Annotated in this window: 187 protein-coding genes, 5 tRNA genes and 1 pseudogene (1 of these 193 running past the window's edge); 99 read left to right on the top strand and 94 right to left on the bottom strand. The window is 67.7% G+C overall.

Annotated features, from left to right (window positions below):
• Window positions 1-385: 385 nt before the first annotated feature.
• Genes glgB through AC5RVZ_RS26520 form a run of 3 tightly spaced genes read right to left on the bottom strand, consistent with a single transcriptional unit; the run spans window position 386 to window position 8170 of the window.
• Window positions 386-4330, bottom strand: coding sequence for a 1,4-alpha-glucan branching protein GlgB (gene glgB / locus AC5RVZ_RS26530; protein ID WP_494068592.1), 3945 nt, complete (start codon window positions 4328-4330; stop codon window positions 386-388).
• The gene (gene treS, locus AC5RVZ_RS26525; RefSeq protein WP_494068591.1) at window positions 4323-6122 is read right to left on the bottom strand and encodes a maltose alpha-D-glucosyltransferase; all 1800 of its coding nucleotides are present in this window, start codon (window positions 6120-6122) and stop codon (window positions 4323-4325) included. The genes glgB and treS (AC5RVZ_RS26525) overlap by 8 nt, the downstream gene beginning before the upstream one ends.
• Window positions 6122-8170: an alpha-1,4-glucan--maltose-1-phosphate maltosyltransferase gene (locus AC5RVZ_RS26520; protein ID WP_494068610.1), complete on the bottom strand. Its 2049-nt coding sequence runs from the start codon at window positions 8168-8170 to the stop codon at window positions 6122-6124. Before AC5RVZ_RS26520 ends, treS (AC5RVZ_RS26525) begins: the two co-directional genes overlap by 1 nt.
• A gap of 146 nt (window positions 8171-8316) precedes the next feature.
• Between AC5RVZ_RS26520 and glgP the strand changes: the two genes are divergently transcribed.
• From glgP to AC5RVZ_RS26495, 5 genes are all read left to right on the top strand, one after another.
• The gene (gene glgP / locus AC5RVZ_RS26515) at window positions 8317-10950 is read left to right on the top strand and encodes an alpha-glucan family phosphorylase (RefSeq protein WP_494068590.1); all 2634 of its coding nucleotides are present in this window, start codon (window positions 8317-8319) and stop codon (window positions 10948-10950) included.
• A gap of 253 nt (window positions 10951-11203) precedes the next feature.
• Window positions 11204-12268, top strand: coding sequence for a YihY/virulence factor BrkB family protein (locus AC5RVZ_RS26510; RefSeq protein WP_494068589.1), 1065 nt, complete (start codon window positions 11204-11206; stop codon window positions 12266-12268).
• Window positions 12269-12316: 48 nt separating this feature from the next.
• Entirely contained in the window at window positions 12317-13141 is an 825-nt protein-coding gene (locus tag AC5RVZ_RS26505) for a hypothetical protein (protein WP_494068588.1), read from the top strand.
• An 11-nt stretch (window positions 13142-13152) separates the two neighbouring features.
• Entirely contained in the window at window positions 13153-13605 is a 453-nt protein-coding gene (locus AC5RVZ_RS26500; protein ID WP_494068609.1) for a phage holin family protein, read from the top strand.
• The gene (locus AC5RVZ_RS26495; protein ID WP_494068587.1) at window positions 13602-14189 is read left to right on the top strand and encodes a DUF3618 domain-containing protein; all 588 of its coding nucleotides are present in this window, start codon (window positions 13602-13604) and stop codon (window positions 14187-14189) included. Before AC5RVZ_RS26500 ends, AC5RVZ_RS26495 begins: the two co-directional genes overlap by 4 nt.
• Before the next feature lie 80 nt (window positions 14190-14269).
• On the opposite strand, the gene glgX is transcribed toward AC5RVZ_RS26495, so the two are convergent.
• From glgX to AC5RVZ_RS26465, 6 genes are all read right to left on the bottom strand, one after another.
• Window positions 14270-16264, bottom strand: a complete 1995-nt coding sequence (glgX, locus tag AC5RVZ_RS26490) for a glycogen debranching protein GlgX (protein ID WP_494068608.1) — start codon at window positions 16262-16264, stop codon at window positions 14270-14272.
• A 115-nt stretch (window positions 16265-16379) separates the two neighbouring features.
• Window positions 16380-17360: a 23S rRNA (guanosine(2251)-2'-O)-methyltransferase RlmB gene (gene rlmB, locus AC5RVZ_RS26485; RefSeq protein ID WP_494068586.1), complete on the bottom strand. Its 981-nt coding sequence runs from the start codon at window positions 17358-17360 to the stop codon at window positions 16380-16382.
• Between the two features lie 120 nt (window positions 17361-17480).
• The gene (gene cysS, locus AC5RVZ_RS26480) at window positions 17481-18941 is read right to left on the bottom strand and encodes a cysteine--tRNA ligase (RefSeq protein WP_494068585.1); all 1461 of its coding nucleotides are present in this window, start codon (window positions 18939-18941) and stop codon (window positions 17481-17483) included.
• 151 nt (window positions 18942-19092) lie between these two features.
• Window positions 19093-19593 carry a 2-C-methyl-D-erythritol 2,4-cyclodiphosphate synthase gene (gene ispF / locus AC5RVZ_RS26475; protein ID WP_494068584.1) on the bottom strand — a complete coding sequence of 167 codons (501 nt, stop codon included), beginning with the start codon at window positions 19591-19593 and terminating at the stop codon, window positions 19093-19095.
• 2 nt (window positions 19594-19595) lie between these two features.
• Complete coding sequence (ispD, locus tag AC5RVZ_RS26470; RefSeq protein WP_494068583.1) at window positions 19596-20366, bottom strand: 2-C-methyl-D-erythritol 4-phosphate cytidylyltransferase; 771 nt, start codon at window positions 20364-20366, stop codon at window positions 19596-19598.
• An 89-nt stretch (window positions 20367-20455) separates the two neighbouring features.
• The gene (locus tag AC5RVZ_RS26465; RefSeq protein WP_127513280.1) at window positions 20456-20938 is read right to left on the bottom strand and encodes a CarD family transcriptional regulator; all 483 of its coding nucleotides are present in this window, start codon (window positions 20936-20938) and stop codon (window positions 20456-20458) included.
• Between the two features lie 256 nt (window positions 20939-21194).
• Between AC5RVZ_RS26465 and AC5RVZ_RS26460 the strand changes: the two genes are divergently transcribed.
• Window positions 21195-21767, top strand: a complete 573-nt coding sequence (locus AC5RVZ_RS26460; RefSeq protein ID WP_494068582.1) for a hypothetical protein — start codon at window positions 21195-21197, stop codon at window positions 21765-21767.
• Window positions 21768-21847: 80 nt separating this feature from the next.
• On the opposite strand, the gene AC5RVZ_RS26455 is transcribed toward AC5RVZ_RS26460, so the two are convergent.
• Both AC5RVZ_RS26455 and AC5RVZ_RS26450 read right to left on the bottom strand, forming a co-directional pair.
• Window positions 21848-22528, bottom strand: coding sequence for a winged helix-turn-helix domain-containing protein (locus AC5RVZ_RS26455; protein ID WP_494002323.1), 681 nt, complete (start codon window positions 22526-22528; stop codon window positions 21848-21850).
• A complete protein-coding gene (locus tag AC5RVZ_RS26450) occupies window positions 22525-23718 on the bottom strand; it encodes a sensor histidine kinase (RefSeq protein ID WP_494068607.1) in 1194 nt (397 codons plus the stop codon). The genes AC5RVZ_RS26455 and AC5RVZ_RS26450 overlap by 4 nt, the downstream gene beginning before the upstream one ends.
• A 184-nt stretch (window positions 23719-23902) precedes the next feature.
• On the opposite strand from AC5RVZ_RS26450, the gene phoU reads away from it, so the two are divergent.
• Complete coding sequence (gene phoU / locus AC5RVZ_RS26445; protein ID WP_494002321.1) at window positions 23903-24562, top strand: phosphate signaling complex protein PhoU; 660 nt, start codon at window positions 23903-23905, stop codon at window positions 24560-24562.
• Between the two features lie 84 nt (window positions 24563-24646).
• On the opposite strand, the gene AC5RVZ_RS26440 is transcribed toward phoU, so the two are convergent.
• The 3 genes from AC5RVZ_RS26440 to AC5RVZ_RS26430 all read right to left on the bottom strand — a co-directional run bounded on the left by AC5RVZ_RS26440 (window position 24647) and on the right by AC5RVZ_RS26430 (window position 27135).
• Window positions 24647-25405, bottom strand: coding sequence for a phosphoglyceromutase (locus tag AC5RVZ_RS26440; RefSeq protein WP_494068581.1), 759 nt, complete (start codon window positions 25403-25405; stop codon window positions 24647-24649).
• Window positions 25406-25606: 201 nt separating this feature from the next.
• Window positions 25607-25930 carry a DUF2516 family protein gene (locus AC5RVZ_RS26435; protein WP_494068580.1) on the bottom strand — a complete coding sequence of 108 codons (324 nt, stop codon included), beginning with the start codon at window positions 25928-25930 and terminating at the stop codon, window positions 25607-25609.
• Between the two features lie 38 nt (window positions 25931-25968).
• The gene (locus AC5RVZ_RS26430) at window positions 25969-27135 is read right to left on the bottom strand and encodes a trans-sulfuration enzyme family protein (protein ID WP_494068579.1); all 1167 of its coding nucleotides are present in this window, start codon (window positions 27133-27135) and stop codon (window positions 25969-25971) included.
• 82 nt (window positions 27136-27217) lie between these two features.
• Between AC5RVZ_RS26430 and tmk the strand changes: the two genes are divergently transcribed.
• The 7 genes from tmk to AC5RVZ_RS26395 all read left to right on the top strand — a co-directional run bounded on the left by tmk (window position 27218) and on the right by AC5RVZ_RS26395 (window position 32857).
• Window positions 27218-27868, top strand: a complete 651-nt coding sequence (gene tmk / locus AC5RVZ_RS26425) for a dTMP kinase (RefSeq protein WP_494068578.1) — start codon at window positions 27218-27220, stop codon at window positions 27866-27868.
• The gene (locus tag AC5RVZ_RS26420; protein ID WP_494068577.1) at window positions 27865-29004 is read left to right on the top strand and encodes a DNA polymerase III subunit delta'; all 1140 of its coding nucleotides are present in this window, start codon (window positions 27865-27867) and stop codon (window positions 29002-29004) included. The genes tmk and AC5RVZ_RS26420 overlap by 4 nt, the downstream gene beginning before the upstream one ends.
• Before the next feature lie 44 nt (window positions 29005-29048).
• Window positions 29049-30605 (top strand): alpha/beta hydrolase, encoded by a 1557-nt coding sequence (locus AC5RVZ_RS26415; protein WP_494068576.1) that lies wholly within the window; start codon window positions 29049-29051, stop codon window positions 30603-30605.
• 90 nt (window positions 30606-30695) lie between these two features.
• A tRNA-Thr gene (locus tag AC5RVZ_RS26410) sits at window positions 30696-30771 on the top strand.
• Between the two features lie 377 nt (window positions 30772-31148).
• The gene (locus tag AC5RVZ_RS26405; protein ID WP_494068575.1) at window positions 31149-31658 is read left to right on the top strand and encodes a TetR/AcrR family transcriptional regulator; all 510 of its coding nucleotides are present in this window, start codon (window positions 31149-31151) and stop codon (window positions 31656-31658) included.
• Window positions 31655-32317 (top strand): GAP family protein, encoded by a 663-nt coding sequence (locus AC5RVZ_RS26400; protein ID WP_494068574.1) that lies wholly within the window; start codon window positions 31655-31657, stop codon window positions 32315-32317. The genes AC5RVZ_RS26405 and AC5RVZ_RS26400 overlap by 4 nt, the downstream gene beginning before the upstream one ends.
• Window positions 32318-32428: 111 nt before the next feature.
• Complete coding sequence (locus AC5RVZ_RS26395; RefSeq protein WP_494068573.1) at window positions 32429-32857, top strand: nuclear transport factor 2 family protein; 429 nt, start codon at window positions 32429-32431, stop codon at window positions 32855-32857.
• Between the two features lie 161 nt (window positions 32858-33018).
• Here the strand turns inward: AC5RVZ_RS26395 and AC5RVZ_RS26390 are convergent, their stop codons facing one another.
• The 5 genes from AC5RVZ_RS26390 to AC5RVZ_RS26370 form a co-directional block, all read right to left on the bottom strand.
• Window positions 33019-33474 (bottom strand): hypothetical protein, encoded by a 456-nt coding sequence (locus AC5RVZ_RS26390; protein ID WP_494068572.1) that lies wholly within the window; start codon window positions 33472-33474, stop codon window positions 33019-33021.
• Between the two features lie 5 nt (window positions 33475-33479).
• A complete protein-coding gene (locus tag AC5RVZ_RS26385) occupies window positions 33480-34118 on the bottom strand; it encodes a bacterial proteasome activator family protein (protein ID WP_494068571.1) in 639 nt (212 codons plus the stop codon).
• A 46-nt stretch (window positions 34119-34164) separates the two neighbouring features.
• Complete coding sequence (locus AC5RVZ_RS26380; protein ID WP_494068570.1) at window positions 34165-34371, bottom strand: YbdD/YjiX family protein; 207 nt, start codon at window positions 34369-34371, stop codon at window positions 34165-34167.
• Entirely contained in the window at window positions 34371-36668 is a 2298-nt protein-coding gene (locus AC5RVZ_RS26375) for a carbon starvation CstA family protein (protein WP_494068569.1), read from the bottom strand. The genes AC5RVZ_RS26380 and AC5RVZ_RS26375 overlap by 1 nt, the downstream gene beginning before the upstream one ends.
• 82 nt (window positions 36669-36750) lie before the next feature.
• Window positions 36751-37731 (bottom strand): NAD(P)H-quinone oxidoreductase, encoded by a 981-nt coding sequence (locus tag AC5RVZ_RS26370; protein ID WP_494068568.1) that lies wholly within the window; start codon window positions 37729-37731, stop codon window positions 36751-36753.
• A gap of 89 nt (window positions 37732-37820) precedes the next feature.
• On the opposite strand from AC5RVZ_RS26370, the gene AC5RVZ_RS26365 reads away from it, so the two are divergent.
• The 3 genes from AC5RVZ_RS26365 to AC5RVZ_RS26355 all read left to right on the top strand — a co-directional run bounded on the left by AC5RVZ_RS26365 (window position 37821) and on the right by AC5RVZ_RS26355 (window position 43356).
• Window positions 37821-37908: transfer RNA gene (locus AC5RVZ_RS26365), tRNA-Ser, on the top strand.
• A gap of 192 nt (window positions 37909-38100) precedes the next feature.
• Window positions 38101-38601 carry a septum formation family protein gene (locus AC5RVZ_RS26360; protein WP_494068567.1) on the top strand — a complete coding sequence of 167 codons (501 nt, stop codon included), beginning with the start codon at window positions 38101-38103 and terminating at the stop codon, window positions 38599-38601.
• Between the two features lie 318 nt (window positions 38602-38919).
• Complete coding sequence (locus tag AC5RVZ_RS26355) at window positions 38920-43356, top strand: ExeM/NucH family extracellular endonuclease (RefSeq protein ID WP_494068566.1); 4437 nt, start codon at window positions 38920-38922, stop codon at window positions 43354-43356.
• Here the strand turns inward: AC5RVZ_RS26355 and AC5RVZ_RS26350 are convergent.
• Entirely contained in the window at window positions 43353-45422 is a 2070-nt protein-coding gene (locus AC5RVZ_RS26350; RefSeq protein ID WP_494068565.1) for an FAD/NAD(P)-binding protein, read from the bottom strand. The two genes, AC5RVZ_RS26355 and AC5RVZ_RS26350, sit on opposite strands and share 4 nt — an antisense overlap.
• 58 nt (window positions 45423-45480) lie before the next feature.
• On the opposite strand from AC5RVZ_RS26350, the gene AC5RVZ_RS26345 reads away from it, so the two are divergent.
• Window positions 45481-47547: a prolyl oligopeptidase family serine peptidase gene (locus tag AC5RVZ_RS26345; RefSeq protein WP_494068564.1), complete on the top strand. Its 2067-nt coding sequence runs from the start codon at window positions 45481-45483 to the stop codon at window positions 47545-47547.
• 65 nt (window positions 47548-47612) lie between these two features.
• A tRNA-Ser gene (locus AC5RVZ_RS26340) sits at window positions 47613-47701 on the top strand.
• A 38-nt stretch (window positions 47702-47739) separates the two neighbouring features.
• On the opposite strand, the gene AC5RVZ_RS26335 is transcribed toward AC5RVZ_RS26340, so the two are convergent.
• From AC5RVZ_RS26335 to AC5RVZ_RS26320, 4 genes are all read right to left on the bottom strand, one after another.
• Window positions 47740-49188, bottom strand: coding sequence for an FAD-dependent monooxygenase (locus tag AC5RVZ_RS26335; RefSeq protein WP_494068563.1), 1449 nt, complete (start codon window positions 49186-49188; stop codon window positions 47740-47742).
• Window positions 49189-49442: 254 nt separating this feature from the next.
• Window positions 49443-50786 carry a permease prefix domain 1-containing protein gene (locus AC5RVZ_RS26330; RefSeq protein ID WP_494068562.1) on the bottom strand — a complete coding sequence of 448 codons (1344 nt, stop codon included), beginning with the start codon at window positions 50784-50786 and terminating at the stop codon, window positions 49443-49445.
• Window positions 50786-51148 carry a PadR family transcriptional regulator gene (locus AC5RVZ_RS26325; protein WP_494068561.1) on the bottom strand — a complete coding sequence of 121 codons (363 nt, stop codon included), beginning with the start codon at window positions 51146-51148 and terminating at the stop codon, window positions 50786-50788. The genes AC5RVZ_RS26330 and AC5RVZ_RS26325 overlap by 1 nt, the downstream gene beginning before the upstream one ends.
• 91 nt (window positions 51149-51239) lie before the next feature.
• Window positions 51240-53432, bottom strand: a complete 2193-nt coding sequence (locus tag AC5RVZ_RS26320; RefSeq protein WP_494068560.1) for a RecQ family ATP-dependent DNA helicase — start codon at window positions 53430-53432, stop codon at window positions 51240-51242.
• Window positions 53433-53502: 70 nt separating this feature from the next.
• Between AC5RVZ_RS26320 and AC5RVZ_RS26315 the strand changes: the two genes are divergently transcribed.
• The 3 genes from AC5RVZ_RS26315 (at window position 53503) to AC5RVZ_RS26305 (ending at window position 55978) form a co-directional block, all read left to right on the top strand.
• Window positions 53503-54981 (top strand): phosphohexomutase domain-containing protein, encoded by a 1479-nt coding sequence (locus AC5RVZ_RS26315; protein WP_494068559.1) that lies wholly within the window; start codon window positions 53503-53505, stop codon window positions 54979-54981.
• Window positions 54978-55466, top strand: coding sequence for a hypothetical protein (locus AC5RVZ_RS26310; protein WP_494002292.1), 489 nt, complete (start codon window positions 54978-54980; stop codon window positions 55464-55466). The genes AC5RVZ_RS26315 and AC5RVZ_RS26310 overlap by 4 nt, the downstream gene beginning before the upstream one ends.
• Window positions 55467-55528: 62 nt before the next feature.
• Window positions 55529-55978 carry an RrF2 family transcriptional regulator gene (locus tag AC5RVZ_RS26305; protein ID WP_494068558.1) on the top strand — a complete coding sequence of 150 codons (450 nt, stop codon included), beginning with the start codon at window positions 55529-55531 and terminating at the stop codon, window positions 55976-55978.
• A gap of 25 nt (window positions 55979-56003) precedes the next feature.
• On the opposite strand, the gene AC5RVZ_RS26300 is transcribed toward AC5RVZ_RS26305, so the two are convergent.
• Entirely contained in the window at window positions 56004-56567 is a 564-nt protein-coding gene (locus tag AC5RVZ_RS26300) for a hemerythrin domain-containing protein (RefSeq protein WP_494068557.1), read from the bottom strand.
• A gap of 251 nt (window positions 56568-56818) precedes the next feature.
• On the bottom strand, window positions 56819-58657 hold the full coding sequence (locus AC5RVZ_RS26295; protein WP_494068556.1) for a phosphoenolpyruvate carboxykinase (GTP): 1839 nt from the start codon (window positions 58655-58657) through the stop codon (window positions 56819-56821).
• Window positions 58658-59062: 405 nt separating this feature from the next.
• Between AC5RVZ_RS26295 and AC5RVZ_RS26290 the strand changes: the two genes are divergently transcribed.
• The 4 genes from AC5RVZ_RS26290 to AC5RVZ_RS26275 all read left to right on the top strand — a co-directional run bounded on the left by AC5RVZ_RS26290 (window position 59063) and on the right by AC5RVZ_RS26275 (window position 61938).
• Window positions 59063-59139, top strand: a tRNA-Arg gene (locus AC5RVZ_RS26290).
• Between the two features lie 171 nt (window positions 59140-59310).
• Window positions 59311-59859, top strand: a complete 549-nt coding sequence (locus tag AC5RVZ_RS26285; protein WP_494068555.1) for a carboxymuconolactone decarboxylase family protein — start codon at window positions 59311-59313, stop codon at window positions 59857-59859.
• A 1-nt stretch (window position 59860) separates the two neighbouring features.
• Window positions 59861-60751, top strand: coding sequence for an RNA polymerase sigma factor SigJ (gene sigJ / locus AC5RVZ_RS26280; RefSeq protein ID WP_494068554.1), 891 nt, complete (start codon window positions 59861-59863; stop codon window positions 60749-60751).
• 98 nt (window positions 60752-60849) lie between these two features.
• On the top strand, window positions 60850-61938 hold the full coding sequence (locus tag AC5RVZ_RS26275) for an NAD(P)-dependent alcohol dehydrogenase (RefSeq protein WP_494068553.1): 1089 nt from the start codon (window positions 60850-60852) through the stop codon (window positions 61936-61938).
• A 122-nt stretch (window positions 61939-62060) separates the two neighbouring features.
• On the opposite strand, the gene AC5RVZ_RS26270 is transcribed toward AC5RVZ_RS26275, so the two are convergent.
• Window positions 62061-62582, bottom strand: coding sequence for a SixA phosphatase family protein (locus AC5RVZ_RS26270; RefSeq protein ID WP_493976930.1), 522 nt, complete (start codon window positions 62580-62582; stop codon window positions 62061-62063).
• A gap of 55 nt (window positions 62583-62637) precedes the next feature.
• Here AC5RVZ_RS26270 and AC5RVZ_RS26265 point away from each other — a divergent pair, with 55 nt between their 5' ends.
• Entirely contained in the window at window positions 62638-64089 is a 1452-nt protein-coding gene (locus AC5RVZ_RS26265) for a dihydrolipoyl dehydrogenase family protein (protein ID WP_494068552.1), read from the top strand.
• Window positions 64090-64109: 20 nt separating this feature from the next.
• On the opposite strand, the gene AC5RVZ_RS26260 is transcribed toward AC5RVZ_RS26265, so the two are convergent.
• The gene (locus tag AC5RVZ_RS26260) at window positions 64110-64973 is read right to left on the bottom strand and encodes a winged helix-turn-helix domain-containing protein (RefSeq protein WP_494068551.1); all 864 of its coding nucleotides are present in this window, start codon (window positions 64971-64973) and stop codon (window positions 64110-64112) included.
• A gap of 527 nt (window positions 64974-65500) precedes the next feature.
• On the bottom strand, window positions 65501-66136 hold the full coding sequence (gene upp / locus AC5RVZ_RS26255; protein WP_493976933.1) for a uracil phosphoribosyltransferase: 636 nt from the start codon (window positions 66134-66136) through the stop codon (window positions 65501-65503).
• A 61-nt stretch (window positions 66137-66197) separates the two neighbouring features.
• Here upp and AC5RVZ_RS26250 point away from each other — a divergent pair, with 61 nt between their 5' ends.
• Both AC5RVZ_RS26250 and AC5RVZ_RS26245 read left to right on the top strand, forming a co-directional pair.
• Window positions 66198-66680 (top strand): nucleoside deaminase, encoded by a 483-nt coding sequence (locus AC5RVZ_RS26250; RefSeq protein WP_494068550.1) that lies wholly within the window; start codon window positions 66198-66200, stop codon window positions 66678-66680.
• 169 nt (window positions 66681-66849) lie between these two features.
• Window positions 66850-66937 (top strand) — tRNA-Ser (locus tag AC5RVZ_RS26245).
• A 48-nt stretch (window positions 66938-66985) separates the two neighbouring features.
• On the opposite strand, the gene AC5RVZ_RS26240 is transcribed toward AC5RVZ_RS26245, so the two are convergent.
• Both AC5RVZ_RS26240 and AC5RVZ_RS26235 read right to left on the bottom strand, forming a co-directional pair.
• Complete coding sequence (locus AC5RVZ_RS26240) at window positions 66986-68131, bottom strand: tyrosine-type recombinase/integrase (RefSeq protein WP_494068549.1); 1146 nt, start codon at window positions 68129-68131, stop codon at window positions 66986-66988.
• Window positions 68118-68669 carry a helix-turn-helix domain-containing protein gene (locus tag AC5RVZ_RS26235; protein WP_494068548.1) on the bottom strand — a complete coding sequence of 184 codons (552 nt, stop codon included), beginning with the start codon at window positions 68667-68669 and terminating at the stop codon, window positions 68118-68120. Before AC5RVZ_RS26235 ends, AC5RVZ_RS26240 begins: the two co-directional genes overlap by 14 nt.
• A gap of 119 nt (window positions 68670-68788) precedes the next feature.
• On the opposite strand from AC5RVZ_RS26235, the gene AC5RVZ_RS26230 reads away from it, so the two are divergent.
• The 11 genes from AC5RVZ_RS26230 (at window position 68789) to AC5RVZ_RS26180 (ending at window position 75494) form a co-directional block, all read left to right on the top strand.
• Window positions 68789-68974: a helix-turn-helix transcriptional regulator gene (locus tag AC5RVZ_RS26230; protein WP_494068547.1), complete on the top strand. Its 186-nt coding sequence runs from the start codon at window positions 68789-68791 to the stop codon at window positions 68972-68974.
• 369 nt (window positions 68975-69343) lie between these two features.
• Entirely contained in the window at window positions 69344-69736 is a 393-nt protein-coding gene (locus AC5RVZ_RS26225) for a hypothetical protein (protein ID WP_494068546.1), read from the top strand.
• Between the two features lie 6 nt (window positions 69737-69742).
• Window positions 69743-70024: a hypothetical protein gene (locus AC5RVZ_RS26220; RefSeq protein WP_494068545.1), complete on the top strand. Its 282-nt coding sequence runs from the start codon at window positions 69743-69745 to the stop codon at window positions 70022-70024.
• Complete coding sequence (locus AC5RVZ_RS26215) at window positions 70021-71238, top strand: AAA family ATPase (RefSeq protein ID WP_494068544.1); 1218 nt, start codon at window positions 70021-70023, stop codon at window positions 71236-71238. The genes AC5RVZ_RS26220 and AC5RVZ_RS26215 overlap by 4 nt, the downstream gene beginning before the upstream one ends.
• A gap of 190 nt (window positions 71239-71428) precedes the next feature.
• Window positions 71429-71650 (top strand): hypothetical protein, encoded by a 222-nt coding sequence (locus tag AC5RVZ_RS26210; RefSeq protein ID WP_494068543.1) that lies wholly within the window; start codon window positions 71429-71431, stop codon window positions 71648-71650.
• Window positions 71647-71817 (top strand): hypothetical protein, encoded by a 171-nt coding sequence (locus AC5RVZ_RS26205; RefSeq protein ID WP_494068542.1) that lies wholly within the window; start codon window positions 71647-71649, stop codon window positions 71815-71817. Before AC5RVZ_RS26210 ends, AC5RVZ_RS26205 begins: the two co-directional genes overlap by 4 nt.
• Before the next feature lie 212 nt (window positions 71818-72029).
• Window positions 72030-72194, top strand: a complete 165-nt coding sequence (locus tag AC5RVZ_RS26200) for a hypothetical protein (RefSeq protein ID WP_494068541.1) — start codon at window positions 72030-72032, stop codon at window positions 72192-72194.
• A complete protein-coding gene (locus AC5RVZ_RS26195) occupies window positions 72191-72415 on the top strand; it encodes a hypothetical protein (RefSeq protein ID WP_494068540.1) in 225 nt (74 codons plus the stop codon). Before AC5RVZ_RS26200 ends, AC5RVZ_RS26195 begins: the two co-directional genes overlap by 4 nt.
• 26 nt (window positions 72416-72441) lie before the next feature.
• The gene (locus tag AC5RVZ_RS26190; RefSeq protein WP_494068539.1) at window positions 72442-73248 is read left to right on the top strand and encodes a hypothetical protein; all 807 of its coding nucleotides are present in this window, start codon (window positions 72442-72444) and stop codon (window positions 73246-73248) included.
• 226 nt (window positions 73249-73474) lie between these two features.
• Complete coding sequence (locus AC5RVZ_RS26185) at window positions 73475-73750, top strand: hypothetical protein (RefSeq protein ID WP_494068538.1); 276 nt, start codon at window positions 73475-73477, stop codon at window positions 73748-73750.
• Window positions 73751-73826: 76 nt separating this feature from the next.
• On the top strand, window positions 73827-75494 hold the full coding sequence (locus AC5RVZ_RS26180) for a hypothetical protein (protein ID WP_494068537.1): 1668 nt from the start codon (window positions 73827-73829) through the stop codon (window positions 75492-75494).
• On the opposite strand, the gene AC5RVZ_RS26175 is transcribed toward AC5RVZ_RS26180, so the two are convergent.
• From AC5RVZ_RS26175 to AC5RVZ_RS26145, 7 genes are all read right to left on the bottom strand, one after another.
• Entirely contained in the window at window positions 75495-76556 is a 1062-nt protein-coding gene (locus AC5RVZ_RS26175; RefSeq protein ID WP_494068536.1) for an acyltransferase family protein, read from the bottom strand.
• A 577-nt stretch (window positions 76557-77133) separates the two neighbouring features.
• The gene (locus AC5RVZ_RS26170; protein WP_494068535.1) at window positions 77134-77430 is read right to left on the bottom strand and encodes a hypothetical protein; all 297 of its coding nucleotides are present in this window, start codon (window positions 77428-77430) and stop codon (window positions 77134-77136) included.
• Between the two features lie 50 nt (window positions 77431-77480).
• Window positions 77481-77786 (bottom strand): hypothetical protein, encoded by a 306-nt coding sequence (locus AC5RVZ_RS26165; RefSeq protein ID WP_494068534.1) that lies wholly within the window; start codon window positions 77784-77786, stop codon window positions 77481-77483.
• Between the two features lie 395 nt (window positions 77787-78181).
• Window positions 78182-79225, bottom strand: coding sequence for an ATP-dependent DNA ligase (locus tag AC5RVZ_RS26160; protein ID WP_494068533.1), 1044 nt, complete (start codon window positions 79223-79225; stop codon window positions 78182-78184).
• Between the two features lie 62 nt (window positions 79226-79287).
• Window positions 79288-79485: a hypothetical protein gene (locus AC5RVZ_RS26155; RefSeq protein ID WP_494068532.1), complete on the bottom strand. Its 198-nt coding sequence runs from the start codon at window positions 79483-79485 to the stop codon at window positions 79288-79290.
• Window positions 79486-79660: 175 nt separating this feature from the next.
• Window positions 79661-80968: a Glu/Leu/Phe/Val family dehydrogenase gene (locus AC5RVZ_RS26150; RefSeq protein ID WP_494068531.1), complete on the bottom strand. Its 1308-nt coding sequence runs from the start codon at window positions 80966-80968 to the stop codon at window positions 79661-79663.
• 220 nt (window positions 80969-81188) lie between these two features.
• On the bottom strand, window positions 81189-82550 hold the full coding sequence (locus AC5RVZ_RS26145; protein ID WP_494068530.1) for an alpha/beta fold hydrolase: 1362 nt from the start codon (window positions 82548-82550) through the stop codon (window positions 81189-81191).
• Between the two features lie 102 nt (window positions 82551-82652).
• Between AC5RVZ_RS26145 and AC5RVZ_RS26140 the strand changes: the two genes are divergently transcribed.
• Window positions 82653-83606, top strand: coding sequence for a GlxA family transcriptional regulator (locus AC5RVZ_RS26140; protein WP_494068529.1), 954 nt, complete (start codon window positions 82653-82655; stop codon window positions 83604-83606).
• A gap of 154 nt (window positions 83607-83760) precedes the next feature.
• Here AC5RVZ_RS26140 and AC5RVZ_RS26135 read toward each other — a convergent pair whose 3' ends face one another.
• The 3 genes from AC5RVZ_RS26135 to AC5RVZ_RS26125 all read right to left on the bottom strand — a co-directional run bounded on the left by AC5RVZ_RS26135 (window position 83761) and on the right by AC5RVZ_RS26125 (window position 84797).
• A complete protein-coding gene (locus tag AC5RVZ_RS26135) occupies window positions 83761-83940 on the bottom strand; it encodes a zinc-ribbon domain-containing protein (protein WP_494068606.1) in 180 nt (59 codons plus the stop codon).
• 311 nt (window positions 83941-84251) lie between these two features.
• Entirely contained in the window at window positions 84252-84455 is a 204-nt protein-coding gene (locus AC5RVZ_RS26130; protein WP_494002279.1) for a cold-shock protein, read from the bottom strand.
• A 153-nt stretch (window positions 84456-84608) separates the two neighbouring features.
• A complete protein-coding gene (locus AC5RVZ_RS26125) occupies window positions 84609-84797 on the bottom strand; it encodes a hypothetical protein (RefSeq protein ID WP_494068528.1) in 189 nt (62 codons plus the stop codon).
• A gap of 188 nt (window positions 84798-84985) precedes the next feature.
• Between AC5RVZ_RS26125 and AC5RVZ_RS26120 the strand changes: the two genes are divergently transcribed.
• From AC5RVZ_RS26120 to AC5RVZ_RS26075, 10 genes are all read left to right on the top strand, one after another.
• Window positions 84986-85195 (top strand): hypothetical protein, encoded by a 210-nt coding sequence (locus AC5RVZ_RS26120; protein WP_494068527.1) that lies wholly within the window; start codon window positions 84986-84988, stop codon window positions 85193-85195.
• Between the two features lie 462 nt (window positions 85196-85657).
• Window positions 85658-87943 (top strand): transglycosylase domain-containing protein, encoded by a 2286-nt coding sequence (locus AC5RVZ_RS26115; RefSeq protein WP_494068526.1) that lies wholly within the window; start codon window positions 85658-85660, stop codon window positions 87941-87943.
• 9 nt (window positions 87944-87952) lie between these two features.
• The gene (locus AC5RVZ_RS26110; RefSeq protein WP_494068525.1) at window positions 87953-89578 is read left to right on the top strand and encodes a hypothetical protein; all 1626 of its coding nucleotides are present in this window, start codon (window positions 87953-87955) and stop codon (window positions 89576-89578) included.
• Window positions 89579-89681: 103 nt separating this feature from the next.
• Complete coding sequence (locus AC5RVZ_RS26105; protein WP_494068524.1) at window positions 89682-90542, top strand: thioesterase family protein; 861 nt, start codon at window positions 89682-89684, stop codon at window positions 90540-90542.
• Complete coding sequence (gene rlmH / locus AC5RVZ_RS26100; protein ID WP_494068523.1) at window positions 90539-91006, top strand: 23S rRNA (pseudouridine(1915)-N(3))-methyltransferase RlmH; 468 nt, start codon at window positions 90539-90541, stop codon at window positions 91004-91006. Before AC5RVZ_RS26105 ends, rlmH begins: the two co-directional genes overlap by 4 nt.
• Before the next feature lie 117 nt (window positions 91007-91123).
• Window positions 91124-91771 (top strand): DUF4232 domain-containing protein, encoded by a 648-nt coding sequence (locus AC5RVZ_RS26095; RefSeq protein WP_494068522.1) that lies wholly within the window; start codon window positions 91124-91126, stop codon window positions 91769-91771.
• A 76-nt stretch (window positions 91772-91847) separates the two neighbouring features.
• Window positions 91848-96815 (top strand): Lhr family helicase, encoded by a 4968-nt coding sequence (locus tag AC5RVZ_RS26090; RefSeq protein ID WP_494068521.1) that lies wholly within the window; start codon window positions 91848-91850, stop codon window positions 96813-96815.
• Entirely contained in the window at window positions 96808-97596 is a 789-nt protein-coding gene (locus tag AC5RVZ_RS26085) for an Fpg/Nei family DNA glycosylase (RefSeq protein WP_494068520.1), read from the top strand. The genes AC5RVZ_RS26090 and AC5RVZ_RS26085 overlap by 8 nt, the downstream gene beginning before the upstream one ends.
• Before the next feature lie 182 nt (window positions 97597-97778).
• The gene (locus AC5RVZ_RS26080) at window positions 97779-99731 is read left to right on the top strand and encodes a DUF6541 family protein (protein ID WP_494068519.1); all 1953 of its coding nucleotides are present in this window, start codon (window positions 97779-97781) and stop codon (window positions 99729-99731) included.
• Window positions 99732-99775: 44 nt separating this feature from the next.
• Window positions 99776-100753 carry an RluA family pseudouridine synthase gene (locus tag AC5RVZ_RS26075; protein ID WP_494068605.1) on the top strand — a complete coding sequence of 326 codons (978 nt, stop codon included), beginning with the start codon at window positions 99776-99778 and terminating at the stop codon, window positions 100751-100753.
• Between the two features lie 22 nt (window positions 100754-100775).
• Here the strand turns inward: AC5RVZ_RS26075 and AC5RVZ_RS26070 are convergent, their stop codons facing one another.
• Window positions 100776-101255 (bottom strand): DUF4383 domain-containing protein, encoded by a 480-nt coding sequence (locus AC5RVZ_RS26070; RefSeq protein ID WP_494068518.1) that lies wholly within the window; start codon window positions 101253-101255, stop codon window positions 100776-100778.
• Window positions 101256-101623: 368 nt separating this feature from the next.
• Here AC5RVZ_RS26070 and AC5RVZ_RS26065 point away from each other — a divergent pair, with 368 nt between their 5' ends.
• A complete protein-coding gene (locus AC5RVZ_RS26065) occupies window positions 101624-102667 on the top strand; it encodes an SDR family NAD(P)-dependent oxidoreductase (RefSeq protein WP_494068517.1) in 1044 nt (347 codons plus the stop codon).
• On the opposite strand, the gene AC5RVZ_RS26060 is transcribed toward AC5RVZ_RS26065, so the two are convergent.
• Window positions 102664-103011 (bottom strand): hypothetical protein, encoded by a 348-nt coding sequence (locus tag AC5RVZ_RS26060; RefSeq protein WP_494068516.1) that lies wholly within the window; start codon window positions 103009-103011, stop codon window positions 102664-102666. The two genes, AC5RVZ_RS26065 and AC5RVZ_RS26060, sit on opposite strands and share 4 nt — an antisense overlap.
• 278 nt (window positions 103012-103289) lie before the next feature.
• On the opposite strand from AC5RVZ_RS26060, the gene AC5RVZ_RS26055 reads away from it, so the two are divergent.
• The 3 genes from AC5RVZ_RS26055 (at window position 103290) to AC5RVZ_RS26045 (ending at window position 105824) form a co-directional block, all read left to right on the top strand.
• Complete coding sequence (locus tag AC5RVZ_RS26055; protein WP_494068515.1) at window positions 103290-104171, top strand: manganese catalase; 882 nt, start codon at window positions 103290-103292, stop codon at window positions 104169-104171.
• Between the two features lie 61 nt (window positions 104172-104232).
• Window positions 104233-104976, top strand: a complete 744-nt coding sequence (locus tag AC5RVZ_RS26050; RefSeq protein WP_493976967.1) for an MBL fold metallo-hydrolase — start codon at window positions 104233-104235, stop codon at window positions 104974-104976.
• A complete protein-coding gene (locus AC5RVZ_RS26045) occupies window positions 104976-105824 on the top strand; it encodes an FRG domain-containing protein (RefSeq protein ID WP_494068514.1) in 849 nt (282 codons plus the stop codon). The genes AC5RVZ_RS26050 and AC5RVZ_RS26045 overlap by 1 nt, the downstream gene beginning before the upstream one ends.
• On the opposite strand, the gene AC5RVZ_RS26040 is transcribed toward AC5RVZ_RS26045, so the two are convergent.
• Complete coding sequence (locus AC5RVZ_RS26040; protein ID WP_494068513.1) at window positions 105821-106342, bottom strand: O-acetyl-ADP-ribose deacetylase; 522 nt, start codon at window positions 106340-106342, stop codon at window positions 105821-105823. The two genes, AC5RVZ_RS26045 and AC5RVZ_RS26040, sit on opposite strands and share 4 nt — an antisense overlap.
• A 46-nt stretch (window positions 106343-106388) precedes the next feature.
• Here AC5RVZ_RS26040 and AC5RVZ_RS26035 point away from each other — a divergent pair, with 46 nt between their 5' ends.
• Both AC5RVZ_RS26035 and AC5RVZ_RS26030 read left to right on the top strand, forming a co-directional pair.
• Window positions 106389-107048: a DedA family protein gene (locus AC5RVZ_RS26035; protein ID WP_493976970.1), complete on the top strand. Its 660-nt coding sequence runs from the start codon at window positions 106389-106391 to the stop codon at window positions 107046-107048.
• A 26-nt stretch (window positions 107049-107074) separates the two neighbouring features.
• A complete protein-coding gene (locus AC5RVZ_RS26030; protein WP_494068512.1) occupies window positions 107075-107929 on the top strand; it encodes a TspO-related membrane protein in 855 nt (284 codons plus the stop codon).
• Between the two features lie 24 nt (window positions 107930-107953).
• Here the strand turns inward: AC5RVZ_RS26030 and AC5RVZ_RS26025 are convergent, their stop codons facing one another.
• The 3 genes from AC5RVZ_RS26025 to AC5RVZ_RS26015 all read right to left on the bottom strand — a co-directional run bounded on the left by AC5RVZ_RS26025 (window position 107954) and on the right by AC5RVZ_RS26015 (window position 109012).
• A complete protein-coding gene (locus tag AC5RVZ_RS26025) occupies window positions 107954-108262 on the bottom strand; it encodes a hypothetical protein (RefSeq protein ID WP_494068511.1) in 309 nt (102 codons plus the stop codon).
• Window positions 108263-108341: 79 nt separating this feature from the next.
• Window positions 108342-108659: a DMT family transporter gene (locus AC5RVZ_RS26020; protein ID WP_494068510.1), complete on the bottom strand. Its 318-nt coding sequence runs from the start codon at window positions 108657-108659 to the stop codon at window positions 108342-108344.
• A complete protein-coding gene (locus AC5RVZ_RS26015) occupies window positions 108659-109012 on the bottom strand; it encodes a DMT family transporter (RefSeq protein WP_494068509.1) in 354 nt (117 codons plus the stop codon). The genes AC5RVZ_RS26020 and AC5RVZ_RS26015 overlap by 1 nt, the downstream gene beginning before the upstream one ends.
• Window positions 109013-109099: 87 nt before the next feature.
• Between AC5RVZ_RS26015 and AC5RVZ_RS26010 the strand changes: the two genes are divergently transcribed.
• The 3 genes from AC5RVZ_RS26010 (at window position 109100) to AC5RVZ_RS26000 (ending at window position 112652) form a co-directional block, all read left to right on the top strand.
• On the top strand, window positions 109100-109297 hold the full coding sequence (locus AC5RVZ_RS26010; protein ID WP_494068508.1) for a hypothetical protein: 198 nt from the start codon (window positions 109100-109102) through the stop codon (window positions 109295-109297).
• A 122-nt stretch (window positions 109298-109419) separates the two neighbouring features.
• Complete coding sequence (locus AC5RVZ_RS26005) at window positions 109420-111552, top strand: amylo-alpha-1,6-glucosidase (protein WP_494068604.1); 2133 nt, start codon at window positions 109420-109422, stop codon at window positions 111550-111552.
• An 89-nt stretch (window positions 111553-111641) separates the two neighbouring features.
• Window positions 111642-112652, top strand: coding sequence for a glycosyltransferase family 4 protein (locus AC5RVZ_RS26000; protein WP_494068507.1), 1011 nt, complete (start codon window positions 111642-111644; stop codon window positions 112650-112652).
• A gap of 10 nt (window positions 112653-112662) precedes the next feature.
• Here AC5RVZ_RS26000 and AC5RVZ_RS25995 read toward each other — a convergent pair whose 3' ends face one another.
• The 12 genes from AC5RVZ_RS25995 to AC5RVZ_RS25940 form a co-directional block, all read right to left on the bottom strand.
• The gene (locus tag AC5RVZ_RS25995; RefSeq protein ID WP_494068506.1) at window positions 112663-114207 is read right to left on the bottom strand and encodes an aldehyde dehydrogenase family protein; all 1545 of its coding nucleotides are present in this window, start codon (window positions 114205-114207) and stop codon (window positions 112663-112665) included.
• Window positions 114204-114974 (bottom strand): HD domain-containing protein, encoded by a 771-nt coding sequence (locus AC5RVZ_RS25990; protein WP_494068505.1) that lies wholly within the window; start codon window positions 114972-114974, stop codon window positions 114204-114206. Before AC5RVZ_RS25990 ends, AC5RVZ_RS25995 begins: the two co-directional genes overlap by 4 nt.
• A 39-nt stretch (window positions 114975-115013) precedes the next feature.
• Window positions 115014-116327, bottom strand: coding sequence for an NAD(P)/FAD-dependent oxidoreductase (locus AC5RVZ_RS25985; protein WP_494068504.1), 1314 nt, complete (start codon window positions 116325-116327; stop codon window positions 115014-115016).
• Between the two features lie 2 nt (window positions 116328-116329).
• Window positions 116330-116650, bottom strand: a complete 321-nt coding sequence (locus AC5RVZ_RS25980; RefSeq protein WP_494002250.1) for a 2Fe-2S iron-sulfur cluster-binding protein — start codon at window positions 116648-116650, stop codon at window positions 116330-116332.
• 23 nt (window positions 116651-116673) lie between these two features.
• Window positions 116674-117477, bottom strand: coding sequence for an SDR family NAD(P)-dependent oxidoreductase (locus AC5RVZ_RS25975; RefSeq protein ID WP_494068603.1), 804 nt, complete (start codon window positions 117475-117477; stop codon window positions 116674-116676).
• A 102-nt stretch (window positions 117478-117579) separates the two neighbouring features.
• Window positions 117580-119448: a PEP-utilizing enzyme gene (locus tag AC5RVZ_RS25970; RefSeq protein WP_494068503.1), complete on the bottom strand. Its 1869-nt coding sequence runs from the start codon at window positions 119446-119448 to the stop codon at window positions 117580-117582.
• A 162-nt stretch (window positions 119449-119610) separates the two neighbouring features.
• Window positions 119611-120786 carry a PEP/pyruvate-binding domain-containing protein gene (locus AC5RVZ_RS25965; RefSeq protein ID WP_494068502.1) on the bottom strand — a complete coding sequence of 392 codons (1176 nt, stop codon included), beginning with the start codon at window positions 120784-120786 and terminating at the stop codon, window positions 119611-119613.
• Between the two features lie 4 nt (window positions 120787-120790).
• The gene (locus AC5RVZ_RS25960) at window positions 120791-122065 is read right to left on the bottom strand and encodes a cytochrome P450 (protein ID WP_494068501.1); all 1275 of its coding nucleotides are present in this window, start codon (window positions 122063-122065) and stop codon (window positions 120791-120793) included.
• Between the two features lie 216 nt (window positions 122066-122281).
• Complete coding sequence (locus AC5RVZ_RS25955; protein ID WP_494068500.1) at window positions 122282-123076, bottom strand: IclR family transcriptional regulator; 795 nt, start codon at window positions 123074-123076, stop codon at window positions 122282-122284.
• Between the two features lie 270 nt (window positions 123077-123346).
• Window positions 123347-124036 (bottom strand): HD domain-containing protein, encoded by a 690-nt coding sequence (locus tag AC5RVZ_RS25950; RefSeq protein ID WP_494068499.1) that lies wholly within the window; start codon window positions 124034-124036, stop codon window positions 123347-123349.
• A 378-nt stretch (window positions 124037-124414) separates the two neighbouring features.
• Window positions 124415-127411, bottom strand: a complete 2997-nt coding sequence (locus AC5RVZ_RS25945; protein WP_494068498.1) for a phosphoenolpyruvate carboxylase — start codon at window positions 127409-127411, stop codon at window positions 124415-124417.
• Between the two features lie 257 nt (window positions 127412-127668).
• Window positions 127669-128445, bottom strand: a complete 777-nt coding sequence (locus AC5RVZ_RS25940; protein ID WP_494068497.1) for an SDR family NAD(P)-dependent oxidoreductase — start codon at window positions 128443-128445, stop codon at window positions 127669-127671.
• Window positions 128446-128610: 165 nt separating this feature from the next.
• On the opposite strand from AC5RVZ_RS25940, the gene AC5RVZ_RS25935 reads away from it, so the two are divergent.
• Window positions 128611-129855, top strand: coding sequence for a glycoside hydrolase family 76 protein (locus AC5RVZ_RS25935; protein ID WP_494068496.1), 1245 nt, complete (start codon window positions 128611-128613; stop codon window positions 129853-129855).
• A 76-nt stretch (window positions 129856-129931) separates the two neighbouring features.
• On the opposite strand, the gene AC5RVZ_RS25930 is transcribed toward AC5RVZ_RS25935, so the two are convergent.
• Window positions 129932-130525: a YdeI/OmpD-associated family protein gene (locus tag AC5RVZ_RS25930; protein WP_494068495.1), complete on the bottom strand. Its 594-nt coding sequence runs from the start codon at window positions 130523-130525 to the stop codon at window positions 129932-129934.
• 80 nt (window positions 130526-130605) lie between these two features.
• Here AC5RVZ_RS25930 and AC5RVZ_RS25925 point away from each other — a divergent pair, with 80 nt between their 5' ends.
• A complete protein-coding gene (locus AC5RVZ_RS25925) occupies window positions 130606-131364 on the top strand; it encodes a VOC family protein (protein ID WP_494068494.1) in 759 nt (252 codons plus the stop codon).
• A gap of 119 nt (window positions 131365-131483) precedes the next feature.
• A complete protein-coding gene (locus AC5RVZ_RS25920; protein ID WP_493976990.1) occupies window positions 131484-132023 on the top strand; it encodes an NUDIX hydrolase family protein in 540 nt (179 codons plus the stop codon).
• Window positions 132024-132108: 85 nt separating this feature from the next.
• Here the strand turns inward: AC5RVZ_RS25920 and AC5RVZ_RS25915 are convergent, their stop codons facing one another.
• The gene (locus tag AC5RVZ_RS25915; protein WP_494068493.1) at window positions 132109-132360 is read right to left on the bottom strand and encodes a hypothetical protein; all 252 of its coding nucleotides are present in this window, start codon (window positions 132358-132360) and stop codon (window positions 132109-132111) included.
• Window positions 132361-132720: 360 nt separating this feature from the next.
• On the opposite strand from AC5RVZ_RS25915, the gene AC5RVZ_RS25910 reads away from it, so the two are divergent.
• Complete coding sequence (locus AC5RVZ_RS25910) at window positions 132721-133629, top strand: DUF6707 family protein (RefSeq protein WP_494068492.1); 909 nt, start codon at window positions 132721-132723, stop codon at window positions 133627-133629.
• Between the two features lie 55 nt (window positions 133630-133684).
• Complete coding sequence (locus tag AC5RVZ_RS25905; protein ID WP_494068491.1) at window positions 133685-134461, top strand: SRPBCC family protein; 777 nt, start codon at window positions 133685-133687, stop codon at window positions 134459-134461.
• A gap of 42 nt (window positions 134462-134503) precedes the next feature.
• Here the strand turns inward: AC5RVZ_RS25905 and AC5RVZ_RS25900 are convergent, their stop codons facing one another.
• A complete protein-coding gene (locus tag AC5RVZ_RS25900; RefSeq protein ID WP_494068490.1) occupies window positions 134504-135562 on the bottom strand; it encodes an FUSC family protein in 1059 nt (352 codons plus the stop codon).
• A gap of 174 nt (window positions 135563-135736) precedes the next feature.
• Here AC5RVZ_RS25900 and tgt point away from each other — a divergent pair, with 174 nt between their 5' ends.
• The gene (gene tgt / locus AC5RVZ_RS25895; protein WP_494068489.1) at window positions 135737-137080 is read left to right on the top strand and encodes a tRNA guanosine(34) transglycosylase Tgt; all 1344 of its coding nucleotides are present in this window, start codon (window positions 135737-135739) and stop codon (window positions 137078-137080) included.
• 127 nt (window positions 137081-137207) lie between these two features.
• Here tgt and AC5RVZ_RS25890 read toward each other — a convergent pair whose 3' ends face one another.
• The 3 genes from AC5RVZ_RS25890 to AC5RVZ_RS25880 form a co-directional block, all read right to left on the bottom strand.
• Window positions 137208-137525 (bottom strand): hypothetical protein, encoded by a 318-nt coding sequence (locus tag AC5RVZ_RS25890; protein WP_494068488.1) that lies wholly within the window; start codon window positions 137523-137525, stop codon window positions 137208-137210.
• Window positions 137522-137953 carry a GNAT family N-acetyltransferase gene (locus AC5RVZ_RS25885; RefSeq protein ID WP_494068487.1) on the bottom strand — a complete coding sequence of 144 codons (432 nt, stop codon included), beginning with the start codon at window positions 137951-137953 and terminating at the stop codon, window positions 137522-137524. The genes AC5RVZ_RS25890 and AC5RVZ_RS25885 overlap by 4 nt, the downstream gene beginning before the upstream one ends.
• 324 nt (window positions 137954-138277) lie before the next feature.
• Window positions 138278-138991, bottom strand: a complete 714-nt coding sequence (locus tag AC5RVZ_RS25880) for a TetR/AcrR family transcriptional regulator (protein ID WP_494068486.1) — start codon at window positions 138989-138991, stop codon at window positions 138278-138280.
• Between the two features lie 320 nt (window positions 138992-139311).
• Between AC5RVZ_RS25880 and AC5RVZ_RS25875 the strand changes: the two genes are divergently transcribed.
• Entirely contained in the window at window positions 139312-139548 is a 237-nt protein-coding gene (locus AC5RVZ_RS25875) for a hypothetical protein (protein WP_494068485.1), read from the top strand.
• Here the strand turns inward: AC5RVZ_RS25875 and AC5RVZ_RS25870 are convergent.
• Window positions 139515-140222, bottom strand: a complete 708-nt coding sequence (locus AC5RVZ_RS25870) for a queuosine precursor transporter (RefSeq protein ID WP_494068602.1) — start codon at window positions 140220-140222, stop codon at window positions 139515-139517. The two genes, AC5RVZ_RS25875 and AC5RVZ_RS25870, sit on opposite strands and share 34 nt — an antisense overlap.
• 199 nt (window positions 140223-140421) lie before the next feature.
• On the opposite strand from AC5RVZ_RS25870, the gene AC5RVZ_RS25865 reads away from it, so the two are divergent.
• Entirely contained in the window at window positions 140422-140874 is a 453-nt protein-coding gene (locus tag AC5RVZ_RS25865; protein WP_494068484.1) for a hypothetical protein, read from the top strand.
• 72 nt (window positions 140875-140946) lie between these two features.
• The gene (thiD, locus tag AC5RVZ_RS25860) at window positions 140947-141780 is read left to right on the top strand and encodes a bifunctional hydroxymethylpyrimidine kinase/phosphomethylpyrimidine kinase (protein WP_494068483.1); all 834 of its coding nucleotides are present in this window, start codon (window positions 140947-140949) and stop codon (window positions 141778-141780) included.
• 118 nt (window positions 141781-141898) lie between these two features.
• Here thiD and AC5RVZ_RS25855 read toward each other — a convergent pair whose 3' ends face one another.
• The gene (locus tag AC5RVZ_RS25855; protein WP_493988748.1) at window positions 141899-142525 is read right to left on the bottom strand and encodes a malonic semialdehyde reductase; all 627 of its coding nucleotides are present in this window, start codon (window positions 142523-142525) and stop codon (window positions 141899-141901) included.
• 303 nt (window positions 142526-142828) lie between these two features.
• On the opposite strand from AC5RVZ_RS25855, the gene AC5RVZ_RS25850 reads away from it, so the two are divergent.
• Window positions 142829-143764 carry an NADP-dependent oxidoreductase gene (locus tag AC5RVZ_RS25850; protein WP_494068601.1) on the top strand — a complete coding sequence of 312 codons (936 nt, stop codon included), beginning with the start codon at window positions 142829-142831 and terminating at the stop codon, window positions 143762-143764.
• Window positions 143765-143817: 53 nt separating this feature from the next.
• Window positions 143818-144186: an iron chaperone gene (locus AC5RVZ_RS25845; RefSeq protein ID WP_494068482.1), complete on the top strand. Its 369-nt coding sequence runs from the start codon at window positions 143818-143820 to the stop codon at window positions 144184-144186.
• 137 nt (window positions 144187-144323) lie between these two features.
• On the opposite strand, the gene AC5RVZ_RS25840 is transcribed toward AC5RVZ_RS25845, so the two are convergent.
• Complete coding sequence (locus AC5RVZ_RS25840) at window positions 144324-144803, bottom strand: TetR family transcriptional regulator (protein ID WP_494068481.1); 480 nt, start codon at window positions 144801-144803, stop codon at window positions 144324-144326.
• Between the two features lie 225 nt (window positions 144804-145028).
• Here AC5RVZ_RS25840 and AC5RVZ_RS25835 point away from each other — a divergent pair, with 225 nt between their 5' ends.
• From AC5RVZ_RS25835 to AC5RVZ_RS25810, 6 genes are all read left to right on the top strand, one after another.
• Window positions 145029-146255 (top strand): MFS transporter, encoded by a 1227-nt coding sequence (locus tag AC5RVZ_RS25835; RefSeq protein WP_494068480.1) that lies wholly within the window; start codon window positions 145029-145031, stop codon window positions 146253-146255.
• Between the two features lie 330 nt (window positions 146256-146585).
• Entirely contained in the window at window positions 146586-148235 is a 1650-nt protein-coding gene (locus tag AC5RVZ_RS25830; RefSeq protein ID WP_494068479.1) for a catalase, read from the top strand.
• 141 nt (window positions 148236-148376) lie between these two features.
• On the top strand, window positions 148377-149447 hold the full coding sequence (locus tag AC5RVZ_RS25825) for an NAD-dependent epimerase/dehydratase family protein (RefSeq protein ID WP_494068478.1): 1071 nt from the start codon (window positions 148377-148379) through the stop codon (window positions 149445-149447).
• Window positions 149448-149529: 82 nt separating this feature from the next.
• Window positions 149530-149748, top strand: a complete 219-nt coding sequence (locus tag AC5RVZ_RS25820; protein WP_494068477.1) for a hypothetical protein — start codon at window positions 149530-149532, stop codon at window positions 149746-149748.
• Window positions 149749-149814: 66 nt separating this feature from the next.
• Complete coding sequence (locus tag AC5RVZ_RS25815; RefSeq protein WP_494068476.1) at window positions 149815-150246, top strand: hypothetical protein; 432 nt, start codon at window positions 149815-149817, stop codon at window positions 150244-150246.
• 72 nt (window positions 150247-150318) lie between these two features.
• Window positions 150319-150534 carry a hypothetical protein gene (locus AC5RVZ_RS25810; protein WP_494068475.1) on the top strand — a complete coding sequence of 72 codons (216 nt, stop codon included), beginning with the start codon at window positions 150319-150321 and terminating at the stop codon, window positions 150532-150534.
• Window positions 150535-150627: 93 nt separating this feature from the next.
• On the opposite strand, the gene AC5RVZ_RS25805 is transcribed toward AC5RVZ_RS25810, so the two are convergent.
• Both AC5RVZ_RS25805 and AC5RVZ_RS25800 read right to left on the bottom strand, forming a co-directional pair.
• Window positions 150628-151920, bottom strand: a complete 1293-nt coding sequence (locus tag AC5RVZ_RS25805) for a Y-family DNA polymerase (protein ID WP_494068474.1) — start codon at window positions 151918-151920, stop codon at window positions 150628-150630.
• Window positions 151913-152323, bottom strand: coding sequence for a LexA family protein (locus AC5RVZ_RS25800; RefSeq protein WP_494068473.1), 411 nt, complete (start codon window positions 152321-152323; stop codon window positions 151913-151915). Before AC5RVZ_RS25800 ends, AC5RVZ_RS25805 begins: the two co-directional genes overlap by 8 nt.
• Window positions 152324-152498: 175 nt before the next feature.
• On the opposite strand from AC5RVZ_RS25800, the gene AC5RVZ_RS25795 reads away from it, so the two are divergent.
• Entirely contained in the window at window positions 152499-155090 is a 2592-nt protein-coding gene (locus tag AC5RVZ_RS25795) for an ATP-dependent Clp protease ATP-binding subunit (RefSeq protein ID WP_494068472.1), read from the top strand.
• 126 nt (window positions 155091-155216) lie between these two features.
• Here the strand turns inward: AC5RVZ_RS25795 and AC5RVZ_RS25790 are convergent, their stop codons facing one another.
• Both AC5RVZ_RS25790 and AC5RVZ_RS25785 read right to left on the bottom strand, forming a co-directional pair.
• A complete protein-coding gene (locus AC5RVZ_RS25790) occupies window positions 155217-156008 on the bottom strand; it encodes a ZIP family metal transporter (RefSeq protein ID WP_494068471.1) in 792 nt (263 codons plus the stop codon).
• A gap of 120 nt (window positions 156009-156128) precedes the next feature.
• Window positions 156129-156851: a TetR/AcrR family transcriptional regulator C-terminal domain-containing protein gene (locus AC5RVZ_RS25785; protein WP_494068470.1), complete on the bottom strand. Its 723-nt coding sequence runs from the start codon at window positions 156849-156851 to the stop codon at window positions 156129-156131.
• A gap of 102 nt (window positions 156852-156953) precedes the next feature.
• On the opposite strand from AC5RVZ_RS25785, the gene AC5RVZ_RS25780 reads away from it, so the two are divergent.
• Complete coding sequence (locus AC5RVZ_RS25780) at window positions 156954-158006, top strand: NAD(P)-dependent alcohol dehydrogenase (RefSeq protein ID WP_494068469.1); 1053 nt, start codon at window positions 156954-156956, stop codon at window positions 158004-158006.
• A 99-nt stretch (window positions 158007-158105) separates the two neighbouring features.
• Window positions 158106-158789: a pullulanase X25 domain-containing protein gene (locus AC5RVZ_RS25775; RefSeq protein WP_494068468.1), complete on the top strand. Its 684-nt coding sequence runs from the start codon at window positions 158106-158108 to the stop codon at window positions 158787-158789.
• Window positions 158790-158881: 92 nt separating this feature from the next.
• Here AC5RVZ_RS25775 and AC5RVZ_RS25770 read toward each other — a convergent pair whose 3' ends face one another.
• Window positions 158882-159403 (bottom strand): CarD family transcriptional regulator, encoded by a 522-nt coding sequence (locus AC5RVZ_RS25770; RefSeq protein WP_494068467.1) that lies wholly within the window; start codon window positions 159401-159403, stop codon window positions 158882-158884.
• A gap of 430 nt (window positions 159404-159833) precedes the next feature.
• Here AC5RVZ_RS25770 and AC5RVZ_RS25765 point away from each other — a divergent pair, with 430 nt between their 5' ends.
• Window positions 159834-161057, top strand: a complete 1224-nt coding sequence (locus tag AC5RVZ_RS25765) for a glycine cleavage T C-terminal barrel domain-containing protein (protein WP_494068466.1) — start codon at window positions 159834-159836, stop codon at window positions 161055-161057.
• Between the two features lie 142 nt (window positions 161058-161199).
• Here AC5RVZ_RS25765 and AC5RVZ_RS25760 read toward each other — a convergent pair whose 3' ends face one another.
• The 4 genes from AC5RVZ_RS25760 to AC5RVZ_RS25745 all read right to left on the bottom strand — a co-directional run bounded on the left by AC5RVZ_RS25760 (window position 161200) and on the right by AC5RVZ_RS25745 (window position 165568).
• On the bottom strand, window positions 161200-161841 hold the full coding sequence (locus tag AC5RVZ_RS25760) for a cyclase family protein (RefSeq protein WP_494068465.1): 642 nt from the start codon (window positions 161839-161841) through the stop codon (window positions 161200-161202).
• A 7-nt stretch (window positions 161842-161848) separates the two neighbouring features.
• Entirely contained in the window at window positions 161849-163258 is a 1410-nt protein-coding gene (locus tag AC5RVZ_RS25755; protein ID WP_494068464.1) for a purine-cytosine permease family protein, read from the bottom strand.
• Window positions 163259-163281: 23 nt separating this feature from the next.
• Window positions 163282-163716, bottom strand: a complete 435-nt coding sequence (locus AC5RVZ_RS25750; RefSeq protein WP_494068463.1) for a nuclear transport factor 2 family protein — start codon at window positions 163714-163716, stop codon at window positions 163282-163284.
• Between the two features lie 121 nt (window positions 163717-163837).
• Window positions 163838-165568 carry a sensor histidine kinase gene (locus AC5RVZ_RS25745; RefSeq protein ID WP_494068462.1) on the bottom strand — a complete coding sequence of 577 codons (1731 nt, stop codon included), beginning with the start codon at window positions 165566-165568 and terminating at the stop codon, window positions 163838-163840.
• An 84-nt stretch (window positions 165569-165652) separates the two neighbouring features.
• On the opposite strand from AC5RVZ_RS25745, the gene AC5RVZ_RS25740 reads away from it, so the two are divergent.
• Genes AC5RVZ_RS25740 through AC5RVZ_RS25725 form a run of 4 tightly spaced genes read left to right on the top strand, consistent with a single transcriptional unit; the run spans window position 165653 to window position 169457 of the window.
• A complete protein-coding gene (locus AC5RVZ_RS25740; RefSeq protein WP_494068600.1) occupies window positions 165653-166765 on the top strand; it encodes a PP2C family protein-serine/threonine phosphatase in 1113 nt (370 codons plus the stop codon).
• Window positions 166762-168717 (top strand): glycosyltransferase family 2 protein, encoded by a 1956-nt coding sequence (locus AC5RVZ_RS25735; RefSeq protein ID WP_494068599.1) that lies wholly within the window; start codon window positions 166762-166764, stop codon window positions 168715-168717. The genes AC5RVZ_RS25740 and AC5RVZ_RS25735 overlap by 4 nt, the downstream gene beginning before the upstream one ends.
• Window positions 168701-169033, top strand: coding sequence for an STAS domain-containing protein (locus AC5RVZ_RS25730; RefSeq protein ID WP_493977025.1), 333 nt, complete (start codon window positions 168701-168703; stop codon window positions 169031-169033). Before AC5RVZ_RS25735 ends, AC5RVZ_RS25730 begins: the two co-directional genes overlap by 17 nt.
• Complete coding sequence (locus AC5RVZ_RS25725; protein ID WP_494068461.1) at window positions 169026-169457, top strand: ATP-binding protein; 432 nt, start codon at window positions 169026-169028, stop codon at window positions 169455-169457. The genes AC5RVZ_RS25730 and AC5RVZ_RS25725 overlap by 8 nt, the downstream gene beginning before the upstream one ends.
• Before the next feature lie 9 nt (window positions 169458-169466).
• Here the strand turns inward: AC5RVZ_RS25725 and AC5RVZ_RS25720 are convergent, their stop codons facing one another.
• Window positions 169467-170720 carry a M20 family metallo-hydrolase gene (locus tag AC5RVZ_RS25720; protein ID WP_494068460.1) on the bottom strand — a complete coding sequence of 418 codons (1254 nt, stop codon included), beginning with the start codon at window positions 170718-170720 and terminating at the stop codon, window positions 169467-169469.
• Entirely contained in the window at window positions 170717-172411 is a 1695-nt protein-coding gene (locus AC5RVZ_RS25715; RefSeq protein ID WP_494068459.1) for an amidohydrolase, read from the bottom strand. The genes AC5RVZ_RS25720 and AC5RVZ_RS25715 overlap by 4 nt, the downstream gene beginning before the upstream one ends.
• Window positions 172412-172573: 162 nt before the next feature.
• Between AC5RVZ_RS25715 and AC5RVZ_RS25710 the strand changes: the two genes are divergently transcribed.
• The 3 genes from AC5RVZ_RS25710 to AC5RVZ_RS25700 all read left to right on the top strand — a co-directional run bounded on the left by AC5RVZ_RS25710 (window position 172574) and on the right by AC5RVZ_RS25700 (window position 176696).
• Window positions 172574-173770, top strand: a complete 1197-nt coding sequence (locus AC5RVZ_RS25710) for a helix-turn-helix domain-containing protein (protein WP_494068458.1) — start codon at window positions 172574-172576, stop codon at window positions 173768-173770.
• A gap of 186 nt (window positions 173771-173956) precedes the next feature.
• Window positions 173957-175285, top strand: a complete 1329-nt coding sequence (locus tag AC5RVZ_RS25705; protein WP_494068457.1) for an MFS transporter — start codon at window positions 173957-173959, stop codon at window positions 175283-175285.
• 136 nt (window positions 175286-175421) lie between these two features.
• Window positions 175422-176696, top strand: coding sequence for an ArgE/DapE family deacylase (locus tag AC5RVZ_RS25700; RefSeq protein ID WP_494068456.1), 1275 nt, complete (start codon window positions 175422-175424; stop codon window positions 176694-176696).
• 43 nt (window positions 176697-176739) lie between these two features.
• On the opposite strand, the gene AC5RVZ_RS25695 is transcribed toward AC5RVZ_RS25700, so the two are convergent.
• Window positions 176740-177363 carry a DedA family protein gene (locus AC5RVZ_RS25695; RefSeq protein WP_494068455.1) on the bottom strand — a complete coding sequence of 208 codons (624 nt, stop codon included), beginning with the start codon at window positions 177361-177363 and terminating at the stop codon, window positions 176740-176742.
• A gap of 84 nt (window positions 177364-177447) precedes the next feature.
• On the opposite strand from AC5RVZ_RS25695, the gene AC5RVZ_RS25690 reads away from it, so the two are divergent.
• From AC5RVZ_RS25690 to AC5RVZ_RS25680, 3 genes are all read left to right on the top strand, one after another.
• The gene (locus tag AC5RVZ_RS25690) at window positions 177448-178461 is read left to right on the top strand and encodes a pirin family protein (RefSeq protein ID WP_494068454.1); all 1014 of its coding nucleotides are present in this window, start codon (window positions 177448-177450) and stop codon (window positions 178459-178461) included.
• 3 nt (window positions 178462-178464) lie between these two features.
• A complete protein-coding gene (locus AC5RVZ_RS25685) occupies window positions 178465-178812 on the top strand; it encodes a GNAT family N-acetyltransferase (RefSeq protein WP_494068453.1) in 348 nt (115 codons plus the stop codon).
• 100 nt (window positions 178813-178912) lie between these two features.
• Window positions 178913-179824 carry a hypothetical protein gene (locus tag AC5RVZ_RS25680; protein ID WP_494068598.1) on the top strand — a complete coding sequence of 304 codons (912 nt, stop codon included), beginning with the start codon at window positions 178913-178915 and terminating at the stop codon, window positions 179822-179824.
• Window positions 179825-179828: 4 nt separating this feature from the next.
• Here the strand turns inward: AC5RVZ_RS25680 and treS (AC5RVZ_RS25675) are convergent, their stop codons facing one another.
• The 5 genes from treS (AC5RVZ_RS25675) to AC5RVZ_RS25655 form a co-directional block, all read right to left on the bottom strand.
• A complete protein-coding gene (gene treS, locus AC5RVZ_RS25675) occupies window positions 179829-182225 on the bottom strand; it encodes a maltose alpha-D-glucosyltransferase (RefSeq protein ID WP_494068452.1) in 2397 nt (798 codons plus the stop codon).
• 98 nt (window positions 182226-182323) lie between these two features.
• Window positions 182324-183565, bottom strand: coding sequence for an RNA polymerase sigma factor (locus tag AC5RVZ_RS25670; protein ID WP_494068451.1), 1242 nt, complete (start codon window positions 183563-183565; stop codon window positions 182324-182326).
• A 3-nt stretch (window positions 183566-183568) separates the two neighbouring features.
• Entirely contained in the window at window positions 183569-183925 is a 357-nt protein-coding gene (locus AC5RVZ_RS25665; RefSeq protein ID WP_494068450.1) for a YciI family protein, read from the bottom strand.
• 154 nt (window positions 183926-184079) lie between these two features.
• Complete coding sequence (locus AC5RVZ_RS25660) at window positions 184080-184781, bottom strand: endonuclease/exonuclease/phosphatase family protein (protein ID WP_494068597.1); 702 nt, start codon at window positions 184779-184781, stop codon at window positions 184080-184082.
• 235 nt (window positions 184782-185016) lie between these two features.
• On the bottom strand, window positions 185017-186480 hold the full coding sequence (locus AC5RVZ_RS25655; RefSeq protein WP_494068449.1) for a protein adenylyltransferase SelO: 1464 nt from the start codon (window positions 186478-186480) through the stop codon (window positions 185017-185019).
• A 79-nt stretch (window positions 186481-186559) separates the two neighbouring features.
• On the opposite strand from AC5RVZ_RS25655, the gene AC5RVZ_RS25650 reads away from it, so the two are divergent.
• Together AC5RVZ_RS25650 and AC5RVZ_RS25645 are read left to right on the top strand one after the other, a co-directional pair.
• Window positions 186560-186742 (top strand): hypothetical protein, encoded by a 183-nt coding sequence (locus tag AC5RVZ_RS25650; RefSeq protein WP_493977043.1) that lies wholly within the window; start codon window positions 186560-186562, stop codon window positions 186740-186742.
• A gap of 278 nt (window positions 186743-187020) precedes the next feature.
• Complete coding sequence (locus tag AC5RVZ_RS25645) at window positions 187021-188526, top strand: aldehyde dehydrogenase family protein (RefSeq protein WP_494068448.1); 1506 nt, start codon at window positions 187021-187023, stop codon at window positions 188524-188526.
• A 108-nt stretch (window positions 188527-188634) separates the two neighbouring features.
• On the opposite strand, the gene ligM is transcribed toward AC5RVZ_RS25645, so the two are convergent.
• The 6 genes from ligM to AC5RVZ_RS25615 form a co-directional block, all read right to left on the bottom strand.
• The gene (gene ligM, locus AC5RVZ_RS25640) at window positions 188635-190041 is read right to left on the bottom strand and encodes a vanillate/3-O-methylgallate O-demethylase (RefSeq protein ID WP_494068447.1); all 1407 of its coding nucleotides are present in this window, start codon (window positions 190039-190041) and stop codon (window positions 188635-188637) included.
• A gap of 99 nt (window positions 190042-190140) precedes the next feature.
• On the bottom strand, window positions 190141-190830 hold the full coding sequence (locus tag AC5RVZ_RS25635; RefSeq protein WP_494068446.1) for a GntR family transcriptional regulator: 690 nt from the start codon (window positions 190828-190830) through the stop codon (window positions 190141-190143).
• Window positions 190831-190882: 52 nt separating this feature from the next.
• Window positions 190883-191845, bottom strand: coding sequence for a VOC family protein (locus AC5RVZ_RS25630; RefSeq protein ID WP_494068445.1), 963 nt, complete (start codon window positions 191843-191845; stop codon window positions 190883-190885).
• A complete protein-coding gene (locus AC5RVZ_RS25625; protein ID WP_494068444.1) occupies window positions 191842-193011 on the bottom strand; it encodes a 4-oxalomesaconate tautomerase in 1170 nt (389 codons plus the stop codon). Before AC5RVZ_RS25625 ends, AC5RVZ_RS25630 begins: the two co-directional genes overlap by 4 nt.
• Complete coding sequence (locus AC5RVZ_RS25620) at window positions 193001-193696, bottom strand: 4-carboxy-4-hydroxy-2-oxoadipate aldolase/oxaloacetate decarboxylase (RefSeq protein WP_494068443.1); 696 nt, start codon at window positions 193694-193696, stop codon at window positions 193001-193003. The genes AC5RVZ_RS25625 and AC5RVZ_RS25620 overlap by 11 nt, the downstream gene beginning before the upstream one ends.
• Window positions 193693-194427 carry a PIG-L deacetylase family protein gene (locus tag AC5RVZ_RS25615; RefSeq protein ID WP_494068442.1) on the bottom strand — a complete coding sequence of 245 codons (735 nt, stop codon included), beginning with the start codon at window positions 194425-194427 and terminating at the stop codon, window positions 193693-193695. Before AC5RVZ_RS25615 ends, AC5RVZ_RS25620 begins: the two co-directional genes overlap by 4 nt.
• Window positions 194428-194615: 188 nt before the next feature.
• Here AC5RVZ_RS25615 and purU point away from each other — a divergent pair, with 188 nt between their 5' ends.
• Entirely contained in the window at window positions 194616-195512 is an 897-nt protein-coding gene (gene purU / locus AC5RVZ_RS25610) for a formyltetrahydrofolate deformylase (protein ID WP_494068441.1), read from the top strand.
• 78 nt (window positions 195513-195590) lie between these two features.
• Here the strand turns inward: purU and AC5RVZ_RS25605 are convergent, their stop codons facing one another.
• The 3 genes and pseudogenes from AC5RVZ_RS25605 to AC5RVZ_RS25595 form a co-directional block, all read right to left on the bottom strand.
• Entirely contained in the window at window positions 195591-196439 is an 849-nt protein-coding gene (locus tag AC5RVZ_RS25605; protein WP_494068440.1) for a hypothetical protein, read from the bottom strand.
• Between the two features lie 151 nt (window positions 196440-196590).
• A pseudogene (locus tag AC5RVZ_RS25600) lies at window positions 196591-196929 on the bottom strand (aminomethyl transferase family protein); the annotation flags it as partial.
• Between the two features lie 73 nt (window positions 196930-197002).
• Window positions 197003-198673 (bottom strand): CocE/NonD family hydrolase, encoded by a 1671-nt coding sequence (locus AC5RVZ_RS25595; protein WP_494068439.1) that lies wholly within the window; start codon window positions 198671-198673, stop codon window positions 197003-197005.
• Window positions 198674-198906: 233 nt separating this feature from the next.
• Between AC5RVZ_RS25595 and AC5RVZ_RS25590 the strand changes: the two genes are divergently transcribed.
• The 5 genes in view from AC5RVZ_RS25590 to AC5RVZ_RS25570 are tightly spaced (at most 59 nt apart) and all read left to right on the top strand, a layout consistent with a single transcriptional unit that may run on beyond the window.
• Window positions 198907-199674 (top strand): ABC transporter ATP-binding protein, encoded by a 768-nt coding sequence (locus AC5RVZ_RS25590; protein WP_494068438.1) that lies wholly within the window; start codon window positions 198907-198909, stop codon window positions 199672-199674.
• Window positions 199671-200384 (top strand): ABC transporter ATP-binding protein, encoded by a 714-nt coding sequence (locus AC5RVZ_RS25585; RefSeq protein WP_494068437.1) that lies wholly within the window; start codon window positions 199671-199673, stop codon window positions 200382-200384. Before AC5RVZ_RS25590 ends, AC5RVZ_RS25585 begins: the two co-directional genes overlap by 4 nt.
• A gap of 3 nt (window positions 200385-200387) precedes the next feature.
• Complete coding sequence (locus AC5RVZ_RS25580; protein ID WP_493977056.1) at window positions 200388-201272, top strand: branched-chain amino acid ABC transporter permease; 885 nt, start codon at window positions 200388-200390, stop codon at window positions 201270-201272.
• Window positions 201269-202300, top strand: a complete 1032-nt coding sequence (locus tag AC5RVZ_RS25575; protein ID WP_494068436.1) for a branched-chain amino acid ABC transporter permease — start codon at window positions 201269-201271, stop codon at window positions 202298-202300. The genes AC5RVZ_RS25580 and AC5RVZ_RS25575 overlap by 4 nt, the downstream gene beginning before the upstream one ends.
• A gap of 59 nt (window positions 202301-202359) precedes the next feature.
• A protein-coding gene (locus AC5RVZ_RS25570; protein ID WP_494068435.1) for an ABC transporter substrate-binding protein crosses the window boundary here: on the top strand, window positions 202360-203415 show its 5' portion. Its footprint extends 219 nt past the window's final position; only the first 1056 of its 1275 coding nucleotides appear in the window; it begins with the start codon at window positions 202360-202362; its stop codon lies off the right edge, out of view.

The raw sequence follows: 203415 nt of genomic DNA, 5'->3' as shown, positions 1-203415 counted from the left end.
GTTTCAAACAGACACAGCACCAACGGCCGGGAAAACGACCGAAGACACTGCACTAAATTCAAACCAGGCTGATAAAACCGCGACACACCACAGGGGCGGCACGCCACGGCACTTTCAACCAATAAATAATTGGTATCAACAAACTTGGCACACTATTGAGTTCTCAAACAACAGGAGCACCCGGCACCAGGACGACCCTCTCAGGCCCTCCATCGCTCCGGAGCAACTTTTCTAACTTACCCGCGCCGGCAGTCCTTGTCAAACTGCCCGGTCCCGCTCCGCCCGTTGGCTACTGCCTTCGGGCGGTCCCGGCGAGGCGGCCTCACCGCCCTGCGCGGCTTTAAACTCTAGCACCGGTCGGCGCGGATGTAAATTCCGCTGCCGTTCATCTTTCCTCCACCCGGGCCGGGCCACCGGCAGGCTTCAGGTAGACCACGCCCAGCGGCGGCACGCGGAGCGTCGCGGAAGCGGGGCTGCCCTTCCAGCCGCCTTCCACGGCGGTGACCGCACCCGAGTTGACGACGCCGGATCCGCCGTATTCGGCGGCATCGGTATTCAACGCCTCGTCCCATTCGCCCGCCCACGGCATCCCCAGCCGGAACCCTTCGTGCGGGGAACCCGAGAAGTTGGCCACGCAGACCAGCGGGTTTCCCTGCTGGTCCCAGCGGATGAAGGACAGCGTGTTGTGCGCGCCGTCGTGCTCGTCGATCCACTGGAAGCCGGCCGGCTCATTGTCGCGCTCGTACAGAGCCGGCGTGGAACGGTAAATCCCGTTGAGGTTGCGGACCAGGTGCTGCAGCCCCTTGTGCGGAACATTCTCGGAGAGCCACCAGTCCAGCCCGTGCTGCTCCGACCATTCCGATTCCTGGCCGAATTCGGTACCCATGAAGATCAGCTGCTTGCCCGGATGCGCCCATTGGAACGCCAGGTAGGCGCGCAGGTTGGCCAGCTGCTGCCAGCGGTCGCCGGGCATCTTGCGCAGCATCGACCCCTTGCCGTGGACCACCTCGTCATGGCTGATCGGCAGCAGGAAGTTCTCCGTGTAGGCATAGACCATCGAGAAGGTGGCCTTGCCGTGGTGGTACATCCGGTTGACCGGGTCTTCGGCGATGTATTCCAGGGTGTCGTGCATCCAGCCCATGTTCCACTTCAGCCCGAAGCCGAGGCCCCCCGCGCTGGTCGGGCGGGTCACGCCGTCGAACGCGGTGGACTCTTCCGCGATCATGACGATGCCCGGCACCCGCTTGTACGCGGTGGCGTTGACTTCCTGGAGGAAGGAGATGGCCTCGAGGTTTTCGCGGCCGCCATGGATGTTGGGGACCCACTCCCCGTCATTGCGCGAGTAGTCGAGGTACAGCATGGAGGCCACCGCGTCCACCCGGAGTCCGTCGATGTGGAACTCCTCCAGCCAGTACAGCGCGTTGGCGACCAGGAAGTTGCGCACCTCGCGGCGGCCGAAGTCGAAGATCAGCGTGCCCCAGTCCGGGTGTTCGCCCAGCCGGGGGTCGCCGTGTTCATACAACGACTGGCCGTCGAACCGGGCCAGCGCCCACTCGTCCTTGGGGAAGTGCGCCGGAACCCAGTCCAAAATGACGCCGATGCCGGCCTGATGCAGCCTGTCCACGAGGTACTTGAAGTCGTCCGGGTGCCCGAAGCGCGAGGTCGGCGCGTAATAGGAGGTGACCTGATAGCCCCACGATCCACCGAACGGGTGCTCGGCCACCGGCATGAACTCCACGTGTGTGAAGCCCTGCCAGCTGACGTATTCGGCGAGCTGGTCGGCCAACTGCCGGTAGTCCAGCCCCAGCCGCCACGACCCCAGGTGCACCTCGTACACGCTCATAGGCCCGTTGTGCGGGTCGCGGGCGGCACGGCGCTCCATCCATTCCTGGTCGCCGAAGCGGTAGTGCGATTCGACCACGCGGGACCCGGTCAACGGCGGGACCTCGGTCCAGCGGGCCATCGGGTCGGCCTTCTCCCGCCACTGGCCGTCCTGGCCCAACAACTCGTACTTGTAGACGGCACCTGCCTCGACGCCGGGGATGAACAGTTCCCACACGCCGGATCCGCCCATCGAGCGCATCGCGTGCCGGGCGCCGTCCCAGTGGTTGAAGTCGCCCAAAACTCGGACGGCCCGGGCATTCGGCGCCCAGACGGCGAAGCTGGCCCCGGACGTGTCGCCCAGCGCGGAGTTGTAGCGGCGCACGTGGGAACCGAGCGCGGTCCACAGGGTTTCGTGCCGGCCCTCGCCGATCAGGTGCAGGTCGATTTCGCCCAGGCTGGGCAGGTAGTGGTACGGATCGTCGCTGATGGCGGGAGCACCGCCGTCGTACGCCACCTTGAGGCGGTAATCCGGGACGCGTCCCGGATCGTCGGCCGGAAAGACCGCCACCCAGATGCCCTCGTGCTCGTGTTCCATCGGCACGCGCAGTGACGGCGTGATCACCGTGACCGAATCGGCCAGCGGGCGCCGGGTGCGGACGGTGACGTGTCCGTGGTCGTCCAGGTGGGCACCGAGCACGGCGTGCGGCTGGTGGTAGGACCCGTGCGCGACGGCGGAGAGCACCTCCGGCTCGACACGCACAGGGGTGCCTGAGCGGCTTCCCGACGGCGATCCCGGCCCGGGGGTGCCGGCCGCGCCGGAAGTGTTGGCCGAGCGGGAAGTGCCGGCCGCACCGGAAGTATTGGCAGCCACGGAAGTGTTGGCCGGACCGGAAGTGCCGGCCGGGCGGGAAGTGCCGGCCGCGGGCGCACCCGCGGCGGCGGGAGCTACGGGCGCCGCCGCTCCGACTGCGGCAGACCTCCTGCCGCCGCCGGGCCTGGTGCCGGTGCCCGCCAGCGGCGCCAGCGCCTCGCGTACGCCGCGGACCGGCACCTGTACCCAGCGCGGGCGGTTGCGCTGTTCGTACACCACTTCATAGAGGGCCTTGTCCAGGAGCAGCGCCCGGAAGAGCGTGGAGGAGGTGTCCACCGGCTCGCCCGTCCCTTCCCGGTAGCCGTCCAGGAAGGCGGAGCTGGCCTGCGCCGCCCAGTTGTCGGCGGCGGCACCGGCTGCGTCGTCGGGCTCCGCGAGCCGGGCGACGCCGGCGGCGTAATCGAACGAGCGGAGCATGCCCACCACATCGCGCAGCGGCACGTCGTCGGTGCCGCGATCGCCCATGGGCCGCAGCGGTTCGCCCTCGAAATCGAGCACTACCCAGCCCCGTTGTGCCGAGAACAACACCTGGCCCAGGTGGTAGTCGCCGTGGATCCGCTGCAACTCCGGAAGCTCGGTCACCTCATCCAGCCGGTCCAGCAGTTCCTGCACCGCGTCGTCCAAGGGCCCCACGGACGCCCCGGCCTGGGCCCAGCCCCAGCGGATCCGTTCCGCCAGCGCGGCCTTGAACGCCTCGACGGCCTTGGCATCCGCCGGGGAGGCCCCGGCCGCGTCGCGCAGGCTGCGGTGGATCCGTCCGGTGACGGCGCCGAGCTCGCGGGCCTGGGAGCTGAAGTCCGTGCCGTCCAGGGCGGAGCCCGACGCGGTTCGCCACGCATCCTGGCTGTCCGGAATGAATTCCCGCAGCACGCTCAGGTGGCCGGTGTCCCAGAGGCGGTCGCCGCCGTCGCTGTCCTGTCCGGGAGTCAGCCAGCCGCCGGTCACCCAGCCGTAGGTGACCGGGACTTCACGGCACCCGGCCTCCGTGAGCAGCACGCCGACCTCGACGTCCGGATTGGTGCCGGCTTCCAGCACCCGGAAGAACTTCACGATCAGCGGACCCTGGTCGGACTCGACCACCACCGAGGTGTTCGACTGTTCACCCAGCAGTACGGAGGCCTGCAGCCCGGTGGCGAACTGCGGCCAGGAATCGAACCCGGCCCCGGCATGGCCGCGGGTATGCCCGTCGCCGGTGACCAACTGCCGCCGCATCAGTTCCAGCCAGGCGGCCACGAACACCGGGTCGTGGGCGCCGTCGTAAATCCAGCGCTCTCCGGTACCGCCGGCCGCCCCCGCGGCGCCGTCCGCCCGCTCGTCCGACCCGACGGTCTCGCCCTCTTCGCGGGTTGCCGCCCAGGCGTCCTCGGTGCCCTGCTGCACGCGCCCGAGCAGGGCCGCCTCCCCGCCGGCCAGGGGCTCCCGGCGGTAGCTCAGCGGCACGTTGACCACGTGGACGGCGTCGGCGGTGTGCACGGCCACGATGTGCACTTCCAGTCCCACCGCCCCGGCCGGGTCCTGCAAGCGGATGCCGCCCAGCCGGCGCAGGACCGACTCTTGGCCCTTGGCGGGGAACCAACGCTGGGCGGGGAGCCACTGGTGCAGCAGTTCGGGCAGGCTCGGCGTGAAATCAGGCATGTGTTGCCACCTCTGTTCCTTCAGTCGCGGGTCTGATGACTGGGAGTGTCTCGGTCTGTGGAGATGCAGGGTTGGACGCGGCCGAACGCAGCCGCAACCAGAAGAAGTCGTGGCTGCCCAGTGTCAGCGTGAGCTGGCCGGCGTCGTCAAAGGCCGGGAAGGGGACGCCGCCGAACGTGTCGCGCAGCCCCCGGCCGCCAAATTCGGGCAGGCGCAGCGGTGCCGCCACGGGGTGCTGGGACAGGTTGAACACGCACAGCAGCACCTCTTTCTCCAGGCCTTCCGGATTGTCCTCCGGCAATTCGCGCAGGAAAGCCAGCACCGATTCCGAGTCCACCGGCACGTTCCGGTAGGTGCCCAGGCCGAAGGCGGGATGGGCTTTGCGCACGGCCAGCATCTGCCGCACCCAGTGCAGCAGCGAGCTGTTGTGCGCCAGCTGCGCCTCGACGTTGACGTAGTTGTAGTGATAGACCAGCGACTGCACCACCGGCAGGTACAGCTTGCCGGGGTCCGCGGTGGAGAACCCGGCGTTGCGGTCGGGGTTCCACTGCATCGGCGTGCGGGAGGCATCGCGGTCTTCGAGCCAGATGTTGTCGCCCATGCCGATCTCGTCCCCGTAATACAGGAACGGGCTGCCCGGCAGCGACAGCAGCAGCGCGTGAATCAGTTCGATCTCGGCGCGCGAGTTGTCCAGCAGCGGGGCCAGCCGGCGGCGGATTCCGATGTTGGACCGCATCCGGGAATCGGGCGCGTACCAGCCGAACATCGCCTCACGCTCTTCGCGCGTGACCATCTCCAGCGTCAGTTCGTCGTGGTTGCGCAGGAACGTTCCCCACTGGGCCCCGGCCGGGATCGCCGGCGTCTGCTCCATCGTGGCGATGATCGGGGCGGCCTTTTGGTCCCGGAGCGCGTAATACAGCCGCGGCATGATCGGGAAGTGGAAGGCCATGTGGCATTCGGGGCGCAGCCCGCCGTCGCCGTCCGGCTGGCCGAAGTATTCCACCACCTCGTGCGGCAGCTGGTTGGCTTCGGCGATGATCACGCGGCCGGGGTATTCCGTGTCCACCAGTGCGCGCAGGTCCTGCAGGAAGGCGTGCGTGGCGGGCAGGTTCTCGCAGTTGGTCCCGTCTTCCTCGAACAGGTACGGGATGGCGTCCGCGCGGAAACCGTCGATCCCCTGGTCCAGCCAGAACCGCACGACGTCGAACACTGCCTCGATCACCTTGGGGTTTTCGAAGTTCAGGTCCGGCTGGTGGCTGAAGAACCGGTGCCAGTAGAACTGCCGGCGGATCGGGTCGAACGCCCAGTTGGAATCCTCGCTGTCCACGAAGATGATCCGCGCGTCCTGGTATTTCTCGTCGGTGTCGGACCAGACATAGAAGTCTCCGTACGGCCCCTCCGGGTCCCGCCGGGACTGCTCGAACCAGTCGTGCTTGTCCGACGTGTGGTTGATCGGCAGGTCGATGATCACCCGGACGCCGCGGGCGTGTGCCTCGGCGACCAGGCGTTTGAAGTCGCCGATAGTGCCGAACTCGTCCAGCACGTCGAAGTAGTCCGCGACGTCGTAGCCGCCGTCCCGCAACGGGGACTTGAAGAACGGCGGGATCCACAGGCAGTCGACGCCGAGCCACTGCAGGTAGTCGAGCTTGTCGATCAGCCCGGAGAAGTCGCCCGATCCGTCCCCGTTGGAGTCCGCGAAGCCCCGCAACAGCACCTCGTAGAACACTGCCTTGCGGTACCAGTGGGGGTCATGCGTCAGCCCCGGAGCGTGCAGCTGGAAGGGGCCGGCCATCAGCGGTTCCTTCGGACGTGCAGGATGTGGGCGGGTTCCACGTGTGCGTCCAGCCGCACGTAGTTGTGTTCGCTCCAGCGCCAGCTCTGCCCGCTGAGCAGGTCATCCACCCAGAACGTGCCGTCGTCGTTAAGGTCCTCCTCCCGCAGCCCCAGCGCCGCCAGGTCCAGCGAGACCGTCGATTCGCGCGCGCTGTGCGGGTCCACGTTGACGACGACGATGATGGTGTCCCGCCCGCCGCCGTGGCTTTCGGGCAGGTGCGCCTTGTGCTTGGAGTACACCACCGTGGCCGGGTCGGTGCTGCTGTGCACGGTGAGGTTGCCCAGGTCGCCCAGCGCCGGGTGGGCCCGCCGGATGGAATTGAGCCGGGTCAGGTACGGGGCGAGCGAGCGCCCTTCGGCCTCCGCGGCGGCGAAGTCGCGGGCCTTGTATTCGTACTTTTCGTTGTCGATGTATTCCTCGGCGCCCGGCCGGGCCACGTGCTCGTAGAGTTCGTAGCCGGCGTAGACGCCCCAAAGCGGGCTGGCCGTAGCCGCCAGCACGGCCCGCACCTTGAACGCGGCGGGGCCGCCGTACTGCAGGTACTCGGTGAGGATGTCAGGGGTGTTGACGAAGAAGTTCGGCCGGAAGAACGGCGCCGTCTCGTGGCTGATCTCGGTGAAGTACTCCTCGATCTCCTCCTTGGTGTTGCGCCAGGTGAAATAGCTGTAGGACTGCTGGAAGCCGGCGCGGCCCAGCGCGTGCATCATGGCCGGGCGGGTGAAGGCCTCGGCCAGGAACACCACCTCCGGGTGCTCGCGGTTCACCGTTCCGATCAGCCATTCCCAGAACCACAGGGGCTTGGTGTGCGGGTTGTCCACCCGGAAGATCTTCACGCCGTGGGAAATCCACAGCTTCACGATCCGCAGGACCTCTTCGGACAGGCCGCGCGGGTCGTTATCGAAGTTCAGCGGATAGATGTCCTGGTACTTCTTCGGCGGGTTCTCGGCGTAGGCAATCGTGCCGTCGGCCCGCGTGGTGAACCACTCGGGATGCTCGGTGGCCCACGGGTGGTCCGGGGCGGCCTGCAGCGCCAGGTCCAGGGCCACTTCCATGCCGAGCGCCTCGGCGGCGGCCACGAAGGCGTCGAACTGCTCAAATCCGCCCAGGTCGGGGTGGATGGCGTCATGCCCGCCGTCCTTGGATCCGATGGCCCAGGGCGATCCGGGGTCGCCGGGCCCGGCGGTCAGGGTGTTGTTCGGCCCCTTGCGGTTGACCTCGCCGATCGGGTGGATCGGCGGCAGGTACACCACGTCGAAGCCCATGGCCGCGACGGCCGGAAGCCGCTCGGCCGCCGTCGTGAAGTCGCCGGAGGTCCAGCTCCCGTTCGCCGGGTCGTAATGCGCGCCCTCCGAGCGCGGGAAGAATTCGTACCAGGCGCCGCGGCCGGCCCGTTCACGCTCCACCAGGATGGGGTACCGCTTCGACGGGCTGACCAGGCTGCGGATCGGATGGCTGTTCACGGCGTCCAGCACGGCGTCCGAGGTTCCCGCGGCCAAACGTTCATGCACGGTGAGCGATCCGTCGGCGAGCGCGGCTGCGGCATCGCGCAGCACCTGCGCGTTGCCTTCCGGCCGCCCGCCCTGGCCCGCGGCCTGCTCCAGCAGCAGCCGACCCTCGGCCAGCATGAGGTCCACGTCCACGCCGGCGGCAATCTTCACCTCGGCGTTGTGCCGCCAGGTGGCGTAATTATCTCCCCATCCTTCAACGTGGAAGGTCCAGAGGCCGGTACCGGTGGGCCGGAGGGTGCCGTGCCAGCGGTCGGTGCCGGGCGCGCCGGGCGTCAGTCTTGCCCGCTGGACGGCCCGGCCGTCCGGGTCGAACAGCACCGCGGTCGCGCCGATCTTGTCGTGCCCCTCGCGGAAGACGGTGGCGGCTACCTCCAGGTCCTCGCCCGGAATCGCCTTGGCCGGAAACTCGTCGCCGCCAACCACGGGCCAGACGTCGACCACCGGGATCCGGCCAAACTTCAGGCGGGGGGCTGACTGAGTCGTACTCTGCTCCTGCATCGAAGTCGTCACAAGACAGACGTTAGCGAGATTCCTTCCCGATTGCGAAGGATCCCCACGCCATGCGACCGGGTTGACGGCCAGTTCGACGCGCCTTCACCCGCCGGCCACCACCGGTACAGGGGATCTGCGCTAGCGTAGGCCGGGTGAAGGCAATCCGCAGATTTACTGTCCGAACTGTCCTCCCCGAGAGCATTGCTCCCTTGGCCCGGTTGGCCGGCAACCTCCGCTGGTCCTGGCACCGGCCCACCCAGCAACTCTTTGAACAGCTGGATCCGCGGGCCTGGTCCGAGGTGCGCCAGGATCCCGTCGCCCTGCTCGGCTCGTTCACCCGCGAACGGCTGCGGACGCTGGCCGACGACCGGGACGTCGTAACGCGGGTGCGGGAGCTGGACGCCGACCTGGAGCAGTACCTGACCGAGGACCGCTGGTACCAGACGCTGGGAGCGGACGCACCGGCGTCGATCGCTTACTTCTCCCCCGAGTACGGCATCTCCCATGTGCTCCCGCAGTACTCCGGCGGCCTGGGCATCCTGGCCGGCGACCACCTCAAGGCCGCGTCCGACCTGGGCGTGCCGCTGGTGGGCGTGGGCCTGCTCTACGCCGCCGGTTACTTCAAGCAGTCGCTGAGCCGCGATGCCTGGCAGCAGGAGACGTACCCCGTGCTGGACCCGGACGGCCTGCCGCTGACGCTGCTGCGCGAGCCGGACGGGCAGCCGGCCCAGGTCACGCTGCCGCTGCCGAACGGCCGCAGGCTCGGCGCCTACATCTGGCGCGCCGACGTGGGCCGAGTGCCGCTGCTGCTGCTGGACTCCAACATCCCGGGCAACGACGAGGCCGCCCGCGGCATCACCGACCGGCTCTACGGCGGGGGCGGCGACCACCGCCTGCAGCAGGAGCTGCTGCTGGGCATGGGCGGGGTGAAGGCGCTGCGCATCCACCAGCGGCTCACCGGCGCCCCGGCGCCCGAGGTCTTCCACACGAACGAAGGGCACGCGGGCTTCCTGGGCATCGAACGCATCCAGGAGCTGGCGGCCGCCGGGTTGACGTGGGACGAGGCCTTGGCCGCCGGCCGCGCCAACACCGTGTTCACCACGCACACGCCGGTGCCGGCGGGCATCGACCGGTTCGACAAGGCGCAGATCCAGCACTTCTTCAGCGCGGGCCTCGCCCCGGACGTGCCCACCGCGAAGATCCTGGAACTCGGCGACGAGAATTACGACGGCGGAGACCCGTCCAAGTTCAACATGGCCGTGATGGGCCTGCGGCTGGCGCAGCGGGCTAACGGTGTGGCCAAACTGCACGGTGTGGTCTCTCGCGGCATGTTTGCCGGGCTCTGGCCGGGCTTCGACCAGGAGGAAGTGCCGATCACTTCGGTGACCAACGGCGTGCACGTGCCGACCTGGGTGGACCCGCGGATCGCGGAGTACGCGCGGTCGGCGTTCGGCGACGAGCCGGTAATCGCCCGCCAGTGGGACCGGGTCTACGACGTGTCCGACGAGGACATCTGGGCGCTGCGCCGGAGCCTCCGGACGGCCCTGATCGAGGATGTCCGCCGTCGGCTGCGTGCCGCCTGGCAGAAGCGGGGGGCCGCGGACGCGGAACTGGCGTGGACCGACGCCGTGCTGGACCCGGACGTGCTGACCATCGGCTTTGCCCGCCGGGTGCCGACCTACAAGCGGCTGACCCTGATGCTACGCGACCCGGCCCGGCTCAAGGCGCTGCTCCTGCACCCGGAACGGCCGGTCCAGCTGGTCATCGCCGGCAAGTCCCACCCCGCCGATGAACAGGGCAAGCGGATGATCCAGGACCTGGTCCGCTTCACCGACGACCCCGAGGTCCGGCACCGCATCGTGTTCCTGCCCAACTACGACATCGCCATGGCCCGCACGCTGTTCCCAGGCTGCGACGTGTGGCTGAACAACCCCCTGCGCCCGCTGGAAGCCTGCGGGACGTCCGGCATGAAGGCCGCCATCAACGGCGGGCTGAATCTCTCCGTGTTGGACGGCTGGTGGGACGAGATGTACGACGGCGACAACGGCTGGGCGATCCCGACGGCGAACCCGTCCACCGATGCAGGGACCGCGGACCTGTTCAGCCCGGACGAACGGGACGACATCGAAGCCGCCGCGCTGTACGACCTGATCGAGCACCACGTGGCGCCCCGCTTCTATGCCGCCGAGGTTTCCGAGGGCGCGGGGGCGGCCGGCCCGTCCCAGCCGGTGGCCGACGATGCCGTGCCGCACCAGTGGATCGCCATGATCAAGCACACGCTGGCCAATCTGGGTCCGGCGGTTTCCGCCGAACGGATGCTCCATGACTATGTGGAGCACCTGTACCGTCCCGCCTGGGCGTCCGGCCGGACGGCCCGGGCCGACGATTATGCCGCTGCGAAGGAACTCGCGGCGTGGACCAGCAGGGTGCACGCGGCCTGGGCCGACGTCTCGGTGGAGCACGTGGACTCGCTCGGCATCACGGACGAGCCGCAGATCGGCGAATCGCTAAACGTCAACGCCTACGTCCGGCTCGGCTCGCTGGCCCCGGACAGCGTCACCGTCCAGGTGGTGCACGGCCAGGTCACCGAAAACGACGACCTCGCGCAGACCTCCAGCGACGAACTTGCCCTGGCCGAACAGCTGGGCGATGGCCGGTACCTCTTCACCGGCCCGGTCACCATCGACCGATCCGGGTCGTTCGGGTACAGCGTGCGGGTGCTGCCCAAACACCCGGCGCTGGCAAACCATGCCGAACTCGGCCTGGTTTCCAACGCCACCGGCTGAGCCACGCAACGTCGCCCCGACGCCGCTCGCGACCGCCGTGGACGCGAGCGGCGGACGGCGAGGGCCGCGGAACGGCTGAAACGTCACTATCCGGCAGTTTGTTTAATTCCTTTGAGACCGCCTGTTTCATGCCGATTTCGAGCGGAAATAAGCGCCTTCGTACGTCCTTCTGTGTGCCTCACCCCTTTATTATCAGCATGCTGACTAATAGCATGAGGGTGTTCCGTCCGAACGGACTACGAAGGAGGCGAACATGGGCACGAGCACCGACCGGGAGGCACCACCGCCGGACCACGAGGACAAGCCGCAGCAGCCGCAGCAGGTAAAAAAGGCTTCGTGGAAGTACATCCTCCGCAAGACGATGCGGGAATTTTCCGACGACAACTGCACTGATCTTGCGGCGGGACTGACGTACTACGCAGTGCTGTCCCTGTTCCCCGGCCTGCTGGCGTTGGTTTCCATCCTGGGACTGGTTGGACAGGCGGAACAGACCACCAACGCCATGATGAACATGCTCGGGCAAGTAGCACCGGGCCAGGCAGTGGAGGTCATCCGCGGGCCGATCGAACAGTTGGCCGGCTCCCAGGGGGCCGGGTTCGCGTTCGTCGTCGGCCTCGTGGGCGCCATCTGGTCCGCCTCCGGCTACGTCAACGCCTTCGGCCGGGCGATGAACCGAATTTATGAGGTCGAGGAAGGCCGGCCGTTCTGGGTACTTCGCCCGGTGATGCTGCTGATCACCGTCGTGGTGCTCCTGCTGGCCGTCCTGACGCTGCTGATGCTGGTGGTGTCCGGCCCGATTGCGGAGGCGATCGGATCCGTGATCGGACTCGGCGAGGCGGCAGTGACCGTCTGGAACATCGCCAAATGGCCGGTCGTCGTCATCTTCGCCGTGGTGATCGTGGCCGTGTTGTACTACGCGACGCCCAACGTGAAGCAGCCGAAGTTCCGCTGGATGAGCCTCGGCGCCCTCCTCGCGCTGATAGTGCTGGCCCTGGCGACCCTTGGTTTCGCCTTCTACGTAGCCAACTTCGGCAACTACAACGCGACCTACGGAGCCATTGGCGGCGTCATCGTCCTGCTGCTGTGGTTCTGGCTCGCCAACCTTGCCCTGCTGTTCGGTGCTGAGTTCGATGCCGAGACGGAGCGCGGCCGCGAACTGCAGGCCGGCATGGCCGCCGAAGAAAACATTCAGCTTCCGGTCCGCGATAGCCGCAAGATCGACAAGAAGGCTGAGAAGGAAGAGGAGGACATCACACGGGGGCGCGATCTGCGCCGCAAGTTCGGACGCTCCGAGGAGGAATCCCGTGACCGTAGTTGATCAAGATCAGGACTGACAGGAAGAACCCGACAAGGAAAAGGAATTGCCATGACCACGAATCCACATTCCGGCAGTTACGACGAGGGCGCTCCCGTTTACCCGACAGGGGGCACGGCCGTCCCGCCACCCTCGAATCCCCCGTCCACCGGCCAGTCCAAGAGCGAGACAGCCAAGACGGAGGCGAGGGAAGTAGGACGCGAAGGAGCCGAAGCCGGCCAGCAGGTTGCCCAGACGGCCAAGGGCGAGGCCAAGCAGGTGGCGCACGAGGCCAAGGAAAAGGCCCGCAACCTGATGTCCGAGCTGGGCGATGGCATCCACAGCCAGGCCAACACCCAGCAGCAGCGCGTGGCTTCGGGGCTGCGGGCGATCGGGGAGGAGCTCAACTCCATGACCCGAAACTCCGAGCAGTCCGGACCGGCGACCCAGATGGTCAGCCAAGTGGCCGGCCGAGCCGACTCCGTCGCGGGGTGGCTGGAGAACCGCGATCCGGGATCGCTGCTCGACGAGGTCAAGCGTTTTGCCCGGCGTCGTCCCGGTGCCTTCCTGGCGATCGCGGCAGGAGCCGGCGTCCTGGCCGGGCGGCTCACCAAGGGGCTGACCGCCGACAGCGGATCAGACAGCGACTCCATGACGGGCAGGCGAGTGGGCACGCACCGTGCCACCACCGGTTCGGTCTATGGCACAGCAGGAGCCGGCAGCTATGAAGCCCAAAGCGCCGAAGGTTTCGCGGCGCCCGGGGCGCAGACAGGTTCCGCCCTCGGCGGCGCACCGGCACAGCCTGAAACCACCTACCCTGTGGGCGAACCGCCCGTCGGTGGCCGTGGCACAGGGATCCCGGAGCGGAACCCCTATGAGGACGGAGGGACTCGATGAGTCACCAGCAAATGCCAGGTCCGAGCAACCAACGGGTGCCCGGCCAGGATGGAGCCGAGCCAACACGGGCGGAAATCAAGGCCGAAAACGAATCCCTGGGCGACCTGCTCAGCCAGGTGAGCACGGACATCTCCGTCCTGATGCGCCAGGAACTGGAGCTGGCGAAGGCCGAACTCAAGGAGACCGGCACCAAGGCCGGCAAGGGGGCAGGCTTGTTGGGCGGCGCCGGCGTGGCCGGCCACTTCGTCCTCCTGTTCCTGTCCCTGGCCCTGTGGGCGCTCATCGCCGACGGGATCGGATGGGCCTGGTCCGGCCTGATTGTGGCAGTCATTTGGGCCATCATCGCTGCCATTCTCTATTCGCTCGGCCGCAAGCAGCTGAAGACGGTCGAAGGGATGCCCCAGACCACCGAGTCAGTAAAGCAGATTCCGGAAACATTGAAGCCAAGTGAGGAAGCGCTATGAGCCAGTCACCCGAAGAAATCCGAGCCGACATCGAACGCACCCGCGCCCGGCTGGGCACGGACGTCGACGCCGTGGCGGAGAAAGCGTCGCCGTCGAACATCGTCCACCGGCAGACGGACAAAGTGAAGGATTCCGTGGGCCGCGTCAAGGATAAGATCATGGGCGCCGCTGACGACGCCACCGGCGGCACCCGCTCCATGATGCACGACGCCGGCGAAATGGCCAGCGACGCCCCGCACCAGCTCGCCCGCAAGACCGAGGGCAACCCGGTGGCGGCCGGCCTGATCGCCTTCGGCGCCGGCTGGTTGCTGTCCTCGCTGTTCCCGGCCAGCCGCATAGAGCAGCAGGCAGCCGACAAGGTCAAGGAACAGGCCGAACCGGTGGTGCAGGAAGTCAAGGACTCCGCCCGGCAGGTGGCCCAGGACATGAAGGAGCCGGCCCGCGAGGCAGCCGAAGACCTGAAGTCCTCGGCCCAAGACTCGGCGGGCCGGGTCAAGGCCGAAGGCGCGTCCGCCGCCGAGGACGTGAAGCAGCGGGCCCAGGAGGCCCGCGGCAACGTCCAGGAGGAGCCCCGGCAGATCTAGGCCCTTCGCCCACGCTGCGTGACGGCAGCATGCCGGCGCCGGGAGAGCCTTTGAGGCACTCCCGGCGCCGGTGCGTTTGCTTAAGAGCGGTAAATGGAGATGGTGCTCGCGCCCACCACGTCCATGTCGCCGCTGCGGATCTTGGCGCCGCGCCGGTGCTCGCCGTCGTGGGACGTGGTGTAGAGCAGTTCGAAGAGGTGCTTCCCGCCACGGTGCTTGCCGAAGTCCTGCAGCGACTGCGGGGTCGGCATCACGATTTTCTGCGGCTGGCCTCCGCCGTTGATCACCACCAGCCCGTCGATCATGCCTTGGGGCGACCCCATCAGCAGCTGGACCAGGCGGCAGTCCGGGTTGTTCCAGTCGTCCGGCGTCATCGGTTCGCCGTCGGCGTTGAACCAGAGCAGGTAGGAACTCTCAGCCCGCGCGGGGTAGTTGTACGGCTGGTGCGCCAGGAAGGACCTGCGGATCCGGATGAGCCGGCGGGTGGCGTCGAACATCCGGTGTTCGCGCTCGTCCAGCTGCCAGTTGGTCCAGGCCAGCTCGTTGTCCTGGCAGTATGCGTTGTTGTTTCCCTGCTGGCTGCGGCCGATCTCGTCGCCGGCGCAGATCATCGGCACGCCGAGCGACAACAGCAGGGTGGCCATCAGGTTCCTGGCACTGCGGTCCCGGGCATCGAGGACCTGGCCGTCCCCCGTGTGGCCCTCGATGCCGTGGTTGTAGCTGCGGTTATGGTCGTGGCCGTCGCGGTTTTCTTCGCCGTTGCCTTCGTTGTGCTTGCGGTTGTACGCCGTCAGGTCGGCCAGGGTGAAGCCGTCGTGGGCGGTGACGAAATTCAGCGAGGCCAGCGCGGTGCGGCCGGAACCGGCGAACAGCTCGGTGGAGCCGGCCAGGCAACCCGCCAGCCGCGCCACCGTCCCGGCCTGCCCGCCGCCCGCCAACGCGGCCTGGTCCGCCAACCAGAAATCACGGACGGTATCGCGGAAGCGGTCGTTCCAGTCGGCCCAGCCCGGCGGGAAGTGCCCCGTCTGCCAGCCGCCGTCGCCCACGTCCCACGGTTCCGAGATGAGCTTTGCCCCGGACAGCACCGAGTCGGCGCCCACGGCCACCAGGAACGGATGGCGGGGATTGTAATGGTTGTTTCCGTCGCGGGCCAAGGACACCGCCAGGTCGAAGCGGAACCCGTCGATGTGGAACTCTTCCACCCAGTAGCGGAGCGAATCGAGGGCCAGCTGGATGACGCGCGGCTCGTTGAAGTTCATCGTGTTGCCGCAGCCGGTGGTGTCCAGGTAATTCCCGTGGCTATCGTGCCGGTAGTACACGTGGTCCGCCAGCCCCCGGAAGGAATACGTGTCCTGGTCCTTACCGCCCTCGGCCGTGTGGTTGTAGACCACGTCCAGGACCACCTCAAGGCCGGCGGCGTGCAGTTGCTTGACCATGGTGCGGAACTCGTCCTGCACCGCCCGCGGTCCGGCGGCCTGCGCTGCCGCGGTGGCGTAGCCCGGCCAGAGGGCGAAGAAGCCGAGCGTGTTGTAGCCCCAGTAGTTGGCCAGTCCCAGGTTTTGCAGGTGCGGTTCGTCCAAGTGATAGTGCACCGGCAGCAGCTCCACCGTGGTGATTCCCAGCTCCAGCAGGTACTCGACCATCACCGGGTGCGCCAGCCCTGCGTAGGTGCCGCGCAGTTCCTCCGGGATGCCCGGGTGCAGCATGGTCTGGCCCTTGACGTGGCACTCGTACACCACGGTGTCCCGCCACGGCACATGCGGCCGGGCGTCGTTCCCCCAGTCGAAACCGCCGGTGACGTACACCGAGCGCAGCACACCGCCGTCGTCGTCGATGGCACGGCCGTAGGGGTCCAGCAGCAGCTGCCCGGACGCCGGCAGTTCCTCGCCGTGGGGCCAGAAGGCATACCGGCTGCCGGCCTCGAGCCCCTCGACCGTGCCGTGGTGGACGCCGTCGGTGAGGGCCGTGAGCTCGACGCGCCGCCAGGCGCCCGCCGCGTCCTGGAAGTGCACGTCCACCGAACCGAAGTCCGGGGCGAAGACCGCCACGTTGACCGCGCCGGGAATCGGCGGCATGCCCGGGGCGGCGTCGCTCACGCCGAGCGGGAAGGCACGCGAAAGCTGGGCCTGGTGCGTCGGACGCTCGGGGGAAAGGCTCTTGGCGTGACGGGCCACAACGGTCCACCTGCTCCTAGCGCGCGCGCTGCCGCGAAATCTCGTACAGGCTGATGCCCACGGCCATGGACGCGTTGAGCGACTCCATCGCCGAGTCGATCGGGATGGAGACGATCTGGTCGCAGTGTTCGCGGACCAGCCGGGACAGGCCCTTGCCCTCGGATCCCACCACCAGGCACACCGGTTCGGTGGCCAGCGACAGGTCCGGCAGCGAGACGTCGCCGCCGCCGTCCAGGCCGAGCACGAAGATGCCCAGCTGTTGGAAAGCCTTGAGCGTATTGTTCAGGTTGCTCGCCTTGGCCACCGGCACGCGAACCGCGGCGCCGGCGCTGGTCTTCCACGCGGAGGCCGTCATCCCGACCGAGCGGCGCTCGGGCACGATCACGCCGTGGCCGCTGAAGGCCGAGGCTGAACGGATGATGGCGCCGAGGTTGCGCGGGTCGGTGATGCCGTCCAGGGCCACGAACAGCGGGGCGTTGTTGATGTATCCCTTCTTGAACTTGGCCATGGTTTCCTCGGCCAGCTCCAGCGCGTCTTGGTAGTCATAGGGCGGGATCTGCAGCACCAGGCCCTGGTGGACGGCGTCATCGGTCATCCGGTCCAGTTCCGGCTTGTGCGATTCGAGCACCGGAATGCCGCGTTCGGCGGCGATTTTCAGGGATTCCCTGACGCGGTCGTCCATCTCGATCCGGACCCCCACGTGCAGTGCCTTGGCGGGAACACCGGCGCGCAGGGCTTCCACCACGGAGTTGCGGCCGGTCACCATCTCGCCGGCGGACTTGCCGCGGCGGGGCGCCGGGCCGCGCTGGCCGGCGGGGCGCTTGGCGGCCGACCGTTCGGAGAGCTGCTTGGCGCGGTACGCCTTGTGGTACGGGCGGTCTTCGGCCTTCGGGGTCGGCCCCTTGCCTTCGAGCGCCTTGCGCCCGTGTCCGCCGGTTCCGGCGGTGGGTCCTTTTTTGGACTTGCGCACCGCTCCGGGGCGAGGTTTGTTGGCCATCGAAAAACTACCTTTGTGTTGGGGAAGATACGTTCCCACGCGCGGCGCACCGGCTGTGCGCGGCAAGCCCGACGGGAGTCGTCTGCTTTAAAGGGTACCGCCCAACGGTGCGGGCTGCCGTCAGCCGAGATTCCAGCTGGCGCCCTCGGCCGAATCCTCCACCACGATCCCGGCGGCCGCCAGGGTGTCGCGGATGGCATCGGCGCGGGCCCAGTCCTTCGCCTCGCGGGCCAGCCGCCGCTCCTCCAGCTGGGCGCTGACCAGCACGTCCAGGGCCTGGTGGGCCGCGGGGTCCGCGCCGCCGCTGCTCCAGTGCGGATCCAGCGGGTTGATGTACAGCACGTCGGTCATCGCCATGACCTGGTGCAGCGCGCGCGTGGCCGCCTCCTTGTCCCGGGCGTCCAGCGCGGTGTTGCCGGCCCGCACCGTTTCGTGGACCACGGCCAGCGCCTGCGGCACGTTGAGGTCGTCGTCCATGGCCGCGGCGAAAGCCTCCGGGACGCGTTCGGTCACGACGAAGCCGAACTGCTCGCCGTAGAGGAACTTCAGCGCCCGCTGCATGAATCCCTCGATCCGCTCCACCGCGGCGCCCGCTTCCAGCAGCGAGCCGGGGTTGTAGTCCAGCGCGGACCGGTACTGGGCCTGGCCCAGGTAGTAGCGGACCACCAGCGGCCTGGCGTCCTGAAGCATTTCCGCGGGGGTGATGATGTTGCCGATCGACTTGGACATCTTCTCGCCCTCGAAGGTGACCATGCCGTTGTGCATCCAGAAGTTGGCGAAGCCGTGCCCGGCCGCCCGGGACTGGGCCATCTCGTTCTCGTGGTGCGGGAACCGCAGGTCCAGCCCGCCGCCGTGGATGTCGAACTCGGTGCCCAGGTACTTGGTGACCATGGCCGAGCACTCCAGGTGCCAGCCCGGACGGCCGGCTCCCCACGGGCTGGACCAGCTGGCGGTCTCCGGCTCGCCGTCCTTGTGTCCCTTCCAGAGCGCGAAGTCGCGCGGATCCTTCTTGCCGCGCGGGCCGGCGTCGGGCGCCGCCTGCATGTCCTCGATCCGCTGATGCGTCAGCGAGCCGTATTCCGGCCACGAGCGCACATCGAAGTAGACGTCGCCGGAATCGTCCAGCGCCGGGTAGGCGTGGCCGCGGTCGATCAGCTGCTGAATCAGGCGGTGCATCTCCGGGATGTGGCCGGTGGCCCGTGGTTCGTAGGTGGGCCGTTCCACGCCCAAAATGTCGTAAGCCTTGGCGAATTCCTGCTCGTAGCGGTAGGCCAGCGCCCACCACGGCTCGTTCGGCACCGGCACCGTCGGGTCTTCGGCCGCATCGGGGCGGAAGGAGTCTGCGGACTTGACCAGGATCTTGTCGTCGATGTCCGTCACGTTGCGCACCACCGTGACGTCATAACCGCTGTGGCGCAGCCACCGGGTGAGCTGGTCGAAGGCGATGGCCGAACGGATATGGCCGACGTGCGGATCGCCCTGCACCGTGGCGCCGCAGTAGTAGAGCCCTACCTTGCCCGGGGCCAGCGGGACGAAGTCGCGGACTTGCGCGGTGGCGGTGTCATAGAATCTCAGGCTCACCGCTCTAGCCTAGCGGCGGCCGCCGCGCCGGTGCGAACCGCGGCGGGCCGGCGGCGTTCTCCGCTGGGGGCACCTGCCCGGTTGTTGTGTGGGGCAGGCGCCGCACTCGAGGGGCCTGCCCCCGGTGGAGCGCCCGCAGAGAACGGCACTGCTACCGCAGCTTGACGACGACGGCGGTGGCCACCGCCGCGATCCCCTCGCCGCGGCCGGTGAATCCGAGCCCGTCGCTGGTGGTCGCCGAAACGCTGACCGGCGCGCCGGCGGCCTCGCTGAGCACCGACTCGGACTCGGACCGGCGCGGCCCGAACTTGGGCCGGTTGCAGACCAACTGGACCGCGATGTTGCCGATCTCAAACCCCGCCTCGCGGACGATCCGCGCGGCTTCCGACAGCAACCGGACCCCCGAGGCGCCGGCATACTCCGGACGGTCGGTGCCGAAGTGCGTGCCGAGGTCTCCGATCCCGGCCGCGGAGAACAGCGAATCCGCGGCGGCGTGCGCGGCGGCGTCGCCGTCGGAGTGGCCGGCCAGGCCGCGCTCCCCCTCCCACAGCAGGCCGCCCAGCCACAACGGCTGGGGGTCGGATTCCGGGGCGAAAGCGTGGACGTCCACTCCGATTCCGGTGCGCGGGAGGGGATACGGGAAGTCGGGCACGGTCAGCCTTTCATGACGGGTCGGGGCCGGTCGGCGGCCAGCAGGGCCTCCGCCACGGCCAGATCCAGCGGCGTGGTGATCTTCAGGGCCCGCGCGGAGCCGGGCACCAGCATCACGTCGATGCCGTGGCGCTCCAGCAACAGGGCTTCGTCGGTGATGGCGGCGGCCTCCTCGGGGGCCATGCCGGCCAGGCTCCGGTGCGCCTTGGCCAGGGTTGCCGCGTCGAACCCTTGCGGTGTCTGCACGGCGCGCAGCCGGGTTCGGTCCACGGTGGCCGCCACCTTCTCCGGCGAGATTTCTGCCCCGGCACCGGTGCTCGGCGCGGCCTCCTTGATGGTGTCCACCACCGGGACCGCAGGAACGACGGCGCGCGCGCCGGCCGCCAGCGCGGCGGCGACCCGTTCGAAGACCTCGGGCGGGGTGAGCGCCCGGGCCGCGTCGTGCACCAGGACCGCGGACATGCCGTCGCCCAGCCCGCGGAGCGCGGCGGCGACCGAGGCGGCCCGGGTGGCACCGCCGTCGACCGTGGAGATCGTGGTGTCGGGATACTGCGCGGCGAAGCCCGCGCAGAGCTGCCGCAGGGCGGTGTCGCCGGCCGGGACGGCCACACAGATCCGTGACGCGATGCCGGCCGCCAGCACGCCCCGCAGGGCGTGGGAGAGGATCGGTTCGCCCGCCAGCGTGACCTGGGCCTTGGGCAGGCCGTAGCCGAGGCGGGTGCCCGAGCCGGCCGCCACGATGATCACGCCCAGGGAGGTGTTTGCTGTGCTCACCCCTTTAGCCTAATGGTCCGCCGCCGGGCGGTTCGGCCACGAAAAAGCGGCCGGCATCCAGTGCTGGATGCCGGCCGCTTGGAGCGCGGTCAGGAGGCGAGAACCTCGTCGAGGACCTCTGCTGCCTTGTCTTCGTCGGTCTTCTCAGCCAGGGCGAGTTCGGAAACCAGGATCTGGCGCGCCTTGGCCAGCATCCGCTTCTCGCCCGCGGAAAGGCCGCGGTCGTGGTCCCGGCGCCACAGGTCGCGGACAACTTCCGCCACCTTGATGACATCGCCGGAGGCCAGCTTTTCCAGGTTCGCCTTGTAGCGGCGGGACCAGTTGGTCGGTTCCTCGGTGAACTCGGCACGGAGCACATCGAACACATGCTCGAGGCCTTCCTTGCCCACCACATCGCGGACGCCGACCAAATCCACGTTCTCCGCCGGTACTTCAATCGTCAGATCGCCCTGGGCAACCCGGAGCTTGAGATACATCTTCTCTTCACCCTTGATGGTACGCATTTTGATCTCTTCGATCTTTGCGGCACCGTGGTGAGGGTAAACAACTGTCTCGCCGACCTCAAATACCATCTGTAGTATCCCCTTTCCCGACCACCAGTTTATCACGGATGGTTTGGCCACTTCCGCGAGTTTGCAGGCCTGTACGCCCGTCCGAGCGCTAGAATGCCGCGCTTTACCCCCTTGACGGATCTCGGATTTGGTGCTTCGCCCGCGGGTACCTACCGGCGTCGAATCCTACTTTTCACCGGTTTGCCGATAGGCTAGGCGAGGCAAGCTGCCTAGATCTGCAGCACCGCACCTGATTTTTGACTGAGGAGTTTCTGCCGTGAAGATTGCGCCGAAGAACCGTGTGCAGCGCACCCTTGTAGCAGGCGCCGCCGCGCTCACCCTGCTCGCATCGACCGGATGCGGCGCAATCAACGAACAGGCCACCACCAAGTCCTACTCCGCCAGCGACGGCATCGTGGCCAACGTCGGCTCGGTCGGACTGCGCAACCTGTTGGTCGTCGCGGAGTCTGCCGACGCCCCCGCCCGTGTCCTCGGCACTGCCTTCAACACCTCCGATTCTCCCGTGCAGTTGGCCCTGACCGGCCCAGGCAGCACCGCCACCGTCACCATCCCGGCAGACGGGAAGGTCATCTTCGAAGAGGATGAGAACGAGACCATCGTCGGCAGCCCGGGTGCCGCTCCCGGCGCCCTGGTGGACATCACCGTCCGCGTGAACAACGAGTCCGCCGACGTGCTGGTGCCGGTGCTCGACGGCACGCTGCCGGAGTACAGCAGCTTCGTCCCGTCGCCCAAGCCCACCGAGACCGCGGCGCCGACCGAGACCGCCGCCCCCACCGACGGCGCCACCGAAGAGCCGACGGGCGAGGCCACCGAAGAGGCCGGCGCCTGACTCGACCGCCAATGTTAAAAGGCCGGGCCGCTTCCTTTCGGGAAGCGGCCCGGCCTTTCTTTTACGCTGATTCTCGGGCTTTACGGTTCGAACTTGTAGCCCAGCCCGCGCACGGTGACCAGGTAGCGGGGCGCGGAAGGATCGGGTTCGATCTTGCTGCGCAGCCGCTTGACGTGCACGTCCAAGGTTTTTGTGTCGCCCACGTAGTCGGAGCCCCAGACGCGGTCGATCAGCTGCCCGCGCGTCAGCACCCGGCCGGAGTTGCGCAGCAGCATCTCCAGCAGTTCGAACTCCTTCAGCGGCAGCGACACCGGTTCGCCGTCCACGCTGACCACGTGCCGTTCCACGTCCATCCGCACCGGTCCGGCGGAGACTGCATTGGGCACCAGTTCTTCCGGTTCGGCCTGGCGGCGCAGTACCGCGCGGACCCGGGCCACCAACTCGCGCGAGGAGTAGGGCTTGGTGACGTAGTCGTCGGCACCGAGTTCGAGTCCCACCACCTTGTCGATTTCCGAGTCCTTGGCGGTGAGCATGATGACCGGAACGGCGGAGCGTTGCCGCAGCTGCCGGCACACCTCGGTTCCGGACTGTCCCGGCAGCATCAGGTCCAGCAGGACCAGGTCCGCTCCGGAGCGGTCGAACGCAACGATGGCGTCCAACCCGTTATCCACCACCTCGACTTCGAAGCCCTCTTTGCCCAACAGATAGCTCAACGGATCGCTCAGCGATTCTTCATCTTCGACGACCAGAATGCGGGTCAAGCACCGACTCCTTGTTCATGCGCCACACCGGCGCCCTGCGTGCGCGGCTCCACGGATTCTGTGGTGCCGCCGTCTTCCTGCTCCATTTCCGGCAGCCGCACGGTGAAGGTGGAGCCCTGTCCGGGCTGCGACCACACCGATACTTCCCCGCCGTGCTGGGAGATGACGTGTTTGACAATGCTCAGGCCCAGGCCGGTTCCCCCGGTTTGCCGCGAGCGGGCATCGTCGATCCGGTAGAACCGTTCGAAGATGCGGTCTTGCTGTTCGGGGGTGATGCCCGGGCCCTGGTCGGTCACCGAGACGGTGGCCAGACCTTCGCGCACGCGCAGCCCCACACCCACTTTGCTCCGTTCGGGCGCGTAGCGGATCGCGTTGTCGATCAGGTTCCGGAACGCGGTGGTCAACAGTTCGGCATCGCCGAAGACCGGCCCGTCGATCTTCCCGCCCACCGACAGTTCGATGTGCCGGCTTTCGGCCATCAGCTTGTTGCGGTCCACGGCCTCGGCCACCACGGCATTCAAATTTACCTCGGTACCGTCCTGCACCACGTCCGCGCCCTGCAGCCGGCTCAACTCGATGATGTCCTGCACCAGGGCGCCCAGCCGGCGCGATTCCTTGTGCATGCGGCCGGCGAAGCGGCGCACCGCTTCCTCGTCGTCGGCGGCGTCGTCAATGGCCTCGGCCAGCAGCGAGATGGCGCCGACCGGGGTCTTCAACTCGTGGGACACGTTCGCCACGAAGTCGTTGCGCATGGCTTCGGTGCGGGTGATTTCCGTCCGGTCATCGGCCAGCAGCAGGATGTACTCCTCGCCGATCGGCGCCACGCGCACCTGGACCACAATGGTGCCCTGGCCGAGCGGTCCGCGCGGCAGCTCCAGCTGCCGCTCCTCGATCACGCCGTCGCGCCGCACCCGGGCGGTCAGGTCGAGCAATTCGGAATGCACCACGGTGTGCCCGCGGACCAAACCGAAGGCATAGGCGGCGGGGCTGGCCCGGACCACGCCGTCGATCGCGTCCACCACAACGTAGGCGCGGCCGACGACGGACAGCACCTCGGCGGCACCGTCCGGCAGCGTCGGTTCGTCCACTTCCTGCAGGCGCCGCCGTTGGCGATCGCTCAGGCCGAAGGCGAGCACACCGAAGCTGCCCAGCACGAGGCCCACGAGCCCTGCCAGCAAGCCGAATATCAGTGGATCCACGCCTCTAGCTTAGGCGCAGCCGGGCATGGCCCAAGGCCGTTCCGGTAGCAATCGCCTCTCCGTTCAACTAACGTTCACTTGAGGTGGCGTAATAGTTCACCACGGGCTGAGAGGGTATGAAGCCAGTGGGATGCTAGGACCCCTATGCTCCACGTACACAAGCGAAAGGACGCCAGTGCGCAAGGTTTTCCAGGCCGAGCTCCATCAAGTCGGAGAGCAGCTGGTCGAGATTTCCCGGTTGGTCACCGAGGCAATGCAGAAGGCAACCACGGCGCTCGACACCGCCGACATCGATCTGGCCCAGGAAGTCATTGCCGCCGACGCCCGGATCGATTTCCTCCAGACGGACCTGGACGAGCGTTCCATCGACATCCTGGCGCTGCAGGGTCCGGTCGCCTCGGACCTGCGGATGATTGTCGGCGCCCTGCGGATGAGCGCCTCGCTGGAGCGGATGGGCGACCTCGCCCGGCACATCGCGCAACTGGTCCGGCTGCGTTATCCCGACCTCGTGATCCCCGCCTCGCTGCGCGACACGTTCCGGGAGTTCGCCGAGAAGGACATTGCGATCTCCGAGAAGCTGACCGAGCTGCTCGAGACCCGCGACCTGGACCTCGCCGCCCAGATCGACACGTACAACTCCCGCATCAATGAGCTGCATGCCGGCGTCTTCAAGGCGATTGCCGATCCGGCCTGGAACTCCTCCGGGCCGACCACCGTGGACGTCTCGCTGGCGAGCCGTTACTTCGAGCGTTTCGCCGACCACGGCGTCTCCGTGTCCCGCAAGGTGACCTACCTGGTCACCGGCGAGTGGCGCCCGAACGGCCAGTCCGTGTAACGCCAGGAACTTAAGCAGGAAGGCCGGCTCCCCGCGGGGAGCCGGCCTTCCTGCTTAAGCGTGTGGCTGTTTCTTGGCGTGTGGCTACTTCTTGCCCTGGTTCGCCACGGCCTGGATGGCTTCCGCCGCGGCCGCGGCATCCAGGTAGGTGCCGCCGGCGGTGACGGGCTTTAGGTTCTCGTCCAGCTCGTACACCAGCGGGATGCCGGTGGGGATGTTCAGCCCGGCGATGGCTTCGTCGCTGATGCCGTCCAGGTGCTTGACCAGTGCGCGCAGCGAGTTGCCGTGCGCGGCCACCAGCACCGTCTTGCCCGCCTTGAGGTCCACGGAAATGTCTGATTCCCAGTACGGCAGGAAGCGCTCCAGGACGTCCTTGAGGCATTCGGTCCGCGGCACGGCGTCCCCCAGGTCCGCGTAGCGGGGATCGTTCGCCTGCGACCATTCGCTGGCGTCGTCCAGGGCGGGCGGCGGCGTGTCGTAGGACCGGCGCCAGACCATGAACTGTTCCTCGCCGAACTCGTTGCGGATCTGCGCCTTGTCCTTGCCCTGCAGGGCGCCGTAGTGGCGCTCGTTCAGCCGCCAGCTGCGCTTGACGTCGATCCAGCTGCGGTCGGCGGCCTCCAGCGCGAGGTTGGCGGTGACGATGGCCCGCTTCAGCCGGGAGGTGTACAGGACGTCGGGAAGCAGATCGTGCTCGACGAGCAGCTCGCCGCCGCGGTGCGCTTCCTTGCGTCCCAGGTCGGTCAGCGGGACGTCGACCCAGCCGGTGAACAGGTTCTTTTCGTTCCAGTCGCTCTGCCCGTGGCGCAACAGGACCAGCGTGTGTTTCGAAGTGGAAGTCATGGCTGCCATCCTAGCGGAGCAGCGCGTGGCACCGGCGGCAGCGGCAGGACATTACGGAGCCGAACCCGGGCGCAGCCCCGCTGTTCCTGCGAGTGAGCCTGCCCGTATTCGGCCCGTAACGGCCGAGGCCGTCGCGGTGCGGCTGGGGAAGTCACCCGTGGCGTGGCACGCCTCGCGCCCGCGGGCTGAATGAGGCAGAACCTACCAGGGGTAGGCGGACCCGCCGCCCTTGACCTCGATCAGAGCGGGCTTGACGTCCGCCAGGTACACGCCGGCAGCGGCAACGGCGGCCAGCTGGAAGATCATCCACGTGCCCAGCCCGCCGGCGCCCAACGCGGCCAGGGCCCCGACCGCCGTGGAGGCTGCCAGCACGCCGACCCAGAAGCCCTTGGTCTTCTTGAACGCGGCCTGGAAGTAGTCGGCCTTGCGGCCCACGCAATCCGCCAGCGCCCACAGCTCGATGACCAGGGCAACCAGCCCCAGGACCGTGTAGAGCCAGAATTGGATGTCGTAGGCGAGTAGCACGGGTTAAGCCTAACCGGTGGGGGTGTGTTTCGGCAGCCTCACACGTCCGCGGCGGCGAGTGCCTGGTCCAGGTCCGCCCATAGGTCCGCGGGATTCTCGATTCCCACCGACAGCCGCAGCAGGTTCTCCGGAACGCTCTCGGGCTCGTTGACATGGCGGCGGCGCCGCTCGATCAGCGATTCCACGCCGCCCAGCGAGGTCGCCGGCAGCCACAGCCGGAGCGCGTCTATGACCTTGTCCGCGGCCGCCGCCCCGCCCCTGACCTGAATCGCGATGATGGAGCCAAAGCCGTCCATCTGCGCGGCTGCGCGGGCGTGCCCCGGATCTTCGGGCAGGCCCGGGTAGCGCACGGCCTCCACGGCCCGGTGGTGCTGCAGTTTCCGGGCCAGCTCGCCGGCGGTGGCCTGCGACCGCTCCACCCGCAGCGCCAGGGTCCGCACGCCGCGCAGTGCCAGCCAAGTCTCGAACGGTCCGGCGATGGCCCCGCGCAGCGACCGGTGCATCAGCAGCTTCGAGCGCAGGTCCTCGTCGGACGTGACCAGGGCGCCGAGCACCACGTCCGAGTGGCCGGCCAGGTACTTCGTCACCGAATGCACGACGACGTCGACCCCCGCCGCCAGCGGACGCTGGCCCAAGGGTGTGGAGAAGGTGTTGTCCGCGACCACAAGGGCGCCGGCGGCGTGGGCGGCCCGGGCGAGCACCTCCATTTCGGCGATCTCGAGCATCGGGTTGGTCGGGCTTTCCAGCCAGAGCATGTCCGCGCCGCCCAACTGCGCCGTCACCGCGGCGGTGTCCGCGATGTCCACGGTGCGCAACTGCAGTTCGCCGCGTCCGGCCATCTGCTCGGCAATGGCCAGACTGCCCTGGTAGCTGTGCCGCGGCATCACCAGCACGCCGCCGGGAGGGAGCAGCGACAGCGCGGCCGAAACGGCCGCGAGCCCGGACGCGAAGACCAGGCCGGGCAGGGACGCGCCTTCCAACTCGGCCAGGGTTTGTTCGAACGGATCCCAGGTCGGGTTGGAGTAGCGGCCGTAGGCGCGGTCCCCCTGCACCACCTCGCCCCGGCCGAAGAACGTGGAGGACAACACCAGCGGCGGATTGACCGGTGCGTCGTGGTCGCGCGGCGGCCGTCCGGAGGAAACCACAACGGTGTCCGGGGCGAGTTGCCCGGCATCCTGGCGGCCGTGGGAGAAGGCGTCGGTCATGACAGCACATTAGTACCGCCGCCATCCACACGCTAACTGTGACCGTCCCGCGGGCCCCGGCGATTCCCGCTAGGCTAATCAGGTGAGTTCCGACCGCCAGCCCGCCACCGCACGCGGCCTCTTTATCGCATTCGAAGGCGGGGACGGGGCCGGGAAATCAACCCAGGCCGCCGCCGTCGAACAGCGTTTGCAGGGGATGGGCCGGACGGTGCTCCGTACCCGCGAACCCGGCGGCACCCCCGTGGGGGAAAAGCTGCGCGCGCTGGTGCTCGAACACGGCCACGGCGAGATCGACGCCCGCACCGAGGCCCTGATCTTCTCCGCCTCCCGGGCCGCCCACGTGGAACAGGTCATTCGGCCGGCGCTGGAGCGCGGCGAGGTGGTGGTCTGCGACCGGTTCATTGACTCCTCGGTGGCATATCAGGGTGCCGGCCGCGGGCTCGGCCTGGTGGCCGTGCGGGAGCTCAACCTGTGGGCCACGGCCGGGCTGCTGCCCGACCTGACCGTGCTGCTGGATGTCGCCCCGCAGCAGGGCCGCGAGCGGCGCACGGCCGGGGATGCCGCCGAGGACCGGCTGGAGTCCGAGGCCGACGACTTCCACTCGCGCATCCGGGACGCCTTTGTGGAACTGGCCGGCGCGGCCCCGGAGAAATACCTGGTCCTGGACGCCGCCGCCGACCGCGACGACCTGACCGCGGCGATCATGGCCCGGCTGCGGGAGCTGCTGGCATGAGCGTCTGGTCCGACCTGCCCGGCCAGGCCGCGGTCATTGAACAGCTCAGCCGGGCCGCGGCGGCCGAGCGCCCCGCGCACGCCTGGCTCTTCACCGGCCCGCCCGGCTCCGGCCGCAGCAACGCCGCCAAATCCTTCGCCGCGGCACTGTTGTGCGACCACGCGGATCCGGCCGAACGCGGCTGCGGGGCCTGCCATGCCTGCCGCACGGTGCTGGCCGGTTCCAACGCCGATGCCACCCTGGTGGCCACCGAAAACGTGACGTTCTCCATCCAGGAAATGCGCGAACTGGTCGGCAAGGCGCAGGACAAACCGTCGTCGGGGCGCTGGCGCGTGATCATCATCGAGGACGCGGACCGGATGACCGAGCGCACCACCAACGTGCTGCTCAAGGCCATCGAGGAACCGCCGCCGCGGACCATCTGGATCCTGTGCACGCCCAGCCCGGCGGACGTCCTGGTGACCATCCGCTCGCGCTGCCGCCCGGTCAGCCTGCGCATTCCGCCGCCCGACGACGTCGCCGCCCTCCTGGTCCGCCGGGACGGCGCGGATCCCGAACTGGCCGGCTTCGCCGCCCGGGTCTCGCAGAGCCACATCGGCGTGGCCCGACGCCTGGCCACCGACGCGGATGCCCGCCACCGCCGTGACACCATTGTGCGGCTGCCGCTGCGGCTGCGCGGCGTGGCCGACGCCGTCACCGCCGCCGGCGAACTCGTGGAGATCTCCAACGCCGACGCAGCGGCCGCCTCCGAACAGCGCAACGAGGCCGAGCGCGAGGCGCTGCTGGTCGCGCTCGGGGCACCCGAGAAGGGCGCCATGCCGCCGGCCATCCGGAGCCAGCTCAAGCGGCTGGAGGAAGACCAGAAACGCCGCGCCAAGCGCAGTGTCAGCGACTCGCTGGACCGGGTGATGATCGACCTGAGCACGTTCTTCCGCGACGTGCTCACCCTCCAGCTCGGTACCGGCACCGAACTGGTCAACGAATACCTGCGCCCGGACCTGACCGCCTATGCGGAACGATCCACCCCCGAACAGACGTTGGGCAGAATGGACGCCATTGCCCAGGCCAGGCAGCGCCTGGGCACCAACGTTGCCCCCGTCCTGGCCATGGAAGCCATGGCCGTCAGCCTGCTCTGAGTCCGCCCCGGACCCGCACACAGCACTATCCAGGAGCCGCCCGCATGCCCCGCACCCGCCCCAGGCACCCCGCTTCAACAGCGCGCCGTTCCGCAGCAGCGGTGCTGGCCGCCGTCGTCCTCCTGCTGGGCACCGGCTGTTCCGTGTTCGCCCCGGAACGGGAGCGCGAGGCCGCGGACCCGGCGCAGGTCACCAACGGCGTGGCCGAAGAACTGATGCCGTACTACACGCAGGACGTCGACTGGCAGCCGTGCGAGAACGGATTGGAGTGCGCCGACGTCGACGTGCCGCTCGACTACGCGGACGCCGGCGGCGACAGCATCCAGATAGCCGCCATCCGCAGCGACGCCGGCGGTTCGGCGCAGGGCTCGGTCCTGGTCAATCCGGGCGGCCCCGGCGGCTCCGGCTACGACCTGCTGCGCGACGGCCTGCAGACGATGTTTTCCGAGCGGCTCCGGAGCGAGTACGACCTGGTCGGCTTCGATCCGCGTGGCGTGCAGCGCTCGGCGCCGGTGACCTGCCAGACGGACGCCGAACGCGACGAGTCCCGGCAGACGGAGTATGACCGCGACTCGGTCAAGGACCTCCAGCGGGCGATCGACGACGCCGCCGAGCTCGCCGCCCAGTGCGCGGAGAAGACCGGCGAGGTCCTGGGCCACGTGGACACGGTCAGCGCCGCCAAGGACATGGACATCATCCGGGCCGTCGTCGGCGACGAAAAGCTGAACTACCTAGGCTTCTCCTACGGCACGTTCCTGGGTGCCACCTACGCGGGGCTGTTCCCGGAGCGGACCGGCCGGATGGTGCTCGACGGTGCGCTGGATCCCTCGCTGAGCAACGAGCAGATCACGCTGGGCCAGGCCGCCGCCTTCGAGGACACCATCCACGCCTACGCGGAGTTCTGCCTGGAGAACGCGGGCTGCCCGATGAGCGGCAGCGTGGACGACGCCGTGGCGCAGCTGCGCGACCTGATCCGCTCGGTCGAGGAGAGCCCCCTCACCGCATCGGACGGCCGCCTGGTACCGGTCGGCACCTTTGTCTCCGGCCTGCTGGTTCCCCTGTACGACGACGCCAGCTGGCCGATCCTCACCCAGGCGCTGACCAGCGCGTTCCAGGGCGACCCCAGCACCGTGTTGCTGCTGGCGGACAGCAGCGCCGGCCGCGATTCCGACGGCCGCTACACCAGCAACAGCACGTTCGCCTTCATGGCGGTCAACTGCCTGGACTATCCGATGGAGACCGATCTGGCCGCCATGCGCGAGGACGCCAAGGAACTAGAGCAGGCCTCCCCCACCCTCGGCCGCTACCTGGCCTACGGCGGGGCGAACTGCAAGAACTGGCCGTACGAGCCGACCGGTGAACGCGCCCCGATCCACGCCGAGGGGGCGGCGCCGATGCTGGTGATCGGCACCACCGGCGACCCGGCCACCCCCTACGAGTGGGCCGAAGCCATGACCGCGGACCTGGCGTCGGCCACGCTGCTGACCTACGAGGGCGAAGGCCACACGGCGTACGGGCGCGGCAACACCTGCATCCGCGACGCGGTGGACAACTACTTCGCCGACGGCACCATGCCGGCCGAGGGCACCGTCTGCTCATGACCCGGCGCGGGCCGGTCGTTTTGACCGGCCCGGCACGGCTCCCATATAGTTGTTCTTCGTGGATTCGGCCCGGAAACGGACATAGTCCCCGCCTCCTTAGCTCAGTCGGTAGAGCGTTTCACTCGTAATGAAAAGGTCGCCAGTTCGATTCTGGCAGGGGGCTCCATCTCCCGGGACTCCCCGGTTCCACCAAAGCCCCGGCGCATGCTCATGGCGCCTGCTGCGCGAAACTAGTGGTTTCAGCGACTTTCACACGATGATCCACGTCTGAGACTTCATCGCGGCGCCCCGGACGGCCTCTCCTCGCATTGGAACCCGTCGGCACAGCCGAGTTCCCGAGCGGGTCTGCCGTTCCGAACCGGCCACCACTCTGCGTGCAGACCGTAGCCGGGTCGCGTCAGAATCGCCGCAGGCGTTGAGCACCATCCGCCAACCCCTGACCTGAGAGGGTCTCCGGAGAACCACTATTGACCTCATTACCGGCGGTCATCTCTTCATCGTGCAGACCGACCAGTCGGTCTGTCCTGCTGGTATGGTTTCCGTATGTCGAATAGGGATCACATTCTGCGCACTGCCCGACAGCTCGCCATCAACTCCAAGTCCATACCCTCCATGGATGCAATAGCGGCAGCCGCCGGAGTGTCCAAGGGCGGCTTTACGCACCACTTCAAGACGAGGGCAGCCCTGATCGAAGGTCTTGCAGCACAGGCTATTGAGTCGATGGATGAAGCCCTTAGCGCTGCTGCCGAGAGGGGTGAAGTCGTGGCAACCTGGCTGCGCGTCTCAATGTCACGGGATGACGCTGACCTGTACAGGGCGCTCCTGATGTCATTCGCCGACCTCGGGGAAAAAGCCCAGGCGTTGCTGAATCAGTCCGCGGAGGCATCGGAACGATGGGAGCGCCTGCTTGCGGACGAGCTCGGCGACCCAGTGGCGGCCTCGGTCGTCCGTCTCCTTGGAGACGGCATGGTCATGAACTCGCTGACCCGTGACAACCTTCCGTCGCTCGAGGATATCCTTGCGTGGCTGGAGCTGAGGAAGACCGCGCCGTGAGCACCGGCCTCCTGTGGTCGATCCTGGGGCTGGCTCTGGCCGACAGCCTGAACCCGGCGACCATCGTGACCATCACGCTCATCCTTCTCACCGTCCGCACGCATCCGGTGGCTTCAGCGGTGTCGTTCGTCTTTGGTGCCTTGAGCACCGTCTTCATGCTCGGCCTGATCATCTTCCTGGGAGCGGGAGCAGCGGCCGACGCCGTGAGCGACGGGCTTGTCTGGCTACGTAGAATCGTCTTCCTGATAGCCGCGATCACGCTGTTCGTCGCGAGCTTCCGGCGCCTCAAGGATCGCGAGCGGAAGGGCATAGGTTTGCCGTCCTGGTTTGGGCTGGGGACAGCGCTCCCTTTCGGCGTACTGGTCACCGGGGCCGATCTCCCGAATGCATTCCCGTATTTCATCGCGATCGAGCGCATGGTGGATGCGGATACCTCCACCGGCACGGGCCTGCTTGTCCTCGCAGGATACGCAGTCGTCTACTGCGTACCGTGCCTCATTCTGCTCGCCCTCGGCATCGCTCACGGAGAAAAAGTTCGCATCCGATTGCAGAAGGTCTACGAGCGGTTTGCAACAGGCACGGTGAAAAAATCGATTCCTTCGGCGCTTGCATTATTCCTGCTCGGCATAGGCGTCCTGGCCATCGTGCTCTGGCCCTAACCCCCATCGATCAACGGCGCATACAGCGGAGGCAATCCAAAGCCGGGGTTCGAATATACAAGGGCCGAGCAGCATCTTCCCCAAAGCCCTCAGTGCTTGCGACACTGCAGTATGGCCATGGACTCCCCAGACCAGCACTCGGGCCCTTCACAGCAACCTCCGGATTCCGTCGAGAATGACTTGCTTGCCGTCGCAAGGGGCTGGGCGGAGTCAATCGTCAGTAACGATGCGGACCGCATTGCCACCTTCGTCACCGAGGACTGGGTCATTGTCTCTGAATCCGGAGTCTCCCCTGGGGGAAAGTTCCTCACCCTCGTCGCATCTGGTGACCTGACTCATACAGCCATGGACGTTGTGGGGCATACCCAAATCCGCGTTTGGGGTGACACCGCGGCCCTGACGTCGCGCATCACCAGCACCGCACACTATTTAGGCCACCAAAGCGACGCCGACGAGTGGACCACGGACGTCTTCGTAAAACGGGACGGCCGTTGGTTGTGCGCCCTCACCCACTACACGACCGCCAACCCATCGTCCTGAACCCTGCGAGCGGCGGCAAAGGATTTGGGTACGGTCGGCGACGTCGCGGAGCAGCTGCGATCGTGCGTCTTCGCCGCCGCGGGAGTCGGGAAAAGAGCTTTCCGCTGGCTGTGCGCTAGAAGCGACTAAAGCGGCCGTCGTGTTGCCGGGCAGGGTGCGGGTCAGCGCTTCAGGCCGGCCAGCAGGCGCTCGGCATCGGTTAGGTCCGCGAGCACGACGGCGGCGCGGCGGCGCACGTTCTCGACGCCGGCTTCGTAGCCTTGGCTGCCGCCAAGCCTGACCATCGCCGCGGCCTGGGCGGCCGCCGCCAGAGAGTTGCCGGCCCTGGAAAGGCTTCGGTGGACATCTGCCAGCACGCCGCCGGGAATATCCAAGCCGTCGGTGGGATGCAGCGACTGGGCGGTTGTGCAGCAGCTGCGCACCCGCGGCAGGAGGCCGGCCAGCTGGTCGGCTATCGGCAGCAGCTCGCCGTAGAGGCCGTCGTCCTCCACGCCCTCGAGGACCTGGTGGTAGCGCTCCAAGGCACGCCGGAAACGGTCGTGTGCGCGGCGCCAAATCCCCTTGCCGAGTTCCTTATCCTCCCGGCGGGCCTGCCGGGCGGCACCGAAGAGCGCCACCGGCCCTACAGGTACTGTCCGGGTCCGGTGTGCCGTTCGCCGCCCTGCGCCGAGCCGGCGTTCTCCCCCTCGGCTCCGGTGGCCCGGCGCGGTTCACCGTCGTCGCCAATCACGACGCCGGGCGCGATCATGGTGCCGGGCGGCAGTTGGCGCATTTGCATGCGGGCCGCCATCTGCTGGTTGAGGGCCTGCTGCGCCGCGATGGCGGTCTGGATGCCGTGGAAGAGGCCCTCCAGCCAGCCGACCAGCTGCGCCTGGGCGATGCGCAGCTCGGCGTCCGACGGCGTGGAGTCGTCGGTGAACGGCAGGTTGATCCGGTGCAGTTCCTCGATCAGCTCCGGTGCCAACCCGTCCTCAAGCTCCTTGACGGACCGCTCATGGATTTCGGCCAGCCGGACGCGGGCTGCATCGTCCAGCGGGGCGCTGCGCACTTCCTCGAGCAGTTGGCGGACCATCGTGCCGATCCGCATGACCTTCGCCGGTTCATCGACCAGGTCGGCCAGCGCCGAATTGCCGCGGCCGGACCGCCGCGCGGCGGGACCCGGCCCCGGGTTCAGTGGCTCTCCGCCGGCCGGGCTGTGGCCGCTGGGCAGCGCGGGGAGGATGACCGGTTCTGCCGGCTGCGGCGTCTGCTCTTCGCTCATGTTTTCATCTTGCCAGAGACGGACAGTGGGCGCAGAGCATATCCGGTCAGCAGCAGCGTCCCTGCGGGTTGTTCTCCTGCCGGTCCGTCTTGTCCCGCCAGAACTCGCGCTCGCTCATCGGCTCCGTGCGGGGATGTGCCCGCCGGTGGTGCCGAAGATAGTCCTGATAGGCGTGCTCGCCCATCACCCCTTGGAAGAACCAGGCGAACCTCTGCCAGCCGCTCCGGGCCATGGGCCAGATGACGCCGGACATCAGTGCCCCGCCTTGGTGCGCCCGGTATCGGCGGGCAGCTCGTTCCATTGTTTCTCCAGTTCCTTCTCCGGCCGGGTAGCCACGAGGCCGGACGGCGCGTAGATGGCGGAGACCACCGCGGGGTCCTCGTGCGAGGGTTCCCCGCCCAGCCGCCAAGACTTATAGGTGGCGATGAGTGCGGTGGCGATGACGATGATGGTCAGCACCACGAACACGATGGACAGCGTGCCCTGAACCCCGGTGTTGCGGACCACCGCCTCCATTTCCGCCACCGAGGCGGCGTTCCCCAGGCTCGTCTCGCCGGCCGCCAGTGCCTCGCGGTGGGCGATGTGATTGGCCCAATAGCCCACCTTCACATCGGGGCTGAAGATCTTCAGGATCGAGGCCCAAATGGTGATGACGGCGGCGAAGGCCAGCGGCAGCCCGATGATCCACAGGTATCTAAACGCCCCGCGCTTGGCCGCGATGGCGAGGCAGACCGCGAGCGCGATGGCCGCCAGCAGCTGGTTGGCGATGCCGAAGAGCGGGAAGAACGTGTTGATGCCGCCCAGTGGATCCGTGACGCCCAGGATGAGAATGTAGCCCCAGCCCGCCACCATGATGGCCGTGCAGATCCAGACGCCGGGACGCCAGGACATGTTCTTGAATTTCGGCAGGACGTTGCCGACGGTGTCCTGCAGCATGAAGCGGGCCACGCGGGTGCCGGCGTCGACCGCGGTGAGGATGAACAGCGCCTCGAACATGATGGCGAAGTGGTACCAAAAGCCCATCATCCCGATGCCGCCGATCAGCCCCTGCATGATGTGAGCCAGGCCGACGGCGAGGGTGGGCGCGCCGCCGGTGCGCGAAACCACCGATTCCTCGCCGACATTGCTAGCCAGGTCGGTGAGCATGTCCGGTGTCAGGTTGACGCCGGCCAGGCCAAGGCCGTTGACGAAGGCCACTGCGCCTTCGACCGTGCCGCCGGTGGCCGCCGCGGAAGCGTTCATCGCGAAGTAGATACCGCGGTCGATCGAGATGGCCGCGACCAGCGCCATGATAGCCACGAAGGACTCCATCAGCATTCCGCCGTAGCCGATGAAGCGGGTCTGCCTCTCCTTCTGCACCATCTTGGGCGTGGTTCCCGAGGAAATCAGCGCGTGAAATCCCGAGAGTGCGCCGCAGGCAATGGTGACGAAGAGGAAGGGAAACAGCGAACCGGCCACCACGGGGGCGTCGTCGCGGCCGGCGAACTCGCTGAACGCCGGCACGTTGATCTCCGGGCGCACGAGCACGATGGCCAGCGCCAGCATCAGGATGGTGCCGATCTTCATGAACGTGGAGAGGTAGTCCCGCGGGGCCAGCAGCAGCCACACCGGCAGTACCGCCGCGATGAAGCCGTAGATGATGATGCCCAAGGCGATGGTGGTCCTGTCCAGTGTGAAGACCGCTGCGCCCCACTCGGTGTCCGCGATCATCCCGCCGCCGATGATGGCGGCGATCAGCAGCACGAAGCCGATGAGGGAGACCTCGCTGACTTTGCCCGGCCGGAGGAAACGCAGGTAGATGCCCATGAAGATGGCGATGGGGATGGTCATCGCCACCGAGAAGACGCCCCATGGCGATTCGCCCAGGGCGTTTACCACTACCAGGGCCAGGATCGCCACGATGATGATCATGATGGTCAGCGTGGCGATCAGGGCAGCCGTGCCGCCGATGACGCCGAGTTCCTCGCGGGCCATCTGGCCCAGCGAACGGCCGCCGCGGCGCATGGAGAAGAACAGCACCAGGTAGTCCTGGACCGCCCCGGCCAGGACCACGCCGACGATGATCCACAGGGTGCCCGGCAGGTAGCCCATCTGCGCCGCGAGGATGGGACCGACCAGCGGACCGGCGCCTGCGATGGCGGCGAAGTGGTGGCCGTAGAGCACGCGGCGGTCGGTTGCGACGAAGTCCTTGCCGTCCGCGTTGTACTCAGCCGGCGTCGCCCTCAGGTCGTTGGGGCGGGTGAGCTTGTTCTCGATGTACTTGGAGTAGAACCGGTAGGCGATGAAATACGTGCAGACGGCCGCGAAGACGAACCAGATGGCGTTAATCGTTTCTCCCCGCGAAAACGCCAGGAAGCTCCAGCTCACGGCCCCCAGCAGGGCGATGGCCACCCAGATCACGATCTTGGTCGGGGTCCACCTGTGGGCATCGGCCTCCGCGGCCGGGTCCAGCGCCACCGGCGGCAGGGTGGGATCCTGCACCAGGACGTCGGATGCGGGACCATTCCTCTCGGGTTGCCCGGGCCGGGGTCCGCTAAATTTCTCGCTCATGATGCTCCCCTCATGGAACGCCGTCCGCTTTTACGCAGCACCGTAGCAGCGACGCCGCTTGGAGGGAACGGGAAGGGCGATTTCAGGAGGTAGTGAGCAGGATCTTGCCGGTGTGTTCGCCGGAATCGAAGTACTCGTGGGCCGCCGCCGCGTCCGACAGGACGAACGTGCGGTGCACCTGGGGCTTGACGTCGCCGGAGACGACCAGCGGCCAGACATGCTCGGCTACCGCCTGCATGATGGCGGCTTTCTCCTCTGCGGGCCTGGCCCGGAGGGTCGTGCCGATGACCGCCCCGCGTTTGGCCATCAACTGGCCGAGGTTCAGTTCGGCCTTGGCCCCGCCCAGCAGCCCGATCACCACCAGCCGCCCGGAGGTGGCGAGAGCGTCCACGTTGCGCTGCAGGTATTTGGCGCCCACCACGTCCAGGATGACGTCGGCGCCCCGGCCTCCGGTGGCGTCCTTGATCCGCTCGACGAAGTCTTCCTCGCGGTAGTTGATCAGCACCTCGGCGCCCAGCCCACGCGCGACGTCGAGCTTTTCCCGGCTGCCGGCCGTCACCGCAGGGATCGCACCGAACGCGGCAACCAGCTGGACGGCCATCGTGCCGATGCCGCCGGCACCGCCGTGGATCAGCACCGTTTCCCCGGCCTGCACGCCCGCGGCCATGAAGAGATTGGAAAAGACGGTGGCCGCCACCTCCGGCAGGGCCGCGGCCGTCACCACATCGATTCCCCGCGGGACCGGCAGCACCTGGCCCGCCGGAACGGCCACCTGCTCGGCGTAGCCGCCGCCGGCCAGGAGGGCGCACACTTCGTCGCCCACCCGAAGCCCGCCGACGCCCGGGCCGACCGCGGCTACCCGGCCCGATACTTCCAGGCCCGGGATCTCGGATGCGCCGGGCGGCGGCGGGTAGACGCCCAGGCGCTGCTGGACGTCGGCGCGGTTGACGCCCGCGGCGGCGACGTCGATCACCACCTCGCCCTCGGCCGGTTGCGGGGCTTCGGAGTCCCGCATGCTCAGGACCTCGGGTCCGCCTGCTCCGTCGTAGAAAACCGCCTTCATACCAGCCTTTCGCCTTGTCCGGGGCATCAAAACCCCGGTGCCTGCGCGCTTTGCCCGGGTAGTCCCCTCCGTGTCAGACTACAAGGTGAGGAAGGTTGTCCGAGCGGCCGAAGGAGCTGGTCTTGAAAACCAGTAGGCGGTAACCCCGTCTCATGGGTTCAAATCCCATACCTTCCGCTTCCCAGCAGGTGTCCGGGCCGTTCGGCCCGGGCACCTGCTGCATTTGTGCTCCCGAACCGGGCCGCCGTCCCGGCCCCGTCGTGCCGGAGGATCCGACGTCGGCCATCCGGCGTCAAGTATTCTGGCCCGGCGCTCCCCCGGTATACCCTCGGCTAGGAGTCGTTCGCACCAAAGCTTGAGGAGTCCCCCGTGCCCTGCCTGCCAGCACCTGTCCGCCGCCCGCTCAAGGCGGCCGCCGCCGTCGTTCTTCTGGCGTTGCTCAGCGGATGCGGGGGTGAAACGGAGGAACCGCCGCGGGATGAATCCGGTGCCGTGACGGAGGCCGCCGCTGCCGGTGCCTACGCGATCAAGGTGGGCGACTGCCTGAACAATCCGGACACCGACCGCCTGACCGAGGTGGAGTTCGTGCCGTGCGACCAGGCGCACGAACTGGAGGCGTTTGCCGCCAGCAACCTGCCCGAGGGTGATTTTCCCGGGGACGAGGAAGTGGCGGCCAAGGCCGAGGAGTTCTGCGTGGCCGAGTTCGAAGCCTTCGCCGGCATCCCCTACGACGATTCGGCCCTGGAGCTGACCTACCTGAACCCGACCGAGGCCAGCTGGACCGGCGAGGAGGACCGGGAACTGCTGTGCCTGCTGGGCGAGGAAGGCTCGAAGCCCGTCACCGGCACGCTCAAGGACGCCCGGCGGTAGCTTCCCGGCGGTAGCTTCGGCGGCAGCGTTCCGACCGTCTCCGGGCTAGCTTCGCGAAGGTAGCTCCCGGACACCGCCCGGCGCCGCCTTCCCGGAGGTCGCTCCGGCCCTCCTGTCAAGGGCGAAAGCCCTTTCCCCGCTGGATTTAAACGTTCTGTCATAGAAGTCTTCCACTGCTTCTGGCCCTCGGGTAACCTCCCGTTCATCCGTGCCCGCTGGACTGGGGGGCGGTGCGCCCTGTGCACCGTGCAACCAGCTGTGCCGCAGCCCTTCCCTGCGGTGCGAAAAGCATTACTTCCACCTGAGAGATAGGGCCACATGGCTACTTCATCACCGAAGACCGCGCTGGCGGCGGTCCTGACGGCAGGCTTGGTGGCGGCGCCTTTCGCCGCGTTGCCTGCGCACGCGGCCGACCCGGTCGAGCTGAACCTGCTGAGCATCAACGACTTCCACGGGCGCATCGATGCGAACACGGTCAAGTTTGCAGGCACCGTGGAACAGCTCCGCGCGCAGAACCCCGAGGGGACGCTGTTCACCTCCGCCGGCGACAACATCGGCGCCTCCGTCTTCGCGTCCTCCACGCAGCAGGACCGGCCGACCATCGATGTGCTCAACGCCCTGGAATTGGCGACGACGGCGGTGGGCAACCACGAGTTCGACGGCGGCTTCGCCGACCTGGCCGACCGCGTGGCCGCCGCGTCCAACTACCCGCAGCTGGGAGCCAACGTGTACCGGGCCGGCACCACGGAGCCGGCCCTGCCCGAGTATGAGCTGGCCACGGTCAACGGCGTGAGCGTCGGCGTGATCGGAGTGGTCACCGAGGAAACCTCCTCGCTGGTGTCCCCGGGCGGAATCGCGGAGCTGGAGTTCGGCGACCCGGTGGACGCCGTCAACCGGGTGGCGGCCCTGCTGACCGACGGCGAAGGCGACGAAGCCGACGTCATCATCGCGTCCTTCCACGAGGGAGCGAACACCAACACCGATCTGGGCGGCGCGGCAGGCGCCAGCGCCGTGTTCAACCGGATCGTCAACGAGACCAGCCCGGACGTTGACGTCATCTTCAACGGCCACACCCACCAGGCCTACAGCTTCGACGCCCCGGTCCCGAGCGCGGAGGGCAAGACCCGGCCCGTGGTGCAGGCCGGCTCCTACGGCGAGAACATCGGCCAGGTGCAGCTGAGCTATGACGCCGGGACAGACGAGGTCGTGGCGCACACCGGGGCCGTGGTGCCGCGCACCAAGACCGCGGACGGGGACCTGGTGGCCGACTATCCGCGGGTCGCCGAGGTGTCAGCGATCGTCCAGGCCGCACTCGAGCACGCCGCGGAGATTGGCGCCCAGCCCGTCGGCTCCGTCACCGCCGACATCACCACCGCGTTCCTGCCCGACGGGCCGGATGCCGGCACGGAGCCGGACCGGGACGACCGCGCCTCCGAATCGACGCTGGGCAACCTGGTCGCCGACTCGCTGCTGGCATCGCTGTCTTCCGCCGAACGCGGCGGCGCGGAAATCGGCGTGGTGAACCCCGGCGGCCTGCGCAACGAGCTCTACTACGCGCCCGACGGCACGGTCACCTACGCCGAGGCCAACGCGGTGCTGCCCTTCCTGAACAACCTGTGGACCACCACGCTGACCGGCGCGCAGGTCGAGGCCATGCTGGAGCAACAGTGGCAGCGCACCGCCGCCGGCGACGTGCCGAGCCGCGCCTATCTGCAGCTTGGCCTGAGCAAGAACGTCAACTACACCTACGACCCGGCCCTGCCCGAGGGCGAGCGCATCACCGGCGTCTGGGTCAACGGCGAACCGCTGGATCCGGAACGCGGCTACCGCGTAGGCACCTTCAGCTTCCTGGCCCAGGGCGGCGACAACTTCCACATCTTCAACGACGGGACCGACACCCGCGACTCGGGCCTGGTGGACCGCGACGCGTGGATCGCCTACCTTCGGGGCAACAGCCCGCTCTCCCCGGACTTCGCCCGCCGCAGCGTGCAGCTCACCGGCGCCCCCGAATCCGTCAGTCCCGGCCAACAGGTCAGCGTGCAGGTCGCCAAGCTGGACCTGACGTCGCTGGGCGCCCCGGTGACCACCGAGGTGTCGCTGGCCTACGTCGACGCCGCGGGCACCAGCACCGCACTGGGCACCTTCCCGGTGGCCGACGGCGCTGCCTCCATAGAGTTCACCGCACCGTCCGCGCTGGACGGCGGCTACTTCCAACTGACCGCGGACGCGTCCGGAACCACCTTCCGGCTGCCCGCCGCCCCCATCGCCGGAGAGACCGGCGGCGACCATGTGGTCATCAACGAGGCGTACCTGTCCGGCGGCAGCGCCGGCGCGGCCTACCGGAACAAGTTCGTGGAGCTGTACAACCCCACGGATGGCGACATCAGCCTCGACGGCTGGTCGCTGCAGTACCGCTCGGCCACCGGCACCGGAAACCCGAGTGCCGTGACAGAACTGTCCGGCAGCATCAAGGCCGGCGGACACTACCTCGTGCAGGCCAATTCGAACGGCAGCTCCGGCGAAGAGCTGCCGGAACCGGACCTCGTGACCGGCATGGCCCCGTCCGGCACGAGAGGAACCCTCGTGCTATCGAACCAGGCCGGTGCGGTGGCGGACCTGGGCACCGGCTCGGTCGTCGACCGCGCCAACGTGGTGGACCTGTTGGGCTACGGCACCTCGAACACCTTTGAAACCGAGGCGGCCCGGGCGCCGGACAACAACCAGGACGTCCGGTCGCTGAACCGCGCCGACGGAACGGACACCGACAACAACTCCGCGGACTTCAGCCTCAGCGAAGACATCACCCCGCAGGGCACCGGCGGGGGTGACGGCGGCGGCGATCCCGATCCGCAGCCGCGGTCCGTGGCCATCGCCGAGATCCAAGGCACCGGCATGCAGTCCCCGCTGGCCGGCCAGACCGTGGCCACCCGGGGCGTGGTCACCGCCGCCTACGCCACGGGCGGCTTTGACGGCTACTACATCCAGACGGAAGGCACCGGCGGCGACACCGACGTGGCAGCCCGGACGGCGTCCGATGCCGTCTTCGTCTACTCCCCGGCCACCGTCGGCCAGGTGGAGGCCGGCGACTTCGTGGAGGTCACGGGCAAGGTCAGCGAGTTCCACGGGCTGACCGAGCTCACCGTGGCCGCCGACGGACTGAAACTGCTCACCGAGGCGGCCGCGGCCCCGAAGGCGGCCGCCATCGGTTGGCCCGCCACCGACGACGAGCGCGAGAAGTTTGAGGGCATGCTGCTGGCTCCCCAGGGCGGCTTCACCGTCACCGACAACTACTCCCTGAACCAGTATGGTGAAATCGGCCTGGCCGCCGGAAACTCCCCGCTGGTGCAGCCGACCGCCGTCGGGACCTACGGTTCGGACGCGTTCTGGGCCGAAACCGAGAAGAACGCCGCCTTGGCAGTCACGCTGGACGACGGCTCAAGCGTCAACTATCTCGGCGCCGACGCGAACAAGGACATCCCGCTGCCCTACCTCTCCGCCGACGATCCGGTCCGGGTCGGGTCCCCCGCCGCGTTCACCACGGACGTGGTGCTGGACTACCGCTTCAACCTGTGGCGGTTCCAGCCGCTGGGCCACCTGACGGTGGAGAACGCCGGAACCGTCCAGCCGGCGTCGTTCCAGGACACCCGCACCGCCTCCCCGGAGGAGGTGCGCGGGGACGTGAAGGTCGCGTCGTTCAACGTGCTGAATTACTTCAGCACCACCGGCGATCAGGTGGCGGGATGCGGTGCCTTCACGGACCGCGACGGCAACCCGATCACGGCCCGCAACTGCGATGCCCGCGGTGCCTGGGACGCGGAGAACCTGGAACGCCAGCAGGCCAAGATCGTGGCGGCCATTAATGCGCTGGACGCGGACATCGTGGCGCTGGAGGAGATCGAGAACTCCGCCCAGTTCGGCAAGGACCGCGACGCCGCCCTTGCCACGCTGACTAAGGCACTGAATGCGGATCTGGGCGACACCCGCCACGAAGGCAAGCATTCGGGCAAGGGGCCGCAGCACGGCGGCTGGGACTACGTCCGGTCCCCGGAGGAGCTGCCGGCGCTGGCGGATGAGGACTTCATCCGCACGGCCTTCATCTACAAGAAGGACGCGGTGAAGACGGTCCAGGAGTCGGTGATCCACAACGACAGCGAGGCCTTCGCCAACGCCCGCAAGCCGTTGGCCCAGGCCTTCAAGGCGAAGAACGGCGCCTCGGATACCTTCATCGTGATCGCCAACCACTTCAAGTCCAAGGGTTCGGGCCCCAACTCGGGCGAGAACGCCGACCACGGCCAAGGCGCCTGGAACGCCGCCCGCACCGCGCAGGCGCATTCCCTGGTGAACTTCGCGGATCGGCTGCAGGAGCAGTTCCGGACCGACAAGGTGCTGCTGACCGGCGATTTCAACTCCTACGCGAAGGAGGACCCGATCAGGGTCCTGACCGACGCCGGGTACGTCGACCAGGGCGCCAAGACAGGCGAGCACAGCTACAGCTTCGGCGGCATGGTCGGCTCGCTGGACTACATCTTCGCCTCGCCCGCCGCGGACGCGAAGGTCATGGGCGCCGACATCTGGAACATCAACTCGGTGGAGTCGATCGCGTTGGAGTACAGCCGGTACAACTACAACGCCACCGACTTCTATGCGCCGGACCCCTACCGGGCCAGCGACCACGATCCGATCATCGTGGGCCTGGACGTGGGCAAGGACCGCGGCAACAGCGGCGGCGGCAACAGCGGCGGCGGCAAGCGCTAGTACCTGGAAGGACGAACAGGCCCTCCCACCCGGGAGGGCCTGTTTTGTTCCCCGGCGATGACGGAGCGTCGCTGGCCCCCGCTGGCGACGACGTCGGTGTCCGCCTGCTCGGAGCCGGCCAGGCTCCTGTTGTCGGCCGCCGCCAGGATGGCGCGCGCTATCCGGTCCGCATCCTGCAGCGTGCGCCCGCCGGTGTCGCCCGGTGCTCCGGCCTCGGCGGCGATCGATGTGCCCCACTGCACCGAGGACAGCTGCAGTCCGATCACGTACAGGCTCCGGGCCGGATGGCCGTTTCGGTCCAACGGACGGTACGGCGGCAGCGTTACGTCCAGGCCCGACCCGGTCACCGGCTGCCCGTTGGGGCCGACCATCAGCCTCGGCCGGACCAGGCCGTCCTCGAGCATCCGCCGGAGCAGCGGAGACCGGTTGTGCGCCACCCGGTTGGCCGGCATCATCGCCTCCACCAGGTACGCCCCGGTGTATTCGGCTCCGTCGACCCACGGCGACGTTACCCGGAACCGGCCGCTGTCCGGGTCAACCTCGTAGACCGGTTCCGGCCCGGCGAACCGGACGATGCCGGCCCGCGCCAGGGCGGCCAGCTGCTCGATGCGCTGGGCAGGCGGTCCGCTGGCCAAACCTTCGACCAGCGGTTCAAACCAGCCGCGCAGTTCGGCCAGCCAGGATTCCTCCGTGATGCCGCCGTCGGCCACAATCTTCTTTAACAGCGAGCGCCCGGCGTTGAGTGCCCCGATGGCCATCTTGAGCGGGTCGTCGGTGCCGCGGGCGGAACCTTGGGCATCGTCATCCAGATAGTCCAGCACCGCCTGCTGGTAGTCCGCCTCGGCGGGGAACTTGCGCCCGCTAAACGGCTTGGCCAGTGCCTCCACGTCCAGCAGCCGGTGCCCGGCGACCCGTTCCGACAGGTAGGCTCCTGCCCGCACGAGCAGGGTGCGGCTGCCCGGCTCCGTTTTCTCCGCCAGCAGTTGCTCCAGTCCGGCCAGCAGCTCATCCGGCGGCACGCTCAGACACTCAGGTTCCACCCGCGCGAGCGTGGAGTAGTAGGCCCAGTAGACGTCGCGGTGCAGCATCGGCCACAGGTCGTGGTCGAAGCCGGGCTGCACGCCGGCTTCGGCGAACAGGCGGGCCGCGTGCGTGGTGAAATGCCGCAGCTCCACGCCGGCCGGGATGTAGCTGTCGATCCGGGCCTTCGCCCGGTACGGCGTGCCCCGGCGGGAGCCGGCCACCAGCCGCGGTTCCTTCCCCGAGGGGACGTAGCGCAGCGGCTCGGTGTCCGTCGCCGGGAGGAATCGTCCGCCGCGGCCCTCGGTGACCTGCACCATCAGGTCGAAAAAGTTCAGCCCCATGCCGCGCACCAGCACCGTGCGGCCGGGCGGGAGCCGGTCCCAGTCCACGTCGGCCGGCACATTGGGCGGCAGGTAGTTCAGGCCGTGCCGGGCCGCTGCATCCTGAAGCTGCTGCTGCTCCGGATTCAGCGCCGCGGGGACGTGCCCCAGGGCAAGCACCACGGCGTCCGCCGCCACGGTGGCACCGTCGGCCAGCTCAAGCTGCCATTCGCCGTCGTGCTCCGAGAGACCGGTGGCCTCCGCGGGATGAACGGTGAGGGAGACGTCGGCCCCGGTCCGGGCGGCCAGTTGCGCGAAGGTCCAGGTCAGGTAGCGCCCGTAGAGTGCCCGGCTGGGGAAATCGGCCGGCCCCAGCGCAGCGGCTTCCTCGCGGTCGTCCTGCGGCACCTCGGGAAAGCTGCCGCCCGCCACGGCGGAGCGCCAGGCCTCGAAGGTCATGCCCGCCACCGGATCGGGGCCCACCTGCTCCGTCCCCGGGGCCGGCACCACCGTGGGGAACAGGCAGGGGGTGTTCATCAGGAACAACCGGGACTGGCCCGGCTGCCAGACATGCCCCGCGCCGGGCGGGTAGGGATCGATCAGGTGGATCCGCAGCCGCGCCCCGCCGTGGGCCCGGTGGTTGGACAGCAGCCGCTCCAGCATGGAGGTGCCCCGCGGGCCGGCGCCCACGATCGCCACACGGTAACTGCCCGGATTGTCCATCCGTCTAGCCTACGGGTTGGAAACCGGCTCCCCGTGGCGGCATGCCTAGGATGGGTCCATGGCCAAGGACACCGCGCATCTGCCCCAGGACGACTTCATCTGGCTTGAGGACATTTACGCCGCCTTGCCCCTGGACTGGGTGAAGGCACAAAACCAGCGCACCGAGGCCAAGCTCGTGGACGACTCGTTCACGGCGCTGGAGGCCGGCATTCTGGAAGTCCTGGACGCGGAGGACCGGATCCCGGCCGTCATCAAGCGCGGCCCGCACTACTACAACTTCTGGCGGGACAAGGCCAACCCCCGCGGCCTGCTGCGCCGCACCAGCTGGGAGAGCTACCTGACCGACTCCCCGGACTGGGAGGTGCTGCTGGACGTTGACGCGCTGGCCGCCGCCGAGGGCGTCGACTGGGTCTATGCCGGCTCGTCCTTCCTGCGCCCCGCGGACGGCACCAGCTACCGGCGTGCCATGCTGCGGCTCTCCCCCGACGGCGGCGACGCGGTGCGGCTGCGCGAGTTCGACGTCGAGGACCGCGCCTTCGTGCCCGGCGGCTTCGACATCCCGGTGGCCAAGAGCTATGTCTCCTGGCTGGACGAGGACCGCCTCCTGCTGGGCACCGACTTCGGCCCCGGCTCGCTGACCACCTCTTCCTATCCGCGGACCAGCCGCATCCTGCGCCGCGGCCAGGCTTTGGAGGCGGCCACGGAGTACTTCGACGTCCCCGGGGACCACATGCTGGCGCAGGTGGGCCACGACTCCACCCCCGGCTTCGAACGGGACGTGGCGGTGGACGTCATCGATTTCTTCAACTACCGCACCTACCTGCGGCGCGACGGCGGGTGGCTGCCCATCGACGTTCCCACCGACGTGAACGTGGATCTCCACCGCCAGTGGCTGCTGCTGCGGCCACGGGGCGACTGGGAACTGGACGGCACCGTCCACCCGGCCGGCTCCCTGCTCGCCGCCGACCTGGAGGCTTTCCTGGCCGGCGACCGTTCCCTGCAGGCCCTCTTCGCCCCCGACGCGGCAACCTCGTTGCAGTCCTGGAGCTGGACCCGGAACTACCTGCTGCTCAACCTGCTGCAGGACGTCTCGTCCCGCATCCTGGTGCTGGATCCCGCCGCGCAGTGGGCCGCCTCGGAACTCCGGGACTGCCCGCCGCTGCACGCCGTGGATGCGTCCGGGGTGGACGACGACGAATCCGACGACTACTGGCTGGTGGCCACCGGCTACCTCACGCCGTCGACCCTCTCGCGCGGCACCATCGGCGGGCCGGCGCTGGAAGTCAAGGCATCGCCGTCGTACTTTGACTCCTCCGCCTACGAGGTCCAGCAGCACTTCGCCACCTCCAAGGACGGCACGCAGGTGCCCTACTTCCAGGTGGGCCCCAAGGATCTTGCCTACGACGGCGGCAACCCGGTGCTGCTCTCGGGTTACGGCGGGTTCGAAGTCGCCCGGACGCCCGGCTACAGCGGCACGGTGGGACGGGCCTGGCTGGAACAGCGCAGCGAGGAGGGCCGCGGCGGCGTGTACGTGGTGGCCAACATCCGCGGCGGCGGCGAGTACGGCCCGGGCTGGCACCGGGCGGCGCTCCAGGCCAACCGTCACCGCGCCTACGAGGACTTCGCCGCGGTGGCGCAGGACCTGATGGACCGCGGAGTCACCCGCCGGGAGCGGCTGGGCTGCGCCGGCGGATCGAACGGCGGCCTGCTGGTCGGAAACATGCTGACCGGCTACCCGCACCTCTTCGGCGCGGTGTCATGCGGGGTGCCGCTGCTTGACATGGCCCGCTACACCAAGCTCTCCGCCGGTTACTCCTGGATTGCGGAGTACGGAGACCCCGAGGACGCGGCACAGTGGGAGTTCATCCGCACGTTCTCGCCCTACCACCTGCTCCAGCCGGGCACCGAGTACCCCGACACCCTCATCTGGACCGCCACCTCGGACGACCGGGTGGGCCCGGTGCAGGCCCGGAAGATGGCCGCGCGGATGCAGGAGCTCGGGGTCGGGAACGTCTGGTTCCACGAAGCCCTCGAGGGCGGCCACGCCGGCGCCAGCGACAACAAGCAGACGGCCCGGTTGCAGGCCCTCTCACACGCGTTCCTGTGGCGCGCGCTGACCGGCTGAGCCCTTCGCGGTTTTGCTCTTGGCCCCGGATTCTGGGTAGTCTTGTGAGGCTAGCAATAGCGTATGGAGACGTGCCAGAGCGGCCGAATGGACTTCACTGCTAATGAAGGGTCGGGGTTAAACTCGACCGGGGGTTCAAATCCCCCCGTCTCCGCGTCAACTCCCCCGGGAAACCGGGGGAGTTTTTGCGTCTCAAGGCCCGAACCAGCGGGCCAGCGCGTCCTCCAGCCCCCGACCGGTCCCGTCCCCCGTCCACGCCACATGCCCGTCGGGCCGGATCAACACCGCGGCCGGAGCGCTGACCGAACCGATCACGGGAAGCTCCCACCCGCCGTCGTATCCGGCGTCCACCAGTTGCACCCGGTCCGCCCACGGCCCCGGCCCGATGCTGCCCGGCGTGCCGAGGTTCAGCAGCACCGCGCGGGCACCATGCAGGAGGGTGAACACCCGCAGCGGGCCGTTGGCGGTGACGATGTCGAGGTCGGGCATGCGGCGCCCGAGCAGCGGGTGCCCCTCGCCGAGGTCGTAGCGGATGTCCAGTCCGGAGATGAGCGCAGCCATCCGCTTCCGGGCCTCATCGATCGTGAGCAGTCCGGCCACCGTGTCGGCCAAGGCGCCGACGCGCGGGTCGGCCCGTTGCATCAGCGACTGCGCCATCGTGTGCTTGAGCGCGCGGGCATCGGCGGGGTGCCGTTCGGCGTGGTAGGTGTCCAGCAGGCTGTCCGGGGCAGTGCCCCTGGCCACCAGGGCGAGCTTCCAGCCGAGGTTCACGGCGTCCTGGATGCCGAGCCCGATCCCCTGCCCGCCCGAAGGAGCATGGACGTGCGCGGCGTCCCCGGCCAGCAGCACGCGTCCGTTGCGGTAGGCCGCGGCCTGCCGCGTGGCGTCGGTGAAGCGCGAGATCCAGGTCGGATGGTGGATCCCGAAGTCGGTGCCGTAGACCTCGGACAGCGCCTTGCCGAGGTCCGCCAGGGTGGGCTCGGTCGCCGGCCCCAGTTGCTTCTCGGTCACGACCACCCGCACCGTTCGCCCGTCCTCCATCAGGTGCAGCCCATGGACCCCCACCTCGTCGATGCGCATGCCCACCGGCGTCTCCTCGGTCACCTCCACCTCGGCGATCAGGCTGCTTTTCGTCGCATCCCAGCCGGGGAACCCGATGCCGGCCGCCTTGCGGACCGCGCTTCGTCCGCCGTCGGCGCCGACCAGGTACCGGGCGCGCATCGGCCCGCCGTAGGCGAGATACACCTCGACCCCGGCGGCGTCCTGGGCCAAGCCGGTTACCTCGAGCCCCCGATGGACCGGCACGCCCAGTTCCTCGATCCAGCCGGCCAGGATCCGCTCGATATGGTTCTGCCACAGGCCGAGCGTGTAGGGGTGGCGGGTGGGAAAGTCGCTGACGTCCAGCGCCGTGTTCCCGAAGAACGCCGCCTGGACGGGCTGGCCCTCGGCCAGGAACCGGTCGGCGATCCCGCGCTGATCCAGAATCTCGATCGTGCGCGAGTGGAAGCCGCCCGCGCGCGAGCCCACCAGCTCCGGCGTCGGGCGTCGCTCCACCACCGCCGCCTCCACTCCCGCCAGCGCCAGCTCACCGGCCAGCATCATCCCGGTCGGACCGCCCCCGGCTACTATGACCTCGACCATCAGGACCCCGCCTCTCCGAGCCTTTTCCGCGCGCCGCTTACGGGCACGTCGGGGCCAGTTTGAGGCATCAGGGGGGCCTTGCAGCAAGCCCCCGGGTGCGCGCTACATTGGAAGTGGCGGGAGACCTACGGCCTCGGCAGCGCGCGGGGCCGGTCTCAGCAGTCATTTCGACGCACGAACTTTGTTCCGGCCGGCCCTGCCGCCCAGAGAACGTCCCCCGGGGCCCGCCCTGCCGCCCGCGGCGGCCCCGCACGTCAGGCGAAGCCGAAGACCGGCGGGAAGGCCACGACGACGACGGCGGCCCAGGCGCCATAGACCGGCAGGTACCCTGTTTGCCAGCGCTCAAGCGCTGCGAAGGGCCGCCTCCCGCGCAGGAACCCGACGGTGAGCCACGCCGCCCGCACCAGATGCACCAGCAGGAGCAGGTTCAGGCCGAGCGCGGCGACCTTGTTGGGGCTGGTACCGAATTCGGCGATCCGGGTCAGCATCGCCGTCAGCATGACCGCGTCGACCGCGACCGCGGCGGCGACGAGGACCAATTGCAGGCCGTCGAACAGGCCCGGCGGCGCCAGCGCGTCGCGGGCAGAAATCGCGTACAGCAGCAGGGCCAGGACGAGCACGAGGATCGCGTTCATCAGGATGAGCAACCCCCGGTCGACGTCCACCAGGCCGCCGGCCGCCGTGAGCACTGCCAGCAGCGCCAGCAGCATCACGATGGTCAGGGGCGTGAAGACGCGGGTGAGCACCGGGGCGATGTTCTCGACGACGTTCTGCTTGGCCTCGACCAGCCAGGCGGCTACGACCAGCGCGCCCGGGACGGCAAACGGCAGGATCCAGGCCTCCATCGCCGGCTCGAAGTCGACGCCGACAGCCTGCAGCGCGCCGAAAGTAAGCCCGATCAGCACCGCCCCGCCGAGGGCCAACAGCGTGAAGTAGATCGCGAGCTCACCGGTGAACCGGACAAAGTCCATGCGCCGGCTGTGTTCACGCCACCTGCCGCCAACGTACGCCACGCCCGCCAGCAGCCACAGGACGACCGGGGCGTGCAGCACGGCGAGCACCTCGGTGGAACCGGCGGCCGCGAACGGGTAGGCATTGAGCAGCACGGCCAGCGCGGCGAACGGGACGAGCAGCGCCGCCGCCTTGGGCACCGTCAACCGGCGTTTCCAGGCGAAGTACGCGGCAAGGAACGGGAAGACGAGGAGGCCGAGGTTTCGCGCCAGGACCTCGCCGTCGAGCCACAGGGTGCCTGCCTTGACGGCCACCCCCGCTCCGACGGCGAGAGCGAGGACGACAGCAAGCTCCCGCCATGGCGGCGCTGCGGAGTCGGCGTCCTGCGGGACGAGCACCAGCTGCTTCCACAGCCGGTCGGAGTGCTCGCGGGCGAACTCACGCGAGACCGCATCCAGATTGCCCAGGCGCTTGATCGCGACGAGGAAGGCCTCCTCGTCGTCCAGCCCTGACGCCTGGCGGTCGGCGATTTGTCCGCGCAGGTGGTCCTCGAGTTCATCGAGGTCCGCGGGTGAAATCGCCTGCCGCCGCCGGACGTACCCGCGCCACCGGTCAATCTGTGCTTCCAACTCGGCATGCGGTTCCATCAGGCCCACCCTTCGACCGGGGCCGCGGGCGGCGGCACCGCCTGCCACACCCGCCGAAGCGTCTCGGCGACCACCGTCCACTGTTGCTGCCGCTCGGCGAGCACCTCCCGGCCTTGGGCGGTGATGGCGTAATGTTTGCGCCGCCGGCCGGCCTCGGAGAGGCCCCACGAGGACGACACATACCCGAACCGCTCGAGTCGGTGCAGCAGCGGGTAGAGCATGCCGTCCGTCCACTCCAGCCCCCCGTCGGACAGTTCGCTCACGCGCTTGCTGATGGCGTAGCCGTACAGTTCGCCCTCCGACAATATCCCCAGCACGAGCGGGGTGGCCGAAGCGGCGACCAGGTCCTTGTCAATGCGCAAAGGGTCCTCCTGATACCTAGATCTGCAAGGTACTACCCTAGCAGCTCTAGGTATCAGGCAAGACCGCCTGCCGGCGAGGGCGGCCGGGGGCTCAGGCCTTGAGGGCCAGGACGAAGGGCAGGACCGCTTCGGCCCCGGCCAGGCGCAGCGCGCGTCCCGCCACGGTCAGGGTCCAGCGGCTGTCGGCGACGTCGTCGACCAGCAGCACGGGGCCGCGGTTCTGCGCCAGCCAGGCTTCACCGCCGTCGGGGACCTGGAACTGGTCCCACACGTCGGCCAACCGGAAGGCGCTGTTGCCGCCGGGGCCGCTGCGTGGTCCGCCGTGCGGGACGGTGAGCTCGCCCAGGTACGGCAGCCGGCCGATCTCGGACAGGCCGCGGGCCAGCGACTGTACCAGCAGCGGCCTGCTGCGCGAGGGGACGCTGACGATGCCGATCGGGCGCTGCGCCCAACCCCATTGCGCGAGGACCTGGACGCAGGCGTTGAGCATGGCCGGGTCCACTTCGCGGTCCGGCGCCCCGTCCGCGAAGACCTCGCGCAGTTTTCCGCCCCAGCCCAGGTCCGTCAGCCGGGCCAGGGCGCGGCCGCTGCCGTTGGCCTCCGCCGGCGGGATCTTGCCCTTGACCGGCACGCCCAGCTTGTTCATGCCGCTGGGCCACATGGCGCGCGGCTCCAGTTCGACGCCGGCCCGCTGCAGGGCGGCGCCGGCGCTTTCGGTGGCCTCGGCCGCGATGGTGTCCGAGTACCAGGGTCCGGCGCAGTTGTCGCAGCGCCCGCAGGGCGCGGCAGCGGGATCGTCCAGAGCCCTCGCCAGGAATTCCATACGGCAGCCGGAGGTGTTCTCGTAGTCCAGCATGGCATTCTGTTCGGCCACCCGCGCCTGCGAAATGCGTCCGTAGCGCTCCGTGTCGTAGGTCCAGGGCTGGCCGGTTCCCTCCCAGCCGCCGCTGACCTTGCGGACCGCGCCGTCCACGGAGAGGACCTTCAGCAGGAGTTCCAGCGGGGATCGTTTCAGGTTCACCAGCGTCTCCAGCGCCGCGGTGGACAGCACGGTCCCCGGGACGGAGAGCTCGCGCAGCACGGCCGTGGCCGTGCCCTCGTTCGGCATCGACGCCGTGGCAAAGTACTCCCAGATGTCCCGGTCTTCGGTACCCGGCAGGAGCAGCACGTCGGCGTTCGGAGTTCCGCGGCCTGCACGCCCCACCTGCTGGTAGTAGGCCACCGGGGAACTCGGCGCACCCAGGTGCACCACAAAGCCCAGGTCGGGTTTGTCGAAGCCCATGCCGAGGGCGCTGGTGGCCACGAGCGCCTTGACCCGGTTCTCCTTCAGCGCCGCCTCGGCCTGTTCCCGCTCGGCCGGGTCGGTCCGGCCGGTGTAGGCGGCCACTTCGTGGCCGGCCTCGCGGAGCAGCCGGGCCGTATCCTCGGCGGCGGAAACCGTGAGGGAGTAGATGATTCCGCTGCCGGGCAGGTCGTTCAGGTGCGTGAGCAGCCACCCGAGCCGGGCGCGCGGGCTGGCCAGGCGGAGCACTCCCAGGCGCAGGGAGGCGCGGGCGAGCGGGCCCCTGATGGTGAGCACTCCGCCGTCGTCGTGCCCGGGGGCGGCATGCACGCCGAGTTGCTCTTCGATGTCGTGGACCACGCGGGAATTGGCGGTGGCCGTGGTGGCCAGTACCGGGACCCGCTCGGGCAGCCGGGCGATCAGGTCCCGGATCCGCCGGTAGTCCGGGCGGAAATCGTGGCCCCAGTCGGAAATGCAGTGCGCCTCGTCGACCACCAGCAGGCCGGAGCTTTGCACCAGCTGCGGCAGCTGTTCGTCCCGGAACCGCGGATTGTTCAGCCGCTCGGGCGAGACCAGCAGCACGTCCACCGTGTTGGCGGCCAGCTGCTCCTGGACCTGGCCCCATTCCAGCTGGTTCGCCGAGTTGATCGCCGCGGCCCGCACACCCGCGCGTTCGGCCGCCGCCACCTGGTCGCGCATGAGCGCGAGCAGGGGCGAGACGATCAGGGTGGGGCCGGCGCCGCGGCGGCGCAGCAGCAGGCTCGCCACGAAGTAGACCGCCGACTTTCCCCAGCCGGTACGCTGCACCACCAGGGCCCGGCGCCCGCCGGAAACCAGCGCCTCGACAGCCTCGAACTGGCCCTCGTGGAACTCGGCCGTGTCATTGCCCACCAGGGCACGCAGCAGCGCGGTGGCCTCCCCGCGCAGCCCGCCGTCGTCCTGCCCGGGCCCCGCCGTTCCCGTCGTCGCCGCGTCCGTTGTCCCGTCGATCAGCTCAGCCATGCTGCCCAGTATCGCAGCCGCCGAGGACAACCTGGCCCTTTTCCACAGCAGCCCCTTATAAGCTGGTGAAGTGAGCAGCATAGATCTTGGCCTGTCCTTCAAGGCGTACGACGTCCGCGGGATCGTGGGCGAAACCATTACGGCGGCGACCGTCGAGGCGACCGGCGCCGCGTTCGTGGACGTGTTGTCCCTGGCCGGGCAGACCGTGCTGGTGGGCGGCGACATGCGCCCGTCCTCGCCGGAATTCGCCGCCGCGTTCGCCCACGGCGCGGCCGGCCGCGGGGCCAACATCCAGATGCTGGGGCTGATCTCCACCGATGAGCTCTACTACGCCTGCGGGTCCCTGGACGCCGCCGGTGTGGTGTTCACCGCCAGCCACAACCCCGCGCAGTACAACGGCCTGAAGATGGCCAAGCCCGGGGCGGTGCCGGTCTCCTCCGACACCGGCATGTTCGACATCCGCGACTTGGCGCAGAAGTACCTCGAGACCGGGATCCCCGACGGCACCGAACCCGGGACCATCAGCGAAACCAACGTGCTGGCCGGTTACGCCTCCTACCTGCGCTCCCTGGTGGACCTGGCCGGCATCCGGCCGCTGAAGGTAGTGGTAGACGCCGGCAACGGCATGGCCGGAATGACTACCCCCGCCGTGCTCGGCGACACCCTGCTGCCGGCGCTGCCGCTTCAGGTCGTGCCGCTGTATTTCGAGCTGGACGGGACGTTCCCCAACCATCCGGCCAACCCCTTGGAACCGGAAAACCTGGTGGACCTGCAGGCCGCCGTCATCGAGCACGGGGCGGACCTCGGCCTGGCCTTCGACGGCGACGCCGACCGGTGCTTCGTGATCGATGACACCGGGGCGGTGGTCTCCCCCTCGGCGATCACCGCGCTGGTCGCCCGGCGCGAAATCGCCCGCGCCCGCGCCGCCGGCGAAGAAAGCCCGGCGGTGATCCACAACCTGATCACCTCCCGCGCCGTGCCCGAAACCATCACCGCCGCCGGCGGACGCCCGGTACGCACCCGGGTGGGACACTCGTTCATCAAGGCGCACATGGCCGAGGAAAAGGCCGTGTTCGGCGGCGAACACTCCGCGCACTACTACTTCCGCGACTTCTACAACGCCGACACCGGCATGCTCGCCGCCATGCACGTGCTCGCCGCCCTCGGCGAGCAGGACGCGCCGCTGTCCAAGCTGGCCGCCGAATACGACCCCTACCACGCCACCGGCGAACTGAACTCCCAGGTCGACGACAAGGACGCCGCGATCGCCCGCGTGCTGGCCGACTTCGCCCCCGCCCTCGCGCCCGACCCCGCCGCGGCCGGAACCGACACCACCGCCGCCGGCTGCCCGGCAGCCTACGCGGGCACCGGCGTGAGCGTGGACCGACTCGACGGCACCACCGTGATCGCCGACGACGGCACCTGGTGGTTCAACCTCCGCCCCTCCAACACCGAACCCTTCCTGCGGCTGAACGCCGAGGCGACCAGCCCCGGCCTGCTCGACACCCTCCGCGGGCACGTCCTGGCCCGCGTCCGGGAAACAGCATGAGCGCCTCGTGGCGGGAGGGCATCCCCGCGGAGATCCTGGCCGATATCGACACACTCTTCGGAACCGGGCTCGGGGTGGCGCAGGAACAGTTGACCGAGCACGGAGCGTTCCTGCCCGCGGCCCTGGTCACCACGCATGACGGCGGGCTGCGGCTCGTCGTCGTCTCCCCCGATGACCTGGACGCCGAGGCCGCCGAGGTCAACGTGGACGGCATGATCGAGGACCTGTACGCCACCCTGCGCCATGACCGCGCCGATTTCCGCGCCATCGCCGTGATCAGCGACATCTTCCTGCCCGAAGAAGACGCCGACGCGATCCAGATTGCCGTGGAGCACTCGGCCGGCATCGCGGTCTCGGCCATCCAGCCCTACCATCACGACGACGACGGCGCCTGGAGCTACCCCGACCCGTTCGTGGACCCGCAGGAACGCCTCGTCTGGCCCGACGAGGAACCCGACGCAGAAGCCGGGCCACCCCGGGGCTGATCCGCCGGCGCCGCGCGGAACCGCGGCCATTCCGGCCGCGCCAGGCCGCTAAAATTGGCAGCATGCGCATCAATGCCTTCTCCGACGTGTGCCTGCGGGCACTGATGCTGCTGTCCGCGGCGCCGAAGGGCGAATTGATGACCACGCAGGTGGTCGCCGACGGCGTCGGCACCCCGTACAACCACGTCAGCAAGGCCGTGCTGAAGCTGCGCTCGCTCGGACTGGTCGAGGCCGTGCGCGGCCGCTCCGGCGGCATCCGGATCAGCGCCGCCGGACGGCTGGCGACGGTGGGCGGCCTGCTGCGGACCCTCGACGCGCGGGAGGACGTGGTGGATTGCGAGTCCGCCGCCGGCGACTGCCCGATGAACAACAATTGCGGGCTGCGGGGAGCGCTGCGCCGGGCCCGCGAGGCCTTTTACCGCGAACTGGATCCCCTCGTCGTGTCCTCGTTGCCACACCGGTTGCAGATGGAACCCGTCTTCATGACGTTGCTCACACGCGCCCCGGGGTGATCCGCAGCGGGCCACCCCCACGGACTCAGCCGGTCTGGCGTCCCGAGAGCTTGTCGCGCAGCCGATCAACCATGCCAACCCCGGGCCCCACGGTCTTGTGGAACAGCTCGGAGTGCGGGGCGCTGGGATGAGGCCTGGTCGGCGCGACCTTCTTGGCGCTCTGGACCTTTTCACCCAGCTCGGCGAGCCGCTCCGGAGAGATGTGGGCGCGCAGCTTCGGGAACTGATCCGTCTCCTCGTCGTTGGCGTGGTGGCGCAGCTGTCCTGCCAGTTCCCTCACCAGCTCCATGAAGGTCGGATCGGAAGAGTCAACGTCCTCCATCCGCTTCATCAGCCGAACGATCTCGTCATGCTCCTTCTTGTCATGCTCAACCTCTTCCTTGCCGTTCGGCACGTGCTCTTCAATCACGGGGTAGACAAGCATCTCTTCGGCGACGGCGTGGCGCATCACCTCGGCAATGAGGGTATCGGCCAGGTCCCGGCGCTGGCCCGGGTCGGCGGTCTGCTCGATCTGACTGAGCAGTTCGAGCATTTCGCGGTGATCGGTCGTGAGGATATCGATGACATCCCCGCCCTGAGTATCGGCCATGGAACGCCCCTCCTTGGGTCGTTGCTCCTGAGCGTGCGTAGGAGGGCTCAACATACCAATGAGCGGCACCCGAAGCCACGGCCCGACGAGTCTTACGGGGCGCGGGAGCACGAAATCGCGGCAACCGGTCTAGACCGGAGGGACAGAGGCCATCCCGTCCGAAAGATCCGCAGTTAAAAGGATGAGGCCCCCGCGCAGCTGCGCGGGGGCCTCATGTCGGGAGCCTGTGATGGCGTCCCGCCTTCAGTCACTCAGGCGAAGCGGGCCTGGAGCTGCTTGAGTTCGGCGTCCAGCTCATCGGGCAGGGAATCGCCGAACTGCGCGTACCATTCCTCGATGCCCTTGAGCTCTTCCTTCCACTCCGCCGGATCCACCTTGACGGCTTCCTCCACCTGCGCCTGGGTCATGTCCAGCCCGGTCAGGTCGATGGAGTCGCCGGTCGGGATGTAGCCGATCGGCGTTTCCGTGGCGTCCGCGGTGCCCTCGATGCGTTCGATGGCCCACTTGAGCACGCGGGAGTTCTCCCCGAAGCCCGGCCACGCGAAGCCGCCGTCGGCATTGCGGCGGAACCAGTTGACCAGGAATACCTTGGGCAGGCGGTCCGGGTTGGCCTTGCCCTCGATGGTGCCCCAGTGCTTGAGGTAGTCGCCGGCGTTGTAGCCGATGAACGGAAGCATGGCCATCGGGTCGCGGCGGACCACGCCGACGGCGCCGGCGGCTGCCGCGGTGGTCTCCGACGACAGGGTGGAGCCCATGAAGATGCCGTTGGTCCACGAGCGGGCCTGCGTAACCAGCGGGATGGTGGTCTTGCGGCGCCCGCCGAAGAGGATCGCGTGGATCTCCACGCCGTCGGGGCTGTAGTACTCCTGGGCCAGCATGTCGATCTGCGAGATCGGCGTGCAGAAGCGCGAGTTCGGGTGCGCCGCCGGCCGGCCGGAGTCGGGCGTCCAGTCGTTGCCCTGCCAGTCGATGAGGTGATCGGGCACGTCGTCGGTCATGCCCTCCCACCAGACGCCGCCGTCGTCGGTCAGCGCCACGTTGGTGAAGATGGAGTTGCCCTTGGCGATGGCGCGCATGGCGTTGGGATTGGTGCTCCAGCCGGTGCCCGGTGCGACGCCGAACAGGCCGTACTCGGGGTTCACGCCGCGCAGTTCGCCCTCCTTGCCGATGCGCATCCAGTTGATGTCGTCGCCGAGGGTCTCGGCCTTCCAGCCGTCGATGGTCGGATCCAGCAGCGCGAGGTTGGTCTTGCCGCAGGCCGAGGGGAAGGCGGCCGCAATGTTGTACGCCTTGCCCTGCGGGCTGGTGAGCTTGAGGATCAGCATGTGCTCGGCCAGCCAGCCTTCGTCGCGGGCAATGACCGAGGCGATGCGCAGGGCGTAGCACTTCTTGCCCAGCAGCGCGTTGCCGCCGTAGCCCGAGCCGTAGGACCAGATGGACCGCTCCTCGGGGAAGTGCACGATCCACTTCTCCTCATTGCACGGCCAGACGACGTCGGCTTCCCCTGGTTCCAGCGGGGCGCCGACGGAGTGCAGCGCGGGGACGAAGAAGGCGTCCTCAGCCTCCATCTTGCGCAGCACGTCGGTGCCGATCCGCGCCATGATGCGCATGGAGGCGACCACGTAGGCCGAGTCGGTGATTTCGACGCCGTACTGCGGCTGTTCCGCATCCAGCGGCCCCATGACAAAGGGGATCACGTACATGGTGCGTCCGCGCATGCTGCCGGCGAAGCGTTCCGTGAGGATCGACTTCATCTCCGCGGGGTCCATCCAGTTGTTGGTGAACCCTGCGTCTGCCTCCTTCTCGGAGCAGATGAAGGTCCGCTCTTCGACCCGGGCGACGTCCTTCGGGTCGGAGAAGCCGACGAAGGAGTTCGGGAACAGCTGCGGGTTCAGCCGCTTCAGCGTCCCGGCCTCGACCAGCTGATCGGTCAGGAGTGCGTACTCCTCTTCGGAGCCGTCCACCCAATAGACTGAGTCGGGCTGCGTCAGCTCTGAAACTTCGGCAACCCAGGCCAGAAGCTTTGCGTGTGTAGTTGGGGCATCCATAAGTGTTTCCTCAAGAACCGGCTGACGCGTGATATCGCCCATGACTCATCCCTTTCCTGGGCCAGTGGTGTTTCTAGATGCTATGGGTCGATGGCTAGACCAGCGGGCTGCAGAAAAAGGGGATTGGCCCGCCCTGGATATGATGAGCCCGGAATTCCGGGGTTTTTCTACGTGTCAACCCCCACAGGTGTGATTAAGGTCATATAGACCGGTCTAGTTAATGTGTCCTTCCGAGGGCGGGCGCGAACTGGTTTCCCTAGATCAGCAGCCCGGCACCGCAGCTCCGCGGCGCTGGCGCCCCCAAGCTAGACAGGTGGGCTGGGGGGGGTGAGGCGCGGCGTCCACAAGCCGCGATGCACGCAATTCCGGGGCGGAGGCGGGCGGGGCTCCCTCGATTTGGCGACTGTCCGGCAAACACGCTACAGTTGTATCCGGCCGCGAGGCCAAGCGCCCATAGCTCAGCTGGATAGAGCGTCTGTCTACGGAACAGAAGGCCGGGGGTTCGAATCCCTCTGGGCGCACCAAACACATGCAGCCCGGTCATCGACCGGGCTGCATTTTTGTTGCCGGCAACGTGCCGCGGCTCCAGCGGTTTACAGGGCCGCACGCCCCCTCCGGGCTCCATGTCACACTCGCTGCTTCCGCAGTGTCTTCCTTGTATCCCCGCTCGCCGGGGCAACGACGAGGAGGCCGGCATGGCACGGATACCCCTGGAACACTCCCCCAGCCTGTTCCTGAGCATCATGGCGGGCTACAGCAAGCGGAAGTACGGCAAGGTGCTGGATCCCGGCCTGGCCATGCTGCACAACCGGCGGGTGCTGTTTTCCTGGCTGCGGCACGAACGATCCGTTGCCAGGTTCAACACCCTGCCGCCCGTACTCAAGGCTTTGGCCGTCATGGGAGCGGCCTCCTCTATCGGCTGCAGCTGGTGCCTCGACTTCGGCTACTGGGAATTTCATCACCAGGGCGTGGAGCCGGCGAAACTGCGGGAGGTTCCGCGCTGGCATACGGCTTCGGTTTACACTCAGCTGGAGCGCGATGTGCTCGGTTATGCAGAGGCCATGACCGCGACCCCACCCACAGTCACCGACGACTTAGTGGAAAGGCTGAAGCAGTATCTTGACCCGGCCCAGCTGGCGGAACTGACCTATCTGGTTGCGGTGGAGAACCAGCGGTCGAGGGTGAACGCCGCGTTGGGCCTGGCCAGCCAGGGCTTCAAGGAAACCTGCGGCGTAGGAGGCTGACATGTCGACGACCCAGGAGAACCTGGCCGTGTTCCAACAGCACCGCGGGCTGCTCTTTGGGGCGGCCTACCGCCTCCTGGGCAGCGCCGCCGACGCCGAGGACGTCCTGCAAGAGGCATGGCTGCGGTTCTCCGACGTGCCGCAGGACCATGTCCGTGAGCCGCGGGCCTTCCTGCTGCGAACGGTAACCAATCTGGCGCTGAACCAGATCCGCGCCCAGCAACGCCGCCGCGAAAATTACGTCGGGCCCTGGCTGCCCGAGCCGGTCAGCTCCCTGCCGGATGCCCCGAGCCCTCCCGCACCGGACGAAGCTGCCGTGCTGGCCGACGATGTTTCGCTGGCCATGCTGGTGGTTTTGGAACAGCTCTCCCCCTTGGAACGTGCGGCCTACATCCTGGGCGAGGTCTTCGGCTACCCGGCACCAGAGATTGCCCGGACGCTGGGCCGCTCGCCCGCGGCGGTGCGGCAACTCATCTCGCGTGCCCGCGGCCACGTCGCGAGCCGGCAAGCCAGGAACCAAGTTGATCCTGCCCTGCACCGGAGGATCACCGAGCAGTTCCTGCAGGCAGCCAACACCGGGGCCATCGAGCCGCTGCTGGGCCTGCTGGCTCCGGACGTTGTGCTGACCAGCGACGGCGGCGGCCAGAAGACCGCGGCGCTGCGGCCCATCTTCGGGGTGGAGAAGGTGCTGCGCTTCCTGCTCGGCATCACCGGCAACCCGGACACCCCCTTCCACCTGCACGTCGCCGACGTCAACGGGCTGCCCGGGTTGGTGGCGGTCGATGCGGACGGCGCGGTGGACACGGTCGCCGGCTTCCGGATCGATGAGGGGTTGGTCCGGGAAATCTTCCTCATCCGGAACCCGGACAAGCTTGGCCGCATCCGCATCTAGCTGCACCGACCCGACGGGCATGAGACGGTTGAAACAGGAGTCCGCGCCATCGTGTGCGGTCCTGTTATGTGTTGGTCTCGGATATAGGAGGAATACCCATGAAGGTCACCGCCGCCGTCGTGCGCGAGACGGGCGCACCGCTTTCAGTTGAAGAACTGGAGCTCGCCGATCTCCGGCCCGACGAGGTGAGGGTCCGCATGGTCGCAACCGGCATCTGTCACACGGATTCGACCGCCCGCGACGGCGCGTATCCCCTCCAGTGGCCGGCGGTGCTCGGTCACGAGGGCGCCGGTGTTGTGGAGGATGTGGGGATAGCGGTGACGAGCGTCGAGCCCGGTGACCATGTGGTGCTGGCGCCGGCATCGTGCGGCACGTGCAAGCAGTGCCGCCGCGGGGAGATGGCCTACTGCGAGCACTACATCGCCATCAATCTCAGTGGTCGCCGAACCTCGCTCTCGGCCGACGGCGAATCGGTGGCCTCGCACTTCTTCGGCCAGTCGTCCTTCTCGTCGTACGCGAACGTGCTGGAGCGCTGCGTAGTCAAAGTGGACCCCGAGGTTCCGCTGGAGATGCTCGCCCCGCTGGGCTGCGGGCTGCAGACCGGGGCCGGGGCTGTGCTCAACGAGCTGCGGCCGGAGGCGGCGACATCGCTGGCTGTGATCGGTGCGGGGGCGGTCGGCTCGGCGGCGATCATGGCGGCCAAGATCGCCGGCTGCACGACGGTGATCGCGGTGGATCTGCATGACAACCGCCTGGAGACGGCGCTCGAGCTCGGCGCGACCCACACCATCAACTCCGCCAAGACGGACACGGGCGAGGAGCTGAACCGCATCACCGGCGGGGAGGGCGTGGACTACATCGTCGACACCACCTCCGTGCCCGCGGTGCTCAATCAGGCTGCGCGGGCGCTGGCCTTCCGCGGCGCGCTCGTGGCCGTGGGCAACACGACCTTCGGCACCGAGGCACCGTTCGAGATCGGCGAGTCCCAGGTCAAGGGATGGACGTTCACAATGAATGTCCAGGGCAGCTCGGTGTACCAGGTCTTCATCCCGCGCCTGATCGAGCTTTGGAAGCAGGGACGGTTCCCGTACGACAAGCTGGTCAAGACCTACCCCTTTGCCGACATCAACCAGGGGTTCGAGGACTCGGCCAACGGATCCACGATCAAGCCGATCCTCCTCTTCTGACCGGCGGAGTCCGGGCAGGGTGAGGCGCCGGCCCTGCCCGGTCAGCGCAGCGTGAGGCGCCGGCCCTGCCCGCGTCAGCGCAGCGTGAGGCGCCGGCCGTCAGCGCAGCACCGCGAAACGCGTCAGCGCAGCACCACGAAGTCGGTCACCGCGGCGTCACGCCCGTCCAGCTCCGCCCAGCTCTTCCCGTGCTGCAGCACCGTCAGGCCGGAGGTCGGATAGTGGGTGGCCATGTCCACCACGGCCTCCTCATCGGAATCCACCGACGCGAGCCGCATCGCCAGGTCCTGCACCGCCGGCATGTGGGCCACCACCAGCAGGGACGTGATGGTGTCGGGCAGTTGATTGATTTCGGACAGGACCCGCACGGCCGGCGCATCGTATAGTTCGTCGGACAGCATGGGAGTCGGCGCCTTCTCCCCCAGCTCGCTGCACACCCAGGTGCAGGTCTGGCGGGTCCGCAGTGCCGACGAGCACAGAATGAAGTCCGGGATGCAGTTGTGCTCCACCATCCACCGGCCGATCTGCGGCGCCTCGTCGTGGCCGCGCTGGGCCAGCGGCCGCTCGTGGTCCTCGACGCCCAGCGGCCACGCGGCCTTGGCGTGGCGCATGATCATCAGCTTCTTCAGGTGGTGGTCGTTCACACCACGAGTGTATGCGGCCCTTGTCAGCGCCTCCGCGCGATGCGAGGCTCGGGATATGGAAGAGCGGACGCTGGAAGCGGATGTCGTGGTACTCGGGGCCGGGGCGGTCGGCGAGAATGTGGCGGACCGGACCACCCGCGGCGGACTCAAAACCATCCTGGTCGAATCGGCCCTGGTCGGGGGCGAGTGTTCCTATTGGGCCTGCATGCCCTCCAAGGCCCTGCTGCGCCCGGGCACGGCCCTGCAAGCCGCGCGCGGCGTCAAGGGCGCGGCCGAAGCCGTGACCGGCGGCCTGGCGGCGGAGGCCGTGCTGGCCCGCCGGGATTCCTTCACCTCCGGCTGGGACGATGCCTCGCAGGTGGAGTGGGTGAAGGGCGCCGGCATCGAATTGGTCCGCGGCACCGCCCGGCTCACAGGTCCGCGCGAAGTGACGGCAACGGACGACGACGGGACCCGGACCCGCATCACCGCACGGCACGCCGTCGTGCTGGCCACCGGTTCCACGCCGAACGTGCCGCCGCTGCCCGGGCTGGACGGCATCGATTTCTGGGGAACGCGCGAAGCCACCGCCGCGCGGGAAGTTCCGGAGAGCCTGCTGGTGCTGGGCGGCGGCGTCTCCGGCTGCGAGCTCGCGCAGGCCTATGCCCGGCTGGGCACCGACGTCACCTTGGTGGCACGCGGGGACCTGCTGGCGAACGTCCCCGGACCCGCGCGGCGGCTGGTGGAGGCCGGGCTGCGCCGCGACGGGGTGCGGATCCGGCTCCACACGCAGGCATCACGGGTGGCTGCGAACGACGGCGGCGTGAGCCTCACGCTGACGGCTGCGGGTGCGGACGGGGAGACGGGGGCGGCGGACACCGTCACGGCCGCGAAGCTCTTGGTTTCCACCGGACGACGTCCGGCCCTCTCCGGACTTGGCCTGGAGGAGCTGGGGCAGGATCCGAAGCGGCTGCAGGTCGACGCCAGCGGACGCGTGGCCGGCGTCGACGGAGGCTGGCTGTATGCTGTGGGCGACGCCGCCGGCAAGGCCCAGCTGACGCACCAGGGCAAGTACCAGGCGCGGGCCACCGGGGACGCGATCGCGGCCCGGGCGGCCGGCGAGCTGGACGCCGACCCGGAACCGTGGAGCCGCTTTGCCAGCACTGCCGACGACGCGGCGGTTCCCTCGGTGATATTCACCGATCCGGAGGTCGCCGTCGTCGGCCTCACCGAAGAGCAGGCCCGGGAGCGCGGGCTCGCCGTGTCCGCCACCGAGCTGCCGATCGCCGTCGCCGGCTCCTCGCTGTATGCCGATGGCTACCAGGGCTGGGCCCAGATGGTGGTGGACGAAGACCGCAGGGTCATCGTGGGCATGACGTTCGCCGGCCCCGGTGTCAGCGAGTTGCTGCACTCGGCAACCATCGCCGTCGTCGGCCAGGTCCCGCTGGACCGGCTCTGGCACGCGGTGCCCTCCTACCCCACCATCAGCGAGGTGTGGCTCCGCCTGCTCGAGGCGTACGGGCTGTAGCGAGGCAGTGCAGGCAGGACCTAGATGGAGTACTCCGGCGCGGCCCAGACCACTACTTCCGGGTGCTCGTAGAACCGGTAGCCCTGGCCTCGGACGGTGCGCACAGTGTTGGCCAGGCGGCCCAGCTTGGAACGGAGCCGGCGGATGTGCACGTCGATGGTGCGTTCGTTCGGGACTTCCTCGGCGTTCTTCCACAGCCCGGAGAGCAGCTCTTCGCGGCCGACGGTGCGGGTGGCGTTCTCCACAAGGTAGTTGAGCAGCTCGAATTCCTTGAACGTCAGGTTCAGGGTCTCCCCGTCCAGGTGCACCTCGCGGCGGGACAGATCGATCAGGACGCCGCTGGGACGGCTGGCGTGCGAGGCCTGCTGCGGCTGCCGCTGGATCTCAACGGCCGCGGTCCGCGGGCGGCGGCTGACGGTCGGATCGCCCAGGGCCTGGCGCACCACGTCGATGTTCTCGCCCGGGGCGTCGGCCGGCGCCAGGGCCACGGCCCCGTGGGTCTGGGCGTCCGGAGCCAGCGACTGTACGTAGGCGCGCACCTGGGAAGCCAGCTTGCTCAGCGTGGTCCCCTGCGCGGCGGCGGCCTCCTCATCCAGGCCCACATAGAGAACAAACCCGCGGGCAACAGTGTCATTCGACACCGGCTGCGGGCCTGGAATTCCGTTGGGGGTGACCACGGGGGTGGGGGCAGTGGTCGGATGGGGTGCCGCGGCGTCGAACTGGCCGGGAACCGCGCGCAGCACGCGGTAGGCCTGCTGCTCCCCCGGGTAAGGCTGCTGCCCGGCGAACTGCGGGTTCTGCCCGGCTGCCTGTCGCTGCGCGGCTGCCGCACGGTTCTGGGCGTTGCGGACGGAGATGTGGACGTATCCGGATGAAACTGACATTAGAACCTCATGTGTGAAAATGGCCGTCATCGCGGCGCGAATGCATGGGTATGCCCGCACGGGATGTGTTTCTGGTGCCCGCCATTGGACAGATGAATTGCCTGGATTAACTCGAGGGGTGGTGAGTTAGGCCTGCATTCGGCAACAGTCCGCCAGTGCGCCGGGATACGTCCCGTAACTGAAGGCTGCGGCTGCAGATGCTGTTGCGTTGTTGTTCACAACCATGAGTTTCGCTCGTAACAATGCTTACGTGCAAGTAATATAAGCCTGCTTGTCTCACATAGTGAGAAGAAGCAGTGGTTTTGTGCCACACATCACACCACGACGGTGCATAAATATCAACCGAGAGCGGCCCTTCCGGGGCGCTGATGAATAAATATGCATTGATGGATTTGTCTCGGCGCTAGGCGCACTAGGTGCAAAGCATCGGCGTTTGCAAACCGTCCAAAATGTGGACACCGCTGGAACGTGCGGGGCCCCGATCTGCAGCCCACCAGCCCCGTGAAAGGCGCCCCCGGTCGGCTGGGTCAGCCCGCCACGCCGTAGAGCCGGTCGCCGGCATCGCCCAGGCCGGGCACGATGTAGGCCTTTTCATCCAGCCGCTCGTCGATCGAAGCCACCACGATGGAGACGTTCTTGTCTTCGAGTTCCTCGCGCAGCGCCTGCAGGCCCTCCGGTGCCGCCAGCAGGCAGATGCAGGTGACGTCGGCGGCGCCGCGGGCGAAGAGGAACTTGATGGATTCGCGCAGCGTGCCGCCGGTGGCCAGCATGGGGTCGAGCACGAACACCTGGCGGCCGGTGAGGTCGGCCGGCAGCCGCTCGGCGTAAGTGATGATGTCCAGCGTTTCCTCGTTGCGCGCCATGCCCAGGAAGCCGACTTCGGCGGTCGGCACCAGCTTGGTCATGCCCTCGAGCATTCCGAGGCCGGCGCGCAGGATGGGCACCACCAGCGGGGTGGGCTTGGTGAAGGCGGTCCCGGTGGTCCGGGTCACCGGGGTCTCGATTTCCACCGGCTCGGTGTGGACGTCGCGGGTGGCCTCGTAGGCCAGCAGGGTCACTAGTTCTTCGGTGAGTTGGCGGAAGACGGGCGACGGAGTGGTCTTGTCGCGGAGAACGGTGAGTTTGTGGGCAACAAGGGGATGGTCCACTTCGAGTACGCGCATTCCACAAAACTACCGGCAGCCGGATAGCAGGGACAAACATCGGGCCTGCCAGAATGGTGGCATGGGCCCGATTGATCCGCAGCACCGCCAGTGGATGGGTCTTGCCCTGGACCAGGCCCGCTTGGCCCTGGAGACCTCCGACGTGCCGATCGGCGCCGTGGTGACGGGGCCCGACGGCGCGGTGCTGGGTTCCGGACGCAACGAACGGGAGGCGCTGCACGACCCGACCGGCCATGCCGAAATGGTGGCCATCCGGGAGGCGGCCAGAAAGCTTGGCTCCTGGCGCCTGGACGGCTGCACGCTGGTGGTCACGCTGGAGCCCTGCGCCATGTGCGCCGGCGCCATCGTGCTCGCCCGCATCCCGAAAGTAGTCTTCGGGCCGTGGGACGACAAGGCCGGTGCGGCGGGCAGTGTTTTCGACATCCTGCGCGAACGCCGGCTGAACCACTGGGTGGAGGTCTACCCGGACGTGCGGACGGAGGAGTCGGCCGCCATGCTGCGGGAGTTCTTCGCGCGGCACCGCGGCGAACTCCCGGCGGGCTAACTTCTCCTTCCGGTGCTGCGCGTGCTTTCCGGTGCTGCACGATCACGGCCACTCCCGCTCGCTTCGGCGCCGCTCCCGGCCCCAGGTCTGGGACGAAGGCCGGCCGGTGCGGCCGTCCCGCCGACCCGTTTTGGGGCTCAGGGCCAACAGCGGGTAAAGTTGACGCGTTGGTGACGTGTCCGAGCGGCCGAAGGTGCAACACTCGAAATGTTGTTTGGTGAAAGCCAACGTGGGTTCAAATCCCACCGTCACCGCCAACTGAATGGGCCTCAAATCCTTGCAAACACAGGGGTTTGAGGCCTTTTCTATTTGCCGGAAGCGGCTTTTGGGCACATTTTGGGCACACCCGACAGTGAGATGGCGTTATCTAGGGCATCCGAAATCGTGTCCAGGTCCCCGTCGAACAGGTCCGCATACACGTCCAGGGTCATAGCGGCGGAAGCGTGTCCAAGCATCCTTTGCACTGCCTTGGCATTGGCGCCGCTGCTGACGGCCATGCTCGCCGCTGTATGCCTCAGGTCGTGCGGAGTGATCCGCGGGATACCCGATGCATCGATAGCTGAAGCGAACCACGAGTAGTTCTCTGAGTGGACCCGCGCCGTCCTCAGATACCGTCCGTCTGGACCAGGGAAGACCAAATCGTCACGGTGCTTCCCCTCGCAAGCCTTCGCCAGATAATCCACCAGGTAGCGAGGGAAAGGGACCGAGCGCACTTTATGGCTCTTCGGTGTGCCCACGATGATCTTCCCGGACACTTCTACAGCGTTTTGCTCGATGTTCAGCCGCCGCCGAAGCATGTTCACGTCCCGAACGCGTAACGCTGTGGCCTCGCCCCAGCGAAGCCCGCAGTAGGCCAGCACGAGGACTAACGTCGGGTACTTCGATGCTTCAGCCAGCGCGTGTACTTGCTCATGGCTCAGATAAACGTGCGGCTTCTTCATCTTCCGTGGGAGATCGACACCGCGAGCAGGGTTGATGAGTAGCCGGCGGTCACTTATGGCGTCGTCAAGGATGGCAGCCAGGACACCATAGGCGCGGATCACCGTCGTCGGGGATTTAGGCTTTCGTGGAGGGACCATCTTCGGATCTCCAACTGTCAGACTGGTTACCCATGCTTGAACTTCGGTGTGTTTGATCTCGGACACCTTGCGCCCGCCCCATGCGGGCTCCACGTAGAGTCGCCAGGCTATCTCCAGCGGCCTATATGCAGACGGCTTGAGTTGCCGCTTCCGCTCTAGCCACGCTGGCCCCAGATCGCCCACAGTTGCCCGTGCGGCCGTTTCGTCAATGAACTCTCCGCGCTGCTTGGATGCTTCAACAAAACTTGCGAATGCATCGGCATCGCGTTTTGTCTTGAATCCCCGTTTCTTGGTGGGAGTCCGATCCGGCTTCCGGTACCGGACCATGTACCGCTTGCCGGCCTTTGTCGAGTAGCTCTCAATCGTCGCCATCGGGCCAATCCAGATTCTTGAAGCCTTGGATCTCGGCCAGATACTTGCTGTGCTCGTTGTGTTTGGCCAAGTCAAAGTCCTCAGGTGGTTCGAACGGCGTGCCTGGAATTATGCGGTCTTCGATCTTCGGGATAGCTCTGACCTGGTATTCCTTGAGGGCGCGATCAGCTTCCGACTTGTTCCAGTCGAAGTCCCACTCCAAGGTGTTTTGTCCAAGGGCCCACGCCCACTGCGTGTTGTGCGCTACCGGACGCTCTGGAACCCCTGTCATAGGCGATGCAAGATCGTACGCTCCATCAGCAGGCAGCAGAAGGCTCAACGGTGAGACCCCGAAAACGATCGCAAGTGCCATGAGGTCGTCCACGTCTACGCGACGTTCCCCCGCTTCTATCCTTCGCAAGCCGAGAGTCGGGATCGGCCGGCCCACCTCTTCCAACTTCTCCGCGAGCTGCTTGTACTGCATCCCGCCGCGAAGACGCTTTACGTTAGCGCGCACAGTCTCTCCCGTGCCGCCCAGACCAACTTTCTTATCAACCATGAGTGAGACTCTACAGGTCAAAATGATCTTTGGGAAGTCATAGTTGACATCCGTGAGGCTCCCGGCTTATTGTGATTTATGGCAGATCAAAAAGATCGCCAGTAGCTCAAGGAGGAAACATGGAGGACACACTCCACCGGCCGTCCGATGTGGCGGATTTTCTTGGCACGAGCGTCGGAAGCCTGGCGCAGATGCGTTACAGGGGCATCGGCCCCAAGTTCATCAAGCTAGGCCCAAAGGCGGTGCGCTACCGGGATTCAGACATTCGGGAGTGGCTGGACAAGAACACCAAGGACCAGACCTAGACCCCGAAAGCAGTCACCAAGTCCGTCGTTCACGGCAGGCCGCCAGGCCGAAAGGGCTAAAAGAGTCATGCCAGAAAACAGCTTCATGCAGATCAAGTCCTGGATACGGGATGAGGCCGCCGCCAATGGAATCAGGATGTCTAGCCGTGAGGCTCACAGGGCGGCTAACGCCTACTTGTTGGAAGCGCAGGCCAGTCGCGATGGCCCTGTCCGAATCACATACGCCGATCCAGTCGGAAACGAAGTAGCCACGAATGTGGACGCCGGACGAACTTCCCTGCGCCACTCAGAAAAAGAAAACGGCCTCGGAGCCGAATCCGCCAAGACACGCTCCGAAGCCGCCTAACCACCCCCATAGGAATGATTACCTTGACTAAGCATACCGAATCCCCCAACCCGTTCAATGCTCCTAGTGAAACGCTTACCCAGATCGCCAACATGGAACGTGCAGGCATCACGACCGTGCGGGAGTTTGCGAGTAGGGCGTTCTCTATGGGCATCCAACCTTCCGAACTGTTGGAACACTTCAGCGTGAACGCGCCTGAAGGCTTCATCATGTCCGACAACGACCCCGAGGTGTGGCACGGGCCGGACGTAAAAGGCGATGTCTGGCAGATCGGGTCCGACTGGACTGCCACCGAAGGAATCACGTTCCGGGTAGACGGGGCCGGCGCCGGGGGCTGCGATGCGCTCACCCCTGACCAAGCCGCCGAACTGGCGAAAGCCCTTACCGCCGCTGCTGACAAGGCCGCAAAGGGCTAGGGCACCGTGACCCAGCTCCCCAAACACGCTGGGCCAGATCCTGAAACCGAATACCTGGAAAAGCTCCTACGCACCGACCGGACAGCGTGGGAGCTTTTCCGTTACGGCTACCAAACGGGTCTCGCCCACTCAATCGACCACGAACGCCTCGCCCGCATCATCCGGGCGATGGAACTCGAATACGCAGAGAACAAATCCCTTGCAAAGTCCGCCGCGGGCTTTGTTGACGTTCTGGCGCACCGGAGAAAAACCGATGCCGCCTATGTACCCATGAGGAGGTCCGCGTGACAGAATCCGCCGTCACGAAACGCGTTGTCCTGACGCCCGCCAGCATGATCCGCACCCGCAGACAGAAATGGTTCTGGGAACCTACCAAGGGCAGCGGGGTCATCCCACTCGGGACCGCGACCATCGCTGCCGGCAAAGGCGGGGAAGGCAAGACGACGTTCATGCTCGACCTCGCAGCCCAAGGCAGCCGAGGTGAGCTGGCGGGAGACCTCCAGGGGCGAGCCGTAGGCACGATCATCATCGGGCCGGAAGACGACTGGGACACCGTCATGGTCCCCCGACTGAAGGCCGCACGGGCCAACCTCGATCTCATCTACAAGATCGACGTAGAAACCACCGTGGACGAGTTCACCCGGCAGCGCTCCATCAAGTTCCCGATGGACGTAGACATGATCGCGGAAGCCATCCACGACACCGGCGCCAAGATGATCGTCGTGGATCCGGCCCCGTCTTTGATGCACGGCGATATGAACAAGGTCCAAGACGTTCGCGCTTCATACGAACCACTCATTGCCCTTGCTCAGCGTGAAGAACTGGCCCTCATCCTCATCAATCACTTCGGGAAGGGCGCGGGGAGCGTGTCGGCCAAGCTCTCAGGCTCCCACGCATGGCGCGACCTCACCCGCTCCTACTTGGCTTTTGCCACCGACGAGGAGACGGGAGAGCGGATCTTCAGTCAGGACAAGAACAACTATGGCGAATCCAAGGGCTCCTACAGGTTCACCCTCGAATCGGTGAACGTGACCACCGACGACGGAGACACCGCCAACGTCGCCAGGGTCAACTTCCTGGGTGAAACCGACCAGACCGTAGGCGAGATCATCAACCGGGAAACCAGCGGCGAACAGGACGACGGCACGACCGGGAACGAGTACGACGAGTTCATTCGGGAATGCCTCGAAGACGCCGGCGGCGAAGCACCGGCCAAGGAGATCGAAACGGCTGCCAAGGCAGCAGGTTTGGACATCACCAAACTTCGGAAGCGGCGCGGACGGATGTCAGGGCCAGCAGTCAATTCCCAGCGCGTGGGCTTCGGCAAGGGCTCCAAAGTCATGTGGTCCCTCGCCATAGATTCCCCCATTGATTCCTTAGATTCCCGTACTCAGGACACGGGAACCTATGGAACCTATGTGGAATCTATGGCCGCTTGCATCCTGCATCAAACGCCTCTCGACGGCTGCTACACGTGCGACCAAACAAGGAGCGCAGCATGAGTCACCGAACGGGTTTCAGACCCCAAGCGAAGCTCCGCAAGAGGCCATGGCTCGACAAGGACGGGACAAGAACTCCGGGCATCGGAATCATGCACGGGTCAAAAGTCCTCGCCCACCTCACGCCATCTGAGGCACGCGCTATCGCACAGCAACTACAGAACTACGCGGACCAGACCGAAAGGGAAGCAGCATGACCGAGACGCCTGCCGTTCCCGCCGATTGGGAGCCGCCGCAGTGGACAAAGCAATTCGCCAAACACGAGCTGCAATGGCTCGCCACACACCTGCACCAGAAGGCGCAGGAAGCCCACCAGGAAGCCCGCGAATGGCAGAACCGGGTCACCCTCGCGGAAGCCCAGCTTGCGACCCTCAGAGCCGAATACGAACCGCACGGAATGGAGCCCTGCTCATGAGCCACACCTACTTGCCCCGACAACTGCTCAAGTGGCCCGCCGAAGCACAAGCAGCCGCCCTATGGGAGCGCGCCGAAACATTGGAACGCTCAGCGAACTACTGGAAGCACCGCGCCGAATCAGCCGAACGCCGGATGCAGGAACACGACTGCCAGGAGGACCAGTGAGCCGTCCTTACGTCAACGTCCGACCGTGGGAATGGCGCGACCGAGACGGTAGCTCAACGCCTGGAATCGGACTCATGCACGGCAACAGCGTCAGAGCGCACCTCAGCTATGCCGAGGCGCGGACACTAGCAGACCGGCTGCACGACTTGGCCGACGCCGCAGGCAACCCCGAACCCGTACTACCAACCACAGAAGCAGAACAGGAGTAACCCATGATCCGCGTACACACCGAGGCCGGCGCCGTAGACGTAGACGCGCAACCGAAGGACGTAGCCGTCAGTGCAGGGCACCTGAAGATCATCCGCGATGGCGTGATCGTCGCCCAATTCCGGCGCTGGGAGCACTGGCACGAAACCGAAAAGGAAGACCAACCATGATCGACCAGAACGACGACCAGATCCGCCAATGGGTCCGCGGCCTATTCACACGCGACGACGGCGCAGAAGACGAACCAGAGGCCCCAGAGCCCGTGCTGCCGCCAAGTGGCCCCGTCATCCCAGGGCAAGAGAAACAGCCCGACATCTCACGCGGGCCGACCGACACACAGCGCTTCGTAAACCGGCTCCTGAACGCCGGAACCATCCGCGAATACTACTGAAAACCACAGAACAGAAGGAACAGACAATGAAGATCACCGAAGACGCACGCACCAACCGCACCACCGCCGCAGTATTCACCAACACCCTCCGGCGCACGAGCTTCACCATCCCTCCGGCCCCGGCACCGGAGTTTGAGATATCCGACTTCCCCAGCCGTGGTGACGTGACAGCAGGCGCCCTGAAGGTCATGCGCGCAGGCAAGGACCCCGCCGCAGACAAGGAAGTGCAGCGACTGGTGACCGGCTGGCAGATCGTAGAGGCCGGCATCCTCTCCCGGATCGAAGTTGAGCACACCAAGGCCGAACTCCGGCACATAGCCGAACACGCCCCAGCACTGGTCCAGAAGCTCTCCGAGCAGTTCGCTGAGGCAGTGGACACCATGCGGGAGGCTATCCCCACCATCGGCCACATCGACCTCTCTAAGGGCATCCAGTTCACCCCCGGCAGTGGGACCACCAAAGTGGTGGCAATGGCAAAGGCTGCGGAGGCCCTCAACACCGCCACCATCATCGCGGACTCCTGGTATGTCTTCATGGACGCCGCGGGCGAAGGGGTCGAGCGCAATAATCAGCACGGACGGCTCTGGTACTGCCAGCCCACCTGGGCACAGTTCAACACGCTGCGGCTCCAGTCCAGCAGTCAGATGAACCTCCACGGACGCGGCCACAACATCTGGGACCTGCTCAACGATGGAGTCCACATCGAACTCGCCACAACTGCTGCCGAATACCGCGAGCGCGTGCAGGAGCTGGAGGACGAGGAACAGGAAGCAGAGCGCCTGGAAGCACAGCGCGAACGCGAACGCCGACCCAACTACTCCACTATCCGCTAGCCCAAACGGCGGCGGCGCGGGCATTGGTTCTGCGCCGTCACCAACCCCAGGGGGAACCCCGTCCCCTACCGTCGCATCCTCGCACCACCGGCATAGCGATATACACACAGCAAAATTCCGCAAAATGCGGAAAAACGGCAGGGAGAGATCTCTACTGCCGGAGGGTGCGCGGGGGCGAGGGGTGGAGGGTCAACCCCGTGGGGTACACGCAGGAAGGAGTTACAGCATGACGACATCACAGAAGGACGGCAGCCAGAAGCCGGCGACTGTCCTAGAGGCTGCGGAGGCCGGCGACAGGCTTGCGGAGCTGCTGGCCATGCGTCTGGTCTTGGCGCGAGCGATTGACAGCCCTAAGGCGTTGGCGCGTGATCTACCGCCGCTGACCAAGCGACTACTTGAGATCACCCAGGAAATTGAATCTATCCAGGCCCTGAGGAAGCAGGAGGACGAGATGAAGTTGCGTCTTGTCGTGGACCAGAGCTGGGACGAGAGCGCCATCTAGCCTCAGCAACGACCGAATTTCAACCAATAACCGAGCCACCTTCACGGGTGGTTCTTTCATTTAGGAGCAAGCAAACATGGCACAACTTATTCCCATCACAAAACTCGGCGGGCTGCCCGGCTTCATCAAGGAAGGCACTACCACGACGGTTGGGCCGGACGAGCCGGCCCGCGCCGAGATTGTTGGGCAACCGGGAAACCAGACTCTCAATCTCCAGGTCCCTCGCGGCAAGCCCGGTTACATGGCGACGGGTGCCGCCGAGGACGACCAGGCTATTGCCCGGTTTGTTGACGGTGAGGCGGGGCCGACTCAGACTTCCGCTGCGGTGGATCGCAGGACCGGACCGACCCGCGTGTCTGTTGGCGAAACCAATGTGACGAGCGAGTTGCAGGCGTTCATCAACGCGGCGGGTGACTCATGGGACGTGGCCCGCCTTCGCCCCGGAACCTATGTTGCTGAGGGGTTGGTTCTGCCCGTCAACAGCACGTTGGAGGGGGTCGCCGGTAGTACAACCCGGTTCGGGCGCAACACTCCGACTAATGGTGTCCGCTGGGGTGGGGTGGAGATCAAACGCCCAGCCGGGTCTACTTCCACAGCTCCTATTGTTTCCGCTGCGGGCCATGGCTCCACCCTGCGGAACATCTCACTCGTCGGCAACGGCGCTGATCAGGGGCCGGGCCTTGCGCTCAGCGGCTTTGAGGCGGGCATGGAGGCAGTGCGGATCTTCGGCGTGAAGCATCACGGCTTGGACGTGCAGAAGGGCAACAACTCCCGGATTTACGATGTGATGGTTGACAACTGCGGAAACACCACCGCAGCGGCTGTGCGCATTTGGTCCAAGACCGGTGCAGGTGGCGCTGCGGAAACCAACACGTTCGACGCCTACGCCCTGACCATTGAACGCTCCGGTGGCCCCGCTCTGGATATAGCGTACGGCGATACCGCGGAATACGTAGCCCAAAACGTGCGGCTCTACAACCTGCACGTTGAAGCGCCGGACGACAATGGTGGAGCCTACAACGCCGGAACCCTCGTGCGGATTGGGAACGTGCAGTCGGTGAGCTTCGTGACCCCCATGATCTATGGTGGGCCGGGCTACCTCATCGAACATGACCAGACCCGAACACTGGACTGGCATCCAGGCGGTGTGAAGATCATCGGCGGGGAACTGCTCGGGCAGGAAGTGGAAAGCCCGTCCGCGAAGCTCGTGCGCCTTGTAAAGGGCAACGGGTTCGCGGCGTCAGGAACACGTTTCGGCAGGTACACGCAGACCGCGTTCCAGATCGAATCAACCTATGGGCCCGTAGTCTCGCTTGATCCCAGCAACATCTTCGAGGGAACACCTATCGGCCCCAACGACCTGCGGGCAGATCGCGGCGTCTCGCGGGTCTATAACACCATGGAGGTTACCGGCCACATATCCTCCGCGGGTGTCCAGCCGAAAGTGGCGAGTGTGGGCAGTGGGACCGGGGCAACACTCCGCGGCGGCTCCACGGACAGCAAGGGCCGAATCCTCTTCGGGACCGGGGCTACAGCGGCTGCCGGTGATTACGCGCTGGTGACCTTCGCCCAGCCATACGCGAAGGTGCCCGTCGTGCAGCTCACTCCAGTGAACAACCCGTCAGCAGGACTGGGCCACTACACCGGGGTAACCGAAACCGGGTTTTATGTCCGGCTGAAAACCCCACCCGGCGCCAACCAGCCCGCGACGGCACTCCAGTTCGATTACATGGTGATGGAGTAACTAGCCCACCCTGCTCTTTGCTGGCACGCGGAACCACCGCGGCGAAGTGAAGAGCAGGGTGTGGCCCGCCCGCCTGTGCAACCAAATCCCACAAAGAACTGAGACCACCCCGACGACCCAAGGCAAGGCCCGCTCCACGGCCTCCGGGAAATGGGCCCCGGAAAGTTGGATCACGCATGCAACGGCCACGATCAGGAACGTGTGCGACAGATAGACAGGCAGCGTCTGCCGCCCCAGTGCCGCTAGCGGGGTGACACGGGAGAGCGTGACAGCGAGGGCGATGCCTGCCATAACCCCGCAGACCTGCTCAACAAAAACGCCACCGATCACGCTCTCAAGGCTTACGTCGGCCACCTGGAATACGGCAACCCAAACCCCGACTATTAGGCACCCGGTCACCATGTTGAGACGACCCACCGCGCTTATGATGTGGCCCCGCAACACCGCCCCGGCAAGGAAGAACACGAAGAACATTGGGAAAGTGCCAAGCCCCGGCCCGAGTACGCGCAGCAACTCATCAGGCGCAATGGCCCGGAACACCCCGGACCACAACACCGACACCACAACGGCAAGGGCCAAACCCACCATCGGCGGGAACCCCCGCAACAGTTTCGCGGCAACAAAGTAGATTACCAGCGCCCAAAGGAACCACAGTTCTGCGTTGGGGCGCACAGGGGAAGCAAATGCTCGCAACAGGTGGGCCCCCAAGCTCGCGTCCTCCTGCCTTGGAAGGACAAGGGCTGCACCGTACTTGTAGGCGAACACCACCACTTGCCACGTAAGGAACACCCACACCAACAGGGCAAGCTTCCCATTCGCCAGGGAGCGCCAAGGTGCGCTGACCCACTTGCCGGCGAACAGGCCGGCCATGGTGAAGAACAACGGCATCCTCACGTCAGCGCCCGCGGCGTTGACCGCATTGAGTACGGGGCCCGGAGCGACATCCGCGTAGGACAACCAGTGCGCCGCATGAAACATCACCACGAGGAAGATGGAGACGCCCTTGGCGACATCCACCCAGTCAAGGCGCGTGCGGCCTGTCCTAACTCCCCCGTATTCCATTCGGCCAGCCTAGACCAGCAGCATTGAACGATAAACCCCCTCTGTCCCAGCGAGCCAATTCTGGGCACATTCTGGGCACACCTGTTGGTGATTACCTGTGATTATCCGCAATCCATGCGTACTAAAAATGCCGAGATTACGCGAGATCCGCGTTCCAGTGGGCTTCTGGAGAGAATTCAAATCCCACCGTCACCGCCAAAGAAAACCCCCGGAGATCCGGGGGTTTTCTGCATTCTCAGTGCGGCGTGGTGCAGATGTAATCGCCATGGCAAAGGCGTTCGCGTACGTCGAATGACGTCGCAGCAGACTCCTCGACCCGCTCCAGCTCATACTCCCTAACGGGTGGTCTCGCGACCAGCGTCGCACCCTGTACGTCGGGGGGCGATGTTCTGCTTGGCCGTGGAGACGCAGATGTATCCCACGACTTGGATTGCCTGGTCGGCGTGGATCACTTCGGAAACCAATGAGGTGGTGGTTACGACCCAACTGCACACAACTGGAACCCTCTACGTACAGTGGCCGTAGAGGGTTGGGTAGTAACTGGAGGTGACGGAGAACAAAGATGGAACATTCGGACCTATTCGCCCGTGCGATCCAACCTTGAGCCGCCCCAGTTCTTCCTTGACTGGCGCAGCATCGCGAAGTTGGCCACGCTCAATGTGAGCGAAGTCAGAACCAGGACTACGTACAAAACCTGAATTTCACCCTGCGTTTGCATGACCATCGCGAACCAGACCAGAGCCGACACGAACCATAGGACGACTGAGAACAGCAGGGCGCGAGGGCTGGGCCTCGCCGGCTTGACCCCAGGTTCGGTCAGGCCCATCCGGTCTGTCATCCGCAACCAAGCGTTGCGTGGTCCGCTGCCTGTCATGGCCTAACCATAGCTACACGCCACGGGCGCCGGAACAGCCCCGCGGATCGTCACGGCGACGGTTCCTCTCCGGCCAAGCGAGCCACACCGATGCTTTGACCGTCGTGGAACCGGGCATAAAGCACAAACCTTCGTCCATCCGCATTGTTGTTGGCCCAGTCGAGGGCTTCATGAACGTCACGTGCACCGGTGAGCAGCCATTCGTCGCTTCCGTCAGCCACCACCCGGCCGCCTCCATCCTTAATGGGCCCCCAAAAATCAACCCGGTAATCAGGGTTCGCTTCAAGGGATGACTCAACCCGCGGATCGACTGGATTTGCTTCCATTGCTGGGGTCCTGTTCTCGAGGGTGCTCACGGAAGCGTACTGGTACTGCACCGAATGGCAAGAAAGACGTAGCTCTTGGCGTGCACACACCATAGAGCCAGCGCCCCGCCCAGCAGGACTTCCGGTGCTTCCCCGCCTGTACCTATACCTATGGGGTGCTTTCTTCGTTCCGCGGTCCATACAACCCCAATGCCCAAGAGTGTCCAAGAGCACGGATGCATTAGCGAGGCGGATCAGCCTCGCCGGCAACTCAGGCCCGTCTCACTTCAAGGGTCTGGTTTTTACCCTCGGCAATCGTATTTATCCGTGCTATCGGCTCGCAGAGGTGTATATCGGGATAGAAGAGGAGCGAAGGGTTTGAGCGCTGGATCTACTTGTTCAGCCCTTGGGCATACGATCGGTTGTTGATCAGGGCCTCCCGATCGTCAGCGCCTCGGGGGCGACGGTTCACCAACGCTTGCAACCCCCCTGCCAGGAAGTACAACGTCTGCAGGGTCTAACTCCGGTCTGGCCCGGAGGAAGCGTATGGCGTGCCGGAAGGATGTACCGGTCATCGCGGTGTCGGCTGACACTTCAACGACCATCGGTTCTACGAGTGTCAGTTCGGTTTCGCCGTCGTCGGCGTTGAACCGGTCCATGAGCGTGGATTTCACCCGATGCGGCCAAGGGTGATCCGGGCCTGCGGCCTGGAGTTGGGATCCCAGCAGTTTCGCGGCCGAGGTTTTGAGCGGGGCGGAGCGCCCGACGATGCGGAGTTCCCCGTCGATCCGCAGCCCGGCGACGATGGCCTCGGGGCGTGGGAGGGGACCGATGACTGCTCCGCAGATCACGTCAACGGTGTCGCGATGTTTGATCTTTTGCCACTGCCGCTGCCCTCCCTCGTACGGTTGGCCGGCGCCCTTGATGACGAGGCCTTCGATGCCTGTGGCGGGCAGTTCTTCGAACCAGGTCGCGGCGGTGTCCGGGTCGGCGGTGCCAGGGGACAGTTCCAGGGCGTCATCCCAGTCCTTGGAGAGTTCTTCGAGCAGTTCACGCCGGACCCGGAACGGTTCACCGCGGATGTCGTGCCCGGCCACGGCGAGCAGATCGAAGGCGACGAAGTGGGCCGGCACCCGGCGAACCAACCCGGGCAGCGACTTCACCGAGGCGCTCAAGCGCTCCTGGAGGGAGGAGAAGTCCAGCCGCTCCTTGGACCAGATCACCGCCTCGCCATCGAGCAGGCAGCCGGGCGGCAACTGCTGCCCGGCTGCCTCGACCAGATCCGGGAAGTAACGGGAAAGGCTATTGCCCTGCCTGGACCAGAGGGAAGTCTCGTCCCCGTCGCGGCTGATGACTACGCGGTACCCATCCCATTTAGGTTCGTACCAAGCTCCTCCGGGCAGGGCGCCGGGACGCGGCATCTTTTCCACTGCGCGGGCCAGCGCCACCTTGACCGGTAGGCTCAGCCCCGAAGGCAGGCCTGCATCCATAAACCTACGATACAGGGCACATCCTGACCTCAGTTTCCCCGAAGCGCCTTGAACACCGCGGTCTAAGGGCTTGGAACGAGCTCCACCGAGTAACCTTCCGCTTTTTCATAAAGCTGTCTCAGGTATCCGCTATGCCATTCCAGCCACAATGCATCGGCTGCCCGCGTCACCTCATCGACGCGGCCTTTCCGGACGGGCTTCCCGTCCTTGCGGATCTGAACGTGCTGGCCCGTCAGATCTTTCCAATTGTCTACCGTCATGGGAGACCCTTCCTCAATCTTGTGCAGTTTTCTTGACCCATAGGTGGTCACAGGAGAGGCAAAGCAAAGGACTACTGCCGCTTGGGGGATGTCGCACTCGTTCGGGCAACATCCCCCAAGCGGCCCCGTCTGATCGAGGCTTGCGGGCCCGGCAGACAAGGGCACACAGTCAGGATCAGGGGTAAAGCCCGCGGGTCAGGTGCGCCTGGGCCACACGCTCGACGGCCGTCACCGTAGCGGCCTCGCGCAGGTTCAGGCCGCGCTTCGACGCAATGGACAGGACGTTCTCCCACGCCGCCAACATTCGGTGTTCCAGTTTTTCTTCAACTTCGGCAGCAGTCCACCAGTAGGCTTGATTGCCCTGCACCCACTCGAAGTAGGAGACAATGACGCCGCCCGCGTTGGCGAGAATGTCCGGAACAACGAGCACTCCCTTGTCCTGCAGAATGACGTCCGCCACCGCCGTGGTGGGGCCGTTGGCGCCTTCCACGATGACCTTGGCGCGCACGTTGTTGGCGTTGCCGCCGTGCAGCACGCCTCCTACTGCTGCGGGGACCAGCAGGTCCACCTCAAGCTCCAGCAGCTCATCCGAAGCGATGGCGCCTGCGCCGGCGAAGCCGACGACGCTGCCAGTCTCCTTAACGTGGTCTTGCAGGGCACGGATGTTCAGACCGTCAGCATTGTGGATGGCCCCATACTGGTCGCCCACAGCCACTACGCTGACTCCGGCGTCGGCAAGGAACTCTGCGGCTCCGGCTCCCACCTTGCCGAAGCCCTGAACAGCCGCCGTGCTCTGCCGTGGATCAAGCCCTGCATGGGCAAGCGATGCCAGCGCGACGTGCACGACGCCCTTGGACGTGGCGCTCGAACGGCCGAGGGAACCGCCAACGCTGACAGGCTTGCCCGTTACGACGCCTGGGACCGTGTAGCCGACGTTGACCGAATAGGTGTCCATCATCCATGCCATGGTCTGTTCGTCGGTGCCGATGTCGGGCGCCGGCACGTCCTTCTCAGGGCCAATAATCGGCAGGATTTCACTGGTGTAGCGGCGCGTTACGCGCTCCAGTTCCTGCTGCGAGTAATTGCGCGGATCGATAGTGATCCCGCCCTTGGCGCCGCCGTAAGGGACGTCCAGCAGAGCGCACTTCCACGTCATCCACATCGCCAGTGCACGCACTTCGTCCAAGGAAACGTGCGGGCTGTAACGCAGTCCGCCCTTGGCGGGTCCGCGGGAGAAGTTATGTTGCACGCGGTAACCGGTGAGAACCTCAACGCTGCCGTTGTCCCGGCGCAACGGGATGCTCACGGAAAGTTCCCTGCGCGGCTGGGCCAGCAGCTGGTGCAGCCCTTCGCTGTATCCCAGCGTACGGATTGCAGAAGCAAGCTGCCTGTGGGCGTTCTCCAGAGGCCCCGCGTCCTGGGCGGGAGCCGGCGTGCCGTGCCCGGATTGTGCGGTTGACAGAGATAAGACAGGTGTCGTCATCGACGGAGATTCCTTCTTGGCTTAGGTCTTTCGGAGGGTGTGTATGTGACGCTACAAGGGCGCGAGGGGGACGTCAGTGTGCGACTGCACAAAGCGGCGTGACGCAACTAGCAGCTTCAACAGCGCCCCCGGCCTGACAACCCCGGCCGCGCGGACGCCGGGCATCTCCCACTGCTCGTCGCCGAACTGCTGGTGTACCCTCTCCGCCGGTTCCTCCGTCCTACGGGACGAGCGGGCTTGCCGTCCGCACGGCGGAGACGACGTCGAGGATCGCCCGGGTGGTCGCGGCAGCATCTTCTGGATCGGCGACGAGTGACGCATGGGTGGCCCCTTCGATGACGCGGTGGAGGCTGTTGGTCGACAGTGCGGCCAGGGCTTGCTGCGACGCGGCCCACCCGGGCTCGCTCCCACTGCCTGCTGTCAGGACGGCCAGCGGTTTGCTGGTGAAGTCCCTCAATTGGGCAGCCTGCTGCACCGACGAACCCGCTTGAAGGTACTCGTCGACCGTGCTCCGCAGGTGGCTGGGTGTGTCCACTCCGAGCACTCTGCCGAGGCCGAGTCGGGCTGTGGCGGCGGCCAGTGCGGAGACACGGTTCATCAAGTCGTTCGAATCGGCACGAGCAGGCTGCGCTGCATCTGGGGCTGGTTCCGCAGCCGGTGCGGTCGAGTCCACCAGCACCAGTCCGGCTACGTCCCCGGGGTAGCGGGCGGCGTAGGTGAGCGCGTAGAGGCCCCCGAATGAATGTCCGGCCAGCACGTATGGTCCAGGCTCCTTGCCGCGTTGCAGCAACGTGTGGAGATCGGTCGCGATCCGGGCGGCGTCCTGCGCGGTCCTTGCCGAATCGCTCCATCCCCGTCCTGCCCGGTCGTACACGCACACCCGGGTGTCACGGGCAACAACCGGCGCGATCAAAGCGAGGTCGGACGACATATTGCCTGCGCCGGGTTCGATCACCACGGTAGGACTGCCCGTTCCGGTGCAGGTCAGGTACAGGCGGTGTCCGCCGACGTCGATCAATTGGCCCCGTGCCGGATGAGCACCCGTGTCCACCGCTTCGCGCACCGTTTCGTAACCACTACCGAGTGATGCCAGAACCAGCATCGTGATCACCGGGTAGAGCAGCACGCGGCCGCTCCGGCTATGAAGCTGTCCACGAACCCTGAAGGCCATCCAAACCACTAACACCAGCAGGGTTGGCGGCCAGATCCATGCGAGCGCCTCCTGCATAGGGGAACCGAACGCGACCAACAGGACACCGCCCAGGCCCATGAAAAGCGCTGGAGCGGCGGCCCATTTCTGGGGTTGATCGGTGAACCGCACCGTCAGCACAGCCAGCGTCGCCCATCCCGCGGAAAGCCCCAACAGGATGGCGCCGGTCACGCCGCTTTCAGTGGCCGGAATGACCGGGGTCCCGGCCAGGAGTAATGCAAGCAGGGCACCGGCTAGCAAGGAGCCGGCCACGATCCAACCGATGTGTCGGTACAGCCAAGGGTCACGGCCGGGCGGACGGGCCTGACCCTTCGAGGTGGTGCTGGTGGGAGTGGCAGCCGTAGTGTTCTGCGCCGCCGGAAAGATTGTCATGTGCACATGCTGTCATTCACCGGCAGCGGAAATGGGCGGCAAAAATGCCCCGTATGGAAAGGATTCTGCCCGCCCGGTTCCTGCGTGAGTACAGTGGCCCTTATGCACCGTGTCGTCGCGCTGGCACTACCGGATGTGGTCGCGTTCGACCTTGCCATTCCGGCGCAGGTTTTCGGCCACGAGGATGAACGCGGACGGTACTCCTTCCGCGTCTGCGCAGCACAGCCGGGCCTGGTGCCGACCACCTCCGGGTATTCCATCCAGGCCCTTGATGGCCTGGACGCCCTTCTGTCCGCGGATACAGTCGTGGTGCCCGGCTACGCCCCGCTCGACGAACCGCCAGCCCATATAGGCGAGGCCCTGCGTCAGGCAGCGGCCAACGGGGCCCGCATGGTGTCGGTGTGCACCGGCGCCTTCGCTCTCGCTGCTGCAGGTCTCCTGGACGGCAAGCGGGCAACCACGCACTGGAGAAACGCCGACCGCCTGCAAACCCTGTACCCGGGCGTTGCCGTCGATGCAGACGTCCTGTACATAGACCAAGGCAGCGTCAGCACCAGCGCGGGGGTCGCGGCAGGCATAGACCTCTGTCTGCATCTGGTCCGCAAGGACTACGGAACCGAGGCGGCAAACGGCATTGCACGACGGATGGTAGTGGCCCCGCATCGGGAAGGGGGCCAGGTCCAGTTCATGGAACGTACCGTCGCCGCACCCTTGGCCCTCTTCGCCGATACCTGCGCCTGGGTCAGGCAGAATCTGGCCCAACCGCTGACAGTCGAGGACATCGCCGCCCACGCCGGCTGGGCGCCCAGGAGCTTCACACGGAAATTTACGGCCGAAGCAGGAATGACACCCCTGAAGTGGCTGAACGATCAACGCATAGCCGAAGCCTGCAGGCTCCTGGAAACCACTGACCTGACGGTGCAGGCAATAGCCTCCCGGACCGGTCTGGGAACGACAGCAAATTTCCGGCTTCACTTCGCCCGGAAACTCAACACCACACCCTCTAGCTACCGCCGCCTCTACCAAGGCAGGAACCGGCGGGCCGCACCGGCCTGAATGCCTTGAGATGGCGGACCTGTAGCTGCCGATCCATGACCGCGCCCAAGTCCTCGGGAAAATGTTCCTTTAAGGCGCGACGCAGTTTGTCAGCCATGGTGTCTCCCGCCCGGGAGCCACCGCAGCGCGGCCCTTGCACGCTGCTGTTCCGCTGCTACCTGAGGAGGGCGTTCTTCTGCCGGGACTTCGTTCTTGAGCTCCGCCCGCAGTTTGCGCAGGTGACGACCAAGTCCTTGGATGTTGTGAAGACGGGAATGAAGAACACCGTGAATTTGGTGGCGCGTTCCTGCAGGTGATGGTGAACGAATCGGCCGCAGTGCCGGCACGTCCCCATCTGTCCGGGCAGATCGCGAAGGACGGTCTTGAGACCGAAAAGAAGAAACATGGTGCGCCTTTCAACGTTGTTCCCGGCCAAGCCCCGGTTCGGGCACCGCGGGGCGTTTCTCCGTTCTCCTTGTAGAGATCAAGCCGCCCTTCCCAAGATAGTAAGCATACTTGCTGATTGCCAGCTTTGCGCAGAGCACGCAGGCGGCCGCAGCACCAGGATGGCAGCGAAGTCATGAGACGCCTGGACTAGGCGGTTCGCGGCGGCACAACACAAACGCCCCGCACTTTCGGAGAGCGGGGCGTCGGTTTTGGCGTGTGTTAGAGCGGGCGAATGTTCTCGGCCTGCAGTCCCTTTTGGCCCTGAACGACGTCGAACTCAACTTTTTGGTTTTCTTCCAACGAGCGGTAACCGCTGGCGGCGATGGCCGAGAAGTGTGCGAACACGTCCGGTCCGCCGTCGTCCTGACTGATGAAGCCAAATCCCTTTTCGGCGTTGAACCATTTGACGGTGCCTGTTGCCATGCTGATCTTTTCCTTCTGGAACGGCAGCGCCGACTCCCCCAACGGGAGCCTGTCCGCGACCGTCCACCTTCAACCTAGGTGAGCGCCGGACGTGCAGCAAGAGCAACGGACGGACGGGGCCGGAAGAAGCTGCGGGAGAGTCCTCCACACAGGTCAGGCAGAGTCGCCGGCTCCTTCGTCCTGCACATGGTTGCGGGATTCGTCGTCCCGGTCGGCGTCCTCGGCGACGGTGTTGGCAATGAAGTCCATGCGATCGGCCGGGGTAAGCCGGTCATCCTGCTGATACTCTTCGATGTTTTCGCTGACGGCGTCTTCGTCGGCGGGCTGAATGTTTTCCGTCATTACTGCTCCTGCGTAGTACGGCTCCTTATCACTGTCGCCGATCCGGCACATGTCCACAACCCCTTCGGGCGCGGCCCAACCAACCCGAACCTCGCCGGGCCTTGGTCTCGCTGGACACCACCCTGCCGCTGCGCCACCTCGGGCGTAGCCTTGGTCCATGCAGTTCTGTGGCTTCAGGAGGTAAGAGAATGACCACCCCCGCCAAGGCTTTGAAGCCCACCGCCATCGGCAGGGTCGTTTCAGTGACCACAACCAACGGGGACGAGCATGTCGGCGTCCTGACCGCATTCCACCGGAGGCAGCACAGCGAGGATTTCCTGGTCTACCTGCAGGGAGTTCCGCAACCGGTGCCGGTACCCGCCGAAGGGTCGGCCTTGGTTCACCAGCGCGTGCTCTAGCAGCACGTTTCCACGCCGCGAATGGTGCCCGAACGGGGCGCCATCTCTAGTGCCACGCAGCGGTCCTGTCAATGCTTGGAGGCGCAATCCTGCCTTTCACATCCATCACAAAAAGCCGTCCATGTCACATTTCGACTGCTATCGAAAAGCGCCGGAAAAAGAGCTTGAGTCGTGGACTTTTAGCCGTACGCTAAGACCACCTCACAGGTCGCGACGGCTGGCGAAAGCCGCCTCCTTGAGGTAATTCGTCTGCAGGTTTTCCAGGGGTGGCGTCGGGGGACGTCCAGGGCCTGCTGAGGGGGACGGGGGCTACGGGTGAACCAAGAGGATCGTGATCCGGCGGGCAGCGCAACCGGCGGCGCCCGGGCAACGACTGCCGGTCAGACACCGGCTCCGGCTGGCCGGGGTGCCGCCCACCTGCGGAGAAAAACGCGGCGGTGGTGGCCCCGGCGAAGGGAAACCGTGGGACTGGATGAGCTGCTGCGGCCTGCGGCCCAGCCGGAGAACGGGCAGGGCACCCTGATCCGCGTGGCCGGATGGGCCGGCGCGGTCGCCGTCGTCGCGATCAGCGCCGGATCTCTGGTAGCGCCGGGAGCCATCGCCTTCTCGGCGGCCACCGATTCCGTGCTGGACCTGTGGGAAGGCCTGCCCGCCGAGCTTCCGCTGGACACCGCCTTGCCGCAACATACGGTCCTGCTGGATAAGGACGGCAAGGAATTCGCCCGCTTCTACAGCGAAAACCGGATCGACGTGGACCTGGATCAGGTCTCGCCGACGTTTTTGGACACGCTGCTGTCCACCGAGGACTCCCGGTTTTACGAACATCACGGCGTGGACCCCATGGGCGTCACCCGCGCGATGGTGAGCAACTCGGTGGGCGGCGAGCGCCAGGGCGGCTCCACCATCACCCAGCAATTGGTACAGAACATCCTGGTCAACAATGCCCGGGATGAAACCGAGAAGTCGGTGGCGGTGGGCGAAACCTACAACGCCAAGATCCGCGAGGCCAAGTACGCCGTCCAGCTGGAGAAACGCCTGGACAAGGACCAGATCCTGAACATGTATGTCAACGCCGTCTACTTCGGCAACCGCGCGTACGGAATTCAGGCGGCGGCGCGCATCTATTTCAATACGACGGCGGCGAAGCTCACCCTGCCCCAGTCGGCCCTGCTCGTCGGACTGCTCAAGGGACCGGTCTACTACGATCCGGTGAAATACCCGGAGCGAGCGCTCAGCCGCCGCAACACCGTGCTCAATGTGCTCGAGCGGCACGGCGCGATCACGGCGGACGAAGCCGCGGCGGCGCGCGACAGCGGGCTCGGCCTTGACCCGGGTTCGGTGCCCTCGGGCTGCGGCGGCTCCGAGTACCCGTTCTACTGCGATCTGGTCCGGGATGAAATCCTCACCGATCCCGCCTTCGGCAAGACCCAGGAAGAACGCGGGGACCGGCTCTCGCGCGGCGGTATGACGCTGACCACGGCTTTGGACCGCAAGGCCATCGACGCTGCGCAAAAGGCCGTGCGCAAAGCGATGGGCAACAAGAACCGCGCGGCGTTGGGCACCGCCGTCGTCGAACCCGGCACCGGGCATGTCACGGCAGTGGCACAGAACCGTTCCTGGGGCGAAGGCAAGGGCAAGACCGAGGTGGTCTTCGCCGACAGTGCCTTCCAAGTGGGGTCGGCGATGAAGCCGATCGTGCTCGCCACGGCGCTGTCCCAGGGGATTTCCCCGCGCCAGAAGCTGCTGGCCAACGGCCCCTATTACTCCTCGCTGGATAATCCGCCCGGCGGTTTCCACAACTACGGCTACGAGAATTACGGCTCTATCGACGCCTACCAGGCGGTGCGTGCTTCGGTGAACATCTACTTTGTGCGGTTGATCGAGCGCACGGGCGTGAAGGAAGTCGCCGAGTTCGCGGAAACCCTGGGCATCACCTCGATTCCCGTCGACAAACTGCACGGCCGGGAGGCATCGCTGGCGCTCGGCTCCTACGAAATTTCCCCGCTTGAGATGGCCAACGCCTACTCCACCTTCGTCAGCGGCGGGGTGCTGTGCCGGCCGGTCACCGTCACCGCCGCCATCCGCAGCGATACCGGGGAGAAGCTCCCGGTTCCCGCCTCAAACTGCCGCCAGGCCATCGACCCTTCGGTGGCGGCCACGGTAGCCGACGCGCTGACCGAACCGTTCCACCCTGCCGGCACGCTGGGCGCCCTGGGCATGCCGAAGGGCCGCCAGGCCGGAGCGAAGACGGGTACCACGAATGACTTCGCCGCGAATTGGATTGTGGGCGTCACCCCGCAGTATGCGACGGCGGTGTGGCTCGGCGACCCACGCGGCGGGGCCCAGCACCCGTTGAAGACCGTGCATGCCTACGGCAAAACCTTCTACGACCTCACCGGCTCCGAACTGGCCGGCCCGGTGTGGAAGGACACCATGGAAGGCCTGCACAAGGGCCTGCCCGCCGAGCCGATGCCCGAGGCCGACCCGCTGACCACCAGCGTTGAAACGTCCCGGTCCATGCCCGACCTCCGCGGACTGGGCGTGAACGAGGCCATCACGGTACTGCTGCGCAACAGCCTGGTGCCGGTGATCGGGCAGAAAACGGCCAAGCCGGACCCGCGGGTGGATCAGAACGTGGTCACCGCGCAGTCGGCACCGCCGGGCAGCAGGCTGACCTTCCGGCAGGAAGTGACCATCACGCTCAGTGCCGGCAGCAACACTGCCATCACGGTTCCCGACGGGTTGTAAGGAGTCCCGATGTCCATCTTCGAGAAACATCCGGCTCTTGCCCTCGCCACCGGTGCGCTGTGCCTGGCGTCCCTCACCGCGTCGGGGCTGGTGGCCCTGCAGGCATCAGGGCTGCCGATGTTCTTTGCGCAGGACCAGGCCCCGGCGGTGGCCGAGCCGGCCTCGCCGGTGGCAATCAGCGCGGTGCTCACGGACAGCCCGGCCTCCATCTCCTTGACCGGGCTGCTGGCCGACCCGCCCGGAAAATGGAAGCCGGAGGGCCCGGTGGAGCGCGGAGCGGCGCTGCCGGTGCCCTACGCGTGCGACATCGGCGCGGCTCCCTCGGTGGCTTTGTCCCGTTCATTCAGGGTGCGCGGCGAGAGGGTGCAGGTGCTCGCCGCCGCATACACCGCCGGCCTTGGCGCCGAAGCGATGGGCAAGCTGGCGGACAACGCGGCCGACTGCGCCGGGGCGGCGATCGCGGTCCGGAGCGAGGACCTGGACGGGCCCGGCGTCCAGGCCTACCGGGCCTACACCGCCAAGACCGGCCACGGCGCCATGCAGGTGCTCACCTTTCGGCGCGGGGACGTGCTGGCCTTCGTGACGGGAAAGGCAGCCGCGCCGCTGGAGAAACTGGCCAAGCAACTGGACAAGAAGCTGGCGGCCGCGCTCGCCGACGTCTGCGCAGACCAGGAATCCAAAGCCGGCGACGCTGCCCGCTCCCCTTGGTCGACCGCCGGCTACAAGCCGTTCACCCTCACCCGAACGGTATCCATCCCCGACGTGCCGCTGCCGAAGGCCCCGGCCGACGCCGACTACGAAACCGTGTCCTTCCCGGCACCGGACCTGAAGGTCAAGCCGGCCAATCCGGCGGCCCTGCCGGACTACCCGGTCTGGCCGCCGATGCCGGACGCCCGCAAGTTCCCCCGGCCGCCCAAGAGCCCCGCCAGCGAGCCGGCGAGGTCGGCGAAGGTCCATCTGCTGACCGAGGACGCCGCCGGGCCGGGCTGCGGCTGGGAGTTCACCGGCATGTCACCGGTGCCTTTCGACGCCAGGGACGCAGCCGCCGCCAACCGGGAACGTGTCCAGGCCGCAGAGTCGAGACTCGCCGCCGGCGCCAGGAAATGGCAACAGGCCGTGCTGGACTACTGGGCCGCCTACGACGACTACCGGACGGACGTGAAGCAGTACAAGGGCTACGCCGCCGCCGTTGCCACGGTGAACAAGGAGTGGGACAAGATCGCGGCGCAGTGGAACGACTACTGGGCCGAATACGCCGTCTACCAGCAGGCCCTGGCGGAGCGCTCGGCATTCTTCACTCAGCGGGACAATGCACGGGCCGGCTACCGGAACGCGCTGGCGCAGTGCGAAACCGACAACCGGAACGCCGAGCAGGAATACAAAAACGCGCGGCAGGAGTACAAGAAGGCGCTGGAGGATTACCGGAAGGCGGTGGAAGAAGCCGAAGAGAACCGGGGCAACGACGACGACGAGGAGGAGCAGCCGGAGCCGCCCACTCCGCCGCGGGAGCCCTCACGGCCCGAGCCTGCGGATTGTGACGCGATAGGCGCGCCGGCCATCCTGGACTGGGCGCCGCCGGCCAAGCCAGTTGCCCCGGCGCCCCCGCCCGATCCCCGCCCTGTCGGACAACGCTGACCCCGGCACCCGCCCGGTTTGGCGGGGTGGAGCCCGGTGTGTCGGCGTGGAGCCCGCGGTGCCGGGAGGCAAGGCTGCTGCGGGCTTTGGCTAGAGTGGTGGCATGGTTGATTCCACCGCCACCGCGGCCACCGCCGGCATTGCCGCCACCGAGCACCTCGGCGCCGATGGAGGTACAGTTCCGGACGCTTACTACGTGCGCCTGGACGGCGGACGCTTCCATTCCACGCTGCATTCGCAAGGAGCCTGGAACGACCACGAACAGCACATGGCACCGGCTTCCGGCCTGATCGTGCACGAGTTGCTGCGCAACCATCCCCGCCCCGAGATGGTGATGAGCAGGATCAATTTCGAGATCCTGGGCATCATCCACGGCGGCGAGTTCGAGATCCAGACCCGGGTCCTGCGGCCGGGCAAGACGATTGAGCTCTTGGAGGCCACGTTCACCGCGCAAGGCCGCACGTCCATCCGCGCCCAGGCCTGGCGCCTGCTCACCGGTGACACCGCCGCCGTCGCCGGCACCTTCAGCCGGCCCCTTCCCGGACCCGGCGGCTGCCCACCGGCGCCCATGACCAGCGTCTGGGACGGCGGCTTCATCCGGTCCACGGAGTTCCGCACCGCGGCGGACCTCGGTCCCGGCAACCGGAGCGTCTGGGCGCGGACCCTGCACCCGTTGGTTCAGGGCGAGGACAGCCACCCGCTGGCCCGCTTCGTCAGCATCGTGGACACCGCCAACGGCATCGCGGTGCGGCAGGACCCGCGCGAGTACATGTTCCCCAACCTTGACCTGACCATCCACCTGTTCCGCCAGCCGCAGGGCGAGTGGACGGGCCTGGACACCCGCGTGACCTTCGGCGACGACGGCGTCGGCCTGACGGACACCGAACTGTTCGACGAACAGGGCCCGGTGGGCCGCGCCGCCCAGATCCTGACCGTCCGCAAATTCCCCGGATCAGCCGGATGACCCTGCGCATCCTGACCATCGGCCGCAAACACGAGTCGTGGGTGGCGGAAGGAATCGACCGCTACGAGAAGCGGATGAAGAAGCCCTTCGACGTCACCTGGCAGCCGATCCCCCATTCCTCCCGCGAGCATGACGCGGCGCGCAAGGAAGAATCCGAAACCCTGCTGGCCAAGCTCAGCGGCAAGTACGCCAACGACTTCGTGGTGCTGCTGGACGAACGCGGCAAGAACATCGATTCGCCCACCCTCGCCCGCACGCTCCAGCAGCCACTGGACAGCTCCCGCAACGTCACCCTGATCATCGGCGGGGCGTACGGGGTGGACGACTCGATCCACCAGCGGGCCGACTTCGTCTGGTCCCTTTCCAGATTGGTCTTCCCGCACCAGCTGGTCCGGCTGATCCTCATGGAGCAGCTCTACCGCGCCCAGGAAATCGCCGGCGGGCGCCCGTACCACCATGAATGACCCTGAATGACCGCCGGTAGCGGCCGCGCGCTCCGACGCAGCCGCCGGCGGTGTGTCCGGCCCGCGGGAAGCGGCAGTGTGTCCGGGGCTGTTGGAGCCGCGGTGTTTAATATGACCATGATGAATCGTTTCGGGATGCGCCCGGCCGCCGCGGCCCTGTTCGTTGGATCCGCCCTGCTGCTGGCCGGATGCGGGCAACCGGCTCAGGAACCCGGCACCGCAGCTGCGTCTTCCACCCCCGCGGCCAGCGCGCCGTCGTCGTCCCCCGCACCCGCCACGGAAACCGGAAGCGCCGGAAGCACCGGAAGCGCCACCGCGTCCCCGGAGGCCGGTGGCAGCGCCGCCGACGGTTCCTGCCGCGCCGGCCAACTCGAAGCGGCCATCCACACCAAACCCGGCGCCGGGGCCGCCGGCAGCGTCTACCGCACGTTGGTCCTGACGAACACCGGCACCGGGTCCTGCACGCTCCAGGGGTACCCCGGCGTCTCCTATGTCGACGCCGACGGCGCACAGGTGGGCGCGCCGGCCGAACGGGACCCGGAGGCGGCGGCGGCCGTCACGCTGGAGCCGGGCGGTACCGCCGAGGCGCAGCTGCAGCAGACCAACGCGCAGAACTACGGCGAGGAATGCGGACTCACGGACGTGGCGGGGGTCAAGGTCTACCCGCCCAACCAAAAGGAATCGCTCGTCGCGAAGCAGGAGACGGTCGGCTGCTCGGACGACTCCGTGGTGCTGATGACCGTGGGCACCTTCCAGGCCCCGTAGCCGCCTGCCCGCGCCCCGAACTGCTCACCGGGAACTGCACAGCGTCCGTGCCGGCCGCTAGGCTCAAGACATCGGTATGACGACGTCTGTGCTCGAACGCTTCAGCCCGGCCACCCGCGAGTGGTTCGCCGGCGCCTTCGCCGCGCCCACCGACGCACAGGCCGGGGCGTGGAACGCCATTTCCGCCGGCTCCCATGCCTTGGTGGTGGCGCCCACGGGTTCCGGCAAGACTCTGGCGGCCTTCCTCTGGGCGCTGGACACATTCATCTCCCGGGCACAGCTGCAGGCCGATTCTCCCGCCGCTGTTCCGGAAGCGGCGCCCAAGCGGGGACGCGCCGCCCGCCAGGAGTCCCGCGGCACCCGGGTGCTGTACATCTCGCCGCTGAAGGCGCTGGGCGTGGACGTGGAGCGGAACCTGCGCGCGCCGCTGATCGGCATCACCCAGACCGCCAAACGGCTCGACCTGCCCGCCCCGTCCATCACCGTCGGCGTCCGTTCCGGAGACACCCCGGCCAATGAACGGCGCCGGCTGCTCACCCACCCGCCGGACATCCTGATCACGACGCCGGAATCGCTGTTCCTGATGCTGACCTCCAGGGCGCGGGAAACCCTGACGTCGGTGGACACCGTGATCATCGATGAAGTGCACGCCGTGGCCGGGACCAAACGCGGTGCCCACCTGGCGGTCACCTTGGAACGGCTGGACGCCCTGCTGGAGCGGCCCGCCCAGCGGATCGGCCTCTCCGCGACCGTCGAGCCGCTGGATACCGTGGCCCGGTTCCTGGGCGGCAACTCCCCGGTGGAGATCGTCGCGCCTCCCGCCCGAAAGTCCTGGGACCTGACGGTCACGGTGCCGGTGGAGGACATGACCGCGCTGGCCTCGCCGAGCCAGGAGGAACTGGGCGCCGGCGCGCAGCCGGCCTCTATCTGGCCGCACGTCGAAGAGAAGATCGTGGACCTGATCGCCGAAAACCGGTCCACCATCGTCTTCGCCAACTCGCGCCGGCTGGCCGAGAGGCTCACCGCCCGGTTCAACGAAATCTGGACCGAACGCGAATCCCTCCCGCTCTCCGGCGAGGACGTCTGGGGCACCGCCGCCCCTGACGACGCTGCGGAAAACGACCCCGGTCCGGGGCCCGGTCCGGGGCCCGGCTCAGGTTCCGGTTCGGGTTCCGGTCCCGGTTCCCGCACGCAGACCAAGCCGCCGGCCCAAATCATGGCCCAGGCCGGTTCCGTCTCCGGCGCGGATGCCGTCCTCGCCCGCGCCCACCACGGCTCGGTCAGCAAGGAGGCGCGCGCGCAGATCGAGGACGACCTGAAGTCCGGACGTCTGCGCTGCGTGGTCGCGACCTCGAGCCTGGAGCTGGGCATCGACATGGGTGCCGTGGACCTGGTGGTGCAGGTGGAATCCCCGCAATCCGTGGCCAGCGGCCTGCAGCGGGTAGGCCGGGCCGGGCACCAGGTGGGCGAGGTATCCCAAGGCGTGCTGTTTCCCAAGCACCGGCAGGACCTGGTCAACACCACGGTGACGGTCGAGCGGATGCTCGCCGGCCGGATCGAGCCCTTGTATATCCCCGCCAATCCCCTGGACATCCTCGCCCAGCAGACCGTGGCCGCCACCGCCCTCGGCGCCGTCGACGTGGAGGAATGGTTCGACGTCGTGCGCAGGTCCGCGCCCTTCGCCACGCTGCCCCGCTCCGCCTACGAGGCCACCCTGGACCTGCTGGCGGGGCGCTACCCGAGCGACGAATTCGCCGAACTGCGCCCGCGCATCGTCTGGGACCGGGTCGCCGGGACCATCACCGGCCGGCCCGGCGCGCAGCGGCTGGCCGTGACCTCCGGCGGGACCATCCCGGACCGCGGGCTGTTCGGCGTGTACCTGGTGGGCTCCGAGGACGCGAAGAACAGCGGCGGCCGCCGGGTGGGCGAGCTGGACGAAGAAATGGTCTACGAATCCCGGGTGGGCGACGTCTTCGCGCTGGGCGCCACCAGCTGGCGGATCGAAGACATCACCTACGACCGCGTGCTGGTCTCCCCCGCTTTCGGGCAGCCGGGCAAGCTGCCGTTCTGGAAGGGCGATTCGCTGGGCCGGCCGGTGGAGCTCGGGCGGGCGCTGGGCCGCTTCGTCCGGGAAGTGTCCGGCACGGCCGAGGAGCCGGCGCGCGAGCGGCTGACCGCCGCCGGGCTGGACGATTGGGCCGCGGGGAACCTGCTGGCCTACCTGGCCGAGCAGCAGCAGGCCACCAACGATGTTCCCAGCGACCGCACCCTGGTGGTGGAGCGTTTCCACGACGAGCTCGGCGACTGGCGCGTGGTGCTGCACAGCCCGTTCGGCATGCCCGTCCACGCGCCCTGGGCACTGGCCGTCGGCGCCCGGCTGCATCAGCGGTACGGGCTGGACGGTTCCGCCATGGCCGCCGACGACGGAATCGTGCTGCGGGTGCCGATGATGGAAGACGAGCCGCCCGGCGCCGAGTTGTTCCTCTTCGATCCCGAGGAACTGGACCAGATCGTCACCGCGGAGGTGGGCGGTTCCGCGCTCTTCGCCTCCCGCTTCCGCGAATGCGCCGCCCGCGCCCTGCTTTTGCCGCGCAAGAATCCGGGCAAGCGCAGCCCGCTCTGGCAGCAGCGCCAGCGCTCCGCCCAGCTGCTGGATGTGGCGCGCAAGTACCCGACGTTCCCGATCATCCTCGAGACGGTGCGCGAATGCCTCCAGGACGTCTACGACCTGCCCGCGCTCAAGGAGATAGCCGCCGGGATCGACCGCCGGGAGCTGCGCCTGGTGGAGACCACCACCCAGCAGCCGTCGCCGTTCGCCCGCTCGCTGCTCTTCGGTTACGTGGCCAGCTTCCTGTACGAAGGCGACTCCCCGCTGGCCGAGCGCCGGGCCGCGGCGCTGTCGCTGGACCCGGGCCTGCTCAACGACCTGCTCGGCCGGGCCGAACTGCGTGAACTGCTGGACGAAGGGATCATCGCCCGTACCGAGCAGGAGCTGCAGCGGCTGACCGAGGACCGCAAGGTGCGGGGCGCGGAGGGCATCGCCGACTTGCTGCGGCTGCTGGGACCGCTGACGACGGCGGAGATCGCCGCCCGCGTCCGGCCCGCCGAACCGGTGACGGGACATGTGAACGCGCCGGTGGACGGACCGGCGGATGGTTCGGCGGGCGGGTCGGTCGAGGGACCGGTTCCCGCCGGCGGCGCGCCCGTCGGGATTGCCGACGTCGAACCCTTGGTCGCCGAACTGGCGAGGGCCAACCGCGCCCTGAAAGTGGGCATCGCCGGCACCGAGCGCTGGGCGGCGGTGGAAGACGCGGCCCGGCTGCGCGATGCCCTTGGCGTGCCGCTGCCCGTGGGCGTGCCGCTGGCGTTCATCGAGCCGGTGGCCGACCCGCTCGGCGATCTGGTCAGCCGCTACGCCCGCACCCATGGGCCGTTCACCGCCGCCGAATGTGCCAGGCGGCTGGGCCTGGGCACCGCCGTGGTGCATACCGCGCTGCAGCGGTTGCTCAAGGACGGCCGCGTGGTCGAAGGCGAGTTCCGTCCCGGCGGCGCACCGCCCGCTGAGGGCGGGGCCCACGGCACGGCCGGCGTGACTGCTCCGGCCCCGCCGGATCAGCGCCAGACCGAGTGGTGCGACGTCGAGGTGCTGCGCAAGATCCGCCGCCGGTCGTTGGCCGCCCTGCGCAAGGAAGTCGAGCCGGTTGATCCTGCCACCTATGGCCGGTTCCTGCCGACCTGGCAGAACGTCGGAGCGAAGCTGCGCGGCCTGGACGGCGTGGTCACGGTGGTGGACCAGCTGTCCGGGGTGCCCATCCCGGCGTCGGCGTGGGAACCGCTCATCCTGGCGTCCCGCGTGAGCGACTACGCCCCCGCCATGCTGGACGAGCTGACCGCCACGGGCGAAATCCTGATCGCCGGCGCCGGGTCGATGCCCGGCCACGACGGCTGGATCAGCCTCCATCTGGCCGACGCCGCGCACTTGACGCTGAATCCCCAGCCCGATTTCGAACCCAGCGTGCTGCAATACGAACTGCTGAACGCGCTCTCCGGAACCGGGGGCTACGGCGGCGCCTACTTCTTCCGGCAGCTCACCGACCTGCTCGCGGCCAACGGCACCCAACCCGGGGACAACGCCGTCGGCAGCGCGCTGTGGGACCTGCTGTGGGCCGGGCGGATCACCAACGACACCTTCGCCCCGGTCCGTTCGCTGCTGGCCGGCGGGACCACCTCGCACCGGCAGCGCAACGCACCGCCGCGGGCACGCTCGGCTCGGCTGGGCCGGCTCGGACGCCTGCCCGGACTGCACGGGACCGGTCTGCAACCCGGCGGCGCCGGTGCGGGTACCGGCAAGGGGCCCGGCCAGCCGCGCAGCGCGCCACCGACCGTCGCGGGCCGCTGGTCGCTGCTGCCGGCGCCGGAGACCGATCCCACCGTTCGCGCACATGCCACCGCCGAACTGCTGCTGGACCGCTACGGCGTGGTCACCCGCGGCTCGGTGGCCGCCGAGTCGATCCCGGGCGGGTTCGGGCTGATGTACAAGGTGCTGGGCAAACTGGAGGAAACCGGCCGCTGCCGCCGCGGTTACTTCATCGAACACCTCGGGGCGGCCCAGTTCGCGGTCTCCCCCACCGTTGACCGGCTGCGGTCCTTCAGCCGCGATGCGCAGCTGGGCGAGCAGGCGCCGTCGGCCGTCGCGCTGGCGGCGACCGACCCGGCCAACCCCTATGGGGCCGCCCTGCCGTGGCCCCCGCAGGACTCCGGCCACCGGCCCGGCCGCAAGGCGGGCGCGCTGGTGGTCCTGGTGGACGGAGAGCTTGCCCTGTACGCGGAACGCGGCGGCAAGACGCTGCTGACCTTCACCGAGGACGACGAGGCGCTGGCGTTGTGTGCCCGGGCCCTGGTCCAGGTGATCCGTCGCGGTGCCGCGGACAAGATGGCCGTGGAAAAGGTCAATGGCTCCGGCATCCTGGACACGCCGCTGGCCCATGCGCTGATGGATGCCGGCTTCTATTCCACCCCGCGGGGACTGAGGTTCCGTGCCTGAAGGGGACACCATCTGGCGTGCCGCCCGGCGCTTGCATGTGGCGCTGGCCGGGCAAGAGCTCACCGGCAGCGACTTTAGGGTGCCGCGCTACGCCACGCTGGACCTGGTTGGGCAGACCGTGGACGAAGTCCGCTCCCGCGGCAAGCACCTGCTGATGCGGATCGGCGCGCTGACGGTGCACTCGCATCTGGGCATGGACGGCAGCTGGCAGATTTACCAGCCCGGCGAGCGCTGGCGCAAACCCGCCTTCCAGGCCCGCCTCATCCTGTCCACCGGCACGACGACGGCGGTCGGCTTCGGGCTGGCCGCGCTGGACGTGGTGCCGCGCGCCGACGAGGACACGCTGGTGGGGCATTTGGGCCCGGACCTGCTCGGGCCGGACTGGGACGCCGACGAAGCCCTGCGGCGGCTGCGCCAGGAGCCCGACCGTCCGATCGGGCTGGCCCTGCTGGACCAGCGCAATCTCGCCGGGATCGGCAATGTCTACCGGTGCGAGGTCTGTTTCATTGCCCGGGTGCACCCGTCCACCCCGGTGGGCCTGGTGCCGGATCTCCCGGCCATGGTGTTGAAGTCCAAGCAACTGCTGGAGGTCAACAAGGATCGCGGCAGCCGCAGCACCACCGCGTCGCCCGCCCGCCGCGAATCGTTCTGGGTCTACGGGCGGGCCGGCCGGCCGTGCGGCCGCTGCGGCACCCCGATTGTTCACGACCTGCAAGGCAATACCGACGCCGACCAACGCGACGTCTACTTCTGCCCCCACTGCCAGCCGCTGGCTCCCTGATTCGCGGGGCGCGGGCCCTTGCCGCCGCATGCCCCCGTCCTCGAAGACTTCGCCCGACATGAACCCTTGGCCCCGGTTCAGGGGCCGCTCTCCGCCTGCCACAGGGCCCCTTCCGGCCCGCCACGACGGCGGCCGTGCGGCACAAACCGTAATATGGAGACGATGACCGACGAAGGGGGCCCATGAGCTGGCTGCAGACGATTCCGGCCGCGCTGTTGGCCATCGTCCTCGTCTTCGGACCCGGCCTGCTCTGGGGTGCAGTGCTCGGCCTGCGCCGGTTGTCCCTGGTCGCCCTGGCCGGCCCGTTCGGTGTCACCGCCATCGTGGTCGCCGCCGAGCTTGGCCGCCTGCTCGGGCTGGATTGGGCCTGGCCGCAACTGCTGGCCGTGGCCGTGCTCGTGGCCGTCCTGCTCTGGCTGCTCCGCCGCCGCGTTGGCCACCGCCTGCACCGCGATCCCGAAACCCCGGACCGACCGGCGCCCTGGCGGTCGGTCGTGCTGGCCTGGGCCGTGTCGGCGGTGCCGCTGGCGGCCGCCATGATCTGGATTTTCGGCGCCCCGGACAACATCGCGCAGTCGCACGACAACATCTTCCACCTCAACGCGCTGCGCTACATCTCCGACTCGGGCAACGCCTCCTCGCTAACGCTCGGCTACCTGGGCACCACCGACCGGGGCACGTTCTACCCGGCGGGCTGGCACGATGTGGTTTCCCTGGTGATGATCACCGCCGGGTTGCAGCCCGCGGCCGCCATCAACATCACCAACCTGGTGCTGATCACCGGCATCTGGAGCAGCGGCTGCCTGTTCCTGGTCAGCCGGATCACCGGTGAACGCGTCATGCCGCTGCTGGTCGCCGCGGTGCTCTCGCTCGCCTATAGCAGCTTCCCCTACCTGCTGCTGGAGTTCGGCGTCGTCTATCCCTTCATGCTTTCCATCGCCATGCTTCCGGCCGCCCTGGGAGTGGTGCTTCAACTGCTCCGGGTGGGCGTGCACACGCGCGTGTCAACGGAAGGCAACATGCTGCTGCTGGTCGGGCTGTTGCCTGGCATGGCGTTGTCCCACCCCGCCACCATCATGGGACTGCTGGCGCTCTCGGTGCCGCCGGTTTTCGCGGCCGCCCACCCGGCGCTGCGCTCCGGAGAACAACGACGGCGGCGGCGAGCCTTGGCGGGCACAATCGCCTATCTGGTGGTGCTGGCCGCGCTCTGGGTGACGCTCCGACCCGCCCGCAGCAGCAGCACCAACTGGGACAACCTGGGCAGTGCCGCCGAGGCCCTGGGCGACGTGGTGCTGCATTCGCCGCTCGAGCGCCCCATCTCCATCCTGGCGACGGTCCTGACGATTGTGGGCGCCGCGGTCGTCTTCAACCTGGGCAAAAACCGCTTCGCGCTGGCAATGTACGCTGTTGCCGCCGCCCTCTACGTGATCGGCAACTGGCACCAGATGCCCGGCCTGCGCTGGTGGGTGACCGGCATCTGGTACAACGACTTCTTCCGCATCAGCGCCATGCTTCCGGTGGCCGGACTGCTGATCGCAGCCATCGGCGGCGTCGCGCTGGCCGGGACTGCGCGCTCCTTCTTCCGGGCCACGCTGGTTCGCCGCGAGAAGAAGCAGCCATCGTGGTTCCGGCCGGCCGCCACCGGCCTGCTGGTGGTCGCCAGTTTGGCAGTGGTGCCGCTGTTTGCCGTGCAGCGGGGTATTTCCGAGGCCGCCGCCAAGTACCGGTTCACGGACAGCTCCCACCTGCTCACCGCGGACGAGCTCGCGCTGATCAAGCGGATCCCCGCCCACGTTCCGGAAGACGCGGTCATCGCCGGCAACCCGCTGACCGGAGCCTCGCTGTCCTACGCCTACACCGGGCGTCCCGCGCTGGTCCCGTCGGGAGTCACGTCGCCGCGGGTGGATGGAAAGCTCATCATGGACAAGCTGGATCAGATGAAGACAGATCCGGCGGTGTGCGCCGCCGTCGAGGCACAGAACGTGCAGTTCGTGCTCGACTTTGGAGACCACTCGGTGCACCCCGGCGAGAGAACCTCGGTGCCGGGCCTGCAGGAGCTGACCGAGGCCAACGGGTTCGAGCTGGTGGACTCCGAGGGCGAAGCAAAGCTCTACCGGGTCACCGGCTGTCCCTGAGCGTTGCGGTTGCGGGTGGTGCCACCCGGTACCCTTGGTGGGTGATGGAATCCCCGCTACCGGTGCGCGACGGCGTCAATGCCACCCGCCTGCGCCTCCCCGGGGAGGGGCCGTGGGAAACGGCGCTGGACTACATGCTGCATCGGTGGGGCCATGTGGATCCCGACGGCATCAGGGACCGCTTCGACCGCGGCGAGATCGTCGGCGAAGGCGGAGCCGTGCTGGACCGGACCACCCCGCTGGATGCCCACACTTTCATTTGGTACTACCGGACCTTGCCGCGGGAGAAGCGGCTGCCGGTGGAGATCAACATTCTCCACCAGGACGCGAACATCCTGGTGGTGGACAAACCCCATTTCCTTCCGACCACCCCCGGTGGCACCTACATCCAGGAATCGGCGCTGGTCCGGCTCCGACGCCAACTGGATATCCCTGATCTGATTCCCATGCACCGGCTGGACCGGCTCACCGCCGGAGTGCTGCTCTTCTCCACCAACCCGGCGACCCGCGGCAAATATCAGGTGCTCTTCGAGAAGCGCCAAGTGCAAAAAGAGTACGAGGCCGTAGCGCCGGTGGATCCGCGGCTGCAGTTCCCGCACACAGTGCGGAACCGCATGGTCAAGTCCCGCACCTACCTGCTGGCCGAGGTCGTCAAGGGAGAACCCAACGCGGAGACCCGGATCGAGTTGCTGGAACAGCGCGGACGGCTGGGCCGCTACAAATTGGAACCGCACACCGGGAAGACCCACCAACTGCGCGTGCACCTGGCGTCGCTGGGTATCGGCATCCTGCACGACCCGTTCTACCCGGTGCTGCTGGACCAGGCTCCGGACGACTACGAGCGTCCCCTGCAATTACTGGCCCGCGGCATCTCCTTCACCGACCCGATCAGCGGGCGACCCGTGGAATACCGCAGCCGACTGGAACTGTCCGAATGGGCAGCGCCATCCGAAGGGGCAGCAGAAAGCGCCGCCGGAGCAATTGCTGCCGGCGGCGCCTTGGCCCCAGCCCCGCGAACCTAGCCGACTACGGGATCCGGCCGCATCATGCGCGGCCGGCAGCGGTTCCGCGCGCGCTGGTGTCCCGCCGGCGGTCGAGCAGCAAGCCCAGGGCAATCATGACCACGCCCAGGACGAAATGCAGCCAGTTGTCTGCGGTGTTAAACGGCACGAAGTTGGCTGCGCTCTGCTGGTCGATGAACAGGCCGTACAGCCACAGGACCAGATAGACCGCGCCACCCCAGATGAAGAAGTTCCGGGCACCGGAAACCGTCCTCGCGAGCGCGAACGCCGCCACGCCGTACAGGAGGTGGACGATGTTGTGCAGAATCGATACTTGGAACACGCCCAGCAGCATGGCTTCGGACTCGTGTCCCGCGAATGACATCTGGTCATAGTTCGAGGTGATTCCCGGGATGAAGCCCAGGAGCCCGATCAACAGAAAAACGGCACCGAAGACCATTGCGGCCGTTTGGAGCGGGGTCCGCCCGGTGCTTCGGGCCTGGACGTTGCCTTCTCTTGCCATGGCGATCTTCCCCTCTGACGCCTTGGCAGGTGCGTGCCGCGGCGCCGTTCTATTGGACCCTGATCAAGCCACTCTACAATAAGCTTGCTTACTAGTTAACCCCCGCGGCCAGCCTCGACCGAATTTCGCTGCCTTTCCTGCGGATAATTCGCAGCCTTTCCTGCGGATGAAGCCAGATGCGGCGGCTCCGCTCGGCGGGCGGCCTGGAAAGCCGCGCGGCCTGTTCGGGTGCACGCTGCGACACCTAGGCCGGCGGGCGGCCTGGAAAGCCGCGCGGCTGTCGGTTGCGCGCTGTGACGCCTAGCCAGGCGCAGGGGCGCGGTCTACGCTGATGCCACCTCCGCCGGAGGGCCAGCCGAGGAGGAGCATTGGCAGAGCGACCGCCCCGCAGCCGGGCCACCGATCGAGCCAAAGACCGGGCCACCGCCCCGGTCGCGGTGATCACCGGAGCTTCCAGCGGAATCGGCAGGGCAACGGCCCGGATCCTTGCCAAGCGCGGAGCTTCCCTCGTTCTGGCTGCACGCAGCGCCTCCAGCCTCGACGAGGTGCTAGCCGACTGCTTAAGGCTGGGGGCGCAGGCGATCGCAGTGCCCACCGACATCACGGATGAGGACGGCCCCGAGAGGCTGGTCCACGCTGCACTGGACCGGTTCGGACGGATAGATGTGTGGATCGGAGCTGCGTCCGTTTATGGCTACGGCACGTTCGAACAAACACCGGCCGACATTTTCCGAAAGGTGGTCGAGACGAATCTGCTGGGCCAGGCCGACAGCATCCGCGCCGTGCTGCCGCAGTTCCGCCGGCAGCGGCGTGGAATCCTGATCCTCGTCGGCTCGGTCTACTCAAAGATCAGCACGCCCTACGTGTCCGCGTACGTGGCCAGCAAATCGGGGCTGCTGGGACTGGCCAACACGCTGCGGCAGGAGCTTATCGACGAGAAGGACATCCACGTTTGCACCGTCCTGCCCGCCACCGTCGACACGCCGATCTTCCAGCACGCGGCCAATTACACCGGTCGCAGCGTCCACCCCCTCGCCCCGGTCGTCAGCCCGTACCGGGTGGCCAGGGTCATCGCCCGGATGGCCTTCAAGCCCCGCCGCCAGGCGGTGGTGGGCAGGATCCAGCACGTCTTCATTCCGTTCCAGCACTGGTTCCCGGGCTTGCACGATCGCGTATCGGGGCCGCTCATGGACACACTGGCGCTTCGGGGGAAGGGCGTCGCGCCATCGGCGGGGACTGTTTTCGCGCCGGATCCGCCGTCAAACAAGGTCAGCGGGAACTGGCGTTCCGGACGTGCCCGTGTGATGGCAGGAGGACTGGCAGGTCTAATGGTGGCCGGTTACCGGCGCGTCCGGAAGCGGCGGCACCCGCACTCCGGACTTTGGGGAACCCGCAAGCGGCGACGCTCCTAGGCCGGGCGCCGCGCCCAAGCGGCCAGCCAACAGCCTTCGACCACGGCGTCGAGGAGATAGATCCTGCTGATGCGTCCGGGCACCGCGGTGAAGACGTCAACGGCCGCAAAGGTGGCAGCCGTCCCCATGCCGATCCGCCGGGCGGCCGCCGTGCCGCCGGCTGTCCTGGAGCCCCTGATCTGCGCATGGCCGGCCACCATCATCAGGCCGCCCACAGTCTTGACCAGCCAAGGCTCCAATTTCGGTCCGGTGACCGTTTCGAAGCTGCGGTAGTGCAGCAGCGGCCACACCCCGAACGCCACATTGAACACGCCATGGGCGACGGCCAAGCCTGCTGGGCGCATACGGAACACCTCTCGCCGTCGTAGTTGATCTGCAGGCGATGGATCTGGGGCAATTCTGCCGCGCGGGACAACGAAAATCCACGCTACGGCGCTATGGCCTTGCCTTCCGCCAAACGACCAGCCCCAATCGAAGTCCGGGTACCCCAAGGCCGGTCACTAAGGTTGCTTATTAAATCCACCGTGCCTAGCGTGGAAAGCACCCGGCCCGCACGTGGGCCAACCCGGACCGATGAGTTGGCACTAGCGACGGCGGGCCCTTTTCGCGGAGGTCGCCGCACATGTTTTTCCATAAACAAGAGCTCCAGTACAAGGCCGAACCAGACCAACCGGACGCCGTCTACGCCAGGAAGCTGCAGGAGGTCCTGGGCGGACAGTACGGTGAGATCACCGTGGCCATGCAGTACAGCTTCCAGGCGTGGAACATTCACATCCCCGGCAAGTACAAGGACCTGCTCTTCGGCATTGCCGCGGAGGAGTTCGGCCACGTGGAAATGCTGGCCAAGATGATCGCGCAGCTGCTGGAAAAATCCCCGCTTGGCATCACGGACGAAGCGGTCCAGTCAGATCCGACAATTGCCGCCGTGGTGGGCGGGACGGACGTCCAGCACGCCATCGTGGCGGGCGCGGGCGCCCGGCCGGTAGACAGCAACGGAAACCCCTGGTCCGGAAGCTACATCACCGCCAGCGGCAACTTGCTCGCGGATTTCACCTCCAACGCCAACGCCGAGATGCAGGGCCGGTTGCAGGTGGCTCGCCTCTACCACATGACCGACGACCACGGCGTGCGCGACCTGCTTTCCTTCCTCCTCGCCCGGGACACCATGCACCAGAACCAGTGGATCGCCGCGGCGCGGGAACTCCAGGAGGAGGGCTCCGAGACCCTGCCGGTGCCAAGCAACTTCCCGCTGTCCAAGGAAAACCGGGACGTGGCCTACCAGTACCAGAACTTCTCCGACGGTGCCGCGGCAGCCGAAGGTTCCTGGGCCAGCGGGGCTTCCCCCGACGGCAAGGGTGAGTTCACCTACCACGACGGCCCCACCACCACCGCCCCGATGCCGAAGCCGACCCACCCGGACGCACGCTTCTACGGGACCACGGAGCTTCCCAACCTGGTTGAGAAGACTGCCGGGGCAGTCCAGGACAAGCTGCGCAAGGAATAGCACGCCACGCACCCCTGCGGCCGGCAGCGCCGCAGGGGTGCTCTGACTCCGAAAGGCAGATATGTTTCAACGCAACGTCGCTGAAAACATCCACCGCGTCGCCCATGCCGATGTGAACCTTTACATCGTCGAAGACGGCGACGGGATCATGCTGGTCGACGCCGGGCTGCCGGCGATGTGGAAGATGACCGTGGCAGCCATCCGGGAGCTGGGCCGTTCGCCCCGCGACATCAGAGCCCTGGTGCTGACACACGCCCATTTCGATCACGTGGGGTTCGCCGCCCGGCTGCAGCACGACCTCGACGTCCCGGTGTACTGCCATCCCGGCGACTACTACATCGCCGCCCACCCGTACCGGTACAAGCACGAGAAAAGCCGCCTGATCTATCCCGTCAAGTACCCCCGGTGCATTCCCATCCTGAGCCGCATGACGGCAGCCGGAGCGCTTATGGTCAAGGGCGTCACGGACCTGCGGACGCTCGACGACGGTGCCGCCGCAACGCTGCCCGGTGCACCCACGGTCGTGCCGACTCCCGGACACACTGCCGGGCACTGCGCCTTGCACTTCCCTGAGCGCGGAGCCTTGATCACCGGCGACGCACTGGTCACCCTCGATCCATATACCGGCGCCCGCGGTCCGCACATAGTGGCTGCCGCTGCCACCGCGGACACTCGGCAAGCACTCCAGTCGCTCCAAGCCTTGGCGCAGACGGAGGCACGAATCGCCCTCCCGGGCCACGGGGAGCCGTTCGGCGGCGGCATCGCTTCGGCGGTGCAGCAGGCCATCGAACGCGGACCGTCCTGATGGCTGGAAACGGCCCTGCCCCCGCGGGAGGCGGGCAGGAGTCCGTCGTCCACCCGGACGGTGACGACCTGTTTGGCCTGATCGCCACCCTGACCGAGAGCCGCTGGCAATCCTCGCAGGGGAAGTTCAGGCCGACGGTTGCCTACCGCGGCCACACCTCCGCCGCCCGGGATCTTTCCACCGGGCTGGTCCGGCTGCGCGGGGAGCAGGAGACGGGGGTGGAACGGCACATCCTGCGCAACTTCCGCAAGTACGCCCACCGCGACACCTCACCCGGGGACTCGGACTGGAATTGGCTGAGCGTGGCCCAGCATCACGGCCTGCCGACCCGCCTGCTGGACTGGTCGCATTCGCCCTATGTGGCGCTGCACTTCGCCACCCGGGACACCAGCAGGTATGACGAGGACGGTGCCGTCTGGTGCGTCGACTATGCGGCGGCACACCAAACGCTGCCCGAGGAACTGCGAGCGGCCGTCGAGTCACTGGGCGGCGGCCTGTTCACCACCGACGTTCTCTCCCGGGCCGCTTTCACCCTGGACGAGTTTGACCGTTTCACGGACGCGGACGGGCGGAGCGTGCCCTTGTTCTTCGAACCGCCGTCGCTGGACGAGCGGATCGTGAACCAGGCGGCGATCTTTTCCACCATGTCGAATTCATCGGCGGGCCTGGATGAGTGGCTGGGGAGCCACCCCGGGATCTACCGCAAGGTCATCATCCCGGCGACGCTTAAGTGGCGCATCCGGGACCACCTCGACCAGGCCAATGTCACCGAACGGGTGCTCTTCCCGGGCCTGGACGGTCTTTCGCTGTGGCTGCGCCGCTACTACAGCCTTCGGGATAAGGGCTAACCGCCCAGTTCCGCGTGGACGCGGCCGAAGGTCTCGGCCAGCCCGGCAGAAAACAGGACAAATTCGACCACCCGGATCCCGCCGCCGTCGTACTTGAGGACCTCGCCGATGCCACGGCGGGCGACCGTCTCCGCATCCCAGCCGTAGACGCCGGCACCGATCGCCGGAAACGCCAGCGTCTCGGCCCGCAACCCGTCGGCCACGCGGAGGGATTCCCGGAAGCAGCTGGCCAGCAGCTCCGGGTCGGTCTGTCCGGCGCTGCGGTTGGGCCCCACGGTATGGATCACCCACTTGGCGGGCAGGAAGTAGCCCTCGGTGGCCGCCGCGTGGCCCGGCGGCAGCCCGTCCGGCAGTTCGGTGGCGCGCAGTCGGCGGCAGGCTTCCAGCAGTTGCGGTCCCGCAGCGGCGTGGATGGCCCCGTCCACTCCCCCGCCGCCGAGCAGGCTGGAGTTGGCGGCGTTCACGATAGCGTCCACCTGACGCTGGGTGATGTCGCCTTCAAGGATGCGGATTTCCATCTTTTCCAGTCTGCCACCGGGCCTGAATTCCCGATAGATTGGGCCAATGGAGATTCCCGAGGGGCCGCTGCAGTGGGTGTATTACCCCATGACGCTGCTGCTGGTCATCCTCGACGCCGCGATGCCCGCATCTCCGTCGGAAGTGATGGTGATCGGCGGCGGCACCCTGCTGGCCAACGGCGAACTGATCCTGCCGCTGGTCGTCCTGGCCGCGGTCCTGGGCAGTTGGCTCGGCGACCTCCTGCTCTTCCTGCTGTTCCAGCGCGGGATCAACGCTTGGCTTAACCGTTACAACTGGGGCCGGATGATCGACCGAGGAGTGACGCTGGCACTGAGCAAAGCGGGCGAATCCTCCACCTATGCCGCGGTCGTTGCGGCCCGTTTCATCCCGGGTGGCCGGACGGCCTCCGTAGCGGCCTCTGGGCTGGCGGATGTGCCGTTCAAGCCGTTCCTGCTCGCATCCGCTGCCGGATCGGTGCTGTGGGCCGCGTGGATGATCGGGCTGGGCTACGTCGCGGGCACGGTGTCCGCCTTCCCGTTCTGGGTCAACATCCTGATCGGAACGCTGGTGGGCGTCCTGGTGGCTTCGGTGATCACGGCGGTGATCGGCTTCCGCCGGCGGGCCTACCTGCGTGCCGCGGGCGCTGCCGACGCCGTCGTCCCGCGTCCCGCCGCATCCCCTTCCGCCGATCTGGGAGCAGAGTGAAAGCTGCGCCTTCCTTGGAACCCTTGATGGATACCGCCCTGCCCCCGGCCCGGCGGCTTCGATCCCTGCTGGCCACCGATCTGGCACGCCAGTGCGCGGTGACCGTCGCCTTGGTGGCGTGCCTGCTGGCAGGGGCCAGCAGCGTGGGCCTGCTCGGCGGCACCCCGATCCATGATGCGGGCGGCGGGCCACCCTCCCCCGGCGAGACCCTGCTCTCGCTCGATGCCCGGGCAGCCGAGATCTGGTCGCTGATTTACCTGGGCCTCTTCGGCTACACGATCTTCCAGTGGTGGCCCGCCGTGCGCGAGTCGGCACGGCAGCGCTCCATCGGATGGCCGGTCGCGGCGGCGATGCTGGTGACCGCGGCCAGCGTCCTGGCAGCACAGGCCGGACACGCGGGGCTGACGCTTGCCCTTACCCTGCTGGCGCTGGCGTCCCTGGGCTGGGCGGTCTACGGACTGACCCGCCACCCCGGCCATGAACCGGCGGAGGCCCTCTTGGCGGACGCTCCGATCGGCCTCTTCACCGGGTGGACCCTGCTGGCAGCGGCGGTCCATGCCGCGGACTGGCTGACAGGTCGCGGCGCCGACTTGTTCGGCTGGGGCGCCGCGACCTGGGCCGTGCTGGCGGTGGCGGCCGTGTCCTTTGCCGCGGCCGTGGCAGCCATGACCGGCCGCGGCCGGATGGCGGTGGTGCTGGCTGTCTGCTGGGGCCTGGGCTGGCTGCTCTACGACCGTTTCCTGGGCGATTCGCCGTCGGCGCCGGTGGCCCTGGCGGCCGGCTTCGGCCTGTTCTTCGTGCTCGTGTGCGGCATGTCCCGCCGGTTCCAGGTGGGACATGCCGAGCGCCTCGCCATCCGCCGGGGCGAGCGGTTGGACTGAATCCGAGGTCCAGCGCATTTTCCGTTAGCGGACTGGAGCCCACTTGCCGCGCGAGCGGCGCAGAACGGCCAGTCCGGCGGTGTTGGCGACTTCTTCAACCGCGTGGCGCATGTTGGCTCCGGCCTGCAGCGCCTGGCGGTTCTCCACAACGTAGGCGTTGGTATCGACGGTGAAGCGGACGGTGATCCGTGGGACGCCGGCCACCACGTCCAGCTGATGTGCTTCCACCACGTGGGCGGAACCCACCGCTGCCGTTGCGGCGTCCATCACCGCTTCCGGAGGGTTGCCTGCCCGCAGCCCGGTGATCTCCAACTGGGCGCGGAAGGATGGCATCCCTCAACTTTAGCCGTGTCCGGTCCACCCGCCTCGGCTGTCAACCGGGCGCGTCCGCAGCCCTGTGGCGGACAGGGCCTCAGGGCGTGCCCAGTTCGATCAGCAGCACGCCGGCGGCGATGCAGACGATTCCCGCCGCCATCAGCTTGGTGAGCGGTTCGTCGAAGAGGAACTTACCGGCCAGCGCCGTCAGGGCAACTCCGCAGGCAGTCCAGATGCCGTAGGCAATCCCGATTCCCAGCCCTTGGCGCAGGGCGAACGACAGGCAGGTAAAGGCTACGAGGTAGCCCGACACCACGGCCACCAGCCAGGCTTTGTGCCCGTCGATGCTGGCCCGCAGCGAGAGCGTGGCGGCTACCTCCAGGACGATAGCAGCAGCGAGGAAGACCCAGACCATTAGGTACGCGCCCGCTCTGCCCGGCGCGAGGAGGCCCGGTGCCCTCCCCATTGCACGAGCACCACTCCCGCGACGGCGAGCGCCATGCCGGCAACCATCAAGGCCGTTAACGGTTCCTGGTACAGGACTGCCGCTAGGACGGCCGTGAGCGCGACGCCGAGCGCACCCCAGATCCCGTAGGCGACCCCGACGGGCACTCCCGCACGCAGGACGGCGGCGAGGAGCGCAAACGACGTGACATAGCCGGCGACCACCACCGCGTACATCCCCGGCGAATCCAAGGCAGCCTTCAACGACAGGGACGCCACCACCTCGCACACGATTGCCCCGGCGAGGAGCAGCCAGTTCTTCATCTATCGACCTCCGCCTCCAGCACAGCAGGTTCTGCTCTTTATTGCACACCCATGGCCACGATCCCTCGCGGGAGGAGACGATGGGTGGTGAGGGTCGTCATCGCCTCACCAAATGCCAAATGCGTCGCCGAGCGGGAATCTTGGCGCAGTAATCTTGACGTACTGATCCGGCAGAACATCAAATTGAAAGTGAAACCGCTGAAGGCGGCCGCCGGAGCAGCCTCTTTCAGCAGCCGGTTTCGGCACCAGGGTCCGCTGTACGCAGTTCAAGAGAGCCAACTGTGAAAAAGCATCTACTCACCCCTGATTCTTCCGAACAACGAGGGCTTGGCGCCCCGCCGGAGCAGGCGCAGCCCGTCACGGGCTGGAATGCCGATACCGCGTCGGGTCCGCCGGGCGCCGGCGGCGTGGTCACGGTGGTAGAAGGCTCGTCCTTCTGTATCTCTTCCGCAGGCGGCGACATGTTCCCCGGTCTGACGCAGGGCGCCTTTTACCAGGACACGCGGATCTTGTCCGGCTGGTGCCTGACCGTCAACGCGCTCCCCCTTGAGCCCCTGTTGGCCCGGGTGATGGAGCCCTTCCGAGCGATCTTCGTCGGGCGGGCCCGGCGCGCGGACGGGCTGGCCGACTCGCAGTTGGTGGTCGAACGCGAACGGCTCGTCGGAGCGGGCCTGCGTGAGGACCTTGTAGTGACCAATCATTCGGCCCTGCCGGCACAGTGCGTCTTGGAGCTGCGGGTGGAAGCGGATTTCGCCGACCTCTTCGACGTGAAAGGCGGACGGGCGGCCCCTCCTGCGCAGCTATTGCGGCAGGCCAGGGGTGATGAACTGCAGTTGGAGGTCATCCGCCGTGGCCGTCGGCGGGGCGTGCTCGTGCACGGACGGGGCGCCGAAGTGGACGAGGATGTGCTCCACTTCGAAGCAATCATTCCGGCACGCGGAAAGTGGTCCACCAGCGTCATCGTCACCCCGTTGGTAGAACAGGACCGGCCGGCAGCGCCGTTTGCAGCCACTGGCTCCATTTCCGATCTTGAAGCGGCGCGGCGCCACCGGGACTGGGAGAAATCAACGCCGCAGCTGGACGTGGGAAATACCGACATCGAAGCGGTGTTGCGGCGCAGCCAGGAGGACCTCGGAGCGCTGCGGATCTTCGATCCCGCTCATCCTGGCCGCGCCGTGGTTGCTGCCGGAGCCCCTTGGTTTATGGCCCTGTTTGGCCGGGACTCGCTGCTTTCGGCGTACATGGCGCTGCCGGTCGACCCCTCGCTGGCGCGCGGGACGCTGCAGACGCTCGCCGAGCGTCAGGGCAGCAAAGTCAATCCCGATACCGAGGAGGAGCCTGGACGGATTCTGCACGAAGTTCGTCTGGGGGTGACGGCGGGAGTAGTCCTCGGCGACTATGCCGCGTACTACGGAACGGTCGACGCAACTCCCCTGTTTGTCATTCTCATGTCCGAGCTGAACCGCTGGGGCATGGAGAAGGACGTCCTGCAGGCGCTGCTGCCACACGCCGACCGGGCTTTGGAGTGGATTCGCGATTACGGCGACCGGGACGGTGACGGCTTTGTGGAATACCACCGCGCAACGCCCCACGGTCTGCTCAACCAAGGATGGAAAGATTCCTGGGACGGCATCAACTTCGCGGACGGCCGGATGGCCGAGCCGCCGATCGCCCTGTGCGAGGTGCAGGGGTATGTGTACGGGGCCTATATCGGCCGGGGACTGCTGGCCGCAGCGTCCGGTGATCAGGACCTGGCCGCGGAGTGGGGCCGCCGCGCGGCAACGCTGAAAGAGGAATTCAACAAGCACTTCTGGCTCCCGGACAAGGGGTACTATGCGGTGGCCCTGGACGGGAAAAAGCGGCCGGTGGACGCCTGCACTTCCAACATGGGACATTGTCTTTGGTCGGGCATCGTTGATGACGACAAGGCTGCGCAGGTGGCCGCACGGCTCATGTCCCCCGAAATGTTCACCGGCTGGGGAATCCGGACGCTGGCTTCGGACATGGGCGCTTACAACCCGGTCAGCTACCATAATGGCTCCGTCTGGCCCCACGACAGCACGTTGGTGGCCAGCGGGCTGATGCGCTACGGCTTCGTCGAAGAAGCCCGGAAGGTCGCAGCCGGGCTTTTTGACGCTGCCCTCCACTTCGGCGGCCGGCTTCCTGAACTCTTCTGCGGTTTCGACAAAAGCGAATACGACATGCCGGTGCCCTACCCCACGTCCTGCTCGCCGCAGGCCTGGGCTGCCGCCTCGCCGGTCCAACTGATGCGCATGCTCCTGCGCCTGGATCCATATTTCCCGGCGGAAGAGCTGTGGCTGGATCCTACCGTGCCGGCTGACTTCGGCGCATTCCGCGCGGACAATCTGCTGCTCGGAAAATCGCGGGTCTCCCTGACCGTCACCGGAGAGGATTTTGCAGTGGAGGGTTTGGCTCCCGAAGTGCAGTTGCGTCACGGCACACGATCGACGCTGGCAGAACTGCTGGGGCTCGCCGGTCGGGGCCCGGATGGATCGGAAAGTCCGGCCACGGACAGATAGGTCCCGCCCTCCCGCGCACCTCGTCACCGCGGTCGCGCAGGCGTAAGCTGGCGTTCCCGAGCAACGGAAGGCCGACGATGCGAATAGGGTTGATTGCAGCACCTTGGCTCCCGGTGCCTCCCCTCGGCTACGGCGGAACTGAACAGGTGGTGGACGCCCTGGCTCGCGGTTTTACGGATGCCGGGCATGATGTGGTGCTGGCGGCCGCAGCGGACAGCAAATGCCCCGTCCCCTTGGTACCCGGCACCGAGCCCTCCGACCCGGACGCCATCGGAAGCGACTGGTCGGAGCTTTACCACATCATCAGGGCTTACGAAGGGCTGGACGCCGTGGACCTCATCCACGACCACACCTTGGCAGGACCGTTGTACCGTGACCGGCTGACTTCTGTTCCTGGGGTCACAACCATCCACGGCCCGCTGACCACCCAGCTGGCGGCGATCTACCGTGCGGCGGCCCGGCATGTCTCCCTCGTGGCCATCTCCCACCAGCAGGTTGCCGGTTCCGGCCTCAGGACGGCGGCGGTGATCCACCACGGCATCGACACCGCAGCAGTGCCGGTGGGCGGGGGGCGGGGCGGCTACGCCTGTACGCTGGGCCGGATGTGCCCGGACAAGGGCATCGCCCAGGCCATCACAATTTCCCGGTTGGCAGGAATGCCGCTGAAAATCGCGGCCAAGATGCGCGAGCCCGAGGAGTTGCGGTATTTCCGGGACGTCGTCGAACCCATGCTGGGACCGGATGAGGAATTCGTTGGTGAAGTCAGCGGCACCGACAAATACGCACTGCTGGGCGAAGCGACCGCCCTGTTAAATTCGATTCAGTGGGCCGAGCCTTTCGGCCTCGTGATGATCGAGGCTTTGGCCACCGGCACCCCGGTGGTCTCCACGCCGCGGGGATCCGCCCCGGAGATCGTTGAGCCGGGCGTCACCGGGTTCTTGGCTCTGGAGGACCGGGAGCTGGCCAGAGTGCTCCCCGAGGCAGCCTCGCTGGACCGCCGGGCCTGCCGGGCCGCGGCCGAGGGCCGCTTCAGTGCCGCACGGATGACAGCCGACTATCTGCAGCTCTTCGAGCGGCTGCTGGCCGGAGACCCGGCGTGACGCGCGAGAGCTAGCGACGGTGGATGGACTTGTAGCTGACGTAGGCGTTGAGTCCCTCAATCCCGTACTCGGTGCCGAGGCCCGAGTCGTGCCTGCCGCCGAACGGGGCGGAGTGGTTGGAGGCGAAGAAATTGATGCCCACCGAGCCGGTGTCCATCCGATCGGCCACGGCGAGCGCCGCGTCCTGGTCCTGGCCGAACACGAGTCCGCCCAGCCCGAAACCGGTGTCGTTCGCCAGCGCCACGGCTTCGTCCAGGTCCGTGTACTTCATCACGGCCAGGACGGGGCCGAAGACCTCCTCGCGGGCAATGCGCATGTCCGGTGTCACGTCGGCGAACACCGTGGGCTCCACGAAGTAACCGCCCTCGAGCCCGCCGCCGAGCCGCGCGGCCCGCCCGCCGGTGGTGGCCCGGGCTCCCTCGCCCCTGGCCGCCTCCACGTGGTCGAGCACCGTCCGGTACTGCGACTCGGTGGCCGACGGGCCGAAATCGGTGGCCGGGTCCAGCGGGTCGCCCTGGACGCCGGCAGCGATGGTCGCCGTGACCATGTCCACCACCTGGTCATAGCGCGAGGCGGGGGCGAGGATGCGGCTGGAGATGTAGCAGGTCTGGCCCGTGTTGCGCATGCTGGAGCGGATCAGCACCTTCGACATCTCGTCCAGGTCGGCGTCCTCGAGCACCACCGCGCTGGACTTGCCGCCGAGTTCCAGCGTGACGGGACGCAGCAGCTCGCCGCAGGCGGCGGCGATCTTGCGCCCCACCGGGGTGGAACCGGTGAAGGCGACCTTGTCCACGCCGGGATGCTTGACCAGGGTGTCGCCGAGCCTGCCCGATCCGGTGACCAGGTTGACCACGCCGGCCGGCACTCCGGCGGCGGCCACGGCGTCCACGATGAGGCGGAAGGACAGCGGCGTGGGCGAGGCCGGTTTCATCACCACGGTGCAGCCGGCCAGCAGCGCCGGCGCCAGCTTGATCACCATGAGGTTGATCGGGAAGTTCCACGGCGCGATCAGCCCGCACACCCCTACCGGGTCCCGACGCACCACGGATTCGCCGCCGCCGTGCGGGAACGGGCGCACGTCTTCGTGTTCCAGGTAGCCGGCCAGGGTGGCGAAGTATCGGAAGATTCCCGCGGCGTTGCCGGCGGCCCGGGACGACTCGGAGACCGGCGAACCGTTTTCGCGGGTGTTGGTCAGCGAGAGCTCCTCGGACCGCTTCTCGACTTCGTCGGCAATCCGCAGCAGGTACGCCGCGCGTTCGGACGGCGCCAGGGTGGGCCACGGGCCGGAGTCGAAGGCCCGCCGCGCCGCGGCAACGGCGGCGTCCACGTCTTCGGGGGTACCGTCCGGTACCGATCCCCAGACGTCGCCGGTGGCCGGGTCGGTCACGGGATTGCGCCCGGTGCCGCGGGCGGGGACCCAGGCGCCGTCGATGAAGACGTCGTCGACGTGGGTGTAGGGCAGGTGCAACGCTGCGCGCGCGGCGAGGGCGGGCAGGGCGGACGGCGCCGGTGCTCCCTCCGGGGCGGGGGTGGTGGTGCCGGGGGTGGTGGTCATCGGATGACTCCTGTCTTCAGCAGGGCCCTGGAACGTTCCAGGTCGGCCGTTCCCATGGCGAGGGCGGCCTCGGTGATCAGTTCCGGAATGATCTCGGCGCCGAGCCGGTCGGTGTAGACGGCCGGCGTCATGCCGAACCAGGTCGCGGCCACCGCGATGCCGGCGTGGTCGAACCGCCACAGCCGGTCCGAGTCCCGGACCAGGGCGTCTTCCAGCGAGTACGGCACGTGGCGGGTGTCATGGCCGTCGATGATCTCGCAGACGCGGTCGACGAACTCCTTCGAGTACCCGAGGCCGGGCAGCACCGCGCGTGCCACCTTGCAGCCCTCGGCCTCATGCTCGAAGCGGATGGCCGCCTTGCGCCAGTCGCCGGTGAACCCCTCGGAAAGGATCCGTTCCTCGTCCACGTGCGCCCAGCCGGTGTCGTGCAGCAGGACGGCCACCCGGACCAGTTCCGCGTCGGCTTGCGGGTACGCCCGGCACAGCCGCTCGGCGAAGGCCAGTGAAATCGGCAGGTGGATGTCGTTGGCGCGGGTGCGTGTTTCCGGCACCACGGCCTGCCAGATCGGGTCCAGGTCGGCGGCGGCCGCCGGGGTGGTGGCGATGGGCGTGGTGTCGATGGCGCCGGTGGCCGGCAGCGGCCGCACGGGGTGGGCGGCCGCGAAGGCGGCGGCGCGCGGATCCTCGGCGGGGTCGGGTTGGCCGGCGGCGGCCCACGTTGGGGTTTGGCCCGCGGCCTCCGGGGTCTGTGTCTCGGGGGTGCTCATGGGGTGGGTCTCCTTGTCGTGCGGCCGCAGGGCGGGCAGTCAGTCGTCCGTCGCGATGGTCTTGAGGACGACGGCGGGGTCGGCTGCCGCGTCCGCGGGGATGTTCTGGCCCTTGGCCAGGGCGTTTTTGACCGCCATGAAGTCCAGCGGGGCGTTCACGCAGTCGGCGGCGATGATCCGGCCGTCGCGGTAGTAGAGGACGGAGAACTTGCCGCGCTCGTCGTCGCGGCGGACAACGGTCCGGTCGTAACCCAGCGTCAGGCCGGCGATCTGCAGCTTCAGGTCCGCCTGGTTCGACCAGAACCACGGGATCCCGGCGTACTCCTCGCGCCGGCCCATCAGCGAGTAGGCGGCGACCTTGGCGTGTTCGATCGCGTTGTTCACGCTTTCCAGCCGGATCCGCTCGCCCTCCGGCGAGCCGGGCAGCGGATTGGGCATGTTGGCCACGTCGCCCACCGCCACCGTGGTTCCGTCGGAGGCCAGCGCGTGCCGGTCGACCACAATGCCGTTGTCCACCTTCAGGCCCAGCTGCTCGGCGAGCTCGGTGTTGGGCACGACGCCGATGCCGACCAGCACCAACTGGGCGGCGACCACGGTGCCGTCTTCGAGTCCGACGCCGCCTACCGTGCCCCCGCCGTCCGTCGGCACCAGTTCCCGGATGCGGGAATTCAGCCGGATGTCGAGGCCGCGTTCGCGGTGCGCCGTGAGGAAGTAGTCGCTCGTCTCTTCGCCCACGGCCCGGCCGATCAGCCGCGGCCCGTACTCGAGCACGGTGACGTTCTTGCCCATCTTGTGCAGGCTGGAGGCGGCCTCCAGTCCGATGAACCCGCCGCCGATCACCACCGCGTCCCGCACGTCCTCCAGCTGGGCCTTCAGGGCCAGGGCGTCGTCGGCGTTGCGCAGGTAGACCACCCCGTCCAGGTCGGCGCCGGGGACTTGGAGTTTGCGCGCACGGGCGCCCACGGTCAGGGCCAGCCGGCGGAACGGGAACTGTGCCCCGGAGGCCGCGTGCGCCACCCCGGAACCGTCCGCTTCCTTCTCGATCCGCTCGATCCGCTCGCCCTTGACCAGGTCCACGTTGTGGTCCTCCCAGTACTGGTTCGACCGGAAGATCAGCGATTCGCTCTCCACCGTGCCCTGCAGGAACTCCTTGGACAGGGCCGGGCGCTGGTAGGGCCGGTGGTTCTCCTCGCCCAGCAGCGTGATGTGCTCCGTGAAGCCGAGCGCCCGCAGCGAAACGGCCAGCTGGACTCCCGACTGGCTCGCGCCGATGATCAGCAGCCCGGTTTGCACGGCACCGTCCGCCGCCGGGGCGGGGGCCGCCGTCGTCGTTGTGGTGGTGGTCGTGTCCATGATCAGATCTGCGTTTCCGGGGTAGTGACGTACACGTCCTGGCCCTCGGCCAGCTTGAGCTGGCAGGACAGGCGGGAATTTTCCTGGCGGTCCACCGCCGTTCCGTAGAGCATTTCGTCTTCCATGTCTTCCATCTCCGGAAGCTGGTCCATGGTGTCCTCGCGGACGAACACGTGGCAGGTGGCGCAGGACAGCGAGCCGCCGCATTCGGCGACGATGCCCGGCACGCCGTTGCGCACCGCGGTTTCCATGACCGAATCGCCGGGGTTGCCTTCGACGTCGCGGACGGCGCCTTCAGCGTCGGTGAAATGTACCGTAGGCATGGTTCTCCTTGGGTTGCAGTGGTTCAGATGAACTGGCGGCCGCCGTCGACCACCATGGTTTGTCCGGTGATGTAGGAACTGTCCGGGCCGGCCAGGAAGAGCGCCGCGCCCACGATGTCCTCGGGCTGGCTGGCGCGTTTGAGTGCGCCGCGGTCCACGCCGTAGTTCTCGGCGTTCTCCATCAGCCCGTAGCTGGCCTCGGTGAGCGTGAAGCCCGGCGCGATCGCGTTGACGGTGATGTTGCGCCGGCCCAGTTCCTTGGCCAGCACCCGGGTCATCGACACCACGCCGCCCTTCGAGGCGACGTAGTGCAGCCATTGCTCCGAGCCGGAGTAGATGGTGGCGGAGGAAAGGTTGATGACGCGGGCGCCGTCGGGCAGGAACGGGCTGGCGGCGCGGGTGACCAGCCAGGGCCCTTTGAGGTTCACGTTCATGACCAGGTCCCATTCGGCCGGGTCGATCTCCTCGAACGGGGTGCGGGTCACCGTGGCATAGATAGCGGCGTTGTTAAGGACGACGTCGATGCTCCCCTGCCCGAAGTCGGCGCACCGCCGGGCGAGGGCCTCGGTGGAGGCCACGTCGGTGACGTCGGCTTCGAAGGCCTCGGCCTCCGCGCCGGTTTCGCGGACCAGCGCGGCAGTCTTTTCGGCGCCGGCCAGGTTGGTGTCGGCCGCTGCCACCCGGTAGCCGCGGGCCGCGAAGCCCAGGGCGAAGGCGCGGCCCAGCCCGCCGGCGGCTCCGGTGATCAGCACGGTCCGGGTGCCGGGCCCCTGGTCGGGGTCCGGGAAGCCGTGGCCGGCCGTGGCGTCGGGGGGAGGCTGTGTCATCGTCACGCTTTCATGTTCGGAGTGCCGGACCGGGCCCGCTGGGGGTGCCGGCTTTGCCCGGCCCGGCACTTGGTGTACCTGAGTTGCGGCGGTACCGGAAACTCAGGTGTGGCTGTGTGCTCCCGGCCCGGTGACGGCCGGTTCGGCGGCTTCCTCAACGTCCAGGATCTGCACGGTGCCCTTGGTCCCGTCCACCCGCAGCCGCTGGCCGGTCTTGATGGTGGTGGAGGCCGAGCCGGTGCCGGTCACGGCCGGCAGCCCGTACTCTCGGCAGACAATCGCGGCGTGGCTCATCATGCCGCCGATGTCCGTGACGGTGGCCTTGATCTTGCCGAAGATCGGCCCCCAGCTCGGCGCGGTCACGGTGGCGACCAGGATCTCGTCCTGCTGTACCTCGGAGAGCTGGTCGGAATCGTGGACCACCCGTGCGTACCCCTCGACGATGCCCGGGGACGCGGCCATGCCGCGCAGTCCGCCGCCTTCGACCTCTTCGCCCTCGCCCAGCCACTGCTGGACCTGTTCGGTGGTGATGCCCCAGAGCATCCGGGTGAAGGGTTCGGTGATCGAGGCCGGCGGGGTGTTGAGCGCCGGTGCCGGCCGCGCGGTCTTCAGCGCGTCCACGATCTTGCGGCGGCGCTCGATTTCCTCCGGCCAGTAGGTGGGGCCGATCGGTTCGGCACCCACGCCCCAGCCGGTGACCAGGTCGAAGAGCGCGTCGCGGACCTCGTTCCGGTTCAGGTAGAGCAGGTCGTACGGCTCGGTCCAGAATCCCTCGGCGTGCATCATCCGCGACAGCTCGCGGATCTTGCGCCAGAAGACGCCCATGGTCCAGTGCTCGATGTAGAAGTTGTGGTTTTCCACGTACGGGTAGGCGGTGGCGGCCAGCTGGCGCTTGGCGTCGAAGGCGGCCAGGGTCTCGCCGTCGAGCAGTTCGCGGTATTCCTCCACGATCCGTTCCTTCTCCGCCACCAGCTCCTCGACCGGGCGCATGATGTCCTGGCCTTCGTCCAGCCGGCGGATGTAGTCGGCGATGTAGCCCAGCGGGATTTCCTGGTGTTCGTTCCAGTACTTGTCGTGCCCGTAGAAGCCGTTGCCCACGGTGAAGTTGAACCACGGGTCCTTGGCTTCCTCGTAGCGCGCGATCCAGCGGTCGCCGCCCTCGGAGGCGCCGACCGCGGCCAAGGTGGCATCGACGTCGTCCGTGTTGCCGAAGGCGGACTGCAGGCCCAGCTCCACGGCCAGCTTGGCGAGGTGCTTGAGCTCGTCGTCCGGGCGGAAGAGTTCCATGTCCACGCCCTGCACCATGGTGGCGATCGACTGGTCGGGGATGTTCGGGAAGACTTCCTTGCAGAAGTTGAAGAAGTCCAAGTAGGCGATGTAGCCCAGGTTCAGGAACTCGAAGTGGTACTGCCAGTTCTGGTAGGCCAGCTGGATCAGCCGGTCGTAGTTCTCCAGCAACACCTCGGAACCGTCCATGGCCTTGCCGGTGGTGATGTCTTCCATCGGGACCATGTCCGGCAGCTTTTTGAACGAGATGGTTTCCATTTCGTCGATGGTGCCGCGGACTTTCACGTGCCATTGCTTGAGCAGTTCCTCCCAGTTCTGGAAGTAGTGGCCCACGCGCTGCTCGAAATGCGGGACCCGGGCGGCGATCTGGTCCTCCGGGACCGGGATCGGCGACATGTACAGGTAGCCCAGGTGCACCCGGAACTCGATGCCGTTGGCGTTGGGGATCATCAGGTGCCGGGCGTTGTACTGGCCCAGGCACTTGACCGCGAACTCGCCGCCGATGGTCTCGAACGGCTTGTAGACGGTGGGCCAGTGCTGGCTGTCGCAGAACCAGAACTTGGCGTCTTCCTGTTCCTTGAGCTTGTCCTGGAACACGAGATAGTAAGGGTAGATCTTCTCCCAGCCCTCGGCGCCGGCGGGGACCGGCAGTTCGGAGGGCTTCGGGAAGGACTTCATAGACATGGCGGTCCTTTCGGTGGCGGCTCTGCGTTGAGCCTTCGGTGGGCGGTTCGGTGGAACGGTGGAACCTTGCGGTGGAGCTGTTAAAGCCTTGCTGCCGTGCGGTGGAACAGGCGGAACCTTGCTGCCGTGCGGTGGAACAGGCGGAACAGTTCGGGGCAATGGTCAGGCGGAGGGCTTCAGCAGCGAGGCGGTGATGCTGCCCAGGCTGAAGCCGCCGGCGGCGGTGCCTGCGTTCGCGGCTCCTGCATTCCCGGTTGAGGAGGCGGCCGCCGTCGCGGGAGCAGCACCGAGGGCCGCGGCGTATCCGCCGCCTCCCGGCACTGCGGACGACGACGCCACAGGCTTCTTGGAGGAGTGCACGGTTTCCGGCCGGGACTGCAGCAGCAGCAGGTTTTCGCCGTCGGGCAGGTCCCTGTCCAGCGCCCACTCGATGTCCTGCGGGCACTTGTAGTGTTTCTCGGCCCGCTTGGCCATCCGTGCCACGGCGAGCAGTTCGTCGTCGGTCAGGCTGCGCCGGGCCCGCCGCTCGGCGTCGACCTCCCGCTCCACGAGGGTGCGCGCGGCGGCATCGGGTATCAGTTCGGCGTGCTTGTCGCCCAGGTGTTCGGCGACCGGGGCCAGCGTGACCTTGTCCAGCACGATGTTGTCCGGCGTGACCTGCCCCGACACCACCATTTCGCCGACGCCGTAGGACGCGTCGATGGTGATCTTGGAGCGGTCGCCGTTGGCCGGGTCCAGGGTCATGGCGACGCCGGAGACCCTGGCGTTGACCATCTTCTGCACGACGACGGCCATCGACAGGCCCTGGTCCGGGATGTTGTTCTTCAGCCGGTAGATGATGGCGCGCGAGGTGTAGAGCGATGCCCAGCAGCTGCGAATGTGTTCGCCGACGGCGGCGAAGCCTTCCAGCCAGAGGTAGGTGTCCTGCTGTCCGGCGAAGGAGGCATCCGGCAGGTCCTCGGCGGTTGCGGAGGAACGCACCGCCACCGGGACCGGCGCGTCAAAGCGGGACATCAGGGCGTCATAGGCCTCGACGGTCTGGGCGCGCATGTCGGCCGGTACCGGGCGGGAGCAGATGTCTTCGCGGATGGAGGCGGATACCGCGTCCACCTGGGCGATGTCTTCCGGGTCCAGGCCGGCCAGCAGTTGGTTGATGTGCTCGGTGATCCCGGCTTCCTGCATGAAGCGGTCAAACTGGGCGGTCGTGACGACGAATCCCGGGGGCACCGGCATGCCCGCCGAGGTCATGGTGACCAGCGAGGCGCCCTTGCCGCCGAGGTTCTCGAGCGTGGGCTCGATGCCGCCGTCGAAAAACTGGATAAATTCGTTGCTGCGCATGGGCTCAGGCCTCCCAGCTGACGGGGACGGTTTCGGGGACTCGGAAGGAGATGTTTTCGCGGAACTCGATGTTTCCGGGGTTCTCCAGCTTCAGGTTCGGTGCCAGCCGCGCCACCTCTTCCAGGGCGATCTTGGCCTGCAGTTTGGCGAGCATGTTGCCCAGGCAGTAGTGGATGCCGAAGCCGAAGGACAGGTGTTCGCGGGCGTTGCCGCGGGAGATGTCGAACTCCTCGCTGTCTTCGAAGCGGGCGGCATCGCGGTTGGCGGAGCCCATCAGCAGCAGCAATTCGCCGCCCTCCGGGATCTTGACCCCGCCGACTTCGGTGTCCTTGAGCGCCTTCCGGCGCCAGCCGACGATGGAGCCGGAGAAGCGCAGCACCTCGTCGATGGCTGCCGGAATTTTCCGGGGTTCCTCCACCAGCTGCTGCCATTGGTCCGGACGAGCCAGCAGCACGCGCAGGGAGTTGGCGATCAGGGTGGTGGTGGTCTCGTGTCCGGCGAACAGCAGGGAGTAGAGGATGGAGGCGATCTCGTGGTCGCTGATCTCCGCCCCGTCCTGCTGGGCCTTGACCAGGTCGCCGGTCAGGTTGTCGCCGCCTTCTTCGTGGGCGACGCGGACCAGGCGCAGGCATTCCTGCCAGTACTCCACCAGGTTGTGGGCGTGCGGGATCTGCTCCTCGTCGCTGAGGTCGCCCCAGGTCATCGCCGCGCGGGAATCGGACCAGCGCTTGAACGTGTCCACCTGGGAGACATCAGCGCCGATCAGCGTCAGGATCGTGACCGTCGGGACGGTGTAGGCCAGGTCCTTCACGAGTTCGCCGCGGCGATCGGGGTGGGCCAGCATAGCTTCCAGCTGGTCCACCACGTTCTGCCGGATGAACGGTTCCAGCGCCTTGTAGCGGCGCGGGGTGAAAGCCTTTTGGGCCACTGCACGGATCCGGGTGTGCTCCGGCGGGCGGCGGGCTGAAAGCCCCGAATAGGCGGTGAAGCCGCCCTCTTCCATGATCTTGGTGGCCTGCGGGCCGCGCTTGCGCACCGGTGCCTGGGCGTTCTCGCTGGAGAAGGTCTCCCAGTCTTCGAAAACAGCCTTGATGTCGTCATAGCGGGAAACCACGTAGTAGCCGACGCGCTCGTCAAACATGACGGGCTGTTCGTTCCGCAGCTCCGTGTAGGCCGGGAACGGGTCCTTCATTTGGAACGGCTCATAGCCGTGGTGCCCTGCGGGGGCCTCGGCACCGTGGCCGAACGGGCAAGCTGCCGTTTCGGTCGAAGATGACATCTGGAACTCCTTGGGGTCTGCTTCCGCCGTCGCCGTTGTCGGTTTCAGCGGGCTGATTAGACTCCAGTGTTGCCCACGTCACTCTCAAGGCCTAAGGGGCCCTTCCACTCAGTGGAAACGAATAGTGCTTAGCGTCTCGTGGCACGCGGCGGCGTGGTCAGGCGTTGCTTGGCGGAGCTGGCCGGCAGTGGCTCCAGCGCGATTTGGGCCGCGCGCTCAGGCCTTCCGTGTGATGTGGCTTCCCAGCAAAGACTCCAGCGGGATGTGCGCGGTGGCGCGTTCGATCTGTGCCGAGACACCGCGCAGCGCCGGAAGGTGCCGCGTCATCGTGGGGGCCTGCGACGTCAGCAACACCAATCCCAGCCCGGCCCCGATCCGACCGGTATGGAAAACGGGCACGGCGATGGAGCAGGAGCCGAGCCGGACTTCCTCCAGCGTGGTGGCGTAGCCCTGCTCGCGAATCTGGACCAGTTCCTCCGCCAGGCGCCCGGGAACAATGTGGGTGTGGGCGGTGGGACGTTCCAGCTGCCGGTTCAAGTAGGCGGTGCGCACCCACTCCTCCTCGTACGCGAGGATGACTTTCCCGACGGCGGTGGCGTGCATCGGCAGCCGGCCACCGACCCGCGAGGCACGGGGCACGCGCTTGGTGCCGTAGATACGCTCGATGTACAGCACCTCGTGGCCTTCCCGGACCGCCAGCTGTGACGTCTCGCCGGTCAGGGAGAACAGGTCCTGCACGAAGGGGCGCGCGGCGTCGCGCAGTTGCCGGCCGGCGTTTTGCGCCAACTCCCAGAGGCGGATGCCCAGTTGATAGCGGCCGTTGGCCCCGCGGGACAGGAAGCCCCATTCCGTCAATTCCGCGACCAGCCGGTGCGTGGTGCTCAACGGCAGGCCGGAACCCTCGGAAATCTGGGTCAGGCTCAGCGCGCTGCGGGATTGCTCGAAGGCTTCAAGGATGGCCAGCACGCGGGACGTGACCGTGCGTCCCGGATCTCGGCTACCGCCGGCCATAGCTGCCTCCCATATTCCGCCGCCGGTCTGACGTAACCCGGCACCGCCGTCGCCCGATAAAGCCGGGCATCGCCGTCGTCCAGACAAAGGCGGGCATCGCCGTCGTCCAGACAAAGGCGGGCGCCGCCGTCGTCCAGACAAAGGCGGGCGCCGCCGTCGTCCCGGGCAAAGCCGAACGGCGTCGTCGTCTCTACTAAGCCGGACAGCGTCGTCGTCAGTTCCGCGAAGCTTCACAGCCGGTGCCCTTGCGGCACCCGGCCGAAACCGAGTCTAACCGCCGGCCAGCAGCGCCCGGCGCTGCGGCCACAACGTTACCGATTCCAGCGCGGACAGCGCGCGCGCCATAACCTTTGCCTCCTCGGTGAAGAGATGGCCCAGGACGCGCTGGCTGCAGAGCCGGAGCGCCTGGCCGCGGTCCAGCCCGAACCACTCCATCACGGTGTCGACGCCGTGCGGGCTGAGCCGCCACGTTTTGTCTGCATCCTTGACGATGGCGTCCTCGATCGAGAGGGCCTCCTCCTTGCGCGAGTCGTGCCCGTCGATGATCTCCAGGATGCGCGGAATGAGCGCCGGGTCATGTTCAACCTCTTCGAGGATCCGGGCCGCGAGTCGAGCGCCTTCCTTCTCGTGCAGCAAGACGAGGTCGGGCCGGCCGCCGCCGGGGGCGATCGCGGCGAGGACCTGGTCCGGCGGCACCTGCGACCAGCCGATGTCGTGCAGCATGATGGCCGGAAGGACGACGTCGGCATCGGCCTCCGGGTGGGCGGCCAGCAGGGCCTGGGCCAGGCCATAGGCGTAGAGGGTGTGGGCATCGTTATCGCGGACGACCAGCAACGGAGCCGCTTGCTGCCAGATCCGGTCCAAGTGCGCATCCAGTTCCACCACGCCGTCCGGCTGGGCCTCGATGGCGGCGGCGACGTCGTGGCCGTACAGGTTGGCGGCAGGCAGCAGCTTCGTCATGCCCACAGCATGACGAGCAATCGCCGGGCGGGCAACCGGGTGGTTCCGCTGGACGGAAGGTGGGCTGGGGCGGGCGGGGTGTGGTGGGCGGGCCGCCTGGCGGGCGGCTTGGGCGGGTCACAGACGGGCAGGCTGCCCGGGTAGTCGGCATGCCGGCGGCTTGCGCCGTAACTTCCCACGTTTCGGCGCATGCTTAAGCATTTTGCCTAGTCAGACAGGGGTAGCTCGGCCAAGACATGGGAAATTACGGCTATACATGGGCAGATAAGCGCTGCCCGGCCGCCGCGGACAACCATCCTGCCCGCGCGAAGAGGCATCCTGCGCACCCTGACACCGCGAGGCTGCTTGCGCGTCCCAGCCCGTCCGCCGACGGCCGCGCTAGCCCGTATTCCGCAAGCCCGCGGCAATGCCGTTCACGGTGATCAGCATGGCCCGCTGCAGTGCTTCGTCCGGCTCCGACGTCCGGATGCGGCGCAGCAATTCCACCTGCATGTACGAGATTGGGTCCAGGTACTGGTCGCGGATGTGCAGCGAGCGCTGTAGCACCGGCTGGTTATCGAGCAGTTCGTTCTCGCCGGTCAGCTTCCGGATTTCGGCCACGGTCAGCTCGAACTCGGCGCGGATGTCGTCGAACAGGTGCCGCAGTTGCTCCGGCACCAGCGTCGAGACGTAGTGCGCCGCGATCTCCAAGTCGGTCTTGGCCAGCGTCATCTCCACGTTCGAGATGAAGGACTGGAAGTAGTGCCAGTTGCTGATCATCTCGCGCAGCTGCGGCTGCAATCCGGCGGCGCGGGCTGCCCGCAGCCCGCTGCCGACGCCGTACCAGCCGGGAACGATCTGCCGCGACTGGGTCCAGCCGAACACCCAGGTGATGGCCCGCAGCTTGCCCAACCCCTGGCCGGCGGCCGGACCCGCCTCGGGGTGGTCGGCCGGACGCGAACCGAACTTCACCGCGCTCAGCTGCTCCACCGGCGTCGACGTCCGGAAATACTCCGGCAGGTCCGGGTGCTCCACCAGCAGCCGGTAGCGCTCATAGGCCGCGCCGGAAATCACCTCCATGGCCGCGTGGTACCGGCCGCGTTCGGCCTCCGAGGTCCGCGGCTCCTGGTGCAGCGCGGACGCCTGCAACACCGCCGCGAGCGCCAACTCCAGGTTTTCCCGGGCCAGCTCCGGCAGGGTGTATTTGTCGGAAATGACTTCGCCCTGCTCGGTGAACTTGATCTCGCCGGCGAGCGCGCCGTTGGGTTGGGCGAGGATCGCGTCGTAGGTGGGCCCGCCGCCGCGGCCGACCGATCCGCCGCGGCCATGGAAGAAGCGCAGCCGCACCCCGTGCCGGGCGGCCACGTCGCGCAGCACCAGCTGGGCCTTGTGGATTTCCCACTGACTGGTGGCCACGCCGGCTTCCATGTTGGAGTCCGAGTAGCCGAACATGACCTCCTGCAGGTCGCCGCGCAGCCGCACAATCCGGCGGTACTGCGGGTCCGAGAGCAGGTCGTCCAGGATCTTCCCGCCGCTGCGCAACGCCTCCACGCTTTCCAGGAGCGGCGCGAAGCCGATCAGGGCCTTGGGCTCGGAGCCGTCCAGCGCCAGCAGTCCCGCCTCGCGCGCCAACACCGCGGCGGCGAGCACGTCGTCGGCGCCGCGTGCCCGGGACACGATGTACGTCTCCACCGCGTCGGGGCCGTACTGGCGCAGTGCCTCGGCGATCGCGCCGAACACCTCCAGCGTGCGTGCCCGCTTCTTTTTCAATATCGACGGCGGTGCCAGCGGTCCGGGCTCGAGCAGCAGCGAGGAAAGCAGTTGCTGCCGCGGACCGCGCGCCAGATCGAGGTAGCCCGCCGGGGCAGCAGCGTCGGCCGCAGGGTCGGTGTCGCCCACAGCTGTCGCCACACCCGCCGGAACAGCCGCGCCGCCAACCGCCACACCCACCGGCGCAGAAGCGTCGACCGCAGATTCGGTGCCGCCCACCGCCGCCGCCGCCCCACCCGAACCCGCCACTCTGCCCGCCGCGGCACCCAAGGCCGCGGTCACGCCGGCCGGGGTCCGCGCGGCATCGCGGGCGGCCAGCAGTGCCGCGACCGCCTTGTGGTGCTTCCCCGCGTTGTCCCGAAAGTCCAAGGTGGCCAGGTGCAGCCCTATGGTCGAGACCGCCCGGCGCACGGCGGCCAGCGAACCGTCCGCCACCAGCGACGCGGTGTGGGCGCGCAGGGATTGCTCGATCGGCGCCAGGTCGGCCAGCACCTCCGCCGTCGAGCTGTAGTCCCGCCCGGGCTCGTGCGGGAGCCGGCGCTGGATCCGCGCGCTGGTATTGAGCAGCTTCGCCTTGATGCAGGTCAGTTTTAGCCGGTAAGGCTCGTTAGCGTTCAGCTCGCGCACCCTGGTGTCCAGGCCCGGCAGGTTCTCCAGGTCCCTGGCGACGGAGTCCAGCAGCTCGTCGCTGGCGGCCACGATCGTCGTCGAGTTGGACAGGACGGCGATCAGGCTGTCCACAAAGCCGATGTTGATCCGCACCGCGTGCTGGTTCTGCAGCTGGAAGACCTCATGGGTCACGTCCACGGTGACCAGCGGGTTGCCGTCACGGTCGCCGCCGATCCACGAGCCGAAGCGCAGCGGCGCCCCGTCGGCGGGCAGCGTCACGCCGTGTTCGGAGAGCAGTTCGGCCAGGTCCCCCATCAGTTCCGGCAGGGTGTTGTTGAGGATGTTGCCCAGGTAATAGACGGCGTTGCGCGCCTCATCCACCGGGCTCGGCCGCACGTGCCGCAGCTCGTCCGTCTGCCACATCTGGTCGATGATCTCGGCCAGCCGCCGGTCCTGCCGCCGCCGCGCCGTGCTGCCCTCCGCCGTCGTGGTGGACAGCAGGTCGGAGATGGCGCGCAGCTTGTCCAGCACGGTGCGGCGCGATGCCTCGGTGGGATGCGCGGTGAAGACGGGGCGGACGTCGAGCTGGTTGACCGCGCGCTGCAGCGCCTCGGGCCCGGCTTCCTCGGCAATCTGCGCCACGGTGCGCAGCAACTGCCCGTCTTCCTCCGGCCGGGCACGCAATTGCCGCACCCGATGCACCTGCTCGGCGGCGTTGGCCAGGTGGAAGTAGAAGGCAAAAGCCCGCACCAGGTCGGTGGCCTCGTCCACGTCCAGCCCCGCGAGGAGTTCGCGAACCTGGTCGATCACCTCGCGGGCGGTCCAGGGCCCCGTGGCCTCGCCCTCGCCCCGGGCCGCTTCCTTGGACTCCTTGGTCAGCAGCCGCACCTGCTCCACCAGGTGGAGCAGCTCCGGCCCGTGCTGGCGGGCCAGCGATGCCCCCAGCAGCGTGCTGACCCGGCGCACATCGGCGCGCAGGCTCGAGTCGACATCCCGGTCGCGGGCGGCGTGCGGCATGGGTGCGTCCTTTCGCGTCCTGCGGGCGGCTGCGGCGGGCGTGCCGTTCCCGGGGACTCCAAGCTTCGGCACGGTCCACCTCAAGCGTACGACGGCGGCGCCTCGCCTTTCGCCGACGGGTCCCGGGAGGCGCCTGTTGCCTAGGTGCCGTCCGGGCGGTGCCGGTTACCTGGGCGCAGCCCGGGAGGCGCCGATTGTCTGGGGTGCCGCCCGGGAGGTGCCGCGCCGGTTACTCCCCCGCTCACCGGACCCTTCGGTTACTTGGGCGCCATCCGGATCGCGCCGTCCAGCCGGATGGTTTCGCCGTTGAGCATCGAGTTGGCCACGATGTGCGCGGCCAACTCCGCATACTCGGCCGGTCGGCCCAGCCGGGACGGGTGCGGCACCTGCTGGCCCAGCGATTCCTGCGCCTGTTGCGGCAGCCCGGCCATCATCGGCGTCTCGAAGATGCCCGGCGCGATGGTGACCACCCGGATCAGCGAGCGCGCAAGTTCGCGCGCCAGCGGAAGCGTCATGGCCGCCACTCCGCCCTTGGAGGCGGCGTAGGCGGGCTGGCCGATCTGGCCGTCGAAGGCCGCCACGGAGGCGGTGTTAATAATGACGCCACGCTCGGGTCCGCCGAGTTCGGTTTCCACCGGTTCGGTGGCGGCCATGGCGGCGGCGGCCAGGCGGATCACGTTAAAGGTGCCGACCAGGTTGACCTGTACCACCTTGGCGAACGCCTCCAGCGGCAGGACCCCGTCGCGGCCCAGCACCTTGCCCGGGGTGGCGACGCCGGCGCAGTTGACCACAATCCTCAGCGGCCCCAGCGCCGCGGCCGCCTCGACCGCGGCCTGCACCTGTTCTTCACTGGTCACGTCGGCGGGCGCGAACACGGCCCGGTCCCCAAATTCGGCTACGAGCTCTTTCCCCTTCGAGCCGGGCAGGTCCATCAGCACCACCGACGCACCGGCGGCGTGCAGCCGGCGGGCCGTCGCCGCCCCCAGCCCCGACGCCCCACCCGTGATCAACGCTACGGTTCCGGCTACCTCCACTGGATCCTCCTTAGGGTCCTCAACACTCATCTCTCCGGCCGCCTGCCTACCGGCGGCGCTGCACACCACAGCCTAGTGTGGCGCGGCGCACACCCCGGGCACCGGCGGGGCGGGCGGGCATATTCCGGCCTGCGCCGCCCCCGATCCGCCGTTAGGCTAATCCACATGCCCACCCTGCCCGGCGGCGGCAGAGCCTTCCGCCCGCCCAACTCCGCCCTCGCGGCAGGGCGCGCTGACGAGGCTGCCATCGCCGTCGTCCGCCATTTCGGCCAGCGCCTGCTGGGCCTTCCGTTCACCGTGCTGGGCGCGGTCCGCCAGCCCTCCCCCGGCCGGGGCGGGCCGTGGCACTACTGGTGGCAGGCCCACTTCGTGGACTGCCTGGTGGATGCCGGGTGGCGGGAGCTGCACCGGGGCCAGCATTACGACGGCGGCGACGGGCCGAGCGCCGGCCGTCTCGCCGCGCGGCTGTTGCGCACGCTCCGCTGGCGCAACGGATTCCGCTTCGACAACTCCTACTACGACGACATGGCCTGGCTGGCCTTGGCGGCGCAGCGGCTGGATATGCTGGCCGCCGAGGCGCACAAGCCCCGCTTCCGGAACAGGGCCGCGGCACGCCGCCTGCTGCCCCAACTGGAATGGGCGCACACCCCGGATCTGGGCGGCGGCCTGTTCTGGAACACCGCCAGGGACTTCAAGAACACCCCCGCCACGGCACCGGCGGCCCTGTATCTGGCGCGCGCGGGCGACCGGGCGCAGGCCGCCCGGCTCCTGGACTGGCTGGATGCCACGTTGTACGCGCCCCGGCAGCGGCTGTATCTCGACGGCGTCCGCGTCTCCGGCGGCCAGCCGGTTTTGGTGGACGACGTCTACACCTACAACCAGGGGCCGGTGCTCGGGGCACTGCTGGAAACGGGCCGCGACGCCGACCTGGCGCGGGCCGCCGAAGTGGTGCAGGGCATCGCGGCCGGTTTGGTCCAGGGGCGTTCGGGAACTCCGCATGCAGCCACCGGCGGACGCACCGCCACCGCAGGACCGGCCGACGACGAGAGCCCGGCCGCCGCGGCCTCGGGAACCGCCGGCGACGGCGGCCCACTCGTCCTGCGCACGCACGGTGCGGGCGACGGCGGACTGTTCACCGGGATCTTGGCCCGCTACCTGGCCCTGGCTGCCCGCTCCGACCTGCTGCCGGATTCAACGCGGGAACTGGCCGCGCGAATGGTCTTGGACACCGCGCTAGGCTTCTGGGACGGGCGGACCATCGGAAACCACCGCACCGAGGAGGTGATGGTCTTCTCCCCCGACCCCGCGGTTCCGGCCTCCGCGGCGGGCGGGCCCGGCCTCGGCGTCGAACTGTCCACCCAACTGCAGGCCTGGATGACCCTGGAGGCCGCCGCCACGCTGCCCGTCTGAGCGGGCGTGGGCACGGGCGTCCGAGCGGGCGTGTGAACAGGCGCGGCCGGAGCAGTGCACGGGCAGCAGCCGGCCGTCAGGACGGCATCTTCTGCTGCGGGTACGGTGTTTCCTGCCGGGCCAGCATCTCCACGAAGCCGGCGATCTTGCGCTGCCGGGCGGCATCGGTCTTCAGCTGGGCCAGCCGGTGGATCAGCGCGAAGCGGTTCTGCGAGGTGAGCACCTCGAACATCGCCTGCGCTTCCGGGACGGCGGCGATCGCCGCTGCCAGGTCCTCGGGCACCTCGGCCGTGGCGGGCCCGGCGTAGGCCTTCTCCCAGCGGCCGTCGGCCTGCGCCGCGGCCACGGCAGCCCGGCCGGCCTCGTGCATCTTCCCGGCCTGCTCCAGCCGCTCAATGTGCCCGACGTTCCGCAGCGACCAGATGCTGCGCTTCGTCCGCGGGGTGAAGCGTTGGAAGGTGCTTTCCGCGTCGCGCCGCTTGCCTTGCCCGTCGATCCAGCCGAAACACAACGCCTCGTCCAGGGCGGCGGCATAATCCAGGGCCGTGACCGTGCCGCCCTTCTTACCCAGGATCAGCCACACACCGGCCGACGAGGCGTGGTTTTCCTCCAGCCAGGCCCGCCACGCGGCGGCGTCTGGCACCAACAACTCCGGAAGCTCAACAGCCATGCCCTCATGGCAGCACGGCAGGGCCGCGTCGTCTAGTGTTTTTGGGTATCGTCCCGTCCCGGCCCAAGGAGAGAACCCAGATGCTGCGCGTCCGTCCCGTGTTGTCCACTTCCCGCATGGGGCCGTGGCGGGACTTGTTGACCGCGGCAGGGCTGGCCTGCGTGGCCGACGACGGCGGTGCCCGGCTGGAGTTTTACGCCGGCTCGGGGCGGCTGGAGCTGCGCCTGGCCGATGCCGGCGACGCCGCCGACGGCCGCGTGGAACTCGGCTTCGAGGTCCGTGACCTCGACGAGTTTGTCCGCCGCACCGTGGCCGACGGCACGCGGGCGGAGATCGAGGCGGGCGGCCACGGCCGGTCCGCGCGGATCACCGCACCCTCGGGCCTCAGCTTCCTGGCCCAGCCCGCCGCGCCGTCGTTCGGGCACGTCGCCGGGCACAACCCGCCCGATCCGGCGCTGGCCGTCATGCCGGTTTGGACGACGCCGGACGTACCCGGTGCTGCGGCCACCCTCCGCGGAATCGGCGCGCGTCCCCGGGTCAGCGGCGAGGGCGACGGGGCGGACTTCGCGGCAAAGAACGGCGGGCTGGTCGCGGTACAGCACGGCGAAACGGAGCAGCTTGGGCTGGCCTTTGAGTACGACGGCGACCTGGCCGCCTTGTGGGAACGCCTCGCCACGGCCGGTTACCGCTGCTCCCAGGCGAACGAGGTCGGCCGGCACGTCCTGCTGGTGGAGCATCCGGACCGCGCGGACCCGGCCGCCGAAAGGTACCTGCGGTTCAGCGCCCCGCGAAACGGATCGGCCGGAAACCGCCCGCTGCCGCCGACGCTTCGGCCCTGATGGGACCGGCGGTTCCGCGGTTCTGGCGGGTTTGGCCGCGGCTGGCCTGCGGTGGAACGGACGCGCCGTGCGGGGCGGCCGGCGTGACTGGCGTCGCAGGGGTGCGGTAGAACAAGTACATGAGCGTACGCACTCCCGACCCGTATCCCGGCTGGCTGTCCCATGAGGATCTGCACGAGGCGCGGCAACGCCTGCCGATGCTTTACGTTGAGGCGGTGCCGGTCCGGCTGGACTCGCTGGGGTATGTCACGGAGATCGGCCTGCTGCTGCAGGCATCGGACGAAGGCGAGATGGTGCGCACGTTCGTTTCCGGGAGGGTGATGTACCGCGAGACGGTCCGCGCCGCCCTGTTGCGTCATCTGGAGAAGGACCTCGGCCCGCTCGCCCTGCCGCAGCTGCCGGCCAGCCCGGTGCCGTTTACGGTGGCGGAATACTTCCCCTCACCGTCCGAGACCGGGCTGACGGATGACCGGCAGCATGCCGTGGCCCTGGCCTACGTCATTCCCGTCACCGGGGAATGCAACCCGCGCCAGGATGCTTTGGAATTGAGCTGGATGACGCCGGAAGATGCGCTGAGCCAGGCGGTCCAGTCCGAATTCGTCGGCGGCCGCGGCAACCTGCTGCGCCAGGCCTTGGCTCACGCGGGCTGGTGCCGCTGACAGCCGGCCGAGTGTCGGCCCGTTGACCGCAGGCCGGGTGCCGGCGGACTGACCGCCCGTTGGGTTGGCGGGCTGACTTGCCCGGCTACTTCGGCAGCATCCAGACGTACATCTGGGCGGCGAGGTCCCGGGACTCCTCCCGGTGCTGGTCCTGGTAGCTCAGCCGCTTCAGCGGGACCGGCCGCTGGCTGCGGCGGTTGGCCAGATCCGTCAGGACCGTGCCCGCGGCGCGCAGCAGCACGGTCAAACGACTCCTGCTGCGGAACTGCTCGGGGTACAAGGGGGCGTGCGTCGGCGCTTCGCCAAGGCGGGCCTCCGGGGCAAAAATGATGCTCATGGCTGGATTCAGCTTTCACAAGAATGTAGGGCTGCTGTGCGTGAGGTGCTTCGTCAGAAGAACCGACGAGGTACGGTTCCGGCGGGAACTTCGATATCTTGACGCTATCGGCGATCGCGGTCATCTTTGGTCCTCGATCCCGAGCCGGATACCGATTTTTATGGGCCCGCGGCATCCGGTGCCGAGATCAACGCCCGGGCGCACCGTCCCTATTCCCACGATGTGGACCGCGTGAGAGTCCCCTCACAATCCATCGTTTCATCAGGTCGGCGCGCTGGACATCGCGCCGCACCTCCCCCCGGAAAGATAACGAATTCATATACTGATCAGACGATCGCGAGCGTGACTAAGGATTTACCCATGACGGAACAGCAGGCCGAGACATACATCCACCATGTCAAGGCCGAGGCCGTGGGCGCCGGTGCCCGGTTTCTGACCCGTTCCGGAGAGCACTCGGCGCCGGTGGCAAGCACCGCCGTCGTACCCGACGATTTCGGCACGCCGGCGCTGGTGGTGGCCACGCTGGAAGACGGCAGCAAGGTGCGCATTGCCCACGGCTCGCGCATCCGTGTGGCTTCCTCGCGCAGGCCCGCGCCGCTGCCCGGCGCGCTGGCACTGGCTGAGCTGGAACTGATCCCGGCCGAGGAAGGCACTCCCGAGGCGGTGGTGGTCGAGGTAGCGCGGGCACACGCGCGCAATGCCCGGGTGCAGCGGCTGGCCGCACGCTTGAGCCGAGGCCTCAACACCAAGGCCGGCAGCCACCTGCAGGACGTGCGGGATCTGGCCCATATCCTGTTCGTGGAGCTGGACGACCGCGAACGCGCCCTCACGGTCTGCCGGCTGATCATCGACCAGCCGTTTGACGGGAACTTCGGCCGGTGGAAATGGATTCAGTCGACGATGGCCATGGCCGCCTACATGCTGCGGGAGTCCGGCGACGAGGAGGACCAGCAAGAAGCCCAGAGGCTGGCCGAGGCGCTGCGCACCCCCGACGACGCCGACGAGGACCCCTTCCGCGCGAAGGTCAACGCCGAGGTCCGCCAGCGCCAGCTGAACGAGCCGAACCTCTACGACAAGGAAATCCACCGCGCCATGGCCGCCGCCGACCGTGACGTGGAGCGTGAGTGGCGCGAACTGCGCTTGAGCTCGTTGTTGTACCTGCGCACGCACGGCGGCTCGGAGACCCTGGAGCCGGTCGAGCTGGACCGCCGGATCAGCAACGAGCTGGTGGCGATCCGCGCACTGGACGCCCAGCAGCGGAACTCCTAGGCCCGTTCCCCCCGACTCTGGCCACCCCTGCGGCCCCGCGGGTAGAGTCGGCCGCATGACGGATAGCGGTGTTGCACCGGCGACCGATCCCCTGAGCGTCCACATTAATGCGGACGCCCGCCAGGTCTGGGTCATGCTGCGCGAGCCCAGGTCGATTGCGCAATGGCACGGCTGGGACATGAAGGGCCTGGACGAGGAGATCCGCGAGATCTACTTCACCGGTGCCACCGAATCCGAAGACCACAAACAGCTCACGCTAAGCAACGGCGATGCCTTTATCCTGAATCCGGTGGGCGACGGCGTGCAGCTGAGCCTCAAGCGCGGCCGGGAGTCCGGCGAGAAGTCCGACGAGTGGTGGGAGGACGTCACCGAAGGCTGGCTGACGTTCCTGCAGCAGCTGCGGTTCGCCCTGGAGCGGCACCCCAACGACCTACGCCAGACCACGTACCTCGGCGCGGACTCGCTGCCGCCCGACGGCCTGCTCGCCAGCCTGGGACTCGACAACCTGCCGGAACCGGACCAGCCGTACTCCACCACGCTGTCCACCGGCGAGGGCGTGTCCGGCAAGGTGTGGTTCCGGTCGGAGCGTCAGCTCGGGCTGACGGTTGATTCGTACGCCGACCATGGCGGCGGCCTGCTGATTGTTGCGACGACGCCGCCGCATCCGGAGGGCCGGCCGGAGGGCGGCTGCCAGGTGCTGATCAGCTGCTACGGCCTCGGTGCCCGACGGCTCGCGGAAATCCGGGAGGCCTGGGATGGCTGGCGCAGCAGCGCGCTGCCCGGCGCCGACCCACTGGTGCTCGGCAGCAACGCGGGGCCGGTCGCCGAATAAACCACACCGCCACCCGGGCCGGACGGCGGCCGGGCGAGCCGCTCATCCCTCGCCGCGGTGCTTGCGCTGGAAGCGGCGCCGGTTCTTCATGCGCACGGTGCGCTGGTGCATCAGGTACACCAGGCTCAGCCCGACCAGCGCACCGATCGCGGTCTGCAAAGCCCGGTCCACCATCAGCTCCTGCGGATCCGTGGGGGCAGCGAGCTCGGTCATGATCAGGGCCAGCGGCGTGATGAAGATCAGCGCAAGGGCATAGTGGCGCAGCACGAACATCTCGGCCGCGAACTGGAGCACCACCACCATCAGCACCAGCACCCACGGCGCCGGGTGCGGGGCCAGCAGCACCCCGGCTACCGCCACACCCGCAAAGGTCCCCAGGATGCGGTGCACGCCTTTGTTCACCCGCTGGGCCAGGCTGGGGCCGGCGATCGGGGCCACCGCGGCCACCATCGCCCAGTAGTTGTGCCCCAGGCCCACCAAGGTGGCGAGGGTCCCGGCCGCCAGCGCCGCCACGGCATTCGCGCCGGCCTCCACCCCGAATTCCCGCCAGTGTTCGGCGGTCAGTTCCTGTTTCGGCGGCGGCGCCATGGACGTCCGCCAGGACGGCACCAACCGGCTGCTGATCCCGATCAGCATGGCCAGCACCACGCTCACCAGTCCGGTCAGCATGGCCTGCCACAACGGCGCCGTCAGCGGAATCGAGCCGATGGCGGCATAACCGAAGGTGAAGAAAATGACCCCGGCCGGCCGCAGCCGGAAGTAATTGACTGCCAGAGACCACAGCCCGGCCACCACGGTGGTGCCGAACACGATCCCCCAGGGCCCGAGACCGGCCCGGGCAGTGAGCGCGCCGAGGAACATGACCAACAGGATCAGGACGCCAAACTGGCCTTGATGCCGCAGCCTGGAGCCGTGCGCTTCGCCGCGGCCGTAGATCCCCGTGAAGGCGCCGAACGCGGCGAAAACCATCAGGTCAAACCGGCCGAACGCCAGCAGGGCAAGCAGCGGCAGGCCCACGCTGAGACCGCAACGCGTGGCCACAATATGGTCCTGGCGTGCCGGGCCCACCCGGAAGAACTCGCGCACGTGCTGCTTCAGCATTCTGCCGCCCTTCGGTTACCACTGTATCTACGCTGCAGCATGGCCTCTTCTCAAGCCTAAGATGATTGCCCGAAGCAACCGTCATCCTGTGGGAGACCCGACATACCTGTGTTCACCCGGCCACACGGTCGGCCGGGGATCCCGGCGCTGACGGCGGCGGACGCTCGGGCAGCCATGCCACCGCCGCCCGCCGCAGTCCCCGGGGTCCCGCCGCAGGCCCCGGAGTCCGGCCGTCGCCCGGTAAGGCAAAATGGTGGGGTGCCCCAGTCTGATTTTTCCTTCCGCGTCGGCAGCCGCCTGTCCGACACCGCCAGCCCCTCCCCCGCCCAAGTGGAGGACAACGGGGGAGGATTCCAGGGCCGCACCGGAACCATCACCACCCCGCACGGGGAGATACAGACCCCGGCCTTCATCGCCGTCGGCACCAAAGCCACGGTCAAGGCGGTGCTCCCCGAGTCGATGAAGGAGCTCGGCGCCCAGGCGCTGCTGGCCAACGCGTACCACCTGTACCTGCAGCCCGGGGCGGCGGTGCTCGATGCGGCCGGCGGCTTGGGCAAGTTCATGAACTGGGACGGCCCCACCTTCACCGACTCCGGCGGCTTCCAGGTGATGAGCCTGGGCTCCGGCTTCAAGAAAGTCATCAGCATGGACGCGGCCGCGGCCGGCAGCGGCTCCGACGACCGGGTGGCACCCGGCAAGGAACGCCTGGCCCACGTGGACGACGACGGCGTCTGGTTCAAGTCGCATCTCAACGGCGACAGGCACCGCTTCACGCCGGAGATCTCCATGCAGGTGCAGCACCAGCTCGGGGCCGACATCATGTTCGCTTTCGACGAGCTGACCACGCTGATGAACTCGCGCGGCTACCAGGAGGAATCGCTGGAACGCACGCGGCGGTGGGCCGAGCGGTGCGTGACCGAGCACGAGCGGCTCACCGAGGAGCGCTCCCACCGGCCGTACCAGGCACTCTTCGGGGTGATTCAGGGCGCCCAGTACGAAGACCTGCGCCGCAAGGCCTGCCGCGACCTCGGAGCGATGAACTTCGACGGCTTCGGCATCGGCGGCGCGTTGGAGAAGGAGAACCTGGGCACGATCGTGCGCTGGTGCACCGAGGAGCTGCCCGAGGACAAGCCCCGCCATCTGCTGGGCATCTCCGAACCCGACGACATCTTCACCGCGATCGAGAACGGCGCCGACACCTTCGACTGTGTCTCCCCCACCCGGGTGGCGCGCAACTCCGCGTTCTACACGCCCGACGGCCGCAAGAACCTGTCCAACCGCCGGTTCAAAATGGACTTCACCCCCTTGGTGGACGGCTGCGACTGCTACACCTGCGCAAACTACACCCGCGCCTACATCCACCACCTGTACAAGGCAAACGAGATGGTCAGCCACACACTGATCTCCATCCACAATGAGCGCTTCACCGTGAAACTGGTCGACGATGCGCGGCTGGCCATCGACGACGGTTCCTTCTTTGACTTCAAGGCCGAGGTGCTGGGCCGCTACTACGCCTGATCTGCCCGGGCACGGTCCGGAACCGGGGTTCGGCGGGCCGGAGGCGGGGCAGTTCAGGGCACGCGGAAGGCCGCCGTCGTTTCCGTGAGAACGACGGCGGCCTTCCGTGTCTTGGTGCGGGTCTGGCTCAGGCAGCCAGCGCCACGTCGGACAGCTCCGTGGTCGGAGCCAGAATCCTCAGCCAGCAATCGGACTGCCCGGGGTCGGCATGTGCGGGCAGCGCTCCGGCCTCCGCGCATCCTTGCAGTTCTGCCAGGACTGCCCCGTCCACGGAGCCATTCTGCAGGTCAATGGTTATCTGAAGTCCCGCGGCCAGCGAGTTGGCCCGCCTGGCCAAAGAGTAAACGGCCAAGACGTTCCGCTCGTCGACCCGCCCGCGTACGTCAATGTGCGCGGCTGAACACTCCAAGTCGACGCGGACCGTGACCTTGAGTTTGCCACTCATCGCGCCGCTGCCTTCAGCGCGGTGGAATTTCGGGCCGTTGCCTTCGGCGCGGTGGAGGTCCGGGCCACACCGGAGGACACCCGGCGCCGGCGGCGACCCGCTCCGGCCTTGCTCTCCAAGGCCCATGACTTATGGAAGCGGCTGCGCTGTTCCTGCGGTACCAGCCGGAGGAACACAGGATGGTTAAAGACCTGCTGCCGGGCTTCCTGGCAGAAGGGCAGCACGCGCAGGCGGCGACGGTGTGCTTCAACCAGTGCACGGCGCACCAATTCGTCAGCCAGGCCAAGCCCGCGGTGCAAACGGTCTTCGTCAATCTGGAGGAGCCACATCTCACCGTCTTGGATCTTGTACTGCAACGACGCCGCTACTTCCCCGTCGACATAGGCGTCGAAGCGTGATGCGTCGTAGTTGTTGCGTATTACCTGCATGCCTCTCCTCACTTAGCCTCTCCAACCGGAGGTGCGGGCGTGACCCGACCGGACCCCTGGCTGGGAACCTCGGACCCGGCGGTGCCGGACCGAACGGTAATCATGCTTACGATGTAAGCAAAGCATGCTTATTATCAATCTGCAAAATGGCGCAGCTAAATTGCCTCGCTACGGACGCAAATGAAGGCACGACGGCGGAGGGGCCGCGGCGCGATGCCGAAGGCACCGTGGCACGACGTCGGACATTGCCGCGGCACGTGGGCGAAAGCGATGAAGCACGGCAGCGGAAGCGCCGCGGCGCGAAGGCGCGGATGGTATCCGTGATCAGGAAAGCTGGCTGTCCAGACGCTCGAGCAGCCAATCCAGCGAGGCTTCGAATTCCTGCTTGGCGCGGTCCTGGGACAGCAGGCCCTGCAGTTTCTGCAGCAGCGGATAGTCGGTCAGGTCGGTTTGGCCGGGCGGGGGTGGCGTGCCCTCCTCGACCGGCCCTATGTCTGCACCGAGTGCAGCGACCTCCAGCAGCAAGTGGCCGATGAGGAAACTGCTGAAGGCCCTGTAAGCCTCCACCGCCTGTTCGTTGCTGAACCCCGAGCCGGTCATGGCCTTGAGGAACGATTCCACCCACTTCAGGCTGCGCAAGGGCGGCTGCACCCAGGGGGCCTCAGTGGGGCGCGTGGCAATCAGCGGGAACACCTGCGGATGCTGGACGGCAAGCCGGCGCAGTCCGTGGGCCAGCCGCAGCAGGTAGTCCTGCCACCCGTGGCGGGGTTCCACATACACTTCCGGGTCGCTGTATAGCTCATCGACAACTATCTCCACGATGCCGTCAAGCAGATGCTCCCGGGACGGCACATAACGGTAGAGCGACATGGCCTCGACATCCAGCTCCGCACCGAGGCGCCGCATGCTCAATTGGCGGACTCCGTGCTGCTCGATGAACGCTGCGCCTGCCTCCAGGATCCGCTGTCGATCCAATCGCTGCCTGTCGGGACCGCCGTGCCCCGCATCAGCCGCCGAAGATGTTTCGGGTTCGACCATTGACCGCTCCCTCCTGCATTCGCGCACCAGCCTACGCGCCGGTCCTCGCCCTGTCCTCCCGGCCGCCGTCCGTGCAGGCTCACCGCGCCGGTAATTCGGTACCGGAAGTACGTGATTTTCCGCGGTAACCCGCGGTTTTGCCGCCGTTGGCCGAAGTATGAAAAGTTTTGGACAGGAGACGCCGGAAAATCGTCGTCGGGGCTCGATTCCCAAGGGCTTACATTGTAAGCTGGGGCTTCCGGGGCCCCGGACTCCGCATCACCGATGCTGACATGCCCTGCGGGCGGGATTCGTCCCTCGGCAAGATAGGAAGTAGAGCAATGGATGAGCACTTGAAACAGGTCTGGACCGCCTCGGCAGCGGTGGAAACGCTGCAGGGCGAAATGGATCAGGCGGAGACGATCCTGGACTCCGCCATCGACGAAGCGCTCAAGGCCGGGGCCGCCCCTGAGGAGATCAGCGGAGCAGCGAACTTGTCTCCGACGGAGCTCAGCGAACGCGTCCCGGCTCTCGCCGCCGAGGATCAGCCTGCGGAAGAAGAAGGCGCCGCACTGTAGGACGGTTCGCGCTTCTTCACCCGCCCGATGACGGCGGTCGTGACGGGAACGAAGAGGAATTCCACCGCCGTCTTGTAGATGAAGCCGACGGCCACGTAGTTAATGAACGTGGGAACATCGCCAATCCCGATGACCGAGGCCGCGATGGAACAGAAAATAAGCGTGTCCGCGAACTCGCCCACACCGGTCGAACCCATCAGGCGTGCCCACAACCGACGTTCACCCCAGCGCTCCTTCATGCGCACCAGCACCCAGGAATTCAGCGTCTGGCCTACGAGAAAGCCCAAGAGGCTGGCCAGCACGATCAGCGGCACTGGGCCGAGCGCACCCTCAAGGGCCTCTTGTTTCATCTGCCCGAACTCGTCGTCAAAGCCCGGCAGTGCGATGATTACCCAGTAGCACAGCGAGGCGAAGACCGACAGCGCGAAGGTGGTAAGGATGGCTTTCCGCGCCACCTTGAAGCCGTAGACCTCGCTGATCACGTCGCCCAGAATGTACGCCAGCGGGAACAGGAAAAATCCGCCGTCGGTGATGATCGGGCCCAGGGCCACGCCCTTGGAGGCGCCGATGTTGGACAGGATCAGCACGACGGCCATGATGGCAAGCATGATGCCAAAGTAGGGGCTGCCGATCGAGGCAAAGCGGGCAGGCGTGTGGGATTGCAGTTGTGTCATCTTGGTGTTCACCCTCGTAGTAGTGGTTCGCGCAACGTTTCGCACCGCCCGGTGACCTGAAGAAACGTCCGCTGTATTAGCACTAGGGGTCCGTCTGCCACCCGGACCGCCTACCATTCTCCCATGCGCGCGGGGCGCCGCGCTCCCGCGCCTGAGATGCCCGGCTGCCCCAGAACCGCCGCCGACCTATTCTGGCTGTATGACACAGGAGCCCGAACCCGACGTCTTCGAGGACAACAACCCGCGCCACCGGGTGACGTTCGGGTTCGGGGCCTTCGTGGTCGGATTCCTCGTGGCCGTCTCCGTGTTCGCGCTGGGCGCCCTGCTGCTCACCCTGGCCGGCGGCCCGCTCAGCTGGCACCAATTCGCCTCGGCCGCGCTCCTGGCGTTGGTCGTCGGGTTGTACGCCGGCGGCGTTGGACTGGTCATCGGTGCGCCCATCGCCTTTGTGCTGGGCATGTTGCTCCGGCCGGTGGCCAACCAGTGGCTGCACGTGCTGGCGTTCTTCGCGGTCATGACGGCGGCTTCGTTCCTGATCCTGGTCTCGCTCTCCAGCGGCGACCCCCTCGGCACGCTGGAACTGGCGGCGCTGATCGGGCTGGCCGCGGCAATCGGCCGGTTCAGCGTATGGCGCATGGTGGACATCCGCTGAGCACGTCCGCCCGGCGGTGGGCGCCGCCGACGTCATTAGGATCCGGAGGGTGTGTCAGTGGAAAATAGCCGCATGTCTGTTTCCATCACCGAAACCAACCGGCCCGCCATCACGCTGACCATCGCCGGCTCCGAAGCCACCGGAGGCGCGGGAGCCCAGGCCGACCTGAAGACCTTCCAGGCTTTGGGCACCTACGGCATCACCGCCCTGACCTGCATCGTGTCCTTCAATCCCAAGGACAACTGGAACCACCGCTTCGTCCCGGTGGACGCCGGCGTCATCGCCGATCAGCTGGAGGCGATCCAAACCTGCTATGAGGGTTCGCTGAAGACGGTCAAGCTGGGCATGCTCGGCTCGCCCGCAACCATCGACACGGTCGCGGCGGCGCTGCAGAACCAGGAATGGGACAACATCGTGCTGGACCCGGTACTGATCTGCAAGGGGCAGGAACCCGGTCACGCGCTGGACACGGACCAGGCACTCAAGGCCCAGGTGTTGCCGCTGGCCACCTTCGTCACCCCGAACCACTTCGAGGCCGAGTCCCTCTCCGGGATCACGATCAACGACGTCGAGGACCTGAAACGGGCCGCCAAGATCATCCACGAGGCCTCCGGCGCCGCGGTGCTGGCCAAGGGCGGCGTACGCCTGGCCGGCCCGGACGCGGTGGACGTCTACTACGACGGCGAAACCCTGGAAGTGCTCTCCGCGCCGAAGGTCGGCGAAGTGGCCGTCTCGGGCGCCGGCTGCTCCCTGGCCGCCGCGGTGACCGCCGAACTGGCCAAGGGCGCCACCCCGCTGCAGGCGGCCAAGACCGCCAAGCACTTCGTCACCGAGGGCATCAAGGCGCGGGTTTCCTCCCACGCCCCGTTCGACGCACTCTGGCAGGGCGGCGCCGCGCTGTCCTGACCGGCCGCCCGCGGCGGCCCTCACCCGCCCTCTTTAAACGACGACGGCGGCGCCCTCCCCCGGGAAGCTCGCAAGCCCCCGGTGGGTGGGCACCGCCGTCGTCAGCGGTTTAACGGAATCAGACCGTCTGCACGGCGATTTCCGCGTCCAGCCGGGGCAGCCGCGGGAACCAGGGGTTCTCGCCCGGGGTGCCGACGTTGACCACCATGAACGTGCGGTGGGAGGTTCCGGCGTTGAAGTCCTCGTCGATGCCGGCGGCGTCGAAGGCGCCCATCGGGCCGGCGTGCAGGCCCACGGCGCGGACGGCCATGATGAAGTAACCGGCCTGCAGCCACGCATTGTTCTTGGCGACCTCGGCGCGCATTTCGGCGTTGTCGTCGAACATTGCCTTGCGCTCGGGAGCGTGCGGGAAGAAGGTCTCGAAGTGCTCGTGCCAGTCGGCGTCGTAGCTGAGCACGGCGACCATCGGAGCCGTCAGCGTCTTGGCGCGGTTGCCTTCCGCCATGCGTGCGCCCAGCTTTTCGCGGGCCTCGGCGGAGCGGACCCAGGTGATGCGCAGCGGCTGGTTGTTCATCATGGTCGGGCCCATCTTGGCCAGCTCATAGATGGCCGCGAGCTGCTCGTCCGAGACCGGCTCGGTGGAGAAGGTGTTCGCGGTGCGGGCTTCCAGGAACAACTGGTTCGCGGCCTCGCGGTCCACGGACAGTTCGTTTTCCAGGCTGACGTCTACGGTTTCGACGCTCATGTGACTCCTTAGTTGCGGGATGGGTCTACAGGGTTGAACACCGCCCCTCCACGCCGGAATTTCCTGCGGGACTGTGAGGTTCCTTACGTCACCGGTTCCTGCCCCAGGCCGTTGCGCCGCGGGTGAAACGGTTGGGGACGGCGGGGGCCCGCCTGCCGAGCGCGACGGGGGAAACGGCCGGCGGCGGGAGCTGCCTGCCGAGCGCGGGTCCCCGTTCCGTGCGAGCCCTGGGCCATAGGCAAGGCAACGGCCCGCCACTAGGGTGGAGCGAAAACAGGAAGGCGGCATCCGTTGGTTAAGACCATGCAGGCCATGACCTACTCCCGTTACGGCGGGCCGGAGGTGCTGGAGCAGTCGGAGGTTCGGCGGCCGAAGGTGGCACCGGGGTCGGTGCTCATCCGGGTCAAGGCGGCCAGCGTGAACCCGGTGGACTGGAAGGTGATGTCCGGCGGACTGGACTCGATGCTGGACGTCCATTTCCCGGTGATTCCCGGCTGGGACGTGGCCGGAGTCGTCGAGGAGTTGGGACCGGACACCCCCGAATACGCCCCCGGCGACGAAGTCTATGCCTACGGCCGCCGTGACACCGTGAGCGGCGGAACGTACGCGGAGTTCGTGGCGCTGCCGGTGTCCATGGTGGCGCGCAAGCCGGAATCGCTGGGCTGGGAGCAGGCCGCGGGACTGCCGCTCACCGGCATGGTGGCACAGCGGACCCTGGACGCCTTGGCCCCGTCAACCGGCGAGACGCTCCTGATCCACAACGGCTCCGGAGGAGTCGGTCGAATCGCCATCCAGCTCGCCGTCGAGCGCGGCCTCCGGGTCATCGCCACCGCTTCCAAGCAACACCACCAACGGCTGCGGGAGTTCGGCGCGGAGCCGGTGGAATACGGCGACGGGCTGGTGCACCGCGTCCGCGGGCTCGCTCCGCAGGGTGCGGACGCCGTGGCGGACTTCGCGGGACGGGTCCTGGAGGACACCTTGGCCGTGCTGCGCAACGGCGGGCGGCACGCCTCGATCGCCGATCCGGCCGCAGCCAAGCACGGCGGCCACTACATCTGGGTACGCCCGGACGCTGAAGAACTCGCGCGGCTGAGCGCACTGGCCGACGCCGGCAAACTCACCGTGGACATCGACCGCACGTTTGGCATGGACCAGGCCGCAGAGGCGGTGCGCTACAGCCAGGAAGGCCACGCCGCCGGCAAGATCGTGCTGACGCCCTTCCCGGGACACGTCGGATAGGGCAAGGCCGGACCCCGGATAAGGCACGACCGGAAAGCGGCAGGTGGGACAGGATGGCGGAGCAGTTTGCGACGGTCGACGATTACATCGCGTCGTTCCCCGAGGACGTCAGGATCATCCTGCAGGAGATCCGGCAAACGATCCACAGCGCCGTCCCGGGTGCTGACGAGAAGATCAGCTACGCCATGCCGACCATCATGTTCGAGGGACACTACCTGGTCTACTTCGCCGGCTGGAAACACCACGTCTCGCTCTACCCCGTGCCGGAAGCCGATGCGGCGCTGCAGCACGACATGGAACCGTACCTGGCGGCCAAGGGAACCCTGAAGTTCCCGCTGCGGAGGCCCGTTCCGTACGACCTGATCACCCGGGTCGTCAAGGCTCTGGCCCGCCAGCGCGGCCACGACGCAACCGACGCCTAACACCTCGGACGGCCCGGATTCCTCACGACGACGGGCCCGCCCCTCACCGCTAAGCTGCGGGGCCGGCCCGTTACGACGACGGGCCCGCCCCTCAGCGGTTAAGCTGCGGGCGGGCCCGGTGGCGCAGTCGGCGCTGGTCAGTCCTTCCGGGACGCCCGTCCCTTCGGCGCCAGCTCGGCCAGCAGCTCCTTGAGCCGCGCGTCGGTCAGGTACGTCATGCCGGTGAGCACGTCGGTGATCCGGCGCCGGTCCTCCGGCCTGAACCGCGTGCTGTCCAGCATGTCCGAGACCCACAGCCCGTCCATCGCCAGCCGGACGATGATCCCGATGATGCCGACGGGCTCGCGCGGGTCAAGGTCCTGCCGGTCCAGCCGCTGGTTAAGGTAGACCAGCGACTCGGCCAGGTTCGGCTGCCGGATCGCCGTCGACAGCAACGCCGTCTGGTTGCGGTCGTTGTTGGCCTGGGCGTCGGAAAACGCCGCGATGTAGGCGCGCTCCTCGGCGCCCAGCGGCTCCGGATCGGCGTCGGCCCGCTCGCCCAGCTCGTGCACCAATTCCATGATGATCGCTTCGACGTCACGCTCGACCTCGTCGATCGGCGCCCCAGGTTCGAACATGTTGCCCTCCCGTAGTTCCCCGGCGGGTTTGCCGCCTTGGCCAGTCTATCCACGGTGGCGCGGTGCTGCCGCCCCTCGGCATTGTGCGCCGAGCCCGCCCGGCTCCGCCGATATCGTAGTCAACTATTACGACGCCGGCGCCCGTCTTACGTGCCGAACGTCACCCTTCTCCGGCCGCGGATAGTCTGTACGGGCAACTAATCGAACCCGCCGGAAAGGAGCAGCGTGGCCACGACCAGCGCCACCCGGCCGCGGGCAGACGCGGCATGGATCGTCGTCGTCCTGGCCGGCGTCACGGCCGCGATGCACATCTGGAAGCTGCCGTCGGCCATTCCCGTGATCCGGGACGAGCTCGGCATGTCCCTGGTGGAGGCCGGGGTGCTGCTGGGAGTGGTGCAGGTGGCCGGCATGATCGGCGGCCTGGCGGTTTCCCTGCTGGCGGAACTGATCGGCGCACGCCGCTGCCTGCTCGCCGGCCTCTGGCTGCTCATCATCGGATCGGTCATCGGGGGCTTCGCCGACTCGGCCGCCGTGCTGATGGCCTGCCGCGCACTCGAAGGAGCGGGCTTCCTGCTGACCACGGTGGTGGCGCCAGGGCTGATCCGGGCGAACACGCCCGGGGTCCGCGTCAATCTGGCGGTTGGCTTCTGGAGCGCGTACCAAGGCTTCGCGACCTTCGCCGGTCTGGTGGCCAGCGCGCTCATCCTGCAGGCCACCAGCTGGCACACGTGGTGGTGGATCATGGCCGCCCTGACGCTCATCCCGATCCCGCTGGTGCTGAAGTTCGTGCCGCAGGACCCGCGGCGCGACGGTTCCGGCCTGCCCGCCGCCACCCGACGCATCGGCCGCACGGTCCGGTCGCCCAAGCCGTGGATCGCCGGCGTGGTGTTCGCCTGCTACACCGTCCAGTGGATGGCCGTGGTCGGCTTCCTGCCCACCATCTACGAGCAGAACGGTGTCACCGGGATCTGGCCGGGCATCCTGTCCGCGGTGGTGGGCGGGCTCAACGCGTTGGGTGCCATCGGCGCCGCTCCCCTGTTGCAGCGCGGCGTCCCTCCGCGGCTGCTGATCATCCCCACCTTCATCCTGATGGGCACGACGACGGTGCTCACCTTCGGCATTGACTGGATCGTCGCGCCGGGCGGCATGGCCATCCAGTTCGCCTGCGTGGCGCTGTTTTCCATGGTGGGCTCGGTGATCCCGTCCACGCTCACCCGCATGGCCGTGGACCTGGCGCCGGCGGACGGGTCCCCGCCGGCCGCCATGGGGTTGATGCAGCAGATCTTCAACGTCGGCAACTTCACCGGCCCGGCCATGATCGCCTGGCTGGCCACGGTTACCGGCGGCTGGCAGTCCACCTGGTGGATGACCTGCGCGTTCGCGGCCCTTGGCATTGGCCTGAGCGTGTACTTGAGCGAGAAACGCCTGGGGCTCAGCTTCGCCCACCGGTAGGGGCTGCGCGTGCGGCCGGGCCGGGGCCGGGTGGGGCCGGCGCGGGCTCGGCGGGGTCCGGCGTGAACCTCCCCTCCCGCGTGAACCTCCCTTCCGGCGTGTTCGCTCCCATGTATCGGAGTAACTTCCCGTCTTTGGCGACCGCTAAAGCGCGCTGACTAGGCGAAACGCCAGGAGCCGCCGCCGAGACGTGGGAGCGAAAAGCACAGCCCCCGGCCACTCCCCGCGCAGCTCGGCCGCACCGCCGTCGGACTCTTGCCCTCGCCCCGACCGAGGAGGAAGCTGGAATCACGGCAAGCGGCCACCCTCTTTTCCTAGGAGTGATCAGTCATGACCGATGCGGCCCAGTCCCCGGACCAGCCCCTGACCAACCGCCAGGGCCACAAGGTCTACGACAACCAGAACACGCGAACGATCGGCGCCCGCGGCCCGGCGACCCTGGAGAACTACCAGTTCCTGGAGAAGATGAGCCACTTCGACCGCGAGCGCGTGCCCGAGCGCGTGGTGCATGCGCGCGGCACCACGGCCTTCGGCTACTTCGAGGCCTACGGCAAGTGGGGGGACGAGCCGATCACCAGGTTCACCCGCGCCAAGCTGTTCCAGGAAGCGGGCAAGCGCACCGATCTCGCCATCCGCTTCTCCACCGTGGCCGGCGGCCGTGATTCCTCCGAGGTGGCCCGCGACCCGCGCGGATTTGCCGTGAAGTTCTATACCGAGGACGGCAACTGGGACATGGTGGGCAACAACCTGGGCGTGTTCTTCATCCGCGACGCGCTCAAGTTCCCCGACTTCATCCACTCCCAGAAGCCGGACCCGGTGAACTTCGAGGCGTCGGTGCCGAACCGGGCGATGGACTTCTTCAGCCAGTCCCCCGAATCCATGCACATGGTCATGCTGGTCTTCAGCCCCCGCGGCATCCCTGCGGACTACCGGCACATGCAAGGCTTCGGCGTGAACACGTACAAGTGGGTTAACGCCGCCGGCGAGACGGTGCTGGTGAAGTACCACTGGATGCCCAAGCAGGGCGTGAAGTCGCTGACCGCTGAGGACGCCGCGAACGTGCAGGCGCAGACCCTCGGCTCACACACCAAGGACCTCTACGACGCCATCGAAGCCGGCAACTACCCCGAGTGGGAGCTCGTGGTGCAGATGATGTCCGACGACGAGCATCCCGAACTCGACTTCGACCCGTTGGACGATACCAAGGTCTGGCCCGAGGAACAGTTCCCTCCCCAGCCGGTCGGCCGGATGGTGCTGGACCGCACCGCCAAGAACTTCTTCGCCGAGAGCGAGCAGATTGCGTTCGGCACCGGCGTGCTGGTGGACGGCTTGGACTTCTCCGACGACAAGATGCTGGTGGGCCGCACGTTCTCCTACAGCGACACCCAGCGGCACCGGGTAGGCCCGAACTACCTGCAGCTGCCGGTCAACAGCCCGAAGGTGCCGGTGGCCACCAACCAGCGGGACGGCCAGCTGGCGCACTTTGTGGACACGGCGCCGGGCCAGAACCCGCACGTGAACTACGAGCCGACCATCACCGGCGGGCTGCAGGAGGCGGAGAAGGATTCCGGCTACCACCACGCCATTGGGCCGGAGGTCAGCGGCCGGCTGACCCGGGAACGGATCGAGCGGACCAACGACTACCTGCAGGCCGGCCAGCGGTTCTATCTGCAAGAGGGCTGGGAGCGTGAGGACCTGATCACTAACCTGACCAACGCCTTGTCCCAGTGCGACAGGCCCGTTCAGGAGCGCATGCTCTGGCACCTCTACATGATCGCGGACGAGCTCGGCGAGGGTGTGGGCGGCGGCATCGGCATCTCGCTGGACGAGGTGAAGGATCTTGGGCCGTTGGCCAGCCAGAATCTCTCCGAAGCGGAGCAGCAGTGGATGGCCAACCTCGGGAAGAACGGGCCGCGGGACGTTTCCGGGCTGACCATGACGCACTGCGTGCCCAACGAGCGCGTCAAAGTGGAGCGCTAGCCTTCACCGCGCGACCTAGACGTTTAAGCGGGGGCTGACCTGCGGAGATCCCCGGACCGCAGCCGTATCCTGCCCGGATTCCGGCGGTCAGCCGCCGCACCGGCCCTCGCCAAGGCGTGGCATCCGCGGTAGCGTCTGTCCATGCGAGTCGCGGTGGTCGGAGCCAGCGGGAATGTCGGTACAGCAGTGCTGCGCCGGCTGCAGAAGGCGCGTGGCGAACGCGCGGACGACGTGGAGATCGTCGGCATTGCGCGGCGCCTGCCCGATGCCACGACGGAACCGTACGACGGCGTCACGTGGGTTTCCCTGGACATCGCCTCCCGTGATGCCCGGGAAAGCCTCACGCAGGCCTTCAAGGGATGCGACGCCGTCGTCCATCTCGCGTGGCTGCTGCAGCCGAACCACGATGAATGGCAGTTGCGCCGGGTGAACGTGGACGGCACCGCGAACGTGCTCGCCGCTGCCACCAACGCCGGCGTCGGGCAGGTGGTCTGCGCCTCGTCGGTCGGCGCGTACAGCCCGGGTCCGAAGCACTCCCGGGTCCGCGAGGATTGGCCGGCCAGAGGCATCGCCAGCTCGCACTACAGCCGGTTCAAGGGCCAGCAGGAAGCGCTGTTGGACCAGTTCGCCGACGACCACCCGGAAATCAAGGTGGCACGGCTGCGGCCCGGTTTGATATTCCAGGCCGAGGCCGGCAGCCAGATCGGCCGCTACTTTGTGGGCCGGTGGATCCCCAAGTTTTTCATCAACCGGCTGCGGCTGCCGCTGTTCCCGTTCCCCGAGGAGTTCATCTTCCAGGCGTTGCATGCCAATGACGTGGCGGACGCCTACTGGCGGGTGCTGGACCAGGGCGCGAGGGGCGCCTTTAACGTGGCGGCCGAGCCGGTGGTAACGCCCGGACTCGTCGCCTCCCTGTTCGGTGCCCGGCGCTGGCTGCCCGTTCCAGTGCCGCTGGTGCGGCAGTTGGTGGGCGTGGCGTGGTCCCTCCGGCTGCTGGCCAGTGACCCCGGCTGGGTGGACATGGCCCGCTACGCTCCGGTCATGGACACCAGCCGGGCCAGGGACGAACTCGGCTGGATACCGCAGGTGGATTCGTTGTCGGCGATCCGTGAAGTGCTGGCGGGGATGGCCGGGGCCGGAGGGGTCACGGAATCCCCTGCGATGCGCCCGCGCAGCCGCTGGACCCGTGCGAAGCCGGGGACCGGCGCGTAGTGTGGCCCCATGGGAAGCCGCGCGAAGAGCGCAGCTGCCCGGTCTGATCCCACAGGACGACCCGCTCGAGAAGGAGGACCTGATGAATCCGAACGAGGAGCGCCGCCCGGAACACCCGGACGACGCGCATGACGACACTTTGACTCCCGCCGACGCAGGCGGCATCGACAAGGAAGTCAACGAGGCCAGCATCCCGGTCCACGGGGACGAAAAACTCGCCGACGACCTGGTCAAGAAAGCCTACGGCGATAAGGATAAGGACGGCCGCGGGGACGCGCCCAACGCGCCGTTCCCCGGCTGACCTGGCACCGCCCGCCAACAGTCCACCCAGCACCGCCCATCAACCGTCTACAGACAGGAGCACGCTGTGAAAGGGAAACTTACATTCGGCGCCGGCATCGCCCTCGGATTCGTCCTGGGTTCGAAATCCGGAAGGTCCGCCTACGATTCTTTGAAGGCCAAGAGCCAGGAGTTCTGGCAGAATCCAGCGGTGCAGGAAAAAGTCCACGAAGCCACCGACATGGTGAAGGAAAAGGCACCGGGTGTGGCCGACCGTGTCACCGAAGCGGCCAAAAAGGCAGGATCCGCGGCGACCTCCAAGCTGCCCGGCAACCACGGTTCGGGTAAGGACGACGGCGGCACCACTGGCACCACCGGCCCGACGACCACCCTCGGCGACACCGTCTCGGATCCGGCGCACAGCGACGAACTCGGGCAGAGCTGGACGGGCGAGGGAGGCGCCATGCCGGGCGGACCCGCCACCAGTAACAGGGACGACCTGCGCCCGCCTGGAGTTTAACCTGCCCGGGATTTCCGCAGGCGGGGCCCACGCCGGGGTCCGCTTGCATCAACGGCAGAAGGAAGGACTGGCATGACCGAGAACGACACCGGCCAGGTCAAAGGTCCGCGGGACCAGCCGGCCACCGCGGCCGATCCGCCGGATGCTCAGGAGCAGCAGACGGCTGATTCCGCCCCCGAGCCCGAGGGCAAGGAAGGCATGAACATCGCGCCCGGGCCGGCCGAAGAGAAGGACCGGGAAAGCGCGGACGACCGCGGGCTAACCACCGACACGAGCCCGAGCGACTGATCCACCGCGGGCAAGGCAGCGGCCGTCGAGATAAACGGCCGCTGCCTTGCCCCGTTTCACCGCTGCTGCCGTGCCCCGTTGCACAGATAATTGCTACGCCTTGACCACCGGCAGGTCGCTCCATTCGGTGGTGTAGCGCGGCGAGGAAAATTCGCGTTTCATTGACCACGCCGCGGGGGCGGCCAGCCCGCCCTGGCCGAGGCCGATCGAGGCTTCGCCGAACTTGGTACGCACCGCGCCCAGCAGGTCGCCGATGTGCCGCTGTTCCACATCGCTGACGAACGGGTCGAAGGTCTGCTGGCCGGCCGCGGGCTCCAGCCCCGACAACAGGACTCCTGCCCGGACATAGTGGGCGCCCGGAATCAGGCAGCCGCGCATGGCAGCCACGGCAGCCTTGGTCAGCTGAATCGGGTCCTGCGTAGGCGTCGCCAAGTGGACGCTGGCTGCGGGAAACGATGCCTCGCCGCCGGCGAACCTGCTGGTCCCCGCCGTCACCGTCAGCACCGAGGCGCGCAGTCCCTCGGCCGCCATCCGGGCCGCCCCGCGTTGGGCATAGACAGCCATCACCTGGTCCATCTCCTCGAGAGTGGTCACCGGTGTGGAGAAACTGCGCGAGAACATGATCTGCTGCTTGTCGGCCCGCTCCTCCGTGTGCGGGATGCAGGGCGTCCCGTTCAGTTCCAGCACGGTTCGCTGCAGCACCACGGAGAACTTCTTGCGGATTGCCTGCGGGTCGGCGGCCTTGAGGTCTGCGATCGACTCGATCCCGAGGGCGTTCAGCCGTTTCCCCGTCCGTTCGCCCACGCCCCACAGCCCGGTTACCGGGACGCGCGACTGGATCCAGGCAACGTCGGAAGCAAGCATCGAGCCCAGCGAGCACACCCCGGACATCTGGGGATTCCGTTTGGCCACGTGGTTGGCGAACTTCGCCAGCGTCTTGGTCTCCGCCACACCGACGCTGACCGGCACGCCCACCTGACGAACCACTGCGGCACGGATCCGGCCGGCTGTCTCCAACAACTGGGGCTCGTCGCCGGGCAGGCCCAGGAACGACTCGTCGATCGAATAGACCTCCTGCCAGGCCCCGAACCGGCCGAGCACTTCCATCACCCGGGCGCTCAGGTCCCCGTACAGCTCGTAGTTGCTGGAACGCGCGACCAGCCCCCAGGCCTTGGCGCGCGGCGCCACCTGGAACCACGGCGTCCCGGTCTTCAGCCCCAGCTGTTTGGCTTCCTCGGAACGCGCCACCACGCAGCCGTCATTGTTGGAGAGCACGACGACGGGGCGTCCCTCGAGGGACGGATCGAAAACCCGCTCGCAGGAGACGTAGAAATTGTTGACGTCCACCAGCGCGATCCGTTCCCCGGGCACGGGAGCGCTAGACATGGTGCAGGCAACGGGTGGCGACGCCCCAGATGCTCAGGTCGGCGAGTTCGCCCACCTCGGTGGGGACGCCGCCGTCGTCCGTCTGCAACCGCACGCCGTCCGCGGTCAGATGCAGGCGCCGCACCACCAATTCTCCGTCCAGCACCGCGATCACTACCGAACCGTCGCGGGGCGTCAGCGAGCGGTCCACGATCAGCTCATCGCCGTCGCTGATCCCGGCCGCGGCCATCGAGTTTCCGGCCACCCGCATCACGAAGGTGCTGGTGCGGTCGCGGATCAGGTGCCGGTTCAGATCAATGCCGCCGTGGAAGTAGTCTCTGGCCGGTGACGGGAAACCGCGGGCCTCCTCGGGCGTGCCGCTGCCCATCTCCGGGCCGGCCGACGCATTAGACGGCTGCTCCATACCGAACATCCCGACCCCCGTCTTCGAACAAAGCTTCGAACACAACACTAGCACCGGCCCACCTCGGACCACACGTGAGTCAGCCGCACTCAAGTTTAGGAAACTTCTGGAATAATCCTGCCCTGAAGGCGTTAACATGAGTCGAAGGCACTCACGTTCCACAGGAGGATTATCCATGCCACTGTTCTTCGGACCAGCTTCCGGCAACGGTTCATTCGACGAGTTCCTGGCCCGCTACCTGCAGGGCCAGCGGGCGGCCCAATCCCGCACGGTCGACCTCACTCGGCTGCTCAGCCGCCGCACCCATGAGGTGCTCGCGCAGGCAGCCCGGTTCGCCGCAGGCCTCGGCCACATCGAGGTGGACGCCCTGCACATCCTGCACGTCATGGTCGGCCAGGAGCCGGCCGCCAGCCAGATCAAGCTGACCGGCGCGGACCCGCAGGCCATCGCGCGTTCCGCGGAGCAGGGCCTGCCGGAAAAGACCGGCCCGACCCGGGAAACGCCGACGCTCACGCCGTCGGCGCAGCGTGCCCTGCTGGACGCCCACCAGGTGGCCCGCGCGTTCGGCTCCACCTACATCGACCCCGAGCACCTGTTCGCGGCCTTCGTTCTGAACCAGGAAACCCCCGCCGGCCAGATCCTGGCCGGCGCGGGCGTCACCCCGCAGGCACTGCAGCAGGCGGCAGAGGAAGCCGCGGAGCAGCCCGACGGCCCCACCCCTGCAACCGGCCCGCGACAGAGCACCGGCACTCAGGCGGAAACGCCCATGCTGGACCAGTTCGGCACCGACCTGACCGCTCAGGCCCGGGAGGACCGGCTGGACCCGGTGATCGGTCGCGCGGACGAAATCGCCCAGACCATCGAAATCCTCGCGCGCCGGACCAAGAACAACCCGGTGCTGATCGGCGAGGCCGGTGTGGGCAAGACCGCCATCGCCGAGGGGCTGGCGCAGGCCATCGTGGCCGGCGACGTCCCGGAACAGCTGCGCGGCAAGCGGGTGGTGTCGCTGGATCTGCCGGGCATGCTGGCCGGCACCCGCTACCGCGGCGACTTCGAGGAACGCCTGACTAAGACCCTGGACGAGATCAGCGCCGCCAGCGGCGAGCTGATCGTGTTCATCGACGAACTGCATACCGTGATCGGCGCCGGCGGCGGCGGCGAGGGCGGCATGGACGCCGGCAACATCCTCAAGCCCCGGCTGGCCCGCGGCGAACTGCACCTGCTCGGCGCCACCACCCTGGGCGAGTACCGCAAGGTGGAGAAGGACCCTGCCCTGGAGCGGCGCTTCCAGCCCGTCATGGTCGGCGAGCCCTCGATCGAGGACGCCGTCCGCATCCTGTCCGGCCTCAAGGACCGCTACGAAGAGCACCACCAGGTGGCGTACACCGACGCAGCGATCCGCGCCGCCGTCGAGATGTCCTCCCGCTACCTCACCGACCGGTTCCTGCCGGACAAGGCGATCGACCTGATCGACCAGGCCGGCGCACGACTGAGCCTGCGACGCGGCCCGCGCGTTGACGTGGAGGCCTTGCGCGGCCGGCTGGCCGAGCTGGAGTCGGCCAAGAACGCCGCCGTCGCCGAGGAACGCTACGAGGACGCCTCGAAGCTGCGCGACGAGATCGAAGAGCTGAAGGTCCGGCTGGAAGCCGCCTCCGCCCACCAGCAGGCCCCCGAAGCCGCGGAAGGTCACGACGGCGGCGCCCCAGGCGTCGCGCCCTCCGATGTGGTGGGCGAGGCCGAGATCGCCGAGATCATTGCCCGCGCCACCGGCATACCGGCCGCCCGGCTGACCCAGGGCGACCGGCAGCGGCTGGCCCGCTTGGAGGAGGACCTGCACACCCGGGTAATTGGCCAGGACGATGCGGTGACCGCTATCGCCAAGTCCGTGCGGCGCAACCGCACCGGCATGGGGGACGAAGGCCGCCCCGTCGGCAGCTTCCTGTTTTTGGGCCCCACCGGCGTGGGCAAAACGGAGTTGGCCAAGGCGCTGGCTAAGTCGCTGTTCGGGGACGAGGACGCCATGGTCCGCTTCGACATGAGCGAATACGGCGAGCGCCACACCGTCTCGCGGCTGGTCGGTGCCCCTCCTGGCTACGTCGGCTACGGTGAGGCCGGCCAGCTGACCGAGCGCGTCCGCCGGCACCCGTACTCGGTGGTGCTGCTGGACGAGGTGGAGAAGGCCCACCCGGACGTGTTCAACCTCCTGCTGCAGGTCCTCGACGACGGACGCCTCACCGACGGGCAGGGCCGCACCGTGGACTTCCGCAACACGGTGGTGATCATGACCTCCAACCTCGGCTCGGAGTTCCTGGCCAGCAAGGGCGGAGCGCTGGGCTTCACCGCCAACAACGGGGTGGACGGCTTCGGAAGCGAGCAGGATCTGCGCGCCCGGGTGATGGGCCGGCTGCGCGAGACCATGCGGCCGGAGTTCCTGAACCGGATCGACGAGATTGTGCTGTTTCGCAAGCTGGAGCAGGAGCAACTGCGTTCCATCGTGCGGCTGCAGTTGCGCAAGACCGAAGCCCGGCTGGCGGCACAGGGCATCGCGCTGGAGGTGGGCGAGGACGCCGTGGCCTGGATCGCCGAGGCCGGCTACGAGCCCGAATACGGCGCCCGGCCCCTGCGCCGCGTGATCCAGCGCGAGCTGGATGACCGGATAGCGGACCTGCTGGTGGCCGAGGCCGTTGCCGAAGGCGGGCGGATCCGCGTGGCCGCCGGCGAGGACGGGCTGCGGGTGGCGGCGGACAACATGGCCGCGGCGGCCTAGCGCAGCGACCGCATGCCGGGCGCGGTGGCCGCATATCGGCGCACCGACCGCACCACGAGCGCGGCAACCGCGCCACCGGAGCGATGGCGGGGCACTCTACAGGACGGGGTGTCCCGCCGCTCCGGCTCAGGCCAGCGACAGCGCGTAGGACAAGACGAACCCGGCCGCCGTGCTCAGGGCGACCGCCGGGCCACCGTGTTCGTAGGCCTCGGGCATGAGGGTGTCGGCCAACGAGGCAATCACCGCCCCGGCCGCGAAGGCCAGCGGCAGGGAGATGGATTCCGGATCGGCCCCGGACAACGGGCCCGCGCCAATCATGACGGCGATGACCAGCAGGGCTCCGCAGGCGCTCCAGAGCCCGATGACCGCGAGCGCCGACTTGCCCTGGCTGCGCATGGAGGCGGCTCCCACCAGCGCCTCGGGCAGGTTGGAGACGAAGATCGCAGCGAGCAGGGCCAACCCGCCGGTTCCCTCACCCAGGGCGACACCCAGCGCAAGGTTCTCGGGCACGCCGTCGAGCGTTACCGCTGCCAGCAGAGCGAGTCCGGCGGTGCCCCGCACGGTCTCAGCCGTCGGGGCATGCTCCGTGGCGGCCGCATTGGTATCCAGCTTGGCGCTGCCCTGATACTCGGCTGCCGGCGTGGAACGGGACGATGGCTGCGCCCAGCGGTCCAGCAGCGCGCTCAGGGTCGTGAACACCGCAGCACCAGCGCCCAGGCCGATCACCGCCCGCCAAATGCCGCCGCGCTCGTAGGAGTCTTCAAACAGTTCAAATGCCAGCGCCGTAATCAGCGCACCGGCCGCGAAGGACAGAAGGATCGCCAGAAGACGCTTGGGAAGCTCGAACTTCACACCGATGAACGCGCCCAGCACCAAGGCGCTGGAAGCCACGACGCCGAATAGCACCGGCATTCCCATCCCGCCAGTATAGGAAAACGGAAGCAGCGGCGGAATAAAGGCGGGGCCTCACCGGCCCTCCGGCCTCCAATCCGCGTTCCACCGTTTCAGCCACCACGGCCTCGCCCGCGACCCCGTGGCTCAGGGCGAGGGTGCTTCGGCCCGTTCCGTTGGCTCTTCGCCAGTCCCGGATCGGCCCTGCAGCGACGCCGCCAGCCCGCCGATAATGAGGTCGAGGCCGAACTCGAACTCGTGGCTGAAGTCGTATCCGGGCTGCAGCACATGCTCCACGGCAAGCTCCCGCAGGTGCGGATAGTCCTGGACGGTGAACATCTCCACCATCGGCCCGCCGACCTCCGCCAAGCTGTCCGGCCCATCGAAAGGCAACGACGCCTCCTGGAGAGCCGTCCCGTAGACGTAGGCATCGAGCACCGCATAGGCGTGTGCGGCCAGCGGCAGCGAGAACCCGGCAGCCCGAAGGGTGCCCAGGATCGCATCGTGGTGGCGCAGGTTTGCCGGCCCCGGCGTGGTGCGCGATTCCATTAAGGCTATGGCCCACGGGTGGCGGCGCAGCACGTCGCGGGCCGAGGCGGCACGCCGCTTCAACTCCGCCGCCCACTCCCGGCCCGGCACCGGCAGCTCTATCTCTTCGAAGACGGCGTCGACGATGCCGTCCAGGATCTCGTCCTTGTTCCGGACGTGGTGGTAGAGCGACATCGGCTTGGCGTCCAAGGCCCGGGCCAAGGAACGAATGGTCAGGCTCGCCAGCCCGCCGCCGTCGGCGATGTCCATCGCGGCGCGGAGCACCCTTTCCCTGCTGAGTGGTTCACGTTGCGCGGGGGCGCTGCCCGGTTTCTTGATCATTGTTCCCGCGACTATAGCATTCTCGTACTTTGTACGGTAGCTTCGTACTTTGTACGAAGTACTTGGGCTCCACGTCATCCACATCCTCGAGAAGGAAGTCCCATGGAACCAACAGAATCCTCCCCTTCGGCCGCGAGCACGGAGTCGCTTCAGGGCAGCGCCTCCCCCGGCCCGGCAAAACCCACCATGCGCGCAATAGTGCAGGCCCGGTACGGAATCACCGATGCTTTGCACCCCGCCAATATCGCGGTACCGGAGGTCGGCGAAAGCCAAGTCCTCATCAAGGTCCGCGCCGCAGGCCTGGACCGCGGGACATGGCACATGGCCACCGGCCTGCCGTATCCGGTCCGCATTGTCTCCGGGTGGAAGTCACCCAAGAATCCGGTCCCCGGGCTTGACGTCGCGGGAACGGTAGCGGCGGTAGGCAGTGCCGTCACGAAATTTTCAATCGGGGACGAAGTCTTCGGTTTCGGCAAGGGCTCCTTCGCGGAATTTGCGGTGGCAGCGGAGTCATTGCTGGCCCCCAAGCCGGCAGAACTGACCTTTGAGCAGGCAGCGGCCCTTCCGGTCTCCGGTGTGACGGCGCTGCAGGCGCTGCGGGACATCGGCCGCGTCCAAGCCGGGCACCGCGTACTCATCACCGGGGCCTCCGGCGGCGTCGGCACCTACGCCGTGCAGATAGCCACGGCCCTGGGCGCGACGGTCACCGGCGTGTGCAGTGCCGCCAAGGCGGAGCTGGTGCGGAGCCTCGGCGCCGAGACCGTCATCGACTACGCCCGCGAAGACTTTGCGGCAGCAGGACACCTGTTTGACGTGATCGTGGACATAGCCGGGAACCCGTCCCTGTCGCGCGTGCGCCGGGCCCTTGCCCCAGACGGCACGGCGGTCATTGTCGGCGGCGAGCACGGCGACCGCTGGACGGGCGGCCTGTACAGGCCGCTGGGCGGAATGTTCCTGTCCCTCTTCAACCGGCAGCGTGTTGTCATGTTCATGGCTCGCCAGGCGGCCTCGGACCTGGAACGGCTGAGTGAGCTGATCGCCTCGGGGCAGCTGAAACCAGTGCTCGACCACACCTATCCGCTGGAGCAGATGCCGGAAGCACTCCGCCGCCTGGAGGCCGGCGAGGTGCGGGGCAAGGTGGTCATCAAGGTCTAGGGGAGCCGACACACAACGCCAAATAGTGGTGCTCGGCACGGCCGGGTAACAGACTGGGAGCGTCACCAGTTCCGGCAGCCCCGCGAAGGAGCCACGGCCATGCTCAAGACTCATCTGCGTCTCAAACCTGTCCTCGAAATCCTGGCGGCGGCAGCCGCAACCGGCACCCGGCCGGACGCCAGGGAGGTCATCAGCGAGGCATTGCGGCACGTTCCGCCGACCGCGCACGAGAAGGAGTTGCTCAGCGGCGGCGTGCCCCGCGGATTCAAAAACCTGACGACGGCGACCGCCCGGCTGGTGAAAGCCGGCTGGATGTCCAAGGGCCGCGGCGGGTGGGCCATCACCGAGGACGGGCTGCGGGCCGTCACCGCCTTTCCCGATGCGGCCGAACTGGCCGCGGCCCTCGCGGCGGGAACCCCGCTGCCGGAACCGTCGCCGCCGGCAGCGGAGCCCGTTGTGCCCGCCGACCAACCTGCGGGAGTCGCCGTGGGTGGCGACTTCGGCGTGTTGCTCGGCGCCGACCACGATTGGGACCCGGCCGACGGGGCAGTGCAGATGCGCTTCGACGCCACCGACGGCCTGTGGAAGCTGGACGCCGAGCTGCCCGCCGGGCGGTATGCCTTCAAGTTCGCGCTGAACGGCTCGTGGGAGGAAAACTACGGGGCGTATGGCGTGCTTGACGGCGCCAACCACGAGTTCCAGCACGACGGCGGCGCGCTCACCATCGCGTACGACCACGCCATCCACGACCTGGCCGCGACGTCCCGACTGGTCCGCGCCTGACCGTTCGGGGCTTGGCGCGTCATGCGCGCCGCCCGTCCAGCCTGCCGCGCGCCGCCCGCCAAGCCCGCCGGCGCCCTGCGCGCCGTCGTCGTTCAGGCGCTGGCCAGGGGCTCCACCTCCGGTACCGAACCGGCCGCCACGGCGTCGAGGATCTCTTCGGCTTCCTGCAGGTCGATGCCCCTGGACAGCGCAATCTCCGTGACGAGCGGCTTCTTGGCGTACTGCAGCATGTCCTTCTCGGCGTGGGACATGCTGCCGTTCGCGTGAAGCCGCCGGGAAAGGTCGCGGACCAATCCGGCGATCACGAAGATGTCGCCGGTGCGGAGCCGTTCCTGGTTGTCCTTGAAGCGCCGGGACCACTGCGGATCCTCCTCCCGCGAGGCGGCGCGCAGCACGTCGAACAGTGCCTCCAGCTGTCCCTCGTCGAAGACCGGCCGCAGGCCGACTTGCTCGGCACGCTCCAGCGGGACACCGACCGTCAGGTTCGAGTTCTTGACCTCCAACATGACGTAGCGGCATTCCGCGTCCTGCCGCAGGGGCCGGGTCCTGATGCCGCGGACAACGGCCGGACCGTGGTGTGGGTGAACAAGGGTTTGACCTTCAGCAAACAGCATTCAAGAGTCCTCTGATTCGCACGAGCGCCACACTCGACATCAGTGGACGGAGCGCCCCGGGGGCCCTCGCGCCAGACGGTCGTCCCACGCATCGTAACTGCGGTCCGCAAACCGGAGCTTCGATAATGTGAGCACGCGGATCGGCTCAGATCCATGCGGATGGACCCGCCCCTGCCCCGCGAGCTTGGCTGCCTCAATTATCTCACGCGTGCGGCCGATGTTCCCGGGAATGCCGGCCGGTGGAGCCCCTCTCGGCCCCGCACCGGCGCCGCAGAAGGGCCGCCGCGGCCCCGCTCAACGGGATGACACTGCCCCTTGACTCCCCGGCACAGCGACTGCCACCATGGCAGTCTCACATGGCGCAAAGTTGCGCATCATGCGCAACTCCTCAAGTCCGGCTGGCGCCAGAACCTCGAAGGAGGAAGCCCCTATGTCGGAGATTCTCGATTCTGGCTCCGCCCAGTTCAACGGCACCGATTCGTCCCGCGTCAACCCCAACCCGGCCGTCACCCTTTACACCCGGCTGCGCAAGTCCCCGTACTTCTGGAAGTCGCGGGAGCACGGCGTCGCGGCCTACAGCGTGTACAACCACACGTACCATCCGCGCCACTACGGCGACCCGGTCAGCGAGTACTGGTCGCTGCTGAACGACGTCACCCTGTGGGACGTCGGCGTGGAGCGGCAGCTGCAGATCAGCGGCCCGCAGGCCTTCGACTTCACCAACATGCTCACCCCGCGGGACCTGACCAAGTGCGAGGTCGGCCAGTGCAAGTACGCCTTCATCACCGCCGCCGACGGGGGCATCATCAACGACCCCATCTTGCTGCGCGTGGAAGAGAACAAGTTCTGGCTCTCGCTGGCGGACAGCGACGTGCACCTGTGGGCCATGGGCCTGGCGCACGCCGGCGGCTGGGACGTCACCGTGGAAGAGGTGGACGTGGCGCCCGTCCAGGTCCAAGGCCCGAAGGCCAAGGGGCTCATGTCCGACCTGTTCGGCCCGCAGATCCTGGACATGCCGTACTACTACATGCAGCACCACACCCTGAACGGCATGGACGTGGTGGTCAGCCGGACCGGCTACACAGGCGAGGTCGGCTACGAGATCTACCTCTACAACGCCACCGAAAACGCCGGGCGCCTCTGGGACACCGTCTGGGAAGCAGGCCAGGCGCACGACCTGCGGGTCATCGGTCCCTGCCACATCCGCCGGATCGAGGCGGGCATGCTGGCCTACGGGTGCGACATCACCCTCGGCACCAACCCCTTGGAGGTCGGCTACGACTACAACTGGATGGTCGATCTGGACCAGGAAGCGGACTTCGTGGGCAAGGAAGCGCTCGGCCGCATCCGGGAGAAGGGCATCGACCGGCTGATGGTCGGCGTCGAGATCGGCGGCGAGCCGCTGGGCAGCTACAACGACGGCTCCATGATCGAGCCGTTCCCGGTCTCGGTCGGCGACGGCCCCCCCATCGGGGAGGTCACCAGCGCCTGCCACTCCCCGCGGCTGCAACGGAACATCGGCCTGGCCATGGTGCCCATCGACCTCAGCGGCGAAGGCACCGCGCTGTCCATCCACACGCCCGAGGGAGTCCGCGAAGGACAGGTCGTCCGAAAGCCCTTCGTCGACCCGGCCAAGTCCACGCCCAAGGACTGACCGGTCAAAACCACAACGACGGCGGAGCCCACCTCGCGTAGGCGGGCCCCGCCGTCGTTCGGGGCTACGTCTCGCCGAGGCGGGCCCCGTGGTCGTTCGGGCTACGTCTCGCGGAGGCGGCGGGCCTCGCCGTCGTTCGGGGCTACGTCCAGGCGACGGCCCGGACCGGGGCGCCGTCCGCTCCGGCGAGCTTGAGCGGGAAGAAGCCGACCCGGCAGCTGGCGGGCAGCGAAGTGGCGTGCCTGATGTTTTCCACGATTAGGCCGTCGGAACCCAGCACCAGCTCATGCACCGGGAGGCTGAAGGTCTCGGCAGGCTGCAGGGTGCGGTCGGGATTCAGCGTGTCCACGGCCAGCACGCGCATGCCCCGGTGCACCAGTTCATCCGCTGCCGCCCGGGACAGCACCGGGTGGTCCAGGTACGCCTCGGTGCCGAAGTGCCGGGCCCACCCGGTGGCCACCACCACGATCGCGGGCACGCTTCCCGGCACCTGGCCGGCCAGCCGGTGCCATCGGATCTCCTCCCCCGCGGCGAGGTCCGGAACCTGCAGCACCAGGGCGTCGCCTACAAGTTCGTCGAGGGGCACCTCGGAGGTGGTGCGGCCGCCGTCGATGCTGTGGCACGGCGCATCGAAGTGGGTGCCGGTATGGCTGCCCAGCTGCAGTTCGGAGACCTCAACCCCGTTCTGGGTGATGGTCAGCGCACGGCTGATCTTCACCTGCGGGTCCCCGGGGTAGACCTGCATCCCCGAGGAGACGGGGTGGGTCAGGTCCACGCACCCCACGGCGGGCTCAGTCTCCCCCGGCGCTGGGCAGCTCGGCGCCGGGCACTGCCCCCGGCTGCTCCGCCAGGTGCCCGGCCCGTTCGCCGGCGAATCGTTCCCGGCTCTTGATGGACAGGGCCAGGTACAGCAGGAAACTGAGCACGAAGGCCGGGATGGTTGCGCCGACGGGGCTGGGCCACAGGTAGGTCAGCATGTAGGAGGCCGCAGCACCGATGACCCATACTCCGATGGCCGCCCAGTTCACCCCGCCGGTGTACCAGTACCTTCCGCCTCCTTCGCTCAGGATGTCGCGGCTGTAGCTCCGGCGCTTGATGATGTAGTAATCCACGATCATGATCGCGAACACCGGCACGAAGAACGCGCTGATCGTGACCAGGAAGTCGGTGAACTGGTTCAACAGGGCCAGCCAGGTGGACCCGGCTATCGAGATGACGCCGACCACCAGGGCTGTGGGCAGGAACCGGAGCTTCCACCGGGACTGCGCATTCACGATCGTGGTGACCATCCCGTAGACCACCATCGTGTTGGTGGCCATGACGGACATGAAGATCACGATGGCCAGCGGGGTGCCGAAGGCGGCCACGATGACGGTCGGATCGAACTCGGCAGCCGGCTCGCCCGAGAGGATCACGTAGCCGATGGCGGTGGCGCCCAGCGACATGGCCAGAACCGTGGAGATGGTGTAGCCGATGCCGGAGCCGAGGATGCCGGCGCGGCTGGACTTGGCCAGGCGGTTGAAGTCGGCGGACAGAACGGTCCAGGAGATGGCCGTCGCGATCACGATGTCCAGCACCACGAAGCTGGTGTAGCCGAGCGTCGCGTCGACGCCGATGCCGCCGAACTCCGCCGGGCCGAACGTGGTGAAGGCGGTGGTAAAGACGTACACCATGATCGCGAGAATGACGACGGCGAGCCACGGTTCTACCTTCGCGATGCCTTCGTGTCCGAGGATGGCAAGGCAGACGACCAGTGTCTGGCACAGCACGGCGAACAGGATCGGGTTGGAGAAGCCGGTCAGCTGCGCCACTACGTAATTGACGGTGACGCCGGCAAGCATGGCCTGCACCCAGCTCCAGCCCATCAGGATGATCACATTGGCGGCCACCGGCAGCAGGCTGCCGCGGGTGCCGAAGGCCCCGCGGGTGATGGCCATGGTGGGCAGGCCGGTCAGGGTGCCGATGTTGCCGATCAGCGTCAGCACCACGGCGCCGGCCAAGGTGCCGATGACGATGAGCCAGATGGCGGAGCCGAAGTCGATGCCGGGGATGAAAAGCGTGCCGGTCAGCAGGGTGGTGACCACAAAGTTGGCGGCCAGCCAGATCATTCCGATCCGCGGGGTGGACAACGTTCCCCGGATGGGGCCGAAGCCGTCCGCGTTCTGCTGCAGGTGGGTATCGAGGCGCTGGTAGAGGTTCATGGTGGTCCTCGGAACGTAAGGATTTAGGTAGGCGGGGCCTGGACCTGCCCCGGAGGCGGCATCGGTGAGAGATGCTCGTGCACCGCGATAAGACCGCCGTCCTCGTAGCGGAAGACGATCGTTTCGCGCTCAAGGTACGAGTCTTCGCCGTCCGGCAGGGCAACGGTCGTTGCCACATCGTGCACGAAGACCGCGCCGCCGGGAAAGGCCGTCACGTGCTGGTTGGTGGATCCGCAGGCGACCACCCGCCACCCCTCGGCAAGCCACCGCGCCCACAGCACCTCGTACCCGTCGCGGCTGTCCAGGCGCGCCGGTTCCGTGTGGAAAACGAAGCTGGCGTCCGGGGCGAATGCCGCGAAGTAGCGGTCGGTGTCGGTAGCTGCGAAAGCCCCGACAATGCCTGCCGCGGCCTCCAGGACTTGATCATGGGAGGGAGTATGCGGAGCGGCGGCGCCCATGGCGGCCTCCTTGTTGCAGCATGGCCGACTGCGACGGGGAGTTTCCCCCGTGAAACAAGTGTTGCCAAGAGCGATCTCCGCCGCAAGGGGCGGCCGCTGCGGCAGCGCGGGGCGGCGGGGGTTACGGCTCTTGCCGGGCGCCGAGGGTGGCACCTTGGACGCTGGCGTTATCGGCTTTGGATTCATCGTCTCGGGGTGGACCGGCGACGGGCAGGGTAAACGTGAAGACGCTGCCCCTGCCGGGCTCGCTCTCACAGCTAATGCTGCCGCCGTGCCGTTCCACGATGTCCTTGGACAGGGCAAGTCCGAGGCCCAGCCCCGGGATGGAACTACGGCGGGCTGCTGGACTGCGGAAAAACCGCGTGAAGACGTTGCGGCTCTCCTCGGCACCCATCCCCATGCCCCGGTCCGCCACCTCGCACCGAACCATTTCGTCGTCGCCGGCGCAGCTGACCGTGACGTCACCGCCCTGCGGGGAGTACTTGATGGCGTTGGACAGCAGATTATCCAACACTTGCCGGACGCGCGCCGGGTCGCAGACCACCCGCAGGGCAGGCGGGGCCTCTACGGCGAATGTAATGCCGCCGGCGGCGGCCCGGGGTTCTGCTGCTGCTACGGCCTGCGCGACAATATCCCCCAGATCCGCAGGAACCGGCTGCAGGTCAGAGAATCCGGCGGCCGTGCCCAGCAAATCCTTGACCAGTGCGAGCAGCTGGTCCGAATTCCGGAGGATGGTGTCCAGGCCTGCGGCCATGTTCTCCGGCAGGTCCGGTGTCAGGGCCAGCAACTCGGCATACCCCTGGATGGAGGTCAGCGGGGTTCGCAGTTCGTGGGACACGCTGGACAGGAAATCGCTTTTCGCTTCCAGCGCGGACACCAGTTCCGTGACGTCGTTGAAGGCGAGTACCGAACCTTCGCGCCGGCCGCTGCCGTCGACCATCGCCTGGGCGGACGCGGAGAGTACCCGTTGCCGCGGGGGCCGGCCGAACCAGACCAGGTATTCGGAAAACGACTCGCCCCGTACTGCGCGGCAGATGGGCCGATTCTGGACCGGCATGAGCGATTTGCCTCCGTCGGCGTAGAGCTCGAGCCTGGACTCCGGCGCGGCCTCGTCGCCCGGGGGCAGCACTAGGCGGCGCAGCTCTTCCTGCCGACGGTTGCGCAGGATCGTATTGCCGTCCTCATCGACGGCCAGGACGCCCACGTTCACCGCGCTGACGACGGTCGACAGGAGCCGCTCGCGCCTGTCGCTGGCTTCCAGCAGCGCCCGGAGCTTGGCGTCCTTGGCCTCGACCACACGCTGCTGTTCCATCATGCTCGCGGTCATGACCCGGACCGTAATGCCGATGGCCAGCATCATAAACGGGATGAGCAGCGGGTGGATTAACGCTTCGAATGTGACGGCAGGCTGCTTGAGGAACACCGGAATCCACACCATCGCCAGGGCGGCCAGCGCACCCCCGATCACGGACAGCCGCGGCAGCTGACCGGAGGCCGCCAGCCAGATCACCGGGAACGCGGCCAGCAGCCCTACCCCTGTCAGGAGCGACCCGGCGCCTTCGCGCAGCAGTGCGATGGGAATGAAATCCAGCAGCGGAATGATCAGGAAGGACGGGTAGGGCAGCTTCTCCCACGGAACGAAGAAACAGGCCGCCAGCAGCACGGCGTTCAGCACCATGCTGAGTTCAAAGAGCGGATTCGCCAGGAGCGGGGGAGAAAAAAGCCACGTGCCCACGCCCAGGAACAGCATGGTGATGGACAGCGGCAATTGACTCATCACAACCCGCCCGCGCAGGGAGAGGGTATGGAACTTCACGCGGTTCAAAATCAGCAGATCGAGGATTTTTTCCATGGCGGCGACTCCAATATCGTCGTCACAGGCGGATTCTGCAGTGACGGATGTGACAAACGGGAAGATAACCGCCTTAATGAAAGCATGCCAGCTGCCCCCAGCAACCGCCGTGCCGTTATAGTCGAGGACAACGCGGACATCCGCCGGTTGCTGGCCCAAATCGTCACCGACCAAGGCTTCACGGTTGCGGAAGCAGAAAACGGGCGGGACGGTATCGAGCTGGTCCGCAACGGCGGCGCCGACCTCATTACGTTGGACTTGAACCTGCCCGATCTGGATGGCATTGAAGTCTGCCGGCAGGTCAGGACTTTTTCGGACGCCTACATACTGATGATCACCGCGCGCGCCGAGGAAATGGACCGGCTCAGCGGGTTGAACACGGGCGCCGACGATTACATCAGCAAGCCGTTCAGCCCCCGGGAACTCCAGGCAAGAATCGGAGCGCTTTTCCGCCGCCCACGGTCCCAACCCGTAGAGGCGAAGCCAAGCGAAGATCAGGAACGCGCCGCCGAGGTTCAGCGCAGCCTGCTGCCCGCCGAACCCCTGAAACTCCAAGGCTACGAGATCGGCGGCCGTTGCCGGCCCAGCCGTAGCGTGGGCGGGGACTTTTTCGACTGGTGCGCCACGGAGAACGGACTGCAACTGACGGTCGCCGATGCCATGGGTAAGGGCATGGGCGCCGCCCTCATCGCCGCGACGGTCCGTGCGGTGCTGCGTGCCTCCAACGGGCACCCGGACATAGCCCCGGCCTTCCACGCGGCAAGCCAGGCGCTCGAGAGCGACCTGACCCAGTCCGACTCCTTCGTGACGATCTTCCATGCCAGGCTGGACGCACGGAACTCAACGGTTGACTACGTGGACGCGGGGCACGGGCTTGGGCTGCACGTCTACGACGGCGGCCTGCGCCGCCTGCCCTCGGGTGGTCCTCCCGTCGGCGCCGTCCCGGGCAGCACGTGGGCCGCAAGCCGTCTGCTGCTGGAGCCCGGGGAGTCACTCCTTGTGCTCAGCGACGGGCTTCTCGATGCCTTCGACTCGGTGGATGCAGCCATGGACGCGGTCGCCGCCGTGGCCAGCTCCGGTGATGATGCCCGGGACGTCTGCGATGCCGTGTTGGACCTGGCCGGCGCCGCGGTAGCGGACGACATTACTGCCGTGATGCTGCGTCGATGCCCGGCAGACAACCCGGTCCGCACGTGAAACGTTTCGCCATTCGCCTGCTGGTGGTTCTGACGGTCATCCTCGGAACCAACTACCTGGCGTGGCGATGGCTCGACTCGCTTAACTGGTCGGCGTGGTGGATAGCCGTCCCCCTGGTGCTGGCCGAGACCTACAGCCTGATCGACGTCGGACTCTTTGGCCTAACGGTCTGGCGGTTCCGGGAGCGCAAGGCGCCGCCGCCACCGCCTGCGGACGCCACCGTCGACGTTTTCATCACCACCTACGACGAGCCGCTGGACCTGGTCATGGCCACCGCGCTGGCGGCGCGGGATATCCGTTACCCCCACAGCACCTGGATTTTGGACGACGGCGCCAGGCCGGAGCTGGGCGAACTTGCCGCCAGCCATGGGCTGGGCTACCTGACCCGCACGGGTGATTGGGCGGACAAGCCGCGGCACGCCAAAGCGGGCAACCTGAACAACGCGCTGATGATGACCCACGGGGAATTCCTCCTGATCCTCGACGCCGACCAGATCCCCCGGCCCGACATTCTGGACAAGACGCTGGGGTATTTCAACCAGCGCCGGGTCGCGCTCGTCCAGACCCCCCAGTACTTCAGCAACGTGCCGGCCGACGATCCGCTGGGCAGCCAGGCCCCGCTGTTCTACGGGCCCATCCAGCAAGGCAAGGACGGGTGGAACGCAGCGTTCTTCTGCGGTTCGAACGCCCTGCTCCGGCGCGAAGCATTGATGCAGCTGGGCCTGGCCGGCTATGTCACCGAAGTCGAGCGCGGGGTTCACCGTGCGCTGGCAGGGGCGCGAAGTGCCATCCGCAAGGCCCGAAGGTCCCCAGAGGCGGCAGATCCGCTCGTGGCAATGCTGCTCGACGACGTGGAGGCGGCCACCGACACGGCCCGCGCCAGGCTCCGCAGCGGCGGGTCGCTCAGTAAAATCACCTATGACCTCCGGAAGAAGGTCGACGACGCCGTGCGGTCCCTCGTTGCCGAGAACTTCGCGGCCGTGGAAGCGGACCTGGCCGAGATCGCCGCAATGGAACTCGGGGGCCCGGTGGCTGCACCCGAGCCGGACGAATTGGACGGCGCGGTGGAGCGGATGTCCCGGCGCGATTGGTCCCCGCTGGGGGCGCTGGGATCAGTGCAGGCCGTGCTGGACGCAGTCTCGATAGAACGCCCGGACGAAGCCCAGCCGGTGATGCCGCTGGCGACTATCTCCGTGACGGAGGATATGGCGACCTCGATGCGGTTGCACTCGATGGGCTGGCACAGCGTCTATCACCACGAGGTTCTCGCCCACGGCCTCGCCCCGGAGGACCTCAAAACCATGCTCACCCAGCGGCTGCGCTGGGCCCAGGGCACCGTCCAGGTCATGCTGCGCGAGAACCCGCTGGCGCAACGCGGACTGAGGCTCGGCCAACGGCTGATGTACTTCTCAACAATGTGGAGCTACCTCAGCGGCTTTGCCGCAGTGATCTACTTCGCCGCGCCGGTCATCTACCTCACCCTGGGCATCCTCCCCGTCAACAGCCTGAGCTCGGACTTCTTCATCCGGTTCATCCCGTTCATGGTGGTCAACCAACTGCTGTTTGCCGTGGTGGGCAAGGGCGTCAGCACCTGGCGCGGGCAGCAGTACAGCCTCGCCCTCTTCCCTACGTGGATCAAGGCCTGCACGACGGCGGCTCGGAATGTGTGGCTGGGACGCCCCCTCGGCTTTGCCGTCACTCCGAAAGCCCGCCAATCCGGGGGAAGCAGCTGGAACCTGATCACACCCCAGCTGGTCACCATGGCTTTGCTGGTTGCTGCCCTCCTGACGGGAGCGGCAAGACTGGCCGCCGGGCTGAACGAACCGGTGGGCACACTGGTGAACGTGGCCTGGGTTATCTTTGATTTGCTGATCCTGAGCGTGCTGGTCAAGGCCGTTAGGTACAAAGGGTTCAAGCCCGACGAAAGGAACGTGGATGCAGTTCACCGTTGAGACCACGCCCGCCTATGCCGAGGTCAACGGCAGCGGCCGGCTGAACATGGTCGCAGCACCCCGCCTCCGCGAAGTGGTGGCCGCCGTCGTGGCTGAAGGAAACCACCATGTGGTGGTGAATATGGCGGGTACCGAGTTCATGGACTCGTCCGGGCTCGGGGCACTGATCGGCTGCCTGAAGATCGCCCGGCAAGCGGGGGGCGACCTCCGCATCGCGAACGTGCAGCCGCAGGTCAGGATGGTGCTTGAGCTGACCAGCATGCACCGCGTGCTGACTCCCTACCAGAGCGTCGACGCGGCGTTTTCCGATGACTGAGGTCCTCGCCCGAACGTCACGCCAGGGGCTGGCCACGGCAGAAACCGTCGAGGCCCTGCACGAGGACTTCGAGGCGCTGTGGACGAAAGCCGACTTCGTTCCGGACCTGGACCGCATGGCCTTCTCGACCGCCGTGATCGAGGCCGCCACGAACGTGGTCCAGCACGCCGTCCCCGCTTCCGAAACTCCCCTCCAGCTCGGCGTTGAGATCACCATCTGGTCCCGCCGGTTGGAAGCACGCATTTCCGAAATCGGCGCAGCACCTTCCAGCCCCGGCATCACGAACCCCCAAGGGCACGACATCGACCCGGAGTCGGAGTCGGGCCGCGGACTCGACCTGATCCACGCCCTGGTCAGCACCGTAACCTTCGAACGCCACGGGGAGGACAACGTCTGGGTTCTCTGCCGCAATTCTGCCGACTAGCGCCCCTGGCTAGTCAGCCGCGAGCTCCCCGACGACCAGCCGCCGCGCGACTTCGGTCAGCAGTTCCACCCCGCGCAGGGCGTCGTCGTCCCGGGTGAATTCGGCTTCGTTGTGCGAGATGCCTTCGACGCTGGGAACGAAGAGCATGACCGTCGGGACAACATCCTTCAGGTTGGTCGAGTCGTGGCCGGCCACGGTCATGATGTCCGTGTGGCTGAACCCGAGCCGCTCCGCGCTGGCGGTGCCGAGCGCCACGCCCGCGGGCTGGTAGGACACCAGTCCCCACCGGTGCGTCAGCTCGAGGCCGACCGTGGTGCGGGACGCCGCCTCCGCCTCGGCGATCTTTTTGTCCAGCAACTCCATGGCGCGGGCCAGGACGTCCTCGTCCGGCGACCGCAGGTCCAGGTTCATGACGGCCTGGCGCGCAATGGTCACCGGCGAGTTGGGCAACACGTACATCTCGGAGACCGAGGTGTGCAGTTGCCCGGGGTCGAACTCCGCGGCGAGGTCGCGGGCGGCGGAGATGACGAGGGCCGCTCCGTAGAGGGCGTCCCTGCGGTCCTCCATCCGGGTGGAGCCGGTATGCGACTGCTCGCCGTCGACCGTGACGCGGTACTTGCTGGCCGCCCACGTACGGTCCACGATTCCGACCTGCGTGCCGGTTTCCTCGAGGCTCCGGCCCTGCTCAATATGGATTTCGGCGTAACGGGCCACGTCGGCGAGCCGGGGGGCGCCGTCATCGGCGGCGCGGTGGCCGGCGGCCAGCGCCCCGGCGACCGTCGTCCCGGCCGGATCCGCGGTGGCGAGCGCCCGTTCCAGGGGCAGCTTGCCGGTGAAGACGGAACTGCCCATCATGCTGGGTGTGAAGCGGCTGCCTTCTTCGTTGAACCAGTTGACCACGGCCACGTTGTAGACCGGGTCGATCCCGCCGGCGGCAGCTTCGGCCGCGACGCGGGCCGCGGCGTGGGCTCCGGCCAGCACGCCGTAGGCGCCGTCGTACCGCCCGGCCAGCGGCTGGGAGTCCAGGTGCGAGCCGAGCAGGACATAGGGAGCACCGGGAACGAGTTCGAGAGTTCCGAACTGGTTTCCGGCGGCGTCTACCTTTTCGGTGAAGCCGTGCCGCGCCAGCCACCCGCCGAACCACCGGCGGGTGGCGTGGTCCTCCGGCGTACCGGCCTGCCGGTCGACGCCGCCGCCGGGGGTCGCGCCGAAGCCGGACATGGCGGCGAAGTCGTCAAGAAATTCCTTACCGGTCGTGCTCATCGAATTTCCTCCCCCGTCGACGCCATCGCCGCGTCCGCGGGTTCCCGTGCCGGGAAGTTGTCCGCGCCGAAGCGGATGTCGCCGCCCACCATGGTGGCCAGCACCTGCGTGGCGCTGATGCAGGACGGCTCGACGGCGGTGGGGTCCTGGTCCAAAAAGACCAGGTCGGCCAGCATGCCCGGAGCCAGCCGGCCCTTGGTGTCGCCGGCTCCCGTGGCCGCCGCGGAACCGACGGTGTAGGCGGCCAGCGCCTCGGCCGCGGTAATCCGCTCGTCGGGGCCGTAGACCTCTCCGGACGGGGTCAGCCGCTGCACGAACGATTGGATCACGTCGAGCGGTCGGCCGTTGGACACCGGCCGGTCCGAGCTGCCCGGCAGGGTCGCGCCGCGCTGCAGCAGGCTGTTGGCCGGGTAGGACGTGGCCGTCCGCTCCGGACCGAGCAGCCGCGCCATGCCGTCGCCGAACTCGGTAATGAAATGCGGCTGCGGCACCAGGACGATGCCGGCCGCGGCGATGCGGTCCAGCTGCTCCGGCCGGATCACGCCGCCGTGCTCAATCCTGTTGGGCAGCGGCCTGCGGCCGTAGGTTTCCTGGGCTTCGGTAATAATGTCGATCGCGTGGTCGATGGCGTGGTCCCCGATCGCGTGCATCGCGATGGACCAACCGGCCCGGTACGCCTCGAGGGACGCTGCGCGGAGCACGTCGGCGTCCATTTGCAGGTAGCCGTGGTTGTGGGGGCAGCCGACATACTCCTCGGTGACGTAGGCGGTGCTGCCCAGCAGCGATCCGTCGCTGAAGATTTTCACCGGTCCCAGCCGGAGCCAGTCGTCCCCCAGGCCGGTGCGGATGCCGGCATCAAGGCCGCGCGAGACCGGGTCTGCGTCGTGCCCCGGAACCTCGTGCAAGGCATCCAGGACCAGCATGGGTTGCATCCGGACGCTCAGCAGCCCCTTGTCCCGCGCACTCTGGTAGGCGCCGAACTCGCGCGGTGAGTAGCCGATCCAGCCGCCGGCGATGCCTGCGTCGGTGACGCTGGTGATGCCCTCGGTCAGATAGTGGGTGGTCGCGAGGTCCAGCGCACGTTCGATGGTCGCCAGCGGGTAGGGCAGCATGATGTCCTGCACCAGCCGCATGGCGTTCTCTTCCAGCAGCCCGGTGGGCCGGCCCTCCGCATCCGTGACAACGACGCCGCCATCGATCGGCGCGGCAAGGTCGGCGCCGCGTGCGGCGATCAGATCGAATGCGGCGCCGTTGACGTTGCAGGCGTGGCCGGAGGAGTGCTTGATCCATACCGGGCGGCCGCCGGCGGCAGCATCGAGCCGGTCGCGGTCAGGCTGGGCTCCGCCGTGCAGCAGCGGGCTGTACCCGGAGGCCACCACCCATTCGTCCTCCGCCAGCGTGGACGCGGCGTCTGCTATCACCGCATAGGCGTCTTCGAGGCTGGCGACCGTCCCCAGGTTCGCTTCCATCAGGCCAAGCCCGAACCAGACGCTGTGGGCGTGCACGTCATTAAAGCCGGGGACGATGACCGCGCCGGCGGCGTCGACAACCCTCCGGGCCCTGGGCGCGGCCTGCGGGTCGACGTCGAGTGCCAGCACCTTCCCGTCGTGGATCAGCAGGTTTTCTGCCACCGGATGTCCGGGGTCCTGGGTCAGTATGCGGGCGTTGCGGATCAGGAGATCGACGAGCATGGGTCCTCTTCGTGCTTTCGCTGCGGCGTGCCCGGAGCGGTAGATGGCGCGGCCGGCCGTGCAGGGCGCCGCCTCCATTTCAACACTGGAGCAATGTCACGCTCAATGGACAAAAGACGCCATCTCCAGCGGAAGGATTAGGCGATTGCATAAGATGGGTGAATGAGCGAGCCGCGCGTAGAGCCCTTCCCCCACAGCGCCAGCCAGCACCGGGACTTCAATCCCGACCCGTCTGCCGAACCTGCGTGGACCGAACTTATCCGCCGCCTGTGGCAGGAACGCGATTTACTGGTCAGCGACTTCCTGGAGCGCTTCGCCGCCATCTCCTACGAGGGGGCATTGGTTCCGGACGAGGATGTCCGCCGGACGGCGGTGGACACGATGGAGATGTTCCTGTTCCAGATGGCCGGCCTTGAGTTGCCCCCCGATCTTCGGTCCCTGCCGAGGGACGTGGCTTCCCGCCGGGCACGCCAGGGGGTCCCGTTGGAAGCCTTCCTCAGCGCGGTACGCAACGACTTCAGGGTCTTATGGAAAGGCCTTGAACGCGTTGCGCGGGGGCACGGCACCGACGTGCTCGTTGCCAACATGGACCGGGTCTTGGACACTGTGGAGAGATACGTCAGCAGCATTCAGCAGGCGTTTTCGGAAGAGGAAGCCCTGCTGGCCCGCGACAAGCAGCTGCACCGGCAACGGCTGCTATCGCGGCTCTTTAACACCGATACTCAAAACACCGGCGAGGTCTCCGACATAGCCGCCGGCTTGGAAGTAGAGAGCTCGGACGTGTTTGAACTGATTGCGGTCACCAAGGAGGCCGCGGCGAAGCTGCCGGATCAGCCTGCGGCCGACCGTCACACCTTCTCTTACGAACGCGCCGGCGCCCTCTACCTTTTCCGGGTAAGCCGTGCCGGGCGAACCTGGCAGGACGATCCGCCCGAATCTCCGGCCGGTTACATGCCCGGCGTGGAGGGCCTGGCCGCGATTCCGCAGGCTGCAGCGGCGGCTTTGGTGTTGGCCGCCAAGCACGGTGCCGATACGGGGTTGGCCACCATCGCGGGCACCTGGATGTCCATTGCCCGGGACCTCCTGGAGAAAGCGCTCCCCGGATTCTCGCTCCCCGTCACAACGGCACTGGACCATTGCACGCCGCATGAGCGCCAGCGGTTGCTGCAAGTGGCGCAAAGTTACGGCCGCACCGGTTCGATTAAGGAAACCGCGGAGGAACTGTACTGCCACCGGAACACGGTGGTCAACCGGTTGCATTCGCTGGAGGAAGTCATCGGGCTGGACATGACGGTTCCGGCGCAGGCAGCGCTCGCACTGGTGGCACTGGCGGACTACAAAAATGGGCACAAATTGTGAAAAGGCACAAGTGAGCGTTGTCAAGCCGGTGTGTATTGTCATTGTTCAGGGGAATGGCACTACCTTACAGTCGAGAGGTACTTCACAGCTCTACCTCGGGATGTCCTCCGTTCAGGGCCATAGGAATTACGGGCTGCCGCTGCCTCCTCCAACGGTGCCGGCCCCGCACAGCTTGAAAGGCAATACGTGACGACGCCGCAATCTCTCAACACCCCCGGCGCTCCGCCGAAAGTCTCCGGCAAGGACGCAGGCAAGATCGCCCGGGCCGCCTTCGTCGGAACGGCTCTCGAGTGGTACGACTACTACCTCTTCGGCACGGCCGCGGCTTTGGTGTTCAACCGCCTGTTCTTCACGGAACTGGATCCCACGGCCGCGTTGCTGGCTTCGTTCGCCACTTTCGGCGTCGGCTTCGCCGCCCGTCCGATCGGCGCCATGCTCTTCGGCTACATCGGCGACAAGTACGGCCGCCGGCCCGCCCTGCTGACCACCATCGTGATGATCGGCGTCGCCACCGGCCTGATCGGTTTGCTGCCCGACTTCGGCAGCATCGGCCTGGCTGCCCCGATCCTGCTCGCCGTCCTGCGGCTCGTCCAGGGACTGGCCGTGGGCGGCGAATGGGGCGGCGCGGTCACGATGGCCGTCGAGCACGCCCCGGTCGAGAAGCGCGGCCGATATGCCGCCCTGGTGCAGGTCGGCTCCCCGGTGGCGACCCTGCTGGCCTCCACGGCGTTCACCCTCGTGCTGCTCTTCCCCTCCGACGTCTTTGACGCCTGGGGCTGGCGCATTCCCTTCCTGCTGGCCTTCCCGATGCTCCTGATCGCCCTGTGGATCCGGCTCAAGGTGGAAGAATCCCCGATCTTCAAGGATCTCCTGGCCCAGGAAGAGACCTCCAAGGTCCCGGCCTTCGACGTCTTCCGCAATGCCGGCGGCCGCCTGGTGGTTGCCGTGCTCGCCGCCCTGCTGGGCGTGGGCGGCTTCTACATGATCACCACCTTCGTGGTCAGCTACGGCGTCAACACCCTGGGAGTGGACCGCAACGTGATGGTCAACGCCACCCTGATCGCCGCCGTCGCGCAGATCATCGTCACCATCCTGATGGGCCGGCTCGCGGAAAAGATCGGCCCGGGCAAGGTCACCATGTGGGGCGGCGTCCTCACCGCCGTCCTGGCCTTCCCGTTGTTCGCCATGATCGACACCAAGTCCCCGCTGCTGATCACCCTGGCCATCACCTTCGGCATCATGCTGATCGCCGTGGCGTACGCCGTCAACGGCGCGCTGCTGACCGACCTGTTCCCGGCGAAACTGCGTTACTCCGGCGTGGCCCTGGGCTACAACATCGCCGGCGCGACCAGCGGCTTCATGCCCATGATCGCCACCGCCATGCTTGGCGTCTCCGGCAACCAGTCCTGGGGCGCGGCCATGATCCTTGCCATCATCGCGCTGCTCACCGCCCTCGGCGGGTTCCTCGGCGAGCGGCTGCGCGTCAAGGACAAGCAGATCGTCGCCGACAGCTAAGTCCCCTCGCCCGCCCCACCCCGGGGCGGGCTCCGGCCTCCGGTGGACACCGCCGTCGGAAGCCGAACTCTCCACCACCTCGCGGGGGAGCCGTCCAGCCGGGCGGCTCCCCCGCGCCATATCAAGGAGCATTCGGATGATCAATGACGAACAGTCCCAACGTATTCTCGATGCCGTCGACGCCGCGTTCGACGCGCAGCTGGCCTTCACCCAGGAGCTGGTGAAGCACCCGTCGCTCCGGACCGCCGAAGGCAGCGCCCAGGACCTGCTGCACACGGCGATGGCCGCCCGCGGCCTGGAAATGGACCGCTGGCAGCTGGACCCCGACGAGCTGGCCACGCATCCGGGCTTCGGCCCCGTCACCGTCTCTTACGACGACGTCGACAATGTCGTCGGCACCTACCGGCCGGCCGCCGAAACCGGCCGCTCGCTCATCCTGAACGGACACGTCGACGTGGTTCCGGAAGGGCCGGAAGAGGCATGGTCGCGCTCCCCCTGGGATGCTCCCATCATCGACGGCTGGATGTACGGCCGCGGTGCCGGCGACATGAAGGCCGGCCTGGCCGCCAACCTCTTCGCGTTCGACGCCGTCAGGGCGGCCGGCCTCGAACCGGCCGGCCGCATCCACTTCCAGTCCGTCGTCGAAGAGGAATGCACCGGCAACGGTTCCCTGTCCGCACTGATGCGCGGCTACCGGGCGGACGCGGTCATCATTCCCGAGCCCGAAGAGGACATGCTGGTCCGGGCCAACGTCGGGGTGCTCTGGTTCAAGGTGCGTGTCACCGGCAACCCGACCCACCCGCGGGAGATGGGCACCGGGTTCAACGCCATCGACGCCGCCTACACCGCCATCACCGCCCTGCGCGAGGTCGAGGAGAAGTGGAACGCGGAGCGGGGCCGGCACCGCTACTTCGAGGACCTGGAACACCCCATCAACTTCAACTTCGGGCAGATCATCGGCGGGGACTGGCCCTCCAGCGTGCCCGCCTGGTGTGAATTCGATGTGCGCGCGGCCATCTACCCCGGGACTCCGGCGGAGCAAGCCTGGCGCGAACTGCAGGAATGCCTCGCCCGGCTAGGGACCGGACCAGAGCCGATCAAGGCCGTCGCGACCAAGACCGGATTCTTCTCCGAAGGCTACGTGCTGGAACCCGGCAGCGAGGCCGAGTCCCTGCTGGAGAGCACGCATGGGCAGGTCTTCGGCAAGGAGCTTCGCAGTTTCACCACTCCCGGCTACCTGGACGGCCGCGTCTTCGCGCTCTATGCCGACACGCCCGCGCTTGTTTACGGCCCGGTCTCCGAAGCGATCCATGGCTTCGACGAGCGAGTGTCCATCGAATCGGTCCGTCGAATCACCAAGAGCATCGCGCTGTTCATCGCCAACTGGTGCGGCGTGGAAGAGCGGGCCTGACGCCGGCCGCCGGCACCCGCTTCCTGCCGGTGCCGGCGGCCGCCTAGCGGCCCCGCTTCCGGACGGACTCCATCCGTTGCCGGTTTTCCCACCACTTCAACGTGTGGTTGATCAGTGACCCCAGCACCAAGGACACGGCGATGGCGAGCAGCACCGCGAACTCGGTGGACAGTTGCGGCCACACGCCCGACGCGGTGCCGATGCCTACCGAGTAGGCGGACCACAGCACACCGGCCAGGGCGGAGTGCGCCAGGAACCGGCGGCCGGGCTGGGGAATCATCGCGGCGGCCACATTGAGCGTCACCCGCCCCATGGGAACAAACCGGGACGTCAGCACCAGCGGCAGCCCCTTGCGGCCCAGCCCGGTGCGGGCCTTGCGAAAGCCCGACTGCCAGTGTCGCCCGGAAAACATCTTCCGCTCGGCGAGGTTGAAGCGGCGCACCAGAAAGAACGTGCCGGCGTCACCCGCTACCGCGCCGGCCAGCATGGCGGCCGCCAAGACGTAAGGGTCGAGGTGGTCCGAGTGCACCGAGAGCGATCCCAACGCGACGAACAGCGTGGTGCTCGGCACCGGAGGAACCAGCGCGGAAACGGTCACGAAGAGCGCACCGGCAGGGTAGATCCACCAGTAATCCAGGCTGCGCAGCAGTTCGCCGAGTTCTTCCATCCCCCCATCCTCCCCGATGCACGGCGGTGCAGGTGCAACGCTGCATCGGGCGGCACGCCATGGGCCCCCGTCTAAACTGGGGTCATGAGCAACTTGGAGGCCGCACCCCGGGAAGTTGTCTGCTCACTGGAAGCAGACTCCGCCGATGCGGAGGTCCTGGCGCCGCGGGACGTGCCGCTGGGCGGCGTCCGCGCCATGAACGTCCGCCGCACCCTGCCGCAGAAGCGGCGCAGCCTGATCGGTTCCTGGTGCTTCCTGGACCATTACGGGCCCGATCTGGTGTCCGGCACCGGCGGCATGCAGGTTCCCCGCCACCCGCACACGGGCCTGGCAACGGTCAGCTGGCTGTTCTCCGGGAGGATCTCGCACCGGGATTCGGCCGGGTTTGAAGCCATCGTGCGCCCGGGGGAAGTGAACCTGATGATCGCCGGCCGCGGCATCTCCCATCAGGAGTTTTCGACGCCGGACACCACCGTCCTGCACGGCGCGCAGCTTTGGTTTGCGCTTCCGGAGTCGACCCGAAACATGCCGCCGACGTTCGAGCATTACGCCCCGGAACCCGTCGTCGGCGACGGGACGGAGTTGCGGGTCTTCTTCGGTTCGCTGGCCGGCTCCACGTCGCCGGTCAACACCTACACTCCTCCGCTGCTCGGCGCCGAGGCCACGCTGCGGGCGGGGGCCCGGCTGGAACTCGACCTGGACGCCGGGTTCGAACACGGAATCCTGCTGGATACCGGCGACCTCCGGCTGGACGGGAACGAGGTCCCGGTGGACCACTTGGTTTACCTCACCCCCGGGCGAAAGCACCTCGTCCTCGAGGCCGGGGATGCCCCGGCCCGGCTGATCCTCATCGGCGGCCAGCCGCTGGGCGAGCAGATCATCATGTGGTGGAACTTCGTGGGCCGGAGCCATGAGGAGATCGTGGCGTACCGCGCCGCCTGGCAGTCCGAGATCGACGTCGACCCGGCGCCGGAACCCGAAAACGGCACCTATCCGGACGGCGCCCCGTATCCCCGGTTCGGCCCCTTCCCCGACGGGATGCCCGCACCGCTGCCCGCCCCGACGTTGCCGACCGTCCAGCTGCGGCCCCGCGGCTAAGCCGTGGAATCCGACGCACCCATCATCGTCCGCCTCAATACGGAACGGCGCCGCTACGAACTGGTGGACGGCGGCAAGGTCATCGGCAAGGCCCACTGGTTGCCGTCAGAGGGGCCGGCCGGACCCGAACGGATTTTCTTCCACACAACGGTCGACGAGGAGTATGCCGGGCAGGGACTGGCCGGACGCCTGGCCCGCTACTCGCTGGATGACACCGCCGCCGCCGGGGTGTCCGTGGTGACCGTCTGCCCCTATTTCAAGTCCTACGTCGAAAAGCACCCGGAGTACCTGGACCAGACCACCCCGGTGCGGCCCGAACATGTGCAAGCGGTCGAACGCGTCGCCGGTTAGGGAACCGACGGAACTCTCTGCGGCCGCCAGCAGTTCTTAACGGGGAGAGATCACCCGTGCACCGGCTTCCACCGGGCAGGCAAGGAGCGGAACCGTGGGAATGTTCGACAAGCTGGTCCAAAAGGGCAAGCAAAAGGCTGTCCAGTACGCCAAGGAGCAATTGGCCCAACGCACCGGGCAACAGCGCCCGCCGCGGCCCCAGGACTCCGGCCGGGAACCGGGCTACGGCCAGGATGCAGGCTACGGTCGCGGGCAAAACCGCGAGTACGGCCAGGACCGTGGTGACGACGGCGGCTACAACCGCGGCTACGGCCAGAACCGTGGTTACGGGCAAGACCGCAGCTACGGCGAGGACCGGGGTTACGGGCAAGACCGTGGTTACGACGGCGGGTACAACCGAGACGGCGGCGACGGCGGCCAGCGGTATCCGTCCCGGCCGCAGCCGCGCAACGGCCGGCCCGGGCAACCCGGCGGCCGCGACGCCGACCAGGCGGCCATCGCGAAATACAAGTACATGCTGCAGACGGCACCGCCCCAGGACATGGAGCGGGCCCACGCCGAAGCCTTCAACCGGTTGACCCCGCAGCAGCGCGCGATGCTCCGGGACGAGCTCAACAGCCAGCTCCCCGCCGCCGAGCGGGCCGCCTCCGACCGGCCCGAGACGCTGGCCAGGACCGCCACCCGCGCCGAACTGGCGCAGCCGGGCTTCATGGAACGGATCCTCGGCCGGACCGGATCGGGCCGGGGCGGCGGCCGCCTTGCCGCCGGAGCCGCCGGCGCCGCGGGAGGCCTGGGCGCCGGCCTGCTGGCCGGTGTGGCCGCCGGCTTCGTCGGCTCGGCCATCGCCGGTCCCCTGCTGGAAGGATTCTCCGGCATCGGGGAGGGACTGGCCGGCGCCGCCGAAGGATTCAGCGATACCGTCGCCTCCGCCGGTGAGGGCTTTGCGGACAATGCAGGCTTCGGCGGTTTCTTTGGCGACGGCGTCGAGGGGCTCGGCGACTGGGAGATCTAGCCCGTCAGGCACCCGTTTGGGGAACGTCGCCGTCGTCATCGGCCTCCAGGACCGGCGGCGTGATCAACAAGGCGGTGCCCGCGTAGGGTCCCAGGTGGAGATAGAAGCTGTGCAGGTCGTCCACCGTGCCGATGGTTTCGCCGCTGAACGCGTCGGTCACTTCGGAGCCCAGCTCCAGGGCTTCGGAGCGGACGGTACCGGCGATTTCCTGGCCGGAGAAGTTCAGGACCGTGACCTCTTGCCCGCCCGAGACCAGCTGGTGGACCATCACCAGCATGCCGCGGTGGGAGACGTCGGGAACGTCGATCAGGGCGCTCTTGGCGATGCCGTGCTCTTCCCGGACGGCCAGGATGCGTGCCAGCTGCCGGGCGAACGAGGCTTCGTCCTCGAGCTGCTCGGGCAACGTGCCGTACAGGGCCTTGCCCATGGGCATGCCGGAGGTTGACGTCTCGGCCGTCGGGTCGAAACCCATCAGGTCATGGGCGCTGCGGTTGATCCAGCGGGTGTCCCCCCGGGACATCAGCCGGGCCACCCGGCTGCGCTCCAGCGGCAACATCCCGCACAGATCCCAGCCGGAGAGCGCGAAGACCCCCGGCTGCAGCGCGTTGTACATGGCCAGCAGCAGGTGCACCCGGCGGATCTCCGCCGACTGCTCTTCGGTGATCGAATCCAGGTCGGTGATGCCCAGCACCGCGGTGATCACGCTGGCCGTGGTGCAGGCGATCCCGTTGGCCGTGAAGACCAGGTTGTAGGGGGCCGCTTCGCCGGTGATCCCGTCCCGCAGGGTCTGCTGCACCTTGTGGGCCAGTTCCGCGCCGGTGAGCTCCTCGCCGTCGAGCTCGTAGACGTCGTCCTTGTGCTTGGTGGTGAAGTGCACCAGTTCGTAGGTCAGCTCGTCGTGGTTCTGCAGTGCGTGCACCAGCGACGCCTGGTCCACGCCGATCTCCATGGCCAGGCGCAGCGTCAGCCGGAGGAACTCGGTGTCCGCGGTGACCAGGGCGTGGTGGTACGCCGGACGCGTCACGAAGTCGTAGGACAGGTCCGGGCCGGTTTCGGAGGTGGCCTTGATGTCGTCGATGGACAGGTTCAGCTCTTGGAAGGTGAAGCCGCCGACCTTGCGGACCATGCTGCCGATGATCTGGTTGGCGGCCGCCGAGAGCGGATGCCCCTCGGACCAGCCCGGCGTTTCCTCGGCGCTCTTCTCCACGCCCAGGAAGCCGTTGGCGTCCAGCCGGAGCGCCCCGGTCCCCAGGTCCACCAGCGAATGCAGGGCATCGCCCATCACCAGGCGCATGCCGGAGAAGGTGGGGTCCAGCCAGTTGATCGACGGCTGGCCGGCCTTGAAGTAGTGCAGATACACCCAGCGGTGGGGCTTGCCCTCTGCGTCCAAGACCGGCGGGGTGGCGCTCCAGTTGGTTTCCTTCACGCCGGGTTCGTAGAAAATGACCCGCTGGAGTTCGCCGATGATGTAGCCGGCCTGTTGGAGCCGGCGCTCGGTCGCGACGTCGATATTGACCGAGTCCTCGCCCTCGGGGACATCCGGCAGCAGGTCCCAGTCGGACTCCGGGATGTCGATCATGTGGTAGATGCCCGGATAGTCGCGGAAGTTCATCTCCGCCAGCCGGAAGTCTGCGCCCTTGCCCGTGTGGCCGGGCACGATGTCGTCCACGATCGTGCCGCCGTGCTCGGCGGCCACCCCGCACATGCTCCGGAACTCGTCCTCGGTGCCGAACAGCGGGTCGATCGCCATGCTGATGCGGTCGAAGTGCCCGTCCACGCTGGGGGTGTGGTTCCAGCCGGTCAGGCCGCCGGCCAGCTTCACCGGCCCGATGTGGATGGCCTTGATGCCGATCTGCTGGAAGGCCTCCCAGAGCGCGGCATCGCCCAGCGCCGCCAGGAAGGTCTGCCCGGGCCTGGTGATCAGCGATAGCGGGTAGGCGGTGAACCAGACCGAGGCCCGCTCCACCGCCGCCCGCGGGTTCGGATACGCGAACGGGTTCTGCCACATGCTCGCCTGCCCCGAGAGCTGGCGCCCCAAAACCTTCGCGTCGCCCAGCATGGACTGGTTGCGCAGCCACTCCACATAGACCTTGTTGCGGGCGTCCGGCTCGAACGGCGGTTGGCCGGGCACAAAATGGCGGCGGCGGGCCCTGGGCCGCAGCGACCGGGGACGGGCCGGGTAGAACTGCTCGTCAAAAGTGATGTCCGGCGCCTGGGGTTCGGCGAGGGGCTCGACGGCGGTGTTCCCGCCGTCTGCCGCGGCGGCACCCCCGTCTGCGCCCGCGGCGGCAGCCCCGTCTGCGCTCGCGGCGGCAGCCCCGTCTGTGCCCGCGGCAGCACCGCCGTCGACATGGTTGGTGCGGTCAAGGACGGGATCGTGCCCCAGAACCGAATCCTTCATGGCGTCATCTCCTTTGTGCTCGACTGCTGGAATTTTCCAGACGGGCTCTACCCCCAACATTGCCAGACGGCCGGGGCCACCACTACCCCGGCCACCGGTCAGCCGGGCAGTTCCAGCTCTTCCACCCGGCGCTGCAGGTGACGGCGTTCCACCTGGTTCCGGCAGAGTTCCAAAGCCAGCCTGTAGTGCTCGGCGGCTTCGGCAACGCGTCCGCTGCGGCGCAGCAGTTCGGCGCGGACTCCCGGCAGCCGATGGTTTCCGCGCAGTTGGGCCTCCAGCCCGCCCAGCAGTTCGAGGTTTGCCGCCGGCCCGTCCGCTTCGGCGGCGGCCACCGCCCGGTTGAGCCGGACCACGGGCGAACCGGTGAGGGCGTCAAGCCTGGCGTAGAGGCCAGCGATGCTCGTCCAGTCCGTTTCTGCGGCGGTGGCGGCCGAACAATGGGCGCCGGCGATCAGCGCCTGCAGCCGCAGTTCCTCGGCGTACCCGCTGTCCGGCGGCTGGTCGATCAGCAGTCCGAGCGCCTCGGAAATCTCCCGGTGGTGCCACCGGCTGCGGTCTTGGTCCGGCAGCAGCACCAGTTCCCCGTCCCGGATGCGCGCGTCGCGCCGGGCATGCTGGAGCATCAACAGCGCCTTGAGGGAGCGCAGCAGCGGCGTGTGCGGCATCAAGTCGTTCAGCAGTCCCGCCAGCCGCACCGCTTCTCCGGCTTCTTCGGCGCGCAGCAGGTCGGCGCCGTCGCCGGGGAGGTAGGCGCTGGTGAAGGCCAGGTAGACCGTCCGTGCCGCGTTCTCCACCCGGGCCGGAAGGTCACCCGCGTCCGGCAGGCCGAATGGAATGCCGGAGCCGGCGATCTTCTTCTTCCCGCGGGTTATCCGGGCCGCCATGGTGGCGTCGCTGACCAGGAACAGCCGCGCAATCCGCGCCGTCGGCAGGCCCATGACGAAGCGCAGCGCCAGCCCGGCCTGCGCCTCGGGAAGCAGCGAAGGATGCGTAGCCATGAAGATCATCGGCAACCGCTCGTCCGCGTACTCCACGTCGCCGGCGCCGCCGGCGGTACCTGCGTCAGGTGCCGCCCCCCGGAGCCGATCGGCGACCAGCAGCGGGAGTTTCCGGCCGGCCACCTGCTCATGCCGCAGCGCATCCAACACGGCGCGCTCCGCGGTGCGGTAGAGCCAGGCGGGCGGGTTGCCGGGAGTGCCCTCGGCCGGCCAGCGGGCGGCGGCCCGGGCGAACGCCTCGGCGAGCGCATCCTCGACCAGGTCCAGCCGCCGGAAGCGCGAGAAAAGCAGCGCCAGCAGCCTGCCCCACTCTTCCCTGTGGATCTGCTCCAGCCGCTCCATGGGTCAGGCCGAATCCGGTGCCACCATCGCACGGACCTCCACCGGGGCGTCGCCGGCCAGCAGCGCGCAGATCGACACAAGATCGTCCAGGTTGTCCGTCTCCACGGTATAAAAACCGCTCAACTGTTCCACCGACTCCGCATAGGGCCCGTCCGTGACCAACACCCCGTCCGGGGTCGCCCGCACGGTCTTCGCCGTCCGTGAATGCTGCAGCTCTGCGCCACCGGTGATCGTGTGCCCGTGTTCCTTCAGCAGGGCGGCGAATTCCCCGTGCCGCGTATAGGCCGCCGCGCGCTGCTCCGGCGTGCTCTGCTCCCAGCTGTCCTCGTTATCCGGCAACAGCACCATGTACTCGGTCATCTCAACGTATCCCTTCGCCGGCCGCGCATCCTCTGCGCGGCGCCCGTGTCGACGTGATCGGTTCGACACTATGATGACGCGCGGCCTGCTGCGGATTCGACAACCCTGCCGTGTCACTTTCCGTGACGGTACGCGGCGTCCACCTGCGAACCTGTCAGCTGGCGCGGAGGTTGCGGTTCTCGTCGACGTATTCCGCCGTCACCAGGATCGGCAGGTGGTCGGACTGGCCGCGCGGCAGGGTTTCCACGCTTTGAATGTCCAGGCCCAGGGAGGTGGCGAAATCGAAGTGGCCGCGGAAAAGTTTGTAGCGCGTGTAGGTCCGGCGGTTGCTTAGGGTGAGCTCGTAGCCCGTTTCCTTGAGGTGCTCAATGAGGCTCTTTGTGAAAAAGGGGTAGTTGAAGTCCCCCACCATCAGTGTCATCTGCTCGCCCGTGCCGCCCATGCCCAGCAGCGCTTCGTGGCCGGCCTTGATCTGGTGCCGGCGCAGGGAGTTGGTGGCCGTCAGCGGCGCGGCGTGAAAGTCACCGACGACGATTTCGTGTTTGCTCTCGTTGTCCACCATTTTGACTCCGAGCAGCCGCTCGTGGGCGGGCGCCAGCACATAATCGTGCAGCGACTTCTTGAGTTCGAAGGTGTTGGTATCGAGTGCGGAGAACCTGTTCTCGTCGTAATAGACGGCCAGCCCCAGCCTGTTTCCCTTGGTCGAATCGGCCAACCGCAGGTGTCCCAGCGTGTGCGGAAGTTTCTCTGTGTCCGCTTCCTGCAGGCACATGACGTCGACGTCGTAGCGGTCGGTCAAATCCTCGAGTTCCGCGCTCGCACTGTGTTTCCGCAGGTTGTAGCTGATGGCTCTCAACAAAGAATCACCCTTCCGTCGCGGTCGCTGTAGCCTGCGCCCATACTACAGAGCCAGCCTTGCGGTTACATTCGGCTGCCGCCTGCCGGGGCGGTCAAAAGGGCGGATTCGCCCCGCATAGACGCCGGAAACCGGGCACGGATTTCCTTCGACGGCGCGTGCCGGCGGCGACCATCGAGGGTGCGTTCACGGGCAACGGCAGCCATCCCGTCGTGGCTTTAAGGACGGCGGTCCCTCAGGTTCCGCAGAAAGTCCGGTAGCTGCCGAAGTCGTCCGGCGCGGCGGCGGCGTAGCGCTCCAAACCGGGACGCTCGTCGTAGGGGCGGGTCACCGCGTTCAGCAGGCGGTTCAGCGGGTCCAGGTCTCCGTGCGTGGCGGTGTCGAGGGCCTCCTCGACCAGGTGGTTGCGGGGAATGTAGACGGGGTTAACCCGGTCCATCAAGCCGGCGTCCGGTTCGAGTGGCCGCCATCGCGCCACCCAGGCATCGAACCCTGCTGGGTCCGGAAACAGGTGCCGCGCCTCTTCGGTTTGGCCCCGGGCGGCCGCGCCGAGGCTGCGGAAGAATGAGGTGTGGTCTACCTTGCCCTCCTGGAGCATTGCCAGCAGGTCATTCACGAGCGGCGAGGCCGCAGCGGCATCGACCTCGCCGTCCAGGCCGATCTTGGCCTTAGCGCCGGCCAACCAGGCGGTGCTGTACTCGCTCCTGAAGGCGCCCAGGGCTTCTGACGCGAGCGCGGCCGCCTGCTCTTGATCGTCGTGCAAGAGCGGCAGGAGAGCCTCCGCGAGCCGGGCGAGGTTCCATTCGGCGGCAAGCGGCTGGTTGGCATACGCGTAACGCCCGCCCTCGTCGATGGAACTGAAGACGGAGGCCGGATCGAAGGCGTCCATGAAGGCGCAGGGCCCGTAGTCGATGGTTTCACCGGAGATCGTCATGTTGTCGGTGTTCATGACCCCGTGCACGAATCCCACGAGCATCCACTGCGCCACCAGCGCGGCCTGGGCGCCCAGCACCGCCTGAAACAGCGCCAGATAGGGGTGCTCGGCCTCGGCGGCCGCCGGATGGTGGCGGGCAATGGCATGGTCGGCGAGCCGGCGCAGGAGGCCGGCGTCACCCGTGGCCCGGGCATACTGGAAACTTCCCACGCGCAGATGGCTGCCGGCCACCCGCACCAGAACGGCTCCCGGCAACTCGGTGTCACGGTATACCGGCAGCCCCGTGGCCACGACGGCGAGGGAGCGCGTGGTGGGAATGCCCAGGGCATGCATGGCCTCGCTGACCACATATTCGCGCAGCATCGGGCCCACCGCGGCCTGGCCGTCACCGCCCCGCGCGAACGGCGTGGGCCCCGAACCCTTGAGGTGGACGTCGCGCAGCCGGCCGCCCACGTCGGTCAGCTCGCCCAGCAGGAGGGCCCGCCCGTCGCCGAGCCGGGGCGAGTACCAGCCGAACTGGTGTCCGGCGTACGCCTGCGCCACCGGAGTGGCGCCACCGGGGATCCGGTTGCCCGTCAACAGCTGCAGCCCGTCGGGGCTGCGCAGGGCCGCCGGGTCGATTCCCAATTCGGCGGCCAGCGGCTCGTTGAGAACCAGCAGGCGCGGGTCGGGGACCTCCTGCGCCCGCCAGGGGACGGCCAACTCCGCAAGCTCGCGGGCGAAGCGGCCATCAAACGCGAGGGTTGATTGTGCTGGAGCACTCATCCCCCAAGAATAACTAGGACACCACGGGCGGCGTCACCCCAGCCGGCAGATGCCCGGGAACTGCAAAGGAAAGACCACGATGAGCACGCACATCCACAGCATCCTGAACCGGGCCGGAGAAGAGATGGTGTACATCGGACCGGACCACCCCTCCTACGAACTGCTCGCCGGGCTGGTGGCCTCCGTGCACCAAGCCTGGCAGGAAGGCTACGACCAGGGTCGCAGCGGCGGCACGGACGAAAACCCGTACCGCGGCTATTGAGGGACGGTGCCGTTGGCTGCCTGCACGTTGCCACGGCCATCCGCGCAGCCGCGGGCGCTCGGGCACCACGGAATGGCGGCGCCAGCCGGAAAATAGGGCGCACCACCCCCTAGCACTCCCCCCGCGGATAGGCAAAGCTGAAGGCAGGGGAAACTGGCGCACACCACGCTCATGAGGTTGTCGCCTTCAGCCGGCCGGGGGCGCCGACGCTGAAGAACGTCGCTCCTGCAGTTCCGGCATGGGGCCGGAACGGTCAAAACACAGAGAGGTGTTTCGAGATGACTGACGTAGCAAGCACTACCGGCGAAACCGGCCAGGTGACTACCGGGCTCTACATCGGCGGCGAAGTCCGGGACTCCGGCGAAAAATACGCGGTAGCGGACCCCGGCAAGCCCGGTTCCGTGGTCGGCTACGCGGCGGCCGCCACCCGGCAGGATGTGGCCGACGCCGTCGCCGCCGCGAAGTCCGCCTTCCCCGCGTGGGCTGCGCTCGGCGCCAAGGAACGCGCCGCCCAGCTCGGCGCGGCCATCGAAGGCATCGCCGATCTCCGTGACGAGGACGCGGCGATCCTGTCGCAGGAAAACGGCAAGATCCGGATGGAGGCCTGGGTGGACGCCCTGGTCTTCGAGATCCGCTTCCAGCTCGCCCTCGCCCTCGCGGACGAGGTGGACCAGGGCAAGGTTTTGGAACCGGCGCCGGGCATCCCGGTGACCACCTCCGTGGCGTACCAGCCGCTGGGCGTGGTCACGGTGATTGTTCCGTTCAACTGGCCCATTGCCATCCTCGGCGCCTCGCTGCCGCACGCCCTGCTGGCAGGCAACACGGCGATCGTGAAGCCGCCGCCCACCACGCCGCTGGCGATCACCCGGGTAGTGCAGCGCGTGGCCGAAAAGCTGCCGCCGGGGGTGCTGAATATTGTCACGGGCCAGGACAGCGAGATGGGCGGCCTGATCCAGAACGACGACGTGGCGAAGGTCTGCTTTACCGGCAGCGTGGGCGGCGGCAAGAAGATGATGGAGATGGCGTCCAAGAGCCTGACCCGGGTTACCTTGGAGCTCGGCGGCAACGACCCGGCGGTGGTCCTCGAAGACGCCGTCCTGGACGACACGCACCTGGACCGGCTGTATGCCGCGGTCTTCGACACGACCGGGCAGATCTGCATGGCCGCCAAGCGCATCTACGTGCACCGCTCCCGGCTGGAGGAACTGGTCGCCGGGCTGTCCGAGCGGCTGGAGAAGGCCGTCGTCGGCTACGGCCTGGACGAGGGCACCACCATGGGCCCGCTGCACCAGCCCGCGCAGAAGACCTTCGTCGAAGAACTCATCGCCGAGGCGAAGGCCGCCGGGGCCGACGTCCGCGAATTCGGGGAACTGCCGGCGGACCCGGAGCTGCACGGCGGCAACTTCCTGCGGCCGGCGTTGGTGGTCGATCCGGACCCGCAGCTGCGCGTGGTCACGCAGGAACAGTTCGGTCCGGTCATCCCGATCCTCCCCTTCGACACCGAAGAGGAAGCACTGGCCCTGGCCAACGACACCTGGGCCGGCCTCTGCGGCTCGGTGTGGACCGCGGACACGGACAAGGCCAACGCCGTCGGCTCGCAACTGGTCTGCGGCTACGTCTGGGTCAACGACCACGGCGCGACCCGCCTGGACCTCCGGGCGCCGTTCGGCGGCATGAAGCACTCGGGCTTCGGCCGGGAACAGGGCATCGAAGGCGTCCGCGCGTTCCAGGACACCCGCGCCATCGCCCACCTGGACGAGGCGGCAGCCGCCGCAGGCCACTAACTACGACGACGGCGGCGGGCTGACCGCGGCGGCGGGCGGCCCTTCCTCCGCCCGAAGCCGAGGCACCCGAGGAACGGGCCGGCCGCGCCTGCGGCCGGGTCCCCCGGTTCAGACGGCCTGGGCGGTCCGCCAGCCGCCGCGGTATTCCTTGCGCGCGGTCACGGAGTAGGGCGCGGGGCTGACCACGGCCCGGACTTCCAGCTGCCGGTGCGGTTCCACGGTGGTCTTGCGGGTGCCGCCGTCGGGCTCGCCCCAGACCACGTTCACCTCGGTGCCGATCTCGACGTCGGGGTTGACCGTGGCCAGCGACAGCGCCCGCCGCTCGTTGGCGCTGTAACCGGTGAACAGGGACAGGCCCACGTTCGTGCCGCCGGCGTCGACAATGGAATCGTAGTTCGAGGAGCCGTAGTTGGCGTTGGGCAGGTCGAAGTACTTGTAGGGCGTCCCCTCCGTGTCGAACAGCGAGGCGAAGATCTTGGTCATGTCCTCGGCGTTCCAGGCCAGCGTGACCTTCTTCCGCTGCTCCTGGCCGTCGATCTTTTCCAGCGCGTCGCGGCCGATGAAGTCGTGGTCGAACTTGACGAAGGAGCCGTAGCCCAGCTCCCACGGGTTCAGGTAGTAGTCGTCGATGTTGTCGGAGACGAAGCTGCCGGCCACGGCGTTGACGGCTTCGTAGCTGTCCGCGCCCAACCATTCCCGGTACGGGCGAAGCTCTTCCCCGGAGTAGATGGCCGGCAGCGGGGACGGAATCCAGCCCGATTCCAGGGTGTTGGACGAGTATGCCCGGGCGCCGACGGCCAGCAGGCCGAACTCCCGGCCGGCGTCCAGGATAAACTCGCGGACGCGCTCGTAGGACTCGTAGGGCCCCCAGAGCTCCAGTCCGGGGGCGCCGGCCATGCCGTGGCGGAGCGTGCGCACCTGTGCCCCGGCCACCTGCATGTGGTCCATGCTGAAGAATTTCAGCTGCTCCACGGTGCCGCCGTTGAGCTTTTCGATGACCTGCCACGCGTTAGGACCCTGGATCTGGAACCGCCAGTACCTGCGCTGCACGGGCTTGCCCATCGGCCGCGACGGCGACCGCCGGTCCACCTCCAGCTCCACGTCGTACCCGCCGGTCTGCCCGTGGAAGAGCAGCCAGTTGGCCGCGGGGGAACGCCCCACGTAGACGAACTGGTCCTCGGCCTCGTGAAAGAGGATGCCGTCGCCGATCACGTGCCCGGACGGCGTCGTCGGCACATATTGCTTGGCCCTGTTCACCGGGAAGGTGGCCACCGAGTTGACCGCGGTGTCGGAGATCAGTCTCAGGGCATCGGGGCCCTTGATGAACAGGTTGTCCATGTGGTGGGACTGGTCGTACAGCACGGCGGTCTCCCGCCAGGCCCGGACCTCGCTGCGCCAGTTGGTGAATTCAGGTGCCACCACCGGATAAACATAGGCGCCGATCTGCGAATTGCGCAGCAGATCCACCGTATTGCCAGCCTGGTCCAGGACGTCCTGCAGGTTCTGTGCACTCATGATTCCCCTATCCCCGCCGGCCGGGGCCGGCGTCTCTTCCATGCCCCCGTTGGCCGAAGGCATGCTGTTCGATTGCGGGCGGCAGGGGAACCGGCTTCTTTAGCGGCCGGGCTCCTCGGCCGCCCGCGTGATGGCATTGGCGACGCTCTTGAGGTGCTTATCCATGGCTGCGGCGGCCCGTTCCGGATCCTTGGCGCAGACCGCGTCCAGAATCTCCAGGTGTTCGGGCAGCGATACGGCCGGCCGGCCCGGCTGCATGGCCAGCCGGAACTGGAAGCGGACGCTCTGGCCGCGCAGGCGCGCGATCAGTGCCGCCGCCGTTTCGTGCCGGCTCAATTCGACGACCCGGCGGTGCAGGGTCTTGTTCAGGTCCGAATACTGCAGCAGGTCGCCGGCGGCCACGGCCCGGCTCATGGCCTCGCCCAGGGCCTGGAGTTCCTGCACGTCCTCGTCGGTGACCTGTTCGGCGGCCTTGGCCGCGCAGATGGCTTCCAGGGCGGCGCGGACCTCGGTGATTTCCACCGCTTCCTCTACCGCGACCGCGCGCACCCGGGCGCCCCGGTTTTGGATGCGCTCCACCAGCCCCTCCAGCGTCAGCTCCGCCAGCGCCGCCCGGACGGTGGCCCGGCTGGCATGGAACTCGGCGCAGATGTCCGCCTCCACCAGTCGCTGGTTGGGCACGAGTTCGCCCCGGTCGATCGCCCTTTTCAGCCCGGCGACGACGGCGGCCGAGTCGGTTGATCGGGGTGCGGCAGTTTGGCTGGCGGTGCTCACGGGAGGTTGCTCCATGCTTGGATAGTGTGCTGACAAAGTTGTTGCCAATAACCTAGCCCATCGGTTCTCAGTGCGTGTCCGGCACCTCGACGGGCGGTGTGCCGTGGGTATGGAAGGTCGAGATGGTCTGCATCCCCCAGGCCTGGCCCTTCTTCCGTTCCGTCTCGGTCCAGACCACCGGTTCCCAGTCCGGTGCCAGCAGGAGCCGCGCGCCGGCGTTGGCGAACTCGATGCGGTTTCCGCCCGGCTCGTAGACGTAGAGGAAGAACGTCTGGTTGATGGTGTGCTTGTGCGGGCCGGACTCGATGTGGATGCCGTTCTCCAGGAAGATGTCGGCGGCCTTGAGGATGTCTTCGCGGGTGTCCGGGGCGAAGGCGATGTGGTGCAGGCGCCCGGAGGCGCCCAGGTGGTCGGCCGAGTAGACCAGGTCATAGGACTTCTGGCCGAACCGGAACCAGTGGGCCGCGATGCGTCCGTTGTCCAGCCGGATCAGTTCGCTGTCCTTCAGGCCTAGGACGTCGGCCGAGAACTTCGCGTTCTCCTCCACGTTGGCCGCCAGGTAGTTGATGTGGTCCAGCCGGCGGGCGTTGACCCCGTGGCCGGGGAAGCGGGACGCCTGGTTTTTCAGGGCCGGCTTGTCGTCCGTGGCCCGGTACCACTCGGTCTCGTAGTAGACGGACATTGGGTGCCCGTCCGGGTCCGCGAAGTGGAACGACGGCCCGACGCCGAATTCCCCGTCCCGCCACTGTCCGCCCCGCCCGGATTCCTGGATCGAAGCCACCAGCCGGTCCAGCGCCTCGGGCGAGGCCGCCCGGTGCGCGACCAGTCCGACGCCGGAGGCCTGCCGCGGGGTGAGCTTGATGCTCCAGTTTTCGTAGTCGTCCCAGGTGCGCAGGAAGACCGAGTCTCCAGCGCGGGCGACCTCCCGCATGGCCAGCAGGTCGTTAAAGAACCAGTAGCTCTCGTCGAACTTGTCCGTGAACAGTTCGATGTTGCCCAGGTGGGCGATGTCCCGGTGCTGGGGTGTCATGGTCTTCCTTCACGTGGTTGCGGGGCGGCCCGGTCTCGGGGAAAGACGGTGCCGTCGAACAGCTTCCGCGCCGTCCGCAGCACCGTGGAGGAAGTGGTGGTGATGCCGGCGGGGCCGTCGGCCAGTTCCGCGCCGACGTCCAGGTAGCCGGTGGGGTGCTCGAGCCGCAGCGGCCTCCCGCCGGCGGGGAGCCGGGCCAGTTCGTGTCCGACGGCGTTCGGCAGCTGGATGCCGGCCGCGACGGTGGTGGCGCCGAGCACGCCGAGGGACGTGTGGCAGCGCACCGGCAGGAAGCTGCGGGTGTTGACCGTGCCCCCGTTCCGCGGCGCGGAGAGCAGCACCAGCTTCGGCACGGTCTTGCCGGACACGTCGCCCATGCCCATCAGCTTCGCCGCCTCCCGTCGGATCCGGGCCAGCCGGTCCGCCAGTGCGGTGTCGGCTTCCAGTTCGGCCGGATCCTCGTAGCCGGTGACCCCGAGGTCGGCCGCCCGCAGCAGGACCGACGGCATGCCGTTGTCCACGCAGGTAACGTCGACGCCGTCCGCCACGTCCTGCTCCTGACCGGTGGGCAGCAGCGCCCCGGTGGAGGATCCGGCCGTGTCGGCAAAGTCCAGGGTGACCGGGGCGGCCGTACCGGGCACGCCGTCGATGGCTGCGTCCCCTCGGTAGTCCACCCGGCCGCCGGGCGTCGGGAAGGTGGCCGTGGCCCTGCTGTCCGAATTCACCATCCGGATGCGCACCGCCGTCGTGCTTCCCTGCGCCGAAAGCAGGCCGCGTTCGACGGCGAAGGGGCCGACGCCGGCGAGGATGTTGCCGCAGTTCTGGCTGTCCGTGACCGTCGCCTCGTCCACGGCGACCTGCAGGAACAGGTAGTCCACGTCGGTCTCTTCGCCGGCCGACGGCGAGATGACCGCCACCTTGCTGGTCAGCGGGTGCGCCCCGCCGATGCCATCGATCTGGCGGGCGTCCGGGCTGCCCATGATCCGCAGCAGCAGGTCGTCGCGGTCGGCGCTGTCCGCCGGCAGGTCCCGGGCCAGGAAGTAGGCGCCCTTGGACGTGCCGCCGCGCATCAGCATGCAGCGGACGCCGTGGTCGTAGTCCCCGCCGGCTCCGGAAGGTGCGGCCGCGCCCAAGGGCCGGGCATCGCCGTCGTGCTCAGCCGTCATAGTCCTCGGCCGCCACGTACTGAACGCCGAGCTTCTCCAGCACCGGCCGCAAACCGTAGTAGTCCAGGCCCAGCGTCCCCTCCTGGAACCGGGACCGGGTCTTCTCCTCCTTGTCCAGGCGCGCCTGCGAAGCCTCGACCGCTGCCGGTGCTTCCAGCCGCGGCACGCAGACCACGCCGTCGTCGTCGGCCACGATCACGTCGCCCGGCCGGACCGTGACCCGGCCCAGGGTGATGGGAACGTTGACCGCCCCGGCGCTCGCCTTCACCGTGCCCTGGGCGTGAACGGCCGCGGACCAGGCGGGGAAGCCCATCACCTGCAGTTCGGCCACGTCGCGCACCCCGGTGCTGGTGACCACGCCGCGGACGCCGCGGTACTGCAGGGCGGTGGCGAAGAGTTCGCCGAACAGGCCGTCGGTGCATTCGGACGTCGTGGTGACCACCAGGATGTCCCCGGGGCGGCACTGCTCAATGGCCGCGTGGATCATCAGGTTGTCGCCGGGCCAGCAAAGCACCGTGACGGCGGTGCCGGCCACCCGGACGCCGGACTGGATCGGCCGGAACTGCGGGCCGGCCAGGCCGGTGCGGCCCATCGCCTCGTGGACCGTGGCCACGCCGAAGCCGGCGAGCGCGTTGGCGTCGGCCAGTTCGGCGCGGGGCGGGTTGGTGACGATGACGTTCTTCATGCCAGCGTGCCGGTCACTTGGGGGTAGTAGCGCATGTAGGCCTCGCCCTTGGTGTCCGTGGGGAAGCCGAGGTTGGGGCCGGCGTTGCGTTTGACCTGCACGCCGCGGCGCGTGGCCAGGTCCGTGTAGTAGTCCCACATGTGCTGCTGCGCCGGCAGGCATTCCATCGCCGTGCGTTTGGCCGGGAAGGCCGCCGTGATGTCGAGCAGGACGTTGGGCTTGAAGTCGCTTTGCTCCGGCTGGTGCGGTTCGAAGAAGAACACCGGCGGGGCGCCCAGCGGGTCGCCCGGGGCGTCGTAGCCGATGGCCTGCGCCAGCACCCGCGCGTCCAGCGCCATCCGGGCCGCGGCCGGGTGGTCCCCGTTGTAGGGGTCGGCCAGCGGATGGGTCAGCACCACCGTGGGCTTGACCTCGCGGTAGATCCTGACCAGTTCGTCCACCAGTTCCCGCGTGGGCACCAGCGGATAGTCGCCGGCGTCCAGGAACCGGACCTCGGCGCCGAGCGCCGCGGCGGCGTTCTCCGCCTCCTGCCGGCGGATCGCCTTGATCTCTTCGAGTTCCTTGCCCTCGCGCCAGGCCTTGGCGGACTCGCCGCGTTCGCCGTAGGAGAGGCACACGACGACGGCGCGTTCCCCGCGCTGTGCCGCGGCGGCAATGGCGCCGCCGGCCCGCCAGACAAAATCGCCCGCGTGCGCGCTGACCACCAACAGGGCCGGCTCGGTGTCGCTCAAAGGTCCTCCCGGGGTCGTTGTCCTAGGGGAAGTCAACCACCGGGAACCAGAATCGTCAACAATTCTGGTTTCATTTCCCGCGGGCGCCGCCAGACCGGCAAAATATGCCCTACCCACCAGGAGCCTCCGGGTCCCGGGCCTGCTAAATTGTTGGCAACAAACTGCGAGCCCTCGGAAGGCAGGGCGCCATGACTACCTACCCGCAGAAGCCCCCGGCAGGAGCGCCCTCGGCAGAAGACCAGGGGCGGTTGATCGTTCAGGGCACCGACCGGCCGGGCATCGTCGCCAGCGTTTCCACCCTGCTGACCGAGGCCGGCGCCAACATCGTCTCGCTGGATCAGCACTCGACCAATCCCGAAGGCGGCCGGTTTTTCCAACGGACGGTTTTCCATCTGCCCCATCTGACGGCCCGGGTGGAGCAGTTGGCGCACAGCCTGGAGCAGCAGCTGTCCGGCGACCCGGACCTGTCGTGGCGGCTGGTGGAAGTCAGCCGGCAGAAGCGCGTGGCGATCTTCGTGTCTAAGTCCGACCACTGCGTGCTGGACTTGCTCTGGCGGCAGCGGCGGGGCGAGCTGCCGGTGAGCATCGCCATGGTCGTCTCCAACCATCCCGATCTCAGCTCCGATGTCCGCCAGTTCGGGATCCCCTACTTCCACGTGCCGGTGGACAAGGACGACAAGGCCGCGGCCGAGAGGCGCCACTTGGAGCTGCTGAAGGGCAACGTGGACCTGGTGGTCCTGGCTCGGTACATGCAGATCATCTCGCCCGGCTTCCTGGAGGAGGTGGGCGTCCCGGTGATCAACATCCACCACTCGTTCCTCCCCGCCTTCATCGGCGCGGCGCCCTACCGCAAGGCCAAGGAACGCGGCGTCAAACTCATCGGGGCCACGGCCCACTACGTCACGGAAGACTTGGATGAGGGGCCCATCATCGACCAGGACGTCATCCGGGTCTCGCACGGCGACTCCGCCGAGGACCTCGCCCGGCTGGGCGCCGACGTGGAACGCAGCGTACTGTCCCGCGCGGTGATGGCCCACTGCGAGGACCGGGTGCTGAGCGACGGCAACAGCACCATCGTGTTCTAGCAGGCGGCGGCGCCTCCGGGCCACGTTGCTGCCGCCGCCGCTGGCCCGTCGATCGCGGCGCGGCCGCGCGCCCGGGGGTCAGGAGCGGTAGGTCTTCCGCGCGAAGTCGGCGTACGGCACCGGGGCGACCGTCGCCCGGATCTCCACCTGGCGGTGCGGCTCGACCTGGGGCTTGCGGGTATTGGGCTCCTCGCCCCAGAGCACGGTGACTTCCGTGCCCGATGCGCTGTGCCGCTTCTCCACGGTGGCCAGCGAGAGGAAGGCCTGCTCGTTGGCCGCATAGCCGCAGTCGAAGGACAGCCCGGCGGGTTCCCCGCCTGCCAGCACCTGGTCCACCTGGTAGAACGCGTAGCGGGCCTTGGGCATGTCGAAGTACTTGGCCGGTAGCCCGTCCTCGCCGAGCGACCTGAACACGCCGGCCACGTCGTCGCTGTCCCAGACCAGGGTGACCTTTTCGCGGACCGGGTCCTCCCGCATCCGCTCCAAGGCGCTCCGGCCCAGGAAGTCATGGTCGAAGGAGACCACGCGGCCGTAGTTCAGGTCCCACGGCGTCAGGTAGTAATCCTCGATGTTTGGAGAGGCGAAGCTGCCGCCGAGCGACCCGGCGGCCGCGAGCGGCAGCCACTTCCGGTAGTCGGCGAGCCGGTCCCCGCTGAAGATGGCGGGCACGGGCGTCGGCACCCATCCGGAGCCGAGCGGGGAGGTGGAATAGGCCTTGGCTCCCACTTGGCGCAGGTCAAGCTCTTCGCCCGCCTCGAGGATGGCCTGGCGGACGCGTTCGCCCTCCTTCCACGGGCCGAAGATCTCGAATCCGGCCTGGCCGGCAATGCCGTGCCGGATCGCCCGGACCCGGCAGCCGGCGATCCTGAAGCCGGTCATGTGGAAGAACTTCACGTCGGGGACCGGTCCACCGGTGAGCTTCTCCACCAGCGGAAGCGCCTGCGGCCCCTGCAGCTCGTACCGGTAGATCTTCGGGTTGCCGGTCCGGACCAGGGAGTTGCCGTCGCGCTCGGCGGTGGCGTCGTAGCCGGAACTGCACCCAGTCCACGACCATGTGGTGGCCCACCAGGTTGAAGCTGCCCTCGGCCAGGCAGGCCAGGATGGCGTCACCGATCAGGTGGCCGTCCTCGTTGACGGCGACGAACTGCTTCGCGGTGTCCGGCCGGAAGTTGGCGAAGTTGTTCACGCCCAGGTCGCTGAGCAGCTTCAGTGCGTCGGGCCCGTCGAGGAACAGGTCGGTCATGTGGTGGGACTGGTCCAGCAGGGCGACGGACCGGTCCCAGGCCCGTTGCTCCGACCGCCAGTTGGTGAACTCCGGCTGGATTGGAAAGACGATGGGCGGCGCGGGCAGGTTCCGCAGCAGCTCCACCGGGTTGCCGGTGCGCTGGATGGCAGCTTCGAGGTTTTCGGCAGGCATGTCGTTCTCCGTTCGGTGATCTGGTTCTTCGGCCGGCCGCCGGTTCGCGCGGCCCGGGCAGCGGCCGTTTCGTTTAGCAGGGGGTTTCGGCGAACACCGGGATCACCAGGTGCGAGGCGGACTGCCCGCCGGTGTGGATGCGGTGCTCCCCGCGGTTGACGGAGTCCTCGTGCCGGGCGTAGAGGTCGGGCTTGGGGTAGCGCATGACGTCGGATCCCTGGACCACCAGGACCAGGGTGTCCCCGGCCTCGAAGCGGGTACCGGAGGGCAGGATCTCGACCTCCAGCCGGACCGGGCCGTCCTGGGGCAGCGGCAGGGCCCGCCGGTGGGCCAGCACCGGGAGGTAATCGGTGGAGCGGTCCGGATCGAGTTCGCGGTGGGAGGCGCGCTGCCAGCCCACGGCGACGGGGCCGTCGTCGAAAATGGCGTAGTAGGGGAACCCGACCACCGTGCCGTCCCGGTCCTTCTTAAACAGCGCCACGAAGACGTCCAGGTCCCCGGCGTCCGGGGCAGACAGGAAGAGCACGGCCTTGGCGTGGCCCACGAGCATGGCCTCCTCGCGGAAGGCGAGGCTGAATTCCGCCCGGTGCGGCCGCAGCCCGCTGCCCAGTGAGTCGTAGCCGGCGGCGCCTTCTGCGGCGGGCGGCTCGTCCGTGAGCGAGCCGGCCGCGGCATCGAGGTAAAGGGTGCGGTACCGGGTCTGCGGCGCCGGCCAATCCGCGGCAGTGTAGGTGCTCCCCTCGTAGAAGCGGTCCCGCACCTCCAGCCGCACCCGCGGCCAGTCCGCCAGGCCGCCGTCCCGCCCGTGGAGGAAGTGGTCGAAGAAGGCCCGCTGCTGCTCCACCATGCCGGGGCGGTAGTACTCGGCCCACTTCTTCCGGCCGTGCACGTACAGCCATTTCTCCTCGGAGGCGATCCGGCGGAAGCCCTCCAGCGTCCCCCGCGTGTGCAGCCCCTGGTCCGACCAGCTGGCGACGACGAACGCCGGCACGGTGACCTTCTCGAGGTCGGCGCTCTTGGACTCCCAGAACGCGTCGTAGAACGGATGCGCGGCCGTTTCGGCTTCCAGGTCTTCGATGGGGCCGGTGGCGTAGCCCCAGCGTTCCCAGATGTAGGGCCAAAACCACGTTTCCGGGATGCCGCCGTGCCGCGCCACTTCCCGATAGGTATCGGTCCAGCCTTCCCAGGGGTTGATCGCGGCCAGGTGCGGCGGGTTCAGCTCCGCCACGCGCCACTGGGACACGGTCAGGTAGGAGACGCCGGACAGTCCGACCTTGCCGTTGCTCCATGCCTGCCCACCGGCCCACTCGATCAGGTCGTAGAAGTCCCTGGCTTCCTCCGGAGAGCAGTAGGTGGCCGCGCCCTCCGAGTACCAGGTGCCCGGAATGTCGGCCACGACGACGGCGTAGCCGTACGGCACCCAGTAGGCGGGGTCCGGCGCCTCGAAGGTCGTCAGTTCGCTGGTGTATCCGGCCCGCACCCCGCTGGTGGGGCGGACGACGCCCAGCTGCTCGGTGATGTGCTTTCCGTACGGCGACCAGCTGACCAGCGGGGCGGCGGGCTCCGCGCCGTCGGGCCGGTAGACATCCACGCGGATCACCGCGCCGGACGAGGCGGCCACGGCGACGTCCCGCTCGATGACCATGCCGGGCAGATGTTCGGTCCGCGGCTGGGGCGGACGGCCGCCGCGCTCTTCCGGAGCGTGACGGTGCCCCCTGAACAGATACGGGATGGAGCCAGACATCGTGTCCGCCTTTCCGCAGTCCAGCCGTGGCCGCCGCCGAACGCGCGCTGTTTCGCCTGCCCCGCGGCGGGCCATAACGTTCGCATCACGACCTTGACATGAGATAGATCACATCGTTAGCTTCAATGTCAACATTCTTGTTAGCACCACCGGCCAGCGGCGCCGGAATCGAGCAGTCTCCCGCCTCCAGGAAGCGTTGTATCCATGTGGCGAATGGCAGAGAGTGTGCGGCCATGGCCAGGCTGACCGTTGAGGATGTTTCTCTGCACTTTGGCGGCATCAAGGTGTTGGATTCCGTTTCCTTCGAGGTGGAGCCGTCGACGGTTTTCGGGCTCATCGGCCCCAACGGCGCCGGCAAGACCTCCCTGTTCAACTGCGTCAGCGGGCATTACAAGCCGTCGTCGGGGTCCATCGGCATCGACGGCGCGGACGTCCTCTCCCGGGCACCGTCCGCCCTGGCGCGGATGGGACTGGCCCGCACGTTCCAGCATCCCGCGCTGCAGCTGGACCAAACGGTGCTGGACAATGTGCTCCTCGGCGGCCACTCACGGTTGTCCGGCGGCGCGCTGTCCTGGGCGCTGCGGCTCCCGCACGCCGTCCGCGGCGAGCGCACGCTCCGCCGGCAGGCCCATGACGTGCTGGCGCGGTTGGACCTGGACTGGGCCACCCGCCTGCCGGCGGGCGAGCTCGCCCACGGCTTCCGCAAGCGGGTGGAGTTGTGCCGGGCGCTGCTCAGCCAGCCCAAGCTGCTGCTGCTCGATGAGCCGGCCGCCGGGCTTTCCCACGCCGAAGTCGAAGACCTGATCGGCTGGATCAGGAACCTGCGCGCGGAATTCGAGCTGACCATCGTCGTCGTCGAACATCACATGGGCCTGATTGCCGCGGTGACGGACCGGTTGGCCGTGCTCAACCAGGGGCGGAAGCTGGCGGAGGGCACGGCCGCCGAGGTCCGGCAGGATCCGCGCGTGGTCGAGGCGTACCTCGGGCAGGGGGCGGCGTGACGGGCCTCCTCGAACTCTCCAACGTGCGCGCTTGGTACGGCCGGGCCGTGGCGCTGCACGGCATCAGCTTGAGCGTGGCCGACGGCGGTGCCACCGGCATCCTGGGGGCCAACGGCGCCGGCAAGACCACGACGCTGCGCACCATCAGCGGCCTGGTCAAGACCAGCGGGGACATCACCTTCGACGGCCGCAGGATCACCGGGATGCGGCCCGACCAGGTGGCCCGGCTGGGCATTGCCCACGTGCCGCAGGACCGCGGCACCCTGGCCAACCTCAGCGTGCAGGACAACCTGCTGGTCGGCGCCTACCGGCGCAAGGACCAGCGCGGCGTCGCCGCCGACCGGGACCACTATTTCGACCTCTTCCCGCAGCTCGCGGCGCGGAGCAAGACTCCCGCCGCCGCGCTGTCCGGCGGCGAGCAGCAGATGCTCGCGATCGGCCGCGCCTTCATGTCCGCGCCCAAACTGGTGCTGCTGGACGAGCCGTCCCTGGGGCTGGCGCCCGGCACCGCCGGCCAGGTCTATGAGGCGATCGCGAAACTGCGTACCGAAACGGGGCTGTCCATGGTGGTGGTGGAACAGAACGCCGCCCTGGCCTTCTCCATCGTGGACGAGGCCACTGTCCTGGAAACCGGGCACACCGTGCTGTCCGGGCCGCGCGAAGAGCTCATGGGCATGGACGCCATCCGCAAAGCGTACCTGGGAGGGTGAGCCGTGGATTCACTGTTCCTGCAGCTCATCATCGACGGCCTGGGCAACGGGGCCATCTACGCCGCCCTGGCGCTGGCCATCGTGCTGGTGAACCGGGCCACCGGGCTGATCAATTTTGCGCAGGGGGCCATGGCGGTCTTCTCCACCTTCCTGGCCTGGACCCTGTGGCAGGCAGGCATTCCGCCGGCGCTCGCCATTCCCCTGGCCATCCTGGTCTCCGCGCCGCTGGGCGCCGGGGTGGAGCGCCTGATCATGCGGCGCTTCGAGCGCGGGCTGCCCGATACCGCCATCATCGTCACGGTGGCCCTGCTGGTGCTGTTCACCGGGCTGGCCGGCCTGTTCTGGGGCTACAACTCCCAGCAGTTCCCCTCCCTCTTCCCGCTGGGCACCTTCCAGGTGGCCGGGGCCTTCATCAGCTATCAGTCGCTGGGCAACATCGTGGTGCTGCTGCTGGTGGTGCTGGCGCTGCAGCTGCTGTTCAAGAAAACCAAGCTCGGCCTGGCCCTGCGGGCGGTGGCGGACAACCCGGAGTCCAGCGCGCTCTCGGGCATCCCGGTGGGCCGGCTGCTCATGGTGGGCTGGGCTTTGGCCGCGGTGCTGGGCGCCATCGCGGGCGTGTTGATCGCCCCGAAGGTCTTCTTGTCCCCGCACATGCTGGACCAGGTGCTGGTCTACGCGCTGGCCGCCGCCATCCTCGGCGGCCTCAACAGCCCGCTGGGCGCGGTGGTCGCCGCCGGCCTGATCGGCGTGGTGGAAAACCTGGCCGGGGCCTACATCGGCTTCATCGGCGACGACCTCAAGATCGCCGTGCCGCTGATCGCCATGTTCATCGTGCTGCTGGTCAGGCCCCAGGGCCTCTTCGGGCAGAAGGAGGTGGTGCGGGTATGAGGCGCAAGGTGTTCGCCTCGCGCTGGTTCCGGATCGCCGCCGCCGTCGTCGTCGTGGTGCTGGCGGTCCTGGCGCCGCTGCAGCTGATCCCCTACGTGAACTACCAGCTGACCGTGGTGGCCGCCTTCGCCGTCGCGATCCTGGGGCTCAACCTCGTGACCGGTTACGCTGGGCAGATCTCGCTGGGCCAGAGCGCGTTCGTGGGGCTGGGCGCCTACGTCACCGCGTACGGCGTCACCGAGGGCTGGCCGGTGCTGCTGACCTTCGTGCTCGCCGCCCTGATCCCCGCCGTCGTCGGTTTCCTGGTCGCCCTGCCCGCGGTCCGGCTGCGCGGGGTTTCGCTGGCCATGGTCACCATCTCGCTGCCGATCATCGCGGACCGGCTGGCCAAGCGGCTGGACGATTTCACCGGCGGCTCCGTCGGCATCACGGTGCAGTGGATGAACGCCCCGGACTGGAGCGGCCTGGCCGACGACCAGTGGCGGTACTACGTGGTGCTCGGCATCGCCGCCGTGCTCTTCGTGCTGGCGGCCAACCTGACCCGTGGCCGGATCGGACGGGCCTTCGCCATCGTGCGCGAGAACGAGGCCGTGGCCACCGCGATGGGCGTCTCCAACTACCGGTACAAGGTCCTCGCGTTCACGGTCGCGTCCCTGTATGGCGGGGTCGCGGGCTTCCTCTACCTGGCGGCCGTGCAGTACATGTCCCCGGCGACGCTCAGCTTCGTGGTTTCGATCAACATGCTGGCGGCCATGATCATCGGCGGGTCGGCCAGCATCATGGGCTCCCTGCTCGGCGGAGTCTTCTTCGTTTTCATTCCGGTCCTGGCCGGGCAAATCGACGCCTCGCACACGCCGATCATCTACGGCGCCGCCCTGCTGGTCATCTTGTTCCTGGCCCCGGGCGGGCTGGTGACCCTGCCGTCGCTGCTGCGGCGGATGCGCCGCAGACGCGCGGAGCCCGAGGCCGCCGTCAAGGCTCCCGATACCGGCCCGGAAGTCCATACCCCGACCACCACCGCGATGTGAGCCGGCAGGGGGCCGGCCCACCGATCCAGCACAAGGCCCACAAGGCTAAGGAGAGAACAATGCGAACACGGCATATCGGACGCGGCGCCACGGGTGCCGTGGCCGCCGCGGCAGCCCTCACGCTCGCGCTCAGCGGTTGCGGCCGGGGCGACGGCGGCAACTCGCCCGAGGGCAGCCCGGGCGCTACGGAGGGCGGCGGCGGAGCCGAGCAGGGCATCACCGACACCAGCATCCTGCTCGGCAGCACCACCTCGCTCAGCGGTGTGGCCGGCGCGCCGGGCAGCTGCCTGGTCGCGGGCATGGAGGCCTACTTCGGCGCGGCCAATGCCGACGGCGGCGTGGAATTCGGCGACGGCAAGACGCGCACCGTGGAACTCAAGGCGTACGACGACGCCTACGATCCCGGCCGCGCCGTGGCGAACTTCCGGCAGATGATCGCCGAGGGCGTCTTCGCCAACGTCAACGGCCTGGGCACCCGCACCAACCTGGCCGTCATGCCGGTGGCCACCGAGGAAGAGTTCCCGCAGGTATTCGTGGCCTCCGGAGACTCGGTGTTCAGCGAAGACCCCGAGGCCAACCCGTGGACCATCGGCTGGATGCCCACCTACTACGCCGAAGGCAACTCGTTCGGCAAGTTCCTGGTGGACTCCGGCACGGCCGTCACCGTCGCCGTGCTGGAACAGAACGACGACGCCGGCAACGAGTTCGTCGCCGGGCTTGAGGACGCCATCGAAGGCTCGGAGGTGGAGATCGTCCAGCGGGCCACGTTCGAGCCGGGCGACCCGACCGTGGACGCGCAGATGGCCCAGCTGGCGGACAGCGAGGCCGACGTCTTCTTCTCGGCCAACACGGTGCCGGCGCTGACGGCGTCGTCGATGGTCCGGGCGCAGGACCTTGGCTGGACCCCGTCCATTTTCCTGGCGGCCGTAGCGGCAAACGAGCGGGACGTGCTGGAACCGGGCAATGCCAGTGCCTTCCCGAACGTGTACAGCACCGGCTTCACCAAGCAACCCACGCAGACCGACGACGAGGAAGTGAAGCAGTTCCTGGCGGACATCGAGGAGTACGCCCCGGATACCGCCGACCAGATCATCCCGCACTGCCTCTGGGGCTAC

The sequence above is a fragment of the Arthrobacter sp. Cza30 genome, assembly GCF_059090765.1.
This window is presented reverse-complemented; position numbering and strand designations above follow the sequence as displayed.

Excerpts from the sequence above, each read along its gene's own strand:
- glgB (WP_494068592.1), bottom strand. The coding sequence starts at position 4,330 with ATGCCTGATTTCACGCCGAGCCTGCCCGAACTGCTGCACCAGTGGCTC.
- treS (WP_494068591.1), bottom strand. The coding sequence starts at position 6,122 with ATGGCCGGCCCCTTCCAGCTGCACGCTCCGGGGCTGACGCATGACCCC.
- AC5RVZ_RS26520 (WP_494068610.1), bottom strand. The coding sequence starts at position 8,170 with ATGCAGGAGCAGAGTACGACTCAGTCAGCCCCCCGCCTGAAGTTTGGC.
- AC5RVZ_RS26510 (WP_494068589.1), top strand. The coding sequence starts at position 11,204 with ATGGGCACGAGCACCGACCGGGAGGCACCACCGCCGGACCACGAGGAC.
- AC5RVZ_RS26505 (WP_494068588.1), top strand. The coding sequence starts at position 12,317 with ATGACCACGAATCCACATTCCGGCAGTTACGACGAGGGCGCTCCCGTT.
- AC5RVZ_RS26500 (WP_494068609.1), top strand. The coding sequence starts at position 13,153 with ATGCCAGGTCCGAGCAACCAACGGGTGCCCGGCCAGGATGGAGCCGAG.
- AC5RVZ_RS26495 (WP_494068587.1), top strand. The coding sequence starts at position 13,602 with ATGAGCCAGTCACCCGAAGAAATCCGAGCCGACATCGAACGCACCCGC.
- glgX (WP_494068608.1), bottom strand. The coding sequence starts at position 16,264 with ATGCCGCCGATTCCCGGCGCGGTCAACGTGGCGGTCTTCGCCCCGGAC.
- rlmB (WP_494068586.1), bottom strand. The coding sequence starts at position 17,360 with ATGGCCAACAAACCTCGCCCCGGAGCGGTGCGCAAGTCCAAAAAAGGA.
- AC5RVZ_RS26465 (WP_127513280.1), bottom strand. The coding sequence starts at position 20,938 with ATGGTATTTGAGGTCGGCGAGACAGTTGTTTACCCTCACCACGGTGCC.
- AC5RVZ_RS26440 (WP_494068581.1), bottom strand. The coding sequence starts at position 25,405 with ATGACTTCCACTTCGAAACACACGCTGGTCCTGTTGCGCCACGGGCAG.
- AC5RVZ_RS26430 (WP_494068579.1), bottom strand. The coding sequence starts at position 27,135 with ATGACCGACGCCTTCTCCCACGGCCGCCAGGATGCCGGGCAACTCGCC.
- AC5RVZ_RS26420 (WP_494068577.1), top strand. The coding sequence starts at position 27,865 with ATGAGCGTCTGGTCCGACCTGCCCGGCCAGGCCGCGGTCATTGAACAG.
- AC5RVZ_RS26415 (WP_494068576.1), top strand. The coding sequence starts at position 29,049 with ATGCCCCGCACCCGCCCCAGGCACCCCGCTTCAACAGCGCGCCGTTCC.
- AC5RVZ_RS26405 (WP_494068575.1), top strand. The coding sequence starts at position 31,149 with ATGTCGAATAGGGATCACATTCTGCGCACTGCCCGACAGCTCGCCATC.
- AC5RVZ_RS26395 (WP_494068573.1), top strand. The coding sequence starts at position 32,429 with ATGGCCATGGACTCCCCAGACCAGCACTCGGGCCCTTCACAGCAACCT.
- AC5RVZ_RS26385 (WP_494068571.1), bottom strand. The coding sequence starts at position 34,118 with ATGAGCGAAGAGCAGACGCCGCAGCCGGCAGAACCGGTCATCCTCCCC.
- AC5RVZ_RS26380 (WP_494068570.1), bottom strand. The coding sequence starts at position 34,371 with ATGTCCGGCGTCATCTGGCCCATGGCCCGGAGCGGCTGGCAGAGGTTC.
- AC5RVZ_RS26375 (WP_494068569.1), bottom strand. The coding sequence starts at position 36,668 with ATGAGCGAGAAATTTAGCGGACCCCGGCCCGGGCAACCCGAGAGGAAT.
- AC5RVZ_RS26370 (WP_494068568.1), bottom strand. The coding sequence starts at position 37,731 with ATGAAGGCGGTTTTCTACGACGGAGCAGGCGGACCCGAGGTCCTGAGC.
- AC5RVZ_RS26355 (WP_494068566.1), top strand. The coding sequence starts at position 38,920 with ATGGCTACTTCATCACCGAAGACCGCGCTGGCGGCGGTCCTGACGGCA.
- AC5RVZ_RS26350 (WP_494068565.1), bottom strand. The coding sequence starts at position 45,422 with ATGGACAATCCGGGCAGTTACCGTGTGGCGATCGTGGGCGCCGGCCCG.
- AC5RVZ_RS26345 (WP_494068564.1), top strand. The coding sequence starts at position 45,481 with ATGGCCAAGGACACCGCGCATCTGCCCCAGGACGACTTCATCTGGCTT.
- AC5RVZ_RS26335 (WP_494068563.1), bottom strand. The coding sequence starts at position 49,188 with ATGGTCGAGGTCATAGTAGCCGGGGGCGGTCCGACCGGGATGATGCTG.
- AC5RVZ_RS26330 (WP_494068562.1), bottom strand. The coding sequence starts at position 50,786 with ATGGAACCGCATGCCGAGTTGGAAGCACAGATTGACCGGTGGCGCGGG.
- AC5RVZ_RS26320 (WP_494068560.1), bottom strand. The coding sequence starts at position 53,432 with ATGGCTGAGCTGATCGACGGGACAACGGACGCGGCGACGACGGGAACG.
- AC5RVZ_RS26310 (WP_494002292.1), top strand. The coding sequence starts at position 54,978 with ATGAGCGCCTCGTGGCGGGAGGGCATCCCCGCGGAGATCCTGGCCGAT.
- AC5RVZ_RS26305 (WP_494068558.1), top strand. The coding sequence starts at position 55,529 with ATGCGCATCAATGCCTTCTCCGACGTGTGCCTGCGGGCACTGATGCTG.
- AC5RVZ_RS26300 (WP_494068557.1), bottom strand. The coding sequence starts at position 56,567 with ATGGCCGATACTCAGGGCGGGGATGTCATCGATATCCTCACGACCGAT.
- AC5RVZ_RS26295 (WP_494068556.1), bottom strand. The coding sequence starts at position 58,657 with ATGGGCGATATCACGCGTCAGCCGGTTCTTGAGGAAACACTTATGGAT.
- AC5RVZ_RS26285 (WP_494068555.1), top strand. The coding sequence starts at position 59,311 with ATGGCACGGATACCCCTGGAACACTCCCCCAGCCTGTTCCTGAGCATC.
- sigJ (WP_494068554.1), top strand. The coding sequence starts at position 59,861 with ATGTCGACGACCCAGGAGAACCTGGCCGTGTTCCAACAGCACCGCGGG.
- AC5RVZ_RS26275 (WP_494068553.1), top strand. The coding sequence starts at position 60,850 with ATGAAGGTCACCGCCGCCGTCGTGCGCGAGACGGGCGCACCGCTTTCA.
- AC5RVZ_RS26265 (WP_494068552.1), top strand. The coding sequence starts at position 62,638 with ATGGAAGAGCGGACGCTGGAAGCGGATGTCGTGGTACTCGGGGCCGGG.
- AC5RVZ_RS26260 (WP_494068551.1), bottom strand. The coding sequence starts at position 64,973 with ATGTCAGTTTCATCCGGATACGTCCACATCTCCGTCCGCAACGCCCAG.
- upp (WP_493976933.1), bottom strand. The coding sequence starts at position 66,136 with ATGCGCGTACTCGAAGTGGACCATCCCCTTGTTGCCCACAAACTCACC.
- AC5RVZ_RS26250 (WP_494068550.1), top strand. The coding sequence starts at position 66,198 with ATGGGCCCGATTGATCCGCAGCACCGCCAGTGGATGGGTCTTGCCCTG.
- AC5RVZ_RS26240 (WP_494068549.1), bottom strand. The coding sequence starts at position 68,131 with ATGGCGACGATTGAGAGCTACTCGACAAAGGCCGGCAAGCGGTACATG.
- AC5RVZ_RS26235 (WP_494068548.1), bottom strand. The coding sequence starts at position 68,669 with ATGGTTGATAAGAAAGTTGGTCTGGGCGGCACGGGAGAGACTGTGCGC.
- AC5RVZ_RS26230 (WP_494068547.1), top strand. The coding sequence starts at position 68,789 with ATGGAGGACACACTCCACCGGCCGTCCGATGTGGCGGATTTTCTTGGC.
- AC5RVZ_RS26210 (WP_494068543.1), top strand. The coding sequence starts at position 71,429 with ATGACCGAGACGCCTGCCGTTCCCGCCGATTGGGAGCCGCCGCAGTGG.
- AC5RVZ_RS26205 (WP_494068542.1), top strand. The coding sequence starts at position 71,647 with ATGAGCCACACCTACTTGCCCCGACAACTGCTCAAGTGGCCCGCCGAA.
- AC5RVZ_RS26200 (WP_494068541.1), top strand. The coding sequence starts at position 72,030 with ATGATCCGCGTACACACCGAGGCCGGCGCCGTAGACGTAGACGCGCAA.
- AC5RVZ_RS26195 (WP_494068540.1), top strand. The coding sequence starts at position 72,191 with ATGATCGACCAGAACGACGACCAGATCCGCCAATGGGTCCGCGGCCTA.
- AC5RVZ_RS26190 (WP_494068539.1), top strand. The coding sequence starts at position 72,442 with ATGAAGATCACCGAAGACGCACGCACCAACCGCACCACCGCCGCAGTA.
- AC5RVZ_RS26185 (WP_494068538.1), top strand. The coding sequence starts at position 73,475 with ATGACGACATCACAGAAGGACGGCAGCCAGAAGCCGGCGACTGTCCTA.
- AC5RVZ_RS26180 (WP_494068537.1), top strand. The coding sequence starts at position 73,827 with ATGGCACAACTTATTCCCATCACAAAACTCGGCGGGCTGCCCGGCTTC.
- AC5RVZ_RS26175 (WP_494068536.1), bottom strand. The coding sequence starts at position 76,556 with ATGGAATACGGGGGAGTTAGGACAGGCCGCACGCGCCTTGACTGGGTG.
- AC5RVZ_RS26170 (WP_494068535.1), bottom strand. The coding sequence starts at position 77,430 with ATGACAGGCAGCGGACCACGCAACGCTTGGTTGCGGATGACAGACCGG.
- AC5RVZ_RS26160 (WP_494068533.1), bottom strand. The coding sequence starts at position 79,225 with ATGGATGCAGGCCTGCCTTCGGGGCTGAGCCTACCGGTCAAGGTGGCG.
- AC5RVZ_RS26155 (WP_494068532.1), bottom strand. The coding sequence starts at position 79,485 with ATGACGGTAGACAATTGGAAAGATCTGACGGGCCAGCACGTTCAGATC.
- AC5RVZ_RS26150 (WP_494068531.1), bottom strand. The coding sequence starts at position 80,968 with ATGACGACACCTGTCTTATCTCTGTCAACCGCACAATCCGGGCACGGC.
- AC5RVZ_RS26145 (WP_494068530.1), bottom strand. The coding sequence starts at position 82,550 with ATGACAATCTTTCCGGCGGCGCAGAACACTACGGCTGCCACTCCCACC.
- AC5RVZ_RS26140 (WP_494068529.1), top strand. The coding sequence starts at position 82,653 with ATGCACCGTGTCGTCGCGCTGGCACTACCGGATGTGGTCGCGTTCGAC.
- AC5RVZ_RS26135 (WP_494068606.1), bottom strand. The coding sequence starts at position 83,940 with ATGGGGACGTGCCGGCACTGCGGCCGATTCGTTCACCATCACCTGCAG.
- AC5RVZ_RS26130 (WP_494002279.1), bottom strand. The coding sequence starts at position 84,455 with ATGGCAACAGGCACCGTCAAATGGTTCAACGCCGAAAAGGGATTTGGC.
- AC5RVZ_RS26125 (WP_494068528.1), bottom strand. The coding sequence starts at position 84,797 with ATGACGGAAAACATTCAGCCCGCCGACGAAGACGCCGTCAGCGAAAAC.
- AC5RVZ_RS26120 (WP_494068527.1), top strand. The coding sequence starts at position 84,986 with ATGACCACCCCCGCCAAGGCTTTGAAGCCCACCGCCATCGGCAGGGTC.
- AC5RVZ_RS26110 (WP_494068525.1), top strand. The coding sequence starts at position 87,953 with ATGTCCATCTTCGAGAAACATCCGGCTCTTGCCCTCGCCACCGGTGCG.
- AC5RVZ_RS26105 (WP_494068524.1), top strand. The coding sequence starts at position 89,682 with ATGGTTGATTCCACCGCCACCGCGGCCACCGCCGGCATTGCCGCCACC.
- rlmH (WP_494068523.1), top strand. The coding sequence starts at position 90,539 with ATGACCCTGCGCATCCTGACCATCGGCCGCAAACACGAGTCGTGGGTG.
- AC5RVZ_RS26095 (WP_494068522.1), top strand. The coding sequence starts at position 91,124 with ATGATGAATCGTTTCGGGATGCGCCCGGCCGCCGCGGCCCTGTTCGTT.
- AC5RVZ_RS26090 (WP_494068521.1), top strand. The coding sequence starts at position 91,848 with ATGACGACGTCTGTGCTCGAACGCTTCAGCCCGGCCACCCGCGAGTGG.
- AC5RVZ_RS26080 (WP_494068519.1), top strand. The coding sequence starts at position 97,779 with ATGAGCTGGCTGCAGACGATTCCGGCCGCGCTGTTGGCCATCGTCCTC.
- AC5RVZ_RS26075 (WP_494068605.1), top strand. The coding sequence starts at position 99,776 with ATGGAATCCCCGCTACCGGTGCGCGACGGCGTCAATGCCACCCGCCTG.
- AC5RVZ_RS26070 (WP_494068518.1), bottom strand. The coding sequence starts at position 101,255 with ATGGCAAGAGAAGGCAACGTCCAGGCCCGAAGCACCGGGCGGACCCCG.
- AC5RVZ_RS26060 (WP_494068516.1), bottom strand. The coding sequence starts at position 103,011 with ATGCGCCCAGCAGGCTTGGCCGTCGCCCATGGCGTGTTCAATGTGGCG.
- AC5RVZ_RS26055 (WP_494068515.1), top strand. The coding sequence starts at position 103,290 with ATGTTTTTCCATAAACAAGAGCTCCAGTACAAGGCCGAACCAGACCAA.
- AC5RVZ_RS26050 (WP_493976967.1), top strand. The coding sequence starts at position 104,233 with ATGTTTCAACGCAACGTCGCTGAAAACATCCACCGCGTCGCCCATGCC.
- AC5RVZ_RS26045 (WP_494068514.1), top strand. The coding sequence starts at position 104,976 with ATGGCTGGAAACGGCCCTGCCCCCGCGGGAGGCGGGCAGGAGTCCGTC.
- AC5RVZ_RS26040 (WP_494068513.1), bottom strand. The coding sequence starts at position 106,342 with ATGGAAATCCGCATCCTTGAAGGCGACATCACCCAGCGTCAGGTGGAC.
- AC5RVZ_RS26035 (WP_493976970.1), top strand. The coding sequence starts at position 106,389 with ATGGAGATTCCCGAGGGGCCGCTGCAGTGGGTGTATTACCCCATGACG.
- AC5RVZ_RS26030 (WP_494068512.1), top strand. The coding sequence starts at position 107,075 with ATGGATACCGCCCTGCCCCCGGCCCGGCGGCTTCGATCCCTGCTGGCC.
- AC5RVZ_RS26025 (WP_494068511.1), bottom strand. The coding sequence starts at position 108,262 with ATGCCATCCTTCCGCGCCCAGTTGGAGATCACCGGGCTGCGGGCAGGC.
- AC5RVZ_RS26020 (WP_494068510.1), bottom strand. The coding sequence starts at position 108,659 with ATGGTCTGGGTCTTCCTCGCTGCTGCTATCGTCCTGGAGGTAGCCGCC.
- AC5RVZ_RS26015 (WP_494068509.1), bottom strand. The coding sequence starts at position 109,012 with ATGAAGAACTGGCTGCTCCTCGCCGGGGCAATCGTGTGCGAGGTGGTG.
- AC5RVZ_RS25995 (WP_494068506.1), bottom strand. The coding sequence starts at position 114,207 with ATGACCACCACCCCCGGCACCACCACCCCCGCCCCGGAGGGAGCACCG.
- AC5RVZ_RS25990 (WP_494068505.1), bottom strand. The coding sequence starts at position 114,974 with ATGAGCACCCCCGAGACACAGACCCCGGAGGCCGCGGGCCAAACCCCA.
- AC5RVZ_RS25985 (WP_494068504.1), bottom strand. The coding sequence starts at position 116,327 with ATGGACACGACCACCACCACAACGACGACGGCGGCCCCCGCCCCGGCG.
- AC5RVZ_RS25980 (WP_494002250.1), bottom strand. The coding sequence starts at position 116,650 with ATGCCTACGGTACATTTCACCGACGCTGAAGGCGCCGTCCGCGACGTC.
- AC5RVZ_RS25975 (WP_494068603.1), bottom strand. The coding sequence starts at position 117,477 with ATGACACAGCCTCCCCCCGACGCCACGGCCGGCCACGGCTTCCCGGAC.
- AC5RVZ_RS25970 (WP_494068503.1), bottom strand. The coding sequence starts at position 119,448 with ATGTCTATGAAGTCCTTCCCGAAGCCCTCCGAACTGCCGGTCCCCGCC.
- AC5RVZ_RS25965 (WP_494068502.1), bottom strand. The coding sequence starts at position 120,786 with ATGCGCAGCAACGAATTTATCCAGTTTTTCGACGGCGGCATCGAGCCC.
- AC5RVZ_RS25960 (WP_494068501.1), bottom strand. The coding sequence starts at position 122,065 with ATGTCATCTTCGACCGAAACGGCAGCTTGCCCGTTCGGCCACGGTGCC.
- AC5RVZ_RS25955 (WP_494068500.1), bottom strand. The coding sequence starts at position 123,076 with ATGGCCGGCGGTAGCCGAGATCCGGGACGCACGGTCACGTCCCGCGTG.
- AC5RVZ_RS25950 (WP_494068499.1), bottom strand. The coding sequence starts at position 124,036 with ATGACGAAGCTGCTGCCTGCCGCCAACCTGTACGGCCACGACGTCGCC.
- AC5RVZ_RS25945 (WP_494068498.1), bottom strand. The coding sequence starts at position 127,411 with ATGCCGCACGCCGCCCGCGACCGGGATGTCGACTCGAGCCTGCGCGCC.
- AC5RVZ_RS25935 (WP_494068496.1), top strand. The coding sequence starts at position 128,611 with ATGCCCACCCTGCCCGGCGGCGGCAGAGCCTTCCGCCCGCCCAACTCC.
- AC5RVZ_RS25930 (WP_494068495.1), bottom strand. The coding sequence starts at position 130,525 with ATGGCTGTTGAGCTTCCGGAGTTGTTGGTGCCAGACGCCGCCGCGTGG.
- AC5RVZ_RS25925 (WP_494068494.1), top strand. The coding sequence starts at position 130,606 with ATGCTGCGCGTCCGTCCCGTGTTGTCCACTTCCCGCATGGGGCCGTGG.
- AC5RVZ_RS25920 (WP_493976990.1), top strand. The coding sequence starts at position 131,484 with ATGAGCGTACGCACTCCCGACCCGTATCCCGGCTGGCTGTCCCATGAG.
- AC5RVZ_RS25915 (WP_494068493.1), bottom strand. The coding sequence starts at position 132,360 with ATGAGCATCATTTTTGCCCCGGAGGCCCGCCTTGGCGAAGCGCCGACG.
- AC5RVZ_RS25910 (WP_494068492.1), top strand. The coding sequence starts at position 132,721 with ATGACGGAACAGCAGGCCGAGACATACATCCACCATGTCAAGGCCGAG.
- AC5RVZ_RS25905 (WP_494068491.1), top strand. The coding sequence starts at position 133,685 with ATGACGGATAGCGGTGTTGCACCGGCGACCGATCCCCTGAGCGTCCAC.
- AC5RVZ_RS25900 (WP_494068490.1), bottom strand. The coding sequence starts at position 135,562 with ATGCTGAAGCAGCACGTGCGCGAGTTCTTCCGGGTGGGCCCGGCACGC.
- tgt (WP_494068489.1), top strand. The coding sequence starts at position 135,737 with ATGCCACCGCCGCCCGCCGCAGTCCCCGGGGTCCCGCCGCAGGCCCCG.
- AC5RVZ_RS25890 (WP_494068488.1), bottom strand. The coding sequence starts at position 137,525 with ATGAGTGGCAAACTCAAGGTCACGGTCCGCGTCGACTTGGAGTGTTCA.
- AC5RVZ_RS25885 (WP_494068487.1), bottom strand. The coding sequence starts at position 137,953 with ATGCAGGTAATACGCAACAACTACGACGCATCACGCTTCGACGCCTAT.
- AC5RVZ_RS25880 (WP_494068486.1), bottom strand. The coding sequence starts at position 138,991 with ATGGTCGAACCCGAAACATCTTCGGCGGCTGATGCGGGGCACGGCGGT.
- AC5RVZ_RS25875 (WP_494068485.1), top strand. The coding sequence starts at position 139,312 with ATGGATGAGCACTTGAAACAGGTCTGGACCGCCTCGGCAGCGGTGGAA.
- AC5RVZ_RS25870 (WP_494068602.1), bottom strand. The coding sequence starts at position 140,222 with ATGACACAACTGCAATCCCACACGCCTGCCCGCTTTGCCTCGATCGGC.
- AC5RVZ_RS25865 (WP_494068484.1), top strand. The coding sequence starts at position 140,422 with ATGACACAGGAGCCCGAACCCGACGTCTTCGAGGACAACAACCCGCGC.
- thiD (WP_494068483.1), top strand. The coding sequence starts at position 140,947 with ATGTCTGTTTCCATCACCGAAACCAACCGGCCCGCCATCACGCTGACC.
- AC5RVZ_RS25855 (WP_493988748.1), bottom strand. The coding sequence starts at position 142,525 with ATGAGCGTCGAAACCGTAGACGTCAGCCTGGAAAACGAACTGTCCGTG.
- AC5RVZ_RS25850 (WP_494068601.1), top strand. The coding sequence starts at position 142,829 with ATGCAGGCCATGACCTACTCCCGTTACGGCGGGCCGGAGGTGCTGGAG.
- AC5RVZ_RS25845 (WP_494068482.1), top strand. The coding sequence starts at position 143,818 with ATGGCGGAGCAGTTTGCGACGGTCGACGATTACATCGCGTCGTTCCCC.
- AC5RVZ_RS25840 (WP_494068481.1), bottom strand. The coding sequence starts at position 144,803 with ATGTTCGAACCTGGGGCGCCGATCGACGAGGTCGAGCGTGACGTCGAA.
- AC5RVZ_RS25830 (WP_494068479.1), top strand. The coding sequence starts at position 146,586 with ATGACCGATGCGGCCCAGTCCCCGGACCAGCCCCTGACCAACCGCCAG.
- AC5RVZ_RS25825 (WP_494068478.1), top strand. The coding sequence starts at position 148,377 with ATGCGAGTCGCGGTGGTCGGAGCCAGCGGGAATGTCGGTACAGCAGTG.
- AC5RVZ_RS25820 (WP_494068477.1), top strand. The coding sequence starts at position 149,530 with ATGAATCCGAACGAGGAGCGCCGCCCGGAACACCCGGACGACGCGCAT.
- AC5RVZ_RS25810 (WP_494068475.1), top strand. The coding sequence starts at position 150,319 with ATGACCGAGAACGACACCGGCCAGGTCAAAGGTCCGCGGGACCAGCCG.
- AC5RVZ_RS25805 (WP_494068474.1), bottom strand. The coding sequence starts at position 151,920 with ATGTCTAGCGCTCCCGTGCCCGGGGAACGGATCGCGCTGGTGGACGTC.
- AC5RVZ_RS25800 (WP_494068473.1), bottom strand. The coding sequence starts at position 152,323 with ATGGAGCAGCCGTCTAATGCGTCGGCCGGCCCGGAGATGGGCAGCGGC.
- AC5RVZ_RS25795 (WP_494068472.1), top strand. The coding sequence starts at position 152,499 with ATGCCACTGTTCTTCGGACCAGCTTCCGGCAACGGTTCATTCGACGAG.
- AC5RVZ_RS25790 (WP_494068471.1), bottom strand. The coding sequence starts at position 156,008 with ATGGGAATGCCGGTGCTATTCGGCGTCGTGGCTTCCAGCGCCTTGGTG.
- AC5RVZ_RS25785 (WP_494068470.1), bottom strand. The coding sequence starts at position 156,851 with ATGATCAAGAAACCGGGCAGCGCCCCCGCGCAACGTGAACCACTCAGC.
- AC5RVZ_RS25780 (WP_494068469.1), top strand. The coding sequence starts at position 156,954 with ATGGAACCAACAGAATCCTCCCCTTCGGCCGCGAGCACGGAGTCGCTT.
- AC5RVZ_RS25775 (WP_494068468.1), top strand. The coding sequence starts at position 158,106 with ATGCTCAAGACTCATCTGCGTCTCAAACCTGTCCTCGAAATCCTGGCG.
- AC5RVZ_RS25770 (WP_494068467.1), bottom strand. The coding sequence starts at position 159,403 with ATGCTGTTTGCTGAAGGTCAAACCCTTGTTCACCCACACCACGGTCCG.
- AC5RVZ_RS25765 (WP_494068466.1), top strand. The coding sequence starts at position 159,834 with ATGTCGGAGATTCTCGATTCTGGCTCCGCCCAGTTCAACGGCACCGAT.
- AC5RVZ_RS25755 (WP_494068464.1), bottom strand. The coding sequence starts at position 163,258 with ATGAACCTCTACCAGCGCCTCGATACCCACCTGCAGCAGAACGCGGAC.
- AC5RVZ_RS25750 (WP_494068463.1), bottom strand. The coding sequence starts at position 163,716 with ATGGGCGCCGCCGCTCCGCATACTCCCTCCCATGATCAAGTCCTGGAG.
- AC5RVZ_RS25745 (WP_494068462.1), bottom strand. The coding sequence starts at position 165,568 with ATGGAAAAAATCCTCGATCTGCTGATTTTGAACCGCGTGAAGTTCCAT.
- AC5RVZ_RS25740 (WP_494068600.1), top strand. The coding sequence starts at position 165,653 with ATGCCAGCTGCCCCCAGCAACCGCCGTGCCGTTATAGTCGAGGACAAC.
- AC5RVZ_RS25730 (WP_493977025.1), top strand. The coding sequence starts at position 168,701 with ATGCAGTTCACCGTTGAGACCACGCCCGCCTATGCCGAGGTCAACGGC.
- AC5RVZ_RS25725 (WP_494068461.1), top strand. The coding sequence starts at position 169,026 with ATGACTGAGGTCCTCGCCCGAACGTCACGCCAGGGGCTGGCCACGGCA.
- AC5RVZ_RS25720 (WP_494068460.1), bottom strand. The coding sequence starts at position 170,720 with ATGAGCACGACCGGTAAGGAATTTCTTGACGACTTCGCCGCCATGTCC.
- AC5RVZ_RS25715 (WP_494068459.1), bottom strand. The coding sequence starts at position 172,411 with ATGCTCGTCGATCTCCTGATCCGCAACGCCCGCATACTGACCCAGGAC.
- AC5RVZ_RS25710 (WP_494068458.1), top strand. The coding sequence starts at position 172,574 with ATGAGCGAGCCGCGCGTAGAGCCCTTCCCCCACAGCGCCAGCCAGCAC.
- AC5RVZ_RS25700 (WP_494068456.1), top strand. The coding sequence starts at position 175,422 with ATGATCAATGACGAACAGTCCCAACGTATTCTCGATGCCGTCGACGCC.
- AC5RVZ_RS25695 (WP_494068455.1), bottom strand. The coding sequence starts at position 177,363 with ATGGAAGAACTCGGCGAACTGCTGCGCAGCCTGGATTACTGGTGGATC.
- AC5RVZ_RS25690 (WP_494068454.1), top strand. The coding sequence starts at position 177,448 with ATGAGCAACTTGGAGGCCGCACCCCGGGAAGTTGTCTGCTCACTGGAA.
- AC5RVZ_RS25680 (WP_494068598.1), top strand. The coding sequence starts at position 178,913 with ATGTTCGACAAGCTGGTCCAAAAGGGCAAGCAAAAGGCTGTCCAGTAC.
- treS (WP_494068452.1), bottom strand. The coding sequence starts at position 182,225 with ATGAAGGATTCGGTTCTGGGGCACGATCCCGTCCTTGACCGCACCAAC.
- AC5RVZ_RS25670 (WP_494068451.1), bottom strand. The coding sequence starts at position 183,565 with ATGGAGCGGCTGGAGCAGATCCACAGGGAAGAGTGGGGCAGGCTGCTG.
- AC5RVZ_RS25665 (WP_494068450.1), bottom strand. The coding sequence starts at position 183,925 with ATGACCGAGTACATGGTGCTGTTGCCGGATAACGAGGACAGCTGGGAG.
- AC5RVZ_RS25655 (WP_494068449.1), bottom strand. The coding sequence starts at position 186,480 with ATGAGTGCTCCAGCACAATCAACCCTCGCGTTTGATGGCCGCTTCGCC.
- AC5RVZ_RS25650 (WP_493977043.1), top strand. The coding sequence starts at position 186,560 with ATGAGCACGCACATCCACAGCATCCTGAACCGGGCCGGAGAAGAGATG.
- AC5RVZ_RS25645 (WP_494068448.1), top strand. The coding sequence starts at position 187,021 with ATGACTGACGTAGCAAGCACTACCGGCGAAACCGGCCAGGTGACTACC.
- ligM (WP_494068447.1), bottom strand. The coding sequence starts at position 190,041 with ATGAGTGCACAGAACCTGCAGGACGTCCTGGACCAGGCTGGCAATACG.
- AC5RVZ_RS25635 (WP_494068446.1), bottom strand. The coding sequence starts at position 190,830 with ATGGAGCAACCTCCCGTGAGCACCGCCAGCCAAACTGCCGCACCCCGA.
- AC5RVZ_RS25630 (WP_494068445.1), bottom strand. The coding sequence starts at position 191,845 with ATGACACCCCAGCACCGGGACATCGCCCACCTGGGCAACATCGAACTG.
- AC5RVZ_RS25625 (WP_494068444.1), bottom strand. The coding sequence starts at position 193,011 with ATGACGGCTGAGCACGACGGCGATGCCCGGCCCTTGGGCGCGGCCGCA.
- AC5RVZ_RS25620 (WP_494068443.1), bottom strand. The coding sequence starts at position 193,696 with ATGAAGAACGTCATCGTCACCAACCCGCCCCGCGCCGAACTGGCCGAC.
- purU (WP_494068441.1), top strand. The coding sequence starts at position 194,616 with ATGACTACCTACCCGCAGAAGCCCCCGGCAGGAGCGCCCTCGGCAGAA.
- AC5RVZ_RS25595 (WP_494068439.1), bottom strand. The coding sequence starts at position 198,673 with ATGTCTGGCTCCATCCCGTATCTGTTCAGGGGGCACCGTCACGCTCCG.
- AC5RVZ_RS25590 (WP_494068438.1), top strand. The coding sequence starts at position 198,907 with ATGGCCAGGCTGACCGTTGAGGATGTTTCTCTGCACTTTGGCGGCATC.
- AC5RVZ_RS25575 (WP_494068436.1), top strand. The coding sequence starts at position 201,269 with ATGAGGCGCAAGGTGTTCGCCTCGCGCTGGTTCCGGATCGCCGCCGCC.